This is a genomic window from Hymenobacter cellulosivorans, assembly GCF_022919135.1.
GTDB classification, from domain to species: Bacteria; Bacteroidota; Bacteroidia; order Cytophagales; family Hymenobacteraceae; genus Hymenobacter; species Hymenobacter cellulosivorans.
This window is the reverse complement of record NZ_CP095049.1, coordinates 1,204,771-1,435,456: the sequence shown is the minus strand read 5'-3', so window position 1 is coordinate 1,435,456 and position 230,686 is coordinate 1,204,771. Positions and strand designations below refer to the sequence as shown.

Below are 230,686 nucleotides of genomic sequence, written 5' to 3'. Positions count from 1 at the left end.
TTTGTGCATTGACCCGCGCATGGGCTCCGCCCGCCAGAACCTGGCTTTCGTGAAAAAATGGCTGGAACGGGGCTTCGTGGGACTCAAGCTCTACCCTTCGTTGGGCTTTTTTCCCTTCGATGAGCGCCTGGACCTAGTGTACGAGTTTGCCCAGCAGCACCAGGTGCCGGTGTTGGCGCACTGCTCCCGCGGGGGCATTTACTACCAGGGCGAGCTAACCCACCAATTGCGCTGGCCCGCCCTGCCGGCCGCCTTGCTGCCCCAGATTCAGGCCGCCAGCCCGCCCTTCAAACTCGGCGACCATGACTTTCCGTTGCCGGTACTGACCGGAAAGCTCAGCTTCCGCAACGACCAATTCAGCGACCTGCTGCTGGAACCCCGCCTCTACGACCTAGTGCTGGCGCGCTTTCCCGAGCTCAAGCTCTGCCTGGCCCACTACGGCGGCGGCGACGAAATAGCGGCGGAGCTCAAAAACCCGACGCCCCCAGGCCAAACCACGGCGCCGGTCAACTGGTACCGGGGCGTGCAGTGGCTGATGCGTAAGTACCCGAACGTGTACACCGACGTAGCCTTCACCCTGGCCGAGGGCCCGACCGTATTCCGAAGCCACCCCAAAGACGTACTGTTCGAAACCCTGGCCCAGGACCTGCAGGTCGGCTCGCCCTACCAGGACCGCCTGCTCTTTGGCACGGACTTCTTTCTGGTTTCGCGCCTACAGCCGGAAAACACGCTGGCTGGTGAGCTGACCCAGTACCTGCTCCAGTCGGGCCCGGCCGGAGCGGTGGCCTGGCAGCACCTGGCTACCGATAACCCGACCCGTTTCCTGCATTCCGAGTTTTACACCCCAGTGGAGCATGTAGGCCAGAAACCCGTGCGCCGGCCTTACCAACCAAATGCCGAGCCCGGCCTCACCGTACTGACGCCACCAGCGACTCCTGCTCCACCGACTTCTACACCAACGCCACCAGCTCCTGGGCCACCTCCGCCAACTTCTACGCCGACGGGAGCTAGTACCCCTTCGAGTGCCCAGCCCTTGCCCACTATACCCTAGCTGCTGGTCACTTCTCCCTTATTCCGGCGCCGGGGCTGCTTGCCTGGCGTTTCCATTCTACATCTCCGCTCTTACCTCGTCCTTAACGCCTTATGCCTGAGCCCGTATAGTTTACCTAACCATCCATCCTTCTAACCACCCCTCCGTTATGGAACAGAACGAGCATAACCGCACCCAGGCCCAGCTGGCCAATGACGGCACCGATACGGCCCGCCCCGAAAACGCCCACGGCATAGGTGCCCAGCAGCAGGGCAGCGCTACCCAAACGCCTGCCGGCCCCAATGATACCACCGGCCGCCACGGTGGCAACCATGGCAACGACGGCGGGGCCGAAGTGCGTGACGCCCGTGGCAGCAGCCACCGCGGCGACGAGCCCAATGCCGAATCCCAAAACACCGGGGGCGGCGACGATAACCAGGGCAAGCACCACACCCAGAATACTATCAAGGACCGCACCGACTACAATGACAGCGGCCAGGCCCCCAGTACCGCCAACGACGGTGGCAAAATAGATGACGCCAACAACAGCTAGCCCCGCTGCGCGCTGTTACAGCCTAATAACACGAAACCGACCGTCCCGAAATTGCTCGGGGTGGTCGGTTTCGTGTTATTAAGGAGCTTGGCTAGCGTTGTTAACTCTACCGCATGACGTTCTGTTGGAGGTTTCGTCTATGAGGTTACGGCTTGGGCGGCGCCGTGGAAAGCGGGGGCAAATACCTGCTCGGCAAACTGCTCCAGCGTGGTGGGGGTAGTATTGGCAGGGGTACGCACTTCGGACTGCATAATCCGGCCCTCGTTCAGGCTTTGGGTCATTTCCAGATAAAGGTCGGCCATCGACTCGGAGAGGCCGGCCCCGAGCATACCCTGCCGAGCCTGATCGTAGGGAAACTGCACGTAGGGCAATTCGGGCCGCCCAATGGCTCGCCCGAAAATGGCCGTGGCTTCCTGGTTGGTGTAGTCGCGCGGACCTAGCAGCAGCTGTTCCGACTTCCCGGTGGGCACCCCGGCTTCGAGCACCCGGGCGGCGTAGGCGGCAATATCCCGGGTGGCAATCATCGGCAAGCTCACATCGGGGCGGGTGGCCGAGCCGTTGATGCCCATGCCTTGAATCAGGCCAATACCGGCCAGCAGGTTTTCCATAAAGTAAGCCGGGCGCAGGTGCAGCACGTTCAGCCCGTCAATGGCATTAAGGCGCTGCTCCTGATAGTGCACGCCTAGAATGGGGCCGGTGCCAGCCGTCAGCTCAGCGCCAATGCTGCTCAAATTCACGGCCTCCCGCAGTCCGGAAGCCCGCCCGGCCGCAGCCACGCTTTCCCCTACTGCAGCCTGGTAAGCTAAGTTATCAGGGGCGCCGGTGTTGGGCGGCACCATCAGAAAGGCCGCGTCGGCGGTGCCCAGCACCGTGGTCAGAAAAGCGGTGTTTTCCAAGCTGCCGGCTTGGATATTGGCCCCGGCAGTTTCCAGGGCGGTGAGGCGCTGGCTGGCCCGGGCTACAGCCGTCACGCGGTGGCCACGCTCCAGCAGCAGGTGGGTCAGGTGGGTGCCGATGTGGCCGGTGGCGCCGAGTACTACAATGTGCTTGCTCATCAGAAAGTGGGGTGAAAAATCGTGGGTAAAAAGGACTACCCCGGCGCCGCCTGCAGTACCGCGTCTTGGATGGGTCAAAGGAAATCCTTTACCTTCGGTTTAGGCAAGTACCTACTCTTTGGTAGGGTGCCTACCTTTTTCCCAGTAATACTGATAATCAGCGACTAAATTTTCATGAGCAAGTTCACAAAACAGCAGCAGGCCGAAGCCTACTGGGCCACCTGCGACGAACAGCCCCCGGTGCCGTCTGCCCGGTGCGCACGACGCTCAACGTCTTGGGCGGTAAATGGAAGCTTCTGATTCTATCCTACCTGCTCACCGGGCCCCAGCGCTACGGGGAACTGCGGCGCCTGATGCCGGAGGTAACCGAGAAGATGCTGATCCAGGAGCTGCGGGAGCTCGAAGCCGACGCCATTGTGGAGCGCATCGTCTACCAGCAGGTACCGCCCAAAGTGGAATACCAGCTCACAGAGCACGGCCGGCGGGTACAGCCCATGTTTGCCGAGCTCATCACCTGGGGCCAGGGCTACCGCGACCGGGACCGGAAGCTGGAAGACGCGGCCTGAGAAGCTGTTCGGTAACAGGTTTTTGCTCGGGTTTAATTGTAGCACCAAGACCCTACTTATTTTTGGTCCGCCGAGTGGTTGGCCGGTCAGAAGGTTTTTTGCCTGGGGGCTTTTCCCCAGGCTCTGGGTCAGACTTAGGTAGCGGCTTTGCTCCGGTTTTGGGTAAGGTAGTCTCCGTCGTCTTTACCTTCGGTTGGGTAACGACAGGTGGCGGGACGGCAGGTTCGGCCGGACAATGCTGGGGCTTGAAGACTTCCCTCAGTTCTTCGTAAACGCTGAGCATTACTCGTTCCCGCTGCGTCTTACTCATACCCGACAGGGGCTGACTGGGGCTGTTCATAGCCTGCAGGCTGCTCAAGGGTGAATCGCGAAAAGCGCAGGGCCGCACAATGATGGACAGCAGAATGGCGCCTTCCTGCTCGGCTGCCACTAGTAAGGGGGGCAACTCTTCGGCGTGGATAAAGTCAGAGGCCAAAAAATCGGCACTCACCAGGAAGATAGCCACTTTAGCCTGGGCCAGCTGCCGCCGAATCCGGTCCTGCCATCGTTCCCCCTTGTGAATATCCCGGTCGCTCCAAATCTGCACTTGCTGGTCACGCACCAAGGGATGTAAATGAATAGTCAGCATTTCACGCCAATGACTGTCGACGTGACTGTAGCTGATAAAGACACTGGTTCGGGCGGTTTTCATAGCGAGAAAAAGTAGGGCAAAGTTTTTACCCAAGCTAATTAGCATAAACTAATTTAATTAGCAAATATTTCTCACGTGGGGCTTTCGTTGATAGAGTTTATGTAAGCCCAACAAACCATTCTACGGCTGCCCCTCCCGCCTCCAAGTAGCTGCCAGCTACCTAGCAACCGAGGCAATCCTTTCCTTCTTACTTCAACAGTTGGCTGACTTCCTGCTGCACGTCTTTGGCCAAAAAAAGATCGTGGCCCTGCGCGGGTAGCTCCCGCAGCTTCGCCGAAATGCCTTGCCGTTGCAGCCGACCATAATACTCCTTGGTCAGGGCTGGGGGTGCAATGGTGTCGGCGGTGCCGGTGAGCAGCGTGACCCGGGTAGCGGCCGGAATGCGGGCTACTACTTGCTCGGGTGATATGCTTTGCGTGGGCAGGTCCCACACGGGTCCGCCCACCTGGCGCTTCATGTGGGTGCGCCAGGCAGCTACGTTGCAGGGACAGGAAGCCAGCAAGGCCGCATCGGCCAGGCCGGGATGACGGCCCAGCAGGTCGGCGGTGATGGCCGCGCCCCCGGAGTGGCCGGCCACCACGACCCGCCCGGCCTGGTAACGGGCCTTGAGCGTGGTGAGGGCTGCCGCTACGGCGTCGATAACAGCGGGCGTGTAGTTGTCACCGGTGGCCTCGCCCCGCTCACCCGCCGACTGGTGGCCGGCCGGGTCGGTGTAGCCCGGGCGCAGCAGGCCCACGGCTACCACGTTGGCATTGGCCTGAGCGACCTGGCGGGCCAGCGCATACTGGTAAGCGGGCCGGTTGAAGGGCGCATCGCCGTGCAGCACCAGCAGCAAGGTCGGATGGTCGGTGAGCTGGGCGCTGCGGTAGGTCTGGGTCCAGAGCCGCTGCGGGCCGGTGCCCACCCACTCGCCGGCCGGGGCTGCTGGCGCGGCGGGCTTCTCCGTTTCTGAGGCTTGGTGGCAGCTGGTTAGCAGGAAAGCGGCCAGGAAAGCAAGGAGCAGCTGATTGAGCATGGCTGTAGTAGTAGGCGGGATAAACAGTACTGAAGATGGGTAAAAAAGACTGTCATGGCGAGTAAAGCGGGACACCTTGCGTGCTCATGCTCAGCAGCCTGCGGGGGTATCCGCTGGCAAGAAGTAGTCCTTCTCTTCACCCAATCGGCCCAGCGGCAGCTCTGGCTCCCGGCTCAGTGGCCGGCCGGCTTCGCTCGGGCCAGATAGTTAATCCCAAAAGCAGCCAGAGAAACAGCGGGGGCGCCAACTCGGCAATACCCGGGTCGTAGTTAGCGGCAATGAAGTCGTTCAGGGTGGGTTCGTAGCGCACGGCCAGGCGGGAATTCGGGGCCCTGAGTTGCTCGTAGTCGGCCTCCTCGATAGGGATGACCCGCTCCTGGCCTTTGAACCGGAAGCTAGCCTCGTAGGTGTACCAGTTGGTGCGCTTGCCGTGCGAAACCTGGCGGGCATCAAGCACGGCTACTTCCAGCGGCTGCCCGGTAGCCTTGAGCTGGGCCGCGTACCGGTAATACTGCGCGGTGTTGTAGGTGAAAAACAAGGCCCCGGCTCCCAGACAAATCACCAGCACACCCCGGGCCAGGGTCCGGATAAACGTCAGGCCGGTGAGCGAGGCCAGCAGCCCACTCCCAACAAAAAACAGGCCCACCATCACCAGCCCGAACAGGGCCAGGGCTTTGGTTTCCTTGGTAAAGTCAGGCACCGCCGACCAGCGGATCAGGCGGGACACCACCCGGTCGGGGCGGGAAACCTGTTGCGAAGGTACTTGCCCAAATACGTCGAGTTGGGGCTGGTAGAGCAGCGTCACCTGGTCGCCTTCCGAGAGCCAGAGCGTGTCGTTCACGAAACGGGTTTCGTAGGGCTGGTTGTGGTAGGTGAAGCCCAGGTAGACGAAATTGCCCAACCCGTCCCACACCGCCCGCGGCGCCCGGTCGGCCTGCTGCACCCGCACCGTCACGGGCTGGCCCCCAGCGCGCAGCTGACTTTCGAGATGCTCCTGCTGATAGAAGTGCCAGGTCAGCACGGCCGCTACACTCAACAGGGCCACGAAGATGAAGGTCCAGAGCAGGCTGTACAAGCGGCCCAGCCAGCGAAACAGGTTCTGCAACATAGGCTGGGACAGGATTCAACTTGTTTCGTGGCTTCGGATATACAGTTGCTCAGCAGATGGGCTTTACCCTACCGGGAGTCTAACTAAATATAGCGTTTAATAATTATTATATATACTTTATCCTGAGTCACAACCGTACTGCCGCATTTGCTTACCAGGCCCCAAACCCCTCCTTGCGCGGCCACCACTCCCGCCGCTCGGGCAGCCGCAGCTGCTGACCTTCGAACTGCAACAGGCCGTGCTCCTGCCCCCGCAGCTCGCGGAAGGAGGCGGCTACCCGCACCCGGTAGTTCTGGTCGATGCGGAAGAGGTGACGGTCGAAGGCGCGGTGCAGGGTGGGCGTCAAAGCCAGGCCGTTGCCGATGGTGTCGTCGTGGCTGATGGCCCAGGGCACGATGTGGCAGGCGTCGAGCAGCGGGGCTACGGCAGTGGTACCGGTGCTAATCAGCTGGAGGCCGGAAATAGCGCAGGTGAAGTTGTAGGCTTCCAGTACTACCCGTTTAAATGTCCCGCTTCGGATAAACGTGTCTTCCTCATCCCTCAAGTTGAGGTGAGTTTGGTAGACAGCGGCCGGCTCCTGCAGCATCTGCTGGCCAAGTTGCCCCAGGACCTCGGAGCCGGCACTGGGGCGGTACAGGTGGCGGGTCTGGGGAAAGTAACGGTCCAGGAGGGCCTCACGAAACAGGTGGCGGGTGCCTGGGTCCTGGAGCAGAAACCACAGGGGCTCGTCGAGGGCGGCGTAGGCTACCACCCGGCGCAGGTGGCCCAGGCTGCGGGGCGAGCCGGACGAGGTCAGCACCAAGGGCTGGCCGAAGTGGGTGCGCAGGTGCCAGAACCCGTCGCCGGTAAGGTGGTAAAACGGCAAAGCGAAGTTGTTGGCCCGAAACCGGTCGGAAGTACTTAAGTCGCGGCAGTTGCTTTGGAAGGCGGCCAGCAGCTCGGGCGTGATGACCATCTGGTTATCAATAATTGTCTCGTCTTCAAGGCCTTCGAGCACGGCCAGCAGCAGGGCTGGCTTGTAGGGTGCTTCCTCGCCGGCCAGCTTACTGGTCTTGAGCTTGCGGAAACGGGTGAGGTAGTGCGGCAGGTCGAGCATGGAGCCTACAAGGTAAGGAACACCGGCGGCTGGCTTTTTCGGACAGTATAGGAATCTCACCTCAGCGGCGAACCGAAAGTTCAGTGGTAGCACGGATACCCGAGCGGTTTTCGAACAGCATCTTACGTTGTCGGACGGCTTCGGCCTGCTTACGCCAACCGATATGCCGCGCAGTACCAGAGCGGCCAGATGATCCGGCACTTTCGTCTCACTCTTTCATTACCCTTCCTATGTGGCAGTTCGAACCCACCGCCAAGCTGACCGATTTCGACCTGGTTCCGGGTCTACGCGAGGCCTGGAGCCAAATGATCAACAATACCTACGAGCGAAATTTGTACGGGACAGGACCGAGCTCAGCTCTGAACGAAGTGCGCCGCTGGAACCGGTCCGACCGGGACCTGCGCGTGTACAACCCGGCCTCCATGCCCATGCCTGCCAATTCGCAGCTGGAAAACGTGTTCTGGTCGGCTTTGCCGACTAGCTTCGATGAGCAGTTTAGCAGCCAACGGGAAAAGCTCACGTTCCTGGATGGCCGCCAGCCCTTTCCTACCGACCCCAGCCTGATTACCCGTATTCAGGACGAATATTGCGAGTGGGTGGTAACGCGCAATGACCAGGGCGAAATTATTCGGGTGCTTTTTACCAGCGAACCACCGGAATACTATCAGTTTCTGCACCGCCGGGCCCCCGAATTGCTCGTGGATCTTTACCAGCGCATCTGCGATGATACTTCTATCACCCTCAACGACCTACAGGACGCCGACGGCAATTACAACTGGCACAACGAGTTCAACAATGCCTACGCCGTGCACATGCAGCAGCCAAACAACACGCTGGGCGCCCAGATCAACATCGTTTCTCGCGCCTGCATTCTGCGTATGAAGTCCGATGGCACTCCCATCACCGACGACCTGGGCCTTATTTTGTGCGCGGGGTACGGCGACGAGAATCGGCAGAGCGACCCGCGCATCGGCGGAGCCGTCAATAGCTTTGCCCGTCAAAACCGCTTCATCACCATTGAAAACCCGGTGGGGCTTTACATGAGCGGCATCGACTGGGACGGGTGGACGACGCCCGACGGTACCCCGGCCAGCACTTTCTGGACCGTGGAGCGCGGCACCGACCATGCCGACCCCAATCAGGCCTATATCGTGCGGGCCCGCTTTGCCGTGCCGGCCGACAAAGGCTATAGTGTTTCCGACATCAAGATTGGCGGCGTCAATATTGCCTTCGGGGGCCACATTGCCGCTCGTATCAACGTCCGGGTGGGCGTACTGGTGAGCTCCCCGGCCAGCCTGCCGCCGCCCCGCGCCATTGGGTGCGTAGACGATACCCCCGTGGCGCTTCCCGACGACGGCGGTGATTTGCTCGCCGCCGATAACGGCCGCCGTAGTTCACCGGCACCCAAGCCTTTCAACGGCTAACCCTGTTTTGCCATGATGGAAGAACCCGTTCTGGAGCTGGACGACATTCAGGGCAACATCTTTCCTGGATTCAAAAAGGACAATCAGCATTTTCTTTTCTTCCGCATCACGGAGCCCACCGCGGCCCGGGCCTGGTTGAAGGCCTTGGCCCCCCGGCTTTCCTCGGCTAGCGAAGTCAGCGTGGCTCACGCCCTGTGGAAGCACATGCGTCGGCGGCTGGCCCACGAACCCAACAACCTGGACTTTCTCTTTCTCAACTGCGCTTTCTCGGCCGCGGGCCTCCAAACCCTGGGTATCGAGGGCGTGGCTGAGTTTGAGGACGAAGCCTTTCAGCTGGGGCTGGAAGCCCGGGCCGGCATTATCGGCGACCCTAGTTCGGGTAGTGGGGCTCTTGGGGCTCCCGATACGTGGCTGGTAGGCGCTGGGGCGGCCAAACCGGCCGTACTACTGACCATAGCCAGCGACGACCAGGCCTGGATTCTGCAGCAGGAGGCGGAACTCATTCAGCAAGCCGTGCAGCATGGGTTCGAGCTGCTCCACATCGATCACGGCCGGGTGCGGCCTGGCGCCCTGTCAGGGCACGAGCATTTTGGCTTCCGCGACGGAATTTCATTTCCTGCCATTCGGGGCCGGGCCTCCGCCGCGACCACCGACTTTGTCGAGCCCCGCTCCTGGCCGGCCGGCCCGCAGTTTGACCAGCAACGCCAGCTCTATGCCAGTCCAGGCCGACAGTTGGTGTGGCCGGGCCACTTTCTGTTTGGGTATCCGGGGCAATGGAAAGATAAGCCGGCCGAGGCGCGGCCCGGCTCGGAGCCAGTTGGGCCAGCCTGGGCCCGCAACGGCTCCTTTTTGGTATACCGCCGTCTGAATCAGGATGTGGACCGCTTTCACAGGTTTCTGACGGCGGCTGCCACCGAGTTACGAGAACAGGGCTTCGACCCGGATATGACGCCGAAGCAACTGGGGGCCCTGCTGGTGGGACGCTGGCCCTCGGGCTGGCCAGTGATGCGCGGCCCCGACCAAGGCCCTAACCAGGAGGGCGAAAACTACTTCAGCTTTACGGCCGCCCAAGCGTCGCCTCTGCCCAACGACCCGCACCCGTTAAACCAAGCCGACTTTGGAGGCAATATCTGTCCGTTTGCCAGCCACATCCGCAAGGTGCAGCCCCGCGACGACGGTACCGACCTGGGCAACATGGAGCGAACCTTCCAGCGCCTGATGCTCCGGCGCGGTATTACCTTCGGTCCTGAGCTTGATGACCACGCTGCCGAACGGGGCCTGCTGTTTGTTTCCTTTCAGTCGTCCATCACCAATCAATTTGAATTCGTGATGAACAACTGGGTAAACGACGAAGACAAGCCCAAAGGCGGCAGCGGATTCGACGCTATTTTGGGTAGCAAAAGCAACTTCACGATCCAGCTCCGGAAGAACGACACCAAGGTTCCGCTCCTGATTCCCGGGGGCTGGGTGCATGCCACCGGCGGCGAGTATTTTTTTACGCCGGGCATCCGCTTCTTTACCGAGGTTTTGTAACCTACTGGAATGCTGACAGCAAGCATAGCCTGCTTTGCTAGCTGTCAGCAGGCCTTACGCCCTTGAACAACAGCTAGCCAGGGTACGCCCCGCCCCGCAAGGTCAGAACCAAAATCGTTCAGACCTTGCGGGGCGGCTTGGCTTGTGGTCTGGCCCCCAACGTAACCGTTGCACCTCACCAGGGCAGCTGGTTTTGAACTTGCGACAATAGGTGCGGCAGGCGGGCAAGTCGGGCATAGGCCGGGGCAAGATAGGCAGGCAGCGGCCCGGCTCGTGGCATTTTTGCCGACGAGCGGCTACCTTCCGGCTTCGGGCCGCGGAGTTTGCCCGCCGTTACCATTTCCTCGCCTTATGCACAACAACGCCCTACACGAAACAATTTTGCTGGTTCTGGGCCTGCTGTTTGCCATGCTGCTGCTCGTGATGCTGAGCCAGAAGCTGCGCATCTCCTACCCTATCTTCTTGGTGCTGGCTGGCCTAGCTTTGAGCTTCGTGCCTGGCCTGCCCCTCATCACCGTCGACCCCGACCTAATTTTCCTGATTTTTCTGCCGCCTCTGCTTTACCAGGCCGCCTGGGACACGTCGTGGAAAGACTTTTGGCGCTGGAAGAGGCCCATTGCCCTACTGGCCTTCGGGCTGGTGTTCTTCACTTCTACCATCGTGGCCTACGTGTCGAGCAGCATCATTCCGGGCTTCACGCTGGCCCTGGGGTTTCTGCTGGGCGGCATCATCTCCCCACCCGATGCAGTGGCGGCCACTTCGGTGCTCAAGGGCATTAAAGTACCGCGGCAGGTAACGGCCATCCTGGAGGGCGAGAGTCTGATCAACGATGCCAGCAGCCTGATCGTGTTCCGCTTTGCCCTGGCCGCGGTGGTATCGGGCACGTTTTCCTGGCACGAAGCCACCACCAGCTTCGTGCTGGCCAGCGGCCTGGGCCTGGTCGTCGGGCTGGCCGTGGGCTACGGCTTCTACCTGATTCACCGCTACTTACCCACCACGCCCAGCATCAACACCGTGCTGACCTTCCTGGCGCCCTACGTGATGTACCTGCTGGCCGAGGAATTCCACTTCTCGGGCGTGCTGGCCGTGGTCAGCGGCGGGCTGATGCTGTCTTATCACTCGCACCGGGTCTTCGACGCCGACACCCGCCTGCAAACCAACAGCGTGTGGACCAGCGTTGGATTTGCTCTCAATGGCTTGGTCTTCATCCTCATCGGGCTGGAGCTGCCGGTAGCCGTGCAGGGTTTGGGCAACTACTCCCTGCAGCAAGCCATTACCTACAGCCTCATTATCAGCGCTATTGTCATTATCATTCGGCTGGTCTGGATGTTCCCGGCGGCCTTTGTACCGCGCTGGCTGTTCCGCAGCATCCGGACCCAGGAAACCAGCCCCGGCTGGCAGGGCCCGGTTATCATCGGCTGGGCCGGCATGCGGGGGGTGGTGTCGTTGGCCTCGGCTCTCTCGGTACCTCTGCTACTGAGCAATGGGCAGGCGTTTCCGCAGCGCAACCTAATTCTGTTCATCACCTTCGTCGTAATTCTGGTGACGCTCGTGTTTCAGGGCCTGACCCTGCCCGCCATCATCCGCCTGACCCGGGTGGCCGACACCGAGGAGCGTATGCCCACCGACGAGCAGGAAGCCGGTATCCGCCTGCGCCTGCGCCACGTCGCCCTGGCCCATCTGGCCCGGGAGTACGCCGACGATATCCGGGACAATGAGATGATTAGCGCCCTGCAGCACCGCATGCAGGCCGAAGCCCAGCGCACCGGCAACCTGCTCGAAGCCCTGGACTACGACGAAACCAAGCGCCGGGCCCTGCAGCGCTACCATCAGGTACTGCTCGACGTGCTGCAAGTGCAGCGGGAGGAGCTGTTCGTACTGCGGCAGGAAGACGTATTTGAGGAAGAAATGCTGCGCCACCAGGAAGCCCAGCTCGACCTAGACGAAGCCAAAATCAGCCACATGCCTCACTAAGGAGCGCGACCGAAACACCAGGTAAACAAGCAGATTCAACTGAATTGCTTCAGCCGTCTCTGCTTGTTTGCTGAGCGGCCACCGCGGTATTACTTGCCGGCTTAGCCGGATTTATCCCTTGAAAAATAAGCACTTTACTTCTCCTTATTCTCCCGTACTTGCAAATACTCACCATTAACCTAACCCTGTCTGCTATGAAACTACTCCTGATTAGTGGTTGCTTACTGACCGTAAGCAGTATGATTTACCTGATGTCGTTGGGTGACGGACTGTACGAGAAGATGGTCGACCGGGCACCCGGCGCCGCGCAGGGTACTTTGGCTCGGGTCCGGGGCACGGTGCTCCGGGTCGGCTACACGCCTGCTACCCCGGGCCAGAAGAACCCGTCTTCTATTTTGCCCCAGGGCCCGGATGCGGTGCTTATTACCGGGCTGGCCCGCCAGCTGTCGGCCAACGTAGAGTGGGTGCCCGGCAGCGAGCAGCAGCTTTACCGCGCGCTCCGCAACCGAAAAATTGACTTACTTATCGGCAACCTCACCGAGCAAACGCCGGGCAAAGACAATACTGCCCCAACCCGCCCCCACTTAGAAAACGCGAACTACGCTTACCTGCGCTACAAAAGTCGCGGGCGGATCGCAGAGCCCCAGCAACCAGCCAGGACGCCCCCTGCACCCCAGGATTCTACTGCGGCCCAGCCGGAGCCCGTAGCCTTGACCGATGGCCGTGAGCTTGCCAAAACCAATCCGGTTATAGCTGTGCCGGCCGGCGAAAAGGCTTGGCTGGCGGCTCTGGAAACTTACCTCAACCAGCATCAGCTGGCTAGCACCGGCCGACAGCGGCAGCGGTAGCCCCCGCCTGTACCTGGCCTAGCACTCCGCCCAACGACGGCCCAACCGGAACTCCCCGGTTGGGCCGTCGTGCTGTAGTGGCCTTCCACCGGCCCTACAACAGTTGGCCGCTTGCGCAGCAAACCGCCGCGTGAGGCTTGGCAAATTAATTCACCTTACCGCACAACGGGCTTGTAGTCAGGCCGCCCAGACATGAGATAGTAAATATTAACTTGTCGCAATACACCCGCAATAAGTCGGAATCGGCCCTACTCTGGCGGGGGCAGTGTTACTAAATTTGTTGGCAATCAACTCCTAAACCCGGGCTCGTCACTACTAGTGTTAGTATTCGACCTGGTTTTGCCAACCGATTTTCTTCACTGTCCAACCCTATACCTGACTTTTGCCATGAAAACGACCAACATTCTCTACTGGGTTTCGACCGGCTTCTTCTGCGCCATGATGCTTATGTCGGGCATTATCAACGTGCTTAGCACGCCTGAGGCCGTGGAAGGGCTCCAGCACCTAGGCTATCCGGCTTACCTGCTGCCGTTTCTGGGTGTGGCCAAAATTCTGGGAGTGCTGGCTTTGCTGGTGCCCGGCTTTCCGCACCTGCGCGAATGGGCCTACGCCGGCTTTGTCTTCGATTTGGCCGGGGCTATGTACTCGGGCCTGTCGGTGGGCGACCCAGTGGCCCAGTGGCTGCCGATTGGGGTGGGTTTTCTCATCATTGCCGTGTCGTACCGCACCAACCAACGCCGGACCCAGGCCCTAGCTGAGCCCAAATCCCAGCTCAGCGTGGCCTAAGCTTGCCCGTGCCTTATCTACTATCTCCTACACGCTGCGTTATGGTAGAAGTCTTTAAAACCAACGTTCAGACCCGGCACCACGCCCGGCTACTGCTCCAGCAGATTCACCGGACCTTTGCCCAGTACCGGGCCAATTTCGACCTGGACGACTGCGACAATATTCTGCGCATCGAGTCTGCTACCGACTTCATTTCGGCCGCCGAGCTTATTATGCTACTCCGCACAGCTGGCTTCCAGGCCGAGGTGCTGCCCGATGAGCTAGTACCGGCTGCTGGCGGCAGCGCATAAACCGACGGGTTTTGCTTCTTGAGTTTCATACCTAAAACAGCCGCTGGAAGCATTTCTGGCGGCTGTTTTAGGTATGAGCCCCTTCCCCTAAGCACCTGAAAACTAAGGCCCAAATTTCAGTGGTAGCACGGAAGTAAAAGCCTTAGGAGTAGGCGAATTTTGGAAGCCAACTCATCCTTATTCCGTACAACAATGTCTGCTCTTATTTCCCCCGAAGACGCTATCAAACGCTACGGCAAGGCCCAAGGAAACATCCTGAAAGGCCATGGCCGTGAAAACGTCACCCTGTTGTTTGTCGAGTTCGTCGATACTGCCAAAGCCCGGCAGTGGATTGTTCAGCTCCTGAATGGAGGCAATGGCACCCCCCGCATTATTTCCACAGAGCAGCAGTTGCTTGACCGGCAGAAACTGCGCCAGGCCAAGGAACAAGGCTCAACCTTCGATGCAGGGCTTTTTGCCAGCCTGCTGTTTACCGCGGCCGGTCTGAAGCACCTGCAAGTGCCCGCTATGCCCCAGGAAGCCACGAATCAAGCTCCGGGACGTGGACGGGATGGAGCCTTTGCCGCCGGTATGCGTGACCTAGCCGGTAGCCAGCTGTCTGATCCTGCCCTTAGCAACTGGGATGCCGGCTGGCGCAGCGGCCCCACTACGGCCAGCCCCATTCACGCTCTGCTGCTACTAGCCGACGACCAAGTCCTTGAACTGGAGCAGGCTGTCGCCGGTATTGAAACCCGAGCTACCGACCTGGGTATCCGGATTCGGGTGCAGGAACAGGGTAAGCGCCTGAAAGAAGGTCCGGCCGAGGAGCCGCACGACATTGAGCATTTCGGCTATGCCGATGGCCTGAGCCAGCCCCTGTACCTGAAGGATGACACCAACGGCCCCAAGCCTCACAGCCTGGACACGCAGTTGGGTGCCGAGGAGCTAGTCCTAGTACCCGATGCGCTAAGCCAGCAGCCCAATTCCTGGGGCAGCTTCTTGGTATTTCGTAAGCTGGAGCAGAATGTACCTGGGTTCAAAGATGCCGAGAAAGCCTTGGGCGGACCCAAAACCGAAGACCACCCCGACGCCCTGGACTTGGATAACCCCGAGCGGGCCGGTGCCATGCTGGTAGGGCGCTTCGAGAATGGCACCCCCGTGACCATGTCCCGCACCGACCAGATCGACAATAAGCCTGCTTTTACCAACGACTTCGATTACACAGCCGATACAGCGGGCTCTAAATGCCCGTTTCACGCTCACATCCGCAAGATGAATCCGCGGGGCGAAACCAAGGATGCCCTGGAGCTCAAGCACCGTATCACCCGCCGCGGCATTCCCTACGGCAGCCGCGACGATGCCCAGAATCGGCGGGAAGCCGGCCTGCTGTTTATGTGCTATCAGCGCAACATTGGTCAGCAGTTCGAATTTCTGCAGCGGTCCTGGTCCAACAACGAAAACTTTCTCTTTGGCCACGGCACCGTTGGCCTCGACCCCATCATCGGGCAGGGAAATCGCCCCAAGCTCACCTTTCCCACTTCCTGGGACAACGCCACTACAGCGCAGGCCGGCTTCGAGCAGTTCGTAACCCTGCGCGGCGGCGAGTACTTCTACGCACCTTCTATAGGCGGTTTGGAAGCGTTGGCTCAAACAGCGCAAGCGGCAGCCGTTTGAGCGCCGGCTCAACCTTTCACTGCCCCACTCCAAACAGCTGTTCCGCTTCCGTAGCCGTCTCACTAGCTAGCAGTAAAAGCGTAGCAACTGGGTTTGGCCAACTCCCTTTGGCCCACTTGCACTGGTATACTTTCTTGCTTTCTACCTCTCACTTTCTTTGAGCATGAGTACTCGGGTTCTTTCCGTCGACAAAGCAGAATTTGCCCTGTCGCCCCTCCTGATTTTGCCGCCACGCCTGGAGCTTCGGGCTAGCGGCCAGGCCGCCACACCCGGCTGGACGAACGCCCATCTGGAGCCCCTCTTTGATGAGGATGCAGCCGATACACTCACGAGCCTAGAATTCGAGTTTGTGGCCACCCCACCCGATCCTGGTGAGCTTGTCCCGGACGTACTGACGTCCCTATCCGCCACCCACACGTTCAAAAATCTACCGCTGGCCGCCACGAACGTTGTAATCTTGGCCAAGACGAACCAGGTAGAAATCGGTGGCATCCCCGAGCCTATCCGCACCCAGGTAACCGCCTTCCCTTTCCCCAACCTACCAGACCCGTCTCTTTTCGCGGCTTTTGCCTCCCCGGCAAGAACCGATGAGGCTACCGGTTTGCCCCCAAAGCGCCAGGGCACGGGCAAGTCCGTTCGTCTTTCCTTCGAGGAAGCCCTACAAAACGCCCTCCATGATCTGAAGGCCCAACCCGGGGAAGTCCAGGGCAGCGATATTCTGCACACTACGAGGGTAGTATCTATCACCACTTCCGCCGGCGGCTTTGCAGGGCTTCCCCTCACACTGGAAGTAACAGTAGAGGACACGACGCATCAGCTGAGCTAACGAGGCAGCACACTGCAACCATTAGCTATTTAGCTTACTCGCAGTAGCTCCCGGTTGCTATCCATCACATTCATCTTCAAATGAAACACACTTATGGCAGCACTTACCATTGAATTGGAAGGGGAAGGCACCATTGACAACGCCTCCATTTACCTGGAAGATCCGAGCGAAACTATTGAACATAAACTTGACCCAACTACTGACACTAAATGGTCTAAAAAGGTCACTCTGCCGGTTGACGACACGCTTGATTATTCACTGTATGTCGTCGCATTCAGTGGAACAAGATTTAAATGCACGATAACGCGAAATGACGATGGAAGAAGCATTGAAATAAGTGGCATAACAGGAGCCAAAATAAAAAGCAGAGCAAATATTAAAGGAAGTAAGAATTTTAAATAAAACAGCCGAAGTATGAAAAAGCTTGCTTGTTTATGTTTCGCTCTTTGTTTTGCTGCTCACAGTAGTTATGCTCAGACATCTATCTTTGAAGACAGCAAAGGAGAATCGTCAATTAAGGCTTTTAAAAATAGCATTACTGTCAATACTGCCGACCCTAATATAGCGCTGGACTTTAACACATTTCAGCGTCGATCAACTACACCTAAGTCAAAGGCTGGCTATGACAAGTTTGAACGATTAGGTATTTTAGCCAAGCTAAAAGCTAACGAAGGTGTATCAGCCCTTAAGAATGAGGATGGCTTCTTAGTAGATGGCCAGCTGGGCTTGTATTATGGCTTAAAAAACAGCTTGCCAGCACCCATCAAAACAGACGAAGAGGGGGAAGCATACGAAACCTATTTTTCTGCGAATATTTCTTTAGACAGATCAGAGGTATATGATTTGACCCGTACTAAAGATGTAGTATACGCCAAGAGCTCTACCGGCTGGAAAGCAGAGATCGGTAGGTTTGGCTACGTAGGCAACCTACTTTATGGAGTAGGAGCGAATTTTGGGTACAGTAACAACATTGAAGAATTATCAACTAAAAGCATCTTTCTGAACTCCACTTCTCTTAATGGTAATACAGCCGTCAAATCCAAAACGGCTTTCGATATTACTGAGTATAAAAAGAATCTATTCAACAGCAACTTGAATGGAGACATAGCACTACTCCTGAATCGGCAAGCAGCAGCCGACAGCAGCAGCGAAACACCTCCCATTTTTGCGGCCTTGCACTTCAGGGCCAATTATCTTGATAGCTATAAAGTCCGGCTTAATCCGGCTGCGGGTATTTATTTGGCAAAGAAAGGAGCTCCACGTAACGTTGTAGCAGGTCTAAATTTCCAGATTCTGGACCTGCTGAATTCGCAGAACGAAGAAAGCAGTGCATGGGATAGACTAAGCATAAGCCTAAATGCTGGATTTCAAATAAAGTAGCATGTGCAAACCTTAGCATACTCAATGAGCCTCAACAAGCCCTCAGACTTATATCAGCAGTCCGCCGAAGTGCTACCGGATGAGCTTGAAGTAGGACTTCATCACAGAACCTAAGCGGTTCGGTCCAACCCCAAAAAAGCCCATCCCAATTCCTAGAGTACTCTAAGAATTGGGATGGGCTTTTCGCGCCGTAACCGCAGTACTGGCGGTAGTACTACTCCAAAGGATGAGCAGCAGGTTACGTGAACTATCCACCCTCGTTAGTGCATAGGAAGCAGTATAACGCGTTTTGTTAGACGGCAGCGGTATACTACACAATACAATCGAAAAGACACCGTATAACACACCCACTGCAAGTAGAAATTTGTAGGTCGCCTGCAACTCCCATCCAGGTAGGTTGCTTCTAATCCCTATTCTGCTTGTCAGCTTCTGTCATTGCCTTAATTCCCGATTCCAAAAAGCAGTATAAATCCTATAAACTGAGACGGACAAGACAGCTTGAAGCTTCCTTTTCTAAGACCAATTTCTCGAAAAGCTGCAGCCAGATAATAAAACGCAAAACAGCCATCTGGCTAGAGAAGCGCGCTTCTCTAGCCAGATGGCTGTTCATCTAATAAGCAAAAGCAGATTTGATTATCAGATCAATGCTACTTACCCCAGGCTCTTATACCGAACCCGCTTGGGCTCGACATCCCCCAGGCGCTTCTTTTTGGCTTCCTCATAATCCGAGAAGTTGCCCTCGAACCACACTACCTGCGAGTCGCCCTCGAAGGCCAGGATGTGGGTGGCCAGGCGGTCCAGGAACCACCGGTCGTGACTGATGATAACGGCACAGCCGGCGAAGTTCTCCAGCGCATCTTCCAGGGCCCGGATGGCATTCACGTCCAGGTCGTTGGTGGGTTCGTCGAGCAGCAGCAGGTTGGCGCCCTGCTTCAGGGTGGTGGCCAGGTGCACCCGGTTCCGCTCCCCGCCCGAAAGGCTGCCTACTTTCTTTTCCTGGTCGCCGCCGCGGAAGTTGAAGTTGCTTACGTAGGCCCGGGCATTCACTGGCCGGCCGGCCAGCAGCATAGTTTCGGTGCCGCCCGAAATGGTTTCGAATACTGACTTGTTGGGCTCCAGCGTGTCGTGCTGCTGGTCTACGTAAGCCGTCTGCACCGTGGGGCCCACTTCGAAGGTGCCGGCGTCGGGCTGCATCTGGCCCGTGATGAGGCGGAACAAGGTGGTCTTACCCGCGCCGTTGGGCCCGATGATGCCCACGATACCGCCCTGGGGCAACTGGAAGCTCAGGTTTTCGAACAATAACTTATTGCCAAACGCCTTGGTCAGCCCCTCGGCCTCGATTACCTGGGAACCCAGGCGCGGACCGTCCGGGATGAAGAGTTCGAGCTTCTGCTCTTTCTCCTTGGCGTCCTCGTTCACCATTTTGTCGTAGCTGGCGAGGCGGGCTTTGCTCTTGGCCTGCCGGGCTTTGGGGGCCATACGTACCCACTCCAGCTCCCGCTGCAGAGTTTTGTGGCGCTTGCTCTCGGTCTTCTCCTCCTGAGCCAGGCGGTTCGACTTCTGCTCCAGCCACGAAGAGTAGTTGCCTTTCCACGGAATACCTTCGCCGCGGTCCAGCTCCAGAATCCAGCCGGCCACGTTGTCGAGGAAGTACCGGTCGTGGGTTACGGCAATGACGGTGCCTTTATACTGCTGCAAGTGCTGCTCCAGCCACAGCACGCTCTCGGCGTCGAGGTGGTTGGTGGGTTCGTCGAGCAAAAGCACGTCGGGTTCCTGCAACAAGAGGCGGCACAACGCTACCCGGCGCTTTTCCCCGCCTGAGAGGTTACCGATGATGGCGTCGGCGTCGGGGGTGCGCAGGGCGTCCATGGCCCGCTCCAGCTTGGAGTCCAGGTTCCAGGCATCGAGCTGATCGAGGCGCTCCTGCACAGTACCCTGGCGCTCCAGCAGCTTGTCGAAGTCGGCATCCTCGGCTCCAAAGGCCTCGTTGATTTCGTCGAATTCCTTGAGCAAGGCCACGGTTTCGGCGGTACCTTCCTGCACTACTTCCAGCACCGTCTTGGTGGGGTCGAGCTGGGGTTCCTGTTCCAGGTAGCCCACCGTGTAGCCCGGCGACCAAACCACTTCGCCCTGAAACTGCTTGTCGACGCCGGCAATGACTTTGAGCAGGCTGGACTTACCTGAGCCGTTGAGGCCGAGCACCCCGATTTTGGCCCCGTAGAAAAACGAGAGGTAAATATTTTTGAGAACTGTTTTTTGCGGCGGGTAGACTTTGGTCACGCCGGCCATCGAAAAGATAATCGTCTGGTCGCTCATGGAAGGAAGTTGGAAGTAGTAGGGCCTCAGGGCCCTTAGGTAAACGTACGAAGAGAGGGGCACTTGCCCAAGCAGCCGGCCGCTACCCGCAGGCCGGGTCCGGCGGCCGAATTTAGGGCGTAAAAAATGTCAAACGATGGCGCCGGAAATGTTAAACAGTTGGGTATTTGGTAATACTCGATATTTTGCGGGCTCATTGAGGTACCCTAACCTGTTCTGTTTGCCGTGGCTGCATTCCTTAGTAGCCGGCGGCGCATTACCATGAATGTCATAACCGTGCAGGCTGCCAGTGCGTAGCCTACCATTCAAGAGCAGCTCTGCGGTTCGGCTTCTCTGGCCGCCGAAGCGTTCAGGTTTGCTCGCCAAAGGTAGGCAGCCCGGCGTAAGATTCCGCCGATTAGCCGGCCGCCGGTAAAAAACCGATGGAACTGTTAGGCATGCCGTAAATCTTGTACATATTTCCGCTCTGAACCCCCACTTCACCCTATTCGCCCTGCGTTATTAGTTTATGGAACCACAAGACCACTTACTGGCCGAAGCTCGCCGTTATGGCTACATCGAGGGCGACCAGGTGTGGCTACGACCCGTTATGGATTTGCCGGCCCGGCAAATCGGCCTGGTAAAAGACACGGAGGAAGCTGCGCTGCTGTATTTCACCCAACGTTTCGAGAACTTCCGCGCCAAAGTCGACGAGCTCCTGCACAAGATGGAGGAGTCCGAGAATAAGGGCTCTTTCCTGATGAAGGCCCTGCACCTGAAAGAGCAAACCGCCACCTACGACGGCCTTGGCGACTTCGAAAGCCTGCACCGCCGCCTCACTGAGGCCGAGGAGAATATTAAGGTGACCATTGCCCGCAACCGGGAAAAAAACCTGGCCACCAAAATCAGCCTGATTCAGGAAACCGAAGCCCTGCGCGACACCATCGACTGGCAGGCCGCCGGCGACAAGCTCAAGGACCTGCGCCAAGCCTGGATCAAGACCGGCCCGGTAGATAAGCAGATTACCGAGGAGTTGGAAAACCGCTTCCGCGACGCGGTAGAAGAATTCTTCGTCAAGAAAAAGGACTTCATGGCCCAGAAAAAGGCCATGACCAACCGCGTCTTCGACAAGTACAAGGAGCTCATCCATAAGTCGGAAGCCCTGCAAAACTCCGACGACTTCGAAGGCACCACTGCCAAGCTGAAGCAGCTGCAGCAGGAGTGGAAAGAAGTTGGGGGCTCGTTGCCGCGCAAACAGGCCAATGAGCTCTGGACTCGCTTCCGGGCGGCCCACAACCACTTCTTCGAGCGCCTAAAAGAGCACATCAGCACCAAGCGCGTCGACACCGTGACGGCCGGCGGCAGTGGCCCCGACGACAACCTGAGCCGCAAGCGCGCCCTAGTTGCCGAAGCTGATGCCCTGCTCAACCGCCCTATGAACGAGGCCGTAGCCCGCGCCAAAGAGCTGCAGGCCGCCTGGAAAAAGGTGGGTCCCGTGCGCGGCGAGGAATCGGACCGGGTGTGGGAAGCCTTCATCCTGGCCTGCGACAAGGTGTTTGAAATGAGCGCCTTGGAGCACTTTATCCGTAAGCGCCAGGCGGGCAGCCCCGAGGTTCTATCCAAGGAAGACCAGGTCAATACCCGGATCCAGGCCCTGCGCGACTTTATCAAGTCGGACCAGCAGGAGCGCGTGACGCTGGAGGAAAATCTGGGCAAGCTCAGCGACTCGCCCGGCAACGACACGTTCCGAACCATGCTGCAGGGCAAAGTGCGCGCCTTTGACCGCAAAATCCGGACGAAAACTGAGCTCATCGAAATCTTACGGCGCCGCTTGGTTGCGTAGCCCAACATTCGGCGGTATTTTACGTTGTCCTGCTGAAGCAACCATCCACCCCGGGCCGTGTCATGCAAGTAGGCGGCTCACCGATTCCTTTTTAACACTACTTTTGCCAACCTTTTTTTGTAGCACACACGACTATGTATTGGACCCTCGAACTGGCTTCGTATCTGGAAGATGCCCCCTGGCCTGCCACCAAGGATGAACTCATTGACTACTCTATCCGCTCGGGCGCCCCGATGGAAGTAGTAGAGAACCTGCAGGCCTTGGAAGATGATGGCCAACCTTACGAGAACATCGAAGAAGTGTGGCCGGATTACCCGACCAAAGAAGACTTCATGTTCAACGAGGACGAATACTAAGAAAGAAGAACTCAGAACTTAGCTTCTAGAACCCAGACTACTTCTCCGTTCTGATGTCTCAGTTCTCAGCTCTAACGATTGAAAATCTGGTTGCGGGGTACGAACAGCGCGTTCTGCTCCGCAACCTTTTTTTGTGCCTGCCCAAGCCGGCCTTCGTGGCCATCATCGGGCACAACGGCTGCGGCAAAACCACGCTGTTCCGGGCCCTCACCGGTCAGATTTCCTACCAAGGCACCGTGCAGGTAGCCGGCCAGGACTTGCGCCAGGTGCGCCGCCCCGCCGCTACGGGCTTGCTGGCTCACCTACCCCAGCGCAGCTCAGTAGGCTTCCCGATTGAAGTGCGCGAACTGGTCGTGATGGGCCGTTTTCGGCACCACAGCTTTCTGAGTTCTTATAGCAAACAGGATTATGAGTTGGCCGAAGCTGCTCTGCAGCGCGTGGGGGCTGCTCACCTTTCCCACCGCGACTTTACCCAACTCTCGGGTGGGGAGCAGCAGCTGGTGTGGCTGGCCCAGCTGGCTTTGCAGGATGCGGGCCTTTACCTGCTCGACGAGCCCACCCAGCAGCTCGACGTGTACTATCGCCGCCGCATCTTCGACTTGCTGCACGAGTGGGTTACGCAGGCCGGCAAGACCATTCTCTGTATCACCCACGACCTCGACAACCTGGCCGTGCTGCCCGGCTATCTGCTGAACCTTTCCCGCCCCGAGCCGCAGCTTCAGGCTCTGTCGCCAGCCGTAGTGCAGGCCGAGCGGGAGTTTCTGGAAAGTGAGGAAAGCTTGGTTGGGTATGCCATCCGATAACGCCGCATGAGTGTTACAAGCGACAGTCGGGTAAAAGCTGGGTGGGTGAAGAGGTGGCTTGGTCGAACTTGGATAGTAGCAGTTGCCAGCCCGCGTCGGCATCCGTCTGCTCCGGATAGTGCTCCGCTGCCTGCCGCATCAGCTCATCAAATTTCTCGGTATCCATGGCGGCAGCTTGCACCCGGCCGGCTGTCCCTTAGGCAGTGGCAGCCGGGTGGTCTTTCAGATCAAATAGCTCCGTAAGAGAGTCCATTAACGGGCCGGTTTCGCCCCGGCAGCAGGCGGCCTGCAACTGCAGCAAGGGCTGCCTGAGCACCCTTTGCAGCAAGGACTTGGTCATTTCTTCCAGCAGGCCGGTTTCTTCGGGCTTGAGCTTTTTGCCGTAGCGCCGCATTTCTTCCTGCCGCAACTGTTCCAGTGCGTTTTCCAGCTTCTGAGCCGTTGCCGAGAACTCCATTTCGCTATTTCTCTCACGCAAATCTTCCATGCTTTCGGTACTGATGGCGCACAACCCGCGGTATAGCCTTTCGGCGGCGCTGTAAGGTTGTGGAAGCCTTGCGTTGAATAGAATTCGAGAACTGTAGTAGCTCAATACTGCTTGCCAGGGGCACGCTACGCATACCTACGTGGGCAGGTACTTTTACCCATACTTGGCCCGACACATGCCGGGGCCAAGGTGGGCAAAGTCGGTTTAGTGGCCTACCACGTCACCTTCCATCTTGTCGACAATGGCGTACACCGCTGCTTTATCGGACTCCGACACGCCGTTCGAAGCCAAGGAGGCTTCGAGCTGCTTGTGCCACACGCTGAACTCCAGGGCCGTCACGTTCATGCCGGTGTGGGCCACGAGCATGCTTTTGCCTTTGTAGGTCAATGGGCCGCCGGTGGCTTCTCCCAACTGGTCAATAAAGTTGTTGCGCAGGCGCTGCAGGCGGGTCGGGTCGGTGGGAGACTGGCCGTTTATGCCATTCACCGCGTCGAGCATGGGCTTGTGCGAGCGGAGCATAACCGAATTCGCCGTCGTCGTTTCGGCACCTACGTTGGCAATCAGGCCATCGACGATTTTGGCAATGCCTTCGGTTTTACCCAACCGGTCGTACAGCGTGGGAGCCGCCGCCTCGGTTTCATCTTTGCCGCAGGAGCCGAGCACAAACGTGCCGGCCAACAGGCTAGCCAGGAGTAAGGTGTTTTTCATCAGGTGTTATAAATGGGTATAAAGGGTTGGAAAAGGCAGAATTGGCCCAGGCCGGCAGCCTACAACGACACGAACAGCCGGCGCAGATTCAGGGCAAACCGGACCCGCTCCAGGGCTAGCACATACCCCGGCGGCACCGGGCACTGCCGTTCCGCGGGGTCGGGGGCCACTGTAGGCAAGGGCCTCAGCCCGAGCTGCTGGCTCAGTTCATCGGCCGTAAGCTCATCGGGATGATACGCCACGGTTAACAGCTGCTTATCGGGGCGCAGAGCGCAGGCCGTTACGCCGGGCAGGGCCTGGGTGCGGGCCTGAAGCCGCTCAGCGGCCGGTCCGGGGCGCAGATCTGGGGCGCTTAGGGTAATGAATTCGGTTGTCGGTGCGTACTCGTGCAGACTGGGCTCGGTCCAGCTACCCCAAACCAATAGCGCAAGCAAAGCCAACACACCTACTTTCCACGCCCGGGGGCGCAAAAGGTGCTGCAGTTTCATAACCAGAAAAGAAGGATAGATTAAATCTGGGGCCGAACCGTGAAGTTGCGGGCCACCGTGAAGCCGAAATACAGGTCGCCGGAGAAAAACTTGCCGGTGGTTTCGGGCACAAAGAACTTCTCGGTCATGCCCAGCGAGTTGGTCACGTGCAGCTGAAAGACGTGTCCACCGGTTTCCAGGTCGACGCCTAACCCCAGAGCATTGCGGAAATTGGAAGCCGTATTTCCCGGAAACAGATAGTAGTAGTCGGCCGTCAGGGCCGTGCGCTTGGTAATCTTCTGGCGCAGAGCCCCGCCCAGGGCATACACATCGTTTTCCTCGGGGGCCGTGGCCACGTAGTTGCGGTGAATAAGGGTCGGCATGAGTTGTATCGACAACTCGGGGCTGAACTTGCGCGCAATCAGAGCCTGGTACGCGTATGTCATCCGCGAAGCAGTCGTCCGTTGCTGGTCAGGCGAGGCGTTAAACTTCAGCGTGTTAATGGCCGTGGAGGCAAAAAGCGTCACCGAAACCGGCATAGCCCGCGCCCCGGTCGACTGCTGAATGGCCCGGTACTTCACGAACCCGTCGTACGTTTTTTCCTGGGAGCTGCGGCCCACACCGACTGCTAAGCGGCTGGTCAGTCCGTACTCGAAGCTCAAACGCAGCACGGCTTGGTCGAGGCCAAAGAAGTTGTAGGCTCCGCTGTTCAGCGTACCGAAGCGGTGCTGAATCAAAAAGGCCATTGTGCCCTTCCCAGGGTTTTCTACCGACTGCGAATTGATGATGTGCGTGCCTTTGAAAGTAGCCGCCACTACCTCGCGCTTCTGCGGATCAACTGTCTCTTTCTCAAGCTGCCCCAGCAGGTCGGTCTGAGCGTGTGCTACCGGCGCCAATAGCAGGAGAACTGCCAAACCAAAGAAAAAAGAACCCGTGCGTTGAAGTGTTGTCATATGGGTAACCCCGTGTTAGAAAATTAGTTAGGAGAAGCTGAGCGCGAAACGGGAGCGGCCGAGCCGCTCACCGGGTCCCCAATCAGAATCACCCGGATGCTTACTATTTTGGCAATGTTCTCGCGCACCAGCAGCGGAATTTCAATCCCGTAATCGGCCGGCGCCACGCTAAACAAGGCGAAGGCCTGGAGCTGACCGTTTTTCATTTCCAGTGTGCCGGGCACCGTGACATGATGCGTCACGCCGTGCAGGGTTAAGTCGCCTTCCGCTTTCACTTGGTGAGCTCCCGCCGTACCCAGAACAGTCCCATCGAGACCGACAAAATGGCCCGTAAAGGTGGCCCGCGGGTATTTGCCCGATTCCATGTAGTTCTCGTTGAAGTGCTCCTGCATCAGGGTGCGCTTGAACGTGAAATCTTTAATCGGCACCGAAAAAGCTAACTGACTGGTATTAAGGTCAATGACTGCCGCCGTTGCGTTGTTAATAGCCTCAATATCCTCAATGATGCTGGTTGAGAAAAAGGTAACCCGGCCCGTCTTGGTCATGAATTTGCCTTGCCCAAAGCTGGCCGGAGCGGCCGCTAAAAGCAACGGAATAAGCACTAAGGACACGAGCCTCTTCATGGAAAGGGGGCATAAGCAGCGAGAAGGAATTGAGTCGGGCGGGGCAGTAGGCGGTACTCCGCAGGTAGCCACGCGCTAGTTGTTGGGCTGGCCAGCTTCAATCCAAGCCTTGATCTTGGCTATGTCGCAAGGGGAAATCTTAGCAAGCCCCTTGGGCATAGGATTATACCCGGGCTGGTGCTGAATGCAGCCCAGAATAAGCGAAGCCGACTGATTCTTGATTCCCTGGTAGGTGCTGTAGTCGTTACCGCCACCCAACTGCTGGTATACTCCACTGCCATGACAAGCCCGGCAGTTGGCATCGAAAATGGGAGAAATAACGGCCTGGTAGGTTACGGGCGTCGTGTCAGTACACGGGCTGGGCTCCTCCCCTTTGGTATAGGTACAGGCAGTGGCAAAGGCAAGAAAAAGTAGGACGGCCCCGGCAAAAGCCCGGGTCGGCAACGAGGGTATACGTGTATCCATTAGGCGAAAGGGAGGTCAGAGCAGACCTAGCTGCTCAATAATTAGGACAAAACCAACAAATGATTTTGAACTCCGAAATGTAGAATGAATAATCTGCTTCATTTATTACTATTCGGCGAAAGTGAGGAATCACTCGTTAAAGGGAACTTATCCCTCTTTAGAAGAAAACCGGTTTTTTGAGGCGGAATGCAAGGAATTTGCTACTGTCGAGCTGCATTTCGGCCTTGGCTGATGATATATCATCAAAATAGAGCCAGGGCTATATTAATTGCATTAATCGAACCTTGTAGTAAACTCGCTCATTTATTGGCGTTAAGCTTACCTCGGATTATTACCAAATCCAGCATATAGAAGCTACTGCCGGTAGGCATCGCCATAGCGTACTATCTGGCCCGCCTTTTTACCGCTTCGCTTGATTCGCACGGTTGGGTCGCGCTCCAACACGATGTCAGGCAGCTTGCAGGTAGTCAGCGTGATGAGGGAAGGCAAGTATCCGGCGGCTTCTACGGCCACTATCTGCTTTTGAGAAACAGGTGCCGTAATCTCGAAATTGCCCTTTTCATCGGTGATGTAGGCATTAGAGGTCCCTTTCAGGAACAACGTGGCACCAATGACCGGCAAACCATTGACATCCGTTACCTGCCCGGCCAGGGGCTGGCAATTCAGCCGGGTGGAGGCTTCAGCACCGAAATCCTTATCAGCATCGGTGCTGACCAAGGTCTGGGCCAGAGCACTTGGTCCAGCAAACAACAAGGCAAAGCCTACCAGCGCGGAAACGTGCAGCATACAAAAGGTAATTAGGGTTTATAAACTCCGACGCGGTGAAATCACGCGTCTTCTTTATCGGAAGGGACTGCTAGGACGAAAATCTGCATTTCGTTCACCAGGCAGGTAAAACGCTACTTATTCTTCAGCAACCTGCTTTTCAGGCAAATACCCCTCAAGCAAGTAATCATACGTAAGCGGCAGGGCTTATGGATTTGCAATTAGTGACTACTCCGTAAGGTCATCACAAAAGCTATATCCTGGCTGCATGCTTACGCTACGCGGGTTGTTTTGTTTAAGTTTAGTAGACAAAACTTTAAACAGAATGTTTTGCAAAGAGTATTTACCAACAGTTAAAGCTCAACAATTACTTGTAATAAACCACTTATAAACAGCACTATACCAGCCACCACATTTTGTATCCAAGGCTGATTTATTTTTGCCTGAATAGCAAAAAAGATAAGTACCTGTGCTGATTTTACCATCGACAGGCGCTGCTCACACTGCCCTGGGGGCTACCCTACCGTTGGCCCGGCCGACCGCGCAATACGTGCCAGATAGATTGCAAAAATGGCCAGGGCGTCACAGAATTCATGATGCGGAAGTTGTCGTGCCACCCCGTCTGCTCATCCAAGAAACTCAGGATTCGCTCGACGGGGTTGCGTTGGAACAACTCCGTGAAAATGTCGCGGGTCAGTTCACCGCGGCGTTTCATAATGTCCAGCAGCAGCGTATCGAAGAGGTGGAATTGGGGCTGGTCGCCAGTAAGGTTTTGGGGCGGCTGGCCGGTGGCAGCCAGGGCTTGTACCAATCGGGCACTATGCTCCTGAATCCGCATGAAGGCATAGCCCGTGCTGGGTTTGGCCCGCCCGGCGCGGGTGCCCAGGTTGATAATGTGCGGGCCGGCCTGAGCAGACAAGCGGTGGTCAGTCATGGGAATAGCCCCAACTTCTTCACTGAGCCGGCGGTAAGAGGCCAGCCCTAGTGTGGTGCGCAGGTAGTCATCAAGGGCTGCTTCGTATTCAGCCTTGGGCAACAGCTCTTCGGAAAATAGCGTGTACTCAACCAGCGCCTTACGCGGACCGAATGGCAGCACGTAAATAAACCGGGCTTCCTGCTGCTGCGGCCCCCGAAAGTCCATGAACTCAGCCGTGGTGGGGTCGAATACGTCGTGCTCGGTCTCGACCTCCCACCCCACGAAGTGTTGCAACAGATACCGGTGTTTCTCGGGCTGTTTGGCCAGCTGCGGCGGCCGACTATCGAAGGCGTAGCGGGCCGTATAGGTACCGGCCGTAGTAGTGGCCGTAACGCCCTCTGGAGTGTTTGTTAGGGTTTCAACCGATGCTTGGACAAAGGTAAACTGCGGATTCTGGGCCAGCTCAGCCCGTACAAACCGGTAGAAGTCCAGCCCCCGAATCATCTTGTAGCGGTAGCGCTGTAGCTTAAATATCTGCTCGAAGGTGGGACTCCGAAATGCCAGCTGCGGCCACTCGTGCGCCACAATTGAGTCGAAGAGGGTGGGCGCAGCGGTCCAGAACGACCAGGTTCGGTCATTTTGGTCTTTAGCGGCCGGCTCTATTAACACTACACGCTGATTGCGCAGCCGGGGCTCTCGGCTGATGTGGTAAGCCAGGCTCAGGCCCGCGGCGCCGCCTCCGGCGAGTAAGTAGTCAAAGTCTGGCTTCACGCAGTAAAGAAAGCAGCCCGGTTCGAAATTGTTGCCGCCGGTCGGTACTTCCCTCCTTTCTGGGTCGCAACCACGGGAGCTAGCCCGAACAGTCAAGCATAAAAAAAGCCGGACCTGAGTCCGGCTTTCTTCGCGGTATTATTGCAGGCCTAGAAGTTAGGCGACAACAGGTACTTGGAGTAGAAGTCGTCGATGATTTTTACGGCCGAAGCCGCATCGTCTACGAGCTGCACCAGGTCCATATCTTCAGGCGAGATGTTGTGCTCGTCTTCCAGCATAGCTGTCCGAATCCAGTCGAACATGCCCTGCCAGTACTTGGTACCCACCAGCACGATGGGGAAGCGGCCGATTTTCTTGGTCTGAATCAGGGTAATAGCTTCGAAGAGCTCGTCGAGGGTGCCGAAGCCGCCGGGCATGCCGATGAAGCCCTGGGCATACTTGACGAACATCACCTTGCGCACGAAGAAGTAGTCGAAGTTGATGATCTTATCCGAGTCGATGTAGATGTTGTGGAACTGCTCGAAGGGCAGCTCAATATTCAACCCTACCGACTTACCACCTTCGGCCCGGGCGCCTTTGTTACCGGCTTCCATGATGCCGGGGCCGCCGCCAGTGATAACGCCGTAGCCGTGTCGCACCAGCTTGGAGGCAATTTCCTCGGCCATCTGGTAGTACGGGTTGTCGGGCTTGGTACGGGCCGAGCCGAAGATCGAAACGCAGGGACCAATCTTGGACATCTTCTCGAAGCCTTCCACGAACTCGGCCATCACCTTAAAGATCTGCCAGGAGTCAGCAATCTTGATTTCATTCCAGTCCTTGTCGACAAATGCCTTACGGATGCGCTGCTCGTCGTCGAGCTGCACCGTGCGCTCCCGTGCGTCTGCTCCCGGATGTCACTGATGCTAGTGACCTTGTTGTCGTTTACGTTGGGCTGAACAATGGTTTGGCCGCTGCCCGCGTTGAGGGCCTCGTCGGAAGCTTTGGTCCGACTGGTTTTTTTGAGTTTCGTCATGGCTACACATGGGAATTGCAGGGTCAGCCGGAGGCAACGACGTTGCCCGTAGCGGTACAGCTGACCCGCTAGTGAAAAAAATTAAAGAGAGTGGAGGGCAAAAGAAAGCCGCCCCGCGGAAACAGGGCGACTAAAAATTGGGGCGTGCAAGTTAACAATTTGTTAACAATAGCCTAACCCGCTGCTTCAGAATACCCTGCCTAGTGACTTATTTGGAACGGATGGCGTCCACGGGGTCCAGGTTAGACGCCATTACGGCCGGCACAATTCCGGCCAACATTCCAATTACCACCGACACCGTAAGCCCCAGCGCAATATTGCCCGCCGATAAGAACAACGGTAGCGAATCCTGCGGTATCATCGTGATGAGGAATACCAGAAAGATGCCAGCCGCGCCGCCAATTAAGCACAGAAAAACGGCTTCGAAAAGAAACTGAAACAGAATAAAGAAGTTCTTGGCCCCCAACGACTTCTGAATCCCGATAATATTGGTGCGCTCCTTCACCGACACGAACATGATGTTGGCGATGCCGAAACCACCCACCAGCATGGCAAACGAGCCGATGACGGCACCGGCAATGCCAATGATGGAAAAGAGCTGAGTAATAGCGTTGGCCAGCATTTCGGGACGGTTCAGGGCGAAGTTGTCTTCCTGCCGCGGCTTGAGGCCCCGGATGTTGCGCATCACGCCCTGCAGCTCATACTCCAGGTCGAGCAGGCCGGGGTCATCGTCGGAGCCCTTGATGGCAATGGTGGGCGTCACGCCGGTCATGCCGCCGGTATTCAGGGCAAACATTTTGGTAAACATCCCAAAGGGAATCAGGCAGTTGGTGTCGTTGCTGGGCGTATCGAGCAGCTTCTTACCTTCCTTCTGCATTACCCCGATAACCACGAACTTACGGCCCTTGGCGCTGAACTCCCGGCCCAGAGCATTCCCGTTTGGGAAAAGGTTTTCGGCGATGGTAGCCCCGATAATGGCCACGTTGCGCGACGCATCTACTTCCTGCGAGGTGAAGTAGCGACCTTCGGCAATGGGCACGTCGGATACTTTGCGGTAGTCGAAGCTGACACCCTGCAGGGCGCAGTCGGCCACGCTGTTGCTGCCAGACTTGAGCACACTGCCGCCCACGGCTCCGAAAATAGCGACGCCTTTGTTGTTAGGGCCCAGGTTCTTCTGTAACTCCCGGAACTCGCGCACCGTGGGCACGGGCCGGTTGAAGTATTTCCACCACGGATATTCGCCCCCAAAGGACCAGGGCCATTTGCCCACATAAATCACCTTGTCGCCCACGAAGCTCATGCTTTTGCGCACGTTGGCTTCGAGCGAGTCGACGACGGCAAACACGGCAATAATGGCGAAGATACCCACCGTAACGCCGAGCAGGGACAGAACCGTGCGTAGCAGATTGGATTTGAGGGCTTGCCACGCGAAGCGGAAGCTTTCCAGAGTCAGGCGCAGCGTTTTCATAAAGGGAATCTGGATATAGTAAAATAGCGGGTGTGGCGTTCTGATAGCGCGGAGCTAGAGCGAAGGGAGCAAGCACTTCACGCTCGGCTGGTTCACCCTCTCACCTTTTCGGGCGAAAAGTAACGATTTATCCGGCCATTGTACGTACTTTTGCCAACCCAAAATTTTGTTAGATTCCCCTCCTATTGCCTTTGTTAGCCCATGAAACTGTCCGAGTTCAAATTTGACTTGCCTGAAAACCTGTTGGCGCAACATCCGGCCAAAACTCGTGATGAATCTCGCCTGATGGTTCTGCACCGGGACAGCGGCAAGATTGAGCACCGCGTGTTCAAGGAAATCATTGAGTATTTCTCTGATGGTGACGTGTTCGTGCTGAACGACACCCAGGTGTTTCCGGCGCGTCTCTACGGCAACAAGGAAAAGACCGGCGCTAAAATCGAGGTGTTCCTGCTGCGTGAGCTCAATAAGGAAATCCACCTGTGGGACGTGCTCGTCGACCCCGCCCGTAAGATTCGGGTTGGCAACAAGCTCTACTTCGGCGAAAGCGACATGGTGGCCGAGGTAATCGACAACACCACTTCGCGCGGCCGCACGATTAAGTTTCTGTTCGACGGCTCCGACGAGGAGTTTTACAAGGCCCTGAATGACCTGGGTGAAACGCCCCTGCCCCGAGAGGTAATCACCCGCGACGCCGAGCCCGCCGACAAGGAGCGCTACCAGACTATCTACGCCAAGCACAAAGGAGCCGTAGCCGCTCCTTCGGCTGGTCTGCACTTCACCCGCGAGGTAATGAAGCGCCTGGAAATCAAAGGCGTTGATGTAGTACCGGTAACCCTGCACGTGGGTCTGGGCACTTTCCGCCCCGTGGACGTGGAAGATCTGACCAAGCACAAAATGGACTCGGAAAACTTCATCGTGCCGGCTGAGTCGGCGGTGGTAGTAAACCGCGCCCTGGACGCCAAGAAGCGTGTATGCGCCGTGGGTACTACCACGATGCGCGCCCTGGAGTCGTCGGTATCGGCGCACAGCCGCCTGAAGGAAAATCAGGGCTGGACCGACAAGTTCATCTTCCCGCCCCACGAGTTCAAGATTGCCAACGCGCTGCTGACCAACTTCCACATGCCCGAAAGCACCCTGATGATGATGGCCTCCGCTTTTGCCGGCCACGAATTCCTCATCGAGGCGTACCAGACGGCCATTAAGGAGAAGTACAAGTTCTTCACCTACGGTGATGCCATGCTGATTCTGTAGGCGGCAAAGGTTGCCACTAACCGGTTGCGCCGGAGTCATTCTCGTAATGGCTCCGGCGTTTCTTTTGGGCAAAGAAGTACCTTCGGGCCACGCTTGGGCCTTTTTCCTCTCATGACCTTGACTTCCGCTTCTCCCGTTTCTTCTTCCTCTGCGGCCGTGCCGCGCTACGCCATTTTGGTGGCGGGCGGCAGCGGCTCGCGCATGGGTGCCGACCGGCCCAAGCAGTTTCTCAACCTGCTCGGGCCCCGGTGCTGCTACACACCCTGCGCCGCTTCATGGACCCCGCCGTGCAGATTGCCGAGTGCATCGTGGTGCTGCCCGCCGAGCAGTTTGCCACTTGGGAACAGCTTTGCGCCGAACATCAGGTGACTATCCCGCACCGGGTGGTGGCCGGCGGCGAAACCCGCTGGGCATCGGTGCGCAACGGGCTGGCCGAGCTCAAGCAGTTTCCGGCCGGCATTGTAGCGGTGCACGACGGAGTACGGCCCCTGGTATCGGCGGCAGTGCTGGAGCAGACGTTTGGGGCGGCGGCTCAGCACGGCGCGGCCGTAGCGGCGGTAGCACCCAAAGACTCGGTGCGTGGCCTGGCCCAGCAGGGCTCCTACGCCCTGGACCGCAGCCGCCTGCGCCTGGTACAGACCCCGCAGTGCTTCGAGCTGAACCTGCTGCGCCGGGCCTACCAGCTGCCCGAGCTACCGACCTTTACCGACGACGCCAGCGTGGTGGAAGACCTGCAGCCCATCTACCTAGTGCCCGGCGACTACCGCAATTTGAAAATCACGACGCCCGAAGATTTGATTGTGGCCGAGGCCTTGTTGCGGGCCGAGCAGAGCAGCCAGTAGCTCTATGGCCGCAGATTTGCCGGCTTCGACGTACTTTTCGGCTTCCCAGTCTTTTCCACCCGAACTCCTTACTATGTATACCTGCCTGCTTTACGACGTCCAGAACGGCATTGCTACCATTACCCTGAACCGCCCCGAGGTGTTCAACGCCTTCAATAACCCACAGAGCTATGAGCTACAGGATGCCTTGCAGCGCGTAACCGAAGACGCTTCGGTGCGGGTGGTGGTGCTGACCGGGGCCGGCCGGGCGTTCTGCTCGGGGCAGGACCTGAAGGCTACCCAGGACGAGGCCAATTTTTCCTTTGCCGAAACCCTGCACAAGCGCTACAACCCCATTATCCGGGCCATGTGCAACCTGCCCAAGCCCATCATCGGGCGGCTCAACGGCGTAGCGGCCGGAGCTGGCTGCTCGTTGGCCCTAGCCTGCGACGTGCTGGTGGCGTCGTCGGAAGCTTCCCTGATTGAGGTATTTATCAACATTGGACTGGTGCCAGATTCGGGTTCATCCTACTTTCTGCCCCGGCTGGTAGGCACGCTCAAGGCCTTTGAGCTCTGCACCCTGGGCTCGAAGGTCACGGCGGAGGAAGCTCTGCGACTGGGTTTGGTAAACCAGGTAGTGGCGCCGGCCGAGCTGGATGCCGCGGTGGCAACCCTGGCTGCCCGCTATGCCTCGGCGCCTACCAAATCCATTGGCCTGATCAAGCTCATGCTCAACAAGGCTGGCACCGCTACGCTGGATGAAATGCTCGACTACGAGGCCGATTGCCAACAAGCAGCCGGCGAATCGGCGGACTACCGGGAAGGCGTGGCGGCTTTCACCGAAAAGCGCAAACCCACGTTCCGGGGCGAATAAACTGTAGAACCCCTACAGCCGGGCTGCTGGTTCAGCCTAAGCATAACCCGATAAAAGAAAAGCGGCCCGGATACCGGGCCGCTTTTGCTGGTACATGCCGATGGCGGCAAGTAAGACTGAACCATAACTCTGGTTACCGGAGGCGAATTGTGCGCGTCACGCCATTTACCGTCACGCTGGCAATATTGTCGCATGCCTCGGAGCCGGTCGGGTCGTAATTCAGCACCAGGCTTTTGCCTTTGGAGTTGCTGATATTCACGGTGCCCGCCGTGAAGTGCCGGGCGCAGCCCAGGGCAAAGCTTTTCACCAGTGGCTGCTGAATCTGGGCGGTGTAGCCCACGCCTTTCCGGTTGGTGCCGCTGGCCTGCCCGCTAACCTGGTACTTATCGTCCTGGATGGTGGTCGTGCCGAAGCCGGCCGTGCGGGTATAGGTACGCTGCGAGGTCCAGCTGTGGGTACCATCGGGGGTAATGATGCTGGCGTTCTGCACGTCGAGGGTGAACGAGCCGCTGCCCAGGCTGGTAAACACGCGGGTGCCGGTGTGCTGCTTGTCGTTGACGAAGTAATTGACCAACGATACCGTGGCCGACGCCCCGGCCTGCACCACTCCATTGAGGCGGTACGGCCCACCAAATACGACGATAATCTTGCCCCGGCGGGTTTTGCCGTTCGGACACAGGCAGTTCGTGGAGCCAAAGTCAATGGTCAGGGTGCGGGTTTCGGCATTATAGGTACGCGTGGCACAGGTGCCCCATACCCGGGCTGCGTCGGCCGGCTCCCGTACCGGCCCATTGGAAAGCTTTTCATTATCAGGCCCCCCTACTTCGATGATGTCGCCAATGGCGGCGTTTTCGTCCTCCGCATTGCCACTGTCTTCCGCCGACTCCAGGTTTTCCGGGGCGGCGTCGTTGTCTTTGTTGCAAGCCGTGAAGCAAAGCAGGCCGCTGGTAAGCACAGCGAAGCCTAATAAACGAAGCGGAACAGTAGCCATGAGTGGGAGGGTTGAAGAAGTGAGGGTTAAGAACTGGTTTTGTAGCCGTTAGAAGCCGAAACGTACGGGTAGTTTAACCGGGCGGCAACTTTTTTTTCAGGACACGGAACTATTTCAAACTGAACCACTCAGCAGGTAGGCCGTATAGAATAGCCGCGCTGTTTCTTTCACTTATCCAGCTTTGTTCCTGATGCCGTATTCCCGTCGAATTATGCCCCTGCTGCTGCCCGTGCTACTGGCGGCCTGCTCTCCTGATTCGAGTAAGAAAGACCCGGTAGCAGAGGCGCAGTTTCAGAACGAGAAGCGCATCGGCGACGAGAACGTGACCGAAAAGCAAGAGCGTGACGCCGAATTTGTGGTAAATGCCGCCAGCGACGGAATGCTGGAAGTGGAGCTAGGTAAGCTGGCCCAGCAGAAAGCAACCAATCCCGCCGTCAAGACCTTTGGCCAGCACATGGTGGAGCAACACAGCGAAGCCAATAATGCCCTAAAGGCCCTGGCCGGCCGCAAAAGCCTGGTATTGCCCGCCAGTCTGGGCCAGGAGCAGCAGGAAACCTACAGCAAGCTAGCTGCCCTAACCGGCACTGAGTTCGACAAGCAGTACATGGCCAGCATGGTCAAGGACCACAAGCGCGACGCAGACGAGTTCGAGGACATGAGCGAGGATGCCTACGACGGCGACATTCGCGGCTTCGCGGCCAAGTATGCGCCCGTGCTGAAAGAACACCTGGACATGGCTGAGAAGCTCAACGACCAGATAGAAGAATTGCCTTAATACCCCCTATTGCACCTTTTTATCAACCACTTCAACCTACACCAATGAAAATCCGCTTTTTCTCCTTGCTGGCCCTTGGGGCTGTGCTTTCTTTCTCTAGCTGCAACAACGCCGAAAAGCGCACCGACGGTACGGCCGGCGAAGCCGTGAGCGACATGGACAAAGCTGCCGACGAAGGCGGCGTGCAAGCTGATGCCACAGTAATCGACAACGACGCCGGCGCTACGGTAAACGCTGACGGCGACTCGGCCGCCGCCGCTACCCCTCCGGCCGAGTAACGGCCCGTCTCTGTACCCAAACTGCCCTGGATACCTCTTACCCCTTTTTCCTACCAACCAAAATTACCCGCTATGAAACGGATTCCTCTCAGCTTGCTCTGTGCAAGTTTGCTCACCCTGGGCGCCTGCAGCAGCAACGACAGCGCTACGACTACCACCGAAACGAACACCAACTCGGAAGAGGCGGGTGGTAACGCCGGTGACAACTACATGAACGCCGCCACCAATGGCGACACCTCCTCGACCAGCATGCCCGGTGACTCTACCCAAGCGGGTAGTGCCGATGCCAACCGTACGGCTCCGGCTGATATGAACGGTAGCGCTGGCCCCGGCGACACGGCGCCCCACTCCACCGACCCTGAGTTTATGATGTCGGCGGCCCACAGCGACCAGAACGAGATTCAGCTCAGCAAGCTGGCCCTCGAAAAAGGTGTAACCGGCGCGGCGAAAGACCACGCCAACATGATGATTAAGGACCACACCAAGTCGACGGCCGACCTGAAGGCCATTGCCACCAAGAAAAAGGTGACGCTGCCGACCGACATGGATGCCGAGCACAAGGCTATTGCGGCCACCATGCAGAAGCTGTCGGGCAAGGACTTCGAAACCAAGTTCATGGACCAGATGGTAATCGACCACCAGAAAACGCTGAACACGCTCAAGGCCCACCAGCAGATGACCAAGGATGCCGACCTGCAAGGCTTCATTGGCAAGGTGACGCCAGTAGTGCAAAGCCACCTGGATATGTCGAAGCAGCACAGCACGATGAAAATGTAAGTGCGTTGAGCTTGCCTGTAAAAAGCCGCTGCGGAAACACCCGCAGCGGCTTTTGCATTCTACCGGATTCTGAACTGATTGAGTTGGTGCCTGATAGAGCAAACTCTATATTTGACCAGCCGACTCACTATTTCCGGCCCAACACCTTATGGATGGCAACGAAAAAGCCCAGCACAACCGCGACGCTTTCCAAATTGAGCGAGTAATTCTCTTCACCGATGCCGTTTTTGCCATTGCCATTACGCTGCTGGTCATCGAGATTAAAGTACCCGAGCTGGAGCACCCGACTGAGCAGGGCGTGCAGTCCATCCTAGCTCACCTGATTCCGAAGTTTGTCGGCTTTTTTCTGAGCTTCTTCATCATCGCCATCTATTGGACGGCCCACCACCGGATTTTCCGCTTCGTGCGCCGTCTCGACAACCGGCTGCTATGGCTAAACTTGCTGTTTCTGCTCAGCATTATCCTGATGCCCTTTACGACGGCCTACCAGAGTGAATACAGTCTGCTGCGCACCCCCTGGATTCTGTACAGCATCAATATTGCGTTTACCGGCATCATGCAGATCGTCCTGCAACGCCACTTGAGCAATGCCCGCCACGAACTGGTAGCAGCCCCCGAGCACGAGCACCCCGACCTTGATATTGCCCGCCCGCTGATGTCGCCGGTGGTATTTATCAGCAGCATTGCCCTGGCTTTTGTGCTGCCGCCGATTGCTCTGCGCATGATACCTGCCGTAGCCTTCCCGCTGCTAGCCTTCCTAAACCGCCGCCGCTACCGCCGCCTGGAAGCCACATATCGGCAGAAGCACGGCACCCGGGCGCTGGCTTAGGTACCTGAGCAGAAAGGAAAGAGGCCGTACCAGCATTTGGTACGGCCTCTTTCCTTTCTGCTCAGATGCTTACTACGCCTTTTCTTCGGCGTACTTACTGACTTTGAGCTCCTCAGCCAGGAAGCGGGCCGTGTGGCCTTTCTTGACTTTGGCCACCTGCTCAGGCGTACCCTGGGCCACGATGGTACCGCCGCCCCCACCGCCCTCGGGCCCGAGGTCGATGATGTGGTCGGCCACCTTAATCAGGTCCAGGTTGTGCTCGATGATGAGCACCGTGTTGCCCTTGTCGACCAGTTTCTGGAGCACGTCAGAGAGGTGGTTGATATCTTCGAAGTGCAAACCGGTGGTCGGCTCATCGAGGATGTAGAAGGTCTTACCCGTGTCCTTTTTGCCGAGCTCGGTAGCCAGCTTTACCCGCTGGGCCTCGCCGCCCGACAGCGTAGTGGCCTGCTGGCCCAATGTCAAGTAACCCAGACCTACTTCGTTCAGCACCTGAATCTTGCGCAGTATCCGAGGCTGGTTTTCGAAGTACTCCACAGCTTTTTCCACCGTCATGTCGAGCACATCGGTGATGCTCTTGCCCTTGAAGCGCACTTCCAGCGTTTCGCGGTTGTAGCGCCGGCCTTTGCAGGATTCACAGGGCACGTGCACGTCGGGCAGGAAGTTCATTTCGATGGTGCGCATGCCAGCGCCTTCGCAGGTTTCGCAGCGCCCACCTTTCACGTTGAACGAGAAGCGGCCTGGCCCGTAGCCCCGGATTTTAGCTTCCGGCAACGACGCAAACAGGCTGCGGATTTCGGTGAACACGCCGGTATAGGTAGCCGGGTTAGAGCGCGGGGTGCGCCCAATCGGCGACTGGTCGACTTCGATTACCTTGTCAATCAGCTCCAGCCCTTCGATGCTCTGGTAAGGCAGCGGGTCGCGCTTGGCGTTGAAGAAGTGCTGGTTGAGAATTGGGTAGAGCGTGTCGTGAATCAACGACGACTTGCCCGAGCCCGACACGCCCGTTACAGCGACCAGCTTGCCCAGCGGGAACTTGGCCGTCACGTTTTTCAGGTTGTGGCCGGTGGCGCCTTTCAGCACCAGCTGGCCTCCGTCGCCCTTGCGCTTCTGGCGGCGGAGCTCGATGTGCTTTTGCCCGCTCAAATACTGCGAGGTCAGGCTGCCCGACTGGAAAATCTCTGTTGGGGAGCCGTGGGCCACGATGCTGCCACCGTGAATACCGGCCCCGGGGCCAATATCGAGCACGTAGTCGGCATTCATAATCATGTCCTTGTCGTGCTCCACCACAATGACCGAGTTGCCGATGTCGCGCAGGTGCTGCAGAGCCTTGATGAGGCGCTCGTTGTCACGCTGGTGCAGGCCAATGCTGGGCTCGTCCATGATGTAGAGCACACCCACGAGCTGGGTACCAATCTGGGTAGCCAGGCGAATCCGCTGCGACTCCCCACCCGACAAGGTCCGGACCGAGCGGTGCAGGTTCAGGTACTCCAGACCCACTTCCAGTAAGAAGCCGATCCGCTTACGGATTTCCTTGAGCAATTCGCGGGCAATCAGGTTCTGGCGGTCAGAAATCCGGTCTTCCAGACCCTCAAACCACTGGGCCAGCTGGGCAATGTCCATCACCGAGAGCTCCCCGATGTTCTTGTCGGCAATCTTGAAGTGCAACGACTCTTTCTTGAGGCGGTAGCCGCGGCACTCAGGGCACTCTTTGGCCTGGGTATATTCCTGAATCCAGGTCCGGATGTTCTCCGAGTCGGAATCCATCTGGCGGCGCAGGAAGGGAATGATGCCTTCGAAGGGCTCCACGTAACCGGCCTTTTTGGGGTCACTTCCCTCCTCTTCCTCCACACCGTAGAGCAGCTTGTCGAGCAGGTCGGCGGGCAGCTTGTCGAGGGCGGTGGAGAGACTGGCCTTGTGGCGCTTGAGAATAGTGCTGAGCTGCTGGAAAATCCAGATGTCGCGGTACTCCCCCAGGGGCGCAATGCCACCGCGGCTGATGCTCAGCTTCTTATCGGGCATCACGCTGTCCTCGGTAATCTCCTGCACCTCGCCCAGGCCGTTGCAGGTAGGGCAGGCACCATAGGGCGAGTTGAACGAGAAGGTGTTGGGGGCCGGGTCGTCGTAGGCAATGCCGGTGGTGGGGTCCATCAGGAAGCGCGAGAAAAACTGCGTCTTGCCCGAGTCCGAATCCAGCACCAGCATCGTGCCCTTGCCGTGGGTCAACGAGTTCTGCACCGAGCCCGAGAGGCGGAACCGGTCTTCCTTGGTGGCCTTGAGCCGGTCGATGACGATTTCGATGTCGTGGATCTTGTAGCGGTCCACCTGCATTTTGGGCGTGATGTCGAGCAGTTCGCCATCGACGCGCACTTTGGTGAAGCCCAGCTTGGCAATCTGCTGGAACAGCTCCCGGTAGTGGCCTTTACGACCTTTCACTACGGGAGCCAGCACCACCAGCTTTTTGTCGGCAAAGTGCTTGAGGATGTAGTTGATGATCTGCTCGTCGCTCTGCCGGATCATCTTCTGGCCCGTGGCGTAGCTGAAGGCCTCGGCCGTGCGGGCGTAGAGTAGGCGCAGAAAATCGTAAATCTCGGTGATGGTGCCCACCGTGGAGCGGGGGTTGCGCGAGGTCGTCTTCTGCTCGATGCTGATAACCGGCGACAAGCCTTCGATCTTGTCGACGTCGGGACGCTCCAAGCCGCCCATAAAAGAGCGGGCGTAGGCCGAAAACGTCTCCATGTAGCGGCGCTGGCCTTCGGCGTAAATCGTGTCGAAGGCCAAGCTGGACTTGCCCGAGCCCGAAATGCCGGTGAATACCACCAGCTGGCCCCGAGGAATCTGGACCGACACGTTTTTCAGGTTGTGCTCCCGGGCACCGTACACCTCAATGAAGGGTGCTTCCACGTCGGCGGCGCGCTGGGGCTGGGGAGCCGGCGGCGCTACTACGGGAGCAGGTGATTTAGCAGTAGTACGGGAGGCAGTCGTTTTCTTAGCCATGCAAAGCGAGTCGAATAAGTCCGCAAAGGTACGCAAAACGCGGCCCTTTGGCTACCCCGAATAGCTTATTTGCCAGTGGTTTTAGCGCCTAGCACTGCGGGGAGCCACCAGTGCAGAGGCACCGAGCAGAGGAGTTACAACAGCGCAGCACCCCGGATTGTCCCACCGGAAATAAATTAATCGTCTTGTCTGGAGCCCTGAGGCCGGAAGCAGAACTGTAGCGGGTTGGCGTCGTATTTGCCAGGGTTCCGCTTTGCATTCCATTCATCTCAACCCACCGACCCATGAAACTGCTCAAAATCGCCGCCGCGGGCCTGTTTGCCCTTGCTCTGCACACTACTTCGGCCCAAGCTCAGGTCAATATCAACATTACGCCACCATCCTGGGGCCCGGCTGTGGGGCCCAATACCCAGTATTACTACATTCCCGAGGTTGATGGCTACTACGATGTGCGCGACCGGCAGTACGTAGTGCAGCGCCAGGGCCGGTGGAGCCGGGTCACCAATGCCGGCTACGACCCGCGCACGTTTCACCCCGTGGTAGTCGACTATGTAGGTGCCCAGCCCTGGGTGCGCATTGAGGAATACCGCACCAAGTACAAAGGCCACCCGCACGGCATGCCCCCCGGCCAAGCCAAGAAATTGCGCGGCAACCAGACCGTTATTGTCAACGGGGGCGGCTATCAGGGCAATGGGAATGGTAATGGCCGTGGTAATGGTAATGGCAACGGAAAAGGGAATGGTAACGGCCACGGCAAAGGCAAGCACTAAGCTTACATACTCATCATCAAAGAAGGCTCTTCCCCCAAGGAAGAGCCTTTTTCGATGAATCTGCCCGGAGTCCCGTAACATTGCCGGCCGGCCCTTCTCTGCTTCTCACCTCACCCTATGCCCCGCGCACTTTCCCGTCAGTCGCTTCTGCTTGTGTATTTGCTGGCGCTGGCTTTGCTGTGGGGCAATGCGTATTTTCTGCTGGTCAATCATCCGGCGGCCTATACCGTTGATGAGCAACACTACCAGCGCATGGCCCAAGGCGACTTCAAGGTGCCTGTGCCCCACCGCTACCGAGTCGTGGTGCCGTTGCTGGCTGGTGGCCTGGCCCACGGGGCTCGGGGCGTGGCCAATCTTATTTCGCCGGCCGACAAGCCCCCGTTCGGCTTCAGCTTTTTTCTGGTCAACACGCTGCTGCTGGCCGGAGCCGGGCTAGTAGCTTTCCGGACTGCCCGCGCCGCCGGGGCCGCTGCTGGTCCGGCCCTGCTGGGCATGGCGGCTTTGCTTACCTGCGGAGCCGCCACCTCCGTGACGGGCCTGCTACTGGCAGACAGTGCGGTGGTGCTGGCGGTAGCACTCCTGTATTATGCCATTCACGCCCGCTCGGCACCGGCCTTGCTTACGGTCCTGGTGCTGGGCCCGGTGCTCGATGAATTCTTCCTGCTCTTTCTGCCCTTGGCAGTACTCTACGGCGGCTTTGTGCGGTGGCGGCCCCGACTGCTGGCCCTGGCCGGCGGGCTGCTACTCCTCGTAGCTGTACACTGGGCCGTGGAGGCGAATGAGGCCCCAACCACATTGGGCAACTCTATCAGCCCGACCCTGGATTATAGCCGTAGCCTCGTCAGCAACTTGAACTGGCGGCTCTTGCTCCGCGGGCTGGGGGCCTGGGCCGGAGTGTACGGTTTATTCAACCTGATTCTGCTGACCGGCTTTTGGGGTGGCACGGCCAGCATCGGGCAGTGGCTGCGGCCGCTGCGGCCCGGCCCTACCTTGCTGCTGCTCTTGGCCGTGCTGGCTCTGCTGCTCCTTTCGGGCGAAACAAACCGACTAGTGTTGGCTGGCCCGGCCGTTGTGGTGGCCGTAGCCCTTGTTCTGGACCGGCACCCGCTGTTCGGGCCGCTGCGCCAGTCAGTGAGTTCGGCTGCAAAACCTGAAACAGAATAGTCTGGTGCGGGTTGAAATCCGTAGATATCAACCCACCCACTCTAGCTATTCCTGCCTTATGGCCGCCCAAGCAAACTATCAACCCATCAGCTGCTCATTTTACGACGAGCTGGAAGCCCGCGCCACCAACCGCCAAGTCTGCACCCTGCTCTACCGCACTGAGCCCGACACGCCACCGAGCACCTACACCGGCATCATCACCGACCTGTTCATCCGAGACAAAGTGGAGTACCTGCGCCTGGAAGACGGCTTCGAGTTGCGCCTGGATGCTTTGGTAGCCGTTGATGACAAAGAGCTGCGAAATTACTGCTAGATACCCCCCTGGTTTGGGCTAGTGGCAGCCTCAGACCGGCATAGGTTCTTGCCCGGCTTTTAGCCAAGGTTCGCCATTTTGTGAGTAGCTTGGTGCCGTATTTTTTCTAGCGGCCCATGGTATTTAGCAGTACGCTCTTTCTATTTTATTTCCTCCCTGCCTTTTTACTGGTTTACTACCTAGTCCCGCGCTTCCTCAAGAATGCCGTAGCGCTTACTGCCAGCCTGCTTTTTTATGCCTGGGGAGGCATCAACTTCCTGGCCCTGTTTCTGGGCTCGGTCGTGCTCAACTTCTACATCATCCGCCTCATGGATGCGGCTGTCGGCTGGCAGAAGCGCATCTATTTAATTCTTAGCATCCTGCTCAATGTGGGTATGCTCTTCTATTTCAAGTACGCCAACTTCTTTCTGGAGAACGTGAGTGTGCTCAATACCGCCCTTGGCGGCGAAGGACTAACCTGGGAAAAGGTGGTGCTGCCCATCGGCATTTCGTTTTTCACCTTCGAGAAGCTCACCTACTCTATCGACGTGTACCGCGGCGTCAACAAGCCTCTGCGCAGCTTCTGGGACTTCATGCTTTACATCATGCTGTTTCCCAAGATGATTGCCGGGCCCATCGTGCGCTTCCACGAAATTGCCGATCAGCTCACCGACCGCGCCGCCTTCGAGACCATCGACCACAAGCTGGCCGGTCTGTTTCGCTTTGTGCTAGGCTTGGCCAAAAAAGTCCTGATTGCCAATACCCTGGGCCAGGAAGCTGACCGTATTTTCGGCCTTGCGCCGGCCGAGCTGTCGGCCCCGCTGGCCTGGATGGGGGCCGTGTGCTATACCTTCCAGATCTACTTCGACTTCTCGGGCTACTCCGACATGGCCATTGGCCTGGGCCGCATGATTGGCTTTCAGTTTCCCGAAAACTTCAACAACCCCTACGTTTCGCGCTCCATCACCGAGTTCTGGCAGCGCTGGCACATCACGCTGGGCCGCTGGATGCGCGACTATCTCTACATTCCGCTGGGCGGCAACCGGGTAAGCACCGGCCGGCTGTATGCCAACCTGTGGACGGTTTTCATCCTGTCGGGCTTCTGGCACGGGGCCGCCTGGAACTTCATTGCCTGGGGCGCCTTTCACGGCCTGTTTCTGGTTCTGGACCGCCTGTTTCTGCTGCGCGTGTCCAAGCGCCTGGGGGCGCTCAGCATTATTCCCACCTTCCTGGTTACGGTAGTAGGCTGGGTGCTGTTCCGGGCCGAAAGTCTGGGCGCGGCGCAGGCCTACATCCACCAGATGTTCGGGGGAAGCTGGGTGGCTCTGCCCTATTTTACCCTGGAGTTCTGGTACACCTTGCTGCTGGCATTCCTCTTCTCGTTTGCCGCCGCCTTTCCCCTGGTTGAGCGGTGGGAGCTGGGTGTTTTGGCCGCGCATCGCTGGTCGAAGGCCAGCATGCTGGCTCTGAGCGTGACGACGGCCGTGCTCCTGATCCTGAGCACGAGCTACATTATCGGCAGCAACTTCAACCCCTTCATTTACTTCCGGTTTTAGTCATTTCGCTACGGTTTTATCCAATGAAGCATATTCTCTTTGTCCTCTTATTCCTGTTGTTGCTCGGGCCGGCGCTTCAGGCAAAGTTTCAATGGGTTGGGGAACCCACCTTGGCTGGGGCCTACCACGTATCCGAACATCCTACCTTCTCCGCCGAAAACCTTACCTCCGGGAAGTACCAGGCCGATTTGGAGAAGTATCTGGAAGACCGGATTGGCTTCCGGACCTGGCTTATTCAACTCCGCAATCAGCTGTCCTTTTCCCTTCTGGGCGTAGCGCGCTCCACCGACCTGATACTTGGCAACAACGTCTTGTTTCAGCAAGGCCCGGTAAATGCGTACCTGGGGAAAGACTTTATGGGCGAAGCCGAAATTCAGCGGCGGGTGCGCCGTATGCGTATCGTGCAGGATGACCTGGCCAAGCGCGGCATTCCTTTCCTGTTCATGATGGCCCCCAACAAAGGCCGCTACCAACCGGAAGACCTACCCTACTGGACGCTCAAGCAGAAACAGCCCCTGACCAACTATGAGGTGTTCGTTCGGGAAATGAAAGCCAACCAGGTTAATCTGCTGGATTTCTGCCAGCTGTTTGCGCGCTGGAAAGACACGACGGCGTATGCCCTGTTCCCGAGCGGCGGCACCCACTGGAGCGCGTATGGCTCTACCCTGGCCGCCGATACGCTGTTCAAGCGCATCGAAAAGCTGGGCTCTTTCGACTTGGTTGATTTTCGCCGCGTCGGCCCCCTGGCGGCAAGCCCGGATGATGTGCGCGGCACCGACGGCGACCTGAGCGGCCCGCTCAACCTGCTTTTTGGCTATAAGCACTACCCCATGGCCTACCCGAACATCGTCTTCGACTCGCTGAAGGCCTCCCAGCAGCGTCCCAACATGCTGGTTTCGGGCGACAGCTTCGGGGCGGCGCTCATGCAGTTCAACCCCTATTTCCAGACCTTGTTCGCGCCCGAGTCCCGCTACTGGGGCGTGGAAGGAACCGTCTTCCGGTTTGCTGCCGAGTCGTCTGAAACAGGTGAGAAGCTGGCCCAGCTGGATTTTCGCAAGGAGGTTGAGTCCCGGCAGTTTATTATGCTTCTGATTACAGAGCATAATCTGCCCTACGAGAAGTTCATCAACCAGCTCTACGACCTGTACCATCCCCTCTCCGAAGCCGATAAGGCCCGCATCAACCAGATCAAAGCCGAGCTGAGCAGCAAGGCGGCCTGGGGCGAAGAAAATGATCCGGCCTTCATCAGCCGCGTGGAGCAGGAAGCCATGGCCATTTTCGAAAAGGAACAGACGAAGTAGCCGCCGACGATGAGGAGCTCCGCAAGTACTGCGGAGCTCCTTCGTTATCTGGCTCCCTGTTCAGGCCCCACTAGAGGTTATGCGGATGCGCATGAAGAAATGGCTTTACCCGCTCTTAATAACCGGTCTGCTGCTGGCAGCTTACAATACGCTGTTAGTAACCGGCTTACTGCTGGGTAGCAAACCCAAACAGCACCAAGGCCGAGCTCATTTGTACGAGCTGAAGATTTCAGAGCAAGTCAGATGGCATGTAGACAACCTCGCTCCTATTCCTGACTCCTTTGTAGTAGTAGCCAATGTGTACGCTCAAAGGGGTAAGCCAACTCGATATGTTTGGGCACCGTACGGCAGAGAAAGATTCGGACAGTTAATCCAACAACCTACTGATACATTAGCCGCGCAAGTTTCTGACAGTCTGTACAATTTGGTCCAACACGCCTTCTACAACGTTCCTACTGATGCGGATCAACAACTATCTGGTTTACAACGTGTAGCTGACTTTACAGATACTAAGCTTGAGGTGAGTACAATCGTCACCACATTAAGCATCACGACTCAAGGCTATAAAGCTTATGAGCCAGTACTTTTTCTACTCAGACAGTCTCACAATTTTCATAAGTAAAGCGCCAAAACAGCAACGGCCGCCTCATACGAGGCGGCCGTTGCCTATATCAATCGTCCACAAAACTCGAAGAATCCGCCGGAATTCGTGGTTCTGATTAAAACTCGGCGCTCTTGGGGAAGCGCGGGAAGGGAATGACATCGCGGATGTTGCCCATGCCGGTTACGAACAGAATGAGGCGCTCGAAGCCCAGACCGAAGCCCGAGTGGGGCGCCGTGCCGTACTTGCGCAGCTCCAGGTACCACCATAGGTCATGCTCGGGCACGTTCATCTCGGCCATGCGCTTGGTGAGCTTCTCCAGGCTTTCCTCCCGCTCCGAGCCGCCGATGATTTCGCCGATGCCGGGGAAGAGCACGTCCATGGCCCGCACGGTTTTGTCGTCGTCGTTGAGCTTCATGTAGAAGGCCTTGATATCCTTGGGGTAGTTGGTCAGGATAACGGGCTTCTTGAAGTGCTTTTCCACCAAGTACCGCTCATGCTCGCTCTGCAGGTCGGTGCCCCAGTCCACGGGGAATTCGAACTTCTGCTTGGCCGTTTTCAGGATTTCCACCGCCTCGGTGTAGTTCAGGCGCTGGAAGTCGTTGTCGACCACGAACTGCAGGCGGCCCAGCAGCTCCTTGTCGTACTGCTCGTTGAGGAACTTGAGGTCGTCTTGGCAGTTGTCGAGGGCATAGCGCACCAGGTAGCGGAGGAAATCCTCGGCCAGGTCCATGTTGTCCTGCAGGTCGTTGAAGGCCACCTCGGGCTCAATCATCCAGAACTCGGCCAGGTGGCGGGTCGTGTTGGAGTTTTCGGCCCGGAACGTGGGACCGAAGGTGTAGACCTTGCCCAGCGCCATGGCGGCAATTTCGCCTTCCAGCTGCCCCGATACGGTCAGGTTAGTTTGCTTGCCGAAGAAGTCCTGCTCATAGTCTACTGCCGACTTATCTTCGGTCAGCGGCGGGTTCTGCTCGGGCAGCGTGGTTACCCGGAACATCTGGCCGGCGCCTTCGGCATCGGAGCCCGTGATGATGGGCGTATGCACGTAGTAGAAGCCCCGGTCGTTGAAGAACTGGTGCACGGCAAAGGCCATGGCGTGCCGGATGCGCAGGATGGCTCCAAACGTGTTGGTGCGGGGGCGCAGGTGGGCAATTTTGCGCAGCTCATCCAAGGAAATACCTTTCTGGTCTTTGCCACGCTTCTGCAACGGATACTCGTCGAGGTCAACCTTGCCGTAGACGGTGATTTCCGAAGCCTGAATTTCCACGCTCTGTCCCTTGCCCTGGCTGGCGACGAGCTTACCGCGTACCATCACGGCCGCGCCCATGCCTACGCCGTCGGCCTGGAGCTTTTCTTCGGGAAAGTTTTCGGCGTCGGCGACAACCTGAATGGAATTGAAGCCAGAACCATCATTGATGGCAATGAACTGCACGTATTTATTGCCGCGGCGCGTACGCACCCAGCCTTTCACCACTACTTCGCGCTCCAGCTCCTGGCTGTTGAGCAGCTCCTGCACACTCGACCTTCTGACAGACATCGGACTCAGCTTTCGGAAATTATTAATTGTTAAGTCGGCAAAGGTAGGAGTTTTACGGGCCGTAGAAATCAGTTTGGCTGATTCGCGTCGTTTGTTTTGTGAATCGGGCCCGACAGCGTTGTTTTGCCAAAATGATGTGGGGCTCCGGGCTCAACTTTTTTGACCTAACTCAAGTACAGAAAGGTCTATCTTTGACAAGAGCTCCACCTTGTTTTTTTGTGGAGCAACACGCTTTCCAGAGTATGCAAAGACTTGACATGAAGCAGCTTCTCTCCCAGAAGCTGTCTCCCCAACAGATACAGTTCATTAAGCTGCTGCAAATCCCGACAGCAGAGCTGGAGGCGCGCATCAAGGAAGAGCTGGAAGTAAACCCGGCCCTGGAGGAAGGCGACGAAAACACCGACGACGAGCTGGAAGACCAGGAGCGCGACGACGATGATTCGGATGACGCCGACGACTACGATGACCCCGACTCCGAGTTTGACAACGACGACAACACCCTGGACGAGGACTTCGACGCGGGCAGTGAGGAACAGCCCGAAATAGAAGTCCCGACCAAGGAGGAGGACCCGGTTGAGGCACCCAAGGACAACGAAGAGCTAGACCTGGGCGACTACCTCAACGACGACGAAATAGCGGGCTACAAGATGCAGGGCGACGGGCCCGGCGAGCCCGAAGACGACCGGGAAATGCCCCTGGCCGATACCGGTGCCTCTCTCACCGACGCCCTACTCGACCAGCTAGGCTTTGCTGACCTCGACGAAAAGCAGGAATCCATCGGCCGCCAGCTGATTGGCTCCATCGACAACGACGGCTACATCCGCCGCGACTTGTCGGCCATTGCCAACGACTTGGCCTTTTCCCAGAACATTGAGGCCGACGAAGCCGAAATTGAGGGCGTACTGCACGTTATTCAGAGCTTCGACCCGGCCGGTATTGCCGCCCGCGACCTGCAGGAGTGCCTCTTGCTGCAGCTGGAGCGCCGCCACCAGGACGAAGTAACCGAGCACGCCGAGCGGATTCTGAGTGAAACGTTCGATGAGTTTACCAAGAAGCACTACCAGCGAATTCAGCAGAAGCTGGATTTGGAAGACGATGAGCTCAAGGAAGCCATTGCCCTGATTCTGAAGCTCAACCCCAAGCCCGGTGGCACAGGCCCAGTGGGCATGGGCAAGGTGCAGTACATCATTCCCGATTTTATCCTGACCAACGACAATGGTGTGTTCAACCTCACGCTGAACGCGCGCAACGCTCCGGACTTGCGGGTGGCCCCGGCCTACACCGAGATGTTCCAGACCTACGACAAGGCGGCCAAGAAGGACAAGAAGATGAAGGAGGCCGTGACGTTCGTCAAGCAGAAGCTCGACTCGGCCCGCTGGTTTATTGATGCCATCAAGCAGCGCCAGCAAACCTTGCTCCGCACCATGGATTCCATCGTACGCTATCAGCACGACTTCTTCCTCGAGGGCGACGAGAGCAAGCTACGACCCATGATTCTGAAGGATATTGCTACCGAAATCGGTATGGACATCAGTACTGTGAGCCGGGTAGCCAACTCCAAGTCGGTCCAGACGGAATTCGGTATTTACCCGCTCAAGTACTTTTTCTCCGAGGGCATTGCCACCGACTCGGGCGAGGACGCCAGCTCGCGGGAAGTGAAGCACATTCTGAAGGAAATCATTGAGGGTGAACAGAAAAACAAACCCTTGAGCGACGACAAGCTGGAAAAAATGCTCAACGCCCGCGGCTACAACATTGCTCGCCGCACCGTGGCTAAGTACCGGGAGCAGCTCAATATTCCGGTGGCCCGCCTGCGCAAGGAGCTGTAGGCTTGCGGAGTAAACTGTGAATAGAAGCGGGCCGCTGGAGCATTTCCAGCGGCCCGCTTCTATTTAACGCACTAGGTTTTTCTACCGCTGAATACGCCCTGCGGTTGATTTGCTGGCCCTGGGTACGCACTGTCGGCATGCATTAGCGGGGTTTGCTGGAGCAAGCCCCGCAGGCGCTAATAGCAAAGCCCGGTGCTAGCTGGGGCCAAAGTACGGGGCGTGTTCAGACAGACCTGAGTGAAACAACTACGCTCCTTGCATTCCCAATAAGCACTACTGTTGCTTAGGCTAAGCTTTTCCAGGAGCAGCGTATCAACAAAAAAGGGAGCCCGTGGAGGCTCCCTTTTTTATTACAGTTGGTGCATTTGCTTAGCGGCGCAGCATTACTTGGCGTGTGGCCGTCTGCTTGGCGTCGCGCACGGTTAGCGTGTATACGCCGGCGCTTACGCTGGCTGGTACGTTCAGGCGCAGCTGGCGCTCAGCCGTCTTCACATCGGCTTTGAATACCACCCGGCCCTGCAGGTCGGTGAGGGTAGCCGTGGTGCCGGCGGCGGCAGCCTGGCTCAGGTCCACGTTCAGCGTTTGTACGAACGGGTTGGGATACACGCTGCCAATAAACTTGTTGTTGACGGCTACGGCTCCTTTATTAGCCAGTACTAGGAATACGTCGGTGGTATACAAGCCCCGGCCGTGAGTAGCAGCCACAATCTGCTTGTCCGACTTGCGCATGCGCAGCATATCTACCCGCACGTTGGCCATGCCGGTGTTAGCGGGTTCCCAGGTCATGTCGGTAGCATTCAGGTTATCGGTAGCCCACACGCCCAGTTCGGTAGCCAGCAGGGCACGCTTGTTGTCGGCTGGGTCAAACATGGCCCAGCGAATCGGCATATCGGGCAGGTTGCCTTCTACGTTGCGCCAAGGAGCAGTGCCGGTAGTGGTTTCCCACACGCTAACGACGCCGTAGTTAGAATACGTTACTAGCAGGTGTGCCTCATTGGCGGGGTCTACGGCTACGCAGGAAACCGAGCCCGTACCAGTCCGGATTTCGGTGATAGTCGGCGTACCAACAGTCGGGTTAGCGGGGTCCACAGACAGGGCATTGTCGATGCGCAATACTTTGCCTGTGTTGGTACCTACGTACACCCGGTTATCTACAGTCTTCGAAACCGTAACGTGCGTCACAGTGCCCGAACCGGAAGGTAGCGTCAGGCTACGCGTAACGTTCTTCGTAGTAGCTTCTGGCCACACAAACAGCGTTCCGGCCGTGTAAGCGGCGTACATCGTGTTGCTCTTGCTGTCGTAGTCCGTAGGGTTGATAAACGAACCGTTGTTGTTGTTAATAACCCGCGTAAAATTCGAGCCGCCGTTAAAGGAACGGAAGTAGTTGCTGTAGACGTAGGAGGTGAACTGGAACGAGGGTTCGTCTTCGTCGATGAAGCAGAAAGCTCCGTCGCCGCCCGAAGCCTCCGTTGTGGAGCCTACGCCGGCCTGGGTAAACTTCTGGCTGCCATTGTCCTGCGCGCCGGCCAGGAAGTAGTTTGGCAGCGTGGGGTGAATAGCAGCGGCGTAGAACTGAGTTACGTTCAAGCCGTTGTTGCGCTCCTTGAAGACAGGGACTTTAGCCGCGTCAAACGCATTCATAGAAAGGGAAACACCACCGTCGCAGCCGAAATACGCCATGTTGCCATCGTTGGAGGCAAAGGCAACGACGTGCTGGTCAGCGTGTACGTAGCTGGGGTTGGTTTTAGGCCGGCTCCAAAACGAAGCCTGCTCCCACACCACGGGCGTAGCGCTGGCATCCTGGGTACGGAACAAATCTACCCCACCAATGTAAATCTTGTTGGCATCGTTAGGAGCTACGCCAATCGACAGATCGTACCAGGCCTGGCCGCGGGTAAAGTCGTCGGAGTTTTCCCAGCGCGGCTTGTTCAGGGTTACCCAGGTAGCGCCCCCGTCATCGGAGCGGTAGATGTTCAGCAGGGCATCCGAGGTGCTCTGGAACATGGCGTACACGCGGTTGGCGTTGCTGGGTGCGCAGGCCAGTTCGATGCGCTCATACCCCGTGGTAGGCAGGCCGGAGTTAGTCTGGGCATTCAGGTTGACCCAGCTACCGGCGTCACCCGAGGTAGAGCGGTAAATAGCGTCGGTGGCTTGGATACCCATGCCCACGTAGATTTTGTTGTCGGCACCGATTTCGATGTCAGCAACCCGGTCGGCAACGGCACCCGTGCCGGCTCCGAGAACTTTCGTCCAGCTCGTGCCGCCGTCGGTGCTGCGCATCAAGCCCGCACGGGTTGCGGCGTATACGTCGCCCGTAACCGGGTGCACGGCCAGTTTGAGGATGTACTGGAAGGTTGTGCCCCGCATGGTGCTGGGCAGCTGGGTCCAGGTCACGCCGTGGTCAGTTGATTTCCAGATACCCAGGCCGCGTACGGCATCGGCGTTGTAATAGCCTTCGCCCGTACCGAAGTACATGATGTTCGTGTTGCTGGGCTGGAAGGCAATGGCCGTCACGGCCAGGTTGGCGAAGAAGTTGTCTACGCTTTGCCAGGTAGGCGTAGCGGCAGCACCGTTCGTCGTCTTCCACAAACCTCCGCCAGCGGCACCAGCCCACACGGTGTTGCCCGTAGCGTCACTGGGGTCTACCACCAGGTCACGAATCCGGCCACCTACGTTGTTTGGGCCCCGCTCTACCCAAGTAGTCTGGGTAAGGCTACCTACCGGCGGGCGACGCGAGGCCCGCTGCGCTACCAACTTCTGGGCGTACTCTTGCGCCACCAGCAGCCGCTCCAGGGGTACTCTGCCCAGGGCCGGATCGAGGGTGCGCTCAACGTCCTGGGCCAAGGCCAGATCGGGGCGGTCTTCGTTTTCCTCTTCCTCCTCTTCTTCGCCTTCTAGGCGTTGTTCCAGAGATTGAGCTGCTGCTTTAGCGTTGCCGTGCTGCCACAGGTACAAGCTGCCGCCAGAGACGGTAGTGGCGCCCAACAAGAGCATGGCCCACCACTGCCGGGTACGTGAAGTAGATGATTTCACAGGTTCAGAGAGTAAAATAGAACAAAAGGAAGGTGCGTTTAAGAATGATTAGCCGGCCAGATTAAGCCTCAGCGAGGAATAAATATAATGCTTTTGGTAGTTTTGACGTTAGGGTTCCCAGTACATTAATTTTGCTTTAATACTTGAACAAGCTGATTGCCAATATATTATCCGGAATATTCCACCCATTATTACTGCCTTCGTATCTATTTTATATGATATGTTATCAGTTGCCGGGGGTATTATGGCTGCCTGTCCTGGCCGACCGGTGGGTTGTATTGGCTATTGTGTTTGGTTTTACGTTTCTGCTGCCTTCACTCGGAACCGGCGCGCTTTATTGGTTTGGGCACGTCGACTCGCTGCTGCTGCGCGAACGAGCCCAGCGCCCCCTGCCCCTGCTACTGGCCACCTTTAGCTTTGGCACCGCCGCGGCCGTGCTTTACCAGCCTTCTGTTTTCGACCCGCTGCTTTATCGCCTGATGACGGGTATGACCCTGGCCGTTTTCCTAACTTTTCTGATTTCGCTGCGCTGGAAAATCAGTGCCCATGCCGTAGGAGTAGGCGGGGCCCTGGGCCTATTACTGCTCTTTCACCTGATGGTCCCGTCAGCGGCTTCCCTGTGGGCTCTGCTGAGCATGGTACTATTGGCCGGCGGCGTACTTAGTGCCCGCCTGGCCCTGAACGCTCATACGCCCGCCCAGGCCTGGGCGGGGCTAAGCCTGGGACTGGGCATCGTGGCGGGCATGAGCCTGGGACTCTGGCTCCGCCTCTGAGGAAGCCACGCCGGTAGCACGACCTAGCCGCGCCGGGCCATTTCCTGTTGCACCAGGGCCTGCACTTCGGGCCGGTCGTAGTCACTTTCGGCCTGGATGTGGGGCATCAGGCGGGTCATGATCTGCTCCTGCTCCCGGCCGCTTTGCCAGGCCTCGGCGTAGGGTGTGTGCGAGAAGGTAACCTGCGAGTACAGCGGCGTCCACTGGTCGGGGTACTGGGCCGAGATTTTGCTTTCAATCTTCTTCTGCAACAAAAAGCGTGGGTCGCCGACCCGGTCGCGCATTTCCTCGAAGTTATACACGGCCAGCTCCGCCATGGCATCGGCGTTGGGCTTGCGCTGCTGCTGAAACTGGTCGAAAATGGCGTGCCAATCGTCGCCGAGCTGCTCCATGAGCTGGTTGAGCACGGTGCAGTCTTCGAAGCCCGCATTCATCCCCTGCCCGTAGAACGGCACAATGGCGTGGGAAGCGTCGCCGAGCAGCAGCACATCATCGTCGAAGGCCCAGGGAAAGCACCGGATAGTAACCAAAGAACCGGTGGGGTTGCGGAAAAACTCGTCGGTGAGCTCGGGCATGAGCGGCACCACGTCGGGAAAAACCTTCTCGAAGAAAGTCTGCACCTGCTCCGGCGTTTGTAAGGAGGCAAAGGAAGACTCGCCTTCGTAAGGGAAAAACAGGGTGCAGTTGAACGAGCCGTCCAGGTTGGGCAGCGCAATCATCATGTATTGGCCGCGGGGCCAGATATGCAGGGCATTCTTTTCCAGCAGCCACTGGCCGTCAGGGCCGGGCTCAATGTTGAGCTCCTTATAACCGTAGTCGAGGTAGCTCTGGGAGTAGCTGTACCGCTCGGTTTTCTGCAAAGCGCTACGCACGGCCGAAAAGGCCCCGTCGGTACCGAAGAGGCGGCGAAACGAATGCTCCTGCTCCTGCCCCGTAACGGTGTCGCGCAATTCGAGCTGGCGCTTGCGCACGTCGAGCCCGACCAGCTGCTGGTTGAAGTGCAGATGGATGCGGGGCTCGGCTTCGGCCAGCGTCAGCAGCGTCCGGTTGAGGCCGGCCCGCGACACGGAATAAATAGCCTGGTTGTCTTTGCCATAGGGCTGAAAGCTCAGGTTGCCGTGTACGTCGTGCATTACCCGGCGGTACATGGGAATGGCCACCTCCCGAATCTGGCTTCCGATACCGACTCCTTCCAACGCCCGCCAGCCCCGGTCCGACAGCGCCAGGTTGATGGAGCGGCCCTCTACTGCGCCGCTTTGGCGCATATCGGCCCGCCGCTCATACACGTCGACGTGATGGCCGCGCCGGGCCAGAAACAGGGAGAGCAACGAGCCGACCAAGCCGGCGCCCATCACGGTAAGCGCCTCGGCAGCAGTGGAATTAGGAGATAAAATAGGTTGGGTGGACATGGGGAGAAAGACAGGAACGGGAAGCTGAACAAATACTGGCGCAAGTAAGCCTTTTCCCGTGGGTTGATTGGGCCGGAAATTATCCGCCTTCGACGGGTAAGGAAGCAAGGTTGAACGGAAATACGAAAATTTCAGCTCAGCGGGCCAGTACCTTGCAGCGTTAAGTCGACGGTAAGGCAGGGAAAGGGACGTGTGCTGACTTGCTTCTCTCTCATTACGTGCTCATGGCTGCCTGATAAGCCAGAGCTTAGTCAACAAGCTCGTCGGTGCGGGGCCACTTATGGGTTTGAGTACAATCTGATCCGACAACGGCGACCTGCCAGAGCGTAATTAAACATTTCTTCTACTCGACCATTCAGCTTCGCAAATACAACCGAACTTACATATTGCTAATATTCAATTAGCAGTTACTGAAAGGCATATAGTCATCAGCATTTTACAATTTGTATTTTCGACTGGCCTACTTTAATTTTGCTGGATTTGTTGCGCTTTTTTTTCATACTCTCCCACCTTTTGCACGTTTTTCTATGAGACAACCTTACCATTTCCTCTTACTTCTATTTTCTTTAGTATTGGCGTCACCTAAGGCCTGGGCCCAGGATGACATTACCGTCAGCGGAGTAGTACAAACTGAAGCCGGGGAAGGCCTGCCAGGCGCCACTGTATTTGTCAAAGGCACCTTTATTGGCAGCAGCACCGACCGGGACGGCAAGTTCCAGCTGCGCGCCGACTTCAGTACCCCACCCGTCGTATTGTCGGTATCCTTCGTGGGCTACGAGAGCCGCGAGGTGCTGCTACAGCAGCCCGACCGGGCGCTGAAGGTGCAACTCAAGGTGAATTCCGTACTGACGAGCGAAGTTATTGCCTCGGCTTCCCGCGTGGAAGAAGGCATTCTGCAAGCTCCCGTAACGGTGGAGAAGCTCAACGCCCAGCAAGTAGAGCGTATCACCACCGCCGACCTGCAGGGTGGCCTGAGCCAGTACAAGGGCATCGACGTAAACAGCAGCAGCCTGCTGATGAACTCGATTAGTACCCGCGGCTTTAACTCGGCCAAATCGGAGCGCCTGATTCAGCTCACCGACTACTTCGATACCCAGAGCCCCAGCCTGAACCTCAACGCGGGCAACCTGACCGGTCTGCCCGAACTCGATGTGGAAAGCGTGGAAATTATTCACGGCCCGGCCTCGGCCCTGTACGGGGCCAACGCCTTCAACGGCGTGCTGCTGCTCAACTCCAAGGACCCCTTCGTAAGTGAAGGCCTGAGCGTGCGGGTGCGCGGCGGCGAGCGGAGCTACTTCGACGGGCAGCTGCGCTACGCCCAGAAGCTGGGCGAGAAGTTTGCTTTCAAAGTGGTCGGTTCCTACACGACGGCCAACGACTGGCTGGCCAGCAACTACTCGGCTACCAGCCCCCTGATTGAGCAGCGCAACAACGCCGAGGGTTCGACGCTGGGCTACAATGCCGTAAACCGCTACGGCGACATAAGCAACACCTACAACAGCGGCCAGCCTTTCCCCGGCGGCGTATCGACCGAGCTAGTGGGCAAGACGATCTTTATGCCCGGCTTCACAGAGGCAACGCTCATTGCCGATGACAACAAAGCCAAGGCCGTTAAGGTGCACCCCAGTATTTCGTACCTGGTAACCGACAACGTGAAAATGACTGTGGGCTACTCCTACTCCCGCGGTACAGCCAGCTACCAGAGCGCCAGCCGCTACCGCCTGCGCGACTTCGGTATCAACCAGCTGCACGGTGAAATCAAGGGCAACAAGTGGTTTTTGCGCGGGCAGTCGGTGCAGGACTTTGGTGGCAACTCCTACGATTTGACTTTTCTGGGTTCCTTCATTCAGGCCTCGCCGGTAGCTGAGGGCAGCCCAATAAACTATGGGCTCCAGTACTTCAGCAAATACAACTCAGCTTACAAGGATGCCCGGGCCCAGGGTCAGACAATGGAGCAGGCTCAGGCTACTGCTCAGGTCCAGGCCAACGCCACCCAGCTGGACCCCAGCAGTGCGCGCTTCAACGAGCTCCGCAGCCGTATCATCAACGACCCGCGGCCGGGCCTGGGCGCCAAGCTTAGCCCTAGCTCCTACCTCAACGAAGGCAACGCGCAGTATAACTTCACCCTGGCCGAAAACACCAGCCTGATTGTGGGCGCGGCTTACCGCAAATTCCGCCTGGGCTCGAATGGCAACTTCTTCTCCGACGACAACGAGCGGATCCAGAACCACGAGCTGGGCGGCTATGCCCAGCTGACCCACACCTTGCTCGACGACCGACTGAAGCTGGCCCTGGCCGGCCGCGTGGATGACTTTAAAAACTTCAGCCCGGCCTTCTCGCCTCGCGCCTCGGCCGTGTATTCGGCCGGCGACAACAAGCAGCACAACTTCCGCGCTTCGTTTGGCCGGGCCTTCCGCTCGCCTACCCAGCTCGACCAGTACATCCGGGTTGACATCGGGCAGGTATTGCTGCTGGGCAACGTGGGCAATGGCTTCCAGGGCTACACGCTGGCTGCCGCCAGCGCCCAGGTTATCGGCGCAGCTCAGTCGAACCCCGCCGTGCTGACCCAGTACGAGTACAGCGTGGCTCCCCTGAAACTGGAGCGCCTGAGCACTTTCGAAGTAGGCTACAAAGGCACGTTCAATGAAAAAATGGTGGTAGACGTGAACTACTTCCGTAGCTACTACAACGACTTCATTGGGGCGCAGCGCTTCGTGGGTAACCGGGACGGCAGCCGCCCCACGGCCCAACAGCTGGGTGCCAACGCAGCCACGCTGCAAACGGCCGGCGGCAACACCCGCATCCTGCAAGTATGGACCAACGCCCGCCAGGAGGTACAAACCCAGGGCGCTGCGTTAGGCGTGAGCTACAACGTGACCCGCCCCCTGACCATCACGGCTAACTATTCGCTCAACCTGATTGACAAGGACAAGCTGCCCGAAGGCTTCCAAACGTATTTCAACACGCCTAAGCACAAGTACAACGTAGGTGCCAACGGCCTGGTATCGAAGCACTTCAACTATTCTGTAAACTACCGTTGGGCCCAGGGCCACCTGTACGAAATGCCGTTTGCCGTGGGCACCCTGCAGGACTACAGCGCTGTAGACGCCTACGTGGGCTACGTAATTCCGAAGGCCTATACCACCATTCAGATGGGCGGCTCCAACCTGTTCAACGCCACCAACACCCAGGTGTACGGCGGCCCGAACATCGGTCGTCTGCTCTTCGCGGGCCTGCTGATTGACATCAAATAAGCAGCCATTACCTCGACAAAAAAGCTCTTCCCGTACGGGGAAGAGCTTTTTTTATGCCGTTACAATGCGGCGAAACGTCAGGTTGAGGCGGGGCCCGATGGGCCGGGCAGTTTTGGGTACGGCGTGTAGCCAGTGCTGCTGGGTGGAGCCACGCATCACAAGCAGGCTACCCGAGGGCAATTCGAGCGTAACAGGCTCATGCGGGGTGCGTTGCGGGTCGCGGGGCCGGAGCCGGAAATTGCGGGCAGCGCCCAGGCTCACGGAGGCAATAACCGGTTCCCGGCCCAGCTCGGGCTCATTATCGGCGTGCCAGCCCATGCTGTCCTGCCCGTGGCGGTAGAGGTTGAGCAGCACACTGTTGAAGCTGGTACCACAGGCGGCTTCTACTTGCTCCCGAAGCTCTTGCAGCTCCAGCGTCCAGGGCAGAGGCTGCCAAGTCAGGCCCGAGTAGGAATACTGGGCCCCGGCGTCGCCGTACCAGGCAGTAAGGCGCGGCTGCAATACTTCCTTGCCAAAAAGCTTGATGGGCTCCTGTCGCCAGGCAATGCTGGTGGTAAGCTCCGTGAGCAGCGTCTGGGCCAGCAGAGCGGGCAGAAAATGAGTATCCAGCAGAACTTCCGCCGCGGGCAAAGGCAGCAAGGTCAGGGCCACGGGCGGCTAGCGTCTCAGGAGTTGCTCCATTTCGGCCTGCACCTTCTTGGGCTGCTGCTTTATCAGGTAGGGCAGCGCCTGCTGCAGGCCCCACACAATGGCGAAGCTGATCAGAATCGGAATAATGATGCTCCGGCTCCGGTACTGTTCCGTCTGGACATAACGTGGCCAGAACCAGAGCAGATACACCAGAATGGCTGGCACGTTGAACAGCAGGTTGCCCAAAAACGGGTGTAGCCCCTGCTGAAACATGGCCCACTGTAACACTAGCCCGGCTACTCCCAGGTATAATACGATAAAGAGCAGCAACCCCAGTAAGGCCCGCTTGCGGCCCAGGCGGAACAAATTGATGCCCAGTAACACGCCGCCTCCGAGCATCGTCATAGACAGCATCGAGAAAATGGCAATGGAGCTGGGTGAGTACAGCTCGGGCATGGCGGCCGAAACCGTGGCGGGGTCGGCGGCCCGAGCTTCCAGCTCAGCTTGTTCCCGGGCGGCCGTTTCGCGGGCCACCTGGGCCTGCACGGCCGTTTCCAACGCGGGCCGCACCAGCTCCTCATCGGGGTGGGGCTGGCCCCGGCGCCGCAACTCATCGAAGGCGGCCAGCACGGCATCGTCGCGGTACTGGTCTCGGCCCGTCACGTATTGGCGCAGCTCGGCGTCGGTTTTGCGGGCCATTTTATCCGCGTATTCTTCGGCCATGATTTTAGAGAAACTAGAACGTCATCAGAAACTACTGCTGCTTCTACGTAAGATGGGCAACAAAAAACGAACAACTATTTGGCTTTCCCACTAGCCCACTCAGCCAATACCTGCCCGGCACGCTGTACATCCCCGAACGAATTGTAGAGCGGCACCGGGGCCAGCCGGATTACGTTGGGCTCCCGCCAGTCGGCAATGATACCGGCGGCGGCCAGATAGTCGAACAACTGCCGGCCGTTCTGGTGCACCAGCATCGAGAGCTGGCAGCCCCGGGCCGCGGGGTCACTGGGCGTAATGATTTCCAGCACCTCGGCGGGCAGCTCCAGACGATGCACCAGGTATTCGAGGTAAGCGGTGAGCTGTTCGCTCTTGCGGCGCAACGCAGGCATGCCGCCGGCCTCATCCACCAAGGCCAGGGCCGCGCGGTGAATGGCCATCGGGAAAATCTGGGCGTTGGACAGCTGCCAGCCGGCGGCACCTTTCATTGGCCGGAAGCCTTTTTTCATCTGAAACCGGTCGGCCGGGTCGTGGCCCCACCAGCCGGCCAGGCGCAGTAAATCGGGCTGCTCGGCAAACCGCTCGTGCACGAACACGCCCGAGGTACCGCCGGGGCCCGAGTTGAGGTACTTGTAGGAACACCAGCAGGCAAAATCCACGTCCCAGTCGTGCAGGTGCAGCAGCAAGTTGCCGGCGGCATGGGCCAAATCGAAGCCGACCTTGGCCCCCACCGCGTGGCCGGCCTGGGTTATGGCCGCCATGTCGAAGGCCTGGCCGGTGTAGTAATTGACTCCGCCCAGGATAACCGTCGCCAGCGTATCGCCGAGCTCCTGAATGGTGGCCACAATGTCTTCGGTGCGCAGGGTATGCTCGCCGGCACGGGGCCGCAGCTCCACGATGGCCTCATCGGGCGCGAGGCCGTGCAGCCGGGCTTGCGACTCCAGCGCATACTGGTCGGAAGGAAAAGCGCCGCCTTCCATCAGCACCTTATAGCGCGTGGCCGTGGGCTGGTAAAATGACACCAGCAGCAAGTGCAAATTGGTGGTCAGGTTGTTCATCACCACCACTTCCACCGGCTTGGCCCCCACCAGGCGGGCCGTGCTGTCGGTCAGGGTTTCGTGGTAATGCATCCAGGGCGAGGTGCCATGAAAGTGACCTTCCACGCCCAGCTTCTCCCAGCTCTCAAACTCCTGCTCCACGGCGGCCCGGGCCGCTTTGGGCTGTAGACCCAGCGAGTTGCCGCAGAGGTAGATGCTGGGCTGTCCGTTGGGGGCCAGGGGAATGTGAAACTGGTTACGAAAGGCACGCAGCGCATCCTGAGCATCAAGCTCGGCGGCAAATTCGGCAGTGGGCTGGAAGAAAGTCATCGGGGGTAAAGATAAGCGGCTGGAGCTGGGCACCCGATTCAGGGGAAGTTGCGTCGGCGGGAGGCAGGTATTAGAGGCTACTCAGCTCCTACCAAGGCTCGGGAGCCGGTTTCTGCCAGTTAAACAGGAGCCTTGGGCCACGCTCAAGCTGCAGCTGCGTTTGCATGGAAACGTAGAAGCAGCCGGCTACCAGTACCGCATACACCACTACGCCGATGAGGAGAGTAGGCAGGGAGCTATGCCGCCAAATGCGTACCGGATGCAGGCCAAACACCAGGCAGGCTGCCAGCAACAGGTGCAACGGCAGCAGAAACCGGCACTCCATGGCCACTGGCAGGGTAGCGGCGCATTGCCCAATTAGGGCGAGCAGCACCAATACATTTGTCACACGCCAGCGGGACGGCCGCCAACCCACCCGGTAAAGCAGTATGGCTAATCCGCCCAGTAGAATGGTATAGTTCAGCCAGGCCGTCTTCCAGGTCGAAACATAGACTTCCCAGATGTACGGATCAGAGTATTGAATATCCAGTCCGTTGAACAGGTGGCGCATCCATACCCCGAGCACCGTTCCAGGCTCGCGCCGGATAAGCTCCATGTATTGATCGTACGATTCAATTTTATCCCACCCAGTAGACTCCCACAGGCGAATGCCCTCCGGGTCTTTAAAAACGATCATCGGGCTGGGATAGTCGCGGCCGATATTGGTTTCGTACTTCTGATCGTAGAGGCCCAGTTTTAGTTGCTGCAAATACAGACTAGGCTCATCGGGCATACTGGTCAGGATCAGGGGGCTGTTCACATTGAAGTGGTGCTGGTTGATGAGCAGCTGCGGCCACATGATTAGGGCTACGCCCACAATAAAAGCCAACTGCCGTCCCCACTTCCGCCAGTTTTTCATTCCTGCCATTCCTGCCACCCTTGCTTCAGCTACCAGTGGCCAGAAGCAAATAAGGGCGACCAGGGGCAGTGAGGCCGTATACACGGGCCGAAAGTTGGCGGCCGTGGCCACCAGCAAGCCCGCCAGCAGACCACTAACAACAGAGCGGCTCCGCAGCACGATTATCAGGCTGCCAGCCAAAGCCAGCAGGGCCGGCAGGTCGGTGAGAGGATACTTGAAATACCCCCGCCAGAAGATAAAGCCAACAGCGCCGAACAGGAGCCGCCTGATTAGGGACACCCGCTTCTGGTCGGGGGCCTGCACCGCTTCCCACAGATTGGGCCCCACCATGCCAAACAGCATGGCCGCCAGCCCGGCTCCAATGGGATAGAACACATCCATAGTGGCAAGCTGGTGCTCGGCGACAAATTTGGTCAGGGGTGAGAGCAGCAGGGGAAACAGATACCCCCGATACAGGCTGTCGAAGCCATAAAAATTGAAGTAGCCACTAGCAACATATTGAATGGCATAGTCCCAGTAGCCCTGCGAATCATACAGGAAAAAGCGGGGAGCTTCTTCGGGTAGCGGAGAGTAATAAACGGCCCATAGCACCAGCATGGCTATTATTCCCGGACGGGCCGCCCAAAATTGCTTCAGGCGTTGATACCAACTACTGGACTTACCGGACGTGGCGGTTAACTGCATTTATCTTTTCTTGTACTTGTACTTGTAAATCAGGAGGGTTGACTTCCTTAGCGTAATAAAATAGTGGGCTTACAAAGCTACGCATGACGGCCCAAAGGCGTGAAGCCAGCCGGGTTTACCCCCAACCACTCCAGCGCGTTGGCCCCCAACATGCGCGCCTTCATTTCGTCGGGATACGGCATGGATTCAATCAGCTGCCCGGGCTCCAGTTCCCCCAGCGGAAACGGGTAGTCGGTGCCGAGCACGATTTTGTCGGCGCCCATCGTCTTTACCAGGTAGTCCAGCATCAGCGGGTCGTGCACCAAGGAATCAACCCAGAACTTGCCCAGGTACTCGCGCGGATTGACTGGGTTATCGACGGCACACAGGTCGGGGCGCACGTGAAAGCCGTGCTCGATGCGCCCAATGGTAGAGGCAAACGAGCCGCCGCCGTGGGCCACGGCAACGCGCAGCTTAGGCAGGCGCTCCAGCACACCGCCAAAAATCAGGGAACAGAGCGCCAGGGTACTTTCGGCGGGCATACCCACCAGCCAGGGCAGCCAGTACTTGGGCATTTTCTGCTGGGCCATCATATCCCAGGGGTGGACAAACACGCAGGCGCCCAGCTCCTCGGCGGCAGCAAATACTTCGAATAGCTCAGGCGCGTCCAGGTTCCAGTCGTTGACGTGGGAGCCAATCTGCACGCCGGCCATACCGAGCTCCTTTACGCAGCGCTCCAGCTCCTTCACGGCTAAGTCGGGGGCCTGCATCGGGATGGTGCCCAGGCCCACAAACCGGGTGGGGTAGCGGGCCACCACGCCGGCAATATGGTCATTGAGCAGGCGGCTCAAATCCAGGGCATCGAGCGGCTTGGCCCAGTAGCTGAACATAACGGGCACGGTGCTGAGCACCTGCACATCCACACCAAACTGGTCGTACTCGCACATCCGGACCTGCGGATCCCAGCAGTTGTCCTGAATTTCGCGGAAGAACTTATCATCCTGCATCATGCGAGCACAGCAGGGCTTGTGGTGCTCGAGCCGGATAAAGCCGCCGTAGCCGTACCGCTCGCGCAGGTCGGGCCAGGTTTCGGGCAGGATGTGGGTGTGAATGTCGATTTTGAGCACGCCAGCGGGGTGGGATGGGTGGACAGGAGGTGGGCAGTGCCTGGGGGTGGGTTACCAGCTAGTCTTGAGGAAAACCTGCTTGTACTGCTCCCACGTCATGTAGCAGCAGTCAATCATGCCAATGTAGTACTGGTAATTCTGAATAAGGCTCATAATCAGCAGGCAACCGACCAGAGTACCCAGCAGTGCCGGCGCGGGCCAGAGGCGGGCAGGCTGCCCCACCCAGCGTTGCCAAAAGGCCGCCAAGCCAAAGCTCAGAATAGGATACATACTGATTAGGGCTCGGCCGCCATAGCTACCGCCGTACTGCCAGTTCCACCAGCAAAAAGTCACGTAGATATAGATGGGTACCAGAATCAGGAGCAAGGGCAGCACCGGGGCCGCCCAGCGCCGTACCCAGGCAATACCGATGAAGGGCAGAATCAGCAGCGGGGAGTAAATCAACCAGCCTTTCTGAATGCTGAACAGGCCCAGCAACACGTGCGGGTCGGCAAAGTGGAAGGTTTCTCCTTTGTAGAACGGTATTACCCACTGGCCCCCGACCAGCTTCCAGAACAGAAACTGCATACCGCCGATGAGCAGCACCAAGCCCGCAATCAGCAGGCACTGGACCGCGTGCTGCCACCAAAACCGCAACCGCTCAGCAATGGCCGGCCGGGTCGTCAGGCCCCAGAGCACGGGCACGGCCATCATCATAACTTCCGACGGGCGAATCAGCACCATCAGGCCCCCGATGGCACCCAGGGCCATGGCTGCCCCCACGCTGCCCCGCTCGTACCAGCGCCGGGTAGCGATGAGCAGCAAGGTGTTCATCAGGAACAGGGTACCGTGCGACATTAGTGCGTCGTAGGTGGCGTAGGTAAACAGGTTGGTACCCAAAGCCAGAACCAGCAACGTGAGGGCCACCACGTGGTCGGCGAAGGAGCGGCGCAGCTCCCGGCCCAGCAGGGCCAGGCCCAGCAGCACGTAGGCCATACAGCCCAGCGACACCATGTACTGATAGGCTTTTTCGTAGCCGTTGGTACCAGTACGCCCCTGGATAGTATAGGCGGTCTTGGCCAGGAAGAAAAAGGGCGAGTACGCTACGGACATGCCCATCGGAAACTTGAAGACCACCTTGCCATTGGGCAGGGCGACAAAGTCCCACTGCGGATCAATATCGGGCCGGGAGGCAATGCGGGCCTGTTTTACCCAAGTGCCGTCCCCCAGGTCGTGCAGCAAAAAGGCCGAGGGCAGATACATATAGTATCCGCCCCGGTCACTGACGAACACGTCGTTTCGTTCCCAGCGTGGCGTTTTGCAAATAGCGGCCAGCATCAGCAGCGCAATACAAATCCAGACGTAGCCGGTGTGTGAGAGCGGTAGTAGCCCTTGCTTTGCTTTTTGAAAATCTACCATCTAATTATTTGGTTACAACACATAGTCGGGCCGACGGGCGGAAAGCCGACCGTCAGCAGCCGCGGTGGCCCCGTTCCGGTTCGGGCCCACTGCACCGTTGAGGCTACAAAGAAATCGATAAAGCCGCGACTAGTTGGTATCCCCTCCCCATAAAATGTCGGGAGGCTAGCTCACGGGCGCGGGGGCTGCCATATAGGTACCGCACTGTTTGCAGGTGCGCAGGTCGTCGTTTTGCCAGAAGGCGTTCATGATGGGTGGCAGCTGCTGCACGATGTCGGTTATTTCGGCAAACTCCTCGTGGAGCTTGTGCCCGCAGTTTTCGCAGTACCACTGGAAGCCGTCGAGCTCCCCGGCCGTGCGGTAGCGCTCCAGTACCAGGCCTACGGTGCCAGCGGGCCGGCGGGGCGAGTGGGGCACGCCGCCGGGCAGCAGAAACATTTCCCCGGCCTTGATTTCGATATCCACCGGCTTGCCGTCTTCAATGATCTTGACCACGATGTCGCCCTCCAGTTGCAAAAACAACTCTTCGCCTTCATCGTAATGGTAGTCTTTGCGGGCATTAGGCCCCCCCACGACCATTACAATAAAGTCTTTGTTGTCTTTGAAAACCTGCTGGTTACCGACTGGTGGCTTCAACAGATGACGGTGTTCATCAATCCAGCGCTGAAAGTTGAAAGGGCGAGTAACGGGCATGGCGGAGGTGGTTTGGTTGGCTGTACGGTGGTAAACTAGTGAAATAGGGAGTCAGTAAGTTTATCATTCGAGCCGCGCAAACAGCACCACCAGGACAAAACTCACTATAGCCCCATCTCTCTTTGGTGCTCAACTTACGCAAAACCGCTCAACCGAGTCGCAGAGGCTTATCAACACCGTATTTAACTACTTTTAACCCGTGCAACTCGACCTTACCTCCCATCGCGCCCTTGTGGGCGGCAGTACCCAGGGCATCGGCCGCGCCGTAGCCGAAGAACTGGCTCAGCTCGGCGCCACCGTCACGCTGCTGGCCCGCAACGAAGCCAGCCTGCAGCAAGCCGTGGCTGAGCTGCCCCGCCCCCAGGGCCAGCTCCATGACTACCTCGTAGCCGACTTCACTGACCCCGACCAGTTGGCCAGCCGCCTCCACGAATATTTGGCGGCGCACCCCGCAGGCTTTCACACATTAGTCAACAACACGGGTGGTCCGGCCGGCGGCCCGATTCTGGCAGCCCCGGTGCAGGCCTTCCGGACCGCGTTTGAGCAGCATCTGGTTTGTAACCATCTGCTGGTGCAGGCCGTGGTACCGGCTATGCAGGCCCGTGGCTACGGCCGTATCATCAACATCATCAGTACTTCGGTAAAGCAGCCGCTGGCGGGCCTGGGCGTATCAAATACTATTCGGGCGGCCGTGGCCAACTGGGCCAAGACCCTGGCCAATGAGCTGGGCGGCAGCGGCATCACCGTCAACAACGTGCTGCCGGGCGCCACTGTGACCCAGCGCCACACTTCCCTGATTGAGAAGCGCGTGGAGCAAACCGGGCAGACCGTAGAAGAAATTGAGGCCACTATGCTGCGCAGCATTCCAGCCGGCCGCTTTGGGCAGGCTGCCGAGGTAGCAGCGGCCGTAGCGTTTTTGGCAGCCCCGGCGGCGGCCTACATCAACGGAATAAATGTGCCTGTAGACGGCGGGCGTACCGGTAACCTATAGTTTTCTTAGCAAGCCTACCGAATTACCGGGGCGCGTCGGGATTCTATCTTATTTTTGCACCCTAATCCTAACACCTACTGCATTTTGGTAAAATTTGACACGCTCTCCATCGTCATCCCGGTTTACAACGAAGCTCGCACGATTCACCAGATTCTGGACTTGCTGCGGGAGCTGACGCTGGTCAACAATATCCGCAAGGAAATCATTTTGGTCAATGACTGCTCCTCGGACAACTCCTCGGAGGTCATCACCGCCTACGCCGCGCGCTACCCCGACCTGGGCCTGCGCCTGCTGCAGCACGCCGTCAACCAGGGCAAGGGCGCAGCCCTGCACACGGGCATCCGCGAGGCCACCGGCGACTACGTCATCATTCAGGACGCGGACCTGGAGTACGACCCGGAGGAGTACAACCTCTTGATCAAGCCCATCCTCAAGGGCTTTGCCGACGTGGTCTTCGGCTCACGCTTCATGGGCGGCAACCCGCACCGCATCCTGTTCTTCTGGCACAGCCTGGGCAACCAGATGCTCACCTTCCTGAGCAACATGTGCACTGACTTGAACCTGACCGACATGGAGACCTGCTACAAGCTCTTCCGCCGCGACATCATCCAGGGCCTGCAGCTGCAGGAAAACCGCTTCGGCTTCGAGCCCGAGGTCACGGCCAAGGTCTCACGCGTCAAGGACGTGCGCATCTACGAGGTGGGCATCAGCTACTACGGCCGCACCTACGCCGAGGGCAAGAAAATCGGTTGGCGCGACGGGTTCCGCGCTATTTACTGCATTCTCAAGTACGGACTACTCGGTGCTTAAACTCTCCTCCTGGGCCCCCTGATAAAGAGAAGGCCCCGACAATCAGCGTGATTGTCGGGGCCTTCTCTTTATCAGGACCAGTAATGGCACCGGCATGCTTGGAGCTAAGCCCCAATACGTTAGTCGGCGTTAGTGATACGCAGGTCGTCGAGATATACGGGCTTGGCAGCAGAGTTACCCCACAGGTACACGCCCAGAACCTGGTCGGAAGCAACGTTATCCGGCAGAGCCAGTTCCTTTTTTATCTCCGTCCACTGGCCGGGCTTGCTGCCTTCGCCCAGGCTAACGCCTTTCCAGAAAACTTTCTCGTCGGTACCGGGCCGGGTAACTTCTACCACTAGCTGAGCGGGCGAGTTGGGCTCCTCGGTTCTCACCCAGCCTTCGATGGCCAACTTGCGAGGCTTAGCCGCAATCAGCTGGCCGAGTGGCGACTTGAACGTCAGGCCATACTCGCGGCCACCGCCAATGGTAAGAGAATAGCGCCCGCTATGAGCAGCTTTGTTGCTGAGTGAACCACCGGAGTTGTCGATCCAGCCCTGAAACTCATCGAACGAGTTATTCACTAGGGTCTTGCCATCGTCTGTCTTTTTATCGCCGCCGCAGTTTGTCAACAGCAGGCCGGTTAGCAGCAGGGCGAATGAGGCGGTAAGAGTGCGCATCAGGGTAATGAGAAAAGAGGTTTGAAGTTAAATTGTAGTAAAGGTACTAGCTTTCAATGCGATGCCAGGCATCTTCAGGGCCCAGTAGGCCGATTCACATAAAGCACTTTGGAGCGGGACTAGTCCGGCGAAACCCGCCGCCGATAGTTACTTGAGTGGCCCAGGCCTCGATGGAATAGTGTTTTTTCGTCGTCAAGGGCCGGTAGCGGGTCACTACTCGGGCAGAGGGTTAGGCTGACTAGAGGTTCAGTAGGCTCAATGGCCGTGACAGGTGCCGACGGCTCCTAAGGTTCAACGCTCAGTTCGATATCATCCATATACGCGGGCCCACCAGCCTCGAAACGCCACAAGTAAATGCGTATCTGGCTAGCCGGGTCAAGCACGGCAGGCATCGTCAGTACTTGGCTGAGTTCGGTCCACTTCGATACTTCGCTAAGATCAAATTTTTGGTAGAACACGCTTGGGCCGTTGGGCTCCGGGCTATTGATCTGAACTACGACTGCGGCCTTACCGGGCTTGGCCTGGTAAGTCCAGGCTTTCAGACGAATCTTGTTGATGCGGGTAGGCGACAGGTGCCCGATCGGGTTAATGTAGGTGAGGCTATATTCAATGGCCGGGTCAACCTTCACCGAATACTGCCCACTATGTGGATTTTCCTTGGTTAGCGACGGGTTGTTAGGCACCCAACCTTCCAGGTCCTCAAACCCGTTGCGCACCAAAACCTGCGTTTCCTGACCACCAGTATCATCCGCTGATTTCTTTGAGCAGGCTGCCGTCAACAACAGCAAAAGCAAGAAGTAAGAATGACGCATAAAAGCACAAGTTGCAGCAGGCGAATTTTCCGCAAAGATAGACCAGCTTACCGATATACGAAGAGTTATTATGCGCCTAAACCTGTAGTTTTGACGGCGGTAACCCTATGCCGGGCTGCCACCATCCAGTTTGTCCAGCTTTTGGGTGCTTTCGGCTGGCGGCACATTCGATTTTTTTTACATGATTTTATCTCGTCGCAATTACCACTGGCTTGGCCTGGTGGGAGTAGGTCTGGTTACGGCCGCTGTTCTGGTTTTTCTATTCTCCTTCGCAATAGCCCAGCCCAATAACTACTTTTTTCAGGCGGGTGGTGATGGTATCCAAAGTTATTTTGCCACGGCGTATTATGCCCTGTACGACTCGGGCAGTCATTTTTCGGGGATGAACTACCCCTTTGGGGAAGACTTCAACTACCCCAACTTGCAGCCGTTGATTGCTTGGGTGATGAACCTGTTGCAAGGCCTCGGCCTGCCGGCCGGGCAGCACACTATTGCCATTACCAATCTGATTGCCCTGGCCAGTGTGCTGGTCACTCCTATGATTCTGTACGCCATTCTGCGGCGCACCCGCATGGCGGTGTGGTACGCGGCCGTGCTGGCGCTGATTATTGGCTTTCTTTCGCCCCAGATTCAACGTCTCGGCGACCATATGTCGCTCAGCTACACGTGCTTTGTGCCGCTGCTGTGGTATTTTATTATCCGCATGCAGGAGGCTCCCCGGCAGTGGCGCTGGTATATCCTGTTTGGGGTCAGCAGCCTGCTGATGGGAGGCGTGATGCTGTATTTTCTGACCTGCGGTTGCTTTTTCCTGCTAGGCCACGTGGTCATTCTGAGTCTGCGCCGTTCCCGCCCCTGGGATTTGATCTGGCGGATGGCCCTGACGGCCATTCTCCCGCTGCTGGTGTTTCGGGTCTGGATGCTGGCTATTGACCCCACCACTGACCGGCCCCCAAACCCCTATGGCTTTCTGGTGTATATGGCCACGCCCCGGGGCGTGTTTACGCCGAGCCTGGCCCCTCTGCGGGGTTTGTGGGAATCAGCATTTCACACCGAGGAAATTAGCTACGAGTCGATGTCGTACGTGGGCCTGGTGGCAACGGGCGTATTGGTAGCGACGGGCTTGCTGCTGCTGTGGCGGGCCTGGCAGCTGCGCAAGCATCCGAAGCGCCTGCTCACGCGTCAGCTCATGCCCGCGCACCTGTCGGCGGGGCTGGGCGCCGCCACCTTGCTGCTGCTGTTTTCCTTTGCTGTTCCCTTCATCTTTCCTGGCTTCGAGCACTTGGTTGACTACCTGGGGCCGCTGAAGCAGTTTCGGGCGCTGGGCCGCTTTGCCTGGCCCTTCTACTACGTAATGAGTACCTATGCCGCGTACCATCTGTACCGGCTGCTGCGCTACCAACAGCTGCGGCGCCTACCCATCTTGGCCGCGCCCTGGGTGCCGTTGCTGTTGCTGGTGTGGGCGGGTGAAGCCTGGATTAATATTTCATCGAAAGCCAAAGCAGCCGAGCAAGGCTTCGGGGCTGCCGCTTTTTTGAGCCCGAAAAACAACCTGGTACAGCAACTAAGCTGGTCGAGCCGCACGCCCAAAGACTTTCAGGCCATTCTGCCGCTACCGTACATGAACAAGGGCAGCGACAAAATCGACCTGAGCGGTTCGGGAGCCTCCATCTACGAAGCGCACCGGCTAGCCATTGCCACAGGACTGCCGGAGTTGTCGACGTATGTTTCGCGGCCTTCCGTGGAGCACATGCTGCGCCACGTGCAGCTGCTGAGCAGCCCGCTCGTGGAAAAGCCTCTGCTCAAGCAGTTTCCTTCGGATAAACCCATCCTGCTACTGGTCACGGCGGATGCTCTGACACCGGCCGAGCAGCGGCTGGTAAGCATTGCCAAACAGCTCGTGAAGGTAGACAACATCACGCTGTACGAGCTGCCCGTAGCGGCACTGGCGGCCACCACCCTGGAACAGGAACGCACCAAAGCCACGGCGCTACTGCCCACGCTGCCCCAGCGCGCGGGCGGCCTTTACGCGTCCACCGACCGGGGCGTCATCTACCAGTCGTTTGCGGATAAGCCCGACCGGCGCGGCCGCCTGGCGCCGGGTGCTATGTACGAGCCCAAGGAAATGAACACCGTGCTTTACGACGGGCCCTTGCCCACGCCCACCGATACGGCCCGCTATGAGGCCAGTGTTTGGGTTAACGGCAAGATGGACTACGGCTACGGGTTTCTGCAGGTCAAGCAATTCAATGGCGGCAGTGAGGTTGGCTCACAGGCCGCCGACGGCCGTCTGACCACTGAGGTTGATGGGGACTGGGTACGGCTGCAGGTAGTATTTCGACCCGTGCCGGGCGTTAACCGGCTGCAGGTTATCTGCGGAGGCCGGGATATCCTGGCCGACGACCTGCTGATCCGCCCCTTGACGACTGATGTGTACTGGCTCGACAGCCGCCAGCAACCGGTTCTGAATACCTACCCTCTGGCGCGCTAAGCTCTTCGCAGCACCGACCGTTTGGTTAGTACCTTTGTTGGCAACCCACTGGTTACGCGCTGCAGTGCCTGACTTTGTCACTTTCGTAACCCTGCCTCGTGCCCCAACCACCGGGCAGGCTTTTGGTCCGGCCTGCTGGTTGGGGCTCTAGCTGAATCCAGCCGCAGCCCACTTGCCGCTCGTTTTCTGCTCTCCTACCTTTCCCCTCCTGCCCGTGGATATCTCCGTCATCATTCCCATCTATAACGAAGAAGCTAATATTCCGGCGCTCTACACGCGCCTGGGCGGCGTGCTGGACCCCATGGGCCTGCAGTATGAGTTTATCTTTATTAATGACGGTTCGCGGGATAAGTCGCTGGCGCTGGTGCAGAACCTGGCCGCCCGCGACCCGCGGGTGCGCTACATCGACTTCAGCCGCAACTTCGGCCACCAGATTGCCGTCACGGCCGGCTTAGACCTGGCCGCGGGCCAAACGGTAGTCATCATTGATGCCGACCTACAGGACCCCCCCGAGCTGATTCCCCAGCTCTACGCCAAGCTGCAGGAAGGCTACGAGGTGGTGTATGCCAAGCGCCGTTCCCGTCAGGGAGAAAGCGCCGCCAAGAAACTAACCGCCAAACTATTCTACCGCCTACTGGCCAGCATTACCAGCATTTCCATTCCGGTCGATACCGGCGACTTCCGCATCATTTCGCGCAAGGTCGTGGATGCCTTAAAGCAGATGCCGGAGCAGAACAAGTTTATCCGCGGCCAGATTTCCTGGATTGGCTACCGCCAAACCTACATCGAATACGACCGGGCCGAGCGGGCCGGCGGTGAAACGGGCTACACCTACCGCAAGATGATCCGGCTGGCCCTCGACGGCATCACCGGCTTTTCCGACGCGCCCCTAAAGGCGGCCACCATCAGCGGCTTTATCGTGTCGGGCATTGCCTTTCTGGTGATGCTCTACACGCTCTACTCCCGCTTTATCTCCCACGATTACCAGCCGGGCTGGGCCTCGCTGATGATTAGCATCCTGTTTTTGGGTGGCGTGCAGCTCATTGCCGTCGGCATCATCGGCGAGTACATTGCCCGCCTGAGCGCCAACGTACGGCAGCGTCCCCTCTACATCATTTCCGACACCAATATTCCGGTAACGCACACGTCTACGCAGCCGGCAGAGCAGCCTGCGCGCTAAAAGGGCCTCTGCTTAAGGGGCGGGTACCTCAGCGGCGGGAGCAGCTAGCAGCACGTAACCATCCGGAAAGTTCTGCTCCTGAAAATCAGGGAACACCTGGCGCAGGTAGCGGTGGGCTGGGCCGTTGCGCCAGGCGGGGCTTACCAGCACGCCAGCCGGCTGGTAGCGCCGCCGGAACCGGGCCGCGGCGGCCGTTGAGGGAGCAGCTACCGCCGTATCCGATTCTACCGGCAGCCCTTGCAGCACTACAATAGTATGCATCACGGTATCGGCTTCGAACTGGGCAAACTGCTCGGCGGCGACGCGGGAAATGTAGGCGGAGGGGATTTTCTTGCGATAGTAGGGCTGGTAGAGGAAGTTGCGCAGCTCGGTTTTGCCCACCTGCCGGTAACCATCTACCAAGCCCACGGGCAGAGTAAACAAGGCTTCGCCAGGCAGCTTGGCCACGGCCTGAAACGCGGCCGGCATGCGGCGCGACGAATCCAGGGGGGGCGGCACGGGCCAGAACTCCACCAGCACCACGGCCAGTAGTGCCGCGCTCAGCAAGCCGCGGGCTACGGGCCGGGCGGCATGGTCCCAGGCTGCTTCGAGGGCGCTAAAACCGACGATGGGCAAAAGCAGCGTAACCAGCAGCACCCAGCGGGTGGGGCAGCGGATATTGTTGAAGAAGGGAATGAAGTGCAGCAGGCCGTTGGGCAGGTTGAAATTAACGTGACCCAGCACCCGTAGCGCGGGCAGCGTGAGCAGCACGAAAAACAGCAGCACCCAGGCCAGCGGCCGGCCCTGCAAATCCTCGTGACGCCGCGAAGCCGGCCGGCCGGGCCAGAACGAAGCGAACAGCACCACCAGCGGCACAGCGTAACCCAGGAACATGACGTTCTCGACCGAGCCGGGCATGTTAAACGCTTTTGGATCATTATATAGCTGCCGGGCCCAGGCAAAGTTGAGCCAGCGGCTGTTGTCGGCGGGCATAAAGTAGCCAGCCAGGTCGCCGCCCCACCAGAAGCCGGAGTTGTCGGGCACGCCGGCCAGCCGAATCAGGCGGATGGCAATGTGCGTCACGACGAGCACTACGGCCAGAATCAGCCAGGTGCGGGGCCGATGCCAGTTGATAGCGCCCAATTGCAACCAGAACCAGAGGGCGTAGGCTAGGGAAAAATACAGCAGGGCAAACAGGACGTAGTAGTCGCTAAACAACGTAATTACGCCCAGCCCGAAGCAGGCTGCCACGGCCTTCCAGCTGCGCACCTGAGGCCAGAACCGGCCGGGCTCAAACCAGAACGCCCGCAGAAACGCCAGGATGTAGAACGGCACGGTAGCCGTGAGCACCAAATCGAAATGGTAGGGCAGGCGCACCATCTTGTAGGGCGAAAAGGCAAAGTACAGCCCCGCCAGCCAGGCCAGCACCGGCTGCCGCACCCAGCGCCGGGCCAGCAGCCAGGCCCCCAGCCCCGACAGCGCGTACTCGGCAGCCAACGTCAGGTTGAGAGCCAGCATTTCGTTGCCGATAAACACGTTGACCATGCCCGCCACCGGAATGTAGGTATGCAGCCAGAGCGAGGCTCCATCCGGGTACAGCAGCCAGTTAGAGTAAAACGGGTTTTGCCCGCTGAGCACGGCCTCCCGAAAATGCCACACGTTCCAGAGCTGCATGTAGCCGTCTTGATCGGCAACGGCCGGAAAGGCCGAACTTAGCTGCGCAGCCAGCGGCCAGGTCCAAGCCACGAAAACGAGCAGGTAGCTCAGCAATACTCCTAGCCAGAGGAGCCCAGAACGTGCTTTCATCGGGCCGTAGTTGAATCGGAAGAGGCAGCCGTGGCCGGGCGCAACGCCAGCACCCGGAAGTCGCCGACTTGCTTGACGGTGCGGGCTACGTAGGGCCGCAGGCGCGGGTCTTGGGTCAGCAACGTGGTGTCGTTGGTATACAGATACTGAGCGCCGCGCTGGATGCAGTTAGCCAGGTAGGTCTGCCCACCCGCTACGGGCTCAAACAGCTGGCCGCTTTCGTTGTAGCCGAAGCCTTTCTTGTGCAGGAAATAAAAGTACTTGCAGCCCGATTCGTCGGGGCCGACTACGCACAGCGCCGAATCGGGCACGGCATTGTCCAGCTCGGCCCGGGTAGCGGCTTCAAACAGCTCGGTGGGCACTTCGCGGGCCCCGCCCATCCAGCGGGCCGGCGCGATGCGCACGAAGGCCAGCACCGGCTGAGCCAACAGCAGCAAGGCCAAGGCCCAGCGCCACTTGGGCTTTTGCGCCAGCCACCCTGCCCCTACCACCACCAGCAGCAACAGCACCGGCACATACGGCAGCATGTAGTACTGGTGCACACTCATCTGGCGCAGCTCAATAATATGGTAGGCCAGCAAGGCCAGGGCCCAGGCCAGCAGCGGCCCAAACCAATAGCGGCGCACGTAACCGCCCCGAACCACCGCCACCAGACCCAGTACCAGCAGGCCAAAGTTGCCGTAGTTGATCAGCAGCTCGGGAATATCCGAAATCAGGTTGTGGGTCAGCGTTTTAATAGCCACGGCCACGTCGGTGGCAGGGCGCAGCTCCAGGCCAAAGTCGGCCAGGCCGGAGGTTTCGATCAGGCGCACGGCATAGGCGTACCAAGCCAGGGTGCAGCCGACAGTAACAACGGCAAAAACCAGCAGCGGCAGCGCATCGCGGCGCCAGCCAAGGCGGCGCTGCCACAGGTCGCGCAGGATAAGCACGGCAATGGGAAACCCAATAACCAAGTACTGCAGCTTGGTCAGGCCGGCCAGGGTGGTCAGCAGCAGGCTCAGCCAGAAATCCAGGCCCCGGCGCTCCTGATACCAGCGTAGAAAGTAAAACAAGCCCGCTACGGACGCCGACAAGGCCAGCACGTCGGGCAGGGCATTGATGCTATGGTAGAACAGCTCCGGGCTCCAGCTTAGGCCCCAGGCGCCCACCGCGGCCAGCCAGCGGGAGCCCGAGAGACGCTGTACCAACGCGAAAAAGGCCAGCACGCCGCTGGCAAAAATCAGCCAGGTCACAACCCGCGGAATGGCCTCGTGGAAGCCCAGCACCTTATAGCCCACGGCCACAATCCACTCGTAGCTCGGAAACTGCATGCCCGTGACGCCGTCCGACTCGTTGCGCCGGTCTACGCGGGGGCGCAGCAGGTTCATGTCCTCCTCGTAGAGGTTGCGGGCCACGGCCATCGTGTTGCTTTGCCGCCACACGTGCACACTGTTGGGCGGCTGATTGAAAAACGGCAGGTGCAGCAGCAGGTTCAAACCCAGCACCAGCGGCCAAAACCAACGCGGTACCGTGTAGCCATCCAAAAAGGAAAGTTTCATAAGCGGGAAAGGCCAGCGGGGCCCGAACCACAAAAGTAGTGGTTTACTATGGCTAGATTTGCTGACGCCTCATCCTGCACTACCCGCCATGCTCCAGCTCCAGAATTTCATCAACGGCCAGTTTGTACCGCCCGCCAACGGCCGCTACCTCGACAACGTCGAACCCGCTACCGGCCAGGTCTACAGCCAGATTCCGGACTCTGACGCCGCCGACGTAGCGCAGGCCGTGGCCGCCGCTCAGGCCGCGTTTCCGGCCTGGCGGGCTTTGCCGGCCGAAAAGCGGGGCCGGCTGCTGGTGCGCATTTCGGAGCTTATCGAGCGGGACTTGGAGCGGCTGGCCCAGGCCGAAAGTCAGGACAATGGCAAGCCCGTGACCCTGGCTCGCGCCGTCGACATTCCGCGGGCGGCCAGCAACTTCGCCTTTTTCGGCACCGGTATCGGCCATTTTTCCTCCGAAAGCCACTTTCAGGAAGGCCAGTCGTTGAACTACACCGTGCGTCACCCGCTGGGCGTAGTGGGCTGCATTTCGCCCTGGAATTTGCCGCTGTACTTGTTTACCTGGAAAATCGCCCCAGCCCTGGCTGCCGGTAATTGCGTGGTGGCCAAGCCTTCGGAAATTACGCCGGCCACGGCTTACTGGCTGGGCGAGCTGTGCCAGGAAGCGGGCTTGCCGGCCGGGGTGCTCAACATTGTGCACGGCACCGGGCCGGGCGCGGGCCAAGCCATTGTGGAGCATCCGGCCATTAAGGCCATCAGCTTTACGGGCGGCACCAAGACCGGGGAGCATATTGCCCGCACCGCGGCGCCCATGTTCAAAAAACTGTCCTTGGAGCTGGGCGGCAAGAACCCCAACCTGATTTTCGCCGACTGCGACCTGGCCGCGGCCGTGAGCACCAGCATTCAGTCGAGCTTCGCCAACCAGGGCCAGATCTGCCTCTGCGGCTCCCGCATCTTCATCGAACGGCCCATTTACGAGCAGTTTAAAGAGCTGTTCCTGGCCCGCGTGGCCGGCCTCACCGTCGGCGACCCGCAAGTGGAAACCTCCCGACAGGGAGCTTTGGTCAGTGAGGCGCATCTGAATAAAGTCTTGTCCTACATCGAGCTGGCCCAGCAGGAAGGCGGCACGCTGTTGGCCGGCGGGCAGCGCGTGCAGGTGCCCGGCCGCTGCGCCGACGGCTACTTTCTGCAACCCACCGTGTTTGAAGGCCTCGCGCCCGACTGCCGCACCAACCGGGAGGAAATCTTCGGCCCGGTCGTCACGCTCACGCCCTTCGATACGGAGGAGGAAGCCCTGAGCTGGGCCAACGGCACCGACTACGGCCTGTCGGCCACCATCTGGACCACCGATTTGGACCGGGCCCACCGCGTGGCTCACCAGCTGCATGCCGGCGTGGTCTGGATTAACACCTGGCTGCTGCGTGACCTGCGGACGCCGTTTGGGGGCATGAAAAACTCGGGCGTGGGCCGGGAAGGCGGTCTGGAAGCGCTGCGTTTTTTCACCGAACCCCAGAACGTGTGCGTAAAGTTGTAGCCGGCTTACTCCTCTCCCACCGCTGGTTGTTCCAACCTTGAAGCTCCAAAAGGCGTCAGAAACGGCGCTTGGCGACTGACCAGCAGTACCAGAAACAGCGAGGTGAACAAACTCACGAAAGCCAGGTAAGTGTAGGGAATAATCAGGAAGGCGTAGAACGTAGCCAGGTAAGCCTTCAAACTCAGCAGGGCCGCCAGGCGCGGGTCGAAGCGGTGCCGGACCTGCCAGAACAGCAGCCCGGCCAGAGCCACCAGGCCGATGCAGAGCCCGAACTGGGTTATTTGCAGGCGGGTAATTCGCTCGGTAAGCGTGCCGGCCATGTCGTAAAACCAGGGCGCAAACCCAACGCCATTGAACAGGTGGATGGGCCCCGCCACCGGCGCCAGCGGTTCGATATGCTGCCATTCGCCTTCGGCAATACCCAGGTTTTCGAGCTGAGCCCGGAAGAAAATAGTGGGGTCGTGGAGCAGGAAGGGCCCCAGCACGAGCAGCACGCCAGCTAGGGCCAACCCAGCCGTGCGCCAGCCCTGCCGCGGATTTTCCCAAAGCAGCAACAGCCCGTAGAGCGGCACCCAGAGCACCAAGGAAAAGCGCGACAACAGACACAGCACCAGCCCCAGAGCCTTCAGCCACGGCTTGGCGCTTAAGGTGGTGGCCGCCAGCACACAGTAATAACCCACAATCAGACTTTCCACGGTCAGGCCAAACATGGAGTCATTTCGTAACACGGTGAAGTGCAGTACCAGCACGGGCAACACGCCTTTGAGCAGCCATTCGCCCCACGGCAGAGCCAGCCGCGCCAGCTGCCATTGATAGGCCACCAGCAAGGCCAGCAGCAGCGCCCCGAATGCCCAAGCCCGGTAGTCGAGCCCTAGCACCTGGGCCGGCACGAAGGGCAACCACTGCAGGGGCGGGTAATTAGGCAGAAACGTATATCCCCCTAAGGTAATGGGTTGGTACACTAGCCCAGGCCCCAAAAAGCGGGTAACGTATACTTGCAGCGCGGGCAGAATATCGGACTTAGCCAGAATGGAGCTTACGGCATGCTGGTCAATGAGCTTGCGCACAAGCGGCATCGTTATCAACCAGCTAACCAGCGTCAGGCCAACGGGTAGTATCAGGCGCGGCCAAGGGGAAACCGCCGCCGTCGCCCTGGGCCACTGAAACCGGTAGCCAAGCACAGTGCGGGCCACGAGCAGGCACAGTGCCAGGCTCAGCGCATACAGCAGCACCGGACTCCAATACGGTCCCAAGCTGTTGCGCCAGTACGTAAAAAACAGGACTTCCAGCACAAACACCAGCCCCACAGCAAGAAGTAGTGCGGAGCTGGTCGGGCGAAACAAACTAGAGGACTTCATTGGGGCAGGCAGCGTGCTGAATAAGCGGCAAGCTGAACCGTAAGATACTACTGAATTTTCTCTATTGCCCGCTCCAGATCCTCCAGCGTCGTTTCCTGAAACACCAGTGCCTCACTGCTGGCCTGCCCCGCTACGGTGCGGCGCATAGCCAGATACGGCGTGCCGTTGCGGTACTGCGTGCCGATAAGCAATACTTTGCGCCCCCCGGGAATACCCTGAAACGCGTAGCCATCGGCCTGGGGTTGGGCTTCGGCAATGGCGGCCGAGCCTTCCACCACCAGCCGGATACTGGTGCCGGGCTCCACATCTACGGGCACGGTAAAGTCGACCGACTGGCCCATGGCTACGGGTTTGTCGGCGTTGAGCCAGCCCAGCTTACGGCAGGTAAACACGCGCCGGTCGGAGGCCTCCTGCTCTTCCGGGGCGTCGTCGTCGGTAGACAGTGCCACGGGCGTAGGACCGGCAGTATCAGCCGAGGCCACGGCGGTTTCGTCGGAATTGGCCAAGCCTTCATGGAAAGAAAAGCGGATGGGCAGCATCATTTTTACTTTCACCAGCTGCCCGCCGCTACGGGCCGGGGTCCAGTGGCCCGAGGTTTGGCGCAACACCCGCAACACTTCTTCGTCGCAGCCGCCCCCAATACCGCGCACGATGCTCGGCGCCTCCACCCGGCCCTGCTCGTCGACCATAAACGAGGCGTACACAATGCCCTCAGTTTTGTTTTCGACAGCGGTTTGCGGGTAGCGCACCAGCTTATTGATGTCGGCCGGACCGTTGCCATAGGTTGGCATCTGGTCGGCGTTGCTAGCGACGGGAGCGGGCGGGGGCAAATCGGCGGCGGGGCCGGCGGCTATCCAGCGCACCGGCTGCTGCCCGCGGCCTCCTTGGCCGTAAAACAGTTTCAGCTCCTTGCGCCGCGAGGCCGGACCGGGCATTTCCAGCTGAAACGCCTGCCCGGGTGCCAGCCGCAGCTGCTGCCCGCGGGCTGAGGCCCGCACCAGCACGATACCACCCGATTCGAGCAACTCCCCGTCGGGTGTCACCGTCGTCAGGTTGGAGAGCAGCATATCGGCCACGCTGTAGCACTCCTTCATTTCCACCCACACGGGGTTAGCAGCGACGCGGTTACTGTTATCAACCAAAGCGCCGGCCGGAATCCGGACCACCGTGCCTTCGCGCCCGTGCACTTCGGCGGGCTGGGTAGGGTCAATCTTGAAATACTCACTGGCCTTGAGCGTGAGGTCGTGGAGGCGGGCTTCCGAGGGCGGCAGGGCCGTGGTGTCGGTGCTACCCGGAGCCCGCAAAGTGCCGCGCTGGTACACCACCAACGGGGCCGTGCGGGAAGTACGGCGCCCCAACTGGTGCCACGAACGGCTATTGACAGCACCGGTAGCCGGAGCTTCGGGCAAGGAGTCGGCTAGGGCTGGGGCAGTTTCGACGGGCTTGGAGGCTTCCGACTGAACCGGCTTTTCGCGCTGGCAGCCAACTGCCGTGAGGAGGAACAGACTATAAAAAAGTAGACGGCGTTTCATTCGGGGAGTACGCATAAAGGTCGTTCTACGCGAAAACTATCCGAAGGAAACGCCGCCTAGCAGCATTTTCTTGTACGAAGACTGAGTTAGCGGTGCGTAGCACCGGCTAGTTACAGGTTTTTCAGCACGAAATCAGTCATTTGACGATATAAATGGAGCCGGGTGTTGCCTCCATAAATACCGTGGTTACGGTTGGGATAGTATAACGACTGGAAATCCTTGTTGGCTTTTACCATGGCGTCGACCCAGGCCGTCGAGTTCTGGAAGTGCACGTTGTCGTCGCCGGTGCCATGCACGAGCAGGTACTTGCCCTTGAGCTGCTGAGCAAACTGCACGGGCGAGTTGTCGTCGTAGCCACCGGGGTTTTCCTGGGGCGTTTTCAGGAACCGCTCGGTGTAGACCGAGTCGTAGTAGCGCCAGTTGGTAACGGGAGCCACCGAAATAGCCATCTTAAACAAGTCTGCATTTTTAGTCATGGCCAGGGCCGTCATGTAGCCTCCAAAGCTCCAGCCCCAGATACCGATGCGCGACTTATCTACGTAAGGCAACGTGCCCAGGTACTTGGCACTTTCGCCCTGGTCGATGGTTTCGAGCTTGCCCAGGTTGGCGTAGGTGCTCTTCTTAAACTCAGCGCCCCGGGCACCCGTGCCGCGGTTGTCCACCGACACGATGATGTAGCCCTGCTCGGCCAGCAGCTGGTGCCAAAGGTAGTTGGTCAGGGCAATGCCGCCGCCCACATCGTCTTTCACGGTCTGGGAGCCGGGGCCGCCGTATACGTACATCAGCACCGGGTATTTCTTGGTAGCGTCGAAGTTACTGGGCTTCAGCATCGAGCCGTTGAGCGTCACGCCTTCCGAGGTTTTGAAGCTGATAAATTCGAGCTTGCCCAGGTTGTACTGGCTCAGGGTCTGGCGCAGCTTGGCGTTGTCTTCCAATACCTTCACCAGCTTACCGTCCTTGCCGTTGCGCAGGCTCACCGTGGTCGGTTCGCCGGCGGCTGAGAAGTAGTTGAGGTAATACTTGCAGTCGGGGCTGATGTTGACGGTATTGTTGCCGTGGGCTACCTCGCTCAGGCGGGTTTTGCCGCTGCCCTTCAGGTTGATGCGGTAGAGTTGCCGCTGCAAGGGCGAGGCCTCGGTGCTGGAGTAGTACACGATGCCCTTGTCCTCGTCGAAGCCGTCGATGCTGGTGATTTCCCAGTTGCCTTTAGTGAGTTGCCGCACCAGCTTGCCCTTCATATCATACAGGTAAAGGTGACGGTAGCCGTCCTTTTCGCTGCTAAATAGGAACTGCTTGCCATCGGCGAGGTAGCGCAAGTCGTCGTTGACTTCCACGTACGCCTTGTCCTCGTCAGTCAGGATTACCTGGGTTTTACCGCTGCCAGCGTCGGCGTGCAGGATTTCGAGCTTGTTCTGCAACCGGTTCAGGCGCCGGATGCTGAGCAGGTTGGGCGTTTCGGTCCAGATGATGCGCGGAATGTACTGGTTGGTTTCCGGGCCTACATCCATCTTGGTTGTGCGGCCGGCCGCCACGTCGTGCACCGAAATGCTCACCACCGAGTTTTTCTCGCCGGCCTTGGGATACTTGTAGCGGTAGTCCTGCGGGTATAGCTCGCCCCACACCTGCATGTTGTACTCGGGCACCTGGCTTTCGTCGAAGGTGTAGAAAGCCAGCTGCCGCGAGTCGGGCGACCAGAAAAAGGCCTGGGCAAACTCGAATTCCTCCTCGTACACCCAGTCCGTCGAGCCGTTGATGATCTTGTTTTGCACGCCGTCGGTGGTCACGGCTTTTTCCTGCATCGTGGCTAGGTCGGTCACAAACAGGTTGTTGTCGCGCACGAAAGCCACGCGCTTGCCGTCGGGCGAGAAGGTGGCGTAGCTCTGCTTGCCGCCGGCGCTCAGGGGCACTAGTTGCTTGCTGGCCCGGTCGTACACAAAGTAAGTGGCCCGGGAACTGCGGCGGTAAATGGGCTCCTCGGCCGTCCAGAACAGGATTTTCTTTTCGTCGGAGTTAAACGAGTAGCCTTCTACGGGCAAGGGCTGGGTGCTGCCGGCCAGCTTGAGGTCTTGGCCAGCCACGAGCGTTTGTACGGCTTTGCCGGTCGTCACGTCGTGCTGCACCAGGTCGCCGTTGTCGAGCGAGGAGTAGTAGCGGCCGTCCCGCATCCAGTTGAAACCCGGCACCGAGCGAGCCTGGAAAGTGCCTTTGGCCCAGATATCTTCGAGGGTGATATTCTGTTTTTGCTGAGCCACGGCCATCGGAGCCGAAGCGGGCAACACTACAGGGCTAACGGCCGAGAGAAAGAAGGCCAGCCCGAGAAAGCGAAAATTCATAGAAGCAAATAAAGTGAACGGCCGAATGGATGTCCGGCAAGTTACGCACGAAAAGACGGCTCTAAAGTCGACGTTGCCCGGCCGGGGTTGCGCCGCCTAGTCCAGAAAATACTCGGCACTAGCCCAGCCCAATTCTTTTTGGTGGCCGGGCATGAATCAGGAGCCCGGCGCGTTAGTAGGAAACTGGTTTCTTTGCCGGGCTTCTCCGGCCAACTTAGCCGTTCACTTCCGACCTTTGCGCTCTATGCGTCACCGCTTCTCCCTTTTTGCTTCGGTTGCAGCTGGTCTGCTGGCCAGCGCCTGCGCCCCGGACACGACCAGCAGCCCCAATCCCTACATCAACTTTGTAGGCAGTACCCGCTACATCAGCGCCAGTCGGGCGTCCACCACTCCCGGCGACACGCTTACCAGCAAGCTATACGCCGAAACCAAAGGCGATATCAAGCTAAAGCGCCTCCTCATTACAGTAGCGTACTCGCCCCGCAAAAACCCAATTGTTTACCCGGCCTCGGGCTATAATCCCAACAATTTCGCCGAGCCTGAGCTGGTTTACCTCGATTCAACTCTGACCGAGCAAAATGCTCTGGCCTACCAGTTCACGTTCAATACCCGCACCACATCGGGCAATGAGCAGTGGAAGTTCGAAGTTTTCGACACGAAGCAGCTTAGTTCCAGCCGCAGCTTTCGACTTACGTTGCGCAACAACGATTCTCTGTTGGACTATCACCGCTATACGGTACGGCTGCAGGAGCGGCGCAATACCACCAGCCGCAGTTTTTTGGCGTTGTCGTCGGGTCTGCCTTTGCCAGGCTTTACTGTGCGCACAAACCAGCAAGCCCAGCAACTCGTCGACTTGATATACGTGCCTACTGCTGATGGCAAGCCCAGCCTAGCGACGCTCAAGGACAAAGCAGTACAGCGTGATACCACGTTGTGGCCCACGCGGCGCGTCACGCTCCTGCGCCGGGTAGCTGAACCCGACCGGGGCAGCTTTGCTACATCCATCACGGCCCAAAGCTTCACCAGCATCTACAACCGGGGCGTGCCTATAACCAATACCGGCGCTCTGACCAAGGATAATCTATTTGCCTTTCTCACCGCCGACGGGAAATATGGTCTGCTGACTGTTACCGAAGTCCGCCCAACGCCCACTCCGACTTTGAACCTGCAGGTCCGCATTGCGAAGTAGAGGTTGAGTAACGGCATAAAAAAGGCGCCCTGATCTAGATCAGGGCGCCTTTTTTATGCGAAGAAATACCGTTAGAAAGTCCAGCCCGCCGTGACGGTCGTAGTGTAACGGTTGCCATCTACTGCTACCACGGGCGTGTTGGTTTGCAGGGCATAAGGGCTGTAAAAGCGCTTATTGGTGCTGTACACCCCGGCTACATCCAGGAAGAAGTTGTTTTGGCGCATACCGGCTCCCAAGGTGAATGAGTTCTGCGTCCGGTCAAATTCGTTGGCCTTATATGGGTCGCCGTAGCGGGCATATCCAGCCCGCAGGCGGAAGATATCCGCCCGCAGCTCCCCACCGACGCGCACGTTCACCGTCGATTGGTAGAGCTGGCGCACTTCATCGTTGGTAGGCCCGAAGTCAAAGTTGTTGTTGACGGTCGGGTCACTGTTGTCGTTGCTGAGCCGGGCGCTGCTGTAGTTTACATATTCCACATCCCCGCTAATAAAGCCGTGCTTACCGATAACAGCCGCTACCCCACCGGAGGCCTTAAAGGGCGTCGTCAGGGCGTAGTCAAAAGCACTTGGGTCGGTAGCCGAAGTGCTGGAGCTAATGGTTTTGCCTTTGACTTCGATAGGCTGATCATACGTCACATCCATAGTTGCGCCATAGGTTTCCGACAATGCCATATACGTCGGCGTCTGAATGGCAGCCCCAACGCGCAGTGCGTCACTAACCCGGTAAATGGCCCCAATCCGGGCGTTGATACCCGTCCCGCGGGTTTCCAACGATTCGCGATACGTCAGAGAACCGAACGAAGCACCCTCCGTGCCGGCCGGATCGGAAGCAGGGTCTGTGGCCTTCAGCGTACTGGTCGAGTTGAAACGGGTGCCTACTATTCCGATGGCGCCTCCAATATAAAGTCGGTCCTTATAGCTGGCGCCGTAGCCAAAATCAAACTGAGTCTGGGAGCCAGTCGTCAGCACCGTTTCTTCCTGGGTCAGGTTGCCGCGCGAGAGGCTGTAGTCACGCGGCACGTAAATACCGTCCGCGTCTTCTTCGGTGAGGTAGTTGTTATACGCCAAATCATCCAGATCCTGCTTCCGGTCGGTGCTCAGGCGCTGGAAGATGTCCTGCTCCCGAGACGGGTTGCCGCGGTAGCGGAAGCTCTGGTTAAAGTCGTTGATGCGGGTCAAGCCTACGGCAAACGTTCCGCTCCGCCAAGGATTCTCGTCGCTATCCGGGCGCCGGCTAACGAAAGCAGCTCCCAAGCTACCCAAATGAAGGCTGTTGCGAGAATCAGTGGTAGTGGTGCCGAAAGCGGTGGCCTCGGTGTTACCCAAGCCCAGGCCGGGCGAGAAGCTGAACTCGGAGCGCTGATACATGCCCAGGCCGGCCGGGTTAATAGACAAACTGTTCAGATCGGCTCCTACTGCTACGTTAGCGCCCCCCACACCGAGGGAACGGGCCGTGCCCCCGAGCTGGGTCTGAGAAAACCGCAGCGCATCCACTTGGTATTGGGCAAAGCCGTAGCTAGCCTGGCCGGCAAAGGCCACAGCAAGTAAGTATTTCAGGTTTTTCATGAGAGTAGAAAGGAAGGTGGCCGACCAGCGGCCGGCCACGATAAGATTTCCTATTAGCTAATTTATTCGCGGCCACGGCCACCGCCGCTGCTTCGGCCTCCTCCTCCGCCACTGCTACCACCACCCATTGAGGGGGAAGAACTGCGCGAAGGCTCAGAATACGAGCGTTGGGGAGCTTCATAAGACCGCTGCGGTGCCTCGTACGTGCGAGTAGGCTGCTGCGGGCTTTCATAGGAACGCTGCCGACGGGCGGGCTGCTCAGCGGCTTGGCCACCGGTGTTATCTTGGCGAGTGGGCTGCTCACTGCCATACGCTTCACGCGAACGGCTCCGACGCTGCTCCGAGTAGTTTGGGTAAGCAGGAGTTGTGGTGGCCTGCTGCCCGTTGGAACTACCCGTGTTTTCTACTACCCGCCAGCGACGGCCACCACTCTCGGTGGTACGGGTCTGGTCCACGCTTCCCCGGTCACGTGTTTCAACCTGAGTCCCGGTTTCGTCGGTGAAGACGGCCGTATTGCTTCTGCGCTGCACTTGTTCGCTGCCTGTGCGCGTACGGCCCGTATTTACCTCTTCAGCCCGAATGCCAGAAGAGGTAGAAATTCCACCCGTTGGGTTGTCTGTGCTCCGTTCGCGGGAACGACCGTTCCCGGCAGCATTACCGGTCGTGTTTACGCCGCCCTCGGTATTAGCAACCCCGCCTTCGCGAGTCCGGCCCCGGCCGGGATTGGTGCCCGTCGAAGCGCGGCCATCAGTGGTAGCCTCCAGGCTGCGGCCGGTGCGGGGTGCGTACCGGACGCTACGGCTGGAGCCAACTGTCCCGCCGTAGTAGCTGCCGTAGCCGCTGTACAGACCATTACGGTAGCCATCATAGTAGCCACGACCATATCCACCGTAGCCATACCCGTAACCGTAGCCATATCCCCAGGGGTTATAGTACGGGCGGCCAAAGCCGATATTGATGATTACAGCCGTGTTGCCGTAACCATAAGGACCGTAGAAGGGGTCGTAATACGAGCCGTAATAGCCAGGACCCCAGCCGTAGGGCGAGTAACCGCCACCGTAATACGAGAAGGCACTACCGCCGTACCAGAAGGGGTCAGCGTAGAAGGGGTCGTAGTAGCCGTAGTTAAAGCTACGGTACCCAGGCTGGTGAAAGCGCCGGATGCGGGCTGAGTAGCCGTAATCTTCGTCGTAATACTCCGAGCCGCCGCTTCTTGATGATGACGACGAGCTACCAGAGCTGGCATAGTCCGGATTGGTTTCTGCATCGGTAGTCGAGCTACCCTCGGAGGCATCATTTTGTACCGCAGCCGTCGAGCGCGCAGGCTCGTTATAAGTGGTGCGGTCCTTAGAGGAATAATAAACCCCGTCGCTCTCCGTAGAGGTAAGAGCTGAGGTGCTTGCGCAGCCACCCAGCGTGAGCAGGGCCATGGCGGGCAAAACAGTGTTAAGGATTGATTTCATGGCTGCTGACGCTGAAAAGTGGACCTTGCAAGGAACAGAGTAGAGAAACCTCAAATTGGTTGCCTGACTTATAAGAACTGGCGAGGTGAGCTCCAGTTTAATAACGTAATTTGGCGCCGAAACGGTGCCCTTTTCCTAGGACAAATCTTATACCAGATTTGGGAACTATTTCGCTTACCCAAAGATACCTCGAATATGAGTAAAAGTTTGCCAAAGCGTAGTGAAGATTATTCACTGTGGTACAATGAGTTGGTGAAGCGTGCCGGCCTGGCTGAGAACTCGGCCGTACGCGGCTGTATGGTCATCAAACCCTATGGCTACGCCATCTGGGAAAAGATGCAGCGCCAGCTCGACGATATGTTCAAGCGCACAGGCCACCAGAACGCCTATTTCCCGCTGTTCGTACCTAAAAGCCTGTTTGAGGCCGAGGAGAAAAACGCCGAAGGATTTGCCAAGGAATGCGCCGTGGTAACGCACTACCGTCTGCAGAACGACCCCGACAAGCCCGGCAAGCTCCGCGTAGACCCTAATGCCAAGCTGGAAGAAGAGCTCATCGTGCGTCCCACCTCGGAGGCCATCATCTGGAGTACTTACAAAAACTGGATTCAGAGCTACCGCGACCTGCCTCTACTCATTAACCAGTGGGCCAACGTAGTGCGCTGGGAAATGCGGACCCGCCTGTTTTTGCGCACGGCCGAGTTCCTGTGGCAAGAAGGCCACACGGCTCACGCCACCGCCGAGGAGGCCGTGGCCGAAACCCGGCAGATGCTGGAGGTATACGCTCAGTTTGCCGAAGAATGGATGGCCCTGCCCGTCGTGAAAGGCGTGAAAACGGAGAACGAACGGTTTGCCGGCGCCCTCGATACGTACTGCATCGAAGGCTTGATGCAGGACGGTAAGGCATTGCAAGCTGGTACCTCGCACTTCCTGGGGCAGAACTTCGCCAAGGCGTTTGATGTGCAGTTTACCAACAAGGAAGGTCAGCTGGAGCACGTGTGGGGCACCTCTTGGGGCGTAAGCACCCGTCTGATGGGCGCCCTCATCATGAGCCACTCCGACGACGAAGGCCTGGTGCTGCCGCCCAAGCTGGCCCCGATTCAGGTGGTTATTGTGCCGATTTACAAGACCGGCCAGTTGGAAGAGCTGACCGAGCGGATCCGGCCTATGCAGCTGGGCCTGGCCGAGCGGGGCATCAGCGTGAAGTTTGACGACCGGGACACGGAACGGCCAGGCTTCAAATTTGCCGAGTGGGAGCTGAAAGGCGTACCAGTACGGATTGCCGTGGGCATGCGCGACCTGGACAATGGCACCGTGGAAGTGGCCCGCCGCGACACCAAGGAGAAGATGAACCTGCCGCTGGCCGATATCGTGAACAGCGTAGACCAGCTGCTGACCGACATCCAGAAAAACATTTATCAGCGCGCTCTGACTTTCCGCGAAACCCATACTACCCGCGTAGACACCTACGAGGAGTTTAAGCAGGCCCTGGAGGGCGAAGGCGGCTTTGTGGTGGCTCACTGGGACGGCACTTCCGAAACCGAGGAGCGTATTAAGGAGGAAACCAAGGCAACTATCCGGTGCATTGCCCTGAACGAGCCCGACGAAGAAGGCACCTGCATCCTGACCGGCAAGCCCAGCCCGCGCCGCGTGTACTTCGCCCGCGCCTACTAGACCACGGATTCGACGGATTGCACGGATTTTGGGATGGTTTCCCTTCTGCAAGCAATAAAAAGGCCCGCTCCAGATTTGTAGCGGGCCTTTTTATTGGTTTCTGGCACTTATTGAGCAGCCTGAATGGCCTGGGCTAGTTCTTTATCCGATAGGTTGTCCAGCCAGTCTTTTTCGAGCTCTAGGCGCACGGTTTGAGCACCGCCGCTGGGCGTGCACACCACGGGCACGCCGCCGGTATCGGTTTCGCTGAGCGTGGCGGCTTTGTCGGCGGCATCACTATTCACGGCGCTGTAGGCCTGCACGCAGGTCCACTGGGTATTATCGGGGGTGGTTACTTCGCGTTGTTTCATCATGGCTTGGCATACGCAAAACCGGGTGCGGCGTATGGACTACGACGCGGGCTAGACCACCAGCACCGCGGGCCCTGCCAGGTGCTGTGCGGCCTGGGCCGCCCGCAGTGCCTGCTGCACGTGCCGCTGCTCGTGGGCTACTACAAACTGCAGCGCCTCCCCAAGCCGCAGCTTGAGCAGCCTGAAAAACTCGACGCGGACAGCTTTGCGGTTCAGCTCAACGGTACGAGCAGCAGCTAACAGCTCGAGCAGTTGGGTCTGATGCTGCAAAAACTCCTCGACAACCTCCCCCGTGAGCTGGCTGCCGACGGGGTTCATGTACTTGATGGTTTTTTGCGGCTTCACGTTTTCGGGCTTTACCGTGTCGTACGACTTGCGCCCGAGCCAGCTGAAGCCAACTTGGTGGGGCGCTGCTGCTGGCGCGCTTTGCAGGGCCCGGGCCAGCGCCGGATTGTAGAAGCAACTATAGCGGTTCAGGTGCTCCAGGCACTCCAGCACGCTCCAACTCGTAGGCGTAGGCTTAGCATTGAGCTGAAGACTGGATAAGGGGCGCAACTGCTGGGCTGCGGTAGCGGAAAGCTCCTGCACCTGGGCTTCGAGCTGGGCAATAAAGGCGGTAGAAAGCATGACGATAGACGTTTGAGTTTGCTGCTGACAAAGGTGGGCTTCGGCGCCCCGCCAAACCTTGATTGGAATCAAGAGTTAGCGCAGGCGGCTCAGCGTTTCGGGCGTCATGCGCAGGTAGGAGGCAATGTACTTCTTGGGCACCAGCTGAAAAATGTGCGGACTCCGTTTCAGCAGCCGCTCCAGGCGCCGCTCGGGCTCGGGCAGCAACAAATCTATTTCCCGCTCGATGCGCCCGACCAGCACCCGCTCCAGCTCCAGGCGCCAAAACCGGGCAAAGGCCGTGTGCTGCTCCACAAAGGCGCTGAAGTCGGTGCGGGAAATGGCCAGCAGCTCGCACTTTTTCAGGGCCTGCAAGCAGTACTCCGAAGGCTGATTGGCCACGAATGAAGGAAACGAGCACACCATGTTGTTGGCGTAGCCAAACCCCACGCAGATTTCCTCCGCCTGACTTGGGTAATAGATGCGCAGCACACCACTCACCACGAAGTACAGATTGTGCTCGACCTGCCCGGCCTGAATCAGGAAGTCGTGGCGCCGGAGCTGCACGGGCCGTTTCCAGAGCGCCACGAACTCCGCTACTTCAGCCGCTGGCAAGTACGGAACCTGGGCGAGCAGGGCCGTTAGCATCGTGGGACCGGAAGCAGGCACAGCAGCCATGAATAAGGTATAGAGGTATTGACCGCCCGAAAATAGCAACTCCGCCTGACCTACCCGTACCGCTGCCTACGGCTTTCTGCGTATATTTAAGATAACCTCTACTGCCCTACTCATGGACTGGATTACCATTTCCCTGCTCCTGCTATTTGGCCTGCTGTTTTTGCTGGCCGAAGTCCTCTTCATTCCCGGCACCACATTGGTCGGCCTGGTAGGGTTTGCCTTGTTGGCGGCTGGTATCTGGCTGGGCTACCGCGACCTGGGCAGCACCGGCGGCCACATCACGCTGGTTACGGCGGCAGTGCTGGCAGGCGTGGTGCTCTACCTGGGGCTGCGGCCCAAAAATCTGCACCGCTTCGCCCTTACCGACGTCAACAACACGAGTGTGCGCGACGCCCGCCGGCCCGATGTAGAGCCCGGTACCGTAGGCCGGACTCTGTCGGCGCTGCGCCCGGCCGGCACGGCTCTGTTCGATGACGACCGGCGCGAAGTAGTGACCCGGGGTGAGTTTCTGGCTTCTGGCACGCCCGTACGGGTCCTGGGCATCGAGCAAAACCGCATTGTGGTGGAGCAGGCCTAAAACAGGTACACCGTTGCAGTACCGGCTTGGCACGGGAAACCAGGGAAAAACTCGTAACTCGGAGCTGATACTAACTTACTCAGTATGAACGTGCCTTTCGCCCCGCTTATCATAGCCGCCGTTGCGCTGCTGGTTTTTCTTTACTTTTTCCCCATCAGCCTCTGGATTACGGCCATTTTCTCCGGCGTTCGGGTGAGCTTGTTCCAACTGGTGCTGATGCGGGTGCGCAAAGTCTCGCCTACGCTCATCGTCAACTCCCTAATCACAGCTACTAAGGCGGGCCTGCACATTACCAGCAATGAGCTGGAAACGCACTTTCTGGCCGGCGGCAACGTGCCCAACGTTATTAAAGCCCTGATTTCGGCCGATAAAGCCAATATTCCGCTCGACTTCAAGCAGGCCACCGCCATTGACCTGGCCGGCCGCAACGTGTTTGAGGCCGTCACGACATCGGTAAACCCGAAAGTCATCAACACGCCCAACGTGGCGGCCGTCTCGCAGGATGGTATTCAGCTCATCGTCATTGCCCGCGTCACGGTGCGGGCCAATATCACCCAGCTCGTGGGCGGGGCCGGTGAGGAAACCATCCTGGCCCGGGTCGGGGAAGGCATCGTGACCAGCATCGGCTCGTCGGTGTCGCACAAGGAGGTGCTCGAAAACCCCGACAAAATCTCCAAGCTCGTACTTAGCAAAGGCCTCGACGCCGGCACGGCCTTCGAAATTCTGTCCATCGACATTGCCGACATCGACATTGGCGAAAACATCGGGGCCAAGCTGCAAATTGACCAGGCTACCGCCGACCTGAAAGTAGCCGAAGCCAAAGCCGAAGAACGGCGCGCTATGGCCGTGGCCGTGGAGCAGGAAAACCGCGCCAAAACCCAGGAAGCCAAGGCCCGCGTGGTCGATGCCGAAGCCGAAATTCCCAAGGCCATTGCCGACGCCTTCCGCTCCGGCAACCTGGGCGTCATGGACTACTACAAAATGCGCAACGTGCAAGCCGACACCGACATGCGCGACTCTATTGCCAACCCCGGCGGGCAAAACAGCAGCACTAAGCCCGGCCGTGACGAGTCTAGACTGAGTTAATGTAGTTGCAGAAGACGCATCATGGCGCATAAAGCACGGCCCCGTCCTCTGCTCTGACCTATGCAGAGTACCCTGAAGCAAAAAGCCCCTTACTACCACGTGTAGTAAGGGGCTTTTTTAGTAAAATGAAGTGTCGTACTGCGCAGCTTCAGCCTTTGGCCTCACGAGGACAGGTGATTAGCACAATTCCCTACTAGCTTCTTATTTCTTCGTAATTCGGAATTCTACGCGGCGGTTAAGCTTGCGGCTTTCTTCTTGCTCGTTGCTGGCAATAGGCTTTTTGTCACCAAAACCCTCGGTAGTGATGCGGTGGCCGCTGATGCCTTTCGATACCAGGTACTTCTTTACCTCGTTCACCCGGTCCAGGCTGAGCTTCAGGTTCAGCGCGGGGTCACCCTGGTTGTCGGTGTGGCCTTCCAGCTTGATTTCCACCGTGGGGTAGTCCTTCAGAATACGCACCAGGCGCAGCAATTCGGGGTAAGAGTTGTCGCGCAGGTAGTACTTACTCTGGGCAAAGAAAATGTTGTTCAGCTTAATGGTCGAACCGACGGCGAAAGGCACCAGGAACAGGTCGTGGTTGACTTCCGAGTAGTTCTGCCGGTCCGTCACGTCCAGGTTGTCGCTTTCGGCCAGGTAGTTTTCAGCCTCGGCGCGGTAGCCGTAATGGGCGCCCGAGGGCAACACGATGGTGTAGGAGCCATCTACGGGGCTGGTTTCGGCTACCCCGATTTCTTCGCCGGTCAGCAGGTTTTCGTACTTAATGGTAGCAGCTACTGGCTTCTTGGTAGCGGCATCCAGTACCCGTCCGCGCACCAGTGTCACCACTTCAGGTTTGAACTGCGGTGTCAGGTTGATGCGGAAAATGTCGCGGGAGTTGCCGATACCATTGCGCGACGACACCAGGTACGCATCTTCGCCGGCCGCCGACAACGTGAAGTAGCCGTCGAAGTCGGGGGAGTTGATATTGGGGCCCAGGTTGCGCGGCTTCGACCAGTTGGTCCAGGAGTCGTCGAGGCGCTTGGAGGAGAAAATGTCGCTCTTGCCGTAGCCGCCCAGGCCTTCGGAGGCGAAGTACAGCGTTTTACCGTCGGCAGCCAGGAAAGGCGCAAACTCGGCCTTTTTGGTGTTGATGGTAGCACCCAGGTTTTTGGGCCGGGTCCAGGTACGACCGTCTTCCTTCTTGAAGCTCACGTAAATATCCTGGGCACCTTTGCCATCCTTGCGCTGCACGGCCATCAGCAGAAACTTGCCCGAGGTGCTCAGGAAGTAGTCGACGTTTTCGTCATCGTCGTTGTAAAAGTCCTCGATTTCAATTTTGACCGGCATACCCCAGCCGGTTTTGGTGCGGCGCGAAATGCTGGCCCCTTTCGGGTCCAGCGTGCCGTCAGGGTTATACACGTTGATGAGCAGGGCCGTATTGCCATCCGACGACACCGAGGCCAGACCGTTGGGGCCGGGCGTGTTGATAGGGCCGCCGATGTTCTTGGCCTGGTTCCAGGTTTTCTTGGCGGCGTTAGCCAGGGTGCTATACCACACGTCCTGCACGTCGTTGGCGCCGCCCACGTTCTGCGGACTTTCCTGACGGGCGAAGAACAGGGTTTTGCCATCCGGCGAAATAACCGGGTGGGTATCCACGTACTTGGAATTGACGTTGGCTCCCAGATTTACCATAGCCGAGTCGAACCGCACGCCTTCCGCCTGGGCTATAAACTCTTTCTTTACCATGGTTTCGGCAACGTCGGCAATGCCAATGGCATCAATCTGGTTGACGCCCTCCACGGCCTTGGTGTTCATCGACACGACAACCCCCACGGTGCGGTACGTGGCGGCCGGAAACGTGACGCTCAACGACCGAAACGCCTCGGCCAGCGGGCCCGGGCTCTTGTTTTCGTATACCTGGTGCCGGGTGCCGCGGGTATCTACTAACTCAATTTTGGTGATGGAGCCCGGATTGAAGTTTTCCACGACCGTCACCTGCTTGGCAATAATGGATTTGCCGTAGCGAACCTCGATAAACTCGTTGGCCCCTTCCTTCTTCGGAATCCAGGCGTCGTTGTTGATCTGGCCCAGCGGCTGGGCATTCGGCTCACCTAGTACTTTCTCCGGCGAAAAGGCCTCTTTCCCCTCCGCCTTCTGGGACGAGACCTCCACTACTTTTGAGGCCCAGATGGCCCGTTGGGCATGCGCCCAGCTTCCCATACCAACAATTAACCCGAGGGAAAGAACAAGTTTTCGAACGATCATAAGCTTAGATGGCAAAACGGAGGTCTGCGGGTGCATGCGGACCTGTCCGTGCGACAGTTCCAAACACTCAAGACGTCCTGAACAGCACGCGGGTTTCGTAGCACACGCCAGGGGAGCCAAAAATACACACTCCAATACTTATAAAGTTCGATTATTTGTCTAAAACCTAGATTTAGGCGACAGTTGTAGCCCGTTTACCGATTAGCTAACTTACGCCGTAGCGGTTGCCCTTGGCCGTTTCCCTCCCATGCGCCGCTGTCGAGCTTTTTTGTCTGCTGCTTGTCTGTTGCTGCTGCTGGAGGGAAGCCTGGCAGAGCCGGCTGCCGCCCAGACCGTTACTCCCGACACCCCCGCGGCCAGCGCCGATTCGCTGCTCCTGCTTTCCTTCCGGACCCGGCGCGTGGGTATCAGCACGTATTCCCAGCAAACTGACCTACGGGGCCGAGCCCACCTTACCCCCGGCAACTGCTGGACTACCGCCTGTTCAGCGACTGGATTTACGATGAGCGGGGCCAGCCTCCCTTTGTGCGCGAAGACTACGGCGCCCACCTGCTACACACCGTGGCTGTGGGCCGGCACTGGCAAGTAGGGCAGCTGCTGCACTATGAGCAGAGCCGGGCCAACGCTACCCGCACCGGCGCCTGGCTGGCCCGCCTGGGCTACGAGCACCGCCTGCGCCTGGCCCCGGCCCTCGATACGCTCTCGACGGCGCGCTACGTGCTGTTCGGCGGCGGTGCCTCCGATGCCCGCAACGGCCGGCGCGACCTAGGGCCATCTTACGGCCTGGAAGTCACGACGCTGATTTACCCCAGCAGCGCGACGCGGCAGCCCGTGGCTGTGCGCCTGTTCGGCACCCGCTCCCAACTAGGCCCGCGCATCTGGCAGCGCACCCTGGCCGAAGGCTACTACGAACGAACCCTCGACGAATATTCCAGCGGCTCGCTACGGCTGGGCTACCGCTCGAACCGGGCCGAAGACTACGTGCCCGGCAACGTGCAGCGCATTCAGAGCGACACCATTTCGACCCAGCTCAGCTGGACCTACCAGCTCGGCGACAAAGTCGCTTTTCGCTCCGACAACCTGCTGGCATTGCCCCGTCGGGCTTTTGCCTACCGGCAGCTTAGCGCTGAATCGGACACGGTACAGAACATCGGGTACCGGCAGCAGGAACTCGATACCCGCCAGGAAGTGCGCGTGCAAGGAAAGAAGCTGCAGTTTATGCTACTGTTCAACTACCGGGAGCGGAACCGCAATTACGCGCTGGACAACAACCGGAACCTGTCGGACAGCCGGTTTAGGGCCGCTACCGAGCGGGAGCAAATCAAAGACATTTCCGAAAAAACCACGCTGTGGCAATCTGAGCTGACTTGGCTGCCGACCTCTCGTCATTCGCTCACGCTGCTGGGCACTGCGCAGCTACTGCGGGTCGATACGCCCAGCAAGAACAACAACCAAGACCGCGACGAAGCCCAGCAGGGGTTGCGCCTGGTGTGGGTAGGCCGCTGGGCCGGGGCTTTTCGCACGTCCCTGGCCACCGGGGCCGAATACCGGCAGTTCGTTTTTATTCGGGCGGCCCTGAGCGCCGAAAACTATACCGACCGGCTTCTGCACTGGGAACCGTCGTTTACGTGGGCACCGGGCCGCTTGAGCCTCAAGTCGACCTACCACCTGTGGGTGAGCTACCAGGTGCGCGACCGGCTGAGCGAGCAGCTGAAAAACCGGGCCAGCCGAATTTTGGAGCAACAGCAGCACGTTAATTACCAGTTTACGCCCCGCCTGCTGGCCTCCCTCGATTATGCACGGCGCGAAAACCGCATTGGCTTGCTCAACTGGCCCGAATTTAAGGAAAGCCCCCTGGACACGACCATCACCCACGATTTGGCGGCTGGCCTGCGCCAGAGCTGGAGCGGGTCACGGGGCGCGAGCAGCCTGCGCCTGGGCTACCGTTTTTTGGAGCAGCGCACCCACGGCCGGGCGGCTCTCATCGGGTCCAGCACCACCACGCTTATCTACCTGCACAGCCTCACCCGGCAGCAGGGCCCCGATATTGCCTACGAACGACGCACCACCTCGGGCTTCACACTGGTGGCCAGCCTGTGGCTGCAGCAGCTGCGCACCTTCTACCGCTACACCGAGGGCCAGGGCACTTATGTGGGCACCAGCTACACGCCCGAAGACCTGCAGCGCGCAACTAGGAACCTTTACCCCTACTTCGAAGTGAGTCTGCACTGGCGCCTGCGCACCCTGCGTCGGGACTGATGCACCGGCGCTGTCGGACAGCAAAAAGCCCGTCGGCACGGGGCCGACGGGCTTTGTACTATCCCGGAGTAGCTCAGGCGTTACGGCTGCAGCGTAAAGTTGCGCGTTACCGAGTTGAACGGACCAGGAATCAGGTTGCCGCTAGCATCTACCAGCTCCAGCTTGATAGTGTTTTGGCCGGCGGGCAGGCCTTCCATCATGTAGGGGGCCCACTGTTCGAGCATAAACTCGGTGCCGTTGATAGTGGCCCGCACCCGGTTGCCTTCCGGCGACAACGTCGTGTTTACCAGGTAGAAGTCCAGCATTACCTTGGCCGCATCCTTGCCGGAGTACGTGTCTTTGGGGCGGCTGTAGAACAGGTGCGGAGCCTGAAGGTCGGCGTTCAGGGGCTTAGCAGTAGCAGCGTCACCTACCGTAATGACGCGCAGATCGTAGGCGCCGCGGTGCTTGAGGCTCTCGTGGTAGGAGCGCGACAGGAACGACAGCACCACGTGCTGGCCGTCGACAATAGGCTTGGTGAATTCAGTGGTATAGTGGGCCGTGTAGGGCTCATTATCCACGATATTATGAATGTGCTGGCCTTTTTCCGAGTTGGCCATTTCCTCCGAGTGCATACCACCCGTCATCTTGGTCAGCTGGAAATTGGTGATGTCGTAATCGAACGATACGCTCCCGCTAGGCACCGTGGAACCTGTTGCGGGCGACTTGAGTTGCAGTTGCGCTTCAGGGTTTTTGGGCGAATCCGTGAATGGTGTCAAACGGATACCGTTTTTCTCCATGGTAGCCGCGCTGGTCACGCGTTCGGCGGTGGCTTGCGAACCGGACTCCTGGGTTTGTTTGGCCGTGTCGCAGGCGGCCAGACCAAGCAGCATGACGCTGCTCATTAGTAAAGCAGATGCTTTCATGAGGGAAATGGTGGAAGGATTAAAAAGACCACCGGACCGCTCGTCCGGCCGCGCCCCACACCGGGACGACGAATGATTTTTTAAGTACCTTGCGCAATACGTAAGGTTTGCTCAAAAGTATATTGATTTTCCGCTATGGAAGAAAAATTGTTGGAAGAAATTCCCTCCCTCGACTTGGCCGATTTCCGTTCCGGTGACCCGGAGCGTAAGGCCCGCTTCGTGCAGCAGCTCGGCGAAGCGTATCAGAACATTGGCTTCGTGGCCCTGAAGAATCATGGCCTCACCGACGAGCAGACGGCCGCTCTCTACAATGACGTAAAAGCCTTCTTCGCGTTGCCCGACGATGCCAAGCAGCGCTACGAAAACCCCGAACTGGCTGGCCAGCGCGGCTATATCAGCAAAGGGAAGGAGCATGCCAAGGGCCGCAATACCGGCGACCTGAAGGAGTTTTTCCACGTGGGCCAGGAGGTCGACGATGCCACTGACCCCATTGGCAAGGAGTACCCGGCCAACATCTGGCCCGCCGAAGTTCCGACCTTCCAGCAGAGCACATTTACCACTTACCGCACCCTGGAAGCGGCTGGTAAAGACGTGTTGCGCGCCATTGCTTTGTACCTGAATCTACCCGAAAATTATTTCGACGACAAGGTTCGCAACGGCAACAGCATCCTGCGGCCCATCCACTACTTCCCCATTGAGAACCCCGATGAGGTTCCGTCCGACGCTGTGCGCGCCGCCGAACACGGCGACATAAACCTGATTACCTTGCTCATGGGCGCCTCGGCCGATGGCCTGCAGGTGAAGCGCCGCGACGGCAAGTGGATTCCGATTACGGCCCTGCCCGACCAGATTGTGGTAAACGTGGGCGACATGTTGCAGCGCCTGACCAACGGCGTGCTCAAGAGCACCATTCACCGCGTGGTAAACCCGCCCCGCGAGAAAATGAACTCCTCGCGCTTCTCGGTACCCTTCTTTATGCACCCCCGCTCCGAAATGAGTCTGGCCGCCCTGGAAAGCTGCGTGACGCCCGATAACCCCAAAAAAGAAGCCGACATTACCGCCGGCGAATTCCTCAATGAGCGCCTGATTGAGTTAGGCCTCAAAAAGAAATAAGTAGCGTAAAAAGCAGTAGCTGCCGGTTGTTGAAAGTGAGCTTGCGGGAATTTTCCCGGCCTTCCTTTCAGCAACCGGCAGCTTTCTTTCTGGCTGGCAATGGGTTGACCGCTATTTTACCAAGCCCTACCATTGTTTTTGCCCCGGCTTTCTGCGTCCTTGTCAGACCACTAAGTACCACGTTTTGGAAACGGAAGAAATTCAGCTCGCACCGCCACCCCGGGGTACTCGCGGAGCCCGCACCAAGCGGGTACGAGGAATTATTTTCCTGAAAGACGTAGCCGCGCTGGGTCTTACGGCCTTTGGTGGTCCCCAGGCCCATATGGCTATGATGCTGCGGCTGCTGGTAGCCAAGCGCCGCTACCTGACGGCCGCCGAGCTGCTGGAACTAACGGCCCTGTGCCAGATCCTGCCCGGACCTACCTCCACCCAAACCATTACCGCCATCGGTTACCGCCTGGGCGGGCCCAATTTGGCTTACCTAACGGTGCTGGTCTGGATGCTGCCGGCCGTCACGTTCATGACCCTGGCGGGCCTCACCATCTCCTACCTTGATAAGGACCAGGTTGCCCACGTAGTGCAATACATTCAGCCGATTGCGGTGGGATTTGTGGCGTACTCGGCTTACAAGATTGCCGAGAAAGTCATTCATACCAAAACCTCCGTGGCCCTGATGGTGGCGGCCTCCATGCTGGCCTACCGATTTCAGCTGCCCTCGGTGCTGCCGTTGCTGCTCATTGCGGGCGGCGTAATCACCACGTTCCGCTACCGCAAAATGCCGGTGCTGGAAAAGAAAGAGCCGCTGAACATTGAGTGGGCCAATTTCGCGCTGTGGCTGGCCGTGCTGGTAGGCGCGGCCGTGTTAGGCCATTATACCCGCCTGCTGCCCGTGCGTTTGTTTGAGAACTTCTACCGCAACGGTAGCCTCGTATTCGGGGGCGGACAGGTGCTGGCCCCGCTGCTGTTCGCCGAGTTTGTGGAGTTTAAGGGCTACCTCACCACCCAGGAATTCCTTTCCGGGCTGGGCCTGGTGCAGGCTATGCCGGGCCCCAATTTCTCGTTTGCCTCGTACATCGGGGCCTTGGCCATGCGGCAGGAAGGCAGCGGTATCAGCGGGCAGATTCTGGGCGCAGTGGTAGCAGCAGCAGGCATCTTTATGCCGGGCACCTTGCTCATATTCTTTCTGATTCGCTTCTGGGATCAGCTCAAGCAGTACCGCGTGGTAAAAGCCTCCCTGGAGGGAATCAATGCCGTATCGGCTGGGCTGGTGTGCGCCGCCACCTTCCTGCTGTACCACCCGCTGCCCGATACGCCGGTGAATCTGGCGTTGGTGGCCGCTACATTTCTGGTGCTACTCTGGGACAAGTTTCCGTCCTACGTCATTGTACTGGCGGGCTTGGCGGCGGGCATTGTGTTTTAGGCGTCAATTGTTGGTTGTTAGAAGTAGGCCTCCGCACGAACTGACAACTGACAATCGACAACTGACACCTACTGCTTGAAGTAGCCTGTAGGCAGCAAGGCTTCGGTGGCAATGCCCAGGCTTGCTAGTACCTGGTGGCAGCGGGCTTCCAGTTCCCGGGCCGGCAATTGATTGGTGTGGTCAAATACTTCGATTTCCAGAAATTCCTCCCCAGTAGCCATGGTGTCGAGGTGAATTTTGACGTTGGCGAGGCGATAAATCCGGCGACTTTTCTCGACTACGCCAACAACTTCGTGAGCCGCATACAGGCCAGTAATCTGCTGGGACGAGGGGTTGAGGTCGTACTGGTATACCACCGTTTTTTCGGTGGACTTATCCGGCAGCCGCTCGTAGTGCGTGACCAGGTTTTCAATCGTGCCTTGGCGTAGCTTGAGCTTGCCTTGGCTGACCCGGAAATACGTATCGCGCTGCGCATCCAGGCCGATATAGGTAAACCCCAACGCCAGTAGTTGCTGCTCTACAGCAACCCGCTCGTACAGGCGCGCTTTGAGCGTAAAATCCTGGTAGGTCATGGGCTGCATAAGAAAGCGGGCGAAGGTGAAACGGAGCAAATGTAAAAAGGCCTCCGCTACGAATAGCAGAGGCCTTTCGGGTACTGGTATGCCGAGGGCTACTTCTCCAGCAGCAACGACTCGGGCAGGCTCATCAGGTAGTCGCCGTAACCGCTCTTGCGCAGAGGGGCGGCAATTTCACGCAGCTGGTCGGCGGTAATAAAGCCCTGACGGTAGGCGATTTCCTCAATGGAACCCACTTTCAGGCCTTGGCGCTGCTCAATCACGCGCACAAACTCCGAGGCCTGCATCAACGACTCAAACGTGCCGGTATCAAGCCAGGCGGTGCCGCGGCCCAGGATGCCGACTTTCAGCTTACCGCGACGCAGGTACTCCTGGTTGACGTCGGTAATTTCGTATTCGCCCCGGGTCGAGGGCTTCAGGTCCTTGGCAATCTGAATAACCTCGTTGTCGTAGAAATACAGACCGGGCACCGCGTAATTGCTCTTGGGCTTGGCCGGCTTTTCCTCGATGCTGAGGGCCTTTTTGTTTTCATCGAACTCCACCACGCCGTAGCGCTCGGGGTCGTGCACGTGGTAGGCATAGACCACGCCGCCCTCGGGGTTATTGTTGCTCTGCAGCAGCTCCTCCAGGCCTTCGCCGTGGAAGATGTTGTCGCCAAGTACCAGGGCTACTTTGTCGTCGCCGATAAAGTCGGCCCCGATAACGAAGGCCTGAGCCAGACCATTGGGCACTTCTTGCACCGCGTACTGGAAGTTGCAGCCCAGTTTCTGCCCATCACCCAAGAGGCGCTTGAATTGCTCCTGGTCGTGGGGCGTGGTGATAATGAGGATTTCGCGGATGCCCGCCATCATCAGAATCGACAGCGGATAGTAAATCATCGGCTTGTCGTACACCGGCATAAGCTGCTTGCTGACAGCCAGCGTGAGCGGGTGCAAGCGGGTGCCGGAGCCGCCGGCCAGGATAATACCTTTCATCTGTGAGTTAGTGAGTTAGTGACTCAGTGAGTTTCGCTCGTCATGCCTCCCGTTGGTTGACATGACGAGCGTGCCAAAGTAATCAGATTACCATTGCCCGCGAGATGCCTCCTCTCTGCTTGAAGCGCAGAATAGTCGACATGACCGTCAATTTTTAGTTGCGCTCGGCAATAAACGCCTGATTTTCCTTAAACCAAGCCAGGGTTTTCTGCAGGCCCTCCCGGATACGGATCTGCGGGTCGTAGCCGAGCAGGTTTTTAGCCTTGCTGATATCGGCCAGGGAGTCGCGAATGTCGCCGGCGCGGTCGGGACCGTACTCGGGCGTAATGTCGGAGCCAGCTTCTTCCTTGAGGATGTTGAACAGGTCGTTGAGCGACGTACGGTCGGCCACGGCGATGTTATACACCTGGTTTACCGCCTCGGGGTTGGTCGTCAGGCCGGCCTTGATGTTGGCCTGCACGCAGTTTTCCACGAAGGTAAAGTCGCGGGTCTGCCCACCGTCGCCGTTCATGCGCGGAGGCTTGCCTTGCAGCACGGCATCAATAAAGAGCGGAATAACGGCCGCATACGCCCCGTTCGGGTCCTGACGGGGGCCGAAGATGTTGAAGTAACGCAGCCCGATGATTTCCATGCCGTAGGTTTTACCAAACACGTCGGCATACAGCTCGTTGGCGTACTTGGTCACGGCGTAGGGCGACAGGGGTTTGCCAATCCGGTCTTCTACCTTGGGCAGGGCCTTATGGTCGCCGTAGGTTGAGGAGGAAGCGGCATACACGAAACGCTTCACGCCGGCTTCCTTAGCGCCTACCAGCATGTTCACGAAACCGCCCACGTTTACGTCGTTGGAGGTAATCGGGTCATTGATGGAGCGGGGCACCGAGCCCAGAGCCGCCTGGTGCAGCACCACGTCGACGCCCACACAGGCGTCGATGCAGGTTTGCCGGTCCCGGATGTCGCCTTCCACTACTTCCAGCGCGGGGTTATCAGCAAACAGGGCTACGTTCTTGCGGAAGCCGTTGGAGAAGTTATCCAGCACGCGCACTTTTTTGGCGCCGTACTTCAGCAGGTATTCAACCAGGTTGGAGCCGATAAAGCCGGCCCCGCCCGTCACCAGAAAGGTCAGGTTATCAAGCGGCTGGTCGTGAAAAGGGGTATTATACATTCTTAATATGCTGATGTGCTAATGTGAGAAATGTGGAAATGCGTTGCAGCTAGGGCCGGTAATGGCTTAGCACATCAGCACATTTCCACATTAGCACATTACCGATTGTACTGTTGCTGGTAGTATTGCTGGTAGGCGCCGCTGGTCACGTGCTCGAGCCATTCGGTGTTTTCCAGGTACCAGTCTACGGTCTGGGCCAGGCCTTGCTCGAAGGTCACGGAAGGCTTCCAGCCCAGTTCGTTCATGATTTTCGAGGAGTCAATGGCGTAGCGCAGGTCGTGGCCGGCGCGGTCTGTCACGAAGGTGATGAGCTTGCGCGAAGTGCCTTTTTCCTTGCCCGTTTTCTCGTCGATTACGTCGCAGAGCAGGTTAATGAGCTCAATGTTCTGCCACTCGTTTACGCCGCCGATGTTGTAGGTTTCCCCAACTACGCCCTTGTGAAACACGGCATCAATGGCGGTAGCATGGTCTTTCACGAACAGCCAGTCGCGCACGTTTTCGCCTTTGCCGTACACCGGCACGGGCTGCCCGTGCTGAATGCGGTGAATAGCCAGCGGAATGAGCTTCTCGGGGAAGTGGTTGGGGCCGTAGTTGTTCGAGCAGTTGCTCAGCTTCACCGGCATGTGGTAAGTGTGGTACCAGGCCCGCACGAAGTGGTCGGAAGCGGCTTTGGAAGCCGAGTACGGCGAACGGGGGTCGTAGGGGGTATCCTCGGTGAACATCTCCGGGCCCATTTCCAGGGAACCGTACACCTCATCGGTGCTGACATGGTAGAAGGTTTTGCCTTCGTAGCCCAGGGGCTTCCACAGGTTTTTGGCGGCATTCAGCAAGTGCACCGTACCCAGTACGTTCGTTTTCACGAAAGCCAGTGGGTCGGTGATGCTGCGGTCTACGTGCGACTCAGCGGCCAGGTGAATCACGGCATCGGGCTCCTCGGTAGCGAAGAGCTGGTCCACGAAAGCCTGGTCGGTAATGTCGCCCTTCACCAGGCGGTAGTTGGGCTCATTCTCGATGTCGCGCAGGTTTTCCAGGTTGCCGGCGTAGGTCAGGGCATCCAGATTCAGGATCTGATACTCGGGATACTTCGTGACGAACAGGCGCACCACGTGCGAGCCAATGAAACCGGCCCCGCCGGTGATGATGATTTTCATAATCGGTGAAATTGTGAGATGTAAGGTGGTGAAATGGCGAGATAGTGAGGTGGTGAGTTCTATGTGCAGACTGCGCAGATGGCGCATTTTGACCGAAAACTTACCACCTCACCAGTTCACTATTTCGCCAAAGACTGCTGCCATTTCCAGGAGCTGGCCAGGGCCTCGTCCAGGGTAGCAGTGGTTTGGAAGCCCAGTTCTTGGGTGGCTTTGGTGACGTCAGCGTAGATGGCCGGCACGTCGCCGGTGCGGGGCGGGCCAATAACGTAGTTCAGCTTCTGACCGGTAGCCCGTTCGAAAGCCTGGACTACTTCCAGTACGCTGTTGCCGCGCCCGGTACCCACGTTGAAGGTCTCTACCGCGTCGCCGGTACCGTCGAGCAGGCGCTGCACGGCCACCACGTGGGCCTTGGCCAGGTCCACCACGTGCACGTAGTCACGGATATTGGTGCCGTCGGGCGTGTCGTAGGTGTCGCCGTAGATGGTCAGCTTCTCCCGGATGCCGGCCGCCGTCTGGGTGATGAAGGGCACCAGGTTGTTGGGCACGCCCAGGGGCAGTTCGCCGATGCGGGCCGAGGAGTGAGCCCCAATCGGGTTGAAGTAGCGCAGCAGAATGGTGCGGATAGCGCCGTCCGACACCGAGGCTACGTCGTTAAGAATATCCTCGCAGATTTTCTTGGTGTTGCCATAGGGCGAGGTAGCCGGTTTGGTCGGGGTTTGCTCGGTTACGGGCAGCTGATCCGGAATACCATACACAGTGCACGAGGAAGAGAAAACCAGGTTGCTCACGCCATAATCGGGCATCACCTTTAAGAGGGTAATGAGCGAGCCAACGTTGTTCTGGTAGTACTTCAGCGGCTGTTGTACCGACTCACCCACTGCCTTATAGGCTGCAAAGTGAATGATGCCGCGAATGTTTGCCTCTTGGTCAAACACGCCGCGCAGAGCCGCCTCGTCGCCACAGTCAATGTTGTAGCAGGGCACCGCCCCGCCCAGGATGTCTTTGATGCCGTCGAGCACCGACTCCTGAGAGTTGCTGAAGTTGTCAATAATAATCGGCTGGTAGCCGGCCTCAAACAGCTCAACCACCGCATGGGAGCCAATGTAGCCTGCCCCACCCGTCACTACGATTTTCGTTCTTTCCATCTTCAAGTTGTGAAATGGTGAGATGGTGAACTGGTGAGTTTGCTGTTCTGGTGATGCGTACTGCGCGACTTGCGCCAGTTGAACGACAACTCACCACTTCACCATCTCACCACTTCACCGCTACAGGCTCCAGTACTGGATGTCGTTCATTTTGCCACGGTACAGGCCTTTGATGTCGACCAGCACGGGGTTTTCGGAGGTAATAGACTGGAAGTAAGCTTCGTCCAGCGCTACGTAAGGCTTGTGGCTCACGGCCACGATTACCGCGTCGTAGTCCTTGCGGATTTCGGCTTCGGGCGTCAGGCGGAAGCCATACTCGTGGTGCAGCTCGTCGGAGTCGGCGTGCGGGTCCACGATGTCTACGTTTACCGAGAAGTTCTTCAGCTCCTGAATCACGTCGGCTACCTTGGAATTGCGGATGTCTTCCACGTTTTCCTTGAAGGTCGCACCCATCACCAGCACCCGGCTTTTGGCTACGTCCTTGCCTTGCTTAATCATCATCTGCACCGTTTTGCGGGCGATGTAAGCTCCCATGTTGTCGTTGGTCGTGCGGCCGCTTAAAATGACCTTGGCGTCGTAGCCCAGCTCCTTGGCCTTGTAGGTCAGGTAGTAGGGGTCCACACCGATGCAGTGGCCGCCTACCAGACCGGGCGAGAACTTGAGGAAGTTCCATTTGGTACCAGCCGCTTCCAGCACCTCGTAGGTGTTGATGCTCATGCGGTCGAAAATCATCGACAGCTCGTTCATTAGAGCAATATTGACGTCACGCTGGGTGTTTTCGATGATCTTGGCGGCTTCGGCTACCTTGATGCTGCTGGCGCGGTGCACGCCGGCCTTCACCACCAGCTCGTAGAGCTTGGCAATGATGTCGAGTGATTCCTCGTCGCAGCCCGAAACTACTTTTACGATGCTTGTCAGGGTGTGCTCTTTGTCGCCGGGGTTGATGCGCTCGGGCGAGTAGCCCACCTTGAAGTCGCCGTTGGCGAAGCTCAGACCCGACAGCTTTTCCATCACTGGAATGCAGTCTTCCTCGGTGCAGCCGGGATACACAGTGCTTTCAAACACTACGTAGTCGCCTTTCTTGAGCACCTTGCCCACGCTGCTCGAAGCGCCAAGCAGGGGCTTCAGGTCGGGCATGGCGTGCTCGTCGATGGGCGTGGGCACGGCCACAATGAAGAAGGTAGCTTCCCGCAGCACGTCCAACGAATCGGTGAACGTGATGTCGCAGCCTTCGAAGTCCTTGGCTTCCAGCTCGCCGCTGGGGTCAATGTTGTTGCGCATCAAATCCACGCGGGCGGCGTTGATGTCGAAGCCGATAACGCTGAGTTTGCGGGCAAATTCGAGGGCGATGGGCAGGCCCACGTAGCCGAGGCCGATAACGGCCAGTTTGTTCTGTTTCTGGAGGAGTTGCTCGTACACGTTGCGAAATTCAGAGTTAGCGGATGCTAATACGGGAAACCTGGTGATTGGTAAGCAAATATTGTTCGCCACTTTCCGGACACGTGGCATGGCCGGTCGGGTCGAACTGCAGCCGGTGCCCAAAGGCGCTCATCCAGCCGTGCTGCCGGGCCGGATTGCCGTATACTAAGGCGTAGGGCTTCACGTCCTTGGTCACAACCGAACCGGCACCCACGAAGGCGTATTCACCCAGTCGCACGCCGCACACGATGGTGCTATTGGCCCCGATGCTCACGCCCTTTTCCAGCACCGTAGTTTGGTACTGGTCGCGGCGCACAACGGCGCTGCGCGGGTTGCGCACATTGGTAAATACGACTGACGGGCCCAGGAACACATCGTCGGCGCACTCTACGCCAGTGTAGAGGCTCACGTTGTTTTGCACCTTTACGTTGCGGCCCAGCTTCACGCCATCGGCTACCATTACGTTCTGACCAATGCTGCACTTTTCGCCTAGCTCGCAGCCGGGCATCAGGTGAGCAAAGTGCCAGATGCGACACCCGTCGCCAATGCGGCAGCCTTCGTCGAGGACGGCGGTAGGATGCGCATAGTAAGCGGGAGCATCAGTCACAGGGGTGAGGCTTGGATGAAGGTCGGCAGTTTTTGAGCCCGCAAAGGTAGGGTTTTTCGAAGGTTTGTCGGTTAAGCCTCAAAGAAGTTTAGCCGCCCGCTACTTGCACGCGGTTTGGGAATGAGAACTTTACCCCTTCTTTACCCTATCCAGGTGGCACGCACCATCCGGTCTTTGCCGAAAATATCCTGACGCGGCTCAACCGTAGTATAGCCCTGGCTTTGCAGCAGCGCCACCAGCTCGGCGGCGTACTGTTCGTTGATTTCAAAATACAGGCCGCCGCCCGGCCGCAGCCAGCGCCGGCCCAGCTCCCCAATGCGGCGGTAAAACAGCAGGGGGTCGTGGTTGGGCACAAACAGAGCAGTAGCCGGCTCGAAGTTCAGCACGTTGGGCCGCATCAGGGGCCGCTCATTTTCCAGGACGTACGGCGGGTTGCTGACCAGTACGGCTACGGACCCAGCCGTAATTTCGACCGGTTCCTGGGTTAGAATATCAGTGTGGATGAATTCCACCGGGCTCTGGTAGCGGGCGGCATTGCGGCGGGCCACTTCCAAGGCGGCGGCGGAAATATCCAGGCCTACGGTACGCTTAGGCCGCAGCGTCTGCTGCAAGACAATGGGAATACAGCCGCTGCCGGTGCCAATGTCCACAATAGCCAACTCTGCCCGCCCTTGCTGCTCGGCAATAATTAAGGCAACCAGCTCCTCCGTTTCGGGCCGCGGAATCAGGGTGGCGGGCGTGACTTCCAGCTCCAGGCCGGCAAAGTGCGCTACGCCCAACACGTACTGCACTGGCTCGTGCAGCAGCAGCCGCTCCTGAACCCGGGTGGCTTGCGCCGCTACTTCTTCTGGCACCTCCTCTGCGGCCTGCATTCGGCGCTGTAGGGGCGAGAGTTGTAGTAGGTGCTCTACTACCAGGCCGGCAATGCTGTCGGCTTCCGGCGCCGGGTACACGGCGTGCAGGGCAGCGGCCAGCGCGGTAGTCAGTTGGCGGACGGTAGGCATAGGAAACGGTGTTTGGGAAAGCTCAACCAGTAGCGCGGCTCGGCGGCAACTGCGTACCTTCGGCCACTGCAAAGCTACGCGCTAACCCACCATGACCGACTTTGACGTTTTAATGATGCGCCGCGCCCTGGACCTGGCCCGCCTGGGTACCGGCTACGCCCGGCCCAACCCGCTGGTCGGCTGCGTGGTCACGCACGAAGGCCGCATCATCGGGGAAGGCTGGCACCGGCAGTACGGCGGGCCCCACGCCGAGGTCAACGCCCTGGCCGCCGTGGCCGACCAGCGCCTATTGGCCCACAGCCGGGTGTATGTCACGCTGGAGCCCTGCTCCCACTTTGGCAAAACCCCGCCCTGCGCCGATTTGCTTATTGCCAAAGGGGTGAAGGAAGTAGTAGTCTGCAACCTCGACCCCAACCCGCTGGTAGCCGGTCGGGGCCTGGAAAAGCTACGGGCTGCCGGCATCCACGTCGAAACTGGGCTGCTGGAAGCCGAAGGCCGCTGGCTGAACCGCCGGTTTTTTACCTTCCAGGAAAAAAACCGGCCCTATGTGGTGCTGAAGTGGGCTGAAACGGCGGATGGCTACCTGGCTGGCCCCTACTTTCAGCCGGTGCGCATCAGCGGGCCGCTGGCGCAGGCCGCCGTGCACCAGTGGCGCACCGAGGAGCAGGCCATTCTCATTGGCACCCGCACCGCCCTGCACGACAATCCCCGCCTCAACGCCCGGGAATGGCCGGGGCAGAACCCGATTCGGGTCGTTATCGACAAAAACCTGAGTCTACCCCCAACCCATCATTTGTTCGACGGTCAGCAGCCTACGCTAGTGTACACCTACCGGGAGCGGGCCACCAAGGACAATCTGGGCTACATCACTCTATCGGAGGCCGACGACCTGTTTCCTCAGCTTTTTGCCAACCTCTACCAACGCAATGTGCAGTCGGTGTTGGTGGAAGGCGGGCCCACGGTGCTCAGCTCCCTGCTGCGCGACGGACTCTGGGACGAAATGCGGATTCTGCGCAGCCGCCAAAAGCTGGGCGGCGGCATTGCGGCACCCAAACACGGCCTTTCGGGCTTGCACGAGCAGTTCACCCTCGGCGACGACGACGTTTTTGTGTACTACAATCGGTAAGCTAGTGAGCTGCTGAAACGGTGAGATTGATGGTTTTGGCCCCACCCTTAAAGCAAGGCCTGTATCGGGCATCCTTTTCCTGTTTTATCTGTTTTAACCGCGCCACCTTGCTCCGGCCGTACGACAACTCACTATTTCACCAGTTCACCATCTCACTCCTTCATGGCTGAAGAACTCATTCTCGATACCACGCTTACCAAGGCCGAAAAATACCGCCAGCTCCTGCCCCAGATTGAGGCCCTGACCACCGGTGAACCAGATTTGGTAGCTAATCTGGCCAATACTGCCGCCGCCCTGCGTCAGGCCTTCGGCTTTTTCTGGGTCGGCTTTTACCTCGTCAAAAACGACGAGCTGGTCCTTGGTCCTTTCCAGGGCCCGATTGCCTGCACCCGCATCCGCAAGGGCAAAGGCGTGTGTGGCAGCAGCTGGGCTCAGGCCCAAACCCTGCTCGTGCCCGACGTAGAGCAGTTTCCTGGCCACATTGCCTGCAGTTCCGAGTCCAAGTCGGAAATCGTGGTGCCCATCCTGAAGGACGGGCAGGTCGTGGCTGTGCTCGATGTAGACAGTGACCAGCTCAACGACTTCGACCAGGACGACCAGACCGCGCTGGAGCAGCTGATGCAGCTGGCCGCCACCTGGTTCTAGACCACGGATTCGAGGGATTTTGTGGACGGCGCGGCCGCCGACGCTATTGCCGCTCCTACCGCTCGAAAGAAAAGTATAGCCCAACAAAAAGGCCGCCCCTGCGGGTGGCCTTTTTGTATTTGGGATAGTCGGTCATAAAAGCCGATTACTCCTCAATATCCGTCGAATCCGTGGTTCAGGTTTTAAGCTGGGCAATGACGGTCTGTCCACCCTTTACCTTCTCCCCGATCTGCACTTTCACCTCCGTATCGAGGGGCACAAACAAATCGACGCGGGAGCCGAACTTGATGAAGCCGAACTCTTCGCCTTGGCTTACTTCGTCGCCCTCATTCACATACCACACGATGCGGCGGGCCATAGCGCCGGCAATCTGGCGGAACAACACCATGGGACCGGCTTCCGACTGCACCACGACCGTTGTCCGCTCGTTTTTGGTGCTGCTCTTGGGGTGCCAGGCCACGAGGTAGTTGCCGGGGTGGTACTTGAAGTAACGCACGATGCCCGAAATCGGGTTGCGGGTAATGTGCACGTTAATTGGCGACATGAAGATGCTGATCTGCTTGCGCATGTCGTCGAAGTACTCCGGCTCATGCACGTCCTCGATTACCACCACTTTACCATCGGCGGGGGCGATGAGCAAGTCTTCGTGAGTAAGCAGGTTGCGGAAGGGGCTGCGAAAAAACTGTAGCAGCAGCAGGAAGGCAATGACGGAGGCGCCGGCAAAAATCCGGTTGAAGGTGACGGCGCGGGCGTTGAACTGGAACAGCAGCAGGTTGAGGGCCAGCAGGGCCAGCAACGTGAAGAAAAGTATGCGTCGTCCTTCTTTGTGAATCTTCATAAATCGCAGATTAGCGCTGAGTCGGGAGAGAAATTTCGCTGGTTCAGACGCTATTATCAGAAACAGAAGCTGGCAACAGAATATTCCCAGCTAAACCATTACGTGTCAAACTACACAAAGATAGCCCGAGCCTCCCGGCCCGGGCTATCCAAAAGCAAATATAGCCGCGAAACAGTGAAATAGCGAATGAGTGAATGGGTGAGTTTTTTTGTTCAGCTGGCGCAAACGGCGCGAATTGAACGGCAACTCACTCATTCACTCACTTACTCATTCGCCGCTTAGAAACCGCCGCGGAACTTGTATGTCTGGGCTACTTTGTCGATAGCTACCACGTAGGCGGCGATACGCATCGGCACGTTATACTTCTGGCTTGTAGCGTACACTTTCTCGAAGGCATCGGTCATGATGCGCTCGGCGCGCTCAATCACCATGTCCTCGCTCCACTTGTAGCCGAGGCGGTTTTGTACCCACTCGAAGTAGGACACTGTTACGCCACCGGAGTTGGCCAGGATGTCGGGCACTACCATGATGCCCTTTTCGTTGATGATAGGGTCAGCGGAGGCAGAGGTGGGGCCGTTAGCACCTTCCACGATGAGCTTGGCCTTGATGTCGTGGGCGTTGTGCTCGGTAATGACGTCTTCCACGGCGGCGGGCACCAGCACGTCAACGTCGGCGAGCAGCAGCTCATCGGCGTTCATCAGCGTAGCGCCGGTGTAGCCTTCAAGGCGGCCGTTGTGAACGTTCTTATAAGCAATGGCTTCGTCGATGTTGATGCCGTTGTCGTTCCAGTAGGCCCCGCTGATGTCGGACACGCCCTTGATTTTCACGCCTTTCTCAGCCAGCAGCTTAGCAGCCCAGGAGCCTACGTTGCCGAAGCCCTGCACTACGGCCGACGACTCTTCAGGCTTCATGCCCAGCTTGCTCATAGCGGCCAGGGCCGATACCATTACCCCGCGGCCGGTAGCCTCGGTGCGGCCCAGGGAGCCACCCATCACGAGGGGCTTGCCAGTAACCACCGCTGGTGAGGTGGCACCTACCGTCTTGCTGAATTCGTCCATCAGCCAGGCCATTTCGCGGGGACCGGTGCCCATGTCGGGAGCCGGAATGTCGCGGTCGGGGCCAAACACGTCCTTCATGGCCAGGGTGTAGCCGCGGGTCAGACGCTCGATTTCGCCGGGGCTCATGGCCGTCGGGTCGCAGATGATACCACCCTTGGCACCGCCGTAGGGAATATCAACCACGGCGCACTTCCACGTCATCCAGGCCGCCAGGGCCTTTACTTCGTCGATGTGCACGTTCATGTCGTAGCGGATACCGCCTTTCGAAGGGCCCAGGATGGTGTTGTGCACCACGCGGTAGCCTTCGAATACGCGCACCTTGCCATTGTCCATCGTCACGGGAATGTTGACGATAACCTGCTTGTCGGGCGCTTTGAGGACGTTATACGTTGAATCGTCGAGTCCTAGAATCTCCGCCGCGATATTGAAGCGCGACATCATTGATTCTAAGGGATTTTCACGGTCCATGATTGGAGCCGGCTCTTTGTACACCGTGGTGGCAGCCATACGGGAAGAGTGAATTGTGATGGGTGGGTAAGAAAAAAAGCGGGGCTCAGCGGTGGGAAGCCGGAACCGAACGCCGGATTTGAGGGCTCAAAGGTAGTAGTTTATGCCATACGCAGGAAAATGCGCCAGGGTATAGCTTGGCCCACCCAAAGCGCTATGCAGACTAGTTCGGCAGGAAGTTCCCAACTGCCTCAGCGGCAAAAAATCACGCGTGGGTAATTACCTAAACCTGGTTTGTTGGAATTATGCCGTTTGAGTAGCTACTCAAACCAGAATTTACAAGCAAAAAGACCTCCGAGAATCCTCGGAGGTCTTTTCACTGGCGGAAAGCCGGTTGAGGAAGTACCGATACGTCGCCTTGCGCCTCTACCCACCGAAAAGCAGCTGCAACACGGCCAGTACGGGCAGGATGAAGAGGAAGGCGTCGAACCGGTCGAGCAGGCCGCCGTGGCCGGGCATGATGGTGCCCGAGTCCTTGATATCCACGCTGCGCTTGAGCATAGACTCGGCCAGGTCACCCAGAGGGCCGAAGACGGCCACGGTACCGGCCGCTACGAGGCGGTACGGCAGGGAAAGGTCGGTGAGCCAGAAGCCCAGGGCCCAGCCCATGACCAGGGTGAGCAGGAAGCCGCCGATGGCCCCTTCCCAGGTTTTGCCGGGCGAAATGCTGGGCGCCAGCTTATGCTTGCCAAAGGTTTTGCCGGCGGCGTAAGCCCCAATATCAGAGCACCAGACCAGGAAGAGCAGGGCGAAGATGCGGCGGTAGTCGTACTCGGCCGAATTACCGGAAAAGGCGACTACACTAAGCAAGCTCATGGGCAGGCTGACGTAGAAGAGCCCAAGCAGATTGACACCCACGTTGGCAAAGGGAACAACCGACTGATTCTCCCGCGGCCAGGCTGACATCTCGCGCAACAGTAGTAGCACAGAAAGCAGTAAAGCCAAGGCAATCAGCGTGAGCTCCGCGGCCCGAACAATGCGGTTTTCGGGGCCGCCGTCGTAGTGCGCAAACTGCTTTTCGATGAAAACGGTGAAGAAAATCAGCAGGCTAATGCAGATACCCAAAATAGCGGCCGGTTTGTAGCCCGCTTCGCGCATCATGCGGTAAAACTCGTGCAGCATCTTGGCCTGCACGGCGGCGAAGAACAGGGCAAACGTCCAGGAGCCATACCACACGGAGCCCAGCAGCAGCACGGCCCCAATGACGCCGAAGATGACGCGCTGGGCCAGGTTGGACATGGGCTTTTTTCCGTCGGCAGGAGCTTCGGTGGGAACAGCGGGCGAGGAGGAGGGCTCGGACAAGGGAAGTCGGGAATTCGGGAGGGACGGGAGAAAAACGGGCGGCGCTACGGGCTTACTTACGGTCGGCCTCGATGCCCTTACTGCCGAGCGTACGGGTTTCGGCGGGGGCAGTTTCGGGTGAAGCCACGGCTACGCCACCAGCGCTGAGCGTGTGCATTTCGGCGGGTCCCTGCTGGCTGCGCTGGTGCAGGAAATAGAGGATGGCCCCGACGAAGAGCACCGAAAGCAGCACCAGGTACCAGGGTATACTGTCGGTGGAGTCGGGGTCGAAAGCAGAGGCCGTCCATTGCTGCTGCTGCACATACACCAGCAGGAGTTGGAAGGCATTCTGGGTGAAGTGGGCCGTCATGGGCACCAGGATATTGCCACTCCATTCGTAGAGGTAGCCCAGAATCAGGCCCAGTACGAAACGAGGCACGAAGCCTAGAAACTGCATGTGGATGGCACTGAAAATGGCGGCGGCCACAAACACGCCCACGTGCCGCGACCTAAACCACTCTACCAAGTTGCGCTGCAGCACACCCCGGAAAAATAACTCCTCCCCTATAGCAGCACCAGCCGCAATGACGAGCACGGCCACGCCAAACCGCCCTGGCGAGCTGAATCGGGTCATGAAGGCCGTCGTCTTTTTCAGCTCTTCTTCCTTGGCCAGCGCCCACGTTCCAAACCGCGTCAGCCAGGACCCTTCCAGAAACTTGGGCACGTGGGCCTGGGAGTTCCACTCAATCAGATAAGCCATAAGGGGCAGGGCCAGAATCACGATGGCGGCGGCGGCCACAAACCAGACGGCCGAAACCGAGCGGCGGGGCATCAGGTACTCCCGCCACGAACGGCCCGTAAGCCACACCAGCGCCAAAGCGGCCCCGGCCAACCCAAACACCAGCGTAACGCCCTGACTGAGCATGATGGCCCCCCAGCTATTGGGGTAGTTCTGCGGGTTCTGGGCCGCATCGCCCATTTCCAGCAAGCCAATACCAAAGAAGAGCTTCGTGAGTACGCTAGCTACCAAAGCCCCCACGCTCAAAAAGACCAAGGCCAGACCGATTAAGATCAATAAGGTTGCAAACGGGTGCAAACGGCTGGACACGAAACCTTTCATGAGGGGCTGGTGGTTACGGAAACTTGGAAGAGTCGTAAATTTGCGCAAATTCCTGTAATAGCCTTCCTCTGTGGTACACATCCGCGACCTTGCCCTGCCTGATTTTCCCTTGCTTTTAGCGCCCATGGAGGACGTATCCGACCCGCCGTTCCGGGCCGTGTGCAAAGCCAACGGGGCCGATTTGATGTACACCGAGTTTATTTCCTCGGAAGGCCTGATTCGGGACGCGGCCAAAAGCCGTAAGAAGCTCGACGTGTTCGATTACGAGCGACCCATCGGCATTCAGCTCTTTGGCTCCGACGTGGATACCATGGGCGAGTGTGCCCGCATCAGCACCCTGGCTGGCCCCGATTTGATTGACATCAACTACGGCTGCCCGGTAAAGCAGGTAGCCTGCCGGGGCGCCGGGGCTGCCCTACTGCGCGACATTCCCAAGATGGTGCAGATGACTGAGGCCGTGGTAAAAGCCACCCACCTGCCCGTGACGGTAAAAACCCGCCTGGGCTGGGACGAAAACACCCTGAACGTGGAGGAAGTAGCCGAGCGGCTCCAGGATATCGGCATCGAGGCCCTGACCGTGCACGGCCGCACCCGGGTGCAGATGTACAAGGGCGACGCCGACTGGCGCCTGATTGCCAAAATCAAGGAAAATCCCCGCATCAAAATCCCAATTTTTGGCAACGGTGACATCGACTCGCCCGAAAAAGCCCTGGAGTACAAAAACCGCTACGGCGTCGACGGCATCATGATTGGGCGCGCCAGCATTGGCTACCCCTGGATTTTCCGCGAAATCAAGCACTTCGTGGCTACCGGCGAAAAGCTGGCCCCGCCCACGGTGGAGGAGCGCGTGGCCATGTGCCGCATGCACTTCGAGAAAAGCATCGAGTGGAAGGGAGAGCGGTCTGGTATCCTGGAAATGCGCCGGCACTACGCCCAGTACTTCCGCGGCCTGGAAGGTGCCAAGCAGTGGCGCATGCGCCTAGTTGATACCTACTCGGTAGACGAAATACACGCTATTCTGGCCGAAATTTCGGCGGCCGAGCCAATGCTGGTTGGATAGGCTGGTACCCTACTACTTATTCTGTCATCCTGAGCCCAGCGAAGGACCTTATGACGTTCGATTTTGCCGTTGCGCGGCAACTATTTGAGCGTGGTTAGGTCCTTCGCAAGCTCTGGATGACAGTTCTTTTTTATCGTCTTTCTTTCCGCCCTGCATGTCCTCCACCCCTACCGCCCCGGCCGTTACTGTTGCTCCCGAAGCCACGCCGGTAGCTTCGCCCCCGCCCCACCGCACGCCGGCCTCAGCCTGGGTGCTGCTTATCGTGCTGGCTACCATCTGGGGCACGTCGTTTATTCTGATGAAGAAGGGACTGGTGGTGTTTTCGGCCATGGAGCTGGGGGCTACGCGCGTCACGGTAGCAGCCCTGATTCTGCTGCCTTTTGCCCTGAAGCACCTGCCGCAGTTGGAGCGCAGCCGGGTAAAGTGGCTGTTGCTCAGTGGCGTAGTCGGCACCCTGATTCCGGCGTTTCTGTTTGCCTACGCCGAAACCAAGCTGGCCTCGGGCCTGGCCGGGGTGCTCAACGCCCTGACGGCGGTATTCACGCTGCTGGTGGGTGCTTTATTCTTCGGGCAGAAGCTCACGCCGCTGCGGGTAGCTGGTATTGTGCTTGGCCTGGTAGGTACGGTAGTGCTGATGCTGCTGGGCGGCAGCGGCGGAGAAGCCACGCCCACCGGGGAAGGCAATGCGTGGTACGGGCTCTACATCGTGCTGGCTACGGCGGGCTACGGAGTGAGCGTCAACGTGATTAAAAACCGCCTGCACGGCATTCCGCCCCTAGCCGTGACGGGCCTGCTGCTGCTCTACATTGGCGGACCGGCGGTGGTTTATCTGCTGCTGGGCACCGAGTTCCTTTACAAGCTGCAGCACGTACCCGGGGCCTGGACGGCCTTTGGCTACATTGCCCTGCTGGCTACCATGAGCACGGCCGTGGCCATGGTGCTGTTCAACAAGCTCATTCAGCAGTCGACGGCTCTGTTTGCGGCTTCTAATACCTACCTGGTGCCCATCATGGCCCTGACCTGGGGCGTGCTGGATGGCGAAGATTTTAATCACTGGCACCTGCTGGGCATGGTTATTATCCTGGTAAGCGTAGCCATTATTCACCGGGCCAAGTAAGGCGCGTGCAACCTTGCCCGCACTCTTTAGGCTCTCTTATCTACTAATTGGCAACGGTACTTCCCGGTCAGGTGTGCCTTTGTGCTCTATTTCTTACCCATCTTTTTTGTTGTATGACTAAATCCTCCGGCTTACTAGTAGCCTTTCTGTTGAGCACTGCCGCGGCTTCGGCCCAAACTACTTACCGGCTTGGTGTGCGCGTGGGTGGCAACCTGGCCAACACAACTGAGAAAGGCACAGCGCGCACTATTATCAATGCCTCAAGCTCCTCCAGCAAGTCGCCCATTGTGTCGGGGCAAGTAGGCGTAGTGCTGGCAGTAGAACGGGGTAAGTTTGCTTTTCAGCCCGCTTTGCTCTTCTCACAAAAAGGCACTAAAATTAAAGCAAGCAACACCATCGCAGACCCGACAACAGGCTATGAGTTTCGCCGGAAGGGGCACACTACTGTGCGCTACAGCTGGTTGGAAATGCCCTTAAATGTCGTGTATACCTTACCAGGGGAAACTGGTCTGCAGGTTTTTGCCGGACCTTATGTGGCCGTAGGTGTCGGGGGGAGAGCCCGAACGACTATTAACAACAGCACCACTGACCCCGGTTCATATACCGAGCCGATTACCAGTTACAGCTCCAAAATCACCTACGGCCGTGATGAAACCACTGGTAGCACGGCTTCTATCCGTAACTTCTATTCCCGGCGCTTCGATACCGGTTTCAACGTGGGCCTAGGTTACCGCCGGGGCCCGGTGCAGGTGCAGGCTGGCTATGGTGTCGGCTTGGTGAACCTGTACTATAGCAAAGCCGGCGGCGACAACGAACAAAGCGGCAACAACCGGGTAGCCCAGTTGACGGGCACTTATTTCTTTAAGTGAGCCCGGGGTTTAAAACGCTACGCCTAGCCCAAACTGCACCCAGGCGTGGTGGCGGCTGCCGCGGAATTCAGGCGTAATCCAGACGGCCGAAGTGCGGAAGCTAAGGCCAGCGTAGGCAGCTACCAGGCTTACTGTTCCCTGTCCTACTACCCGTTTAATATCCGAGGCGGGCAGGGTGTAGGGGCTGGCGCGGTTGAAAAGGCCACCTTGCATTGTAGCGTTGTAGCCCACGAGCCGGCCCTCGGCCAGCCCGGTAGCATACAGTTGGAACTTGGCCAAGCCGGCTCGGTTTGCCCGGGAAGCCAAACCCAGATTCTGGAAGTAAGGCGTCATTTTGCCCACCCGCACGAGCAGTCCTCCGCCGGCAAAGGTATTGAGCGTGCCGAGCGAGGCCTGCCCCTGCCCAATAACCTCTACTGCCCGGCCCACGGCCAGTATTTGCTGCTCAACACGGGCTTCGTAGCCCAGCACCACGTCGTTCCGAATCTGGTAATCCCAGCCGCGGGGCGTGGGTGCATCCAGCAGCTCGTGCACTTTGGTCTGAAAGCCCTTGGCACCAGCGGCCGGCCCAATGAAACCAAAACTCAGCCCTGAAGTCAGCCGGCGTTTTGCGGCAGGGCTGGTCGCAGTGCGGTAGAGCGTGGCGTAGATATAGGACGCGTAAGGTCGGTCGCCGCGCCGGATGGTGTCGTCCTGGATGCGCAGGGGGGTGAAGCCGTCGTAGTGCAGCTTCACGCCGTAGTGCCGGATGCTGGCTGGCGGGCCCGGCAGCAGGATTTTATTGACCGGCGACTTCCTAAGCCCGGGCAGCACCAGGTTCAGCGTCATACCCTGGGTGAAGTAGTAATCGGTGCGGAAGAAGGCGTCGTTGGCGAAAGTATAGAATACCAGCCGGTCAGTGCTGACGCTGTCGGCAGCTTTTTGCTGCGCAAGTGTGCCCAGCGGCAATAGAAGCAGGGGAATCAACCAACGACGAACGAGCATACGGCTATTTGCGGGGAAAGCAGGCAGGGTGGTCTATCTACGTAGCTACCATGATGCTCAGACTTACCTCCCGGCATTAAGCCTATAGCAGCGAAATATGCAGTAGTGGCTCCGCCGCAGAGTTCGCAGCCGGCGTGCTGGTATAGTAAAATTCGTTGCCGACCACCATTCCGGCAACTGGCCCTGCCGGCGGGGTGGGCAGGGGAAGCGGCAACGCATCGACCAGCACCAATCCAGAGGCCGCAGTATCCAGGCGGTAGCGTACCAGCTTCGGGGTCGTCGGATTGTCCAGCACGAGCAAGTATCCGTTCTGATAATACAGGCCCGTAATACTATCCACCGCCAGTTTACCAGGCGTTGCTACCGGCGTTATTTGCTTTGTGGCCAATGCAATACGCGCCAAGCCACCCGCGTGCACTACGTACAGGGCGTTGTCTTCAGCGTTGAGGCACAGGTGGGTAGGTCGGACGAAGGTATCGGCCGGCAGCCAGGCTTCTATTTCTTCCGTCAGGGGCATTTTAGTGCGCATCCGGTACAGTCCCCCCGACGCTGAATCAGTGGTGTACACCACTCCCTGCGCTGTCACGGCCAGATCATGAAAGCTGTGCTGCCGTACGGTATCGGTCACGAAGGCCAATTGCCGTAGCGTACCTGAGCGCGTATCAAATTCCCACAGCCCGGCCCGCTTGCCGACCGGTCCCCAACCACTGGCACAGGCCCAAAGGCTACGATGCGCGGCATCTACTCGCAAGCCCGTCACTTCGCCTAGCACGGGTAGGTGCTTTGCCCAAACTGTGTTGGCGGCAGGGATAGGTGCGGTGCCCCAGAAATCAGTAGCAGCCCCTTTGGCGGGTATCTTAACGATTTTGCGCAGCTGCGGCAGGCCAACGAAATATTGCTTCCCGCGCGAGTCATAGGCCAAACAGCCCGTCGGGGGAGTAGCGGCCACAGCGGTCAAAATAGGGCTGGCAGATGGTTGAGCCCGCAGAGGCAGGGCAGCTAGCAGCAACGGGAGCAGCATTTTCATAGGGCAAGATAGTAAGGCACTCCCCACTGGTAAATTCTCCGGCTTGGCTCACGACTGAGGTTGCAGCACTCCGTTAACTTCCCGCACCACTTCGGTTTCCACCAGCCGCTGCACGGCCGCGTCAATCTGCTGGCGCATCTCGTCACCTGGGCGGGCAAAGCCCAGCAATCGGGCCACGGGCAGCACTACAGCTGCTCGTTCCAGGGCAAAGCTATGCTGCACAATGACTTGAATGGCCCGGGCCAGCTCCTCGGGGGCCACGAAGCTCAGCTTGCGCGACGCAGTGGGCAGGCCGCTGCGGTCCCGGAGCGGCACGGTGGCGGCCGTCATAGCCGGGGTCCAAAGAAAGTCGCCTTCCAGCCGGATGTGACGCAGGTTGACGGCCAGCCGCACGGCCGAAGCCACGCTCTTGCGAATCCGGGCGCCGACCTGGGTAGCGCCGGTAGCCAGGGCAATGCGCCGCGTTACCTCATCGAGGTGCACCGGACTTTCGACAGCAACAATCTGGGCCACCCAGCCTCCTAAGCGGGTCATGGAATGCTGGTGCACTTCCAACTGCCGGGCCGCAGCGGGCAGCTGGGCCATTTGGTAAGGCTCGGCCAGGGGCACCGGGCCTTCGGGAGCTGCTTCCCGGGAAATACCTATTTGCGTATCGACAGCAGCAAATATTTCATCCTCAGTCTCATCCGAAGCGCTGCGGCGGGCTTCCTCAATGGCTTGCACGGCCCGCTCCGTTTCCCGTGCCGGGTCCCGAAACCAATCGGTGCTCCAGATGCGGTGCAGCTTCCAGCCCACGTTTTCGAGCACCTGCTGGCGCAGCCGGTCCCGGTCGCGGGCCGAGCGGGCACTGTGGTACATGGCCCCGTCGCACTCAATGCCCAGCACGTAGCGACCCGGCTGGTCAGGGTCGACGACGGCCAAGTCAATATAGAAGCCCTGGCAGCCAATCTGGGGGCGCACGGTGTAGCCACGGGCCGTCAGGGCGCGGTGCACGGCTTCCTCGAAGGGCGAATCCGGGGCCCGGCCGGTTGCCTGGTTTTGGCTGAGCACCCCGCACTGGGCAAAGTTGAGAAAGGTCTTGAGCGCCACCACACCTTTGGCCTTGGTGCGGGTCAGGTCGAGGTCGTCGGCCGAGAGGTTGGTGAAGACTTCGCAGCGCTGCTTGGCCCGGGTGATAAGCACGTTGAGGCGCCGCTCCCCTCCTTCGCCGTTCAGCGGGCCAAAGCTCATGCTCAGGTAGCCTTCCCGGGTGCGGCCGTAGCCGATGCTGATCAGAATGACGTCCCGCTCGTCGCCCTGCACGTTTTCCAGGTTCTTGACGAAGAACGGTTCGTGGGCGTGGCGGTTGAAGAAGTCCTCGGTTTCAGGGCGCTGGCGGCGCAGCTTTTCCAGGGCATCCTCAATGGCCTGGCGCTGGGCCTGACTGAAAGCCACGACGCCTAAGGTGAGCTTGGGCGTGGTGCGGGCATGGAGCAGCACGGCTTCGGCCACGGCCGCGGCTTCCAGCGGATTGGTGCGGGTAGTGCCCCGCTCGTAGTGAGTGCTAGGCAGATGATGATAAACCAGACCCAGCGGCCCCTGCCCGCCCGGACTGGGAAAAATGACCAGCTTGTCGTCGTAGAACAGGTGGTTGGAAGGCGCAATCAATGACTCGTGCTGGCTGCGGTAGTGCCAGCGCAGCATCCGTTCGGGCATTTGCCGGGCTTTGCACAGCTCCAGAATGCTTTGGATATCGGCCGTCACGTTTTCTTCGTCGGCCTCCTCGCCTGCTCCGGTCAGGGAGTCGAAAAAGGAGGTGGGAGGCAGCTGCTTCGAGTCGCCGACGACGACCAGCTGCCGGCCGCGGGCAATGGCACCCAGGGCATCGACGGGCTTCACCTGCGAGGCCTCATCAAACACGACCAGGTCAAACTCCACGGCTCCGGGCGGCAGGTAGCCAGCCACCGACAGCGGCGACATCATAAACACGGGCTTGATGGCCTGAATGGCGCGGCCCGCCTGCTGCATGAGCTTGCGCAGGGGCAAGTGCCGGGTTTTCTTGGCAAACTCGTTCCGGAGTAGCAGCATCTGCCCACTGGCCTGAGCGTTGGGCAACTGACTGAAATGCTGCATCATGGCCCGCACCCGGTTGTGGTAGAGCGAACCTTCGTCGACTTCGCGGAACCGGGCCGCGGTTTGCTCGTGGCTGGCCCGCTCAAATTGCCGCAACGCCGGATACTGACTGTAGGCCTGCTTCTGCAAAAACTCCAGCCAGGTCTGGCGCACGGCGGCCGCCAGGTGGGAGGCCGCCAGCTCCCAGGTTTCGGCCAGTATTAGAAGCTCCGGTAGATTTTCAGCTGCCACAGCCGCCGCTACATTGTTCCACTCGGTGGCCAGGCGCAGGGCGGGCACGTCGGGCAGCCAGGCGCTGAGCGTGGCGTGCTGGGCGGCAAAGGACTGAAACTCCAGGCGGCCCTCGGGGCCAAAGCGGCGGGCTTCGTTGAGCTGCAAGGCTTGAGCTACTGCCTGGATGGCTCCCCGGTGCCGCACCAAGGCTACTTCCAGCGCCGCTAAGGGAGCTGAAACAGTCGCAGGATCAGAAGATTGCGCCATATAATGCAGCAACTCGGCAGGCAATTGCCGCTGGGCAAGACGCTGGTGCGTTTGAGTCAGGTAGTCGGCCACTTTACGCAGGGCGGGCCAGTCGGAGCGCAAGCCCTGCCAGGCCGCACCAAATAAAGCGGCGGCCCAATCCTGCGTTTCCTGCACCGTCCGGGCGTGGCGGCGGGCTTCGTGAATAGCGTCAATAACAGCCACCACGGCGGCCGGGTCATCGGGCAACGAACCGCGCCATAGGCTTTGCAGCCGCTTTTTGGCTTGTCGGTAGTCGCCGCTGAGGAATTTCCACCACTTGTCGCCGTAGCTGAGCACCGCGGCCCGCTCGGCCAGCAGTTCCTGACTCCAGGCTTCGGGCAACAGCGCTGCGTCGTGCTGCTGGTGCAAGGCCGAGTAGCTGGCCCCGGCCAGCAGTACCTCCCCTACTGGGGCCGGGCGTTGATGCCAGGCGGAGTCGGCCACGGCCACACCGGCCAGCGGCGGGGCTAACTGAACGTGGCGGGCAGCGGGCAGCAAGGCCTCGGCCGCAGCGCGGTCGGGCGGCGCGGGTAAACCCAGGTGCTGAGCCAAAACCTGGGCCGCGGCTTGCAAATCGGCGAGGGCGACCTGCGCCTCCCGCAGCAGCTGCGTCAGAGCTTCCTGGTCGGCGGGCAATACTACGAGCAACTCACTACCCCAGAACAGCAGGTTTTTGGGCCGGCCAATCTTCTGCAAAACGGCTTGTACGCGCTGCGCCTGAGTTTCGGCATGGGCCGCGTCGGCGTCGGTCCAGTTGGCAAGGTTGGCAATGGCTAGGCGGGGCAATTCTACCGTGCCCCGCTCCTGGTTAAGCAGCAGCAGCTCGCCGACCACTTGCTGGGCCGTGCGGCGACTGCGGCCAATTGGGGCGTTGACGGCCAGGGCGTACTCATTCAGGGCGGTGCGGTAACGCGGCAGCTGAGCGAGCTGGTCGGCCAAGTCGGGAGCGGCGGCCGGTCGGCCCAGGCTGAGCGTGTGGCGGAGCTCGTCGAGCAGGGCCTTCTTGTTGGCTTTGTGACTGTGCAATTCCAGACAGGCGGCCCCTAAACCCAGATTTTCGAGCCGGCGCTGCACTACTTCCAGGGCCGCCATTTTCTCGGCCACGAACAGCACCTTTTTGCCCGCCCCAATAGCCTCGGCCAGCAGGTTGGCAATGGTCTGGGACTTGCCCGTACCGGGCGGACCCTGAATCACGAGGTTGCGGCCTTCCTGCACGGCCAGCAACGCCAGCAACTGCGAAGAGTCGGCGTCTAGGACCTGATGCAGCTCGTGGGCGGCACTTTCGGTATCCAGAAAAGCCGAGTCGTCGAGGGTGGGCGCGGCATCCCGGAAGCCGGCGTCGGGACCGAGCAGGGCGGCAATGGCGGGGTGGTCGAGCAAGCCCACTGGGGCAGGCCAGGTGGCGGGGTCCAGGTCGCGGTAGAGCAAGAACTTACCGAAGGAAAAGAAGCCCAGGATAATGGCATCGGGCTGCACCTGCCAGCGCGGCAAGCCGGCTACGGCCTGGGTTACGGACGCAAAGTAGTCGGCTGGGCGCAGCTCCTCTTCAGCGTCGGGCAAAGGCAGGTTGAGGCCAAACCCGGCCCGCAGCTTGGCTTGCAAACTCAGGTTGCCTTCCACTTCGGCCCCAGTGTGGCGGAGCTTAAACCGCTCGGCGGCCGTGCCCCGCTCCAGCAACACCGGCACCAGTAGCAGCGGGGCCTGTCGCGCCTCCGGGCTGCTGTCGGCCTCATACCAGGTGAGCTGACCCAGAGCCAGATACAGGATGTTGACGCCCTGCTCTTCCAGACTGGTGCGGGCCGTGTAATAGGTGTTGAGCAGCCGCTTTTCGAGCTTATCCAGCGGCTCGGCGGTTTGCAGCTTGTTATCGGTCAGCAGGCGTTGGCGCTCGGCCTCCGAAAGATCCGTAGGGGCAGCCGGCGCCCCGGTGGTTACCGCAGCAGCGGCCGTCACAACTTCCGGCTCCGTTACAGCACCTGCCGGCTTTGCTTGCGGCTTCGCCTCGGGGCCGGCCTGGAAATACATGGTTTTGCCCTGGCGCACCAGCACCTCGTACACCGCCACCGCCTGCTCCTGGGTCACGATTACGCCCCGGGCCGGGGAAGGCCGGTAGTTGAGCAGCGGGTTGCGCAATCCCAGATCCAGCAGTTCCTCGCGGGAGGCCAGCAGGCGGGAGAGCAAGGCCGTGGAGGCCGAAACCGGGGGTGTTTCCATAAGAAAAGTCAGTAGCACCAAACGCAGGGCGGGCTTTGCCCGGGGAGCCGGTCAACCAAAGTTCCTGGTTAAAGCCCCACCGGACAAAGCCCGCGCGTGTTTTTTATGGTGCGGTTTATCGAATCACCGGTGGCCGGTTGTTGGCCGTCAGGCCCGCGTTCAGCTTGCTGTGCTTGTAGCCGTAGTTGAAGTACAAGGCCAGGCCAATGATGAGCCAGCCGAAGAACAGCAACCAGTTGTTGATACCCAGCTGGGTCATCAAATACAGGTTGGTGAGCAAACCCAGCGTGGGCAGCAACGACAGGCGGCGGCGCACCGAGGCTACCGTCAGGTAGATGCAGAAGCCGAAGAACACCAGCATTGGGATGTAGTGCTGAAAGCCTTCCAGGCCCTCGGCCCCACCCACAATGCGGCCCATTTCACCGACGGCCTCGCCGTTGTAGACGAACAGCAGGACAATGCCGATGAGCATGAGCAGCGGCAGCAGAAACTGGCCGTTGATGTAGGGCACCTTGAAGCGGGCCTCGGAAGTACCGTGTGGGTCCAGAATCAGGATGCCGCCGCACACGAGGGCAAAGGCAAACAAGGTCCCGATGGAGGTCAGGTCGATAACCAGGTCCATGTTGAGCAGCAAGGCCGGCACGCCCACGAAGAAGCCCGTGACGATGGTGCTGAACGAAGGCGTGTGAAACTTGGGGTGTACCCGGCCGAAAATGGGGGGCAGCAGTCCGTCGCGGCTCATCGACATCCAAATGCGGGGCTGGCCGATCTGGAACACGAGCAGCACCGAGGCCATGGCAAAAATGGCGCTGACGGCTACCACGCCCGCCAGCTGGGGCAGACCTACTTTTTCGAACACAAACGCCAGCGGGTCGCCCACGCCCAGCTCCTTATACGACACCATACCGGTGAGTACCAGCGTGATGATGACGTAGAGAATGGTGCAGATAATCAGGGCATAAATCATGGCCCGGGGCAAGTCGCGCTGGGGGTTTTTGCACTCCTCGGCCGTGGTGCTAATAGCGTCGAAGCCGATGTAGGCGAAGAACACGGCCGACACGCCCTTGAGCACGCCGCTGATGCCGTTGGGGGCAAACGGCGTCCAGTTGGCGGGCTGCACGTAGAACACGCCCACGGCAATAACCACCGCCACCACAATCAGCTTGAGCAGTACCAGCAGGTTAGAGGCCGTTTTGGATTCCTTGATACCCACGTACACCACGGCCGTAATCAGGACGGTGATGAGGAAGGCGGGCAGGTCGCAGACGAGGCGGAAGTCGCCGAACAGCGCGGGGGCCGTATTCCAGGTTTTGTAGGCTTCCAGGGTAGCCGGGGCCACGTCGGTCAGGGGCTTGCCGTTCTGCATCAGCTCCAGCACTTCGTGGTAGCCCTTATAGGCGCTTTGGGTGCCCATGGTTAGGTAAGCCGGTATGTGTACCCCAATTCCCTCCATGAGCCCGGTAAAGTAGTCGGACCAGGAAATGGCCACCACGATGTTGCCCACGGCATATTCCATGATGAGGGCCCAGCCGATAATCCAGGCGGTAAGCTCCCCAAACGAGGCATAAGCATACGTGTAGGCCGAGCCGCTAATCGGGATGGTGGCGGCAAACTGGGCGTAGCACAAAGCCGAAAAAGCGCAGGCAATAGCCGTAAATACAAACAGCAACGACACGGCCGGCCCACCGTCGTGGCTGGCATTGCCGATGGTGCTGAAGATGCCGGCCCCAATGACGGCGGCAATGCCCAGGGCCGTCAGGTCGCGCACCGAGAGGTTGCGCTCCAGGCTGCCGTGGCCGTGGCCTTCCACATCGGCGGGCGGGTTTTGTAGAATAGCGCCGATATCCTTGCGGCGAAACAGATTCGAGAAAGAACTCATTTATGGGTTGTGAGGGAGCGGGGGAGTTTCAGGCCCAAAAGATAAAGAATAATGCGGCAGCGGCACATTATAGCGCCTTATAGCAGTAGCAGCCTGCTACTCCGGTCTACCCCTCCGCCGGGTACCCCAGCTGTGACTTCCGGGTTGAGCTTAAGTATGCGGCATTAAGCAGCAGCGAGCCCGACATCAAGAAACTCAACACCTATGCAGATGCCTAAGCACCAGCTGTGCCGGCGGCGCGGGCAGTATTGCCTGACAAAGCCAGCAAAAGCAACTCTGGCTTGAATTCGCTGGCCAGTACTACCTCAACTGGTAAAGTCCTTATTCCTATTCCCATACCGCTCCTTAAGCAGGATAATCACCTCCCAGGAGTTTGGACAGTACATCTTTTCCGCCGTTATTGCCCTGTTTTCTATCCTATCATCCCTTTCTATATGCAGCCTAATCGTTTACTTCAGGTATCAGCTTTACTAGTAGCGCTATTCGGTGCAAGCACTGCGGCCCAGGCTCAAGCTACTCCCGCTGATACGCTGCGCCAGTCGACGCGCCCGCAGCTCAACACACTGCCGCCCGCTAACCGGCCCGCCGCCGGCCCGGCCATCCCCTACCAGAACACCCTGCAGGTAAGCGAATCAGTACCGCCCCTCACCTTGGGTATTTCTCTGGGCTGGGGCGCACCCTATGGCTTCGGCCTTGAAGCAGCTTACCGCGTGCTGCCCGCCCTCGACGCCAACGTGGGCATCGGGTTGGGCTCCAGTGGAGGCAAAATAGGCGTGGGAACCCGGGCCTACCTGCCCAGCCGCGGCCGAAACCACTTGTTTGCCGGCACCAACTTGGTGTATTCGTCTTCTGAAGTAGCAGTCGATGTTGAGGACACGTACGGCGTAAAAGGCCGGTACGTAATTCACTCCAGCACCATGTTGCACCTCCGCGCCGGGCTGCACCACCAGTTTCGCCGCAATGCCCTGCAATTTGCCCTGGGCTACGGGGCCGTGCTGAGTCCTAACCCGGTCGTGGAGCTCCTTCCTGGGTACGGACCTGGCTCAGCAAATGCCCAAAACCTGGTCGAGCTAGTAGGGCCCGGCGGACTGGAAATATCGGTTTCTTTCCTGATTGGGCTGGGTCCCGGCAAAGTAACTGTGCGCTAACGTCCGGCTGCCTTATTCAAGCAGTTGGGGCACCTAGCACCCGCCGCAGCACCTGCTCCAGGGCGTCCAGCGTTACGACGTCGCCCTGCACCAGAATACGGCCGCGCTGCCAGAGCAGCATCTTGCGGGGCCGCTCGTCTTCGCCCGTGGTGCAAAACATAGGGCCGCCCAGGGCCGCACTGGTGTTGGGGCGGGTATAAAAGCCGGGGCGTTGCTGGGTGAAGCCGTAGCGAATGAGGGTATCGTGGAAATAGAGCATAGCGGTTACAAACTAAAGGTCTAGCTGGCAGGTACGTAGCGGCGCACAAAACAGCTACTCCGGGCGGGTAGCAGGCAGGGTGCGCAGAACTTTACGGGCGTCCAGTGCGCGTTGCCGACCAGCATCAAGCCCCAGGCACTGCTGCCGAAAGTCAGGGGCGTAAAAGGAGGCTATTCGAATGGTGCGCCGGTTAATCAAGTAGAAAACGTTGTCGTCGGCATCTTCCACCACGCACGTACCGGCGTTGTTCCCCGTCTCCCGGTCGTCCTTCACCTGCCATAGCAGTCCAGGGTCTAACTGCCGCCACGCCTGCTGTAGGGTAATGGGGCGCACCGGCTGCGGCAGTAGGTAGCGGTTGGTATCAGGCACCATGGTTCGGAAGGCCTGGTCTTCCTGGGCAAACTTTCTGGTCAGCTGGCCGGGGTAGTATTTTCCCTTGGTGCCCCGGTACGGGCTGGTGTAGGTGAAAAAGTCCACCTGGTTTTGGTGCTTGGCCAGAATCAGGTAGTTGGGAGAATTATTCCAACTCGAACCGCTATGGTAGATAATGGTGCTGTCGTAGTGCTGCTGAAAGAACCGGTGCAGCGGGGTGCTTTTTACCGTTGGCTGGGCCCATACAGAGCCAGCCAGCAGAAATTTTACCCCGATAACCAGCAGCAGCAAAACGACAGGACGAGGCATAGCAGGAAGGCCGAAAGCAGACTGAATCTGTCAAACGTATTTATTCTTTGGCAATTACCCGCGCACCAGGGTCGCCGCTCCGCCGCGTGTGGCAAGCTAGTGGCCGGCTTTCCGCGCCGTCTTGGCTTGCAGGGCCTGCAACTTCTGCCGGGTTTCGGGATACGAATAGATGGTCAGGGCTTTGCGGAATGCTTGTGCTGCGCTCTTTGGGTCACCGAGGGCACTGTAGTAGTCACCCATAGCATCGTACACGTTGAAGCTGTCGGGGTAGTTTTGCTCATTCAACTGAAAAAAGGCCCGGGCCGCCGCAAAGTCTTGCCGCCCCAGATAACTGTAGCCTATACGGTTGACCAGCGGTTCCGGGGGCCGCACCACGTAGTCCAATTGCCGGGAAACCAGCCGACAAACTGCCAGCAGCGAGTCCCGCATAGCCGGGGCGCTCAACTTGCTCACGGCGGGCTCCAGCAGCGCCACGTTGTCTATCGACAGCCGTTGGTGGGCGCTGAAAATGTAGCGCAGGCCATCGTACGTGCCGGGCAACGGTACCGAGTTGTGCCCTTCGGTCCGGTAGTACTTTGCCGACCACCGCAGCCCGCTTGCCGGGTGCTGCTTGAGTTCGGCAATAAAGTCGGGAACGGCCAGAAAGGCCCGGCGCTCAATGGTGTTGCGCACTGCGGCGGCGGCAGTGTCCCCGGCTTCCTTAAAGGCCGTGGCGACGGGCAGAAACAGGGTTTTGCCGGCAAACTTAGGCTGAGCCAGCAGACGGCCCGCTTCGCGCACCAGCTTCGTGTCGTCCCACCACAAACTCGGGTCGATAGCCACGTAGCTCTGAAACAAGTCGGGATGGTGCAGCAGGGTGTTGAGTACGAAGAGCCCGCCCAGAGAGGTGCCCACCAGCACGCGGTAGGGCGCCGGGGCGTAGGCAGAATCGATGCGGGGAATCAGCTCCTGCTGCAAAAAGCGGGTAAATGCCTCACCCCCGCCCGAGGTGGTAGCCCCGCGCCGGTCCATGTACAAGCCCGATTCAATGTGAGTGGGCGTCAGGTCCCGGATTCGGTCGGTGTTGTGAATAGCTACGATTATGGCCTCGGGCAATACGCGCTGCCCGCTGAGTTGCTTCAGAATCGTGGCCGTACTCTGAAATTGCGTTTCTCCGTCGAGCACATACAGTACCGGGTAGTGCTGCCGGCCAACCAGGGAGTCCTGGGCACTTTCTGGCACATATACCGTGTAGGTGCGCTGCTCCTTCAAAACGCGGGACTGGATGTGCCGGACGCTAGCGGTGGGTCCGCCAACCTGGGCCCGGGCCTGTCCGGAAAATACACTGCACAGTAGCAGGAAAAAGATTGTAAGCTTCATCGTTGACGTGGATAGATAATCGACACATAATAGCTGCCCCAGCAACTAGTGGACCTATAGGGCCGAAGGTAACTGAGCAAACCAACAAAGGTTACCGGCCAGACCTCTAGTAGCGCAGTTGGCCAGCCAGCTCCTGTTCCGGATTGAAGGTTACCTCTCCCACCCTTGGGGTGCTGCCCGTAGCAGCTTACCTGCCCTGTTCCAGGCGTTGCACCCGGCTCAGCAAATCCTGCAGGCTGGCTTCGAGGGTGCTGGCTGGGAACGGGACCGTGGGTAGCTGAAAGCTCAGGCGGCCCGTTACCCGCCACAGTTCTACTACCTCCGCCTGGGCAACCGTAACCGTCGTGGCAGCCTCTGCAGTAGGGCGTAGCTGCAGCTTACCGGGCTGCTCGGGTGTGGTAAATACATACTGCACCCGCAACTGCTGCCGGGTCACTACCACGTACAGCACCCCGTTCTGCGGAGTGGCACCGGGGGCTTCGGCCTGGGCAATAACCCAGTCGAGCGGAGCAAAAACGGGCGCCAGAGAAGCATCGGGCAGCTGAAATGCCCGGAACACGCCTTGCTGCACTTCCGGCAAGGGTAAATGCCAGGTAGGCAAATGCTGCGGGTAGGCCGGCTCAGAGCAGCGCTTAGGATAAGCTGCCAGCTGCTCCTGAGCCACCAGCCGCAGTTCGGCGCTCCTGGTAGCTGAGCCAGAACTCTTAGGACTCGCGCCGTAGCCTACCACCTGGTCTTCGGCGGCCAGAGTGGGCAGCGCCTCATCGGACACGTATTTTTTGGGGGCACTTGCGGCGGGACGGACCTCTTCGGCGGCAGGATCGGTGAATAACCAGTTAAGGTCAACACCGCGGCTATGCAGAAAGTGAATAAACTCCTTGGGCAGGCCTTCCTTGCGGCCATTCTCCAGCTGGCTGATGTCGCGCTGGGACAAACCACTGCCCTGGGCCATTTCCAGCTGGGTCATGTTGAACTCCTGACGAATTGTGCGCAGCTTGGCAGGAATCCACTCCATTAAAATTTATTCAAAAAACGAATCAAAAATTTGGATACTATTCAAAATAAGAATAAGATTGTATCCGTTACCCTAACAAATATGCTTACCCCATTCCCCCTGTGCAAGTATCCACTACTTACTGCTAGGTGATTTATTTGAAAAGGTCTGTTGCTCTAAGACCTTTTCTATTGCTTCTACCTTTTACCTGCGGTGCCTTTCGGCAGCAGGTGAATTTTCATATTCAATACTGCCTCGCCTGGCCAGCGGGGCCCGCGCCTATTCATAGGTCGCTCCCGCCCTTTCTACTCTACCTATTTGCATCCTACTCCTATGGCATGGGCCCTAGGCAGAATCCCTTTGTCCTTACTGAAGCATCTTATGAGCACACATTTACTCTTTTTGTATCTGCTACGGAAACAGGCAAGCAAGCTTTTATGGGTCCTAAGCATTTTCCTGCACCTTCCTGCTACAGCTCAGATCGTGAACCGTTTGAGCGCCGGGACGCCGCCGCCGCCGGAAGCGGCGGCCTTAGGCAAGTTTGCTGAAACACCCGTCAGCCTCTTTACTGGCGTACCCGATATTTCTATTCCAATCTATGAAGTGAAGTTGCGCGGGGTCACGCTCCCCATCAGCTTAAATTACCATGCCAGCGGGGTCCGAGTGACCGAAGTGGCCAGTAGCGTTGGCTTAAGCTGGGCTTTGCAAGCCGGGGGCAGCATTTCCTCTACTGTGATGGGCCTCGATGACTTTCGCGGCAGCGCTACCGGGGCCGGCTATACCAATACTTATCGTATCCCAACCGACCGCCGGTTAGTGCCCATCTATCCCGAAACGGATTATAGTTTCTGCATGTATGCTACGGCAACGCCAAACGCCTACCAGAACACTGTCTTAGCGGGCTTCGACACGCAACCTGACCTCTTTTATTACAACTTCTGCGGCCGCAGCGGAAAGTTCTTCTACACGCAGGATCGGCAGCCGCATACAATGCCTTATACCCCTATAGTTATTCAGCGCGGCACCGAGCGCTATACAATTACCGACGAGGCCGGTAACAAGTACCTCTACACTGCACTAGAAGAATCCTACACCTACATTACCCGCTCTGGTGGCCGCTCTAGCCCCCAAGATGATTACAAGCCGCGTTCAACGGCCTACTATTTAACGGCCGTTGAGACTCCATACCATGAGTCTATCACGCTCACCTATGACACGCTCACCTACCATTATCAGAACCTGGGCAGCTATACACGCTACAAAACGTTTGCTACCGAGGCGAACGGTCTAAATCAAGGGTGCTTTGATAAGGAGCCAACATCCACTACCAGCATTACCAAAGTGCGGAGCCTGCAGCTAGCGACGATTCGCTCTAGCCGAGGTGATTTTGTAGAATTTGACTACAGCACCTGCAAGCGTCTCGACCTGGCTAATGCCGAGGCGCTCAAACGCATCACCGTACATCAGGGCTCGACCACCCGAACATTCAACCTGGGATATGGCTACTTCAACCTGCCTCAGTCTACCTCCGACTGCGACCATTCTGGCTTTCAGGGCCTGCGTGATGATCATCGGTTAAAGTTGACGAGCGTTACGGAAGTAGGCAAGCCGAGCTATGTTATTACCTATCACGAGGAAGTGGCGATGCCTTCGCGCTTGAGCACAGCGCAGGATCATTGGGGCTATTTTAATAATTGGGATGGAGGCCTGCTTCCAGCCGAACCAAGCAAAGGCTTCATTGAAGGAGGGCGTCGGGAACCCGATGCAGCGGCAATGAAAGTGGGCATTATTAAAAGCTTACAGTACCCGACCGGCGGCCGCACGACCTATGAGTTTGAACCCAATGATTTCTATTCGCCACCCGGCACTATCGCCTACGACACCCTTGTACATGCCGTATCGTTTATATCGACTCCCGACGATGACCACATACCGCTGCCGAGTGAAGTCGTAATCCAAGAAGTTTCTTTCACGGTACCTGCCAACGTTCAGCTATACTCTATGCAAGCTCGCTACCGCACCGGCTGCGGGGTGGGCGAAAATCAAATTACCCCTCAGTTTCGGCTGAATCTGACTGGCCCCAATGGCTTCACCAAAACCTTTGCCTCTTTCGTCAATGCCGACCGCGAGGAAACCCTTAATCTGGCGCCGGGCACGTACCACATGACGGCCACCACCGTTGGCAACTGTCCCGCCAACTACTTTTACCTGCAGTGGATGGAGCACAAGAGCCGGTCTACTCCTGGCTCCAATGTCTTGGCCGGCGGCCTGCGTATTCGCGAGGTGAGGGACACCCCCCAGCCTGGGGCCGAGCCCCTACGCCGGCGGTACCGCTATGCGTTACCCACCGACTCACTGCGCAGCAGTGGCCGGACCCTACACGTGCCTCAGTATTCTTACGAGATAACGCAATACAACCGCGACCCTGCCGCGCCGGATCGAATCAGTACGGTATGTCGGTATCAAGCTCAGTCCTCTAACAGCGTCCAGTCACTGGGCGGGGTACAAGGCGCCAGTGCAGGCTACCCCTACGTGCAGGTATATCGTGACCGGCGGGGCGAGCAGGGCATGAGTGCCCATACCTTTTCGTGGGAAGACGATTTACAATATTTCGTTGGGTATCCCTTCACGCCGCCCACCAGCATGGACTGGCAACGGGGGCTGCCCCTTGAAATAATTGACTATTCGTACAACAACGCTACGGGGAAATACCAGCCGCTTCGCAAGACCAGAAATCGTTACCATCATAACTATACCCCACCTACCAATTACAGCTGTGAAGACTGCGCCAACTATACTGTTCCTACGCAGCCGAATGAATCTCATGCTATTGGCCTGAACATCATCCTGCAGCGGCCCGAAACGATTGTCAAGCCTATCGGCTGGGGACCTAGCACTGTCAGCCCGGCTCAGTTCTTAATTGAATCGTTCAAGTATACCTCCGTGTGGAGCTACCTGACAGAGAAGGATGAGTACTCGTACAGCCCCTCGGATAGTACTAGCTACCACTTGGTTAAAACCTTCTATAAATACGACAACCCTACCCATGCCCAACTCACCCGCACCCAGACGCTGACCAGTGCCGGCGATACGATGACCACCAGACAGCTGTACGCCTTGGATTATGACACGGCCAACGCGGCCAGCGCTGTAGCCCTCGGCCTTAAGTCGCTGGCCCGGCGGCATATTCTGACCGATATTGTTGAACAGCAGCAGTGGCTCAAGAAACAAGGCGCGAGTTATTTGCTGGGTGGCAAACTAGCGCAATACCGGGGCACTTTGCCCAGCCAGGATTTCGCGCTGCAAGCAGCAAGCCCGATTCCGGCCTCGCAGTTTACCTCATCTGCCATCCGCAATGGGAGCTTCCTCCAGGACCGCCGCTACCGCCCCACACTGGCTTATGAGCTATTTGACGGCTTGGGCAACATTCTGCAAGCCCGCCAATTTCAGGCTGGTCCGCAAAGTTTTCTGTGGGGCTATTCGGCCACGCAGCCCGTGGCTCGGGCCCAGAATGCGGAATACAACCAACTAGCGTATACCAGCTTCGAAGCTGGCTGCCCCAGTCGCTGGCGCCACCCGAGCCTCTACGTGACGGCCGGCGGGCATACCGGTCAGCAATGTTACCAACTCCTCAGCCCGGTTAGCTGCGATTCTCTGCCAGCGGGTAAGTATCAGCTCTCCTTTTGGGCTACCGCATCGCCTGACATCACTCAAAATGGGCAACTCCTACCAATTGTAGTTCAACCTATCGGTCCCACCGACCCCAATGGCTTCCGCCAGTACACCGGCACGCTACAGCTGAGTGCCACCCGCAACCAGGTGACCTTGTCGAGTAATCAAGCCCTGCGCCTCGACGAGCTCCGACTGCATCCGGCAGAGGCCCAGCTTACGACCTATACCCACGACCCGCTGACTGGCATAACCTCCCAAACGGATGTGAACGGCCGAACGGCCAGCTACGAGTACGATGCGTTGGGTCGCTTACAGCGGATTCGGGATGAGCAAGGCAATATCCTGACCCAACAGGAATACCACTACGCCCGGCCGTAGCCCTCTTCTGCCCTTCTATTCTGGTTTTATCGCCTCCATTTAATCTGTGGCTCGTATGCGTATACCTTCTACTTTCACCTTTCTGCTGACCCTGCTCTGCCTCTCGCTAGGCCTGGAGCACGCAGTAGCTCAGACTATTCCCCACCAAGGAGAAGTACCCGATAGCACCGAACTACGCGTGCTGCGGCAGTTTTACTACGCCACCGACGGCCCTGCCTGGACTCACCACGAACAGTGGCTCGCTGGCTCGACGTTAGCTGATGCAGCCACCTGGCAGGGTGTACAGGTTGGCAACGGTGACATTGTAAGTCTGCGCTTGCCAAGTAATAACCTCACTGGCTCCTTACCCACGAGCCTGGGATTGCTCAGCCAACTACATTATCTGACATTGAGTGGCAACAGCAGCTTAGGAGGCTCCATCCCAGCCACTCTGGGCCAAAGTGATTTATATAATCTGGATCTGAGCGCTTGTCAGTTCACAGGCCTACTGCCTCCTGAATTGAGTTCTTGCCATAACCTCTCGGTGCTTAATCTAAATGCTAACCGACTGACAGGCTCGATTCCGCCTGAACTAGCGACGTTGCCGCTTACCTATTTGATGCTAGCCAACAACCAACTTAGTGGCGCTATTCCAGCGGCTCTTGGGCAGATACCATCCATGTCGACGTTGGCTCTTAGCTACAACCACTTATCGGGCGCCATTCCAAGCTCGGTGCGCTATCTGGAGAATCTTACTTACTGCTTTCTAGATCATAACCAGCTTAGTGGTAGCATTCCCAAGGAATTTGCCCAATGTAGGTACCTAACTCAACTCAACCTGAGCAATAATAAATTGCAGGGAAGCATGCCGGACGAGCTGACCAGTCTCCCTCAGCTAACTTGGCTGGTTGCTAACCACAATGCCTTGACCTTCATACCGTCCTGGGCAGATAAGACTAACATTCCCAATTTCTTGAGGGTGCAAAACAACTTTCTGGATTTTGGCTCTATCGAACCCAACTTCCAGGGCATAGCTTACCCCTTGCCTTTGCAATTTGAATATAGCAATCAGCAAACGTTACCGGCAGATACCATTCGTGGCTTGCCGGGCACGACGAAGACGCTCCACCGAGGCATGCCCGGTACGCGCAATCACTACCAGTGGGAGCGGCAGATAGGTGGTGCCTGGGTTGACATTCCCGGCGCCACAGACACTACTCTGACTCTCGCACATCTAGCCTCCGCTCAGGGCGGTTTATACCGCAGCCGGGTCTGGAATGACCTAGTTATTACCTGGGGCCACTACCAATACCTATACACCCGCCCACAATATCTGGTAATTCTACCTTACCAGCCACTGGCCGAAAACGTGCCCGTAGATACTGAAAATGAGGCTCCACTGACCGATCTGCTGGCACCCGAAGCCTTTCGGGGCCATCCCGACTCGCTGTATTTGAACTACGTGCGGACCTACCAGGCCCGCGTTGCGATAAGCTCGCCGCAACGCCTAACTCGGGCGTCGGTTGATTCGGTTCAGGTCAAGACGGACTATCTGGATGGCTTGGCCCGACCAATACAAACGGTCCTGCGTCAGGAGTCGCCCCAACGCCGCGACATCATTCAGCCGGTAGCGTACGATGCTTTAGGCCGGCAGCCCAAAACGTATCTGCCGTACACAGCCCCCAATGCCGCAGGCTCTTTGGGTGATTACCACCCCGATGGGCTACGAGAGCAGTACAATTTTTACCATGCCACCCCGTCTGGCTCAAATACTGCTATCAGCGGGATAGCACGCACCGGCGTACCCTACAGCGAGTCAGCATTTGAGGCCTCTCCCCTAAACCGGATTGTTGCGCAGGCAGCTCCCGGAGAAGCTTGGCAATTATCTACCGACCATGTCGTAACGCTGCAAGAGCGGCCCAACACTGTGGCTGATGATGTGCAACGCTATTCCGCCGGGTATGGCAGTCTCACCGCTGAGCTGTTGCCGCACGGAGTGTATGCAGCTGGGGAGCTATGGGTAAAGGAAACCCGCAATGAGCAACATGCCCGCACGCTCGAATTTCAGGACAAGCAAAATCAGGTTATCCTGAAACGAGTCGAAACCGGGATTCCGAAACGAAACCAGCCCGCGCCTCAGTGGCTGGATACGTATTATGTGTACGATGATTTCAATCACCTGCGCGCAGTACTGCCACCCAAAGCCGTAGCCTTACTGCGCCAGCAACAGTGGCACTTCAGCGCCGCAGTCGAAAACCTGCTTTTTCGCTACCGCTACGATGACCGAGGCCGTGTTATTGCCAAGCAAGTACCCGGCACCCAGGGAGAAACCCAATTGGTGTACGACCAGCTAGACCGTGTTATTCTAAGCCAGGATGCGGCCCAACGGCAACGCCATGAGTGGTCATTCACGAAGTATGATGCCCTGAACCGTCCGGTTATTACGGGACTTTGCCGCCGGGCTGCTCGTCAAGACTCTCTGCAAAGCGAAGCCAACCGGACTTCGGCGCAATATGAGCAGCGCACTGCGGCTACCACGAGCCCACAACACTATACGCTTGACCACGCATATCCACAATTCTCTGCCCAGAGCCAGTTCACGCAGTACCAGGTTCTAACGGCTTCTTATTACGATGACTATAATTTCGACAATGACCTAGCTGGCCAACCCGATGCCACTTACGATACACAATACAACAGCCAGTTCAGTAGCCCCGCCCCTACTCCCGATACCCGCGTAACAGGCCTGGTAACCCGCACCTGCGTACGTGTGCTGGGCATCCCCGAGTCGGCGGCGGGTGCTTGGCTCACGACGACGAGCTTCTATGACGTGCAGGCCCGGCCGATTCAGGTGCGCAGCACCAACGCCCGGGGCGGCGAGGACATCAGTACTTCCCAGCTGGACTTTGCCGGCAAGGTCCTGAAAAGCTACACGGTTCATTCCGACCCTCGCTCGTTGCCTACCCCCGTAACCGTGGCCGAATCCTTTACTTACGACCACGCCGGCCGTCTGCTTACCAATGCCCAGCAACTACCTGGTGAAGTACAACCCACGGTTCTGGCTACGCTGCACTACAATGAAATAGGGCAGCTGCAGCAGAAACAGCTGACGTTAGGCGCTCAAAACGTCGATTATCAGTACAATATCCGCGGGTGGCTCACTCACCTCAACGACGCCGCGCAGCGCGACCCCAACGACTTGTGGGGTATGGAGCTATACTATAATCACGGATTCACCCGGGACTATCATCAGTATGGCGGTAACATCACTGGGCAGAAGTGGCGCAGCAAGTCTGACTCAGTTACGCGCGCCTACGGCTACATCTACGACCTTAGCAGCCGCCTGCTGCAAGGCGACTTTGTGGCCCGCGCCGCTACGGGCACCTGGACTGCCGAAAAGCAGAATTACGGCTTACATTACGTCAGCTATGACGAGAACGGCAACATTCTCTCCCTACAACGCCGGGGCTTAATTGCCAACGCTACCCAATCTACGCCCAAGCAGTACGGCCCCATCGATGCGCTTGCCTATACCTACAAAGGCAACCAACTGACCACCGTTGACGACGCAGTCACTGCAAACCGGCCCACCAATGGCACGGCATCCTTGGCCGGCGACTTCCAGGACCAAGCCGCTGCTACGGCTTCAACTGGCCAGGATGAGTATACCTACGACGCCAACGGTAACCTTACCGCCGACCGCAACAAGGGCATCACCACCATTCATTACAACCACCTGAACCTGCCCCGCCGCATTGCTTTCGGCAACGACTCTATCGTGTACCGCTACAGCGCTACTGGCCAGAAGGTGGCGAAGCTGGTATATCAGACTGGCAAGCCCACTCAACAAACCGATTATGCTGCCAGCTTCCAATATGAGCAGGACTCCTTGCTCTTTTTCCCGCACGCCGAAGGCCGGGTGCTACGCTTTGTACGGCGCGACGAAACCAACCAGACCCATACCCGCTACACTCGGGAGTTCAGCCTCAAAGACCATCTGGGCAATTTGCGGGTAGCCTATCGCACCGGTCAGCCAGCCATCTTTACGGCCACTATGGAAAAGGACCCTGCTAGCGTAGCCCGCCGCGAGGAACAACAATTCGATTCCGTAAGTATTGCCAGCACCCGTTTTCAAGCTGGACCCGTAGCCCGTACTGGGTCATACATAGCCCGTCTCAATGCTGCCATTGGTCAGCCTTTAGGGCCAATGAAAGTGTTGCACGTACAAAAAGGCGACACTGTACAGGTAGTTGCGCCTGGCATTTACCAGCAGGAAGTCCGGGACCTTAACTTCGGCTTCTCCTTGGCAACCTTTGCAGCTACTCTTCTCCAGCAACAGTCCCAAACGGCTACTACCTCCGAGTCCTCACGTAAGTTTCGGTCGTTACCGTTCCTAGGCCTAAGCCTGTCGGTGCTACCCGTTCTCCAGCAAGTTGCTCGGGTTCCCAAAGGATATGTTCGTCTGCTCGTCTTCAACCAGGACTCTGTGCTGGTATCAATCCAGACTAAGCAGCTCACCAGTGCCGCCCGGAACAATTATGAGGAGCTTCATCTCAACATTATCTCTCCCACCGATGGCTACATCCAGGCCTACGTCGGCAACGAAAGCGACGTGGACGTGGGCTTCGACGACGTAAAAGTGATGTACAAACCTACTTTAGTCATTCAAGAAAACCACTACGACCCTTGGGGCATGAATCTGGCCGGGATTGAGCGGAGCGGTAGTGGTTTTGAAAATAAATTTCAGTATAATGGGAAGGAAAAGCAGTTAGAGTTTGGCCTTAACTGGCAGGACTACGGTGCTCGTATGTACGACGCACAACTAGGACGTTGGCATGCTGTAGATCCGTTGGCTGAGAACAGCATCTTTGTTTCACCCTATCATTACGTATGTAATAACCCAACAAACAGTATAGATCCTGATGGCAAAGATTGGTATAAAAACAATGATTCGGGCGCTGTAATATGGCAAGATAGCAAAACCAAAGAACAAGAAATAGAAGGGCAAAAATACTCTAATGTTGGAGCGAACTATAAGCAGGACCTTGGACAGGGTGTCACGCTTAACTATACGCAAAATGAAGTCACTTCTATAACTTATACAGCAGTTGAAAACTCCAGTTGGGTATCACAAATTACAGAAAATGTAAATTGTTACGAAGCATCGAAAATGATTTTAAACAACGATGGAGTAGAAACAGCTGATAGAACCCATGAAATATTAATAGCTAATAAAACAAAAGAAGGTAGGGCTGGCGACGCTAGTAATCAGGCACCAAATGGGCTCAATGAAATAGACAAGGCAATAGACAGGGGCAACGGAATCATACTAGGTGTTGACTATCACGATGGATCACCTAATCATGATGGTATGACCGATCATTTTATTGTGGTATCAGGAAGAACTGACGTTTTAAAGAAAGGTGTAGTTACGTCTAGCACATACAATTATCTTGATCCAAGAACTGCTCACAAAAACAAAGGAGTATCCCCAAACAACATTTTAACAGTAGAAAGTGACGGGAAATTGACTGGCAGTTATGACAACTACCACTACACTGGAACTACAGTAAGAAAAAACCAATGAAATATTTACAAATAAACGCAGTATGCTTGGTACTATTGAGCAACATTACTCAATACAATAAAAACACTGGTAATTTCAGCCAATTTATTAAGAACGCTAGAAACATCAACGTATCAAAAAACTATTCAAGCGACTCCATTCATGCGTTAACGAAAAAACAAGCTATAAATATTAACAAGGACTACTGGTCACTTATCATTGATAATAAATCAAAATGGCCCTTTGAAAAAAATTATTATTATAAACTATATGGAAAATCGATTGTAAACAACAAAGTAGTTGCTCTTTTTTATACAAGATCTTTTTTTCCAAAAAACATCGAAAAAGAAGCAACAGAAACAGTAATCGCCACATTCTCTTATCAAGGAAAGCTTATAGATTCTCTGCCTATTCAAGGAAGTATTGGAGATGACTTAAATTTCGTCAGCATCATTCGCAGGGATTATAAAATAACAACAAATTACGAATCATACGTAAATAATCAGAGGACTACATACACCAAGGCATATATAATAGAGCCCTCTGGATTAATAACATCTTTATAAGTAGCGCCACTCGTAGTTGCATTAACAATACCTAAACCTTTTACCCCAGGAAATACTTTTCCTGGGGTATGAAGAATCTGCTGCTCCTTATCCTCTTACTCCTTACCAACGCCTGCGCCTTCAAGCCCACGAACAAGCACGACGTCTTCCAAGCTCAGGCTCAGCTACCCCAAGAAGAAGCGCCGCACTTGCGCAACTCCCTGGAGTGGTGGTACTTCACAGGACATCTGAAAGACAAGGCAACGGGGGAAATGTATGGGGTCGAATACGTCTTCTTCCACTTCAACCCCACCGGCAAGAAGGACTGGCAGATGGTGAACTTTGCCCTGACCGACCCGCAGCAGAAGCAGTTTCGCTACGACTATAAGCTGGAGAGCCTGCCGGAGTTGCTGCCCGCCACCCTGCCCCTGAACCTTTCGATGCAAAAGAAGTCCCAACAGTGGAGTCTGACCGGGCAGGAAGGTGCTTACCATTTGCAGGCCCGCATGGCCGACCATGCCGGGCACGCTATTAATCTAATTACGAAGCCTGCCAAACCGGTGCTGCTGCACGGCGGCACCGGTTACGAGCAATACGGGCCCGTAGCCAAGGCTGGCTACTACAGCTACTCCCGCCTCGCTACGGCTGGCACCATCGAAGTGGGTGGCAAGCAACGGCAGGTGGAAGGCGAGCTGTGGTACGACCGGCAGTGGAACTGCAATTCGGTAATGAGCAAGGACACCGGCTGGGATTGGCTCAGCATTCAGCTCGATGAGCCCCGCACCGAGATTATGACCTACCAGCTGCGCAACAACATCACCGGGGAAAGCATCAAAGGCGGCTCCCACTACTCAGCCCAGAACCAGAACGCACACCTGGACGGCGCCGATTTTCAGCTGGAACCCCTGGAATACTGGGTAAGCCCCCGATCCAAGCAGCGCTACCCCGTCAAGTGGCGCCTGCGCATTCCCAGCCAGGGCTACGATTTGATGATCGAGCCCGTCATGCCCAATCAGGAACTGAGCCTGCGCCTGTTTAAGGCCATCAACCTGCACTACTGGGAAGGCATGTGCAAAGTCACGGGCACGCATAATGGTAAGCCCGTGACGGGCAACAGCTACGTGGAAATCACCAACCCGGCCGGGGCTGCTGCGGCCCGCAAAGCGGCGGCCACGGCCGTATCAGAGCAGCGCTAGCCGTTCAGCACTACCCGGAACGTGGTGCCCTTGCCCACCTCCGACCAACGCACGTATAGCCGGCCTTGGTGATAATTTTCGATAATCCGCTTGGCCAGGGCCAGCCCTAGCCCCAGCCCCGCTTCTTGGTAGTGAAGCCCGGGAGAAAGACCGTTTCAATCTTGCTCTTGGGAATACCCTTGCCGGTATCGGTGATGTCGAGGGCTATAAGCTGCTTGCCCTTGGTGGCCCGCCGCAGGTGCAGGGTAATGCTGCCTTTGCCATCCATGGCGTCTACCGCGTTTTTGCAGATATTCTCGATTACCCAGTCGAATAGCGGCACGTTGATTTGGGCGGGCGTATCGGTTGGCAGGTCAGTTTTGATTTCAAAAATCACCTTCTTCGATACTCGGCTTTGCAGGTAGGCAATGGCGTTTTTGGTAGCCTGGAGGATGTTCTCATCCTTGAGGACTGGCACCGAGCCGATGTTGCTAAACCGCTCGGTAATGATTTCCAGGCGGCGCACATCCTTGCCCAACTCGTCTACGATGGGCTCATTCTGCCATTTTTCCGAATCCTTGAGGTAAGTATGCCAGGCCATCAGGCTGCTTAGCGGTGTGCCCAACTGGTGAGCCGTTTCTTTGGCTAGACCCACCCACACCCGGTTTTGCTCGGCCCGGCGGGAATAGCTGAACGAGAAGTAGGCCATAACGCCCAAGCAGGTAATAACAGCCAGCTGTACCAGCGGGTAGGTGCGCAGCTGGGTCAGCAGTTGGGAGTCTTTGTAGTAAATGTAGTTGCGCAGGCCAGCCCCCAGCTCCACCACGATGGGCGGATGCTGCAGTTTCATAACGGCAATTTCGCGCCGCAGAAAGTTCAGCGCGGCCTTCTCCGACACGTTCTTGGGAATATCCACGTTGCGGGTACCCAGAATGTTGGCATCCCCATCGGTGAAGATGATGGGGATGGTGGTGTTGGCATTGATGATTTCCTCGAATACAAAATTGGTGTTCGAGTCCACCTCCGAGTTGATGATGAAACGCTGGGCCTTGGCATAGAGGTCAATCTGCTGCTGCTCCCTTTCCGACAGCCGCTTCACCAGAATGTTGGTATATACCACCGTGGCCGCGGCAATCAGGATGGCGCCGGCTAGAATACCGAGCTTAATCCGGGATTTTTGATCGTAAATGGGTAGCACTTGCCGGGAAAACGAGAAAAAGGCCATGACTGCAGAAAGCGGAGGTACTCTCCTTGGCGAAGGTAAGCAGCGCCGGGCAGCCCGGCGCGTGTGCGGTCCTAACGCAGGAACCCAAGCGGAGTTATTTTTAACCCAATCTGGTTTTTCTTTACGTCACTTCTACTATATTAGCCTACTCAAGCCCGGCGCTATTCATTATCGGGTCTTGAGCGCTATAAATATTAGGATGATTTTTATCAGGTAGTCCACAGATAACATGCCATCTGGGGGCCGTAGAGCCACTTTCTAAACTGCTTGTGGGTTTACCCGAACCTCCGAACGGCATTAGCTGTTTCAGACTATCGAATTACGCCGTAATTTTGCCTCCTACAATACGCCGTAGCCCCAGCTATGCTCCATCCATTTAAGGCCGTTAGTCTATCTTTTAAGAAAGCGCCACTCGAAATTCGGGAGTTGATTTCTTTGGACGAGGCCGCCTGCCGCCGCTTCCTCCATACCCTGCACCACGACCTGGGCCTCACCGACCTGCTCGTGCTCAGTACCTGCAACCGTACGGAAATCTACTACTCCGCCCCGCGTGACCAGAGCCCCGAAATCATCGAGGCCCTCGGACAGCTCAAAGGCCTGACGGACGTGGCAGCCTACTTTCCTTACTTCGACATCCTCGACACCTACCACGACGCCGTTCAGCACCTGTTTGAGGTTGCAATGGGCCTCGACGCCCAGGTGGTCGGCGACTTGCAGATCAGCAACCAAGTAAAGCAGGCCTATCAATGGTCGGCGGATGAAGATGCGGCCGGACCGTTTTTGCACCGGCTGCTGCACACTATCTTCTTCACCAACAAGCGCGTGCAGCAGGAAACTAGCTTCCGCGACGGAGCCGCGTCCACGTCGTATGCCACGCTGGAGCTGGTCGAAGAGCTGACGGCCGACGTTGCCAACCCGCGGGTGCTGGTAGTAGGCCTGGGCGAAATCGGGGCCGACGTGTGCCGCCATTTTGCCGATAGCAAATCCTTTACCGACGTCACCCTTTGCAACCGTACCCGCGGTAAGGCTGAGGCCCTGGCCGCCGAGTGCAACCTGCCCATCCTCGACTTCGAAAACCTGGTGCAGGGCATGAAGGAAGCCGACGTGGTTATTTCCTCAATTTCGCGCGACACGCCCTTCTTCACCCGCGAAATGGTGGAGCGCCTGGACGTGCTGAGCTACAAGTTCTTTATCGACCTGTCGGTGCCCCGCAGCATTGAGACGGAGGTAGACAATGTGCCCGGCGTGCTGGTGTACAACATCGACGCTATTCAGAGCAAGGCTTCGGCTGCCCTGGAACAGCGCCTGGCGGCCGTGCCCCAGGTGCGGGCCATTATTGCCGAAAGTATTGCTGGCCTCTCCGACTGGACCAAGGAAATGATGGTGTCGCCCACCATTCAGAAGCTCAAGAATGCCCTGGAGCAGATCCGCCTGGAGGAGATGGACCGCTTCCAGAAGAAGATGAGCCCTGAGGAAGCCAAGCGGATGGACGAGGTAACCAAGTCCCTGATGCAGAAGATCCTGAAGCAGCCGGTGCTACAGCTCAAGGCCGCCTGCAAACGCGGTGAAGCGGACCAGCTCATCGGCGTACTCACCGACCTATTTGATCTGGAAAATCAGACCACGCACGCGTAATTGCCGTGCTGTCCTTGCGAGCAGAGTAAAGCCATCCGTACTCGGCTGGTGACAAACGACCTTTTACCAGAAAGCCCTTTCTCGTTCACACGGGAAAGGGCTTTTCAGCTTAGAAAGCTCGACACATTTCAGAGGACGGATGGTTTCGTTCCTCGCAGGGCACCGGGAGCATCAGCCCATCAGTTCACCAAAACCTATTTCACGAAAAAAGGACCGTCGTTGGGCGGTCCTTTTTCATTTTTTCGGCGGAAAAAACGGCATGAGCACTACAGCGTGTCGCAGCAGTCCTCGAGCGAATCAATTACGTCGAGCAGTTTCGGAATCGACAGGGAGTAATAGATCTTGGTACCTACTTTGAAGGAGGACAAGATACCGCGGTCTTTCAGCGTGATAAGGTGCTGCGACGCAATGGCTTGAGGCAAGTCGAGCGAACGGTAAATTTCCGTTACGGTCATCTTATCCTCTTTGCCGAGCAAGTCGACGATGGCAAGGCGCTTCGGGTGAGCCAGTACTTTGAGCATGGCTGCGGCCTTGTCTACTTTTTTAGATTCTACGCGCGAGAGCAATGGTTTCATGGGGAAGTTACAACGGTGGTCCTGCGGGTGGGTCGGGCAGGAATATGCGTAATACGATATTCCTAGCTTCAAGAGTTCCGCTTTGCGAGGATTTTACAGAGAAAATTTGATTAAAACAGTATTTGCGTTAGAAGAAACGCTTTTTTATTGACAGAGCCCAAAGACTCCGAACGCTTTCCGGGGGCTGCTTACCTTTGGGAGATTATTTCCCCACCCACCTCACCAAAAGTATTGCTACCCGATGAAAGACCTGCTGGCCAAATTCGAGAATAAACGCCCGGAAATTGTTTTTGAGTGGAAAGATTCTGAAACCGAAGCCGAGGGCTGGGTTGTGATTAACTCGTTACGAGGGGGAGCTGCCGGCGGCGGCACACGCATGCGCAAGGGCTTGGACAAGCGTGAGGTAGAAAGCTTAGCCAAAACGATGGAAGTGAAATTTACCGTGTCGGGCCCAGCTATCGGCGGGGCGAAGTCGGGCATCAACTTCGATCCGCAGGACCCACGCAAGCGCGGCGTGCTGGAGCGCTGGTACCGGGCCGTGATTCCGCTGCTCAAGAACTACTACGGCACCGGCGGCGACTTGAACGTAGACGAAATTCATGACGTGATTCCGATTACGGAGGATTACGGCCTGTGGCATCCGCAGGAAGGCATCGTAAACGGGCACTACCGGGCCACTGAGCCCCAGAAGATTCAGAAGCTGGGCCAGCTGCGCCAGGGCGTGATTAAGGTTATCGAAGATGCCGCCTTTACCCCGGAGCTGAGCCGTAAATACACCATTGCCGACCTGATTACGGGCTATGGCGTGGCCGAAGCCGTGCGGCATTACTACGAACTCTGGGGCGACCAAAGTGTAGCCGGCAAGCGCGCCATCATTCAGGGCTGGGGTAATGTGGGTGCCGCAGCTGCCTACTACCTAGCCTCGCAGGGTGCCCTGGTTACCGGCATCATCGACCGGGCTGGCGGCTTGCTCAAGCCTGAGGGCTTCTCGCTGGCCGAAGTTCGTCAACTGTTCCTTGACCGGCAAGGCAATGCGCTGACGGCCGACAACCTGTTGTCGTTTGAGCAGATCAACGAGCAGGTATGGACTTCGGGTGCTGAAATCTTTATTCCGGCCGCGGCTTCCCGCCTCGTGACGCGGGAGCAGGTCGAGAAAATGATGCAGCACGGCCTAGAAGTCATCAGCTGCGGGGCCAACGTACCATTTGCCGACCCCGAAATCTTCTTCGGCCCCACCGGCGAGTACGCCGACCAGCACGTGAGCGTCATTCCCGACTTTATTGCCAACTGCGGCATGGCCCGGGTATTTGCCTACCTGATGGAAACCAACGCCGAAATTACCGACCAAGCCATTTTCGGCGATACGTCCCGCATTATCCGCCGGGCCCTGGAGCGCACCCGCCAGCAAAGCAGCGACACGGTGGGCGTAGCGCAGAAGTCGTTCGAAATGGCGTTGCGGCAGCTGGTATAAGTAGTTTGCCGGGCATCGGGTGGCCACGCACCATTGGCTGCTCGATGTCCTCCCTGCCCTCCCTGAAGTTCAGCTATGACCATCCAAGAAATTCTGCACTACCGTTTTCTGGGCAACAATGTAGGTGCCTACCTGACCTGCGCAGGTATCCTGGTATTTGGCTACCTGTTCAAAACCCTGCTCTCAAAGCTGCTTTCCCGGCTGGTTTTCCGGTTTATCCGCCAGAAAACAGAAGGCGTCAGCGAAACCCAGTTTCAGGCCCTACTGATTCAGCCCGTATCCATCGTGGTATTTTTTGTCACGGTGTATCTGGCGTTTCAAGTGCTCGACTACCCTGTGAACAGTTCGGAGCTAAAGCACAATGAGCCCTGGCCGCAGGTGGCCTTGTTTCGCGTGTACCAGCTCGGCATCATCTTCGGTATGGCCTGGATAGCCCTGCGCGCCGTCGACTTTCTGGTGCTGGTGTTCCGGCGCCGGGCCGAAACGAATGTGTCCCGACTCAACGACCAGCTGATTCCCTTCGCCAAGGACTTGCTGAAGGTATTGGTGCTGACCATGGCCTTTCTGGTAATGCTCAGCCGCGTGTTTGGCGTCAACGTTACGGCCCTGATTGGCGGTCTGGGCATTGGGGGTCTGGCGGTAGCTTTTGCTGCCAAGGAAAGCCTGGAAAACCTGATTGCTTCCTTCACCATCTTCCTCGACCGGCCCTTTGCCGTGGGTGACTTGGTGGAAGTAGGCGGCGTGACGGGTACTGTAGAGAAGGTTGGCTTCCGTAGCACCCGCCTGCGCACGGCCGAGAAAAGCTACGTCACGGTACCCAATAAGTCGATGATTGACAAGCCCCTGGACAACCTGAGCCTGCGCACGGCCCGCCGCGTGACCTTCACCCTGGCCCTGAGCCATGCCACTACCAGTGAGCAGCTACGCCACATTGTGCAGGAAGCCCAGCAGACCATTCAGGAGTATCCGCTGACCAACAACGACGTGCAAATCAAGTTTGCGGCCCTTACGCCAGCGGCCAAGGAGGTAACGGTGCAGTACTTCGTGGAAACCACCAGCTACGACGAGTACCTCAACGTGAAAGAGGAACTCAACTACCGCCTGGTAGAGCTGGTGGAAAAGCACGGCGGCACCTTTGCCAGTACCGGCACCACCATTGTGCAGCTCGGAAACCCCGACCGGCTACGGGGCCTGCAATCGGCGGAGCAGCATATCGTGTAAAAAGGGTTACGCCACTGACAAGCCCCATAGACAAAAGGCCCCGGCAATGACTTGCCGGGGCCTTTTGTACGTTTTTCAGACTGAACCTTTAGCCTACCGGCCGCCAAACAGGCCGCCAAGCAAAGAGCCCATGCCACCGCCGCCACCGAGTAAGCCGCCTAAGCCGCCGCCGCCGGCGCTACGGGGTGCCGAGCCGGGCTGCCCGCCCAGACCGCCCAGGATAGACATCAGGGAGCCCAGGCCGCCGCTGCCTACGTGGCTGCCCTGCTGCGGGTAGTTGCCGTAGGCGCCAGTGTTGCCACCGCCACCCATAGCGCCCCCAAGTAAGCCTCCACCGAGCAGACCGCCGAGCAAGCCGCCCATCGAGCCGCCGCCCATGGCACTGCTGGCAGCGCCGCCGAGCAGACCGCCCATCGAGCCGCTGCCGCCTAGTACGCTACCCAGGCCGCCGCCCATACCGCCCATGCCTGCCGAACGGCCACCGCGGTTCATAACACCCGAAATAACCATGGGTGCCACTACGCCTAGCAAGCCTGCCATCAGGGCACCTTTTGGAATACCCACGCTTTCCAGCTTATTTGTTACACCGCTCAAAAAGCCCTGTTTGCCGGGGTCCTGAGGATCGTGGGGTACGGAGGCTGCCTGGTCGACCACACTTTCCAGGGCCTGGGTCTGCTGCTGGTTAATGCCCAGATAAGCGGCCATTTTGTTGACCATCTCTTCTTCCGTGTTGGAATAGGCTCCGTCGGCGCGGGCGAAGCTGATCAGGTCGGTGATGAGCGAGAAACGCAGGTCGCTGCCGCGGAGCGCGTCCAGGTTGTGCTTGATGCTTTCATTGGTAGCGTCCTGGGCGGCAGTCAGCACCTGCTGGGTAGCTCCGCTGCTCAGGCCCGCATTTTGGGCGAGCTGCTGCAAAAACTCTACTTCGGCCGCGGAGGCCTCCCGGTCGGCAGAAGCCAGACTGGCAATAACACTCAGGTAGGCGGCCTTTTCCGGTTCAGAATAGTTCTGCAGAAGTTGGGTATCGTTCATAGATGTCGAGAGAAAGGGGTGAGAGAACAAAGCGCAAATCTTAACGGTAATGCGGCAATTAGGTTGAACTTCAGCCATTAGGCCAACCGGCTACGCTGCCGCGCCAGCTTTACATCCCAAAAAATTTGTTGAATCCCGGCGGTTTGAAATTTCTGATTGTAAAAGAGTTGTGATGTTTCAGCCCGCCAGCGCAGAATTTTCTCTCCGGATTTTTGGTCAAATGGTTGCGTAATCAAAAACGAGCCGCCATATTTGCATTCCCAAACGGGACCCGGGAGATTAGCTCAGCTGGTTCAGAGCATCTGCCTTACAAGCAGAGGGTCACTGGTTCGAACCCAGTATCTCCCACTTTTTCTTGCATTACCCCTCGGGAGATTAGCTCAGCTGGTTCAGAGCATCTGCCTTACAAGCAGAGGGTCACTGGTTCGAACCCAGTATCTCCCACCAAAAAAGCCTCTTCGCAGTACTGCGAAGAGGCTTTTTGCTTTTCAGTCAGATGAGTAATTCGCCAGCGGACCGTGCCTTTATGCCTCGCCTGGGCTTGGTAGCTTTACCTTGCCAGGTAGGCTTCGCAGTCGTTGCCAGACCACCAGCGGATACACCAACAAGGCGGGCTCGGCGAAGTAGCGCCAGCGGAAGCCCACGAAAAACACCAGGCTCAGCAGCCACACCGCTAGCAGCGGCGTCAGCAGCAGCCCGTCGTGGGCGGTGAACCGCAGCCCCCGGTACCGGGCGGCAGTGAGAAACACCGAAGCCAGAAAAGCCAGGTGCACGGCAGCGGTTAGGGGGTGATAACTAGTGCGCGGGGCATCGGCAATAAAGTTTTCGGGAGCAAAGAACAGGACCGTTTTGCGCAGCCACAGCCGAATTTCGGCGACGGGGTTTTCCCGTACCCAGCGCCCGGCCAGCGCCGCCCGAGCCTTACTTTCCTGGTACTGATTCAGGGAATCGAGAGTGGGAATGTGGGTGCGCACGAACTGGTCGAACGGGCCGGTATGCTCGTCCCAGTCGAACATAAAGCGGCCCTGCGTCACGGGGTTGTGGCCTTGCAGCAGCTCGAAGCCGGCTTGGTTGCTCAGCGTCCAGGCCCCGAACAGGCGGTGGTTTTTCAGCAAAATAGGCGCGTGGCCCACAATCAGTAGCGTGAGCGTCAGAAGCGCCGCCCGCCAGGCCGTATTGCGCGCCAATGGTTGCCGCCAGGCCAGCCCGAGCCACACGATAAACAGCAGCCCGTAGACGGCCAGCAAATAGCCTCGCAGCAGGCAGGAAACCGTGACGCTGCCGGCCACCACCGCGGCATCGGGCCAGGCCAGGGGTCGGCCACCCAGGTGCCGCAGCAGCTTGTAAACCACCAGGATCAGCAGCGGCAGGGCTAGGTTTTCGTACCACATGTAGGCCCCCACATAGTACAGCACCGACGGATATACGGCCCACAGCAGCGCCCCGCCCCACGCCCAGGGCGGCTGTACGCCGAAAAACGCCAGAGTACGCTGCAGATACAAAATCCCTAAGGCGTAGGCTCCCAGGCTCAAAGCAAAAACCAGCAGCGTAAAGTAGTGCTTAGGCAGCCCGGCCTTCTGCCAGCCGATGTACACGAACACTGGGAAGCTGGCGTGAAATGAATCGGGACGTAGCTGCTGCCGCTCCGGGTCGAGGCTGACGTAGCCGCGGCCGGCCAGGTAGTTGTCGGCAATGCGGCCATTGCGCCGCTCGTCGTAGTTCCACTCCAGGCCGGGGTTCAAGCTCAGCTGCAAAGCCAGCTTGAGCAGCAGCAGTACTACTAGTATTGGCCAGACAAAACGAGGAACGGAACGCAGCACTACCGAAAAGTTAGACGCCGGGCCAGCTGCCGGCCCGCCAAAGGTTACGATTTTACGCGGGGTCTGGAAGTGCCGTGACCGAAGCCAGGGAGCCATCCGGGCCGGGGTGTTACCTTTCGGGCTGTTACACGTTGGTTGTACTTCATCTGTTTACTTGTTGCTGCGGCCCACTCCCCTTCTGCCCGATTCGCTGCGCCGGCCCCTGGTCCTGGGCTTTTTCGCGCTCCTGACGCTGCTGGGCATCCTGCTGCACCGCGACTATGGCCTGTCGTGGGATGAGCAGCTCGACCGGCTCAATGGCATCATCAGCGTGAAGTATGTAGCCCTGCGCCTAGCTCCCGAGCTGGCCCGGCAGCAGGAAAGCTTTGCCGCTATTCCCGACATGAGCCAGAATGAGGATGTGGACCACGGCGTCGTTTTTCAGATGCCGCTGACCGTGCTGGAAAAGGTGGTGGGCGCCGAAGACCCGCGCGACGTGTACTTTCTGCGGCACTTAGTTACGTTTCTAACGGTGGTGGCCGGCACCTATGCCTTGTACCGTCTGGGCACCCTGCGCTTCCGCAGCTGGGCGCTGGGCCTGCTCGGGGCCACCTTGCTGATAACCTCCCCCAGGATGTTTGCCGAGGCCTTTTACAACTACAAGGACCTGGTTTTCCTGGCTTTTTTCACCGCTGGTATTTATACTCTGACCCGGCTGCTACGGCGGCCGTCGGGGCGCGGGGCGCTGCTCCACGCCCTGGCTACCGGCGCGGCTGTGGACGTGCGCACGATGGGCGTATTGCTGCTGGGTTTCACGCTCTTTTTTGCCGGGCTGGAAATGTGGTACCGGCCCGCCATCCGGCGGCCGCTGCGGCTGGCCCTGCTACTCTACCTGCCCGTTACGGCGGCAGTTGTGGTAGCGGGCTGGCCTTATCTGTGGGAACAGCCTGTCGAGCATTTTCTGGCCGCATTTCAAAGCTTCAGCCGCTACCGTTCCGATATGCTGGTGCAGTACTGGGGTCAGCAGATTTCGGTGCGTAGCCTGCCTTGGCACTACGCTCCGGTCTGGCTGCTGCTCACGACACCAGTGGCTTACTCGTTGCTATTTGGTGCAGGTGTAGCGTCTTTGGTGGGTGCGGCGGGCCGGCAGCCCCGGGCGTGGCTGCGCACCCGCACCGGCCGCCAGGATTTGCTATTTGCCGTCTGGTTTTTTGCGCCGCTGGGGCTATTGTGCTGCTGCACTCTGTCATTTACGACGGCTGGCGCCATCTGTATTTCATTTACCCGGCCTTCCTGCTACTAGCGTTGCGGGGCGTGCAAGCGGCCCGCCAGCTGCGACTTTCGCGCCGGTCGGTAAGTCGTGGGCTGGCTACGGGGCTGCTGGGGTTGCTGGCCGCAGGTATGCTGCATTCCGGCTACCGCATCATCCGGGACCATCCTTACCAAAACGTATACTTCAGCCTGCTGCCAGGCCCGGTAGCCGAGCGGCTGTTTGAGCGCGACTACTGGGGCCTTTCGGGCCGGCAAGGATTGGAGTGGATTCTAACCCACGACCGGAGCGCCCAGGTCCTCGTTGCTACCGATGCCCGGGCCGCACTGCTGCTTCACAACAACCACTTACTTTTGCCCCCAGCCGAGCGGGCCCGGCTGGTGCTGACGTCCGCCAATCAGGCGCGTTATTTCCTGACCACCTACCGCTGGCATCCGGGACCTTATCCGGCCAGCTACGGTCCGGAAGTGTATTGCATCCGGGTGAACGGGGTGAAAATTCTGTCCGTTTTCCGGCGGCCCTAAACCGTCTTTCTCTTGTTCCTTCGTTGCCCACGGGCCCTGTTTCACCCGTTAAGTCAACCTTCGCTTTTCGCTGCTAAATGCCCTTACTCGAAGTCAACGATGCCCAGCGGGTCCGGCAATTCCTGGACCTGCCGCCCCGCCTCTACCAGGACCAGCCCAACTGGATTTCGCCCCTCGACCACGAAATAGAAGCTGTTTTTGACCCCAAAAAGAACAGCAACTTTCAGCACGGCGAAGCTATCCGCTGGATTCTGACCAACGCGGGCGGTGAGGTTATTGGCCGGATTGCGGCCTTCATCAACCAAAATACCGCCCACACCGACCCTAGCTTACCCACCGGTGGCCTGGGCTTCTTCGAGTGCATCCATGACCAGGCGGCGGCCAACACGCTCTTCGACGCGGGCAAGGCCTGGCTGGCCCAGCGCGGCATGCAGGCCATGGACGGCCCCATCAACTTTGGGGAGCGGGACCGGTTCTGGGGCCTGCTGGTAGCGGGCTTTACCGAGCCCAACTACGGCATGTTCTACCATCCGCCGTACTATCAGCAGTTGTTCGAAACCTACGGCTTCCAGGTGTATTTCAAGCAGTATACCTGCTACCGGGACGTTGCGATGCCCCTGCATGAGGCCTTTCATCGGGCGGTGGAGCACTATGCGGCGCAACCTGAGTTCAGCTTCCGCCATGCCGATAAGAGCGACGCCGAAAAGCTGGCCCGCGACTTTCAGCACGTGTATAACCTGGCCTGGGCCAACCACAGTGGCGTAACCGGCATGTCCCTAGAAAAAGCCCGTAGCCTGGTCAAGGAGATGAAGCCTGTGGCCGATGAGCGCCTGTTGTGGTTTGCCTACCATAACGAGGAGCCCATTGCCTTTTTCGTCAGCTTGCCCGAGCTCAACCAGATTTTCAAGCACATCGGGGCCCGTTTCAACCTCTGGGACAAGCTGCGCTTTCTCTGGCAAAAGCGCAAATATGACCAGCGCTCCAATAAAAAGATGTTCGGCGTCATCTTCGGGGTGGTACCCGCCTGGCAAGGTAAAAAGGTCGAATCAGCCTTGATGGAGCACGCCCGGGCCAAGTTCCTGGAGTCGGGCTACACTGATTGTGAGATGAACTGGATTGGCGACTTTAACCCCCGCATGCTGGCCGTTACTCGCTCCATCGGGGCCCGCATCCACAAAACCCACGTCACCTACCGCAAGCTCTTTGACGAAACCCGACCGTTTGAGCGCTGCCCAATTATTAAGTAGTGAAATGGTGAGTTGAAAAACTGCGTCCTTGCGCATCAATCGCCATCAATCCGTCCTCTGCGCAGCACAACCTGACCTTTTACCAGAAAGCCCCTTTCTACACGCTGTAGAAAGGGGCTTTCTGGTAAGAACATTTCGCACAGTTCAGAAGACGGATGGCTTCGGCTTCCGCCTCGCAATAACACAGGTTTTCTATGCTTGCCGAAACTGCCGGTCCAGCTCCAGCACTTGCGGGATGAGCAGGTGTTCGTCGTCGTTGTGGAGCACGTAATCGGCGCGGCTGAGCTTTTCTTCCTCGCTCATCTGCTTACCGATGATGGCCAGAATGTCGTCGGGGGTGCGGTGTGGGTCGCGGCGCAACACGCGGGCCTGGCGCACAGGCTGGGGCGCGAATACGGTGATAATCTTGTCGAGCTGCTGGTAGGAGCCCGACTCGTAGAGCAGGGCGGCTTCCTTCAGAATATAAACGGCTCCGGCGGCCTGCTGGGTCTGGGCCCACTGCTCGAAGTCGTGGCCCACGCGCGGGTGCACCAGGCCGTTGAGGCGGGCCAGCTGCTCGGGGTCCTTGAATACCACCTGGGCCAGATAGGTCCGGTTGGGTTGCCCGCTGGCCTCAAACGCTTCGTTGCCAAACGCGGCTATCAACGCCTCCCGCAGCACAGCATCATTTGCCATCACCCACTTGGCGCGGGAGTCGGCGTCGTACACGGGCACGCCCAGTACCGCAAACAGCCGGCACGCCACGCTCTTGCCTGATCCAATTCCGCCCGTTATTCCAATTCGAAGCATCTGTGAAGTAGTGAGATGGTGAGATGGTGAGATGGTGAGTTTTCCGTTCAATCCGCGCAAGTGGCGCCGACAAAACAACAACTCACTAGTTCACCATCTCACCGCTGTGAAACCCGCACCACAGGCGTCAGCACGCGCACACCGCGGGCCAGGGTTGGGGCGTGCGACAAGACGGGCTGGAGCGTGGAATCGGGGGAATGAAACTGGCCGTAGTGCAGCAGCACGTGGACCTGGGTTCGGTCGAGGCGGGCCGAGTCTTCGGGAAAGCACTGCACCTGTACCTGCACCGTGGCCGGGCGCAACGTAAACTGCTGGCCTTTAGGAAAGTCGCGCAGTTCGGGCACTACAGACAGTGGGAAAGAAATCAGGGGCCGGGGCTGCAGACGCACTTTTACTTCCTGCACCTGGGCCTGCACCAAATCGGGCCCGCCAATGGGTACGATGATGGCGCCCTCACTGCTGCCGGCCGGAGCCTGGGGCAAATGCACCGGATACGGGCTGGCCAGGCTATTGACGGTGCGGGCCGGCCCGTGAAACGCCACGCTTTCGGGCGTAAAAACGGCCGCGTACGGTAAAGCTGAGCCGTCGGCCTTGGGGCTCAAGGCCAAGGGCAGCCGCCGCGTCACGAGTCGGTCAAATTCCACCCAGAGCGTATCGGCCAGCACATAGTTGAACTGTAGCCCTTCCATGGCCGCCTGCAGCGCAGGCCGGAGCGACTGGCCCGTGACGAAGCGTGTGGCCGGCAACCGCATCAGTCGCACCTCGGCGGGGCGCACATCGAGCAGCAGGTTTTTGCGCAGCAGCTTCCAGCCCCGCCCCGTCACATTGACGGCTACTTCCGTGGGCAGGGGCTTCACCGGAATGTAGCGCTGCTCATCATACGCCCACTGCAGCGGGTAGGTGATGCGCGTGGTGTAGGTCTTGTTCAGCGCATTGAGCAGCCAGAACGTGGAAGCCGCCAGAAAGCAGGCCGTTACCGCGCGCCAATAGCTCCGCTCCTGCCCAAAAAATGGGCTGGTAAACCAGCGGGCCAGACGAAAAGCGCGGGTAAGCGGCATAGCGGCTAGGAGTTAGGCATTTTCAGAAGTCACCGGAGCGGCCGGGGCATTCTTGGGGGCTACTTCGCGGGAAATAGCTGTACGATCAAACTTAAGGCGCACCCCTTTGTCGACCTCGATGATTACCGACTCTTCATGCACTTCCAGCACCTTGCCGTGCAAACCACCGATGGTTACTACGTTGGCACCTTTCACCAGCGACTCCCGGAACTTCTTGGCCTCGGACGAGCGGCGCTGCTGGGGCCGGATCATGAAAAAGTAAACGACAATGGCAATCAGGACTGGAAACACCAGGGACGTCAGGCCTTCACTGGTTTGAGTCTGGAGAAGAAGCGTGGTCAGCATAGGAAAGTAAAAGCGGTAAAAACATCTGTCATCCTGAGCAAAGCGAAGGACCCTATATCGGTTGAACGACTTGCTTCAACGTGATAAGGTCCTTCGCAGGCTCAGGATGACAGTACGGGGTAATCCTTCCGGGTGGCGAAGCCGGTTATTGCTTTACTGGGCCTTCGGTGCTAGCGGGCAGAATGTTGGCGCGGATGGCAATCTGGGTGATGTTGGGCTGGGTGTTGGCCCGTACCGCTACCTCTTTATTTTGAAGACCCGCTTTGCCATGGCTGTCAAACTGCACGTCGATGGTGCCTTTTCCGCCGGGCGCAATGGGGTCCTTGGTCCAGTTGGGGGTAGTGCAGCCGCAGGAAGCCGTAGCATTCTCAATCAGCAGCGGCGACTTGCCGGTGTTGGTAAACTCGAACGTGTGCTTTACCACGTCGCCGGCTTTGATGTCACCGAAGTTGAACTCCGATTCGGTGAAGGTCATCACTGGGGCATTGGGGTTGGGAGCTTCGGTTTCGCTGGCCACATTGGGGTTGTCGACCGTGGGGTTAGCGGCATCGGAAGCGGCGGTGGCAGCGGCATTCATGCCTTCCGCGCCTACTTCGGCGGGCTTATCATTGTTGCAGGCACCAAACATCAGGGCGCCAGAAAGCAGCAGAGCAGAAAACAGAGTACGTTTCATAGAAAAAGGAAAGCGGCCATTTGGAGCCGTCGGAAAAGTAAAGTTAAGACGAACTGCGAGAAAATCAGAACTCATGCCGAGCAAGCAAGAACGTCATGCTGAGCGAAGTCGAAGCATCTCGCGGGCAATACTAATCAGTTACTACTGCAAGTAAACACGCGAGATGCCTCGGCTGCGCTCGGCATGACGTTCTGGTGTCTTATGTCCAGCTACTACGCCAGCTTGGCGATGATAGACTGAGCAAATTCGCTGGTGCTGGCCTTACCGCCCAGGTCGCCAGTGCACTGCTCTTTGTGCTTCAGGGTCTCGTCCAGGGCCTTTTCGATACGGTCGGCCAGCTCATGCTCACCCAGGTGGTGCAGCATCATCAGGCCCGAGCGCAGCAAAGCGGTAGGGTTGGCTTTGCCCTGGCCGGCAATGTCGGGAGCCGAGCCGTGCACGGCTTCGAAGATGGCCATGTTGTCGCCGATGTTGGCGCCCGAAACCACGCCCAGGCCGCCTACGAGGCCGGCGCAGAGGTCGGAGAGGATGTCGCCAAACAGGTTGGTGGTCACCACTACATCGAATTGCTCGGGCTTATTCACGAGCTGCATGCACATGTTGTCGATGATCTTGTCCTCGAACACGATTTGCGGAAACTCGGTAGCAGCTTCCTTGCAGGCGTCAAGCATGAGCTTGCCGGCCATTTTGAGGATGTTGGCCTTGTGGGCCAGGGTCACCTTTTTACGGCCGTGCTTGGCGGCGTAGGCGAAGGCGGCGCGGCAGATTTTGCGCGAGCCTTCCACCGTGATACGGTTAAACGAGTCGGAAATGCCCAGGCGCTCGTCGTACACTTCCAGGCCCGAGTATAGCCCTTCCGTGTTTTCGCGGAACAGCACCAGGTTTACGCCGGTGTAGCGCGATTCGATGCCCTCGGTGGTTTTGGCCGGGCGCACGTTCTGGTAGAGGTCGTACTTCTGACGCAGCGTGATGTTGATGCTGCGGAAACCCTTGCCCACGGGCGTCGTGATGGGGCCTTTCAGGGCCACGCGGTTTTTCTCCAGCGAGTCGAGCAAGGACTGCGGGATCAGCTCGCCCGACTGGTCGAAGGTCGTCTGACCGGCGTTTTGCTCTTCCCACTGAATGGGGGCGCCAGCGGCCGAGAAAATGTCCTGAACTGCCTTCGTGATTTCGGGCCCGATGCCGTCGCCGGGGATGAGGGTGATGGTGTGCATTCTGCTACTATCTATTTAGGAGAGGTACTGAGGTTACTTGTCTGAAAGTGAAGCGCCTGCCGACTTACAGGCTCGTTCACTAGGCTGCATGCAGCCCTTCCGGCCGCAAAGGTAACACGGCTGGGCAAGGGCAAAATAAAAATGTGCTGCTGCGCTGAAGATGAAACGTTCTTCAGCGCAGCAGCACATGCTAAAAACATCGGCAGGCTTCGTTAGATGGCTTTGCGCGAGTTGATTTGGTTGATCAGCTGGTCGACGTCGCCGAGGAGCTGTTCGGCCTTGCTCTTGGCGTCCTGAATCACGCGCTGGCCTTCGGTTTTGGCGCTGGACGCAGGCCCTACTTCGCCGCGGCTCGTGACAAGGCTTTCGGTGAGGTCGGCCAGTACTTCGCGGTACTTTTCGAGCTGGTAGCTGAGCCAGCTACGGGTTTCGCGCCCCTTTTCCGGAGCAAACAGAAGTCCAACAGCGGCCCCGGTGAGGGCACCGCCCGCGAAGCACAGAATACCGGTAGTGGTTTTGCTACCCATAGCAGAAAGGAGTGGCGAGGTGGGAGAATGGATGGAAAATGTGTACTCAACAACGCAGAGCGCACAGCTCAGGTTGCTTGGCAGCCCTACCGACCAGCTTACTGGTTGTCGAGCAAGCCGCGGCCCGACTTGCGGATGGCGCCGCTGGCGGTCAAGTCCTGGGCCAATTTATCGAGAATACCGTTCACAAACTGCTTGCTCTTGGGCGTGCTGTACATTTTGCTGATTTCGATATACTCGTTGATGGTGACTTTCACGGGGATACCGCGGAAAAGGTGCATTTCACAAAGCGCCATTTTCAGCAGAATCTTGTCCGTCAAAGCTACCCGCTCCACGTCCCAGTTCTGCACCGACTCGGCAATGAGCTTCTCGTACCGCTCGTCGTCGGCCAGGGTCTGCTTGTAGAGCGTCTCGGCAAACTCTTTGTCGTCGACCCAGTTGGCCGACAAGGACATCAGCTCCAGGTTTTCGTCGGCGGCCTCGTCGAGCATCTTCAGGGTTTTGACCACCAGGTTTTTCACCACCGAGCGGTTTTCCTCCCAGTTCTGGTCGTCCTCTTCCAGGTATGCCGGCAAAGACTCGCCCTTAAACACGAAGTTCTTATAGAGGTACTTCAGCAGCTCCTGGTCTTCGGCGTAGTTGCCGGCCGGGGCTGCCAGGTAGCTCTGAAACTCGGCGTCGGGCTTGATTTCGTTGCGCCAGGCTTTGCGCAGGGCCTCCATGTCGTCTTCGCCGGTCCACTGGGCATTGCGCCGAATGGTCAGGTCAAGAAGCTGCTTGTTGCCGACGAGCTTCTGGATCACCTGGTTTTCCTCGAAGCGGGTGGTATCAAGCGGAGTTTCCTTGGAGGGCGTGAAGCGGCGGGCTTCGCGTTGCTTTTCTTCCTCAATCACGCGCAACAGGGCATCCGGCAGGTTCAGCAGGTGCAGATACTGGGTGTGGATGCTTTCGGCGCCGTGCACCATCTGACCGGCGTAGAACGTGCCGTCCTTGGCCTTGGCCTTCTGGTAGAAGCTGATGGCGTCGGCTACGGCGTCGTTCACCTCCTTGTCGTCGATTTTCTCGACTTCGGCTGCCGAGCCGCCCTTGTGCCACTCCCGGAAAATAGCCTCAGCCATTTTCTGCTGCCCTTTCAGCAGCTTGCGGTCCTGGGCCTCGGGGGCGTTCAGGTCAGGGGCAAAGGCATCCGCAATGCGGTCCTGGGCCAGCATAAAATCGGACCCGACGGCCTGATGGTAAGCGTACAGGGCCTGCATAACCTTAATGCGGAGCGTGCGGCGATTGAGCATCTTCTTTGGAAATGGTGAGATGGTGAACTGGTGAAATAGTGAGTTGATGTTCTGTCTGCGCATCTCCGCCGACAAACTCACCCTCTCACCAGTTCACTATCTCACCGCTTAATAAGTGGATTTGACTTTACCGAGCGAAGCAATGCGCTCCTCGGCCTGCCGGATGGCAGCTTTCTGGGGGTGACTTCCCTCCTGCTCAGCTTTGTTGAGCACCTGGGTAGTGAAGTCGAAAATCTTTTCGGTCTGGGTAAGGGCTGCCTGCCGGCTGCTGCCTACCACTTCGGAATATACGTTGATCAGGCCACCGGCATTAATCAGGAAGTCGGGGGCGTACACGATGCCGCGCTCCACGAGCTCCGGGCCATGCACGTCTTCGTTCTTGAGCTGGTTGTTGGCGCAGCCGGCAATAACGCGGCACTTGAGCCGGTCGATGGTATCGTCGTTGATGGTGGCACCCAGGGCGCAGGGCGAGTAAATGTCCACGTCCTGGTCGTAGATTTCATCGAGGCCCACGGCTACGGCGCCGAAGCGGGCGGCAGCTTCCAGGGCGCGGTCTTCGTAGTAGTCGGTCAGGATGAGCTTGGCGCCTTCCTTCTGCAGGTACTCGAGCAGGTAGGTGCCCACGTGGCCCACGCCCTGCACGGCAATGCGCTTGCCGGTCAGGCTTTCCGAGCCAAACGCCTTTTTGGCGGCGGCCTTCATACCCATGTAGGTGCCGTAGGCCGTTACCGGCGACGGGTCACCGCTTCCGCCCATGCTTTCGGGCAGGCCGGCTACGTGCTTGGTTTCCATCCGGATGTACTCCATGTCCTTGGTGGTCATGTTCACATCTTCGGCCGTGATATACTTACCGTTCAGGTTTTTCACGAAGCGGCCGAACTTGCGCAGCAGGGCTTCGGTTTTCTGCGTTTTGGCGTCGCCGATGATGACGGCTTTGCCTCCACCTAGGTTCAGGCCCGAAATGGCCGCTTTGTAGGTCATGCCGCGCGAGAGGCGGAGTACGTCGTTCAGGGCTTCCATGTCGGAAGCGTAGTGCCACATGCGGGTACCGCCCAGGGCCGGACCCAGTACCGTGTTGTGAATGCCGATGATGGCCCGCAAACCGGTTTCGTGGTCGTGGCAGAACACAACCTGCTCGTGCTGATGCTCGGCAATCTGACCGAAGACCGACGTATCGGCCAGCGTTTGGATTTCAACCATTTGAGTAAACTGAAAAAAGGGTGGGAAGATGGGTGGGGTCGGGTGTTGTATCTTTGAACGAACGGGCGCGTAGTCTGTTCAATTCGGGTGCAAAAGTACCCATTTTTTCCTAGCCGGGCACCCTACCCTTCCGGATTTGCCGGAAAGGTCACGGCTTCTTAACCTGCTCCAACTCCAGCTTCCGTGCGCGCATTATCCGCTACCAATAAGTACCTGTACCGCTACAAATGGCATTTCCTGGGCGGCGTCCTGTTCGTGGCCCTGTCCACGCTACTCGCCATTTTCCCGGCCCAAATTGTGCGCTACGCCTTCGATTTGGTGGGCGAGGGTATCGATTTGTACCACCTCTTCGCCGGCACCCGGGCCCAGAGTGGGGTGTATGAGCTCTTCGGCCGCAACGTGCTGCTCTACGGCCTGCTCATCGTGCTGATGGCCTTGCTGCGCGGCATCTTCCTGTTTTTCATGCGCCAGACACTTATTGTGATGAGCCGCTTGGTGGAAAACGACCAGAAAAACGAAATTTTCCAGCACTACCAGTCTTTGCCGCTGAGCTTCTACCGCCGCCACAACACCGGGGATTTGATGTCGCGGATTTCGGAAGACGTGGGCCGGGTACGTATGTACATCGGGCCGGCGCTGATGTACTTCATGCAGCTGGTCATTTTGTTCGTGCTCATCATCCCGCTCATGCTGATGGTGAACGTGAAGCTGACCTTATACACGCTGATTCCGCTGCCCATTCTGTCGGTGAGCATCTACTACGTCAATAACCTGATTGAGCGTAAGTCCGACGAAATTCAACGCTCCCTGGCGGCCATGACGACCTTCGTGCAGGAGTCGTTTTCCGGCATTCGGGTGCTCAAGTCCTTTGTGCGCGAAGACGATTCCCACCAGCAGTTCACCGCGGCCAGTGACAACTACAAGGAAAAGTCGCTGAGTCTGAACTTCGTCAACTCCCTGTTTTTCCCCCTGATTCTGTTCCTGATTGGCATCAGCACCATCGTTACCGTTTGGGTGGGCGGGCAGGAAGTCATTCGGGGCACCATCACCACGGGTAGCATAGCTGAGTTCCTGATTTACGTAAACCTGCTGACCTGGCCCGTTACGGCCCTGGGCTGGACTTCTTCCCTGGTGCAGCGCGCCGAAGCCTCCCAGGCCCGCATCAATGAGTTTATGCACCAGCAGACCGACATAGTCTCGCGCCAGAACATCCAGCAGGAAATTCAGGGCGACATCGTCTTCGACCACGTTTCGTTTACCTACCCCGACACCGGCATTCAGGCCCTGCGTGACGTCTCATTCCGTATCCACCCCGGCCAGACCTTGGCCGTCATCGGCAACACCGGCTCGGGCAAAAGCACCATTGCGGCCCTGCTCTGCCGTCTGTACGACGTCACGGAAGGCCAAATCAGTGTGGACAGCGTGGACGTGCGGGACTTCTCGCTCAACTCCCTGCGGGAGCAAATTGGCTACGTGCCCCAGGATGTGTTCCTGTTTTCGGACAGCATCCGCAACAACATCAACTTCGGCCTCGACAACCCCAGCGAAGAGCGGATGCAGCAGGCGGCCAAGGATGCCAACGTCTACGACAATATCATCCGCTTCCCCGAGGGCTTCGACACCAAGCTCGGTGAGCGAGGCATTACGCTCTCGGGCGGGCAGAAGCAGCGCGTCAGCATTGCCCGGGCCCTGGTGAAGGAGCCCAAAATCCTGATTCTGGACGACTCGCTCTCGGCGGTGGATACCAACACCGAAAACGCCATCCTAAATAGCCTGCAGCGCATCATGCACAACCGCACCAGCCTGATCATTTCGCACCGGGTGTCGTCGGTGAAGCTGGCCGATGAAATCCTGGTACTCGACGACGGCGTGATTGTGCAACACGGCACCCACGAGGCCCTGATGGCTCAGGAGGAAGGCTTGTACCGGGCGCTGTATGAGCGGCAATTGCAGAACGAGGAAGCCTAAATCTGCCCTAACTGACGCGTGGCGCGCAAGCTGTTACCGCAGAATGCGTAGGGTTGGCAGGACCGCCTGCGGCCGCTGCAGGTGGCGGCCAAACTACAGCTCGGCCTCGGCATAGTGCTGGCGGTGGGCGGTGGTCATATGCTGCATCAGATTGGCATAAGGCCCCCAGAACCAGCCCAACGAAACCAGCACCCACCCGAGGGGCCGCAACGCCGGCAGCCGAAAATGCTCTACTGCGGCTGCGGCCGGCACCGGGCAGATGGGTGCGTCGTACCAGATGAGCTTAGTTTGGAGCACGCTGATTAGCAGTAGGTGCCAGCCAGACCAGCAGCCTCCAAGCACGGTCAGCAGGTATTCGAAACGGCTTTTAGACCCAATACCTGGCACTAGGCCCACGAAGATTCTTTTCTCCTACCATCGAAATGTTCGGGGCTAAATGGGGCGTCTGCGTCTACAGGCCGTCAAGCATCTCGGCCGCCAACTGCCCGGTGCGGGCTCCCAGGGCCACGCCCATGCCATTGCAGCGCAAGGCCCCGAAAACGCCCGGCGCCAGGGGCCGAATAATCGGAGCCAGTTCCGACCCAAAGGCCATGGTGCCGCTCCAGCGGTAGTCGATGCGCGGGGTGCGGCCCGGTAGGATAACTTCCCGCAGCAGCTTTTCCAGCTGGGTCTGGACCAAGCTGGTCAGGCCGGCCTCGGTGGTGGCTTCGGCGGCAAAGTCGAGGTTGCGGCCCCCACCGAGCAGAATTCGGCCGTCGACCTGCCGAAAGTAATAGTAGCCTTTGTCGTAATGGAACGTGCCGGGCAGGTTCAGGCCCTCAATGGGCTCCGTGACGAGCACCTGCCCACGGCCGGGCACCACATCGAGCTCGGGAAAAAACTGCCGACTGAAGGCATTGGTGGCCACTACTACCTGCCCGGCTTCCAGCAGCGCCAGTGGTGTATGCAGTCGCGCCGAGTTTGGCCCTGGTTCCAGCCGGGTTACGGGGCAGCTGTGCAGCACCACGATATTGTCTTGCCAAGCCCGCTTGAGCAGCGCGTGCATCAGCCGCCCCGTGTGTAGCGCCCCTTCTGCCCTGTTTTCCAGCATGACCGTTACGCCCGCCAAGCCCGTAGCCGGCAGGTGAGCAGTGGCGTCACGGTAAATATTTTCGGTACCAATAATGGGGGCCAGCAACTCGTTGAAGTACGGGATATGCTGTCGGCAGGTAGCGGCCAGCTCCTCGTCGGCGGAGCGAAATAGCTCGTAGCCCCCGACCGGCTGGTAGCGTAAGGCCTCCTCGCCGATCAGGCTGCGCAACAGGGCCAAGCCTTCCCAGCGGGCCTGCACTACTTCTAGCAGCGCTGCCGAGCCACCCTTCTTTTCCTGTTCCAGCAACTCGGAGATGCTGCCGAAGCAAGCGAATCCGGCATTTTTAGTACTGGCCCCGTTGGGCAGCACGTCGCGCTCCAGCACCGCAATCCGGGCGTGCGGGTGGCGCTGACGCGTGTAAATAGCCGTGGTGAGCCCGACCAGGCCCGCCCCTATTATCACCACGTCGAAGCCGGACAAAAAGCTCTGGTGCTCCCAGTAAGAAAGGTTGGCTGTGCTCATCAGTGGCCAAGCAGGATACAATAGCTGATCAGTAAACTAAAGGGCAAAAGAAAGCCCTTGCGAAACAGGTCCGCAAGGGCTCAGCATTATTCAAAGGTAGAAGGCTATTGGCCGACCATCACCCGGCGCATACCGCTACGAGTGCCGGAAGTACACTGCACAATATAGGAACCGGCTGGCAACTGACTAACATCCAGCGTAATAGCCTCGTCGCCGGCCATCAGGTCGCGGGTAAGAACCGGACGGCCGTTGGCGTCATTGACTTCCACGCGGGTGGGCCCGGTGGCATTGGTGCGCACAATCAGGCGCTTGGTCAGCGGATTGGTATCGACCCGCACTTTGATGGCGTCGGTGGAAGGTGGTGCTACTTCCATTTTGCTGGTAATGAGCTCCGGGGGAGCGGGTTTGGCTTCGGCTACCATAGTAGCTGTAGCGGGCTTGGCCGCAACTGCTGCTTTGGCGGCGGGAGCCGGTGCTTTGACGGGCGCTTTAGCCGCCGGTTTCGTTTGTGCCTGGGCCGTTCCGAGGCTCAGCAGCATTCCTATTCCCAAACTGAGGGTAACCACAACCGTTTTCATACCCAGCCCAAACGTAGTAGAAGACATTTCATTATGCGGCAGCAAAAGTAAAAAATAGTCCTTGCTTCTGGTAAAAACAGAGGGTAGCCGAGTAGCTATATTACTCATTATCAAGCGTAAATTCCAAATGAGGCGGCGCAAAATTGCGCCCTAGTCCAGCCATACAAACCGTATGCCCAACTCTAGCAGCCTCAGAAGCTTTGAAACGGCAGCAAAATCGACACCCTAACCGCCAAATATTTCCACCTGTCTTTCAGGCATCTATGTCCCCAAGCCCTGGTTTTACAAAAAAGATAGTATCAACTCTTGCATGACTTTCAATTTCTCTCTTACCTTTGTGACTCGATTCCTCGGGGTGTAGCGTAGCCTGGTATCGCGCCAGCATGGGGTGCTGGAGGTCGTAGGTTCGAATCCTGCCACTCCGACAGAACAGTTTACTGTTCGAAAAGCCTCCAGACTTCGGTCTGGAGGCTTTTTTCGGCCATAATAGTACTTACCGAGTTTACCCCACTCGGCATTCGGGGTGTAGCGCAGCCCGGTAGCGCGCGTCGTTCGGGACGACGAGGCCGTAGGTTCGAATCCTGCCACCCCGACTTATAAAAAGGCCTTTCCTTACCCGGAAAGGCCTTTTTTATTTGTTCTGATTTATCCCCGGAAGGATACTACATAGATTCCAGCCTATATCTTTGTCGCTTCACTATTTCTTTTCCCTATGAAAAAGTTATTCCTGCTGGGCTTGTTGGCCTTCAGCGCCGAAGCCATCCAGGCACAAAGCATTGCAGCTGGCACCCTCTCGCTCGGCGGCAACGTAGGCTATAACCGTACGGAGCGGACCAACAGCGCCTCAATCAATGGCCGGGCGACCAGCGTTGAAACGACATCGAGCGAGTTTGGTATCAGTCCTTCCATTGGCTACTTCTTGGCCGATAACCTCGCTATTGGCTTGTCGGTAGGTTATTCGGCTTATCGGGAGCCGTATTCCACCTATTCCCCTGCTCCGGGCGTGGTGCGGGCCGAACTCGACCCCACGACTACGCTCAGTGTAGGCCCGTTTGTGCAATACTACAAGATGATCAGCGAGCAGTTTGGCGTAGTAGGCACGCTGAATGGGGGCTTTCAAAGTCAGAAGAGCTACGACTACACTAATAACAGCCCCCAGCCACTGATCAGTGAATTCAAGGCCAAGGGGTTGTATGCCGGGCTGACGCCCAGCATCGTATTCTTCCCCATTCCCAAATTGGGCCTGAGCGCCTCTATCGGTGGGCTGCAGTACGACCGGTTGAGCTACGACTACCCCACCAACGCGGGCACCGCACCACCGGACTACGAGAACAAGACCAGCAACCTGGGCGCCTATTTCGGCCTCGACCAGTTGCAGTTCGGCGGCACGTTCTATTTCGGCCGCTAGAGCAGCCATATCCTATTGAAAAGCCCCGGATATGTGGTCCGGGGCTTTTTTTTATGCTATATACACGATACTCTATGCGCGGCCGTTTATCCGGTCACTGAGTGACGGCAAGCTTATTCTAGACAGGCGTTTGCCGCACTTACGTGCTTTATCCAACTCCACTATTTTCCCATTTTCATGAACAAATGTATTTGTGTTGCTGCCCTATTGTTGGGTGGCAGCGCCCTGAGTGCTCAGGCTCAAACCAAGGCAGGAACTGTGCTACTAGGTGGTGGGCTTGGTGCTTCCAAATCTAAAGCAGAGTATACCGCTTCTTACCAATCACAAACCGGCCATTCGGAAAGCACTAGCTTTTCACTGTCTCCCCGAGCAGGCTATTTTCTAGCTGATAACCTGGTACTGGGCTTAATCACCGCTTATAACCATTCTCGGTCTGAAAGTGAAGGTTTCGACAATGTCGGCATTAAGAACACCTACACTACCAAGGGCAACGGCTACCAGCTCGGTCCATTTGTGCGCTACTACAAAATGCTGGGTGAAAAGGCCGGCTTTTTCGGCCAGTTAGAAGCTGGATACTCCCGCTCCAGTGGCGAATCGGAAGACAATAACGCTTCCTTATCCACGCGTAAGAACCGAGGATATTATGGACTTCTTACGCCTGGCTTTGCTTACTTTCCAACCCCCAAGCTTGGCCTAGAAATAACTCTAGGCAACGTGGGCTACAGCAAGAACACGACCGTGGCCACCGATTCTTTCCAGCAGGAACCCATCCGTACAACTGAGACTACCGAATCAGGTTTGGGAGCTTCTTTCTCCTTGGGTTCCCTGGCGATAGGCGCGGCCTTCTACTTGGGGCGTTAACAGCAGCTAATAGCTACAAAAAAGGCCATTCCTTTTCAGGAATGGCCTTTTTTGTAGCTAAGTTCAATCAGCTACTCAACCACGGCCAGTACTTCGGACTCGCCCTGCTCGGGAAACCGTTCCAGGTACACGTGGCGCAGCTTGAGCTGCTGCTGCTTCACGGCGTCGGTAATGGCGGGATAGAGCTTGCCAGGGGCTACCAGATAGCTGGCCGTGGTACGGGCCTGCACCACCCGCTGCCCAGCCCCAAACGTGCGGTACTTGTAGCCCGCCGGTAACTGCTGCGACACGGTATCGGCCACAATCAGGCCGACGAAGGCGCGCACTGTGTCGCGGGCCTTGGCCGGGTCGTTGTAGTAAATGTTGGCCAGTTCCCCGCGCAGCTTGCCCTGGTCCTGTGCCTCCTTCACGCTGCGAAACAGGGGTCCGAACCGCTCATCATTGGCCGAGCCTACAAAGGCCTGACCGGCCAGAAAGATGGGCGCTTTGGTAGTCGTGACGGTGACGGTGGGCGTCTTGAAGCCGCCCACGTAGGCGTAGATCAGGGCCGCCCCGATGGTAAACAGAAAAATAAGCAGGAACAGCCAGCGGGTCATACGAAAAAGTTATTCGGCGGGAGTATTGAGGGCGTCTTTGTACTGCATCTGGTAGAGCTGCTGGTAGAAACCGCCGTGGCGCAAAAGCTCCTCGTGGGTGCCCGACTCTTTGATTTCGCCCCGGTCCAAGACGATAATCCGGTCGGCTTTCTGGATGGTGCTGAGGCGGTGGGCAATAACCAGGGAAGTACGGCCCTGCATCAGCTTTTCAATGGCCTCCTGAATCAGCTCCTCGGTTTCGGAGTCGACCGACGAGGTGGCCTCGTCCAGGATGATGATACGGGGCTGGTAGACCATGGCCCGCACGAAGCTGATGAGCTGGCGCTGCCCTACCGAGAGCGTGGCACCCCGCTCCATAACCGGGTACTGCAAGCCGCCGGGCAGCCGCTCGATAAAGCGCCGGGCCCCGACTAGGTCGGCGGCGGCCCAAATCTGCTCCTCGGTAATATCCTTATTACCGAGGGTGATGTTGTCCTGGATGGTACCGGCGAAGAGGAACACGTCCTGCAGTACCACTCCAATGTGGCGGCGCAGTTCTTTGAGGTCGTACTCGCGCAGGTCGTGGCCATCGACGGAAATCGTGCCCTTATTGATTTCGTAGAAGCGGCTGAGCAGGTTGATAATGCTGGTTTTGCCCGCGCCGGTGGCTCCCACGAAGGCAATGGTCTGCCCGGCTTTTACCTCGAAGCTCACGTCGCGCAGCACATACTCCTCGTCGTTGTAAGCAAACCACACCTTGTCAAATTTCACGTCGCCCTGGAGCTGGGCCGGGGCGTAGGTGCCATTGTCGGCAATGAGTTCTTTGCTGTCGAGCAGCTTGAGCAAACGCTCGGTGCTCACCAGGCCTAGTTGTAGAGTGTTGAACCGGTCGGCAATCTGGCGGATGGGCCGGAAGAACAGGGCGTTGTACATGATAAAGGCAATGAGGGCACCTTTCGAAATCGTGCCCTCAATCTGCCCCTGCGCGGCATACCACACCAGCAGCCCCACGCCTACGGCGGCCAGCACTTCGGCCACCGGGAAGTAGATGCTGTAATAGAGTACCGAGCGGATGTTGGCCCGGGTGTGCTCCTGGTTGATGGCTCTGAACTTGCGGTGCTCCCGTTCCTCGTTGTTGAAAATCTGGACCACGTTCATACCCGTCAGGTGCTCCTGCACGAAGGAGTTGAGGTTGGCTACGGCCGTGCGCACTTCCTGAAACGAGGTTTTCACCTTTTCCTTGAATACATACGTGCTGTAGAGCAGGGGCGGAATTACCGAAAGGCTGACCAGGGTCAGGCGCCAGTCAATCCAGAACATGAAGCCCATAATGAAGAGCAGCTGCAGAATGTCGCCAATCATGGCTGCCAGCCCCTCGCTGAATACGTCGGACAGGGTTTCGACGTCGGAAATGTTGCGGGTGACCAGCACCCCGATGGGCGTCCGGTCGAAGAACTTCAGCCGCAGATCCAGGATGTGCTTGTAGAGGTCGACGCGGATGTCGCGCACGATGTACTGGCCCAGCCAGCCGCCGAAGTAGGTTTGCAGGTAGCTGACCAACGCGTGGGCCACCAGCAAAATCATGAGCAGCCCGAACATCTTGTTCAGCCCCAGCATATCGCCCTGCTCGATGCTGACGTCGACCATGCGCTGAATCAGAAAAGGGCGCAGCGTACCGAGAGCGGCAGTAGCCACGGTCAGGAAGATCAGGAAGTAGAATATTCGCCGGTAGGGACGCACGTAGGTCATCAAACGACGCAGCACTTGCCAGTCGAAGATGTTGCCGGTTTTGGTAGCGGTAGTAGCTTGTTCCATAGGTAGAAATGCAGTACTCGGAGCGTAGGTAATAGAGCGTAGACGATGGGCACGGCGGGCGGGGAATAGCTCAAACAGCCGAAACGCGCAAATGCTTACGTCGGCCGCTTCGTTCTACGCACTCAACTCTACCTGCTTACTTCACAAAATACGGCAGTTCCAGCGTCGCGGCTGCCGCGGGCACCAACTCCGTCGGGTATTCCACCTTGCTCAGAAACAAGCCCTGGGCCGGAGCCGCGCCACCGGCATCTACCCGGTTCTGGGCCAGTAGAATAGCTTTGAACTCGGCGGGCGTGATTTTGCCGCGGCCTACCATCAGCAACGTGCCCACTACCAGCCGCACCATACCCCGCACAAACCGGTTGGCCCGGATGCGGAACACCAGCCCGCCCGGGGTGGGGTGCCAGCCCGCTTCGTAGCACACGCAGACGTAATGATTTTCGCCGCCTTTCACCTTGGAAAAGCTCGTAAAATCAAACGAGCCCAGCATGGAAGCCGCCGCCTCATTCATGGCCGCCACGTCGGGGGCCCGGTCGAGGTAAAGACTGTGGTTGACGCTGAATGGATCGGGCACGAGGCGCACGTGGTACTCGTAGGTGCGGGCTTCGGCATCGAAGCGGGCGTGGGCCCGCTCGGGCACGGGGTGCAACAGGCGGGCGGCAATATCCTTGGGCAAGGCCCGGTTGAGACGGTACACCACCGTGGCTTCATCCAGCGTCTCAGGAATATCGGCCTCGAAGTGGGCTACTTGGTGGCTGGCGTGCACACCGGTATCGGTACGGCCACTCCCCAGGATGTGGATAGGCTGGCGCAATACCTGGGTCAGGCAACGCTCCAGCTCCAGCTGCACCGTCAGGGTATTGGGCTGCACTTGCCAGCCGTGGTACTGGGTGCCTTCGTAAGCCAGATGAAGAAAGTAGCGCAAGGTTCTTAGTTGTTAGTTATTGGTTGTCAGTTGTTAGGCCTATTGCTGTCCAAAAAGGGAATCCGACGGACTAACAACTGACAACTAATAACTAACAACTAGGATTTAAGCGAGGCGAATAGCAGCGCGTCCTGCACGATGCCTTCTTTCACGATGCTTTTCTGCAGCCGGGCTTCCAGCTGGTAGCCGGCTTTGGCCAGGACCCGGGCCGAGGCGGCGTTGCGGGCAAAGATTTCCGCGTACAGCCGGCTAACCTCGAAGTGGGCAAAGGTGTAGTCGGTCAGGACTCGCACGGCCACGGGCACGATGCCCCGGCCCCAGTACTCCCGCCCTAGCCAGTACCCGATTTCAGCACTGCACCGGTTGATGTCGTCCTTGAACAGCACGCTGATGGCCCCCACAGCTTCCCCGGCCACTTCAATAGCCAGGTGAATATCCGTGGAGGCCGGGTCCGTGGTCAGCCCAATGTACCAGTACGCGTCTTCAAGCCGGTACGGGTGCGGAAATATGTCACGCAGGTTCTGCCAGATTTCCCGGTCGTTGGCCTGCTCGGCCAGCACTGGGGCGTCGTGCAGATGCCAGGGGCGTAGCCGCACGCCTTCCAGTGGCACGGCAAGCGTCGGACGGAGCAGAGAGTCAGTCATCAGCTTGCCGGGTCAATGGTTAGAGTTTCTCAAAGATGGTCGCTGCCCCCTGACCTACGCCCACACACATCGTGACCAAGCCGTAGCGTGAGCCTTCCCGACGTTGCATTTCGTGCAGGAGCGTAGCCGTAATCCGGGCCCCACTGGCGCCCAGCGGGTGGCCAATGGCAATGGAACCACCATTCACGTTCACTTTGTCGGGGTCCAGCTCCAGGTCGCGTAGGCATGCTATACTCTGGGCGGCAAAGGCTTCATTGAGCTCAATCAGGTCGAGGTCGTTGATGGTCAGGCCGGCACGCTGCAGTACTTTCTTGGTGGCTGGTACCGGCCCAATGCCCATCACCGACGGGTCGACGCCGGCCACGGCCGAGCATACCACCCGGGCCATGGGCTTCAGGTTGTAGCGCTTCAGGGCTTCTTCGCTCACCACCAGCACCGCCGCGGCCCCGTCGTTGATACCAGCCGAGTTGCCGGCCGTTACGGTGCCATCCACGGGCTGGAAAGCGGGCCGGATGCTGCCCAGCTTTTCCATCGACGACAGGCGGGGCGGTTCGTCGGTGTCGAACAGGGCCGTGTCGCCTTTCGGATTAGGAACGAAAACGGGTACGATTTCACGGCGGAAACGACCTTTCTCCAACGCCCGCTGGTACTTACGCTGGGAGTTGAAGGCAAACTCATCCTGCTCCAGCCGCGAAATACCATACTTGCGCGCCACGATTTCGGCCGTTTCACCCATGGCATACGGGTGGTGCAGCTTGGAGAGCTTCTGGTTGATAAAGCGCCAGCCCAGCGTCGTGTCGTGGGCTGTCAGCTCACGCCCAAACGCTGTTTCCGACTTGGCCATCACAAATGGGGCTCTGGTCATGCTTTCCGAGCCGCCGGCCAAGTAGATGTCGCCCTCGCCGCTCATGATGGCCCGGGAGGCATCCATGATGCTCTGTAACCCCGAGGCGCAGAGGCGGTTTACCGTCACGCCGGGCACCGTGGTGGGCAGGCCAGCCAGCAGGGCAGCCATGCGGGCTACGTTACGGTTATCTTCGCCGGCTTGGTTGGCGGCCCCGATGATAACATCTTCTACCGCCGTCTTATCCACGGAAGGATTACGGCGTAAGAGCTCACGCAACACATGCGCGGCCAGGTCGTCGGGACGTACGCTGCTGAGGGCACCGGCAAATTTGGCAATGGGGGTGCGGACGGCGTCCACGATATAAGCAGTTGGCATTTTCTTGAATGCGGTTATTCCGGTCGTTGTTGGCTACTTTTGCCGGCCCGGCGTACAAGTGCGCACGGGCCAGAGTTTCATAACAACAAAGATGATACAAAGAATTCAAAGCGTATTTCTCTTGCTACTTGCTTTAGCTATGCTAAGCGTCGTGTTTGTTCCTATCTGGAGCAAGCTTGATCCGGCCAGCGGGCAGGAACTGGTGCTTACCGCCACCAAACTGACCTACGCCCACGCCGATGCGGGCATGTCGGTGCCGACCAATACCTACGCTATTGCAGCCCTGGCCCTGGCTTCGGCAGCCGTAGCGCTGTTCGAAATTTTCCAGTACCGCAACCGCTTCACCCAGCTCAAGCTCGGCGTACTCAACTTCCTGCTGATTGTGGCCACCTTGGGTGCCTGCTTCTACTATTCCGGCATTGGCGAGCGGATGCTCAATATCAAGATGCCCGGTAGCTACGAAGCTGGCTTCTACCTGCCCACGGTAGCGCTGCTGCTGAATTTGCTGGCCAACCGCTTCATTCGCCGCGACGAGCAGCTGGTTCGCTCCATGGACCGCCTGCGCTAGCACCACAGAAATCACAAAAAAAGGCTTCTGCACCATGCGGAAGCCTTTTTTTGTTGTAATAGATTCTACTTCTTAACGCCGGGCTGCATCCTGCACTTCCTTGATGCTGGATTCAAATTGGAAGGAGTCGTAGACCCGGTAAAAGTTCTGCTGGTCGCTTACATGGGGATAGGCAAACTTGGCCAGTTCCACTTTTGAGTTTTCAGAATCCAGCGTGCCCAACAGGCGCTTCAGGTCATCGGCCTGAATAGCCGACTGCTCCAAGGCCAGCTTAGCCACATCCAGGCGGCTGCTGTCGAAGGATTTGCTACGCACGCTGTTCACCAATGCGTCCACATCCTGGCCCTGCATCGGCCGATAAACACTCACCGAACCGCCCGAGTACTGTCCGCCACCGGTGGGTGGATAGTTGTCGTAGCCGCCGTTACCGCTGTTCGGGCCATTGTAGCCCCCGCTGTTATAGCCCCCATTGGAGCCCGGGCCGTTGTTATTATTACCGTACGAATCGTCGTAGTAGCCGTCGTTGCGACCATCCCGGTCATCGTAGCGGGGGTCGTAGTTGCCACGAGGGCCGTAGCCGCCCCGGGGTCTGCCCCGTAGCGGGAAGGCGCTTACTTTGCGCAACACGGGCGGGTAGCCTTGGCGCGTTACCAGCACGTAGGTTGTTTCCAGACCGGGGTCCAGGAATACGCGGGTGCGGTAGCTAATTGAACGTCCGTAGCCGGTTGGGATAAAGAACTCCGCCCAGTGATAGCCAGGAACCAGCCGGTCGATGTGGACTTCGCGGGCTACATTACGTGTCAGCGCCCGGCCGTCGAAGACGAGTTGAAAGGGAATACCGCGCTCGGAGGCAAAGTTTACGTTGGCCGGAGCGGCCTTAAGGTCAGCAGCCAGCAACACGAGCAGGCCGAAGCAGAGGAGTAGCGCCTTTTTCATGGCAACAAGGGCTTTCGGAAAAGCGGACCATCCGCTTCCGTAATACCTTAAAGCCAAGGATTGTGCCAGTTCCAAAACTCCACTCCCGACGAGCTTGTTGCCGCGCGAATTTGCCTAACGACCCAGCGTTTTTCGTAAGCTATGGCTAACAAAAAAACGCCCCGTGCATACCGGCACGGGGCGTTTTTACTAAAAAGTCAGCTGCGCTTACTCAGAAATTTTCGTCACCTTAAACTCGGTGCGACGGTTACGCTGGTAATCTTCTTCGGTCTTAGCGGCCTTAATCACAGGCTGGGTTTCACCGTAGCCCTTGGCCGTAATCCGCGACTTGTCAACCCCTTTGGAAATAATGTAGTCTACGGCCGACTGCGCGCGTTTCTGCGACAGAGTCTGGTTGTAGGCATCCTTACCGCGAGAGTCGGTGTGCGAGCTGAGCTCAATGGTAATTTTGGGGTTATCATTGAGTGTCTGCACCAGCTTATCCAGCTCGGCTGCGGCATCCGGGCGAATGTCCGACTTGTTGTAATCGTAGAAAATATTGTCGACCACAATAGCCTTGTTCTTCACGATTTTGGTCAGGGTGAGCGTCACTGGCACCTTGATGTCGTTCAGCTCATTAGGCAGCTCTTCCTGGGTAGGCTTGCGCCCCACGGTACTCACGCTGTTGCGGGCGGTGAAGTAACCAGCCCGGTCCGAAATAAGCGAATAGTTGGCCGCCGCTGAGTCGAGCTTGATAGAGAACTTACCATCGGCGCCGGAAGTCACTTCCTGCAGCTTCTGGCCTTTGCTATCGAACAAGGCCACGGTTTCGTTGGCAACGGGCAGCGTTTCGCCGGTTTTGTCGTTGCGCTCCACCAGCGTACCGTCGGCGTAGAACGTGACGAGCTTGAGCGGCTTTTTGCGGAACATATACAGGTCGTCGCTGCCTTTGCCGCCGGAGCGGTTTGAGGAGAAAACGCCCATGTCCTTGCCCGTGAAGAAGGGGGCAAAATCGTCGCTGTTGCTGTTGATAGGGGCCGCCAGGTTTTTCACCTTGCCTTTGTCCACCATGAAGATATCGAGCTTACCCAAGCCGGGGTGCCCGTCAGAAGAGAAGTACAGGGTGCCATCAGGGGCCACTGCCGGGAAGTTTTCGTTGCCGGCCGTGTTGATTTCCGGGCCCAGGTTTTCGGCCGGCGTGAAGCGGCCATTAGCGCCCAGCGTTGCCTTGTATAGGTCGTTGCCACCCTGGCCGCCTTTACGACCCGACGCAAAGTACAGCGTCTGTCCATCCGGCGAGAATACCGGGGAGAAGTCGTCGGCCGTCCGGTCATTAATGTTGATGAGCTTCGGCTCTTCCCATACGCCGTTCTTGAAGAACGAAGCCCACAGGTCAACGCTCAGGTAGCCTTTCTTCGAGCCGTTGTTGGAGCGGGCAAATACCACCATCTTGCCATCGGGCGAGTAAGTAGCGCTGGCCTCGTGCATATCGTCGGTGTTGAAGGCCGGCTCGAGCTTGCGCACCGTGCCACCCGTCATCTTGGCCTCGTCGTCAAACTTAATGGCGAACAGGTCATTGAAGCCTTCTCCGTTACCGGCGTACTTTTTGCCTTCACGCCCCGAAGCAAAAACCAGCTCCTTGGTCGTAGGCATCATGGTGGCGCTAAACTCGGCCGAGGGCGTGTTGAGCTGGTCCAGGGGCGTCACCTCGTTGTTGGTGCGCATAGCCACAATCTGGGTGCCGAGCCGGGAGTTTTTAGCTTCCGTTTCGGCCCGTGCAGCCAGGGCTCGATTGGCTCCATTCTGGGTGTAAGCTTCAAACTGCGAAGCTGCCTCATCAAATTTGCCGTTGGCTTTCAAAGCCAGCCCGTAATAGAAAGCCGCATCCGGGTTTTTAACGCCCCCGTCTATAGCAGCCTTGTAGTAGCCTTCCGACTGTTCAATGCGGTTTGAGAGCCGGTAGGACTCCGCCACGCGGAAGTTGGCCATAGCTACATTCTTGCCTTTAGCAACATCCGCTTTGTATAGTTCAATTGCAGTTTCGTATTCACCGCGGGCAAAGCGCTTATCCGCCTTGCTCACGCTGCCCGTTGTAGCACAACTGCTAAGCATTGCTGCCGAGCCTGCCGCAGCGCACACAAACAGTAGTTTCCTCATGGATGTCTGAAAGTGAAATGATAAAAGGCCCGGCTTTCTGCCCTCTTGAGCCTAGCAATAATACTAAGTTTACCCATTATTTTACTCCTGGCCAAAAACATTTCCAGGAATTAGAAATATCTGGCCAGCCAGGTCGTTGCCGCCGGCGCCGGCCACAGCGGCCCCAGTTTGCTGTTTTCTGCGACGGTGTTGTCAAAATACGGAGTATCAGCCGTTAGGCGGCCTTCTGCAATAGCCTGACGTAGCTGCCGCCGGTCCACTAACTCCACTTTCCCATCAATGAGAAAGGCCAGTTGCGACTTCTCCAGGAGCTGCAGCCCAATTTGCTCTTCCACCAATCGTACAAACCGCACGGAGGCATCAATGGAGCAGCCGCTGGCATCGGCTACGGCTTCATTCAGCCCGATAACCAGAAACTGGTGGTGTAGAATAGCCGCCGAGGCCTCCAGATTGCGGCCGTGGCTGGTCCACTCGGCCGCGAAACGCTGCAGCGCGGGCTCTACCTGCGCTATTTCGGCAGTGGTAAAGGGCCGACTGGCCTGGTAAATCCAAATCCGGGCCGAAGCCGGAAGCTCAGAGAAAGGTACAAACATAGGGTACGAAACAAAGGCAAAACCCGTAGCCACGCGGCTACAACAGTGCAACAACCAAAGTGCAGCAATAGTACGGCAACCTGCTACTATAAACGTAAACTGCCCCGGTCGGAAGTTCCGCCGGGGCAGTTTTATTCGGGCTTCTACTAGTCAATAGCTTTCTTGACGCCAGCTACTTAGCCCGCTTAGGCATTCAGACCTTCAGCGGTGGCAATAAGCTCGGCCAAATCGAACACCTGCACATTGTTTTCGCGCTCCTTGTTCTTAACCCCGTCGCTCATCATGGTCATGCAGAACGGGCACGACACGGCAATGATGCTGCCCTGCTGGGCGTTGCGCGGGGCTGGTGTGGCCCCAGCATTGCCGCTTTCCACGCCGAGCAGATTGTGCAGAGCCGCGGCGTTGCCATCTAAAGCGGCCAGGGCTTCCTCGGTGCGCTCCACGTTGATGTCTTTCTTGCCGGGCTCGGGCTCTTTCCACATCTGGGCCCCGCCGGCCCCGCAGCACAGACCGTTGGCTTTGCTGCGCTTCATTTCCACCAGGTCAGCATCTAATACGGCCAGCACGTCGCGCGGGGCTTCGTAAATGTTGTTGGCCCGGCCCAGATAGCAGGAGTCGTGGAAGGTAATGCGCTGGCCCTTGAACTCACCGCCGCCAGCCACGCCCACCCGGCCCTCATTGATGAGCTGCTGCAGGAAGGTGCTGTGGTGAATGACTTCGTAGTTGCCGCCCAGGGCGGGGTACTCGTTCTTAATCGTGTTGAAGCAGTGCGGGCAGGCCGTCACGATTTTCTTGATGCCGTAGCCTTCGAACGTGGTAATGTTCTGCATGGCCTGCATCTGAAACAGGAACTCGTTGCCGGCACGCTTGGCCGGGTCGCCGGTGCAGGTTTCTTCCATGCCCAGCACGGCGTACTTCACGCCCACGTGCTCCAGGATCCGGACGAAAGCCCGGGTAACGCGCTTGTACCGGTCGTCGAAAGCTCCGGCACAGCCCACCCAGAACAGGATTTCGGGCTCTTCCCCGGCCGCAGCCAGGTTGGACATGAGCGGAACATTGATTTGACGGGTGGCAGTTTGCTCAGCCATTGTATTGTAGTTGACAGTTGTCAGTTGTTAGTTGTCAGGTAGTGCCGTCAGTCCTGCTCGCCGTTGTTCATTCTTTGACAACTGACAACCAGCAACTGACAACGCCATTTATGCTTTTTCGGCCACGTACAGCTCGTCGGCCCAGTTAAAGCGGTCCGAAGGCGAGAAGGCCCAGGGCGCCCCGTTGTTCTCGATGTTGGAGAACATCACGTTCAGTGAGTTCGGCGCGGCCGACTCTTCCAGCACCAGGAAGCGGCGCATTTCCACGATGCTTTCCAGCGGGTTAATGTTTACGGGGCAGGCTTCCACGCAGGCATTGCAGGTGGTGCAGGCCCAAAGCTCCTCGGGCGTCACGTAGCCGCGCAGCAGCGTGTGGTTTTCCTTGTCGAGCACTTCCTGCTCGGCATGCTTGGCTTCGGTTCCGTAGAGGTTGGGTTGGAAAATCAGGGGAGAATTATATTTCTCCTCCATCCGGTCACGGGTATCCATGATGATCTTGCGCGGCGAGAGCAGCTTGCCAGTAATGTTGGCCGGGCATACCGAGGTGCAGCGGCCGCACTCAGTGCAGGAGTACGCATTCAGCAGGTTGGTCCAGGCCAGGTCGTTTACATCCTTGGCCCCAAAAGGCGTGGGCGCCATAGCCGAGCCGTCGGGGTTGGTGGCCGGAGCCGGTACTTGGTAGCTCGGGTCCATCATGGCCTTCACCTCGTGGGTGATGCTGTCCACGTTCGAGAACTGACCCTGCGGTACCAAGCGCGAATAATACACGTTCGGGAATGCCAGGATGATATGGAAGTGCTTGCTGCTAGGCAGGTAGTTGAGAAAGGCCAGAATGCCCACGATATGCGCCCACCAGCTCACGCGCTCCAGAATTTCCAGGGCACCCACGTTGTTGGGCAGCAAGCCCGTCAGCAAGGAGCTAATCGGGAAAGCGCCCGGTAGGTCCTGGCCCTCCATCTGGTGCAGCTTCAAGTCGGAGGCATTCATCAGGAACAGAGCCACCATCAGAATCACCTCGATGTATAGAATGATGTTGGCGTCCATTTTGGGCCACATGCGTAGCTCGGGGCCGGTAAAGCGGCGCACTCCTTTCACGTTGCGGCGCCACCAGAAGGCCGCTACCGCCACGATAACCAACGCTCCCAGTATCTCATTTGTCCCGACTAGCGCGCTATACAACGGCCCGAGAAAACTCAGGGCGCGGTGGGTGCCGAAGAGGCCATCAATCATAATCTCGATGACCTCGATATTGATGACGATGAAACCCACGTACACAATCAGGTGTAACAAGGCGGGAGTGATGCGCTTGAACATCTTTTGCTGACCAAAGGCCACCAGCAAGGTTTTGTTCAGCCGCTCGCTGACGTTGCCCGACATATCCCGGTCGCGCCCGACGAGGATGTTTGCCCGGATCTTGCGAACCTGCCACGCAAACAGACCGAAGCCTGCCGCCGCGACGAGCAAGAAGAGGATGTTTTGGATAGAGAAATGCACGGGAAAGGGTAGGTTTGGGGTTAGGTCCGAAATATACTCGTTATGCATAACAAATTACGGATTTCTCGGCAGAAAGATTTTTTTCATGAAGACTTGCAGGTTCATTTTCCTTTACTACTTTTGTGCTCCCCAACGGCAATAACGGCCCACGGGGGCCAAGAGCTGGTAATGTAGCTCAGTTGGTAGAGCACAGCACTGAAAATGCTGGTGTCGTTGGTTCGATTCCAACCATTACCACTAAAAAGCCCTTCTGCTTCCCGCGGAAGGGCTTTTTTGTTTTTCGGACTGGTGCAGCAAGTGGGCATAATTAGCTTGACGCTGACTATTTATAAGCAATATATCTTATCCATCAGCTACTTAGACCCAATCTACCCGCAATTCTGCTGAACCTCAACCTAACTCCCCAGCGGCTTCAGAAGTACTCATAGGCCGTACGGGTGGCAGAAGGGCAAGTATTCTTACCGCGTCAGCCCCCGGACCACACGTCGCAAATCAGCGAGTTTTCATTTCCATTCGGGCTGCCACCATGGAAAATACTTCTGCTACTACTGCTCCGACTCCCACGTACTGGCTGACCCGGTTTGTTATCCTGCGGCTGCTGGGCGCACTCTACGCCGTAGCCTTTCTGGTGGCCATCAACCAGATTATTCCCCTGATTGGCTCCAACGGCCTGCTACCAGTGGGCCTTTTCCTTGAGCAGGTGAGCCATACGCTGGGCTCGGACGGTGCGGGCTTTTTACGGTTGCCGTCTCTGTTCTGGCTTGGGCATTCGGATGCGGCCCTGCTAGTAGCAGCCTGGGCTGGGTTGGCGCTTTCCCTACTTGTGGTGGCGGGCTTCGCCAACATGCCGCTACTGGCTCTCTTGTGGGTGCTGTACATGTCCTTCGTCAACGTTGGGCAGGAATGGTACGACTACGGGTGGGAAATTCAACTGACGGAAACGGGGTTCCTGGCCATTTTCCTGTGCCCTGTGCTGGAGCTGCGGCCTTTTCCCCGCACGGCACCTCCCCTTCCTATCATCGTTCTATTCCGCTGGCTTATCTTTCGCATTATGCTGGGCGCGGGCCTGATTAAGGTGCGGGGCGACGAGGTATGGCGCAATAGTACTGCCCTCTACTACCACTTCGAAACCCAGCCTATTCCGGGTCCCCTAAGCCGGTGGTTTCATTTCTTGCCGCGTGCGGCGCTACAGATTGGGGTATGGTTCAACTGGCTGGCTGAGCTCGTGGTGCCCCTTTTTGCCTTCAGTCCGCGAATAGCTCGTCACACGGCGGGGATAATCATGGTGCTGTTGCAGTTCAGTATCATTCTCAGTGGCAACCTGTCGTTTCTGAACTGGCTGACTATTGTGCCGGCGCTGGCCTGCTTTGATGATGGATTCTGGGCCCGGCTGCTGCCACGGCAATTGGTTGGACGTGCCGCGGCGGCCGCGGCCCGAGCCAAGGAATCGGTGCCGCACCGCACCACGGTGCGGGTGGTAACGGCAGTATTGATCCTGCTTAGCATTCAGCCGGCCCTGAACTTGGTGTCACCCGGACAAATCATGAATACATCCTTTGACCCGCTGAACCTGGTCAACACTTACGGCGCATTCGGCTCGGTAGGCCAGGAACGGCTGAATGTGGTGTTTGAAGGCACGCTGGACGAGGTGGCCGGCGAAAATGCCGTGTGGAAGCCGTATCCTTACAAAGGCCTGCCCGTGGCCCTCAACCAGCGTCCGCCCCAGGTTGCCCCCTACCAATTGCGCCTGGACTGGCAGATGTGGTTTGCGGCCATGGCCTCACCGGCGGAATATCCCTGGACACTCCACCTGGTCTGGAAGCTGCTCCATAACGACCCGGGCGCGGTTAGCCTATTCGCCGGTAATCCTTTTCCTAATCAGCCACCGCGCTACATCCGGGCCGTGCGTTACCGCTACATGTTTGCTCAGCCCGGTAACCCGCAAGGACAATGGTGGCAGCGGGAGCGGGTAGATATCTGGTTGCCCCCACTCTCTGCCGACGACCCGCGTTTGGTGCAGGTTCTGCAAAATGCGGGCTGGGCACAGTAAGGCGCGCGGTTACGGATGTTGGTGGCCCGGCTGTGGGATAGGCTCAGCGGGCGGCGGCTCCCCTACGGGCAGTTTTGCTGTAAAGCCTCGCCGGCATACAAGTATCCTAATTGAATAGCCCGCCGAAAAAACTCGCAGGCGGCTGGCGCGTTGCCCTCCTGTTGGGCCAGCCGACCCAGCAGAAAATGAACCTGTCCATTTTTGGGATTTTGCAGCAGCACTTCCCGGTAATCGGCGCGGGCAGCCCCAAAGTCGCGCAGCTTGTAATGTGCCAGGCCCCGGTACGTGAGGTACTTCAGGGAGGGAGCTTTTCCGGCCGCACTCCGCAGCCGCAGACCGGCCGATAAATCGGTGATGGCCCCGTCGAACTGCAGCAGCTCAAACAGCCGCAGCTCCCCGCGAGCCAACCAGGCTCCACTCAGGGTCGAGTCCAGGGCCAGGGCCTGGGTCAGGCTGCGCTGGGCCGAGTCTTTCTGGGCTAGCGCAGCCTGGCACTGCCCAAGCCGGTAGAGCAGCACGGCCGCGTCGCGGGGAGCATTGTCTTCTGCCAACGCCACTTGGTAGTCACTACGGGCAGCCTTGTAATTGCCATAAATAAGCTGCTCGATTTCAGCCCGGCGCTGCAAGGCTTCCTTGTAATGCGGCTTGAACTGCAGGGCTTCCGAAAAGAACCCGTGCGCCGTACTCCACTTTTTGCCGGCGTAGGCCTGCAGCCCATTTTCGTAATTGCTCACGGCCGTCACGTGGTCCATGGTCACCTTCACCGACACGATGAACAGCAACAGCAGCGCAGCCAGGCCCGCCGTTAGCAGGTAGTCACGGCGCGTAAACTTGGTGCGGCGCTTCGAAATGGTCTGGTAGTGGCGCTCGGTAGAGCCAGCCGGACGCCGGGTGCGCAACGGCTCGGCCGGCGGCATGGGCACGCCATACACATGCTGGCCCTGTGCCCGGTATTGCTGTTGCCGACGGGCCTCATCGGCGCGCAGTGCGGCGGCTCGTAATTGGTGGTCGTAGGAAGCGCGGCGGGCCGGGTCGCCCAGCACGTGGTAAGCCGCACTAACGGCTTTGAACTGCTCCTCAAACTGAGTGCTACCGCCGTGCTTATCGGGGTGAAACTGAATAGCCAACCGCTTGTAAGCCAGCTTTATTTCCTGCACCGAAGCCGTAGCAGAAACACCTAGTACCTGATAATGATTTTGGCTCAAAACGGGGTGTTATATAGTAAAAGTAACGCAAAATTCAGACACGAAGTGTGGTTTTGCGTATGAACCAGCAAACCGAAAAGCAGGCTCCTCGCCCACTTTTCCGGTCTCCGACCTGTCTAACATCTTTTCTCGCTATTCTTCTCCCCGCCGTATGGCTTACGACGACGACGCTTCCAAAACGCCCCGCAACGACAGCTTGGTGGGCAATCTTAAAGGCTACCTCGATACGCGTATCGACTTAGTCCGCCTTGAAGTTCAGGAGAAAGTCAAGCTGGCTTTTGTCGGCACGGTGCATGGCGCAGCCATGGGCCTGATTGGCCTGATGTTCCTGATTTTCCTGAGCATTTTTGCCGGCCTGGCCCTGAATGAGGCCTTCGACAGCTCTTTCTGGGGATTCGGGGCGGTAGCCGGGTTTTACCTGGTGCTGCTCATCATCTTCTTGGTGGGCGTCGACAAAAAGTTGTTTCAGGGCTTGGCCGACAAGCTGCTGAACAACACCATTTACAAATCTGACAAACGCCAAGCATAACCAACCTCATGGCTGAGCTGAATAATCCCCTGTTCGACGACGAAAGAGAGTTTCTGGAGCGCCAAAAGCTTGAGTACGAGCGGGCTTTGCAGGGCGACGTTGATGAAATTAAAGAAAAAACCCAAACGGCAGGCAAATATGCCCTCATTGGCGCCGGCCTGTTCGGGAGCCTCTGGCTGATCAAAAAGGCTTTCAGCAGCAAAAAGCACTCGACCTTCGACGAAGGTCTGGAAGAGTTTGACATGCATGACCGGATTGCTTCATCTAAGAAAAGACTGAAGCACCGCGACAGTCATTACTCCGACGTCGATACGGCCGTGGCAGATGATCTGGGCTTTGGCTCGGCGCATGCCCACCAGAACGACCGGGGCTACCAAGAGCCGCGGCAGCACGAGCGGGCCCATATTGCCCCCGACGTGTACCATACCGACTCCGATATGGACCCGTTTCCGCCGGTATCCCGCTCATCAGCCCGCCCTTATCCAGCAGCTTATCGGCCCAAAGCCGAGCAGTCGTCGGAAGCGGCCAGTCTGATGGCCGGCGCCTTCCAGAGCTTTATGCAGTCGGACACCGGCAAGATGCTGCTGGCGCAGGTGACAGCCGTTCTGATGGCGTATGTGGCGAAAAAAGTTGGTGAATATTTGCCTGTGGTCAAAAATCCCGACCTTGCAACTTCTCCCGGCTCGTTTACCGTCGAGCCCGAGACGAAGGATATCGACTTTACGTATCACCACGACGAAGCGGATGCGCCTCACCAATCTGCATGAAACCCTCAGTAAGCGCCGCGCCCGGGGCCAGAAATCTCTGGCTGTCCTGCTCGACCCAGACCATCTGGACGAGGCTGGGTGCCGGCAACTGCTGGAGTTGAGTGAAGTACACCCTGTTGATTACTTTTTTGTGGGCGGCAGCCTGGTGATGAATTCTCACCAGGCGTCGCTCATTCGTTTAGTAAAAAGCCGCAGCACCGTGCCCGTGCTGCTGTTTCCCAGCCACAGCCTTCACCTCGATACCCAAGCCGACGGTATCCTGCTGCTGTCCCTGATTTCGGGCCGCAACCCCGACTTTCTCATTGGGCAGCACGTGGTAGCAGCTCCGCTGCTGCGGGCTAGTAACCTGCAGATTCTGCCCACCGGCTACATGCTCGTGGATACGGGCCGCCAGACTACGGCCAGCTACATGAGCGGTACTACGCCCCTACCCTACGACAAGCCCACCATTGCGGCCTGTACAGCTATGGCTGGCGAACAACTAGGACTGCGCCTGATGTACCTCGATGGTGGCAGCGGCGCTATGTATCCGGTTTCCTCGGCTATGATTCGGGCTGTACGCCAGGCCACCGACACGCCCCTGATTGTGGGCGGCGGCATTAATACCGCTGAAAAGGCTCATACTGCTCTGGCCGCCGGTGCCGACGTTATTGTCATCGGCAACCAAATCGAGAAATCTCCGGAGTTCCTGGCTGAAATGTCGAAGGTCGTCCGCACGTTTAACGCCGTGCTGGATATTGTCTGAACCACGGATTCGACGGATTAGTCGGATTTTGTAGACGGCGCGGCCGCCGACGCTATTGCCGCTCCTACCGCTCGAAAGAAAAGTACAGTCCAACAAAAAGGCCACCCCTGCGGGTGGCCTTTTTGTATTTGGGACAATCGTCCACAAAATCCGACTAATCCGTCGAATCCGTGGTTAAATGTTCATGGCCGATTCGCGGCGGCGCATCTTGCCGGCCGGAATACCGAACATCATCTTGAAGCGGCGGCAGAAGTAGGCCGTGTCCTTGTAGCCCACTTCCTTACCAATGTCGCGGATGCTTTTCTTGGTGGTGCGGAGCAGGAATACGGCACGTTCCATGCGCTGGTACTCGATGTAGTCCTGGGGATTGATGCCGGTCAGCATCTTGAAGTACTGCCCCACGTAGTCTTCCGACACGTTGGCCACGCTCGACAGAACCTTGTTCGACAGGTCGCCACCGATGTTCTCCTTAATGTAGTTGAACAGGTCGATGAGGCGTGGGTCCTTGAAATAGGTGCTATTGGTAGCCAGCTGCTCCACGAACATCTTGTTCTTGAGGATGTAGCGCACAATCTCCACCACGATATTCTCGGTGTAGATGGTGATAAGACGCTCCCGGCCGGGCAGCTCCTGCAGGCTTTCTTCCACCACCTTAATCACCAGATTGGCCAGCTTCGAGTTGCCGGTAATCAGGAAGGCGGGCACGTCGAGCGAGGCGAAGAAGTTGACCGAGTCAAACACCTTAGCCTCAAAGCTCACGTGGCTGTGGCTTTCCTCGGCATCGCCAATCAGGTCCAGGTCGGCGTTGGAGTGGAAGAACTTGTCTTTGTTGCTAATCAGGTCGTCGTTGGTAATTGACTTCCCAGCTGCTTCGCCGTAGCTAACCTTGGTAGCGCGGCCACCGGGGATGAAGAGCATTTCGCCTTCCTCCACCACTTGTTCCTCGTCGCCGAAGGCAATCTTGCCCTTGTGAAGCAGGATCAGATTGTTGCCGACATCATAGTAATTCCGAACCGTAAACGGCTGCTGCAGGACCAGATTTTTCGCTTTAATGTATCGTACACCAAGCGACTCTATCACTTTATTGTAATCTTCCATATTCTAGGGGGTGGTTGGGGTACCGGCATAAAACCGGCCAGTGGAAAGGCTGGATTTAGACAATGCAAAATAACATATAAAAATTCACAAAAACGAAAAACCCAGCCAATTTTTGGCTGGGTTTAATGCAATGAATCTGACTTTTAGGCAATTCCAAATCTACTTCAACAATTCACGAGAGATTACAATTTTCTGAATCTCAGAAGTTCCCTCATAAATTTGCGTGATTTTGGCATCGCGCATTAGGCGCTCTACGTGGAATTCTTTCACAAAACCGTAGCCACCATGCACCTGCACGGCTTCAACGGCTGTTTCCATAGCAACTTTCGAAGCGAAGAGTTTGGCCATGGCGCCCGACTTGGCGTAGTCCTGATGGGAGTCCTTATCGTTGGCGGCCTGCAAGCATAAGAGGCGGGCAGCATCGATGTTGGTAGCCATGTCGGCCAGCTTAAACTGAATAGCTTGGTGCTTGGCGATTTCGACGCCGAAGGCCTTACGCTCCTTCGAGTACTTCAGGGCCAGCTCGAAAGCGCCGGAAGCAATACCTAACGCCTGGGCCGCAATGCCGATACGGCCGCCGGCCAGGGTCTGCATGGCGAACTTGAAGCCGAAACCATCTTCGCCGATGCGGTTTTCCTTAGGCACCTTTACGTCCGTAAACATCAACGAGTGTGTATCGGAGCCGCGGATGCCGAGCTTGTTTTCCTTGGGCCCTACCACGAAGCCGGGCATGTCCTTCTCCACAATGAAGGCGTTGATACCGCGGTGCTTGAGCTCGGGGTTGGTCTGGGCAATAACCAGATACACGGAAGCCGAGCTGCCGTTGGTAATCCAGTTTTTGGTGCCGTTGAGCAGGTAATAATCACCTTTGTCCTCGGCAGTGGTGCGCTGCATGGTAGCGTCGGAACCGGCTTCGGGCTCCGACAAGCAGAAGGCACCGATAATTTCACCGCTGGTCAGCTTGGGTAGCCACTTACGCTTCTGCTCCTCGTTGCCGTACTTTTCCAGGCCCCAGCACACCAGCGAGTTGTTTACCGACATAATAACGGAGCAAGAGGCATCAACCTTGGAAATTTCTTCCATGGCCAGCACATACGAAACCGTATCCATGCCGCCGCCGCCGTACTCGGGGCTTACCATCATCCCCAAAAAGCCCAGCTCGCCCATCTTCTTGATTTGCTCGGTGGGAAATTTCTGGTGTTCGTCGCGCTCAATAACGCCGGCCCACAATTCGGTTTGGGCAAAGTCGCGGGCCGCCGACTGGACGGCGAGTTGTTCTTCGGTGAGCTGAAAATCCATTAGAATGGTACGCTTGGGTGGGAGGAAGGCACCGCCGAGGCGGCTGAATTTGGGGGCGAAATTAGCCTTTCAAAGTTGGACAATAAGCAGTAGGCCGCAATTTTATTAGGTTAGCCGCCTATATAACTAAAATCGTGGCGCCGGGTTTGGCCTAGCAACCTCTGGGCTCTGTCCTACAGTTCCGCCATGGAAATAAAAAGGGTCGCCCCAGGTACGGAGCGACTCTTTAAATAAGAATCAGTACTAGTCAGCCGACCGATTAGCGCCGGTCGCGGCTACCCATGAAAATGCTCACGTAATAGAGCAGCGTAGCCAGAGAACTAAGGGCGGCTACTACGTAGGTCATGGCAGCCCACCAGAGAGCATCCTTGGCCATGGCGTGCTCTTTGGCCGTTACGATGCCACGCTCGTCAATCCAGGCCAGGGCCCGGCGGCTAGCGTCGAACTCGACGGGCAACGTCACGAAGGAAAAGAGCGTGGTGAGCGAAAACAGAGCAATGCCCACGCCCAGCGGAATCAGCGAGGTGCGAATCATCAGCACCCCAGCCAGCAGAATAAAGGGCATAAACCGGGACACGCTACTCAAAGCCGGGACCATGGCCGAGCGGAACTGTAGCATGCTGTAGGCAGTGGCGTGCTGCACGGCGTGGCCACATTCGTGGGCCGCAATGGCGGCGGCGGCGGCGCTACGTTCCCCGTAAACAGCCTCGCTGAGGTTAACGGTCTTGTCGGTTGGGTTGTAGTGGTCAGTCAGCCGGCCTTCGGTGGAAATCACCCGAACGTCGGTGATGTTATGGTCGGCGAGCATCAGTTCGGCAATCTGCCGGCCCGACAGGCCCGACTGCAAACCAATCTGGCCATAGGTATTCATCTTGCTGCGCAGCCGCCACTGAATGATCCAGCTTACGATCATCGCCGCGATGATGAGAAAGTAAATTGGGCTTGCGTTGTAGTACATGAGGGAAGTTGCTTAGGAGTGAAGTTGGGCGCGAATCCGCTCGACAATACGAGTGGTGCTGTAGCCCTGCACGAGTGGTACGGTGAGTACCTGCCCGCCATTTGCTAACACCAATTCGTGGCCCACAATTCCACTGACAGCGTAGTCGTCGCCCTTCACCAGGATGTCGGGTTTGACCAGAGTAATTAGCTCCAGCGGCGTGGGCTCGTCGAACAGAACCACGGCATCCACAAACAAAAGGGACGCCAGAATCCGCGCGCGTGACACTTCGTCCTGCAACGGCCGCCCGGGCTTGAGCCGGCTCACGGAAGCATCCGTATTAAGGCCCAACACCATGACGTCGCCCAGGTTCCGGGCTTTTTCCAGGTAATCGACGTGCCCCAGGTGAAGCAGATCGAAGCAGCCGTTGGTGAAGACAACCTGCTTGCCCTCGGTCCGCCACTGGGCCAACCGCAGCTCCAGGTCCGCTGGGCTGACAATTTTATCCTTACTCCACATCCGTCGTCACAGATAGAGTAGGTTCAGCCGTTAGCTCCCGCAACGAACGGCCCGACTTCATCATGCTGGCCACGAAGCTGATACCCCCCATGAGCACTACCAGAATCGTCTGGGAGCCGTGGACCACCAGCGCGTAAGCAATACCGGCTTCCTTGCTGATACCATAGGCCAGCAGAATGCCCTGTACCATCACGTGAAACGGCCCGATGCCACCCGCCACCGGGGCGGCCATGCCGAACGCGCCGAAGGTCAGCACGGCCAAGCCGGCTTTCATATCGAGCGAATACGTGGCCGGAAAGCACTTAAAGGCCAGGTAATCCATCAGGTAATACACAGCCCAAGTGAAGAAGGTATGCAGCAGAAACAAGCCTTTATTTTCCAGCTTCAGGACGCTGAACACGCCGGCCAGCAGTCCTTTCAGAAACACCATTACCTTGTTGAACAGCGCGTTCTGCCGCAGCCGCTCCAGGTTGCGGAACAAGGCATAGGCCAGGCCCAACAATAGCACCAATGCAATAACCCCGGCTACCAGCAACGGGGTGCGGTTGCGGGCAATATCGTCGTAGCGGCCAGCCAACAGCTTATCAGTCACAAACGACCAGAAGGTGTTGAAATCGAGCAGCAGCGTACCGCCCAGCAGGCAGAGCAGCACCAGTACATCAATAACCCGCTCGGTCACGACGGTTCCCAGGGCAACCTGTACGGGCACTTTACTGGTACGCTGCAGCACCGAACAACGAATCACTTCGCCCATGCGCGGCAGTACCATATTAGCCAAGTAGCCCACCATCATGGCGTGGTATACGTCCCAGAAGGGGGCCCGGTGCTCGGTAGCGTCCAGCTGCATCTTCCAGCGGTAAGCCCGGCTAAAATAGCCGAGGGCCGAGAGAATCATCGTGATGATGAGCCAAGTATAGTCGGCCTCCTGCAAGTGCCGCCCAATGCTGTTTAGGTCCTGGCCTTGTACGGCATACCACATCAGCAGGCCCGAAACGGACAGCAGCAGGGCATACTTGAGAATAGTAAGCAGCTTCTTCATGAAAATTCTACACGCAACAAATACGCACGGGAGCCGGCGGCTCCCGTGTTTTCCTCTTCTTCTTTACACCAGCCGATTGTGCTGATCCGGAAATACCAGCGTGGGCTTATGCGCACGGGCCTCGGCAAAATCAATCAGGGCGTAGGAGAAAATGATGACAATATCACCGACGGCGACCCGGCGGGCAGCCGGGCCGTTCAAGCAGATCATGCCCGAACCCCGCTCACCGCGGATGGTGTACGTTTCGAACCGCTCCCCGTTGTTGACGTTGACGATAGTAACCTTCTCATTTTCCACCATGTTGGCCGCGTCCAGCAGGTCTTCGTCGATGGTGACGCTGCCTACGTAATGGAGCTCTGCCTGGGTTACCTTGGCCCGGTGGATTTTGGACTTGAGAACTTCGATATGCATGAGTAAAGAACCGGTGATTTTCAGGGCGCAAAGGTAGCTAAATAGCACCGAACGCCTGAGCCTTACCCGTACAACTCCACTCCGCCTAAGGCAGCGTCACCAGCACGTTGTCAATGAGACGCACACCACCCACGTGGGCCGCCAGGCACAGCGCTACCAAGCTGCCCGAGCTCCACTGCCCCGTGATGGGCTGCAGTGTACGGCCGTCGGCCAGGGTAAAATACTCCAACGCTATGCCCGGCTCGGCCGCTAAGAACTGCTCCACAGCCTGCTGCACGGCTTCGGGGTGTGTTGCTGCTCTTCTACTAAGGAAGCGCCCAGCGCCAGGGCCTCGTATAGTCGGGGCGCAGCGGCCCGGGCCTCGGGGCTCAAACGGCGGTTGCGCGAGGACATAGCCAGCCCGTCAGCTTCCCGGATGGTGGGGTAGGCTACCAATTCCAGATCAAATGACAAATCGGCAATGAGCTGCCGAATAACGGCCACCTGCTGCAAGTCTTTCTGACCAAAATACGCTCGGTGGGGCCGACTCAGGTGAAAGAGTTTGCTGACTACCGTGGCTACCCCGTGAAAATGGCCGGGGCGGTGCTCGCCTTCCATCACCTGCTCCAGGGGCCCGAAATCAAAGCGTAACACCGTGGGCTGCGGATACATCTGCTCGACAGAAGGCATGAACAGGGCTGTGCAGCCCGCCGGGCCCAGCAGCGCGGCGTCGGCGTCGGGCACGCGCGGGTAGAGCCGGAAGTCTTCAGCGTTGTTGAACTGCGTGGGGTTGACAAACACGCTCACAACGACCACGTCATTGTCTTGGGCCGCGGCCCGCACCAGTTGCAGGTGGCCTTCGTGCAGGGCACCCATCGTGGGTACCAACCCAATTCGCAGTTTATTCTGCCGCCAGATTTCCGTCTGGGCTTGCAACGCGGCAGCCGATTGGAGTATCTCCATAGGGTGAAAAGGCCCGTTCACAGAGTGCTTGGGCTGGTTTAATTGATAATTCGCTCAAAAATGCTTAATTTTGTGCATCCCAAAGTGTTGCCCTATCCCAATCACACCAACTGACTCTATATGTCCAAGTTGAGAATACTCTACGCTGCCACGGAAATTAACCCGTTTTTGCAGACGACCAAGGTAGCGGAGTTTCTGCGCATGCTACCGCAGGGAATGCAGGAGATGGGGATGGAAATCCGCATTTTCGTGCCCCGTTTCGGTATTATCAACGAGCGTAAGAACCGTTTGCATGAAGTAGTGCGCCTCTCGGGTATCAACATCGCCGTTGGTGAAGAAGAGAAGCCGCTTATCATCAAAGTAGCTTCCATTCCGAATGCGAAGCTGCAAGTATACTTCATCGACAATGAAGATTACTTCCACCGCAAGTCGGTGCTGGTCGACAAAAACGATAAGTTCCACGCCGACAACGATGAGCGCGCCATCTTTTTCTGCAAGGGTGTACTCGAAACGGTGAAAAAACTGGGCTGGGCTCCCGATATCGTGCACTGCAACGACTGGATGACGGGCCTGATTCCGATGTACCTGAAGACGACTTATAAGAAGGACCCTATCTTCAAGGATGCCAAGTCGGTATTCACCATCTACAACAACGAATTCAGCCACAAATTTGAAGGCGACATCATCGAGAAGGCCAAAATGCTCGACATCGATGATGAAATGCTGGCGGCCCTGAAGTCGGCCGACTTTGGCGGCTTCATCAAGGTGGGCATGGAATATGCGGACTCAGTGGTGAAATCCGACGAGGACTTCAGCGACAATCTGAACGCTATGTTTACGGAGTACTCGCAGAAGCGTCAGATTGGCCAGGTTAGCGCCGACGAAAACCTGCTTTCCTCTTACTACACGCTTTATAATGAATTGGCCAATTAGCAGCGCCTTCCGAGTAGCCTCGGTTTCTATTCTGTCCTCAGCTCTACTGTTCGCCGCTACCAGCTGCGAAGATCCTAATGACCTGAGCGTGGAGCTGCCGGGCTCTTCCCCCGTTACTACTGAGTACCGCGACTACCGCGTTAATGCCTCAACTATCCTGCAGGATTCGGTGGAAACGCTGAACGCGGAGCGGGTATTGGCAGGCCGGCTCACGGATGCTACCATCGGTACTACCACTGCCAAAGGCTACTTTAACCTGCGGGCCAGCTCCGACACGCTGCCTAGCGCGGTTAAAACGCCGGTGCTCGACTCCGTAGTGCTGGTGTCGTCGTTCGACCAGGTGTATGGTAGCGCTACCCAGCCCGTTAGCTTCGACCTGTTTAAGCTGAAAGACGGCTTGGAGGAAAAAAAGACTTACAACGCTGGTGTTACCGACGTGGAACTAGGTGACCAGATTGGTGACAAGCTTATCAGCTCCCTAAACCGCACCATCACGACGCAGGTAGCCGTGAACCCTGGGGTGCTGAAAAGAAAGAAAAACCCAGCTGCTGACAGCACCTTACCCTCCAAGAACCCCGACCAGACTATCCGACTGGTTATTCAGAAAGACAAAGTCCGCAACTCCGATTTTGCTAACACGCTGTTTACGGCGCTCAAGGATGCTTCCTTCAATCAAAGCAAGCTGAATGCTCTTTGGAAAGGACTGGCTATTGTGCCGTCGAGCAATCAAACTGGGGCCATTCTAGCGCTGAACCGCTCGGCGGTCAACTGCGTGTACGTGTACTACCACGGTACGGAGCTTAACGGTACTGCTACTCTAAAACTGCGCTACCGGGTACGCCTGGGCTCATCCTACGTGAGCGGCGACGCCAACACGCCCCGCTACTACACCCAGATTACCACCGACTTCAAAGCTCCGTTCAGCCAACTGCTGGATGGTACGCAGTCGTTGCGCGTCGCTGACAGCGTGACTTACATGCAGCAAGGGCTGGGCCTAGCTACCAAGCTGAGCATTCCGGGCCTGAAAGAACTGGCAAACCAGCCTGGGCTGGCTATTAACCGCGCAGAGCTGATTATTCCCATCAAATCGTCGGGTACACTGCTGTTCCAAACGAATCCCACCTCAGCTTTTCTCTACGAGATAAACGCCAGAAACCGGGTACTGCAACGGACGGTAAACATTTCGCCGGTCGAGCGAATTGTACAAGCCAACTTGCAGAACCAACTAGGCCAGGGCCGCGAAGCCGTGGTGGCACTGTACGACGTGGACAGCAATAAGAAATACTACAGCGTGGTCATCACCACGTACTTGCAGGCCTACCTCTCCAACCAGCTCGGAGAGCAGGCTGCGGCGTTGATGCTAAGCCCAGTGCTGCGCCGCTCATTTGATCTGTCACTTAACCGTAGCGTACTTGATGCCCAGAACATCAAGCTGCGCGTATACTCTTCCAAGCTGCGCTAAGGCTCAGCTGCTTTCACACGAATCACTCCGGCACGGCCTTTGTTGAGGGGCCGGGCCGGAGTGATTTTTCTCTCAACAACTCTTTCTCTGACACACTATGTGCGGAATTGTCGCTTACATCGGGCACCGTGAAGCCTGTCCCATTATTCTAAAAGGTCTGCGCCGGCTGGAATACCGGGGTTACGACTCAGCGGGCGTGGCTCTGCTGAACGGAGCACTGAATGTATACAAGAAAAAAGGCAAGGTAAATGACCTGGAAGCCTTTATTGCTGAAAAGGATACTCACGCGCATATTGGCATGGGCCACACGCGCTGGGCTACCCACGGCGAGCCGAACGACTCGAATGCTCATCCGCACTACTCGACTTCCGAGCGGATTGCCATTATTCACAATGGCATCATCGAAAACTACGCGGCCCTGAAGACCCACTTGCAGAAGCAAGGCCACGTGTTCCACTCCGACACCGATACGGAGGTTTTTGTCAATCTGATTGAGGAAATCCAGAAGCAGAACAGCTGCTCGCTGGAAGAAGCTGTGCGCTTGGCCCTGCACGAAGTAGTAGGTGCTTACGCAATTGTAGTGCTCAGCAAGGATGACCCTAACCAGCTGATTGCTGCCCGTAAAGGCTCCCCGCTGGTAATTGGTGTGGGCAAGGACGAATTCTTCCTGGCCTCCGACGCCACGCCTATCATTGAGTACACCAACGAGGTAGTATACGTCAACGACTACGAAATTGCGGTTATCCGCGACGGGAAGCTTGACATCCGGACCAAGGAAGACGTGCAGCAGACGCCCTACATCCAGAAGCTGGAGATGGAGCTCGACAGCATCGAGAAGGGCGGCTACGAGCACTTCATGCTAAAGGAGATTTTTGAGCAGCCCCGCTCGATTCTCGACTCTATGCGGGGTCGTTTGGAGCTAGAGGCTGGTCACCTGAACATGGGTGGCATCCGGGCGTATGAGCGCAAGTTTGTCAACGCCGACCGTATCATCATCGTAGCCTGCGGCACCTCGTGGCACGCCGGCCTGGTGGCTGAGTACCTAATTGAGGACCTGGCCCGCATTCCGGTGGAAGTAGAGTATGCGTCGGAGTTCCGCTACCGCAACCCTATCATCACCGAACGCGACATCGTTATTGCCATTTCCCAGTCGGGCGAAACGGCCGATACGCTGGCTGCCATTGAGCTGGCCAAGAGCAAGGGCGCAACCATCTTCGGTATCTGCAACGTGGTAGGCTCGAGCATTGCCCGTGCTACCGACGCTGGTGCCTACACCCATGCTGGCCCCGAAATTGGGGTAGCTTCGACCAAGGCTTTCACGGCTCAGGTAACGGTTCTGACGCTGCTGGCCATGATTGTGGGCCACAAGCGCGGCACCCTCACCGACTCCAAGATGCGTGAGCTGATGGTGGAGCTAAGCAACATCCCCGCGAAAGTGGAAACGGCGCTGAAGCTCAACGACGAGATTGAGGCCATTGCCGAAATTTTCCGCGACGTTCCAAACTTCCTCTACCTGGGCCGGGGCTACAACTTCCCCGTAGCTCTGGAAGGCGCTTTGAAACTCAAGGAAATCAGCTACATCCACGCCGAGGGTTACCCTGCGGCCGAAATGAAGCACGGTCCGATTGCGCTGATCGACGAGAACATGCCGGTCGTGGTTATTGCTACCAAAGACAGCTCCTACGAGAAGGTAGTGTCGAACATCCAGGAAGTGAAAGCCCGCAAAGGCCGCATCATTGCTGTGGTAACCGAAGGCGACACGGTGATTCCGGCTATGGCCGAGTTTACCATCGAGGTGCCCGCGACGAGCGAAGTACTGATGCCGCTGGTATCGGTAATTCCGCTGCAGCTGCTCTCCTACCACATTGCCGTCCTGCGCGGCTGCAACGTGGACCAGCCCCGCAACCTGGCTAAGTCCGTAACGGTCGAGTAAGCAAGCTTTAATTAGCACGCTCTATCACGCCCCACCGAAGCAATTCGGTGGGGCTTTTTGCTGTTGGGCTTCGGCAGTTGCTGTATCTCAAGAGTGGGCAGGCCAAGCGTTGGAGCATTTTTTCCGCTTACTTTTGAGTTCAAGACTGATTTTCCACTCGTATTGCTTTTCCTCATGGCTAACACCATCATCTACTCGCCCGACGCTCCTGCTCCTATCGGTCCTTACAGTCAGGCTATTCAGGCCGGCAATACCGTCTACGTTTCGGGGCAGATTGCTCTCGATACCGCCTCGGGCCAGCTCATTGGTGGCGGCGATGTAGCCGCCGAAACCCACCAGGTAATGCGCAACCTGCAGGCCGTACTGGCCGCCGCCGGCATGACCCTACTCGACGTGGTGAAGTGCAGCATTTTCGTCAAGGACCTCGGCAACTTCGGTCTGATCAACGAAATCTATGGCAGCTACTTCACGGCCGACTACGCCCCGGCCCGCGAAACGGTAGAAGTGAGTCGCCTGCCCAAAGACGTGCAGGTAGAAATTTCCTGCATAGCCGTTAAATAGAGAGTTGGCAGTATAGGGAAATGGTGTGTTTTTCGTTGTGCTTGCGCAAGCAGGCTTGTCTGCTGAAGGCACCGTTTCTTTATCTTCTTATCTCACCTCGTACTGTATGAAAGAACTTGGACTTGGCTTATTGCTGCTCGGCCTGTTGTCGCTGATTCTGCCTTTCCTGGGTATGAAATCCATGCTCCTGACCTGGATTGACCAGTGGGGCACTACCGTTGCCTGGGCTATTCGTGGGGTATTACCGCCTTGGGCCTGGTGCTCTACCTCACGTATCGGAATCGGGACTAGCGCTGAGATGGGGAAATGGTGAGTTGGGGTTCTGCCTATGCCGTTAGCACAAATTGAACGGCAAACTCACCATTTTCCTATCTCACTATTTCACCGGTTGATCTTTGTACCTTCGCGGCGCGTTTCTGTCAGAAACGACGCGAATTTTTGTTTATATGGAGAGAGAAGTACGGGTGCGTTTTGCGCCCAGCCCTACGGGACCGTTACATATCGGCGGCGTGCGCACGGCGCTGTACAACTATTTGTTTGCGCGTAAGATGGGCGGCAAGATGCTGCTGCGCATTGAAGATACCGACCAGAACCGCTTTGTGCCTGGTGCCGAGCAGTACATTGCCGAGTCCTTGAAGTGGTGCGGCATTGAGCTCGACGAAAGCCCCTGGAGTGAGCCGGCCGGTCCGCACGCTCCCTACCGGCAGAGCGAGCGGAAGCCGATGTACATGGAGTATGCCATGCAGCTCATCAACAGCGGCCACGCCTACTACGCCTTCGATACGCCCGAGGAGCTGGATGCTATGCGCGCCCGCCTGACGGCCGCCAAGGTGCCCAACCCGCAGTACAACAGCATCACGCGCACCCAGATGCGCAACTCCCTGACCCTGCCCGAAGACGAAGTAAAGCAGCTGCTGGATAGCGGCTCGCCCTACGTGATTCGCCTGAAAGTGCCGCGCAAGGAGGAAGTCCGCTTCAACGACCTGATTCGCGGCTGGGTGGTAGTACACTCCAGCAGCATCGACGACAAGGTGCTGATGAAGTCGGACGGCATGCCGACCTACCATCTGGCTAACATCGTGGACGACCACCTGATGGAAATCACCCACGTAATCCGGGGTGAGGAATGGTTGCCCTCCGCCCCGCTGCACGTGCTGCTTTACCGCTATTTTGGCTGGGAAGACACCATGCCGCAGTTTGCTCACCTTCCCCTGCTGCTCAAACCCGACGGCACCGGCAAGCTCAGCAAGCGCGACGGTGACCGGCTCGGCTTCCCCGTATTCCCGCTGGAATGGCACGGCACCGACGCCGAAACCGGTCAGCCTACCGTAAGCAGCGGCTACCGCGAAAGTGGCTACCTGCCCGATGCCTTTATCAACTTCCTGGCCTTTTTGGGTTGGAACCCTGGCTCCCAGCAGGAGATTTTCTCGATGCCCGAGCTAATTGAGGCCTTCAGCATTGAGCGCGTAAGCAAGTCGCCGGCCCGCTTCGACCAGAACAAAGTGCGCTGGTACAACGAGCACTACCTGCGGGCTAAGCCCGATACCGAGCTGGCTCAATTCCTACTGACGGCTTTGCAAGAGCACAACATTGAGTGCTCCGAGGAAAAGGCCGTGCAAATTGTGGGCGCCATGAAGGAGCGCGTGACCTTTCCCCAGGATTTCTGGCGCGAAGCCCAGTACTTCTTCCTGGCTCCTGAAACGTACGACGAACAGGTAATCAGCAAGAAGTGGAATGCCCCAACGGCCACCGCACTCCAGGCCTTTGCCCAGGAGCTACCTGCCGCCCAGGACGCCACACCCGAGGGCATTAAGGCCCTGCTGACCCAGGTTTTGGAACGCCAGGGCGTCAAAATCGGCCAGGTGTTACAGGCCCTGCGCGTGATAGTGACCGGCGTAGCTGCCGGCCCCGACCTGATGGCCATTATGAGCATTCTGGGTACCCAGGAAACGGCGCAGCGCATTGAGGCCGCCGTGACCCGCCTAGCCGACAAAATCAGCGCCTAGCGCGACGTTTTAAAATTCGTGCATCCGGCAGCAAGGCCGCTTCGTACTACCCTGGTACGGAGCGGCCTTCGTATTTGGGCAAGGCCACTAGCGTAGCAACCCACCTACGGACGATATCATGGCTAAGAAACCCGTCAATAAGAGCAAGAAAAACGACCCCGAGAAGAAAGCGCGGGTCCATAAGGACCTTGAAGGCTTTGAAATTAAGGTCAACCCGCTGGGCGAAATCACCTCCAACTACTCCATTGAGGAAATCAACCACTTCCTCAACCAGCACGTGCGCGACAAAAAGCTCGTGAACCGCGACGGACAGTTTGGCGAGAAGGTGGAGGATGAAGACGAAGACTTTCCAGTGGAAAACGGTGTAGCCGAACCCGAGGAAACGGAGGAGGAATTCATGCGCCGTACTAGCACTGAAGCCAAGAAAAAGGGCAAGAAAGGCGAGCCGGAAGCTGATACCGAAGCCGACGTGCGCGGGGAGTTGAGCAAAGACGAATAGGGCACCGACGCCCAACCCGAAATACATTTCTAAAGGCCATTCTCCGCAGAGAATGGCCTTTTCTTTCGGGCCTACGCCCGCAATAATCGTTAGTTCACTATACTTGGAGCCGTTATCCCCCTAACCCTTTCTTCTATGCAGTCCCACGACGTAGATTACCGCATTCTGGGTTCCGATATTCAGGTTCTGGAAATAGAGCTGGACCCCAACGAAACTGTCATTGCCGAAGCCGGCGCCATGGTGTACATGGAAGAAGCCATTGCCTTCGAGACCAAGATGGGCGACGGCTCAGAGCCCGACCAAGGCCTTCTGGGTAAGCTGTTCTCGGCTGGTACCCGCCTGATTACGGGCGAGTCGCTGTTTATGACCCACTTCACTCACCGCGGGGGCTATGGCAAAAGCCGCGTGGCCTTTTCAGCCCCCTACCCCGGCACCATCATTCCGGTGGATTTGGGTACAATGCCCAATGGCCTGATTGTGCAGAAGGACGGCTTCCTGGCCGCGGCCCGGGGCACCAAAATCGGTATCCACTTCAATCAGCGCCTGGGAGCGGGCTTTTTTGGCGGTGAAGGCTTCATTCTGGAGAAGCTTACCGGCGACGGCAAGGCCTTCATCCACGCCGGCGGCACTATCATTGAGAAACAGCTCAACAACGAACTGCTGCGCGTGGATACGGGCTGCGTGGTTGCCTTTGAGCCCAGCATCAATTTCAGCATCGCCCGCGCCGGCGGCCTAAAATCAATGATTTTTGGCGGCGAGGGATTATTGCTGGCTACGCTGCAAGGCACGGGCCGGGTGTGGCTGCAGTCGATGCCGGTTAAAAAGCTGATCCAGGCACTAGCACCAACTGGCGGCAATGCATCGAAAGAGAGTGGTAGCGTCTTCGGCCGATTAGTCGGCGGTGTGCTGGACGAATAATCGGCGCAAAGCTGGTGTTGTAGCTACTGGTTCATGGGTGAACCGGTAGCTACAAGGCTGGCCGTTGGTGAGGTCGCGCTGGGCTCGTCGCTGGTCAGAGATGCTGCAATGACAGCCAGACTAGCTAGTAGCGCAAAAACCAGCAGACTGAGCATACCTAGCGTGGCTTTGGTACTTAGCTCAGATGGTTCCGAGGGGCGGCTACGCTTGCGACGAGAAACGTAGGGGCGGGAGGAGGAGGTTGATATAGCGGGCACGGGTGTAGACGTGAACGTTAACAATCCGCCAATATAGTTCTAAATCTATTAGACCTAAAACAATTGTATTAAAATTATTTCCAGAAACTAAGAAAATATCAAAATCAGCCTAATTAGCTTATATACAGCCAAAAGATAACTGTTTTCACTGCTTACTATCCTCAATTGCAGGTTACTCCTTTTGTGCTTTAACAAGCTAATTGAACAATACCATATCCCGACGTAATATAACTTTAGTAAGAAGACCTAATAAAGCCAGTCCGGCGCTAAAGCTCCTGCAATACGGCTTCCAGAATTTCCCGCGAATTACTCAGGCGTGGTACTTTATGCTGACCGCCCAGCTTGCCTTTGCGGGCCAGCCAACGAGTAAAGGCCCCAGCTGTGGCAATAGTCAGAACCGGAGCAGTGAGAGCTAGGTCGCGGTGGCGCTTGGCGTCGTAATCGGAGTTCAACTCCCGCAGCGTATCGTCGAGCACGGCCACGAACTGCGCCGGGTCGTGGGGTGGCTGGCTAAACTCAATCAGCCACTGGTGCCCCCGCGCGAGGTATTGGAAGCATCAAAGTAGATAGGCGCGGCGGTGTAGTCGCGCACGGTGGTGCCGGTGGCACGGCAAGCGGCGGCAATGGCGGCATCGGCATTCTCGATGACGACTTCTTCACCGAAAGCATTGAGGAAATGCTTGGTCCGGCCCGTAATGCGGATGCGGTAGGGCGCCAGGCTCGTGAAGCGCACTGTATCCCCGATTTTGTAGCGCCACAGCCCCGCATTGGTCGAAAGCACCAGCGCGTAGGATTTGCCTAGCTCTACCTGCTCCAGCGTAAGGGTTTGCGGGTGTTCGGCATCCAGCTCTTCTAGCGGAATGAACTCGTAGTAGATGCCGTGGTTGAGCAGCAGCAGCAGATCTTCGGAATTAGGCTGGTCCTGCAGGGCAATGTAGCCCTCAGAGGCGTTGTAAATTTCCAGATAGCGCATCTGCGGACCCGGAATCAGCTGACGAAACAACTCCCGATAGGGCCCGAATGCCACTGCGCCGTGCAGAAACAGGCTCAGATTGGGCCACACCTCGGTGATATTATCGGCGCCGGCCAGCTCCGTGACACGGCGCAACATCACTATCATCCAGGTGGGTACGCCGGCAAGCGCCGCCACATTGACGCTGAGTACGTGGCGGGCAATCCGGTCTATTTTCTCTTCCCACTCGTCGAGCAAAGCCAGTTCCAGGGGTGGGGTGCGCAAAAACTCAGCCCAGGCCGGCAGGTTCTGCATTATCACGGCCGACACGTCGCCGACGCGGGAGCTTTCCTGCTCGGGACGGAACGGGTTCGGGGCGTGGGTTCCGCCCAACGACAGGGTTTTGCCGGCCAGCACACGGTTTTCCGGGTACAGGGCCGTTGCCAGGGCTGTCATGTCGCGGCCAGCGCGGTAGTGGCCTTCCTGCAATGATTCGCGCGTAACGGGAATGTACTTGCTGCGGGCGTTGGTCGTGCCGCTGGACTTGGCAAACCACTGCACGGTACCGGGCCAGAGCACGTCGGGCTCCCCGCGCAGCACCCGCTCGATGGCTGGGTAGAGCTCCTCGTAGCTGCTCACGGGCAGGCGTTGGGCAAACTCCCGGGCCGAGGGTGCATCAGCAAATCCGTAGCGCTGCCCCCATTCCGTGGGGCGGGCCTTCAGCAGTAATTCCTGCAGCAACTGGGCCTGGACCTCGTGCGGGTTCTGACTGAAATGCTCGATACTAGTCAGGCGCCGCTGGATGGTCCACTTCAGAATAGAATCAATCATTCAGGGTTCGTTGCCGGGTGGGAAAGCAGGTTAGCGGGCGAAATAAAGGCCTTTTTGCCCAAGCACGGGGCCTAGGTGGGACCTGTACGCAAATTCTCCCGGTAAAGCTGCCCTCTACCTGCTGTTCTACAGCTACCCACGTCCTTTAGATGTTGCGCTTGAGCTCAAAGTTTTTGCCCAGGTACACGCGCCGAACGGTTTCATCGGCCGCCAGCTCTTCGGCCGTGCCCGCCTTCAGCAGCTTGCCTTCGAAGAGAAGATAGGCCCGGTCCACGATGCTCAGGGTTGAGTTTACGTCGTGGTCGGTGATAAGAATCCCGATGTTCTTGTTCTTGAGCTTGGCCACGATGCCCTGAATTTCTTCGGTGGCAATGGGGTCGACGCCGGCGAAGGGCTCATCGAGCAGCACGAACTTGGGGTCGACGGCTAGGGCCCGGGCAATTTCGGTGCGCCGCCGCTCGCCGCCGCTGAGCACCCGGCCCATGTTTTTGCGCACGTGGTTGAGGCTAAACTCGTTCAGGAGCTCTTCTACCTTGTCGCGCTGGGCCTGCTTGGGCATGTTAGTCATTTCCAGCACTGAGAGGATGTTTTCTTCCACCGTCAGGTCGCGAAAAACGGAGGCCTCCTGGGCCAGGTAGCCCACGCCGCGGCGGGCCCGCTGGTAAATGGGCAGCTTGGTAATTTCCTCGTCGTCAAGGAAAATCTTGCCGCTATTGGGCTTCACCATGCCCACCGTCATGTAAAAGCAGGTGGTTTTGCCGGCTCCGTTGGGCCCGAGCAGCCCCACGATTTCCCCCTGCTCCACCGACAACGACATGTTGTTGACGACGGTGCGGGACTTATAGGTTTTGACGAGGTTTTCGGCGCGCAGAATCATTAGGGCAAAGGTAGGCGTTAGAACTCAGAAGCGCCGGCGGCAGCCTTAGCCCAAGGGCTTAAGCACCTGGTTGCGCAGCTGCAGCTGGGCGGGCGTGGGTGCAGCGACTTCCTCCAGGACATTTTTGACCTGGGCCTCAAACTCGCGGGGCGCAGCCTGGCGCTCCTGAGGCGCCCCCGCGGCCCCGCTGCGGAACCGCACCTTGACCACGTCGCTGGTAGTGGGCTCTACCAAAGGGCGCAGTAGTTTTTCGGCGTTGCCCATGTCCAGCTCCGTGCCGTTCACGGCCAAGATTACGTCGCCTTCCTTCAGGCCGAAGGCATTCTGGTCGGGCTTGGTGCTGGCCACGATAAACTGCTTTTTCTCGGTGTCGTAGCTGAAGCCCAGCCGCCCAAAGGCCTTGACCGTGGTAGTAGCGTTGGCCTGGTAGCGCCACCCGATTTTGTCGAAATACTCGGCGTAGGGCAAAGGCTGATTGCCGATGACGTACTGGTCGAAGAACTGCTGCAGGGCCGGGTTGGTCAGCGCCACAAACTCAGGGATAAGCTCGGCGTCCTCGAAGGAGCGGGTCGGGCCGTATTTCTGGCGCAAGGCCAGCAGCACGTCGCGCAGGCTCTGACGGCCTTGACTAAGCTCCTGAATGCGGATATCGAGCAACAGGCCCATCAGGGCGCCCTTGTCATACACGTTGTCGTACATGTCCTTGTAGGGTGCCTCCAGAATCTTGCGGCTCATCTCGGTAAACGACACGTTGGGGTGCTTCTCCGCCTTGCCGATTTTCTCCTTCATGCGCTGCCGAAACTCGGCGGGCGTAGCCAGGCCACCCCGCACCTGCACCAGCTGGGCAATGTACTCTGTGACGCCCTCGTAGAGCCACAAATGCTGCGACATCTTGGGGCTGCGGAAGTCAAACTCCCCGATTTCGCGGCTATGGATGTTGAGCGGGGCCAGCATGTGCAAAAACTCGTGGGAAGCTACTTCCTGCACCATGCTACGCAGCCGGTCTTCACCGGGTACCTCGGGCAGAAAATACACCGACGAATATGAGTGCTCCATGGCGCCGTAGCCGCCGTTTTTGCTGGCCAGCGGCGAGGAGAAGCTCGGGAAGTACATCAGAAAGTGGTAGGTCGGCACGGGCATCTGGCCGAAAAACTTGGTCAGGGCTTCGGCCATGGGCCGCATAATCTCGCGCACCTGCTCAGCTTTCACCGTCCCGGTTTCCGACACCACCGACACCGCAATCCGGGCACCACCGGTACTGAAGCTGGCCGTATCAGGGCGGCTGTAGAGAATGGGCGAGTCGGCCAGTTCCACGTAGCTGGCGGCCGTGAATACATCCTGGGTAGGCGAAGCGCGGCGGGCAGGCAACGACGTAGCGCCGTAGAGCGCGGCGGGCTTGGCCACCGTGACCTGGTAGGGCTGCATCTTGTAGCCTTCCAGGTAGCCGTAGAGGCCGTAGTGGTTGAGCACGAAATTCTGGTCGGCTTCGAAGTTGGTGCCGCCCGGCTGAAAGATAAAACTGTCGTCTTGCTTCGCGTCCCAGGTGTCGTCTACCAAATACTCAATCCGAGCCAGACTCGGCGCTTTATCGATAATAAACAGGTTGTTGCCCTCCTTCCGAACCTTGAGCGGCTTGCCTTTGCGGTCGAAAGCAGTGAATTTCTGCACGAAGCGGCCGTAGTCTTTGCGCGAGTATGAGCCGGGCACCACCGAAGGCATGACGTACGTGGCCTGGGCCTCTTTTACCGGTGGCGTCTGAATCACGACCCGAACCTGGTCGTTGGTGGCATGTTCGAGGTCCAAGGCAATCTGGTAGCCGGCGGGCTGCTGCGCTACAGCCGGCGCGGCCGCAGCCAAAGCCAGCCCAAGGGCGAGGGAAAATAATTTCATGCGGGAAAATCAGGAAGAAAGTCAGCCTATAACGGCACCCCAAGGTAAACAGTGCGCCGTCGCAGCCCAAATTGCTTCTAGCCAACGTATGTTGCCGACCCCGGCCTGGCCGCTGGTAACCCACCCGAACCGCCCTTCTCTTCCTGTAGCGTAGTCTCTATGCCTCGTTCCCGCACCATTAGCCTTTGCATTCTTGCCGTCTTGTTCAGCGGAGCCGGAGTCCTGCATTTCGTCAAGCCGGAGGTGTACATGCGCATCATGCCGCCGTATCTGCCCTGGCACCGGGGACTGGTCTTGCTTAGCGGAGCGGCAGAAATACTGCTAGGGATTCTGCTGCTGCCCCGTGCCACTCGCCGCTGGGCAGCCTGGGGCCTGATTGCGCTACTCATTGCCGTATTTCCGGCCAACGTGTACATGGCCCAAACCAGCGGCGCCGGATTGGGCGTAGCGCCCTGGCTGGTCTGGGTCCGGCTGCCCCTGCAGGCCTTGCTAATCTGGTGGGTGTGGACTCATACGCAAGGCAAAAAATAATACTGGCAGGTATAGCAAAGCGCTACATTAGCGGTACTTATTTGTCTTCATTACGTCTTATATGACCTTTAAATGCACGCTTAGCGCTGGCTTCGCGCTACTTACGGCCCTGACTGCCCAAGCTCAAACCACCGACCCCGCCCGCTTTGCTACCGAGCGGGACTCCTTGTTCCAACACGCGGCGGCCATCCGGAGCCAGGCGGACGAGCAGATTCGCTTTTTCAAGACCTCTTTTCTGGCCGTCCGGGGTACGCGGCGCTGCACCAAAAGCTACTCTACCTTATCGGGACCGACAACCGTTTCGGCCGACAAGCTGCCGAAATACTTGCGCAAGAAACACGTTGTCAAATTTAAGCGAGTGGGTACAGTAGTCGAAAAAGTGTATTACTACACCGCCCAGGGCAACTTAGCCCTGTCGGAGTACTACCAGGATGGCAAACTCGTGCGGCTTACGGCCTCCGACTACTTCGAAATTGACCCGCGGGACCAAGTGAAGGTAGTCAAAACGGAATCGGGTAAATACACGACTATTACGAGCAAAGGAGCTGGCCGCAACCCGATAAAGCAGGTAAAATTCCTGCGCGGCGACTATCTGGAGAAAACGACGCGCAAAGGGTTACCGCAGCGCAACCGCTCTACTACCGAGTATTTTGTAGCGCCCCGCCCCCAGAGCTAACGTCACGCCAAGGATATCCGCCGGCAACTACTCGACCCAGCGGATATCCTTCACGCGCAGCTGCAACGTACGCTGCCCGCGGTACTCATTGATTTCCACCGTGTAGCACACGTTGAAGGGGCTACCCTGCGTAATTCGCTCGTGGTATTCGCCCAGGCCGAAGCCAATGGCATCCACGGTGTGGCGGCCGTCCTGGGTCAGGGTCAGCTTCAGGTGGGAGTTGCCCACAATACGGGCCGATTCGGGAGTGGCGTACACGTACTCCGACTCAAACACTGGATTGGGGTTGCCCGGTCCAAAGGGTTCCATCTGGTGCAGGAGCTTGTAGAAGCCGTCCGTTATTTCGTCGAGGCGCAGCACACCGTCTATTTCTACCGGCGGAATCATTTGCTCGGGCAGAATTCGGCCCGCTACGATTTGCTCAAACCGCTCCCGGAACTTAGGCACGTTTTCGACCGGCAGCGTGAGGCCGGCGGCGTACATGTGGCCACCGTATTGGTCCAGGAGGTCGGCGCACTCACTGATGGCCTGGTGCACATCGAAGCCCACCACCGAGCGGGCCGAGCCGGTGGCTTTGCCGTTGCTCTGAGTCAGGATGATAGTGGGGCGGTAGTACTTGTCGAGGCAGCGCGAGGCCACGATGCCGATGACGCCCTTGTGCCAGTCTTCTTTGTAGAGCACCGTGGAATGAGCATTACGCAAGGACAAATCGTCCTCAATCATGCTCAGCGCTTCCTTTGTAATGCTGGTATCGAAGCCGCGGCGCTCAATATTGGTTTTGTCGACCACGCCGGTTTTCTCTACGGCTTCCTCCTTGGTTTCAGCCAGCAGCATAGCTACCGAGCGTTTGGCGTCGCCCATGCGGCCGGCCGCGTTGATGCGGGGCGCAAAGCCGAACACGAGGCTGCTGATGGTCAGCTCCCCGTCGCGCAGGCCAGCCAGCTCCCGCAGGGCCGCTACGCCAGGGCGCTGCCCGCGGTACCGGTCGTTGAGCAGGCGCAGGCCATGGTAGGCCAGAATGCGGTTTTCACCCGTAATGGGCACGATGTCGGCGGCGATGCTGATAGCCAGCATGTCGAGCAGCTCGTAAAGCGGCGTCTGGTCCTGGCCCAAGTGCTGAGTCAGGGCCTGCATCAGCTTAAAGCCCACCCCGCAGCCAGAGAGTTCCTTAAATGGGTATTCGCAATCGGCACGCTTGGGATCGAGCACGGCCACTGCCTTGGGCAGTTCGGTGCCGGGCAAGTGGTGGTCGCAAATGATGAAGTCGATGCCCCGTTCGTTGGCGTAATCAATGCGGTCCACGGCCTTAACGCCGCAGTCGAGGGCGATAATGAGGCTGAAGTTGTGGTCGACGGCGTAATCAATGCCAGCGTCGGAGATGCCGTAGCCTTCCTTGTAGCGGTCCGGAATGTAGTAGTCGACCCGCTCAGGACCGAACAAGGTGCGCAGGTGAGAAAAAACCAGGGCCACGGAGGTGGTACCATCCACGTCGTAGTCGCCGAAGACCAGCACTTTCTGGCCTTCGTGCAGGGCCGTCAGCAGCCGGTCGACGGCCCGGTCCATGTCGCGCATCCGCAGCGGGTCGGGCAGGTGGTCGAGGCTGGGGCGGAAATATTCGTAGGCTTCGTCGTACGAGCACACCCCGCGCTGGCAGAGTAGCGCGATGATGGCCTCATTCACGCGCAGGGCGTCGGCCAGGTGCCTAACCTTGGTGGGTTCAGGCGCAGGCTTGCGGATCCATCGTTTTTCCATGATTCAGCGGCGGGCCCTCACGGGCGTTATCTTCAAAAGTAAGAAGAAAACCGCGGTCCTCCCCTTTGTACCCCAATGGGCCGGCCCCGAATTCGTATTTTTGCGTTTCCGCCGCCTGAGCTAGTGCCCGATGAAGAAGCTGATTGCCTTTTACAAGCAGTACAAACAATACATTCTGACCGACGGGCTCATGTACCTGATATTTCTGCTGGCCCTGGCCATCATGTTTATCTTCTTCCGCTAGAGCAGGTGTTATCCCAGAACGTCATTCCGAGCAGAGTGAGAAAACTCGCGTGACGTCATCGGGTTAGTAAGCAAATGCCAGCCAGCAAGATGTCTCCCGCTGGTCGACATGACGGGCTTTTATTCCATTCTATAAACTTCTAATTCACGGCGTCGCCGCGCAGCTTGCGGAAGCGTTTGCGGGCCTCAGCGGTGTAGATGCTGCCGGGATATTTGACCAGCAGCTGGTTGTAGAGCGTTTTGGCTTTTTCGCGGTCCTGAAGGTTTTCCTCAGCAATGCTGGCCGTCAAGAACAGCGCATCGTCGCTGAGCACGTCGTACTTGGGGTTGGCCGTAATCTTTTCCAGCGTAGTAAGGGCCGCCGGATAGTCACCCATGCGGCGCTGGAGCTGGGCTTTCAGATACCAGGCGTCGTCGGTGAGGGCATGGCCAGGGTACTTCTGGAGCAGGTTATCCAAGCCCTTGAGGGCCGCATCGAGCTTGTTCTGGAACACAAGCAACTCCACGGCCGAGTAGTCGCGCAGGGCCACGCCAGCGGTGTCCATGGCCGTGTTGTCGGTGATGAGCAGGCTGAGCTGCATGGCATCGTTGGCAATTTCGCGGCTGGTAGCTTCTTTGAGAATGTCCAGGTGGCTTTTGGCCAGTTTGAAGTCGCCGGCGTAGTAGCTCAAGCGGGCATTGCGCAGCTTGGCCTCGTAGCCCACCGGCGAGTCTTTGTGCGACTTCTCGACCTGCGAATACAGCAACGTAGCTTCCCAGGGCTCACTGCGCAGCAGGTAAATATCAGCCAAGTTGACCTTGGCTTCATCCACCACGTCGAGGCTGGCCCGGGGCATGTCGATTACCTCCTGCAACATAGCCATGGCCTTGTCTTTCTCATCGAGCTGAAAGGCGTAAAGAGCCGCCATGTTGCGCAGCACCGGGGCCGTTTCGGGCGTCTTGCCCAAATCCGTCAGCACATTCTGATACTCGCTAATCAGGCTGCGAATCTTGGCAGGGTCCACCGGGTACGTGGAGCGGACCTGCTCCTCGCGGGCCTGCACCAGGCGCTGCCGGGCCAGGCGGTAATACATGCCGCTGCGGTACTCGCGGGTCACATAGTCGTAGCCGGCAATGGCGCTTTCGTAGTCCTTGTTGCGCTGGGCAATGCTGGCCAGTTCCATCACCCGGGCCCCTTCGGTACGGCCGCGCCGGTCGAGGGCCTTGGCCTGCACCAGGGCACCGGTAAAGTCGCGGCGCTGCATTTGTAGCCACAGCAGTAGCTCACTATACACGGCCCGCTCGGGAAACTTCTGCACGTTGGCAAACAGCACTTTCTCCAGCGCGTCGAAGTCCTTGTCTTCGCGCAGGCTGTTCTGAAGCATGTTGCGCACGAAGGGCAACTGCTGCTCATCGTCCTGCACCAAGCGCAGGGTTTCGGTCATCACCTTGTCGGTCTGGCCCGACTGGGTGTAGAGCTGAATCAGCTGGGGGGCGTATTCGGTGTCGTCTTTGGCTAGCGTCCGGCCTTTCAGGTAGGTTTTTTCGGCCCATTCGGGCAGGTTAAGCCGCACAAACTCAGTAGCCACGGGTACTACCTGAGCAGCAGTCAGCTGACTCACGAGCCGGTCGTACTGTTTGGTGGCGGCGGCCGGGTCGCCGGCGGCGGTGTAGAGAGCCCCCAGGGCCACGCCGTAGGACGGCTCCTCGGGCCGCTGACGGATAGCCTTTTTTACCAGCTTTTCGGCGTCCTTGTAGCGCTTCAGGTTTTGAAGCACCGCCAGGTACTCGGGCAGTACGTTGGGCGCGGCCTGCTCTTCGCTGCGCAGGCGGCCAAACAGGAAGGCGGCCTTCTCATTCTCTCCTTTGCGGGCATATTCCCGGGCCAAGGCAATGCCGCCTTCGTCCTGGGCCTGGGCCACCTGCAAGGTGAGGCCCAGCCCTAGCACTACGGCCGAGCTAACGTGAATCAAACGACGCAAAGAAAAAAGACGCATAGCGCAGAGTTCTAATCAAGTAATCCGAGAAGGTAAACCGGACGAGGCTTACTTTCATTCATTTGGGTCCGAAAACCAGAAGGTAAACGTAAAACCTTCGTCTCAAAGATTCTTTCGTAGCGGAAAAGAGTGAGCCGTTGCCACGCAGGCTGCACCCGGCGCCAAACAAAAAGGGCCGTACCCGAAGGTACAGCCCTTTTGATGCTTCTACTAGGTACGCGGCTTAGAAGAACTTGGTGCGCTCATCCTTGATGTTGGCATTGGTCTTCACAGCTTCGTAGATGGCGCCATCGGCACGGGCCGTACGCTGAGCCGTCAGCTGCTGACGAATCGTTGCTACGTCGGTTGGTACGGTAGGCTTGTCGACTTTCACGGTCTCCACAATCAGCACGCCCTGCTCCCCCTGGAAGGGGGCCGACTGCTGACCGGGCTTCAGGCCGAAGGCTTTGCCCACGGCCAGGGGCTCACCGCCCAGACCCTGAACGACGCCGGTACCGAGCACTACGTTATCAGCCGTTTTCACCTGGGCTGTGGGGCCATAGGCAGCGGCAATCTGCTCCAGGGTGCCTTTCTTGCCGTTGAGCTTGTCCATGATTTGCTTGGCTTTCAGCTCGTTGCGCACGGCAGCCGACAACTCTTGCTTCAGGCTGGCTACATCAGCGGTGCCTTTAGCGCGCTCCTCGGTCAGGACGCCGATAACGTACTGGTCACCAATTTCATACACTTCCGATACGTCACCGATTTCGGTTTTCTTGCCGCCGTTGCCGGCGCCGTAGGCCCAGCGGACCAGTTCACGGGCGTTCTGCAGGTTGTTTACGCTGCGGGCGTCGCTGCCCAGACCTTTGGCCTCCTGCTTCTGCAAGCTCTTGTCGGCAGCTACGGCGGCACGGAACGAAGCCAGGTCATTGGCTTTGCCTTTCAGCTCCTGAGCGCGGGCGTAAGCAGCCTCGCGGGTAGCGTCGGAAGGCGTAATGGTCTTCTGAACCGCCGCAATCTGGTAGGTTTGCGAGGTCTTGGGAGCTGTAATCTTGATGATGTGGTAGCCGAACGAGGTTTCTACCGGGTTGGGCAGCAGGCCGGCCGAGGTAGCACCAAATACGGCTTTCTCGAACTCAGGCACCATGCGGCCCTGCGTGAACCAGCCCAGGTCGCCGCCGGTGGCGGTGGTGCCGTCGGTGCCATACTGACGAGCCATAGCGGCGAAGTCGGCGCCTCCCTTGATTTTGGCCAGAACGTCCTTGGCTTTAGCCAGGGCTGCTGCTTTCGCCTCGGGCGTGGTGCCTTCGGGCTTGATGAGAATGTGGCTGGCGCGGGCGGCAGCCTGAGCACCGGCTTTCTGAGCCGTTACTTTGAAGAGCGAGTACACGCCGTTTTCAGCGTAGGGACCATACACCTGACCTACCGTGAGGGGCAGCTGCTGACGCAGCTTCTCGGGCATATCGGCGGGCGTAACGAAGGCACCGTTGTAGGGCTGGTCAGAGTTGAGCTTCACGAAGAGCGAATCAACTGGGGCGGTGCGGAACTGGGCAGCCAGCTCGTCGACCGTCTTTTTCACGGCGGCGCTGTCTTCTACCGAGGCTACCACGGGGATGGACACGTACTCGATGCTACGGCCGGCTTCTACTTTGTAGCGACCTTTGTTCTTGTCGAGGTAGGCCTGCAGCTGGTCGTCGCTCACCTTTACGGCCGAATCAGAGATGGAGAAGTACGGCACGAACAGGTAGCGGATGCTGGCGCGGGTGTTCTGGTTTTCGTTGTAGAGCTTGGCCTCGGCGCTCGTCACGTAGGTCGAGAGCTTGATGAGGTTGTTGTACTTGTTGCCCATGCGCTCCGGAGCCAGGTTGGCTTCGAAGTTGTACCAGGCCTGCTGCGACTGGGGGGGCAGCTTGTCGAGGTTCTTGAGGTACTCAATCACCTTGGCGCGGTCAAACTGGCCGGTCTGCTGATCGGTGAAGGCCTGGCGGATGCTGGGGTGAATGTTTTTGCCCTGCACCATGTCAGTCAGTTCGTCGTCCGATACGGCGATACCCAGCTTTTCGAACTCCTTGGCGAAGGCAATGCGGTAGATGGTCTGGTTCCAGGCCTGGTCGCGCAGGTAACCCATGGCCTGCTCGTCGGGCTGACGGCCTTGCTGCTGGATATAGTTCTGCTTGGCCTGTTCCAGCGCCGCGTTAAACGCTTCGTAGTCTACTTTCTCGCCGGCTATTTCGCCTACCGTGTTTTCATTGCGGTTAAACAGGCGGTTTTTACCGCCTATCAGGTCTCCCCCGACGATAAAGAGCAGCAAACCGATGGCAACGATGCCAACAGCCCAGCTCGATTTTTCTCGGATCGTGTTAATTAATGCCATTTACTTGAAAAAAAGCGCGGTAAAAAAGTAGAAAGAGTCGCAAAATAACCAGAATCCCCCGGACATTCAAAGCTAACCGAACGCAAGCCCGCCCGAAGGTGACTCCGGGCGGGCAAGTTTCAGGTATAAAGCTAGTTTCGGGACTTCTTGCGCGGCTGGGCTTTGCCGGATTTTGCCGGCGACTTGGCCGGAACTTTAGGCGCATTTTTGGGGTCGGCCAGAAAGCGGGCTTCCTTGTCGCGCTGCTTCAGGTAGCGGTAGTACATGATGCAGCCCAGCGAAATCATGAACAGCCAGTAATTGCGCTGCAAGCTCTCAGCGGGCACCTTGGGGTTGTTTTCTACCAAGGTCTGGTACACGCCGATAACGAACGTGACCACGCCCAGTGAAAACAGGATGGTGCGCCACATAGACGGGTCGATACGCATACGAAGAAGTTATTTGGCGTTGACCGGTGGGGCTTCGCTCAGGGTGAAGACGCCGGTAGGATTCAGAATACTGTAGAGCGAGAAATCCTGATTAGCCGTTAGGCCATTGCCCGTCAATACTTCGGTCAGGGTTTCGACCCGTACGGCGGTTTCGGGCTTGGTATAGATAATGGCCTTCACCCGGTCGTAGAACAGCTCCTCGGTGTTCATCTTCTGCTGCTTTTCCTGGTTGGCCACCCGCACATCGCCGCGCACCAGGTAAAGGTTCTTGGCCTTGTCGTACTTGGCGTACTTGCCTTCCAGGGTGTTGATGACCCGGCTGCCACCATCGCCGTAGAAGCTCACTTTGACGCCTTTGGGGTAAATCTGGTCTCCGGATTCAAAGGTTTCCTCCACCGGGGCCGTCAGCCGGATCTGCAGCTTGGCCGAGTCGCTGAGCAGGGTCAGTACGTTGGTTGTTTCGCTGATCGGGCCTTTGTAAACGACCTTCTTGGTTACCTGGGCTTCTTTTTTCTCGCAGCTCCAGGTGCCCCCGGCTAGCAGGGCCACGCCCAGCAACCAGCTTACGCGTTGTGCAGCCATAGCTCCGGGGTACTTACTCAATCCGACGTTTGATAAACCAGCGGTTGTTCAGCGTCACACCCAGCTGCATCCGGATGTAGTCTTCCTTTACGTTGCTGACCTGACGGCTGCTGCCGTTTTCCACCAGTGTGCTGTAGTTGGTATTGCCCCGCTGCCCGTAGGTGAAGGCCAAACTCAGGACCGTCGCGTCGAGAGGGGTAGCGGAAGGCATCGGGAAGGCAAAGCCCCAGCTGACAGCCCGGTCGTAGAGCGTTGCACCGCCGGGACGGTAAGGCATCTGACTGACGCTCAGCCCACCCCGGTAGCTGATGCGTTTGAAGTAGTTGTCAACCGAAGTGGGGTCCGGGGTGAATTCTCCGCCTACTCCCACGCGCAACGTGTTGTTCAGGGGGGTAGCTGCCGACGTGCCGCCGATACCTCTGAAATTCGACCATTGCTGGTGGGCCACATCCAGGCTGGCGCTCCAGGTCTTGTTGTTATCGAGGCTGATGCCGATTTGGGTCAGGGCCGGCAAAGTAGCGGTACCTTTCTTTTCGGTTTCCAACGCCTGCTCCTCAATGACCACGCCCTCGGCATCCTCGCGGCGCAAGGAAATGCTGCGCGTACCGTTCAGGTTGGTTTGGAAGGTGTATACGCCGCCCACATTGTAGTTCAGCTTGTCGTTGAACTTGCTGCGGTAGTGTAAAGCACCGCGGAAAGCAAAGTCAGAGTAGTGCAGCTGGTCACTCACCGCCGACCGGGTGATGTCCGTAACAGCTGCGGCATCAGGCGTTACGACGGTCGTACTCACCACCTCGTCGATAGAGCCAAAAATGTAGGAGGCCGATGCGCCTACGGTTAGCCCTTTAGCTACGCGGAAGGCTTGGGCCAGATAGGCCTCGGTAATTTCGCCCTCGCCTCTCTGCTGCTTGAGCACCTGGGCTCCGCTGTTGTCGTTGGTTACTGCTCCCACGGTGTTCGACTCATAATCGACCGAACTGTAGGGACGCAGGCCCAGCGAGGCTGCCCAGCTTTTGGAGATGGGGAAGCTCAGGGCTAGATAACCCAGCGTGCCGCTGCCGGTTTTATTGGTGCCCGTAGCATTGCGCAGGGTTTTGTACTGCCCGTTGAAGCCAGCTTCGTACGTCGTGCGGCCTGTGTAGTACAGCATGGCCGGGTTGATGTCGTTGACGTTGGTGCTGTTGGGAGCGGCCAAGCCTACGCCGCCCATACCCTGCTGCCGTACACCGCCCAGGTTGGGATTGTAGTCGCCCAACCCTAAGCGCGAATAGGGAGAGTTACCCAGGCCTTGACCATAGACGTTGGGGGCGGCCATCAGGCCTAGTACTACCAGCCCTATAAAGCCAGCCGATTTAGATTTCAACATTATGCACCAGTATTCGGTGAAGCCCAATGAGCACGAGCTCCGGAATGACAAAGATACGGCCTTTCAGCCGTGGTTGAAAAAAGCCAGCGTCGCCCCCGGCTAACACAATCTGCAGATCGGGATTCTGGGCCCGATAGGCAGCAATAAATCCATTTACTTCGGCTACGGCTCCGTTCAATACCCCACTTCGAATGGCTGACTCGGTATCGTCGCCGGTGAGGGCTACGGAAGCCGTAGTATCGGCTGGTGGGGTTACCAACGGCAAACGGCTCGTAAACGTGTGCAGGGCCTGAAACCGCAGCCGCAGCCCCGGGGCAATACTCCCGCCCCGGAACGTATGGCCACCTTCCACCCAGTCGCACTTGATGGCTGTGCCCGCGTCGATGATAAGCGTACTGCGGGTCGGCCAGAGCCAAGCGGCCCCCACGGCCGCCGCGAGTCGGTCGGCTCCCAGGGTCTGGGGCGTAGCGTATCCGTTGTGAATCGGTAACAGTGTCGTGGCGGGCAGAAATTCCAGCACCCGGCCCGAAATCTGCTGCTGCCACTGCGGTACCCAATGGGCCGTATCCTCGGCCACTGAGCTGCTGATGACGTGGCGCGGCTGCAGCCGCGCCAGCATCCCGCTCACGGCCGCCACCGACTCCACCACGCCCGTTTCGAGCAGGTCGTTGCCGGCAAAGCAGCCGTACTTTACGGCGGTGTTGCCAATATCGAGGGCCAGGGTACGCATTCGGGGATAACAGAGGAAATTCAGCTTACTGGAAGTACAACCAGCTGGCTTCAGCTACCGCAGGGCGCGGCCTTAAACCAAACAGGCTGGCTGTATGAGTCAACAGCCAGCCTGCAGGTTGCTTGGTTACAGGAAATACTTCAAGCGAATGACTTCCTTTTCGCTCAAGAAGCGCCATTTGCCACGGGGCAGGTCCTTTTTGGTCAGACCCGCGTACTGCACCCGGTCCAGGGTTACGACTTCGTAGCCTAAGTGCTCGAAGATGCGGCGCACAATCCGGTTGCGACCCAGGTGCAGCTCGATGCCCACGAAGTGCGGGTTACCGGCTACCACGGCCACGTCATCCACTTCTGCTTTGCCATCCTCCAGCTCCAGGCCGGCGGCAATCTGCTTGAGGTGCTCCTCCGTCAGGGGGTTGTTCAGCTCAACTTGGTAGATCTTCTTGTTCTTGTGCGAAGGGTGCGAGAGTTTCTGGGCTACTTCCCCATCGTTGGTGAAGAGCAGCAGGCCCGTCGTGTTCCGGTCGAGGCGGCCTACGGGGAAGATACGCTCCTTCGAGGCCGAAGCGACCAACTCCATCACCGTACGACGGCCTTCCGGGTCGTCGGTGGTCGTCAAGTAATCCTTGGGCTTATTGAGCAGCACGTACACGTGCTTCTCGCGCTTCAGGTTAGTCTTGCCGTATTGCACCGTGTCGGTAGGCTGCACTTGGTAGCCCATTTCCGTCACCACTTCCCCATTCACCCGGATTTCGCCGGCGGCAATAAGGGAGTCGGCTTCGCGGCGGGAGCAGATACCTGCGTTTGCGATGTAGCGGTTCAGGCGGGTCGTGTCAGCGTGGGAGTCGTCTTCGTCGCGGCGGCGCTTGTTGCCGCGCGTCTTGTCTTCCTCGTAGTGACGCAGATTTTTGTACTCGGGTGCTTCGCCGGCTACCTCTCCCCGCTTGGGCTTATCAGCCCGGTTCTCATAAGTTGGGCGAACCGGACGCTCGGTCCGCTCGCCAAAAGGCCGCGCTTCGCGCTTATCGCCGTAGGCTGGCTTATCGCCAAAAGCCCGGGGCTTATCACCGCGTGCTCCACCTTTGTCGCCGTAAGGCTTGCTGCCAAAGCTGGGCCGTTCGCCAAAGCTGCGGTTGCCGAAGCCACTTTCGCGGCGGTCAGGTGCCCCACGGCGCTCCTCACGACCAAAGCCACTCTCGCCGCGGCGCTCCGATCCGACGTTATCATCCCGACGGTCGGGGCGCGGTTTCTCCTCACGGTTGAAACCTTCAGGCACGCCCCGGAAATCGAATGGACGCGCCGGCCGGATAGCCCGGTTGGGCCCCGTGTCACCGTCGCGCTCTTCGCGGCGGAAATCCACCGGCGGCTCGGGCATGCTCGGCTTGGGCTGGGCGTGAGGGTTTACTTTGTTGAATTTGCGGTTACGTTCCCCGGAATTGCCGCGGGGTACAGCGGGTTTGCCTTCCTGCTGATAAGGCTGGCCGGGCCAGTTCGCCTTGGGATTATAAGGCTGCGCTGGGCGCTCGTCGCGGCGGTCTTCCCGGCCTTCGAAGCGGCGGGACGAACTCCGGTCATTGTCGCGGCCGAACGAGCGGCGGTCGTCGCCTCCATCGCGGCGCGGGCCGCCGAAGCCGCCGCGGTTGCCGGAACCTTCACTACGGCCGAAGCTGCCGGGGCCACCTGAGTTGCCAAACTTACGCGGCCCGCCTTCGCTGCCGCCGAAGCGCTTGCCCCCGCCAGAGCTGGGGCGGCCTTCCGAACGGCCAAAAGATGGGCGCGAGGAAAAGTCGCGGCCGGCACCGTCATTGCCGGAACGGTTGCCGCCGAAACCACCTTCGCCGGGACGGGAAGAGAATTTGCGCGGCCCACCGCTGTTGCCAAAGTTGCCGGAAGGCCGGTCGCCGCTGGGGCGCCCCCGCCGGGCGGAGTTGTCATCGTTGTGTTTCTTGCCCATGGTTGCAAGGAATGAGTGCCGTATCGCTACGGTACAAGGTAAAAATGAATCAGAGGAAAATCCGGCGGGCTAACGCGGTAGCCCTGAAAACAGTGCCCGGACCAACGGCGCGGGCGCTGAAGGCCGCCTGCCGCTAGTCCGGGCAAAGATGGAAGCTGGGCAGCGCGACTAGTCGCGACGCGCCATTTTGGCTTCGATGGAGTGCTGGGTGTGGGGTACAGCGCGCAGACGCTCCTTGGGAATCAGCTTGCCGGTGCCGATGCACACGCCATAGGTACCGTTCTTGATACGTACCAGGGCGTTTTCAAGCTGCTGGATGAACTTCATCTGGCGCGAGGCCAACTGGTTCATGCTTTCCTTTTCGGCCGTGTCAGCGCCGTCTTCCAGCACCTTAGCCGAGGAAGCGGTGTTGTCGGTGCCCGAGTCGTTTTTGCGGCTCAGAGTTTCTTTGATGAATGCTACTTCCTTGCGGGCTGCGTTGAGTTTGTCTTGGATGATTTCCGCAAACTCAGCCAGTTCTTCCCTGGAATAGCGTAGGTTTTCTTCACTCATGGGGGTTCAGGGAGAGGTTAATTAATTGAATATTAAATTTTTACCAAGCAAGGTCTTAGCAAAATCCCGGCATATTTAGCTTTTAAACAGCAAGCCTACCAAATAAGTTGCTGCGAAGCTTTCCCGTAAACAGTGGGTTTCCGGTTTTGGCGTATTCCCGCGCTATTTGGCCGCAAAGCTACGGTTTTGTCCGATAATCAGCCAGCTACGATTTTTCTTTGCCCGCAGCTGCGCATTACCCTTTGGCTTAGAAGCCCAGCATGTGAATAGCGGCAGCGGCAGCCTCCACGCCCTTGTTGCCGTGCTTGCCCCCGGCCCGGTCTAAGGCCTGTTCCAGGTTGTTGGTCGTTACCAAGCCGAAGATGACGGGCTTATTAAACTTCAGTCCCACGTTAGTCAGACCGTGAGCTACGGCGTGGTTGATGTAGTCGTCATGCTTGGTGTCGCCTTTGATAACGACGCCCAGACAGATGACAGCATCAATTTCCTCGTGCTGGGCCAGGAACTGAGCACCCAGCGTCAGCTCAAAGCTGCCGGGTACGCTGTTGCGGTAGATGTTCTCTTCCTTGGCTCCGTGCTTGATTAGGGTATCGTAAGCGCCTTGGGCCAGCACATCGGTAATTTCGCGGTTCCATTCGGCTACTACCAGCCCAAAGCGTTTGTCGGAGATATCGACGAAGCTGTTGGCGGTGTAGTCACTCAAGTTTTTCAGGGAAGTAGCCATAGCCGTCTTCGGTTCAGTGGTCAGTTTACTTATAAAACAAAGCTGCGCCTTCCTTGCGGAAAAGCGCAGCTTGTGTGATTGAGGTTAATCGGCAGACTTATTTGCCAGCCAAGCCTTCGAGGCGGGCCTTGAATTGCTTGGCTTCGCCTACTTCCTGGGCGTTCTGGTAGTCGGTCAGAATTTTGTCGTATGCCTTGATGGCACCTTCGTTGTCCTTGGCCAACTCCCGAGCCGTAGCTTCCTTCATCAGGTAGCCGGGCGAGAAGTATTCGTTGGCGTTGTAGTTGGCAGCCTTGTTATATAAGTCGGCCGCCTCCTTGTACTTGTTGAGCTCCAGGTTGGCGTCGCCGAGCAGGGCATAAGCGCGGGCCTGTACCAACAGGTCGTCCGAGCTGAAATCTTCCAGGTAGTCGATGGCCGCCTGGAACTTGCCTTGCTTCAGCGCGGCAGCACCGGCGTAGAAGTTAGCCAGATTGCCAGCTTTGGTACCGCTGTACTCCGAGGCAATGGCTTCCAGGCCGTCGTATTGACCATCACCCTTCATTGCCTTGTTCAGTGAGTCAGCTTCCCAGTAGTTCACTGCCTGAAACATGGCCGCTTGAGCCTTGGTATCCTGCGATGAGCGCCAAGTGTAATACCCGAAAGCTCCTACCACGGCCAGCACCACTACAGCCAGCAGGCCGAGCAGTACATTCTTGTTGCGACGCAGGAAGTCCTCCGAGTTAGCCAGCCGCTCAGCCAAGGCATCCGGGTCTTCGAGCAAGGGATGCTCGGGTACCAAGTCACCTTCGATGGGCTGATTAGGGTCCGCCGGGACCTGGGTCTGCTGCGGACGGTTCTGCGGGCTATTGCGCGTGTAGGGAATCTTAGACATTACTAGGCTTTCAAAAAGGGCGGCCGGGCAGCCGGGTAAAACTCCGCGGGGAAGTTAGTCGCGGATGTAAGGATAGTCCTGCTGCACGTAGACGTCTTTGTACAGCTCGTCGGCAGTAGGGAAAGGCGAGTTCTCAGCAAACTCTACCGACTCCTGCACCTGCGCTTTGATCTTCTCGTCGATGGCCGTCAGCTGCTCTTCCGTTGCCATATTGTGGGTCAGGATGGTGTGGCGTACCGACTCGATAGCATCACGCGAACGGTAGTCTTCTAGTTCCTCCTTGGTCCGGTATTTTGCCGGGTCGCTCATCGAGTGACCTTTGTAGCGGTAGGTTTTGAACTCCAGGAATGTGGGGCCTTCACCGGCCCGGGCGCGCTCAGCGGCGCGAGCTACGGCCTCGTGAATGTCTTCCACGTTCATGCCGTTCACTGGCTCGGAGGGCATGTCGTAACCACGACCGATGTGGTAGAGTTCAGTCACGTTCGAGGTGCGCTGTACCGACGTACCCATGGCATAACCGTTATTCTCTACAACGAAGATGACGGGCAGCTTCCACAGCATAGCCATGTTGAAAGCCTCGTGCAGGGCACCCTGGCGCACGGCACCATCACCCATGTAGCAAATGCAGAGGTTGCCAGTCTTGTTGTACTTCTCGGCGAAGGCCAGGCCAGCACCCATCGGCACCTGACCGCCTACGATGCCGTGGCCGCCAACGAAGTTTACCTCTTTGTCGAACATGTGCATCGAGCCGCCTTTGCCTTTCGAGCAACCAGTAGCTTTGGCATACAGCTCCGCCATGATGGCGTTGGGCGAAGTGCCCAGGGCTAGAGGGTGGGCATGGTCGCGGTAAGCAGTAATCCACTTGTCGCCTTTTTGCAGGGCCGACACGGCACCAGCCACGCAGGCTTCCTGGCCAATATAGAGGTGGCAGAAACCCTTAATCTTCTGTTGACCGTAGAGCTGACCAGCCTTCTCCTCAAACTTGCGCATGAGCTGCATCTGCTCGTACCAAGTCAGGTAGGTCTCCTTAGAGAATTGGGGCTCGGCCGGCGACGTAGCACGCGGAGCATTCTGCTCGGGCTGCTGCTCGTCGGTCGGGGGCAATACCGGATCCGGTTGCTTCACCGTTTCGGTGGCACCGTCTGCTTTAGGGGTAGCCTTCTTATTCGACGATTTTTTCGCCGAATTGGATGCGCTTGGGGTAGCCTTTACTTTCGTCTCCGCCATCGTACTCTCGGTTGTTCGCGTTTGGGATGCGAAAGTACGTAAAAGGATTGCAATTCCGAACCTGAATGATTCTTGAAACTCTACATCTGCTGTTCTTCAAAAACTACGATGAGGCGACGCTTCAGCTCTCGCCCCATATCAACTGTTTTATAGGAGATAACGGCAGTGGGAAGACCAACCTGCTCGATGCCATCCACTATTTGGCGTTGACTAAAAGCGCCTTCACCAGTTCGGATGCCCAGAGCATAAAACAAGGCGAGGAGTTCTTCGTGGTGAAAGGCCGGTTCTGCACCCCGCCCGACGACGTGCGCGAAACCATTCAGTGTAGTCTGCGAGCCGGGCAGAAGAAAGCCGTGACCCACAACAAGCAGGCCTACGAGCGCATCTCCGACCACATCGGCCGCTTCCCAGTGGTGCTTATCTCGCCCTACGATACTGACCTGATTCGGCAGGGCAGTGAGGAGCGCCGCCGTTATTTCGACAGCCTGATTTCCCAGCTCAACCACGAGTACCTGGAGTTGCTCATTCAGTATAATCACCTCCTGCGCCAACGCAATGCCGTGCTTAAGCAAGCCGCCGACCGCCAGGGCTACGACCGCGACTACCTACTAGTATTAGATGAACAGCTAGCGCCTGTAGGCACCCAATTGGTGCAGCTGCGCCAGCAGTTCCTAGCCGACTTCACTCCTATCTTTCAGCGCCACTACCAGCAGCTCGCCGACAGCCGGGAGGAAGTCACACTGGAGTACAAGAGCCAGTTACCCGATGCCGACTTCCTACACTTACTGCGCACCTTCGAGCGTAAAGATTTAGCGTTGCAACGCACCACGGTAGGCCCACACAAAGACGACTTCGTGTTTTTGATGGATGGGGTATCAGTAAAGAACTATGGCTCCCAGGGCCAGCAGAAATCGTATGCTATTGCCCTCAAGCTGGCACAGTTTGAAATAGCTGCCACCCGTAAGCAGCACAAGCCCATTCTACTCCTTGACGACATCTTCGACCGCCTGGACGAGAAGCGCATTACTCGCTTGCTGCAACTCGTCGCCGATCAGACCTTCGGTCAGGTTTTTTTGACCGATACTCATCTGGAGCGTACTGACCGCGCCTTGGCGAACCTTTCGGAACAGATCAGCCGATTTCGGGTTGAAAGTGGCCACGTAACGGCCCTTTAGTCGGCCATCTACTTTATCTTTGCAGAAGCTGTCAGCAAGGTCAGTATGACTATCACAGCTCATCAGTTCGCGCGTAGTATATCCAGTGATTTTGAAAAAATATAACTCGCCCGAAAATTCCCGTAAGGCCGATGTCCTCACCCTAAAGGAGGGCATAACGGCGCTGCTTAAGGCCTACCGTCTGCAAGGCAAACTCAACGAGACACTGGTCGTTTCGAGTTGGGAGCGGATCATGGGCAAGGCTGTAGCTCTCAAAACCCAGGAGGTATACATCAGCCAGGGCAAGCTGTTTGTGCGTCTTAGCTCTGCTCCGCTCAAACATGAGCTGGTGATGGCCAAGACCCGGGTGCTCGACCTAATCAACGCAGAGGTTGGTGAGCAGGTCATCAAGGAAGTGGTTTTCCTTTAGAATGACTTTTTAAGTCCCAACCGGCCTTAACCCAACCTGAACAGCCGGCGGCTCAGCTCTCCGGGTTATTATGAGCTAGCGCAGCACTCTTTAGTCGGCCACCGTATTCAGCCAAAGCTCCACAGTCAATTGTGGAGCTTTTATTTTGTCACCCATTTAAGGAATTGGCTCGACTACTTAAGAGCACCCTTTTTACTTCTCTTCTTTTTACTGCACCTCCCCTACCCCATGTCTGAAATCACCTTACCTAACTTCCGGCCCGTGTCTTACTCGCGGGTTACGCTCACCGAATTGATGATTCCTTCCTATGCCAATTTTGGTGGCAAGATTCACGGGGGAATTCTGTTGTCGTTGATGGACAAAGTGGCCTATGCCGCTGCTTCCAAACATGCCGGAAACTACTGCGTCACGGTCAGCGTGGATGGCGTCAATTTCCTGCAGCCAGTTGAGGTTGGAGAGTTAGTATCCTTGCTGGCTTCGGTCAATTATGTTGGGCGCACTTCTCTACTAGTCGGCATCAAGGTCATTGCCGAAGATGTGCGCAGTGGCTCGGTCAAGCACACTAACACTTCCTATTTTACGATGGTAGCGAAGGACGAGGCGGGACGACCGACTACGGTACCAGGCCTCAGCTTGGAAAGTCCTGAAGACAGCCGGCGTTTTCTCGAAGCCATTAAAAGAAGAGAGTTCCGAGACCGAAACAAAGCCGAGTTTGATAACGCTCTGTCCGCACTGGCTGTACCCCAGGAGATGTATCTACTGCAGCAGGAACGCTGCAAAATTGTGTATTAGCTTTCTCGATAGGTAGGCTTACTCTACTCCACTATTGTTACCAAACACTCGGCTACTGATACAGGCCTTCTCTACGCCCTAAATGACAAATATGTTTCACGTGGAACATATTTGTCATTTAGGACCGTACACCTTCATAAGCAGCTCATTATAGGCTTCAAGGAGCGCTATGTACTTCGTTTGTAAAGCCATAAGTTGCTTTACAGGATCGGAATCAGAAGATTGTAACGAACTTGTACGTTGCGTTACATTTACACTAGGTTGTATTGTTACAGAAGGAGCAACAAATGGCAATACAGTCTGTTGTAACGAGGTAAAATCATTTGAGAAATCGTGTCCGATTATTTCGCCTACTCGCTTTACAAATGCGTAATCCAAACTATCTTCTTTGAATTTACGGTAGATAGTTGGACGAGTGATACCAAGTTCCTCCACGATGCGGGTAATGGAAATACCGCTGTTTTTAATAGCTTCTTGAAGGATTTCACCTTGGTGTGGCATGGAGGGCGGGTTGTAATAAGGACAGGGTGTAAAGATGTCAAAAGTGTTCTAATGCAACAAACAGAACGTGTAAAAACATACATCGATTGTACGTGTAACATCGTTACAACAAACATCATGTAACAATACAACAGTTACACGTTACATTCTATTGTTACACTAAAATTGTTTTACATTTTGACATATTGTGTATCTGACTGCTTGTAACGCAGCTGAACACATTACAAATAAGCTCTAATATGGGTTGCTTTGGCCATGGCTGACAGCTCCGCTTCCTGATTGAGGAGAACGGAGCTTACCACCGTGTTCCACCCGTAGTACAATTGCTTGGAACACGTCGGACACAGTATGGAAGAATCATCCTTGGCGCTGACCAGCCAGTATTGTAAGGAGCTGATCAGGGTAATCGGTGGTGATGCCGTGAACGTCGAGTTGAATGAGGCGACGCATGCTAGCTTCATCGTTTACTGTCCAGGGCACGAGACGCATGCCGAGAGCCTGCACTTCGCGTAGTAGCTCGGGGGTAAGCAAGGTGTAATTGGGGCCAAAGACTGGGGGCACGAAGCCCAGCACGGCCAGATGCTCGGCCAGTGGCCGCCCGTCTTCGACCAGTAAACACAGCGGCAAGTTGGGGGCCAGCCGGCGGGTCCATTGCAGAATACGCTCGTCGAAGGAGAGCAGCGTAGTGCGCTCCAGAACTCCCTGCTCCTCCCCTAGCACGGCCAGTACCAACGCTACAAATTCGGCAGGCCCAGGATGAAAAATATCGTCGCCACCCGGCTCCGTTTTTACCTCGATACTGTAGCGCACCGCTGATCTGCCTAGCTGAGCAACCTGGGCTTCTGTCTGCCGGATTACCTCGCGCAGCAGAGGCTTGTATACGGGCAAGGGTTGCTGCTTAGGGAAGCGTGGGTGCTGAGTTAGGCCACAGTCGTACTGCCGAATTTGGGCGTAGGAAAGCTGGTATAGGTTGTGCTGCAACTCGTGAGCTGGCTCGATTGGCTCCCCAGTGGGCAAACGGCAGATAGGGGCCGAAAACCAGGGCTCATGCGACACAACTACCTGCTGGTCGGCAGAAATTACCACGTCCAGCTCCAATACGTCCACGCCCAGCGCTACAGCGCGGGCAAAAGCGGGTAGCGTATTCTCCGGCAATAGCCCACGACAGCCCCGGTGCCCGTGAACTTCGGGTCGGGACCACCCAGGATAAGGTGCAGAAAGGTTCATACGGCCTCTTACGCGGCTGCATAGCTTAAGGCCGGTCTACCAAGAACTCGATTGATTTTTCACGGTTGCTTCAGCAAGCCAAGAGCAACTCTTATAGCTGTTGTTACCGGTATCGGCAATACTAGCAACTCCAAGTAGCAGGTACTGCGCCCACGGCAATAGATTAGGTAGCAAAACCAATATTTTTGCGGTCTAACCTTGTATCTCTTCTTTGCGCTTTATGAAAAAGATTGTTCTGTTGCTCGTACTAGCAGCGTTGGGGGTCGGCGGCTATCTCTACTATCGTAGCCTGACGACGGGCCCTGAGTACTCGCTAATGCAGGCTGCCAAAGCCACCCAAGACCACGACATGGCCGCCTTTGAGCGCTACGTTGATGTGAATAGCGTTACGGGCAGCCTGGTAGATCAGGTAACCAACCAAAGCTCAGCGCTGGGTTTGCTGAATCCTGGCTCTTTTGCCTTTAAAGGAGCGCTGCGCCTGCTGAAGCCCCAGCTTTCGAAAGCGGCTCATAAGGAGATACAGAACTACGTGGAGTCGGGTTCGCTGGAAGCCGCGGCCGCTGCACAGCCCGACCGCGCTGTGAAGGTTTCGCTGGCCGGGCTGGCCAGCAAAGTGGTCAGCACCGACAGCAAGTTCAAGACCATTAAATACGTGAATGAGCAGGGCGAGCAGGCTTTGGTCGGCATCGAGATTACTCAGCCAAAATATGACACCACGATGGTCATCGAGGTAAAGATGCAGGACAAGGGCGACTACTGGCAGGTAAAGGAAATCACCAACACCGGGGAGTTGCTCAAGCACGTAGCGCGCCTGGAAAAAGACCGACTGCTGAAGCGCGACTAAGAACGCCCGGCCCTATTTAGACCGCTACACTGGCCTAAAAAAGAAAGCCCCGCCACAGTATTGTGGCGGGGCTTTTTATTGGATACAGTTGGTGACTAGGTCAGGTTCGATTTGCCGCGGCCAGCCATCAGGTAGTACAGGATCAGGCCCAGAACGGGCAGGAACCAGATGATAGCTACCCAGAGAATCTTCTTACCCAAAGACCAAGGCTGACGGAACACATCAATCAGGGCCAGTACGTCGAGAACCAGAATCGCGATACCCCAGAGCGACAGGCCGCCGTTGCTGTTGAAGCGGCTGCAGGCAGTGGTGGTCAGCGTAAGGGTAAGTAGCAGGGCCGTAACCGGCACACGGTTAGCGAGGGCAGCAATCTTATTCATGAGAAGTCAGGTGTTGGTGGAGGAAGAACGAGAATATGCCGCTCTTTACGCATGACTTTTGGAATGGATATAACCGGCTAGGCCCTATACAAACAAATCACTGTTAATCAGGTACTTAAAATACAAACCGCTGAATTTCGCTCCAGAAATGAATGGCTACTTCGGGTATGTATATGAGCGTCAGGATGATACCATAAAGAGCGCCGTAAAAGTGGGCGTCGTGGTTGATGTTGTCGCCGCGGCGGCGGCCCATATAGTAGGAATAGCCCAGATAGAGGAAGCCAAATATGAAAGGCTTGATGGGAATAGGAATCGGAAAGATGGTGATACCCTCGCCTTCAGCGCCAACGGGGTTGAACAGGATACTGGCAAAGATGACGGCAGCTACTCCCCCGGAAGCCCCGAGGCTGCGGTAGTCAGGGTCGGTGCGGTGGCGGAAGTAGGTGGGCAAGTCGGAGATGATGATGCCGCCGAGGTAGAGCCCCAGGAACTGCAACAGGCCCACCGTGGAGCCGCTGTTGGCAATCAGAATATCCTGCACCATCTGACCAAAGGAGTAAAAGGCCAGCATGTTGAAGATAAGGTGCATCCAGTCGGCGTGCAGGAAGCCGGAGGTGAGTAGGCGGTACCATTCGCCACGCCGGTTCATCTGCACCGGGTTTAGAATCCAGCTGTCCATGAAATCCTGATTAGACCAAGCGTAGATGGAGATACCAGCCGTGAGCAGAAGCAGCACAATGGGGGCTTCGAGAGTGAACATGAGCAGAAAGTCGGAAGTGGAAAAGAGTAAAACAGATTTTAAGGCTATCTGGCCGCTTGCCAGACCTTAGAACGAACGAAGACTCAGCTTATGGGGCCAAGTCTTCGTGAAGGGCATAAAAACAGGCTATTTCGAGGAGCTTAGCTTTCCCGCTCCAGAAGCTGCAGCGCAAGGCCACGCAAGGGCGCTTTGCGTTCGGCTGGTACCTGCACCCGGTCGAGGTGTTGCAAGGCATCCTGGAAGTACTGGTTAATCAGGGCTTCGGTTTGGGGCCGGATATTGAGCTCGTCGTACACAGACCGCACGGCCTGCACTTTGGCTTCGGCATCGGTTACGGGTTGGCCGATGTGCTGGGCCAGCAGGGCGCTTTGCTCGGGGTTGGCCTGGGCCTGAGCGGTAAGCAGCAGGAAAGTTTTCTTGTCCGAGACAATGTCGCCACCGACGCGCTTGCCAAAGGTGGCGGCGTCGCCGTAGACGTCGAGCAGGTCGTCGCGGAGCTGGAAGGCCAGGCCGATGTCGGTGCCGAACTGGCGCAGGTGGTCGGCAGCTTCGGCCGAAGCGCCGGCCAGCAGGGCGCCCAGCTCCAGGCAGAAGCCCAGTAGCACGGCCGTCTTGAGCCGGATCATATCCAGGTACTGCGCAATGGTCACCTGCCCTTCCGTCTCGAAGTTCATGTCCCACTGCTGGCCTTCGCAGACCTCGGCAGCCGTCTGGCTAAAGCGGCGCAGCACGGGGGCCAGCAGCTCGGGCTGCACGTCCAGGAATAGCTCGTAGGCCCGCACCAGCATCACGTCGCCGCTAAGGATGGCTACCGTCGAATTCCACTTCTCGTGCACCGTGGGCTGGCCGCGGCGCAGCGGGGCCTGGTCCATGATGTCGTCGTGGAGCAGGGTGAAGTTGTGAAAGACCTCGGTGCCCAGGGCCGGCTTGATAATGGGGTCGAGGTCGTCGGTGAAGAGGTGGGCGCCCAGCAGCGTGAGCAAGGGCCGGATGCGTTTGCCGCCCAGGGCCATGATGTAGCGGATGGGCTCGTAGAGGGTTTCGGGGGCTTCGCCGTAACGCTGCTGCGCCAGGGCGGCGGTGATTTTATTGGAGAAATAAGAAAGGTCCACAGGCAGTCAAAAGGGTGCGGCGGAAAGGTACGGGGAACGGATGAGTTGGGGAAGCAGGAGACTGGCTGTTATGAATAGGTCGATACCAACGCGGGGTTTGTAGGGACGAAGCCAAAGCTTCTAAAAACGAAAAGCCCTTTCCCGTCGCAACGAGAAAGGGCTTTGTGGGTAAAGGGCGGAACTACCTTCACAGAGGACGGATTGCTTCAGCCGTTGGCTTTGCAATGACACGGGCCCTACTGCGGGAAGAGCCTAGCGCCGGCGCTTGTCGCCCCCGCCGCTGCGGCTGCTGCCACCGGGCCGGCCACCTCCTTTGCCACCGCGGCCTCCACCGGGTTTTTCGCCCCGCGGGCCCCGGTCGGAACGGTCACCGCCGCGGCTGCTACGGCTGTTGCGGCGCTCTTCCTGCTCCCGGTCTTTGACGTAGTCGGGGCGGTTGTCTACCACTTCGAAGTCGATGGTGCGGTCGAGCAAGTTGGCGGCTTTCACCACTACCTGAATCTCGTCGCCGAACTGGATGATCTTCTTGTTGCGCTGCCCGATGAGACGGTAGTTGTCCTTGTCGAGCTCGTAGAAGTCGCCGGGCAGGTCGCTCAGGCGGATCATGCCTTCGCACTTGTTCTCTTCGATTTCGACATAGAGCCCCCACTCGGTCAGGCCCGAGACGACGCCCTTGAACTGCTCGCCAATCACGTCAGCCATGAACTCGACCTGCTTGTACTTGATGCTGGCGCGCTCGGCATTGGCGGCCAGCTTCTCCCGCTCCGAGGAGTGCTTGCACTCTTCTTCCACGGGCTCCACCTTCACGTTTTTACCACCCTGCAGGTAGTGCTCCAGCAAGCGGTGGGCCATCATGTCGGGGTAGCGACGGATGGGTGAAGTGAAGTGCGAATAGTGCTCGAAGGCCAGACCAAAGTGGCCCATGGGCTCGGTGGTATACTTAGCCTTAGACATGGTGCGCACGGCCAGGGTCTGGATGACGTTCTGCTCGGGCCGACCAATGACTTCGGTCGACAAATCGTTGAGCTCGGTGCTGAGCTTTTTCGGGTTGGTCAAATCCAGGGTGTGGCCAAACTTCTGGGCGAAGAGAGCGAAGTTCTGGAGGCGGTCGGCGTCGGGCGCGTCGTGGGTGCGGTACACCATCGTGAAGCGCGGCTTGGTCTTCTTGAGCTTATATACGAACTCAGCCACCTTGCGGTTGGCCATGAGCATGAACTCCTCAATCAGCTTGTGGGCATCCTTGCGCTCCTTCACATACACGCCCAGCGGCTTGCCGTTCCCGTCGAGGCGGAACTTCACTTCCTGGGTTTCGAAGCTGATGGCGCCCTTGCGGAACCGCTCGGCGCAGATCTTCTTGGCCATGTCGTTGAGCAGATTTATCTCCTCAGCGTAGTCGCCTTCCTTCGTCTCGATTCGCTCTTGGGCCTCCTCATACGAGAAGCGGCGGTCAGAGTGAATGATGGTTTTGCCAAACCAGGAGTCGTAGAGCTTGCCTTTTTCGTCGAACTCAAACACGGCCGAGAACGTCAGCTTGTCTTCGTGGGGCCGCAGGGAGCAGACGCCGTTCGACAGCCGCTCGGGCAGCATCGGAATCACCCGGTCGACGAGGTAGACCGAGGTGGCGCGGTGCTTGGCTTCCTTTTCCAGCATGGTGCCGGGCGTCACGTAGTGGGTCACGTCGGCAATGTGGACGCCTACTTCCCAGTGCCCGTTCTCCAGCTTCTGTAGGCTCAGCGCGTCGTCAAAGTCCTTGGCATCGGCGGGGTCAATGGTGAAAGTAAGGATGGGGCGGAAGTCGCGGCGCTTAGCAATTTCCTCCTGCGGTATCACGTCGGGAATAGCTTCAGACTCTTCCTCCACGTCGGCGGGAAATTCGAAGGGCAGGCCAAACTCGGCCATGATGGCGTTTATCTCCGCCTCGTTCTGGCCGGCCGGACCGAAGCTACGCACGATTTCGCCCACGGGCTGACGGGTGCTGTCCTCGGGCCATTCGGTGATGCGAACCAGCACCTTCTCGCCGTCGTTGGCACCGTGCAAAGCCTCGAAGGGCACGAACACGTCGAAGTAGAGCTTGCGGTGGTCGGGCGAGACGAAGCCGAAGCCGCCCTGCACTTTGAGCTGGCCCACGATTTCGGTTTTCACCCGGTTCACCACTTCTACCACGTCGCCCACAGGACGGCCATCGCGCTGCCCGCGCAGGCGGATGCGAACGGTGTCGCCCTGCATGGCAAACTTGAGCTTGTCGGTGAACACGCGCACGTCGGTTTCACTCTCCTCACTGATGATGAAAGCGTACTGGCTCGTGGCCAGCGCCACGGTACCCGTAATGGTGTCAGTGCCTTCGTAGCCCCGGTCACGGTACTGGGGTTTGGCGGTCGTTTGACCGTCGCCGGGCTCGTCGAAGCCCTGGGTGCGGCGGCGGCGCACGATGGGGTCGTTGCCGAATTCAGTTTCCACGGGGCGGCCGCCCTTCACGAAGTTTTTCCCATGGTCCGGCCGGTCAGCAGCCAGGGGCTGGACCTTCTGGGCTTCGGGATCGGAGAGGCGGTAGTCGTCGTTTTGGAGGTGGGTCAGCTGGCCGGAGTTGCGCAGGGTTTTGAGGTGAATAAACACGTCTTCGCGCTGCTCCTTAGTGGTCACGCCAAGGCGGCGGGAGAGTTGGCGGTAGGAAAATACTTTGCCGGGGTTATCAGCAAAAATGCGGTACACCAGGCTTTTCGT

General features: G+C 57.9%; 200 protein-coding genes, 5 tRNA genes and 1 pseudogene (2 of these 206 running past the window's edge). 87 read left to right on the top strand and 119 right to left on the bottom strand.

The window, feature by feature from the left end; all coding sequences use genetic code 11:
- Together MUN80_RS06175 and MUN80_RS06170 are read left to right on the top strand one after the other, a co-directional pair.
- Positions 1–1,051: the 3' portion of an amidohydrolase family protein gene (locus MUN80_RS06175; protein WP_244721037.1), read on the top strand. 407 nt of this gene lie to the left of the window's left edge; 1,051 of the gene's 1,458 nt are visible here — the last part of the coding sequence; its start codon lies off the left edge, out of view; the stop codon is at positions 1,049–1,051.
- A gap of 148 nt (positions 1,052–1,199) precedes the next feature.
- Positions 1,200–1,583, top strand: coding sequence for a hypothetical protein (locus MUN80_RS06170; RefSeq protein ID WP_244721034.1), 384 nt, complete (start codon positions 1,200–1,202; stop codon positions 1,581–1,583).
- A 137-nt stretch (positions 1,584–1,720) separates the two neighbouring features.
- Here the strand turns inward: MUN80_RS06170 and MUN80_RS06165 are convergent, their stop codons facing one another.
- Positions 1,721–2,638 carry an NmrA family NAD(P)-binding protein gene (locus MUN80_RS06165; RefSeq protein WP_244721031.1) on the bottom strand — a complete coding sequence of 306 codons (918 nt, stop codon included), beginning with the start codon at positions 2,636–2,638 and terminating at the stop codon, positions 1,721–1,723.
- Positions 2,639–2,892: 254 nt separating this feature from the next.
- Here MUN80_RS06165 and MUN80_RS06160 point away from each other — a divergent pair, with 254 nt between their 5' ends.
- Complete coding sequence (locus tag MUN80_RS06160) at positions 2,893–3,204, top strand: winged helix-turn-helix transcriptional regulator (RefSeq protein WP_311136277.1); 312 nt, start codon at positions 2,893–2,895, stop codon at positions 3,202–3,204.
- Positions 3,205–3,256: 52 nt separating this feature from the next.
- On the opposite strand, the gene MUN80_RS06155 is transcribed toward MUN80_RS06160, so the two are convergent.
- The 4 genes from MUN80_RS06155 to MUN80_RS06140 form a co-directional block, all read right to left on the bottom strand.
- Complete coding sequence (locus MUN80_RS06155; protein ID WP_244721028.1) at positions 3,257–3,895, bottom strand: toll/interleukin-1 receptor domain-containing protein; 639 nt, start codon at positions 3,893–3,895, stop codon at positions 3,257–3,259.
- Positions 3,896–4,082: 187 nt separating this feature from the next.
- On the bottom strand, positions 4,083–4,910 hold the full coding sequence (locus MUN80_RS06150) for an alpha/beta hydrolase family protein (RefSeq protein ID WP_244721025.1): 828 nt from the start codon (positions 4,908–4,910) through the stop codon (positions 4,083–4,085).
- Positions 4,911–5,046: 136 nt separating this feature from the next.
- Positions 5,047–6,018, bottom strand: coding sequence for a hypothetical protein (locus tag MUN80_RS06145; RefSeq protein WP_244721023.1), 972 nt, complete (start codon positions 6,016–6,018; stop codon positions 5,047–5,049).
- Positions 6,019–6,169: 151 nt separating this feature from the next.
- On the bottom strand, positions 6,170–7,114 hold the full coding sequence (locus MUN80_RS06140; RefSeq protein WP_244721021.1) for an HNH endonuclease: 945 nt from the start codon (positions 7,112–7,114) through the stop codon (positions 6,170–6,172).
- Between the two features lie 230 nt (positions 7,115–7,344).
- Between MUN80_RS06140 and MUN80_RS06135 the strand changes: the two genes are divergently transcribed.
- The 10 genes from MUN80_RS06135 to MUN80_RS06090 all read left to right on the top strand — a co-directional run bounded on the left by MUN80_RS06135 (position 7,345) and on the right by MUN80_RS06090 (position 17,828).
- Positions 7,345–8,538 carry a DUF8225 domain-containing protein gene (locus MUN80_RS06135; protein WP_244721020.1) on the top strand — a complete coding sequence of 398 codons (1,194 nt, stop codon included), beginning with the start codon at positions 7,345–7,347 and terminating at the stop codon, positions 8,536–8,538.
- Positions 8,539–8,550: 12 nt separating this feature from the next.
- On the top strand, positions 8,551–10,071 hold the full coding sequence (locus MUN80_RS06130; RefSeq protein WP_244721018.1) for a Dyp-type peroxidase: 1,521 nt from the start codon (positions 8,551–8,553) through the stop codon (positions 10,069–10,071).
- Between the two features lie 351 nt (positions 10,072–10,422).
- Complete coding sequence (locus tag MUN80_RS06125) at positions 10,423–12,045, top strand: Na+/H+ antiporter (RefSeq protein ID WP_244721016.1); 1,623 nt, start codon at positions 10,423–10,425, stop codon at positions 12,043–12,045.
- A 194-nt stretch (positions 12,046–12,239) separates the two neighbouring features.
- A complete protein-coding gene (locus MUN80_RS06120; RefSeq protein WP_244721014.1) occupies positions 12,240–12,893 on the top strand; it encodes a transporter substrate-binding domain-containing protein in 654 nt (217 codons plus the stop codon).
- Positions 12,894–13,280: 387 nt separating this feature from the next.
- Entirely contained in the window at positions 13,281–13,679 is a 399-nt protein-coding gene (locus MUN80_RS06115) for a DoxX family protein (protein WP_244721012.1), read from the top strand.
- A gap of 41 nt (positions 13,680–13,720) precedes the next feature.
- Complete coding sequence (locus MUN80_RS06110) at positions 13,721–13,969, top strand: hypothetical protein (RefSeq protein ID WP_244721010.1); 249 nt, start codon at positions 13,721–13,723, stop codon at positions 13,967–13,969.
- A 192-nt stretch (positions 13,970–14,161) separates the two neighbouring features.
- Positions 14,162–15,622 carry a Dyp-type peroxidase gene (locus MUN80_RS06105; RefSeq protein ID WP_244721007.1) on the top strand — a complete coding sequence of 487 codons (1,461 nt, stop codon included), beginning with the start codon at positions 14,162–14,164 and terminating at the stop codon, positions 15,620–15,622.
- Positions 15,623–15,785: 163 nt separating this feature from the next.
- A complete protein-coding gene (locus MUN80_RS06100; RefSeq protein WP_244721001.1) occupies positions 15,786–16,448 on the top strand; it encodes a hypothetical protein in 663 nt (220 codons plus the stop codon).
- 93 nt (positions 16,449–16,541) lie between these two features.
- Positions 16,542–16,850 carry a hypothetical protein gene (locus tag MUN80_RS06095; protein WP_244720992.1) on the top strand — a complete coding sequence of 103 codons (309 nt, stop codon included), beginning with the start codon at positions 16,542–16,544 and terminating at the stop codon, positions 16,848–16,850.
- 12 nt (positions 16,851–16,862) lie between these two features.
- Positions 16,863–17,828 carry a hypothetical protein gene (locus MUN80_RS06090; RefSeq protein WP_244720990.1) on the top strand — a complete coding sequence of 322 codons (966 nt, stop codon included), beginning with the start codon at positions 16,863–16,865 and terminating at the stop codon, positions 17,826–17,828.
- A gap of 651 nt (positions 17,829–18,479) precedes the next feature.
- On the opposite strand, the gene ettA is transcribed toward MUN80_RS06090, so the two are convergent.
- Positions 18,480–20,144, bottom strand: coding sequence for an energy-dependent translational throttle protein EttA (gene ettA, locus MUN80_RS06085; protein WP_244720987.1), 1,665 nt, complete (start codon positions 20,142–20,144; stop codon positions 18,480–18,482).
- 508 nt (positions 20,145–20,652) lie between these two features.
- Here ettA and MUN80_RS06080 point away from each other — a divergent pair.
- From MUN80_RS06080 to MUN80_RS06070, 3 genes are all read left to right on the top strand, one after another.
- The gene (locus MUN80_RS06080; RefSeq protein WP_244720968.1) at positions 20,653–21,966 is read left to right on the top strand and encodes a DUF349 domain-containing protein; all 1,314 of its coding nucleotides are present in this window, start codon (positions 20,653–20,655) and stop codon (positions 21,964–21,966) included.
- Positions 21,967–22,100: 134 nt separating this feature from the next.
- A complete protein-coding gene (locus MUN80_RS06075; RefSeq protein WP_019948259.1) occupies positions 22,101–22,322 on the top strand; it encodes a DUF2795 domain-containing protein in 222 nt (73 codons plus the stop codon).
- A 53-nt stretch (positions 22,323–22,375) separates the two neighbouring features.
- Entirely contained in the window at positions 22,376–23,125 is a 750-nt protein-coding gene (locus MUN80_RS06070) for an ABC transporter ATP-binding protein (protein WP_244720965.1), read from the top strand.
- Between the two features lie 13 nt (positions 23,126–23,138).
- Here MUN80_RS06070 and MUN80_RS06065 read toward each other — a convergent pair whose 3' ends face one another.
- The 11 genes from MUN80_RS06065 to MUN80_RS06015 all read right to left on the bottom strand — a co-directional run bounded on the left by MUN80_RS06065 (position 23,139) and on the right by MUN80_RS06015 (position 31,760).
- Positions 23,139–23,291, bottom strand: a complete 153-nt coding sequence (locus MUN80_RS06065; RefSeq protein ID WP_244720962.1) for a hypothetical protein — start codon at positions 23,289–23,291, stop codon at positions 23,139–23,141.
- Between the two features lie 30 nt (positions 23,292–23,321).
- Complete coding sequence (locus MUN80_RS06060) at positions 23,322–23,612, bottom strand: glutamyl-tRNA reductase (RefSeq protein ID WP_244720960.1); 291 nt, start codon at positions 23,610–23,612, stop codon at positions 23,322–23,324.
- Between the two features lie 204 nt (positions 23,613–23,816).
- Positions 23,817–24,320 (bottom strand): group I truncated hemoglobin, encoded by a 504-nt coding sequence (locus MUN80_RS06055; RefSeq protein ID WP_244720958.1) that lies wholly within the window; start codon positions 24,318–24,320, stop codon positions 23,817–23,819.
- 59 nt (positions 24,321–24,379) lie between these two features.
- A complete protein-coding gene (locus MUN80_RS06050) occupies positions 24,380–24,808 on the bottom strand; it encodes a hypothetical protein (protein ID WP_244720956.1) in 429 nt (142 codons plus the stop codon).
- Positions 24,809–24,828: 20 nt separating this feature from the next.
- A complete protein-coding gene (locus MUN80_RS06045) occupies positions 24,829–25,701 on the bottom strand; it encodes a DUF5777 family beta-barrel protein (RefSeq protein WP_244720954.1) in 873 nt (290 codons plus the stop codon).
- A 62-nt stretch (positions 25,702–25,763) separates the two neighbouring features.
- Positions 25,764–26,351 carry a YceI family protein gene (locus MUN80_RS06040; RefSeq protein ID WP_244720953.1) on the bottom strand — a complete coding sequence of 196 codons (588 nt, stop codon included), beginning with the start codon at positions 26,349–26,351 and terminating at the stop codon, positions 25,764–25,766.
- Positions 26,352–26,438: 87 nt separating this feature from the next.
- Complete coding sequence (locus MUN80_RS06035) at positions 26,439–26,828, bottom strand: cytochrome c family protein (RefSeq protein ID WP_244720952.1); 390 nt, start codon at positions 26,826–26,828, stop codon at positions 26,439–26,441.
- Between the two features lie 354 nt (positions 26,829–27,182).
- Positions 27,183–27,614 (bottom strand): carboxypeptidase-like regulatory domain-containing protein, encoded by a 432-nt coding sequence (locus MUN80_RS06030; RefSeq protein ID WP_244720951.1) that lies wholly within the window; start codon positions 27,612–27,614, stop codon positions 27,183–27,185.
- Between the two features lie 499 nt (positions 27,615–28,113).
- Entirely contained in the window at positions 28,114–29,280 is a 1,167-nt protein-coding gene (locus MUN80_RS06025; protein WP_244720950.1) for a lycopene cyclase family protein, read from the bottom strand.
- Between the two features lie 149 nt (positions 29,281–29,429).
- The gene (locus MUN80_RS06020; protein WP_244720949.1) at positions 29,430–30,143 is read right to left on the bottom strand and encodes an LOG family protein; all 714 of its coding nucleotides are present in this window, start codon (positions 30,141–30,143) and stop codon (positions 29,430–29,432) included.
- A gap of 357 nt (positions 30,144–30,500) precedes the next feature.
- Entirely contained in the window at positions 30,501–31,760 is a 1,260-nt protein-coding gene (locus MUN80_RS06015) for an ABC transporter permease (protein ID WP_244720947.1), read from the bottom strand.
- A gap of 201 nt (positions 31,761–31,961) precedes the next feature.
- On the opposite strand from MUN80_RS06015, the gene queA reads away from it, so the two are divergent.
- From queA to MUN80_RS06000, 3 genes are all read left to right on the top strand, one after another.
- A complete protein-coding gene (queA, locus tag MUN80_RS06010; protein ID WP_244720945.1) occupies positions 31,962–33,011 on the top strand; it encodes a tRNA preQ1(34) S-adenosylmethionine ribosyltransferase-isomerase QueA in 1,050 nt (349 codons plus the stop codon).
- A gap of 248 nt (positions 33,012–33,259) precedes the next feature.
- Positions 33,260–33,853 carry an IspD/TarI family cytidylyltransferase gene (locus MUN80_RS06005; RefSeq protein ID WP_311136276.1) on the top strand — a complete coding sequence of 198 codons (594 nt, stop codon included), beginning with the start codon at positions 33,260–33,262 and terminating at the stop codon, positions 33,851–33,853.
- Between the two features lie 73 nt (positions 33,854–33,926).
- A complete protein-coding gene (locus MUN80_RS06000) occupies positions 33,927–34,706 on the top strand; it encodes an enoyl-CoA hydratase-related protein (RefSeq protein WP_244720933.1) in 780 nt (259 codons plus the stop codon).
- A gap of 133 nt (positions 34,707–34,839) precedes the next feature.
- Here the strand turns inward: MUN80_RS06000 and MUN80_RS05995 are convergent, their stop codons facing one another.
- Complete coding sequence (locus MUN80_RS05995; protein WP_244720931.1) at positions 34,840–35,697, bottom strand: hypothetical protein; 858 nt, start codon at positions 35,695–35,697, stop codon at positions 34,840–34,842.
- Between the two features lie 211 nt (positions 35,698–35,908).
- On the opposite strand from MUN80_RS05995, the gene MUN80_RS05990 reads away from it, so the two are divergent.
- The 4 genes from MUN80_RS05990 (at position 35,909) to MUN80_RS05975 (ending at position 38,356) form a co-directional block, all read left to right on the top strand.
- A complete protein-coding gene (locus MUN80_RS05990) occupies positions 35,909–36,472 on the top strand; it encodes a DUF4142 domain-containing protein (protein WP_244720929.1) in 564 nt (187 codons plus the stop codon).
- A 44-nt stretch (positions 36,473–36,516) separates the two neighbouring features.
- Positions 36,517–36,750, top strand: coding sequence for a hypothetical protein (locus MUN80_RS05985; protein WP_244720926.1), 234 nt, complete (start codon positions 36,517–36,519; stop codon positions 36,748–36,750).
- A 72-nt stretch (positions 36,751–36,822) separates the two neighbouring features.
- On the top strand, positions 36,823–37,527 hold the full coding sequence (locus MUN80_RS05980) for a DUF4142 domain-containing protein (protein WP_244720923.1): 705 nt from the start codon (positions 36,823–36,825) through the stop codon (positions 37,525–37,527).
- Positions 37,528–37,675: 148 nt separating this feature from the next.
- Positions 37,676–38,356 (top strand): TMEM175 family protein, encoded by a 681-nt coding sequence (locus MUN80_RS05975; protein WP_244720921.1) that lies wholly within the window; start codon positions 37,676–37,678, stop codon positions 38,354–38,356.
- Between the two features lie 72 nt (positions 38,357–38,428).
- Here MUN80_RS05975 and uvrA read toward each other — a convergent pair whose 3' ends face one another.
- On the bottom strand, positions 38,429–41,353 hold the full coding sequence (gene uvrA, locus MUN80_RS05970) for an excinuclease ABC subunit UvrA (protein ID WP_244720919.1): 2,925 nt from the start codon (positions 41,351–41,353) through the stop codon (positions 38,429–38,431).
- A gap of 284 nt (positions 41,354–41,637) precedes the next feature.
- On the opposite strand from uvrA, the gene MUN80_RS05965 reads away from it, so the two are divergent.
- From MUN80_RS05965 to MUN80_RS05940, 6 genes are all read left to right on the top strand, one after another.
- Positions 41,638–42,123: a hypothetical protein gene (locus tag MUN80_RS05965; RefSeq protein WP_244720917.1), complete on the top strand. Its 486-nt coding sequence runs from the start codon at positions 41,638–41,640 to the stop codon at positions 42,121–42,123.
- Between the two features lie 117 nt (positions 42,124–42,240).
- Entirely contained in the window at positions 42,241–43,287 is a 1,047-nt protein-coding gene (locus tag MUN80_RS05960) for a hypothetical protein (RefSeq protein ID WP_244720914.1), read from the top strand.
- A 58-nt stretch (positions 43,288–43,345) separates the two neighbouring features.
- Positions 43,346–43,600, top strand: a complete 255-nt coding sequence (locus MUN80_RS05955; protein WP_244720911.1) for a hypothetical protein — start codon at positions 43,346–43,348, stop codon at positions 43,598–43,600.
- Between the two features lie 116 nt (positions 43,601–43,716).
- Positions 43,717–45,135, top strand: a complete 1,419-nt coding sequence (locus MUN80_RS05950; protein ID WP_244720909.1) for an MBOAT family O-acyltransferase — start codon at positions 43,717–43,719, stop codon at positions 45,133–45,135.
- 23 nt (positions 45,136–45,158) lie between these two features.
- The gene (locus MUN80_RS05945; protein ID WP_244720906.1) at positions 45,159–46,436 is read left to right on the top strand and encodes an alginate O-acetyltransferase AlgX-related protein; all 1,278 of its coding nucleotides are present in this window, start codon (positions 45,159–45,161) and stop codon (positions 46,434–46,436) included.
- 91 nt (positions 46,437–46,527) lie between these two features.
- Positions 46,528–47,058 (top strand): hypothetical protein, encoded by a 531-nt coding sequence (locus MUN80_RS05940; protein WP_244720902.1) that lies wholly within the window; start codon positions 46,528–46,530, stop codon positions 47,056–47,058.
- Positions 47,059–47,155: 97 nt separating this feature from the next.
- Here MUN80_RS05940 and asnS read toward each other — a convergent pair whose 3' ends face one another.
- On the bottom strand, positions 47,156–48,574 hold the full coding sequence (gene asnS / locus MUN80_RS05935; protein WP_244720900.1) for an asparagine--tRNA ligase: 1,419 nt from the start codon (positions 48,572–48,574) through the stop codon (positions 47,156–47,158).
- 242 nt (positions 48,575–48,816) lie between these two features.
- On the opposite strand from asnS, the gene rpoN reads away from it, so the two are divergent.
- Positions 48,817–50,403, top strand: coding sequence for an RNA polymerase factor sigma-54 (gene rpoN, locus MUN80_RS05930; protein ID WP_244720897.1), 1,587 nt, complete (start codon positions 48,817–48,819; stop codon positions 50,401–50,403).
- Positions 50,404–50,772: 369 nt separating this feature from the next.
- On the opposite strand, the gene MUN80_RS05925 is transcribed toward rpoN, so the two are convergent.
- Positions 50,773–53,436, bottom strand: coding sequence for a T9SS type A sorting domain-containing protein (locus MUN80_RS05925; protein ID WP_244720895.1), 2,664 nt, complete (start codon positions 53,434–53,436; stop codon positions 50,773–50,775).
- Between the two features lie 215 nt (positions 53,437–53,651).
- On the opposite strand from MUN80_RS05925, the gene MUN80_RS05920 reads away from it, so the two are divergent.
- On the top strand, positions 53,652–54,209 hold the full coding sequence (locus MUN80_RS05920) for a hypothetical protein (RefSeq protein ID WP_244720866.1): 558 nt from the start codon (positions 53,652–53,654) through the stop codon (positions 54,207–54,209).
- Positions 54,210–54,232: 23 nt separating this feature from the next.
- Here MUN80_RS05920 and MUN80_RS05915 read toward each other — a convergent pair whose 3' ends face one another.
- Complete coding sequence (locus MUN80_RS05915; RefSeq protein ID WP_244720863.1) at positions 54,233–55,618, bottom strand: FAD-dependent oxidoreductase; 1,386 nt, start codon at positions 55,616–55,618, stop codon at positions 54,233–54,235.
- A gap of 572 nt (positions 55,619–56,190) precedes the next feature.
- On the opposite strand from MUN80_RS05915, the gene MUN80_RS05910 reads away from it, so the two are divergent.
- Entirely contained in the window at positions 56,191–58,872 is a 2,682-nt protein-coding gene (locus MUN80_RS05910) for a TonB-dependent receptor (protein ID WP_244720853.1), read from the top strand.
- A gap of 51 nt (positions 58,873–58,923) precedes the next feature.
- Here the strand turns inward: MUN80_RS05910 and MUN80_RS05905 are convergent, their stop codons facing one another.
- The 7 genes from MUN80_RS05905 to MUN80_RS05875 all read right to left on the bottom strand — a co-directional run bounded on the left by MUN80_RS05905 (position 58,924) and on the right by MUN80_RS05875 (position 66,368).
- Positions 58,924–59,523 carry an alpha-ketoglutarate-dependent dioxygenase AlkB family protein gene (locus MUN80_RS05905; protein ID WP_244720851.1) on the bottom strand — a complete coding sequence of 200 codons (600 nt, stop codon included), beginning with the start codon at positions 59,521–59,523 and terminating at the stop codon, positions 58,924–58,926.
- Between the two features lie 6 nt (positions 59,524–59,529).
- Entirely contained in the window at positions 59,530–60,225 is a 696-nt protein-coding gene (locus tag MUN80_RS05900; protein WP_244720848.1) for a hypothetical protein, read from the bottom strand.
- Between the two features lie 74 nt (positions 60,226–60,299).
- Positions 60,300–61,589 carry a kynureninase gene (kynU, locus tag MUN80_RS05895; protein ID WP_244720845.1) on the bottom strand — a complete coding sequence of 430 codons (1,290 nt, stop codon included), beginning with the start codon at positions 61,587–61,589 and terminating at the stop codon, positions 60,300–60,302.
- Positions 61,590–61,677: 88 nt separating this feature from the next.
- On the bottom strand, positions 61,678–63,084 hold the full coding sequence (locus tag MUN80_RS05890) for a hypothetical protein (protein WP_244720842.1): 1,407 nt from the start codon (positions 63,082–63,084) through the stop codon (positions 61,678–61,680).
- A 164-nt stretch (positions 63,085–63,248) separates the two neighbouring features.
- Positions 63,249–64,277 carry an amidohydrolase family protein gene (locus MUN80_RS05885; RefSeq protein WP_244720839.1) on the bottom strand — a complete coding sequence of 343 codons (1,029 nt, stop codon included), beginning with the start codon at positions 64,275–64,277 and terminating at the stop codon, positions 63,249–63,251.
- Between the two features lie 51 nt (positions 64,278–64,328).
- On the bottom strand, positions 64,329–65,594 hold the full coding sequence (locus MUN80_RS05880) for a hypothetical protein (protein ID WP_244720836.1): 1,266 nt from the start codon (positions 65,592–65,594) through the stop codon (positions 64,329–64,331).
- Positions 65,595–65,840: 246 nt separating this feature from the next.
- Positions 65,841–66,368, bottom strand: coding sequence for a 3-hydroxyanthranilate 3,4-dioxygenase (locus tag MUN80_RS05875; protein WP_244720833.1), 528 nt, complete (start codon positions 66,366–66,368; stop codon positions 65,841–65,843).
- A 199-nt stretch (positions 66,369–66,567) separates the two neighbouring features.
- On the opposite strand from MUN80_RS05875, the gene MUN80_RS05870 reads away from it, so the two are divergent.
- Together MUN80_RS05870 and MUN80_RS05865 are read left to right on the top strand one after the other, a co-directional pair.
- Complete coding sequence (locus tag MUN80_RS05870) at positions 66,568–67,359, top strand: SDR family oxidoreductase (RefSeq protein WP_244720831.1); 792 nt, start codon at positions 66,568–66,570, stop codon at positions 67,357–67,359.
- A gap of 84 nt (positions 67,360–67,443) precedes the next feature.
- Complete coding sequence (locus MUN80_RS05865; protein ID WP_244720830.1) at positions 67,444–68,169, top strand: glycosyltransferase family 2 protein; 726 nt, start codon at positions 67,444–67,446, stop codon at positions 68,167–68,169.
- 119 nt (positions 68,170–68,288) lie between these two features.
- Here the strand turns inward: MUN80_RS05865 and MUN80_RS05860 are convergent, their stop codons facing one another.
- A complete protein-coding gene (locus MUN80_RS05860) occupies positions 68,289–68,828 on the bottom strand; it encodes a hypothetical protein (protein WP_244720829.1) in 540 nt (179 codons plus the stop codon).
- A gap of 284 nt (positions 68,829–69,112) precedes the next feature.
- Positions 69,113–69,640, bottom strand: coding sequence for a carbohydrate binding domain-containing protein (locus MUN80_RS05855; protein WP_244720828.1), 528 nt, complete (start codon positions 69,638–69,640; stop codon positions 69,113–69,115).
- 181 nt (positions 69,641–69,821) lie between these two features.
- On the opposite strand from MUN80_RS05855, the gene MUN80_RS05850 reads away from it, so the two are divergent.
- A complete protein-coding gene (locus tag MUN80_RS05850) occupies positions 69,822–72,128 on the top strand; it encodes a DUF6311 domain-containing protein (protein WP_244720826.1) in 2,307 nt (768 codons plus the stop codon).
- A gap of 214 nt (positions 72,129–72,342) precedes the next feature.
- On the top strand, positions 72,343–73,308 hold the full coding sequence (locus MUN80_RS05845) for a glycosyltransferase family 2 protein (protein ID WP_244720823.1): 966 nt from the start codon (positions 72,343–72,345) through the stop codon (positions 73,306–73,308).
- A 12-nt stretch (positions 73,309–73,320) separates the two neighbouring features.
- On the opposite strand, the gene MUN80_RS05840 is transcribed toward MUN80_RS05845, so the two are convergent.
- Both MUN80_RS05840 and MUN80_RS05835 read right to left on the bottom strand, forming a co-directional pair.
- Positions 73,321–75,093: a DUF6311 domain-containing protein gene (locus MUN80_RS05840; protein ID WP_244720820.1), complete on the bottom strand. Its 1,773-nt coding sequence runs from the start codon at positions 75,091–75,093 to the stop codon at positions 73,321–73,323.
- Entirely contained in the window at positions 75,090–76,631 is a 1,542-nt protein-coding gene (locus MUN80_RS05835) for an ArnT family glycosyltransferase (protein WP_244720817.1), read from the bottom strand. The genes MUN80_RS05840 and MUN80_RS05835 overlap by 4 nt, the downstream gene beginning before the upstream one ends.
- Positions 76,632–76,719: 88 nt before the next feature.
- Here MUN80_RS05835 and MUN80_RS05830 point away from each other — a divergent pair, with 88 nt between their 5' ends.
- Positions 76,720–78,162 (top strand): aldehyde dehydrogenase, encoded by a 1,443-nt coding sequence (locus MUN80_RS05830; protein ID WP_244720815.1) that lies wholly within the window; start codon positions 76,720–76,722, stop codon positions 78,160–78,162.
- 5 nt (positions 78,163–78,167) lie between these two features.
- On the opposite strand, the gene MUN80_RS05825 is transcribed toward MUN80_RS05830, so the two are convergent.
- From MUN80_RS05825 to MUN80_RS05815, 3 genes are all read right to left on the bottom strand, one after another.
- On the bottom strand, positions 78,168–79,520 hold the full coding sequence (locus tag MUN80_RS05825) for a hypothetical protein (protein WP_244720812.1): 1,353 nt from the start codon (positions 79,518–79,520) through the stop codon (positions 78,168–78,170).
- 47 nt (positions 79,521–79,567) lie between these two features.
- Positions 79,568–81,052: an energy transducer TonB gene (locus MUN80_RS05820; RefSeq protein ID WP_244720809.1), complete on the bottom strand. Its 1,485-nt coding sequence runs from the start codon at positions 81,050–81,052 to the stop codon at positions 79,568–79,570.
- 110 nt (positions 81,053–81,162) lie between these two features.
- Positions 81,163–83,385 carry a S9 family peptidase gene (locus MUN80_RS05815; RefSeq protein ID WP_244720806.1) on the bottom strand — a complete coding sequence of 741 codons (2,223 nt, stop codon included), beginning with the start codon at positions 83,383–83,385 and terminating at the stop codon, positions 81,163–81,165.
- Positions 83,386–83,629: 244 nt separating this feature from the next.
- Between MUN80_RS05815 and MUN80_RS05810 the strand changes: the two genes are divergently transcribed.
- Entirely contained in the window at positions 83,630–84,574 is a 945-nt protein-coding gene (locus tag MUN80_RS05810) for a hypothetical protein (RefSeq protein WP_244720804.1), read from the top strand.
- A gap of 71 nt (positions 84,575–84,645) precedes the next feature.
- On the opposite strand, the gene MUN80_RS05805 is transcribed toward MUN80_RS05810, so the two are convergent.
- Both MUN80_RS05805 and MUN80_RS05800 read right to left on the bottom strand, forming a co-directional pair.
- A complete protein-coding gene (locus tag MUN80_RS05805; protein WP_244720802.1) occupies positions 84,646–86,139 on the bottom strand; it encodes an OmpP1/FadL family transporter in 1,494 nt (497 codons plus the stop codon).
- 62 nt (positions 86,140–86,201) lie between these two features.
- Positions 86,202–87,602: a hypothetical protein gene (locus MUN80_RS05800; protein ID WP_244720800.1), complete on the bottom strand. Its 1,401-nt coding sequence runs from the start codon at positions 87,600–87,602 to the stop codon at positions 86,202–86,204.
- A 195-nt stretch (positions 87,603–87,797) separates the two neighbouring features.
- On the opposite strand from MUN80_RS05800, the gene proS reads away from it, so the two are divergent.
- A complete protein-coding gene (gene proS, locus MUN80_RS05795) occupies positions 87,798–89,273 on the top strand; it encodes a proline--tRNA ligase (RefSeq protein ID WP_244720798.1) in 1,476 nt (491 codons plus the stop codon).
- A 107-nt stretch (positions 89,274–89,380) separates the two neighbouring features.
- Here the strand turns inward: proS and MUN80_RS05790 are convergent, their stop codons facing one another.
- From MUN80_RS05790 to MUN80_RS05780, 3 genes are all read right to left on the bottom strand, one after another.
- A complete protein-coding gene (locus MUN80_RS05790; protein WP_244720796.1) occupies positions 89,381–89,626 on the bottom strand; it encodes a hypothetical protein in 246 nt (81 codons plus the stop codon).
- Positions 89,627–89,674: 48 nt separating this feature from the next.
- Complete coding sequence (locus tag MUN80_RS05785) at positions 89,675–90,250, bottom strand: DinB family protein (RefSeq protein ID WP_244720794.1); 576 nt, start codon at positions 90,248–90,250, stop codon at positions 89,675–89,677.
- 75 nt (positions 90,251–90,325) lie between these two features.
- Positions 90,326–90,907, bottom strand: coding sequence for a Crp/Fnr family transcriptional regulator (locus MUN80_RS05780; protein ID WP_244720793.1), 582 nt, complete (start codon positions 90,905–90,907; stop codon positions 90,326–90,328).
- A 112-nt stretch (positions 90,908–91,019) separates the two neighbouring features.
- Between MUN80_RS05780 and MUN80_RS05775 the strand changes: the two genes are divergently transcribed.
- Both MUN80_RS05775 and floA read left to right on the top strand, forming a co-directional pair.
- Positions 91,020–91,484, top strand: coding sequence for an NfeD family protein (locus tag MUN80_RS05775; RefSeq protein WP_244720790.1), 465 nt, complete (start codon positions 91,020–91,022; stop codon positions 91,482–91,484).
- Positions 91,485–91,568: 84 nt separating this feature from the next.
- Positions 91,569–92,570: a flotillin-like protein FloA gene (gene floA, locus MUN80_RS05770; protein ID WP_244720788.1), complete on the top strand. Its 1,002-nt coding sequence runs from the start codon at positions 91,569–91,571 to the stop codon at positions 92,568–92,570.
- Positions 92,571–92,771: 201 nt separating this feature from the next.
- On the opposite strand, the gene MUN80_RS05765 is transcribed toward floA, so the two are convergent.
- Positions 92,772–94,769 carry an OmpA family protein gene (locus tag MUN80_RS05765; RefSeq protein WP_244720786.1) on the bottom strand — a complete coding sequence of 666 codons (1,998 nt, stop codon included), beginning with the start codon at positions 94,767–94,769 and terminating at the stop codon, positions 92,772–92,774.
- A gap of 313 nt (positions 94,770–95,082) precedes the next feature.
- Between MUN80_RS05765 and MUN80_RS05760 the strand changes: the two genes are divergently transcribed.
- Positions 95,083–95,403, top strand: coding sequence for a hypothetical protein (locus MUN80_RS05760; protein WP_244720784.1), 321 nt, complete (start codon positions 95,083–95,085; stop codon positions 95,401–95,403).
- A complete protein-coding gene (locus MUN80_RS05755) occupies positions 95,340–97,073 on the top strand; it encodes a hypothetical protein (protein ID WP_244720782.1) in 1,734 nt (577 codons plus the stop codon). The genes MUN80_RS05760 and MUN80_RS05755 overlap by 64 nt, the downstream gene beginning before the upstream one ends.
- A gap of 80 nt (positions 97,074–97,153) precedes the next feature.
- On the opposite strand, the gene MUN80_RS05750 is transcribed toward MUN80_RS05755, so the two are convergent.
- Positions 97,154–97,978 carry a hypothetical protein gene (locus MUN80_RS05750; protein WP_244720780.1) on the bottom strand — a complete coding sequence of 275 codons (825 nt, stop codon included), beginning with the start codon at positions 97,976–97,978 and terminating at the stop codon, positions 97,154–97,156.
- Positions 97,979–98,113: 135 nt separating this feature from the next.
- On the opposite strand from MUN80_RS05750, the gene MUN80_RS05745 reads away from it, so the two are divergent.
- Positions 98,114–99,091 carry an isopenicillin N synthase family dioxygenase gene (locus tag MUN80_RS05745; protein WP_244720778.1) on the top strand — a complete coding sequence of 326 codons (978 nt, stop codon included), beginning with the start codon at positions 98,114–98,116 and terminating at the stop codon, positions 99,089–99,091.
- Between the two features lie 184 nt (positions 99,092–99,275).
- A complete protein-coding gene (gene chrA / locus MUN80_RS05740; RefSeq protein WP_244720776.1) occupies positions 99,276–100,511 on the top strand; it encodes a chromate efflux transporter in 1,236 nt (411 codons plus the stop codon).
- A gap of 68 nt (positions 100,512–100,579) precedes the next feature.
- Here chrA and MUN80_RS05735 read toward each other — a convergent pair whose 3' ends face one another.
- From MUN80_RS05735 to prmC, 8 genes are all read right to left on the bottom strand, one after another.
- A complete protein-coding gene (locus tag MUN80_RS05735) occupies positions 100,580–101,083 on the bottom strand; it encodes a CYTH domain-containing protein (RefSeq protein ID WP_244720774.1) in 504 nt (167 codons plus the stop codon).
- 98 nt (positions 101,084–101,181) lie between these two features.
- Entirely contained in the window at positions 101,182–102,060 is an 879-nt protein-coding gene (rfbA, locus tag MUN80_RS05730; RefSeq protein ID WP_244720771.1) for a glucose-1-phosphate thymidylyltransferase RfbA, read from the bottom strand.
- Between the two features lie 154 nt (positions 102,061–102,214).
- Positions 102,215–103,222, bottom strand: a complete 1,008-nt coding sequence (locus MUN80_RS05725; protein WP_244720768.1) for an SDR family oxidoreductase — start codon at positions 103,220–103,222, stop codon at positions 102,215–102,217.
- A gap of 98 nt (positions 103,223–103,320) precedes the next feature.
- Positions 103,321–104,373: a dTDP-glucose 4,6-dehydratase gene (gene rfbB / locus MUN80_RS05720; protein WP_244720765.1), complete on the bottom strand. Its 1,053-nt coding sequence runs from the start codon at positions 104,371–104,373 to the stop codon at positions 103,321–103,323.
- 119 nt (positions 104,374–104,492) lie between these two features.
- Complete coding sequence (gene galE, locus MUN80_RS05715) at positions 104,493–105,518, bottom strand: UDP-glucose 4-epimerase GalE (protein WP_244720762.1); 1,026 nt, start codon at positions 105,516–105,518, stop codon at positions 104,493–104,495.
- A 120-nt stretch (positions 105,519–105,638) separates the two neighbouring features.
- The gene (locus MUN80_RS05710; protein WP_244720759.1) at positions 105,639–106,937 is read right to left on the bottom strand and encodes a nucleotide sugar dehydrogenase; all 1,299 of its coding nucleotides are present in this window, start codon (positions 106,935–106,937) and stop codon (positions 105,639–105,641) included.
- A gap of 16 nt (positions 106,938–106,953) precedes the next feature.
- Positions 106,954–107,544: an acyltransferase gene (locus MUN80_RS05705; protein ID WP_244720756.1), complete on the bottom strand. Its 591-nt coding sequence runs from the start codon at positions 107,542–107,544 to the stop codon at positions 106,954–106,956.
- 140 nt (positions 107,545–107,684) lie between these two features.
- Entirely contained in the window at positions 107,685–108,548 is an 864-nt protein-coding gene (gene prmC / locus MUN80_RS05700) for a peptide chain release factor N(5)-glutamine methyltransferase (protein WP_244720752.1), read from the bottom strand.
- A gap of 91 nt (positions 108,549–108,639) precedes the next feature.
- Here prmC and ribD point away from each other — a divergent pair, with 91 nt between their 5' ends.
- On the top strand, positions 108,640–109,674 hold the full coding sequence (gene ribD, locus MUN80_RS05695) for a bifunctional diaminohydroxyphosphoribosylaminopyrimidine deaminase/5-amino-6-(5-phosphoribosylamino)uracil reductase RibD (protein ID WP_244720749.1): 1,035 nt from the start codon (positions 108,640–108,642) through the stop codon (positions 109,672–109,674).
- A 162-nt stretch (positions 109,675–109,836) separates the two neighbouring features.
- Positions 109,837–110,319, top strand: a complete 483-nt coding sequence (msrC, locus tag MUN80_RS05690; protein ID WP_244720746.1) for a free L-methionine (R)-S-oxide reductase MsrC — start codon at positions 109,837–109,839, stop codon at positions 110,317–110,319.
- A gap of 175 nt (positions 110,320–110,494) precedes the next feature.
- Here the strand turns inward: msrC and MUN80_RS05685 are convergent, their stop codons facing one another.
- The 4 genes from MUN80_RS05685 to MUN80_RS05670 all read right to left on the bottom strand — a co-directional run bounded on the left by MUN80_RS05685 (position 110,495) and on the right by MUN80_RS05670 (position 115,078).
- Entirely contained in the window at positions 110,495–111,157 is a 663-nt protein-coding gene (locus tag MUN80_RS05685; RefSeq protein WP_244720743.1) for a phosphatidylserine decarboxylase family protein, read from the bottom strand.
- A 278-nt stretch (positions 111,158–111,435) separates the two neighbouring features.
- Complete coding sequence (locus tag MUN80_RS05680) at positions 111,436–112,722, bottom strand: Glu/Leu/Phe/Val family dehydrogenase (protein ID WP_244720741.1); 1,287 nt, start codon at positions 112,720–112,722, stop codon at positions 111,436–111,438.
- A 366-nt stretch (positions 112,723–113,088) separates the two neighbouring features.
- Positions 113,089–114,024: a phosphatidate cytidylyltransferase gene (locus MUN80_RS05675; protein ID WP_244720739.1), complete on the bottom strand. Its 936-nt coding sequence runs from the start codon at positions 114,022–114,024 to the stop codon at positions 113,089–113,091.
- A gap of 52 nt (positions 114,025–114,076) precedes the next feature.
- Positions 114,077–115,078 (bottom strand): CPBP family intramembrane glutamic endopeptidase, encoded by a 1,002-nt coding sequence (locus MUN80_RS05670; RefSeq protein ID WP_244720737.1) that lies wholly within the window; start codon positions 115,076–115,078, stop codon positions 114,077–114,079.
- Positions 115,079–115,193: 115 nt separating this feature from the next.
- Here MUN80_RS05670 and dusB point away from each other — a divergent pair, with 115 nt between their 5' ends.
- The 3 genes from dusB (at position 115,194) to MUN80_RS05655 (ending at position 118,169) form a co-directional block, all read left to right on the top strand.
- Positions 115,194–116,183, top strand: coding sequence for a tRNA dihydrouridine synthase DusB (dusB, locus tag MUN80_RS05665; RefSeq protein WP_244720735.1), 990 nt, complete (start codon positions 115,194–115,196; stop codon positions 116,181–116,183).
- 154 nt (positions 116,184–116,337) lie between these two features.
- Positions 116,338–117,300: a DMT family transporter gene (locus MUN80_RS05660; protein WP_244720733.1), complete on the top strand. Its 963-nt coding sequence runs from the start codon at positions 116,338–116,340 to the stop codon at positions 117,298–117,300.
- 113 nt (positions 117,301–117,413) lie between these two features.
- A complete protein-coding gene (locus MUN80_RS05655; protein WP_244720731.1) occupies positions 117,414–118,169 on the top strand; it encodes an outer membrane beta-barrel protein in 756 nt (251 codons plus the stop codon).
- Positions 118,170–118,178: 9 nt separating this feature from the next.
- Here MUN80_RS05655 and MUN80_RS05650 read toward each other — a convergent pair whose 3' ends face one another.
- The 4 genes from MUN80_RS05650 to MUN80_RS05635 form a co-directional block, all read right to left on the bottom strand.
- Positions 118,179–119,153 (bottom strand): lipid A deacylase LpxR family protein, encoded by a 975-nt coding sequence (locus MUN80_RS05650; protein ID WP_244720729.1) that lies wholly within the window; start codon positions 119,151–119,153, stop codon positions 118,179–118,181.
- Positions 119,154–119,235: 82 nt separating this feature from the next.
- A complete protein-coding gene (locus MUN80_RS05645) occupies positions 119,236–120,075 on the bottom strand; it encodes an SMP-30/gluconolactonase/LRE family protein (RefSeq protein ID WP_244720727.1) in 840 nt (279 codons plus the stop codon).
- Positions 120,076–120,228: 153 nt separating this feature from the next.
- On the bottom strand, positions 120,229–125,007 hold the full coding sequence (gene proA / locus MUN80_RS05640; RefSeq protein ID WP_244720725.1) for an anti-phage protein ProA: 4,779 nt from the start codon (positions 125,005–125,007) through the stop codon (positions 120,229–120,231).
- A gap of 115 nt (positions 125,008–125,122) precedes the next feature.
- A complete protein-coding gene (locus MUN80_RS05635) occupies positions 125,123–126,886 on the bottom strand; it encodes an amino acid permease (protein WP_244720723.1) in 1,764 nt (587 codons plus the stop codon).
- 434 nt (positions 126,887–127,320) lie between these two features.
- On the opposite strand from MUN80_RS05635, the gene MUN80_RS05630 reads away from it, so the two are divergent.
- The gene (locus tag MUN80_RS05630) at positions 127,321–128,034 is read left to right on the top strand and encodes a hypothetical protein (protein ID WP_244720721.1); all 714 of its coding nucleotides are present in this window, start codon (positions 127,321–127,323) and stop codon (positions 128,032–128,034) included.
- Positions 128,035–128,050: 16 nt separating this feature from the next.
- Here MUN80_RS05630 and MUN80_RS05625 read toward each other — a convergent pair whose 3' ends face one another.
- The 4 genes from MUN80_RS05625 to MUN80_RS05610 form a co-directional block, all read right to left on the bottom strand.
- Complete coding sequence (locus MUN80_RS05625) at positions 128,051–128,293, bottom strand: hypothetical protein (RefSeq protein ID WP_244720719.1); 243 nt, start codon at positions 128,291–128,293, stop codon at positions 128,051–128,053.
- A 54-nt stretch (positions 128,294–128,347) separates the two neighbouring features.
- Entirely contained in the window at positions 128,348–128,974 is a 627-nt protein-coding gene (locus MUN80_RS05620) for a hypothetical protein (RefSeq protein WP_244720717.1), read from the bottom strand.
- A 96-nt stretch (positions 128,975–129,070) separates the two neighbouring features.
- Entirely contained in the window at positions 129,071–130,333 is a 1,263-nt protein-coding gene (locus MUN80_RS05615) for an alpha/beta hydrolase-fold protein (protein ID WP_244720715.1), read from the bottom strand.
- Between the two features lie 187 nt (positions 130,334–130,520).
- The gene (locus MUN80_RS05610) at positions 130,521–131,348 is read right to left on the bottom strand and encodes a helix-turn-helix domain-containing protein (RefSeq protein ID WP_244720711.1); all 828 of its coding nucleotides are present in this window, start codon (positions 131,346–131,348) and stop codon (positions 130,521–130,523) included.
- Positions 131,349–131,708: 360 nt separating this feature from the next.
- Between MUN80_RS05610 and MUN80_RS05605 the strand changes: the two genes are divergently transcribed.
- The 4 genes from MUN80_RS05605 to MUN80_RS05590 all read left to right on the top strand — a co-directional run bounded on the left by MUN80_RS05605 (position 131,709) and on the right by MUN80_RS05590 (position 142,663).
- On the top strand, positions 131,709–135,377 hold the full coding sequence (locus tag MUN80_RS05605; RefSeq protein ID WP_244720708.1) for an RHS repeat protein: 3,669 nt from the start codon (positions 131,709–131,711) through the stop codon (positions 135,375–135,377).
- A 55-nt stretch (positions 135,378–135,432) separates the two neighbouring features.
- Positions 135,433–140,943, top strand: coding sequence for a DUF6443 domain-containing protein (locus MUN80_RS05600; protein WP_244720705.1), 5,511 nt, complete (start codon positions 135,433–135,435; stop codon positions 140,941–140,943).
- A 35-nt stretch (positions 140,944–140,978) separates the two neighbouring features.
- Positions 140,979–141,488 carry a hypothetical protein gene (locus tag MUN80_RS05595; RefSeq protein WP_244720703.1) on the top strand — a complete coding sequence of 170 codons (510 nt, stop codon included), beginning with the start codon at positions 140,979–140,981 and terminating at the stop codon, positions 141,486–141,488.
- 68 nt (positions 141,489–141,556) lie between these two features.
- Positions 141,557–142,663: a lipocalin-like domain-containing protein gene (locus MUN80_RS05590; protein ID WP_244720700.1), complete on the top strand. Its 1,107-nt coding sequence runs from the start codon at positions 141,557–141,559 to the stop codon at positions 142,661–142,663.
- Here the strand turns inward: MUN80_RS05590 and MUN80_RS26175 are convergent.
- Together MUN80_RS26175 and MUN80_RS05585 are read right to left on the bottom strand one after the other, a co-directional pair.
- A complete protein-coding gene (locus MUN80_RS26175; RefSeq protein ID WP_375373984.1) occupies positions 142,660–142,746 on the bottom strand; it encodes a hypothetical protein in 87 nt (28 codons plus the stop codon). The two genes, MUN80_RS05590 and MUN80_RS26175, sit on opposite strands and share 4 nt — an antisense overlap.
- Before the next feature lie 23 nt (positions 142,747–142,769).
- Complete coding sequence (locus MUN80_RS05585) at positions 142,770–143,867, bottom strand: ATP-binding protein (protein WP_311136274.1); 1,098 nt, start codon at positions 143,865–143,867, stop codon at positions 142,770–142,772.
- A gap of 363 nt (positions 143,868–144,230) precedes the next feature.
- Between MUN80_RS05585 and hemA the strand changes: the two genes are divergently transcribed.
- On the top strand, positions 144,231–145,502 hold the full coding sequence (gene hemA / locus MUN80_RS05580; RefSeq protein WP_244720697.1) for a glutamyl-tRNA reductase: 1,272 nt from the start codon (positions 144,231–144,233) through the stop codon (positions 145,500–145,502).
- 266 nt (positions 145,503–145,768) lie between these two features.
- Here hemA and MUN80_RS05575 read toward each other — a convergent pair whose 3' ends face one another.
- A complete protein-coding gene (locus MUN80_RS05575; protein WP_086594744.1) occupies positions 145,769–146,077 on the bottom strand; it encodes an ArsR/SmtB family transcription factor in 309 nt (102 codons plus the stop codon).
- Between the two features lie 241 nt (positions 146,078–146,318).
- Here MUN80_RS05575 and MUN80_RS05570 point away from each other — a divergent pair, with 241 nt between their 5' ends.
- Positions 146,319–147,548, top strand: a complete 1,230-nt coding sequence (locus MUN80_RS05570) for a Glu/Leu/Phe/Val dehydrogenase dimerization domain-containing protein (protein ID WP_244720694.1) — start codon at positions 146,319–146,321, stop codon at positions 147,546–147,548.
- A gap of 75 nt (positions 147,549–147,623) precedes the next feature.
- On the top strand, positions 147,624–148,769 hold the full coding sequence (locus MUN80_RS05565; RefSeq protein WP_244720691.1) for a mechanosensitive ion channel family protein: 1,146 nt from the start codon (positions 147,624–147,626) through the stop codon (positions 148,767–148,769).
- A 93-nt stretch (positions 148,770–148,862) separates the two neighbouring features.
- Here the strand turns inward: MUN80_RS05565 and MUN80_RS25940 are convergent, their stop codons facing one another.
- Positions 148,863–149,801, bottom strand: coding sequence for a TerB family tellurite resistance protein (locus tag MUN80_RS25940; protein ID WP_262922041.1), 939 nt, complete (start codon positions 149,799–149,801; stop codon positions 148,863–148,865).
- A gap of 273 nt (positions 149,802–150,074) precedes the next feature.
- Between MUN80_RS25940 and MUN80_RS05550 the strand changes: the two genes are divergently transcribed.
- Together MUN80_RS05550 and MUN80_RS05545 are read left to right on the top strand one after the other, a co-directional pair.
- A tRNA-Val gene (locus tag MUN80_RS05550) sits at positions 150,075–150,149 on the top strand.
- Positions 150,150–150,170: 21 nt separating this feature from the next.
- Positions 150,171–150,248 (top strand) — tRNA-Val (locus MUN80_RS05545).
- Positions 150,249–150,325: 77 nt separating this feature from the next.
- Here MUN80_RS05545 and MUN80_RS05540 read toward each other — a convergent pair.
- The gene (locus tag MUN80_RS05540; protein ID WP_244720688.1) at positions 150,326–151,621 is read right to left on the bottom strand and encodes a hypothetical protein; all 1,296 of its coding nucleotides are present in this window, start codon (positions 151,619–151,621) and stop codon (positions 150,326–150,328) included.
- A 157-nt stretch (positions 151,622–151,778) separates the two neighbouring features.
- On the opposite strand from MUN80_RS05540, the gene MUN80_RS05535 reads away from it, so the two are divergent.
- The 3 genes from MUN80_RS05535 to MUN80_RS05525 all read left to right on the top strand — a co-directional run bounded on the left by MUN80_RS05535 (position 151,779) and on the right by MUN80_RS05525 (position 154,641).
- Positions 151,779–152,903, top strand: coding sequence for a hypothetical protein (locus MUN80_RS05535; RefSeq protein ID WP_244720686.1), 1,125 nt, complete (start codon positions 151,779–151,781; stop codon positions 152,901–152,903).
- Positions 152,831–153,394: a hypothetical protein gene (locus tag MUN80_RS05530; RefSeq protein WP_244720684.1), complete on the top strand. Its 564-nt coding sequence runs from the start codon at positions 152,831–152,833 to the stop codon at positions 153,392–153,394. The genes MUN80_RS05535 and MUN80_RS05530 overlap by 73 nt, the downstream gene beginning before the upstream one ends.
- 77 nt (positions 153,395–153,471) lie before the next feature.
- On the top strand, positions 153,472–154,641 hold the full coding sequence (locus MUN80_RS05525) for a GNAT family N-acetyltransferase (RefSeq protein WP_244720682.1): 1,170 nt from the start codon (positions 153,472–153,474) through the stop codon (positions 154,639–154,641).
- 192 nt (positions 154,642–154,833) lie between these two features.
- Here MUN80_RS05525 and coaE read toward each other — a convergent pair whose 3' ends face one another.
- The 8 genes from coaE to MUN80_RS05485 form a co-directional block, all read right to left on the bottom strand.
- A complete protein-coding gene (gene coaE / locus MUN80_RS05520) occupies positions 154,834–155,430 on the bottom strand; it encodes a dephospho-CoA kinase (RefSeq protein ID WP_244720680.1) in 597 nt (198 codons plus the stop codon).
- Between the two features lie 98 nt (positions 155,431–155,528).
- A complete protein-coding gene (locus MUN80_RS05515; RefSeq protein ID WP_244720678.1) occupies positions 155,529–156,488 on the bottom strand; it encodes a YbbR-like domain-containing protein in 960 nt (319 codons plus the stop codon).
- 12 nt (positions 156,489–156,500) lie between these two features.
- Complete coding sequence (gene yajC, locus MUN80_RS05510) at positions 156,501–156,833, bottom strand: preprotein translocase subunit YajC (RefSeq protein WP_311136273.1); 333 nt, start codon at positions 156,831–156,833, stop codon at positions 156,501–156,503.
- Positions 156,834–156,978: 145 nt separating this feature from the next.
- Positions 156,979–157,506: a DUF1573 domain-containing protein gene (locus tag MUN80_RS05505; RefSeq protein WP_244720675.1), complete on the bottom strand. Its 528-nt coding sequence runs from the start codon at positions 157,504–157,506 to the stop codon at positions 156,979–156,981.
- Positions 157,507–157,718: 212 nt separating this feature from the next.
- Entirely contained in the window at positions 157,719–158,720 is a 1,002-nt protein-coding gene (locus tag MUN80_RS05500; protein WP_244720672.1) for an isocitrate/isopropylmalate dehydrogenase family protein, read from the bottom strand.
- A 212-nt stretch (positions 158,721–158,932) separates the two neighbouring features.
- The gene (locus MUN80_RS05495; RefSeq protein ID WP_244720669.1) at positions 158,933–159,247 is read right to left on the bottom strand and encodes a YtxH domain-containing protein; all 315 of its coding nucleotides are present in this window, start codon (positions 159,245–159,247) and stop codon (positions 158,933–158,935) included.
- A gap of 98 nt (positions 159,248–159,345) precedes the next feature.
- A complete protein-coding gene (gene nusB / locus MUN80_RS05490) occupies positions 159,346–160,536 on the bottom strand; it encodes a transcription antitermination factor NusB (RefSeq protein ID WP_244720666.1) in 1,191 nt (396 codons plus the stop codon).
- A 108-nt stretch (positions 160,537–160,644) separates the two neighbouring features.
- Positions 160,645–161,736: a Glu/Leu/Phe/Val dehydrogenase dimerization domain-containing protein gene (locus MUN80_RS05485; protein ID WP_244720664.1), complete on the bottom strand. Its 1,092-nt coding sequence runs from the start codon at positions 161,734–161,736 to the stop codon at positions 160,645–160,647.
- Positions 161,737–161,919: 183 nt separating this feature from the next.
- On the opposite strand from MUN80_RS05485, the gene MUN80_RS05480 reads away from it, so the two are divergent.
- Positions 161,920–163,704, top strand: a complete 1,785-nt coding sequence (locus tag MUN80_RS05480; protein ID WP_244720662.1) for an ABC transporter ATP-binding protein — start codon at positions 161,920–161,922, stop codon at positions 163,702–163,704.
- Positions 163,705–163,797: 93 nt separating this feature from the next.
- On the opposite strand, the gene MUN80_RS05475 is transcribed toward MUN80_RS05480, so the two are convergent.
- The 3 genes from MUN80_RS05475 to MUN80_RS05465 all read right to left on the bottom strand — a co-directional run bounded on the left by MUN80_RS05475 (position 163,798) and on the right by MUN80_RS05465 (position 165,876).
- Entirely contained in the window at positions 163,798–164,001 is a 204-nt protein-coding gene (locus MUN80_RS05475; RefSeq protein WP_244720659.1) for a hypothetical protein, read from the bottom strand.
- Between the two features lie 154 nt (positions 164,002–164,155).
- Positions 164,156–165,298: an NAD(P)/FAD-dependent oxidoreductase gene (locus MUN80_RS05470; RefSeq protein WP_244720656.1), complete on the bottom strand. Its 1,143-nt coding sequence runs from the start codon at positions 165,296–165,298 to the stop codon at positions 164,156–164,158.
- Between the two features lie 104 nt (positions 165,299–165,402).
- Positions 165,403–165,876, bottom strand: a complete 474-nt coding sequence (locus MUN80_RS05465; protein ID WP_244720654.1) for a T9SS type A sorting domain-containing protein — start codon at positions 165,874–165,876, stop codon at positions 165,403–165,405.
- Between the two features lie 351 nt (positions 165,877–166,227).
- On the opposite strand from MUN80_RS05465, the gene MUN80_RS05460 reads away from it, so the two are divergent.
- From MUN80_RS05460 to MUN80_RS05445, 4 genes are all read left to right on the top strand, one after another.
- Positions 166,228–166,301 (top strand) — tRNA-Pro (locus MUN80_RS05460).
- 94 nt (positions 166,302–166,395) lie between these two features.
- A tRNA-Pro gene (locus tag MUN80_RS05455) sits at positions 166,396–166,469 on the top strand.
- Positions 166,470–166,588: 119 nt separating this feature from the next.
- Positions 166,589–167,284: a hypothetical protein gene (locus MUN80_RS05450; RefSeq protein ID WP_244720651.1), complete on the top strand. Its 696-nt coding sequence runs from the start codon at positions 166,589–166,591 to the stop codon at positions 167,282–167,284.
- Between the two features lie 177 nt (positions 167,285–167,461).
- Complete coding sequence (locus tag MUN80_RS05445) at positions 167,462–168,145, top strand: autotransporter outer membrane beta-barrel domain-containing protein (RefSeq protein ID WP_244720649.1); 684 nt, start codon at positions 167,462–167,464, stop codon at positions 168,143–168,145.
- 71 nt (positions 168,146–168,216) lie between these two features.
- On the opposite strand, the gene MUN80_RS05440 is transcribed toward MUN80_RS05445, so the two are convergent.
- From MUN80_RS05440 to MUN80_RS05420, 5 genes are all read right to left on the bottom strand, one after another.
- Positions 168,217–168,741 carry a hypothetical protein gene (locus MUN80_RS05440; protein WP_244720647.1) on the bottom strand — a complete coding sequence of 175 codons (525 nt, stop codon included), beginning with the start codon at positions 168,739–168,741 and terminating at the stop codon, positions 168,217–168,219.
- Between the two features lie 9 nt (positions 168,742–168,750).
- Positions 168,751–170,535, bottom strand: a complete 1,785-nt coding sequence (locus tag MUN80_RS05435) for an ABC transporter ATP-binding protein (protein ID WP_244720642.1) — start codon at positions 170,533–170,535, stop codon at positions 168,751–168,753.
- Between the two features lie 136 nt (positions 170,536–170,671).
- A complete protein-coding gene (gene truA, locus MUN80_RS05430; protein ID WP_244720639.1) occupies positions 170,672–171,460 on the bottom strand; it encodes a tRNA pseudouridine(38-40) synthase TruA in 789 nt (262 codons plus the stop codon).
- Positions 171,461–171,558: 98 nt separating this feature from the next.
- Positions 171,559–172,104, bottom strand: a complete 546-nt coding sequence (locus MUN80_RS05425) for a GNAT family N-acetyltransferase (protein ID WP_244720633.1) — start codon at positions 172,102–172,104, stop codon at positions 171,559–171,561.
- 19 nt (positions 172,105–172,123) lie between these two features.
- A complete protein-coding gene (locus tag MUN80_RS05420; protein WP_244720629.1) occupies positions 172,124–173,326 on the bottom strand; it encodes a thiolase family protein in 1,203 nt (400 codons plus the stop codon).
- A 91-nt stretch (positions 173,327–173,417) separates the two neighbouring features.
- Here MUN80_RS05420 and MUN80_RS05415 point away from each other — a divergent pair, with 91 nt between their 5' ends.
- Positions 173,418–173,894 (top strand): DUF4293 domain-containing protein, encoded by a 477-nt coding sequence (locus MUN80_RS05415; protein WP_262922040.1) that lies wholly within the window; start codon positions 173,418–173,420, stop codon positions 173,892–173,894.
- A 72-nt stretch (positions 173,895–173,966) separates the two neighbouring features.
- Here MUN80_RS05415 and MUN80_RS05410 read toward each other — a convergent pair whose 3' ends face one another.
- From MUN80_RS05410 to MUN80_RS05390, 5 genes are all read right to left on the bottom strand, one after another.
- Positions 173,967–174,830 (bottom strand): proline and serine-rich protein 1 family protein, encoded by an 864-nt coding sequence (locus tag MUN80_RS05410; RefSeq protein WP_244720623.1) that lies wholly within the window; start codon positions 174,828–174,830, stop codon positions 173,967–173,969.
- Between the two features lie 207 nt (positions 174,831–175,037).
- Complete coding sequence (locus MUN80_RS05405; RefSeq protein ID WP_511181484.1) at positions 175,038–176,921, bottom strand: CHU_0125 family OmpA-like outer membrane integrity protein; 1,884 nt, start codon at positions 176,919–176,921, stop codon at positions 175,038–175,040.
- Positions 176,922–177,076: 155 nt separating this feature from the next.
- Positions 177,077–177,559: a hypothetical protein gene (locus tag MUN80_RS05400; protein ID WP_244720617.1), complete on the bottom strand. Its 483-nt coding sequence runs from the start codon at positions 177,557–177,559 to the stop codon at positions 177,077–177,079.
- A 185-nt stretch (positions 177,560–177,744) separates the two neighbouring features.
- A complete protein-coding gene (locus tag MUN80_RS05395) occupies positions 177,745–178,605 on the bottom strand; it encodes a (Fe-S)-binding protein (RefSeq protein ID WP_244724837.1) in 861 nt (286 codons plus the stop codon).
- Positions 178,606–178,755: 150 nt separating this feature from the next.
- Complete coding sequence (locus MUN80_RS05390; RefSeq protein ID WP_244720610.1) at positions 178,756–180,141, bottom strand: 4Fe-4S dicluster domain-containing protein; 1,386 nt, start codon at positions 180,139–180,141, stop codon at positions 178,756–178,758.
- Between the two features lie 164 nt (positions 180,142–180,305).
- Here MUN80_RS05390 and MUN80_RS05385 point away from each other — a divergent pair.
- Both MUN80_RS05385 and MUN80_RS05380 read left to right on the top strand, forming a co-directional pair.
- A tRNA-Phe gene (locus MUN80_RS05385) sits at positions 180,306–180,378 on the top strand.
- A gap of 289 nt (positions 180,379–180,667) precedes the next feature.
- Positions 180,668–182,191 (top strand): lipase maturation factor family protein, encoded by a 1,524-nt coding sequence (locus MUN80_RS05380; protein ID WP_244720607.1) that lies wholly within the window; start codon positions 180,668–180,670, stop codon positions 182,189–182,191.
- Positions 182,192–182,253: 62 nt separating this feature from the next.
- On the opposite strand, the gene MUN80_RS05375 is transcribed toward MUN80_RS05380, so the two are convergent.
- A complete protein-coding gene (locus tag MUN80_RS05375; RefSeq protein WP_244720604.1) occupies positions 182,254–183,396 on the bottom strand; it encodes a J domain-containing protein in 1,143 nt (380 codons plus the stop codon).
- Positions 183,397–183,547: 151 nt separating this feature from the next.
- On the opposite strand from MUN80_RS05375, the gene MUN80_RS05370 reads away from it, so the two are divergent.
- From MUN80_RS05370 to MUN80_RS05360, 3 genes are read left to right on the top strand one after another with little or no spacing between them, the layout of a single operon-like run.
- Positions 183,548–183,925, top strand: a complete 378-nt coding sequence (locus MUN80_RS05370) for a phage holin family protein (RefSeq protein WP_244720602.1) — start codon at positions 183,548–183,550, stop codon at positions 183,923–183,925.
- Between the two features lie 8 nt (positions 183,926–183,933).
- Positions 183,934–184,692 carry a hypothetical protein gene (locus tag MUN80_RS05365; RefSeq protein WP_244720600.1) on the top strand — a complete coding sequence of 253 codons (759 nt, stop codon included), beginning with the start codon at positions 183,934–183,936 and terminating at the stop codon, positions 184,690–184,692.
- Positions 184,670–185,437 (top strand): geranylgeranylglyceryl/heptaprenylglyceryl phosphate synthase, encoded by a 768-nt coding sequence (locus MUN80_RS05360; RefSeq protein WP_244720598.1) that lies wholly within the window; start codon positions 184,670–184,672, stop codon positions 185,435–185,437. Before MUN80_RS05365 ends, MUN80_RS05360 begins: the two co-directional genes overlap by 23 nt.
- Before the next feature lie 174 nt (positions 185,438–185,611).
- Here the strand turns inward: MUN80_RS05360 and MUN80_RS05355 are convergent, their stop codons facing one another.
- The 8 genes from MUN80_RS05355 to panC form a co-directional block, all read right to left on the bottom strand.
- Positions 185,612–186,535, bottom strand: coding sequence for a helix-turn-helix domain-containing protein (locus tag MUN80_RS05355; RefSeq protein ID WP_244720596.1), 924 nt, complete (start codon positions 186,533–186,535; stop codon positions 185,612–185,614).
- A 159-nt stretch (positions 186,536–186,694) separates the two neighbouring features.
- A complete protein-coding gene (locus tag MUN80_RS05350) occupies positions 186,695–187,834 on the bottom strand; it encodes an acyl-CoA dehydrogenase (protein WP_244720594.1) in 1,140 nt (379 codons plus the stop codon).
- A 259-nt stretch (positions 187,835–188,093) separates the two neighbouring features.
- Positions 188,094–188,792, bottom strand: coding sequence for a zinc metallopeptidase (locus MUN80_RS05345; protein ID WP_244720592.1), 699 nt, complete (start codon positions 188,790–188,792; stop codon positions 188,094–188,096).
- A 12-nt stretch (positions 188,793–188,804) separates the two neighbouring features.
- Entirely contained in the window at positions 188,805–189,290 is a 486-nt protein-coding gene (gene rfaE2, locus MUN80_RS05340) for a D-glycero-beta-D-manno-heptose 1-phosphate adenylyltransferase (RefSeq protein WP_244720585.1), read from the bottom strand.
- Entirely contained in the window at positions 189,280–190,329 is a 1,050-nt protein-coding gene (locus MUN80_RS05335; protein WP_244720582.1) for a lysylphosphatidylglycerol synthase transmembrane domain-containing protein, read from the bottom strand. Before MUN80_RS05335 ends, rfaE2 begins: the two co-directional genes overlap by 11 nt.
- Positions 190,330–190,392: 63 nt before the next feature.
- On the bottom strand, positions 190,393–190,740 hold the full coding sequence (gene panD / locus MUN80_RS05330) for an aspartate 1-decarboxylase (RefSeq protein WP_022825546.1): 348 nt from the start codon (positions 190,738–190,740) through the stop codon (positions 190,393–190,395).
- A gap of 85 nt (positions 190,741–190,825) precedes the next feature.
- Entirely contained in the window at positions 190,826–191,005 is a 180-nt protein-coding gene (locus MUN80_RS25935) for a pantoate--beta-alanine ligase (RefSeq protein WP_262922039.1), read from the bottom strand.
- On the bottom strand, positions 190,990–191,682 hold the full coding sequence (gene panC / locus MUN80_RS05325; protein WP_262922038.1) for a pantoate--beta-alanine ligase: 693 nt from the start codon (positions 191,680–191,682) through the stop codon (positions 190,990–190,992). The genes MUN80_RS25935 and panC overlap by 16 nt, the downstream gene beginning before the upstream one ends.
- A 120-nt stretch (positions 191,683–191,802) precedes the next feature.
- On the opposite strand from panC, the gene MUN80_RS05320 reads away from it, so the two are divergent.
- From MUN80_RS05320 to MUN80_RS05290, 7 genes are all read left to right on the top strand, one after another.
- Positions 191,803–192,615 carry a glycogen/starch synthase gene (locus MUN80_RS05320; protein WP_244720579.1) on the top strand — a complete coding sequence of 271 codons (813 nt, stop codon included), beginning with the start codon at positions 191,803–191,805 and terminating at the stop codon, positions 192,613–192,615.
- On the top strand, positions 192,599–194,077 hold the full coding sequence (locus MUN80_RS05315; RefSeq protein ID WP_244720576.1) for a DUF4270 family protein: 1,479 nt from the start codon (positions 192,599–192,601) through the stop codon (positions 194,075–194,077). The genes MUN80_RS05320 and MUN80_RS05315 overlap by 17 nt, the downstream gene beginning before the upstream one ends.
- Before the next feature lie 97 nt (positions 194,078–194,174).
- Positions 194,175–196,010 (top strand): glutamine--fructose-6-phosphate transaminase (isomerizing), encoded by a 1,836-nt coding sequence (gene glmS / locus MUN80_RS05310; RefSeq protein ID WP_244720573.1) that lies wholly within the window; start codon positions 194,175–194,177, stop codon positions 196,008–196,010.
- A 174-nt stretch (positions 196,011–196,184) separates the two neighbouring features.
- Positions 196,185–196,571 carry a RidA family protein gene (locus MUN80_RS05305; protein WP_244720570.1) on the top strand — a complete coding sequence of 129 codons (387 nt, stop codon included), beginning with the start codon at positions 196,185–196,187 and terminating at the stop codon, positions 196,569–196,571.
- A gap of 446 nt (positions 196,572–197,017) precedes the next feature.
- Complete coding sequence (gltX, locus tag MUN80_RS05300) at positions 197,018–198,577, top strand: glutamate--tRNA ligase (RefSeq protein ID WP_244720567.1); 1,560 nt, start codon at positions 197,018–197,020, stop codon at positions 198,575–198,577.
- A gap of 118 nt (positions 198,578–198,695) precedes the next feature.
- The gene (locus MUN80_RS05295; protein ID WP_244720564.1) at positions 198,696–199,076 is read left to right on the top strand and encodes a hypothetical protein; all 381 of its coding nucleotides are present in this window, start codon (positions 198,696–198,698) and stop codon (positions 199,074–199,076) included.
- A gap of 135 nt (positions 199,077–199,211) precedes the next feature.
- A complete protein-coding gene (locus tag MUN80_RS05290; protein ID WP_244720561.1) occupies positions 199,212–199,994 on the top strand; it encodes a TIGR00266 family protein in 783 nt (260 codons plus the stop codon).
- A 523-nt stretch (positions 199,995–200,517) separates the two neighbouring features.
- Here the strand turns inward: MUN80_RS05290 and MUN80_RS05285 are convergent.
- The 3 genes and pseudogenes from MUN80_RS05285 to MUN80_RS05275 form a co-directional block, all read right to left on the bottom strand.
- A pseudogene (locus tag MUN80_RS05285) lies at positions 200,518–202,034 on the bottom strand (GH3 auxin-responsive promoter family protein).
- Between the two features lie 145 nt (positions 202,035–202,179).
- On the bottom strand, positions 202,180–202,911 hold the full coding sequence (gene lptB / locus MUN80_RS05280) for an LPS export ABC transporter ATP-binding protein (protein WP_244720556.1): 732 nt from the start codon (positions 202,909–202,911) through the stop codon (positions 202,180–202,182).
- A gap of 45 nt (positions 202,912–202,956) precedes the next feature.
- Positions 202,957–204,801 carry a M61 family metallopeptidase gene (locus tag MUN80_RS05275; protein WP_244720554.1) on the bottom strand — a complete coding sequence of 615 codons (1,845 nt, stop codon included), beginning with the start codon at positions 204,799–204,801 and terminating at the stop codon, positions 202,957–202,959.
- Positions 204,802–204,960: 159 nt separating this feature from the next.
- Here MUN80_RS05275 and MUN80_RS05270 point away from each other — a divergent pair, with 159 nt between their 5' ends.
- Together MUN80_RS05270 and MUN80_RS05265 are read left to right on the top strand one after the other, a co-directional pair.
- The gene (locus MUN80_RS05270; protein ID WP_244720552.1) at positions 204,961–205,332 is read left to right on the top strand and encodes a DoxX family protein; all 372 of its coding nucleotides are present in this window, start codon (positions 204,961–204,963) and stop codon (positions 205,330–205,332) included.
- A 61-nt stretch (positions 205,333–205,393) separates the two neighbouring features.
- The gene (locus tag MUN80_RS05265) at positions 205,394–206,008 is read left to right on the top strand and encodes a hypothetical protein (RefSeq protein ID WP_244720550.1); all 615 of its coding nucleotides are present in this window, start codon (positions 205,394–205,396) and stop codon (positions 206,006–206,008) included.
- Positions 206,009–206,035: 27 nt separating this feature from the next.
- Here MUN80_RS05265 and recJ read toward each other — a convergent pair whose 3' ends face one another.
- The 12 genes from recJ to pdhA all read right to left on the bottom strand — a co-directional run bounded on the left by recJ (position 206,036) and on the right by pdhA (position 220,642).
- Complete coding sequence (gene recJ / locus MUN80_RS05260) at positions 206,036–207,760, bottom strand: single-stranded-DNA-specific exonuclease RecJ (RefSeq protein WP_244720548.1); 1,725 nt, start codon at positions 207,758–207,760, stop codon at positions 206,036–206,038.
- Positions 207,761–208,143: 383 nt separating this feature from the next.
- Positions 208,144–209,979: a tetratricopeptide repeat protein gene (locus MUN80_RS05255; RefSeq protein ID WP_244720546.1), complete on the bottom strand. Its 1,836-nt coding sequence runs from the start codon at positions 209,977–209,979 to the stop codon at positions 208,144–208,146.
- A gap of 223 nt (positions 209,980–210,202) precedes the next feature.
- Positions 210,203–212,329 carry a peptidylprolyl isomerase gene (locus tag MUN80_RS05250; RefSeq protein ID WP_244720544.1) on the bottom strand — a complete coding sequence of 709 codons (2,127 nt, stop codon included), beginning with the start codon at positions 212,327–212,329 and terminating at the stop codon, positions 210,203–210,205.
- Positions 212,330–212,460: 131 nt separating this feature from the next.
- Complete coding sequence (locus tag MUN80_RS05245; protein ID WP_244720541.1) at positions 212,461–212,757, bottom strand: hypothetical protein; 297 nt, start codon at positions 212,755–212,757, stop codon at positions 212,461–212,463.
- A 9-nt stretch (positions 212,758–212,766) separates the two neighbouring features.
- Positions 212,767–213,339, bottom strand: coding sequence for an LPS export ABC transporter periplasmic protein LptC (gene lptC / locus MUN80_RS05240; RefSeq protein WP_244720538.1), 573 nt, complete (start codon positions 213,337–213,339; stop codon positions 212,767–212,769).
- Positions 213,340–213,352: 13 nt separating this feature from the next.
- Positions 213,353–214,705 (bottom strand): BamG family beta-barrel-assembly machinery protein, encoded by a 1,353-nt coding sequence (gene bamG / locus MUN80_RS05235; RefSeq protein WP_244720532.1) that lies wholly within the window; start codon positions 214,703–214,705, stop codon positions 213,353–213,355.
- Positions 214,692–215,435 (bottom strand): type III pantothenate kinase, encoded by a 744-nt coding sequence (locus MUN80_RS05230; protein ID WP_244720530.1) that lies wholly within the window; start codon positions 215,433–215,435, stop codon positions 214,692–214,694. Before MUN80_RS05230 ends, bamG begins: the two co-directional genes overlap by 14 nt.
- 126 nt (positions 215,436–215,561) lie before the next feature.
- A complete protein-coding gene (locus MUN80_RS05225) occupies positions 215,562–217,388 on the bottom strand; it encodes a pseudouridine synthase (RefSeq protein WP_244720528.1) in 1,827 nt (608 codons plus the stop codon).
- 168 nt (positions 217,389–217,556) lie between these two features.
- On the bottom strand, positions 217,557–217,940 hold the full coding sequence (locus MUN80_RS05220) for a TraR/DksA family transcriptional regulator (RefSeq protein WP_135465508.1): 384 nt from the start codon (positions 217,938–217,940) through the stop codon (positions 217,557–217,559).
- 247 nt (positions 217,941–218,187) lie between these two features.
- Entirely contained in the window at positions 218,188–218,664 is a 477-nt protein-coding gene (gene ribH / locus MUN80_RS05215) for a 6,7-dimethyl-8-ribityllumazine synthase (RefSeq protein WP_244720526.1), read from the bottom strand.
- A 97-nt stretch (positions 218,665–218,761) separates the two neighbouring features.
- Positions 218,762–219,538, bottom strand: coding sequence for a tetratricopeptide repeat protein (locus MUN80_RS05210; protein ID WP_244720524.1), 777 nt, complete (start codon positions 219,536–219,538; stop codon positions 218,762–218,764).
- Positions 219,539–219,592: 54 nt separating this feature from the next.
- On the bottom strand, positions 219,593–220,642 hold the full coding sequence (gene pdhA, locus MUN80_RS05205; RefSeq protein ID WP_244720522.1) for a pyruvate dehydrogenase (acetyl-transferring) E1 component subunit alpha: 1,050 nt from the start codon (positions 220,640–220,642) through the stop codon (positions 219,593–219,595).
- Between the two features lie 188 nt (positions 220,643–220,830).
- On the opposite strand from pdhA, the gene recF reads away from it, so the two are divergent.
- The 3 genes from recF (at position 220,831) to MUN80_RS05190 (ending at position 223,141) form a co-directional block, all read left to right on the top strand.
- Positions 220,831–221,940, top strand: a complete 1,110-nt coding sequence (gene recF / locus MUN80_RS05200; protein WP_244720520.1) for a DNA replication/repair protein RecF — start codon at positions 220,831–220,833, stop codon at positions 221,938–221,940.
- Positions 221,941–222,031: 91 nt separating this feature from the next.
- Entirely contained in the window at positions 222,032–222,349 is a 318-nt protein-coding gene (locus tag MUN80_RS05195) for a DciA family protein (protein WP_240737337.1), read from the top strand.
- Positions 222,350–222,577: 228 nt separating this feature from the next.
- Complete coding sequence (locus MUN80_RS05190; protein ID WP_244720518.1) at positions 222,578–223,141, top strand: acyl-CoA thioesterase; 564 nt, start codon at positions 222,578–222,580, stop codon at positions 223,139–223,141.
- 114 nt (positions 223,142–223,255) lie between these two features.
- On the opposite strand, the gene MUN80_RS05185 is transcribed toward MUN80_RS05190, so the two are convergent.
- Together MUN80_RS05185 and MUN80_RS05180 are read right to left on the bottom strand one after the other, a co-directional pair.
- Positions 223,256–223,642, bottom strand: a complete 387-nt coding sequence (locus MUN80_RS05185) for a helix-turn-helix domain-containing protein (protein ID WP_244720516.1) — start codon at positions 223,640–223,642, stop codon at positions 223,256–223,258.
- Positions 223,643–223,999: 357 nt separating this feature from the next.
- Positions 224,000–224,869, bottom strand: a complete 870-nt coding sequence (locus MUN80_RS05180; RefSeq protein WP_262922037.1) for a glycerophosphodiester phosphodiesterase family protein — start codon at positions 224,867–224,869, stop codon at positions 224,000–224,002.
- A 220-nt stretch (positions 224,870–225,089) separates the two neighbouring features.
- Between MUN80_RS05180 and MUN80_RS05175 the strand changes: the two genes are divergently transcribed.
- On the top strand, positions 225,090–225,713 hold the full coding sequence (locus MUN80_RS05175; protein WP_244720508.1) for a DUF2939 domain-containing protein: 624 nt from the start codon (positions 225,090–225,092) through the stop codon (positions 225,711–225,713).
- Between the two features lie 95 nt (positions 225,714–225,808).
- Here the strand turns inward: MUN80_RS05175 and MUN80_RS05170 are convergent, their stop codons facing one another.
- The 4 genes from MUN80_RS05170 to rnr form a co-directional block, all read right to left on the bottom strand.
- Positions 225,809–226,093, bottom strand: a complete 285-nt coding sequence (locus MUN80_RS05170) for a PLD nuclease N-terminal domain-containing protein (RefSeq protein ID WP_244720504.1) — start codon at positions 226,091–226,093, stop codon at positions 225,809–225,811.
- Positions 226,094–226,208: 115 nt separating this feature from the next.
- Positions 226,209–226,853 carry a rhomboid family intramembrane serine protease gene (locus MUN80_RS05165; RefSeq protein WP_244720501.1) on the bottom strand — a complete coding sequence of 215 codons (645 nt, stop codon included), beginning with the start codon at positions 226,851–226,853 and terminating at the stop codon, positions 226,209–226,211.
- Between the two features lie 140 nt (positions 226,854–226,993).
- The gene (locus MUN80_RS05160) at positions 226,994–227,965 is read right to left on the bottom strand and encodes a polyprenyl synthetase family protein (protein ID WP_244720499.1); all 972 of its coding nucleotides are present in this window, start codon (positions 227,963–227,965) and stop codon (positions 226,994–226,996) included.
- Positions 227,966–228,217: 252 nt separating this feature from the next.
- On the bottom strand, positions 228,218–230,686 hold the 3' portion of the coding sequence (gene rnr, locus MUN80_RS05155; protein WP_244720496.1) for a ribonuclease R. 81 nt of this gene lie beyond the right edge of the window; the window shows 2,469 of its 2,550 coding nt (coding positions 82–2,550); the start codon falls outside the window, past its right edge — the gene reads right to left on this strand; its stop codon occupies positions 228,218–228,220.

Coding starts and splice junctions, on each gene's coding strand:
- MUN80_RS06070 (WP_244720965.1), top strand. CDS start 22,376: ATGTCTCAGTTCTCAGCTCTAACGATTGAAAATCTGGTTGCGGGGTAC.
- glmS (WP_244720573.1), top strand. CDS start 194,175: ATGTGCGGAATTGTCGCTTACATCGGGCACCGTGAAGCCTGTCCCATT.
- MUN80_RS05350 (WP_244720594.1), bottom strand. CDS start 187,834: ATGGATTTTCAGCTCACCGAAGAACAACTCGCCGTCCAGTCGGCGGCC.
- MUN80_RS05170 (WP_244720504.1), bottom strand. CDS start 226,093: ATGAATAAGATTGCTGCCCTCGCTAACCGTGTGCCGGTTACGGCCCTG.
- MUN80_RS05880 (WP_244720836.1), bottom strand. CDS start 65,594: ATGCTGGCCGCTATTTGCAAAACGCCACGCTGGGAACGAAACGACGTG.
- MUN80_RS06110 (WP_244721010.1), top strand. CDS start 13,721: ATGGTAGAAGTCTTTAAAACCAACGTTCAGACCCGGCACCACGCCCGG.
- MUN80_RS05255 (WP_244720546.1), bottom strand. CDS start 209,979: ATGCGTCTTTTTTCTTTGCGTCGTTTGATTCACGTTAGCTCGGCCGTA.
- MUN80_RS06165 (WP_244721031.1), bottom strand. CDS start 2,638: ATGAGCAAGCACATTGTAGTACTCGGCGCCACCGGCCACATCGGCACC.
- MUN80_RS05815 (WP_244720806.1), bottom strand. CDS start 83,385: ATGAATTTTCGCTTTCTCGGGCTGGCCTTCTTTCTCTCGGCCGTTAGC.
- MUN80_RS05220 (WP_135465508.1), bottom strand. CDS start 217,940: ATGAGTGAAGAAAACCTACGCTATTCCAGGGAAGAACTGGCTGAGTTT.
- MUN80_RS25940 (WP_262922041.1), bottom strand. CDS start 149,801: ATGAACGATACCCAACTTCTGCAGAACTATTCTGAACCGGAAAAGGCC.
- MUN80_RS06000 (WP_244720933.1), top strand. CDS start 33,927: ATGTATACCTGCCTGCTTTACGACGTCCAGAACGGCATTGCTACCATT.
- MUN80_RS05355 (WP_244720596.1), bottom strand. CDS start 186,535: ATGGAAGATTACAATAAAGTGATAGAGTCGCTTGGTGTACGATACATT.
- MUN80_RS05175 (WP_244720508.1), top strand. CDS start 225,090: ATGAAAAAGATTGTTCTGTTGCTCGTACTAGCAGCGTTGGGGGTCGGC.
- MUN80_RS05955 (WP_244720911.1), top strand. CDS start 43,346: ATGGCCGCCCAAGCAAACTATCAACCCATCAGCTGCTCATTTTACGAC.
- gltX (WP_244720567.1), top strand. CDS start 197,018: ATGGAGAGAGAAGTACGGGTGCGTTTTGCGCCCAGCCCTACGGGACCG.
- MUN80_RS05190 (WP_244720518.1), top strand. CDS start 222,578: ATGTCTGAAATCACCTTACCTAACTTCCGGCCCGTGTCTTACTCGCGG.
- MUN80_RS06055 (WP_244720958.1), bottom strand. CDS start 24,320: ATGAAAAACACCTTACTCCTGGCTAGCCTGTTGGCCGGCACGTTTGTG.
- MUN80_RS05400 (WP_244720617.1), bottom strand. CDS start 177,559: ATGTTTGTACCTTTCTCTGAGCTTCCGGCTTCGGCCCGGATTTGGATT.
- MUN80_RS05420 (WP_244720629.1), bottom strand. CDS start 173,326: ATGCCAACTGCTTATATCGTGGACGCCGTCCGCACCCCCATTGCCAAA.
- MUN80_RS06155 (WP_244721028.1), bottom strand. CDS start 3,895: ATGAAAACCGCCCGAACCAGTGTCTTTATCAGCTACAGTCACGTCGAC.
- MUN80_RS05620 (WP_244720717.1), bottom strand. CDS start 128,974: ATGCCTCGTCCTGTCGTTTTGCTGCTGCTGGTTATCGGGGTAAAATTT.
- MUN80_RS05985 (WP_244720926.1), top strand. CDS start 36,517: ATGAAAATCCGCTTTTTCTCCTTGCTGGCCCTTGGGGCTGTGCTTTCT.
- MUN80_RS05380 (WP_244720607.1), top strand. CDS start 180,668: ATGGAAAATACTTCTGCTACTACTGCTCCGACTCCCACGTACTGGCTG.
- MUN80_RS05465 (WP_244720654.1), bottom strand. CDS start 165,876: ATGAAAACGGTTGTGGTTACCCTCAGTTTGGGAATAGGAATGCTGCTG.
- bamG (WP_244720532.1), bottom strand. CDS start 214,705: ATGTTGAAATCTAAATCGGCTGGCTTTATAGGGCTGGTAGTACTAGGC.
- MUN80_RS05405 (WP_511181484.1), bottom strand. CDS start 176,921: ATGCTTAGCAGTTGTGCTACAACGGGCAGCGTGAGCAAGGCGGATAAG.
- MUN80_RS05940 (WP_244720902.1), top strand. CDS start 46,528: ATGAAGAAATGGCTTTACCCGCTCTTAATAACCGGTCTGCTGCTGGCA.
- MUN80_RS05945 (WP_244720906.1), top strand. CDS start 45,159: ATGAAGCATATTCTCTTTGTCCTCTTATTCCTGTTGTTGCTCGGGCCG.
- asnS (WP_244720900.1), bottom strand. CDS start 48,574: ATGTCTGTCAGAAGGTCGAGTGTGCAGGAGCTGCTCAACAGCCAGGAG.
- MUN80_RS05485 (WP_244720664.1), bottom strand. CDS start 161,736: ATGGTTGAAATCCAAACGCTGGCCGATACGTCGGTCTTCGGTCAGATT.
- recJ (WP_244720548.1), bottom strand. CDS start 207,760: ATGGAAAAACGATGGATCCGCAAGCCTGCGCCTGAACCCACCAAGGTT.
- MUN80_RS05230 (WP_244720530.1), bottom strand. CDS start 215,435: ATGCGTACCCTGGCCCTCGATATTGGCAACACCGCCGTAAAGTACGGC.
- panD (WP_022825546.1), bottom strand. CDS start 190,740: ATGCATATCGAAGTTCTCAAGTCCAAAATCCACCGGGCCAAGGTAACC.
- MUN80_RS05395 (WP_244724837.1), bottom strand. CDS start 178,605: ATGTCCAACCTGGCTGCGGCCGGGGAAGAGCCCGAAATCCTGTTCTGG.
- MUN80_RS05900 (WP_244720848.1), bottom strand. CDS start 60,225: ATGGCCGAAGAATACGCGGATAAAATGGCCCGCAAAACCGACGCCGAG.
- MUN80_RS05745 (WP_244720778.1), top strand. CDS start 98,114: ATGGAAGAAAAATTGTTGGAAGAAATTCCCTCCCTCGACTTGGCCGAT.
- MUN80_RS05500 (WP_244720672.1), bottom strand. CDS start 158,720: ATGCACACCATCACCCTCATCCCCGGCGACGGCATCGGGCCCGAAATC.
- MUN80_RS05320 (WP_244720579.1), top strand. CDS start 191,803: ATGTCCAAGTTGAGAATACTCTACGCTGCCACGGAAATTAACCCGTTT.
- MUN80_RS05425 (WP_244720633.1), bottom strand. CDS start 172,104: ATGACTGACTCTCTGCTCCGTCCGACGCTTGCCGTGCCACTGGAAGGC.
- ribH (WP_244720526.1), bottom strand. CDS start 218,664: ATGGCTACTTCCCTGAAAAACTTGAGTGACTACACCGCCAACAGCTTC.
- MUN80_RS05890 (WP_244720842.1), bottom strand. CDS start 63,084: ATGCTGGTGCTATGGGCCGTTTATTACTCTCCGCTACCCGAAGAAGCT.
- galE (WP_244720762.1), bottom strand. CDS start 105,518: ATGGAAAGAACGAAAATCGTAGTGACGGGTGGGGCAGGCTACATTGGC.
- MUN80_RS05345 (WP_244720592.1), bottom strand. CDS start 188,792: ATGTACTACAACGCAAGCCCAATTTACTTTCTCATCATCGCGGCGATG.
- MUN80_RS05805 (WP_244720802.1), bottom strand. CDS start 86,139: ATGAAAAACCTGAAATACTTACTTGCTGTGGCCTTTGCCGGCCAGGCT.
- MUN80_RS05440 (WP_244720647.1), bottom strand. CDS start 168,741: ATGACCCGCTGGCTGTTCCTGCTTATTTTTCTGTTTACCATCGGGGCG.
- MUN80_RS06075 (WP_019948259.1), top strand. CDS start 22,101: ATGTATTGGACCCTCGAACTGGCTTCGTATCTGGAAGATGCCCCCTGG.
- MUN80_RS05450 (WP_244720651.1), top strand. CDS start 166,589: ATGAAAAAGTTATTCCTGCTGGGCTTGTTGGCCTTCAGCGCCGAAGCC.
- MUN80_RS06120 (WP_244721014.1), top strand. CDS start 12,240: ATGAAACTACTCCTGATTAGTGGTTGCTTACTGACCGTAAGCAGTATG.
- MUN80_RS06065 (WP_244720962.1), bottom strand. CDS start 23,291: ATGGATACCGAGAAATTTGATGAGCTGATGCGGCAGGCAGCGGAGCAC.
- MUN80_RS05290 (WP_244720561.1), top strand. CDS start 199,212: ATGCAGTCCCACGACGTAGATTACCGCATTCTGGGTTCCGATATTCAG.
- yajC (WP_311136273.1), bottom strand. CDS start 156,833: ATGCTGACCACGCTTCTTCTCCAGACTCAAACCAGTGAAGGCCTGACG.
- MUN80_RS05410 (WP_244720623.1), bottom strand. CDS start 174,830: ATGAAAAAGGCGCTACTCCTCTGCTTCGGCCTGCTCGTGTTGCTGGCT.
- MUN80_RS05570 (WP_244720694.1), top strand. CDS start 146,319: ATGAAAGACCTGCTGGCCAAATTCGAGAATAAACGCCCGGAAATTGTT.
- recF (WP_244720520.1), top strand. CDS start 220,831: ATGATTCTTGAAACTCTACATCTGCTGTTCTTCAAAAACTACGATGAG.
- ribD (WP_244720749.1), top strand. CDS start 108,640: ATGACCGACTTTGACGTTTTAATGATGCGCCGCGCCCTGGACCTGGCC.
- MUN80_RS05165 (WP_244720501.1), bottom strand. CDS start 226,853: ATGTTCACTCTCGAAGCCCCCATTGTGCTGCTTCTGCTCACGGCTGGT.
- kynU (WP_244720845.1), bottom strand. CDS start 61,589: ATGACTTTCTTCCAGCCCACTGCCGAATTTGCCGCCGAGCTTGATGCT.
- MUN80_RS05820 (WP_244720809.1), bottom strand. CDS start 81,052: ATGAAACGCCGTCTACTTTTTTATAGTCTGTTCCTCCTCACGGCAGTT.
- MUN80_RS05810 (WP_244720804.1), top strand. CDS start 83,630: ATGCGTCACCGCTTCTCCCTTTTTGCTTCGGTTGCAGCTGGTCTGCTG.
- MUN80_RS05565 (WP_244720691.1), top strand. CDS start 147,624: ATGACCATCCAAGAAATTCTGCACTACCGTTTTCTGGGCAACAATGTA.
- lptB (WP_244720556.1), bottom strand. CDS start 202,911: ATGATTCTGCGCGCCGAAAACCTCGTCAAAACCTATAAGTCCCGCACC.
- MUN80_RS05990 (WP_244720929.1), top strand. CDS start 35,909: ATGCCCCTGCTGCTGCCCGTGCTACTGGCGGCCTGCTCTCCTGATTCG.
- MUN80_RS05950 (WP_244720909.1), top strand. CDS start 43,717: ATGGTATTTAGCAGTACGCTCTTTCTATTTTATTTCCTCCCTGCCTTT.
- MUN80_RS05615 (WP_244720715.1), bottom strand. CDS start 130,333: ATGAAGCTTACAATCTTTTTCCTGCTACTGTGCAGTGTATTTTCCGGA.
- MUN80_RS05835 (WP_244720817.1), bottom strand. CDS start 76,631: ATGAAACTTTCCTTTTTGGATGGCTACACGGTACCGCGTTGGTTTTGG.
- MUN80_RS05650 (WP_244720729.1), bottom strand. CDS start 119,153: ATGCTCGTTCGTCGTTGGTTGATTCCCCTGCTTCTATTGCCGCTGGGC.
- MUN80_RS05365 (WP_244720600.1), top strand. CDS start 183,934: ATGGCTGAGCTGAATAATCCCCTGTTCGACGACGAAAGAGAGTTTCTG.
- MUN80_RS05780 (WP_244720793.1), bottom strand. CDS start 90,907: ATGGCTGCTGTGCCTGCTTCCGGTCCCACGATGCTAACGGCCCTGCTC.
- MUN80_RS05605 (WP_244720708.1), top strand. CDS start 131,709: ATGAGCACACATTTACTCTTTTTGTATCTGCTACGGAAACAGGCAAGC.
- MUN80_RS06145 (WP_244721023.1), bottom strand. CDS start 6,018: ATGTTGCAGAACCTGTTTCGCTGGCTGGGCCGCTTGTACAGCCTGCTC.
- MUN80_RS05250 (WP_244720544.1), bottom strand. CDS start 212,329: ATGGCATTAATTAACACGATCCGAGAAAAATCGAGCTGGGCTGTTGGC.
- MUN80_RS05920 (WP_244720866.1), top strand. CDS start 53,652: ATGATATGTTATCAGTTGCCGGGGGTATTATGGCTGCCTGTCCTGGCC.
- MUN80_RS06115 (WP_244721012.1), top strand. CDS start 13,281: ATGAAAACGACCAACATTCTCTACTGGGTTTCGACCGGCTTCTTCTGC.
- MUN80_RS06170 (WP_244721034.1), top strand. CDS start 1,200: ATGGAACAGAACGAGCATAACCGCACCCAGGCCCAGCTGGCCAATGAC.
- MUN80_RS06150 (WP_244721025.1), bottom strand. CDS start 4,910: ATGCTCAATCAGCTGCTCCTTGCTTTCCTGGCCGCTTTCCTGCTAACC.
- rfbB (WP_244720765.1), bottom strand. CDS start 104,373: ATGAAAATCATCATCACCGGCGGGGCCGGTTTCATTGGCTCGCACGTG.
- msrC (WP_244720746.1), top strand. CDS start 109,837: ATGGCTGAAGAACTCATTCTCGATACCACGCTTACCAAGGCCGAAAAA.
- MUN80_RS05725 (WP_244720768.1), bottom strand. CDS start 103,222: ATGTATAATACCCCTTTTCACGACCAGCCGCTTGATAACCTGACCTTT.
- MUN80_RS05590 (WP_244720700.1), top strand. CDS start 141,557: ATGAAGAATCTGCTGCTCCTTATCCTCTTACTCCTTACCAACGCCTGC.
- floA (WP_244720788.1), top strand. CDS start 91,569: ATGAACGTGCCTTTCGCCCCGCTTATCATAGCCGCCGTTGCGCTGCTG.
- MUN80_RS05315 (WP_244720576.1), top strand. CDS start 192,599: ATGAATTGGCCAATTAGCAGCGCCTTCCGAGTAGCCTCGGTTTCTATT.
- MUN80_RS05180 (WP_262922037.1), bottom strand. CDS start 224,869: ATGAACCTTTCTGCACCTTATCCTGGGTGGTCCCGACCCGAAGTTCAC.
- MUN80_RS05245 (WP_244720541.1), bottom strand. CDS start 212,757: ATGCGTATCGACCCGTCTATGTGGCGCACCATCCTGTTTTCACTGGGC.
- MUN80_RS05585 (WP_311136274.1), bottom strand. CDS start 143,867: ATGGCCTTTTTCTCGTTTTCCCGGCAAGTGCTACCCATTTACGATCAA.
- MUN80_RS05680 (WP_244720741.1), bottom strand. CDS start 112,722: ATGGCTGCCACCACGGTGTACAAAGAGCCGGCTCCAATCATGGACCGT.
- prmC (WP_244720752.1), bottom strand. CDS start 108,548: ATGCCTACCGTCCGCCAACTGACTACCGCGCTGGCCGCTGCCCTGCAC.
- MUN80_RS05965 (WP_244720917.1), top strand. CDS start 41,638: ATGAAACTGCTCAAAATCGCCGCCGCGGGCCTGTTTGCCCTTGCTCTG.
- MUN80_RS05750 (WP_244720780.1), bottom strand. CDS start 97,978: ATGAAAGCATCTGCTTTACTAATGAGCAGCGTCATGCTGCTTGGTCTG.
- MUN80_RS05915 (WP_244720863.1), bottom strand. CDS start 55,618: ATGTCCACCCAACCTATTTTATCTCCTAATTCCACTGCTGCCGAGGCG.
- MUN80_RS05785 (WP_244720794.1), bottom strand. CDS start 90,250: ATGCTTTCTACCGCCTTTATTGCCCAGCTCGAAGCCCAGGTGCAGGAG.
- uvrA (WP_244720919.1), bottom strand. CDS start 41,353: ATGGCTAAGAAAACGACTGCCTCCCGTACTACTGCTAAATCACCTGCT.
- rfbA (WP_244720771.1), bottom strand. CDS start 102,060: ATGAAAGGTATTATCCTGGCCGGCGGCTCCGGCACCCGCTTGCACCCG.
- MUN80_RS06080 (WP_244720968.1), top strand. CDS start 20,653: ATGGAACCACAAGACCACTTACTGGCCGAAGCTCGCCGTTATGGCTAC.
- MUN80_RS05445 (WP_244720649.1), top strand. CDS start 167,462: ATGAACAAATGTATTTGTGTTGCTGCCCTATTGTTGGGTGGCAGCGCC.
- ettA (WP_244720987.1), bottom strand. CDS start 20,144: ATGAGCGACCAGACGATTATCTTTTCGATGGCCGGCGTGACCAAAGTC.
- MUN80_RS05825 (WP_244720812.1), bottom strand. CDS start 79,520: ATGAAGTCCTCTAGTTTGTTTCGCCCGACCAGCTCCGCACTACTTCTT.
- MUN80_RS05630 (WP_244720721.1), top strand. CDS start 127,321: ATGCAGCCTAATCGTTTACTTCAGGTATCAGCTTTACTAGTAGCGCTA.
- MUN80_RS05960 (WP_244720914.1), top strand. CDS start 42,241: ATGCCCCGCGCACTTTCCCGTCAGTCGCTTCTGCTTGTGTATTTGCTG.
- nusB (WP_244720666.1), bottom strand. CDS start 160,536: ATGCTCAATCGCCGCACGCTCCGCATTAAGGTTATGCAGGCCCTGTAC.
- MUN80_RS06030 (WP_244720951.1), bottom strand. CDS start 27,614: ATGCTGCACGTTTCCGCGCTGGTAGGCTTTGCCTTGTTGTTTGCTGGA.
- MUN80_RS05995 (WP_244720931.1), bottom strand. CDS start 35,697: ATGGCTACTGTTCCGCTTCGTTTATTAGGCTTCGCTGTGCTTACCAGC.
- MUN80_RS06015 (WP_244720947.1), bottom strand. CDS start 31,760: ATGAAAACGCTGCGCCTGACTCTGGAAAGCTTCCGCTTCGCGTGGCAA.
- MUN80_RS05575 (WP_086594744.1), bottom strand. CDS start 146,077: ATGAAACCATTGCTCTCGCGCGTAGAATCTAAAAAAGTAGACAAGGCC.
- MUN80_RS05775 (WP_244720790.1), top strand. CDS start 91,020: ATGGACTGGATTACCATTTCCCTGCTCCTGCTATTTGGCCTGCTGTTT.
- MUN80_RS05415 (WP_262922040.1), top strand. CDS start 173,418: ATGATACAAAGAATTCAAAGCGTATTTCTCTTGCTACTTGCTTTAGCT.
- MUN80_RS05435 (WP_244720642.1), bottom strand. CDS start 170,535: ATGGAACAAGCTACTACCGCTACCAAAACCGGCAACATCTTCGACTGG.
- MUN80_RS05625 (WP_244720719.1), bottom strand. CDS start 128,293: ATGCTCTATTTCCACGATACCCTCATTCGCTACGGCTTCACCCAGCAA.
- MUN80_RS05495 (WP_244720669.1), bottom strand. CDS start 159,247: ATGGGTAGCAAAACCACTACCGGTATTCTGTGCTTCGCGGGCGGTGCC.
- proA (WP_244720725.1), bottom strand. CDS start 125,007: ATGGAAACACCCCCGGTTTCGGCCTCCACGGCCTTGCTCTCCCGCCTG.
- MUN80_RS05505 (WP_244720675.1), bottom strand. CDS start 157,506: ATGAAACGTACTCTGTTTTCTGCTCTGCTGCTTTCTGGCGCCCTGATG.
- MUN80_RS05655 (WP_244720731.1), top strand. CDS start 117,414: ATGACTAAATCCTCCGGCTTACTAGTAGCCTTTCTGTTGAGCACTGCC.
- MUN80_RS06060 (WP_244720960.1), bottom strand. CDS start 23,612: ATGGAAGATTTGCGTGAGAGAAATAGCGAAATGGAGTTCTCGGCAACG.
- MUN80_RS05875 (WP_244720833.1), bottom strand. CDS start 66,368: ATGCCCGTTACTCGCCCTTTCAACTTTCAGCGCTGGATTGATGAACAC.
- MUN80_RS05980 (WP_244720923.1), top strand. CDS start 36,823: ATGAAACGGATTCCTCTCAGCTTGCTCTGTGCAAGTTTGCTCACCCTG.
- MUN80_RS05800 (WP_244720800.1), bottom strand. CDS start 87,602: ATGAAATCAATCCTTAACACTGTTTTGCCCGCCATGGCCCTGCTCACG.
- MUN80_RS05685 (WP_244720743.1), bottom strand. CDS start 111,157: ATGAAGATTCACAAAGAAGGACGACGCATACTTTTCTTCACGTTGCTG.
- MUN80_RS05610 (WP_244720711.1), bottom strand. CDS start 131,348: ATGGAGTGGATTCCTGCCAAGCTGCGCACAATTCGTCAGGAGTTCAAC.
- lptC (WP_244720538.1), bottom strand. CDS start 213,339: ATGGCTGCACAACGCGTAAGCTGGTTGCTGGGCGTGGCCCTGCTAGCC.
- MUN80_RS05185 (WP_244720516.1), bottom strand. CDS start 223,642: ATGCCACACCAAGGTGAAATCCTTCAAGAAGCTATTAAAAACAGCGGT.
- MUN80_RS05305 (WP_244720570.1), top strand. CDS start 196,185: ATGGCTAACACCATCATCTACTCGCCCGACGCTCCTGCTCCTATCGGT.
- hemA (WP_244720697.1), top strand. CDS start 144,231: ATGCTCCATCCATTTAAGGCCGTTAGTCTATCTTTTAAGAAAGCGCCA.
- MUN80_RS05225 (WP_244720528.1), bottom strand. CDS start 217,388: ATGGGCAAGAAACACAACGATGACAACTCCGCCCGGCGGGGGCGCCCC.
- panC (WP_262922038.1), bottom strand. CDS start 191,682: ATGGAGATACTCCAATCGGCTGCCGCGTTGCAAGCCCAGACGGAAATC.
- MUN80_RS06130 (WP_244721018.1), top strand. CDS start 8,551: ATGATGGAAGAACCCGTTCTGGAGCTGGACGACATTCAGGGCAACATC.
- MUN80_RS05790 (WP_244720796.1), bottom strand. CDS start 89,626: ATGATGAAACAACGCGAAGTAACCACCCCCGATAATACCCAGTGGACC.
- MUN80_RS06095 (WP_244720992.1), top strand. CDS start 16,542: ATGGCAGCACTTACCATTGAATTGGAAGGGGAAGGCACCATTGACAAC.
- MUN80_RS06140 (WP_244721021.1), bottom strand. CDS start 7,114: ATGCTCGACCTGCCGCACTACCTCACCCGTTTCCGCAAGCTCAAGACC.
- MUN80_RS05295 (WP_244720564.1), top strand. CDS start 198,696: ATGGCTAAGAAACCCGTCAATAAGAGCAAGAAAAACGACCCCGAGAAG.
- MUN80_RS05735 (WP_244720774.1), bottom strand. CDS start 101,083: ATGACCTACCAGGATTTTACGCTCAAAGCGCGCCTGTACGAGCGGGTT.
- MUN80_RS05270 (WP_244720552.1), top strand. CDS start 204,961: ATGCCTCGTTCCCGCACCATTAGCCTTTGCATTCTTGCCGTCTTGTTC.
- rfaE2 (WP_244720585.1), bottom strand. CDS start 189,290: ATGTGGAGTAAGGATAAAATTGTCAGCCCAGCGGACCTGGAGCTGCGG.
- MUN80_RS05370 (WP_244720602.1), top strand. CDS start 183,548: ATGGCTTACGACGACGACGCTTCCAAAACGCCCCGCAACGACAGCTTG.
- MUN80_RS05470 (WP_244720656.1), bottom strand. CDS start 165,298: ATGAGCACAGCCAACCTTTCTTACTGGGAGCACCAGAGCTTTTTGTCC.
- MUN80_RS05360 (WP_244720598.1), top strand. CDS start 184,670: ATGCGCCTCACCAATCTGCATGAAACCCTCAGTAAGCGCCGCGCCCGG.
- queA (WP_244720945.1), top strand. CDS start 31,962: ATGAAACTGTCCGAGTTCAAATTTGACTTGCCTGAAAACCTGTTGGCG.
- MUN80_RS06135 (WP_244721020.1), top strand. CDS start 7,345: ATGTGGCAGTTCGAACCCACCGCCAAGCTGACCGATTTCGACCTGGTT.
- MUN80_RS05265 (WP_244720550.1), top strand. CDS start 205,394: ATGACCTTTAAATGCACGCTTAGCGCTGGCTTCGCGCTACTTACGGCC.
- MUN80_RS05635 (WP_244720723.1), bottom strand. CDS start 126,886: ATGAGTTCTTTCTCGAATCTGTTTCGCCGCAAGGATATCGGCGCTATT.
- MUN80_RS06105 (WP_244721007.1), top strand. CDS start 14,162: ATGTCTGCTCTTATTTCCCCCGAAGACGCTATCAAACGCTACGGCAAG.
- MUN80_RS05860 (WP_244720829.1), bottom strand. CDS start 68,828: ATGCGCACTCTTACCGCCTCATTCGCCCTGCTGCTAACCGGCCTGCTG.
- rpoN (WP_244720897.1), top strand. CDS start 48,817: ATGCAAAGACTTGACATGAAGCAGCTTCTCTCCCAGAAGCTGTCTCCC.
- MUN80_RS05525 (WP_244720682.1), top strand. CDS start 153,472: ATGCCCTTACTCGAAGTCAACGATGCCCAGCGGGTCCGGCAATTCCTG.
- MUN80_RS05855 (WP_244720828.1), bottom strand. CDS start 69,640: ATGCGTCATTCTTACTTCTTGCTTTTGCTGTTGTTGACGGCAGCCTGC.
- MUN80_RS05275 (WP_244720554.1), bottom strand. CDS start 204,801: ATGAAATTATTTTCCCTCGCCCTTGGGCTGGCTTTGGCTGCGGCCGCG.
- MUN80_RS05660 (WP_244720733.1), top strand. CDS start 116,338: ATGTCCTCCACCCCTACCGCCCCGGCCGTTACTGTTGCTCCCGAAGCC.
- MUN80_RS06100 (WP_244721001.1), top strand. CDS start 15,786: ATGAGTACTCGGGTTCTTTCCGTCGACAAAGCAGAATTTGCCCTGTCG.
- MUN80_RS05975 (WP_244720921.1), top strand. CDS start 37,676: ATGGATGGCAACGAAAAAGCCCAGCACAACCGCGACGCTTTCCAAATT.
- MUN80_RS05210 (WP_244720524.1), bottom strand. CDS start 219,538: ATGTCTAAGATTCCCTACACGCGCAATAGCCCGCAGAACCGTCCGCAG.
- coaE (WP_244720680.1), bottom strand. CDS start 155,430: ATGCTTCGAATTGGAATAACGGGCGGAATTGGATCAGGCAAGAGCGTG.
- MUN80_RS06125 (WP_244721016.1), top strand. CDS start 10,423: ATGCACAACAACGCCCTACACGAAACAATTTTGCTGGTTCTGGGCCTG.
- MUN80_RS06050 (WP_244720956.1), bottom strand. CDS start 24,808: ATGAAACTGCAGCACCTTTTGCGCCCCCGGGCGTGGAAAGTAGGTGTG.
- proS (WP_244720798.1), top strand. CDS start 87,798: ATGAGTAAAAGTTTGCCAAAGCGTAGTGAAGATTATTCACTGTGGTAC.
- MUN80_RS05600 (WP_244720705.1), top strand. CDS start 135,433: ATGCGTATACCTTCTACTTTCACCTTTCTGCTGACCCTGCTCTGCCTC.
- MUN80_RS05830 (WP_244720815.1), top strand. CDS start 76,720: ATGCTCCAGCTCCAGAATTTCATCAACGGCCAGTTTGTACCGCCCGCC.
- MUN80_RS06035 (WP_244720952.1), bottom strand. CDS start 26,828: ATGGATACACGTATACCCTCGTTGCCGACCCGGGCTTTTGCCGGGGCC.
- MUN80_RS05335 (WP_244720582.1), bottom strand. CDS start 190,329: ATGAAGAAGCTGCTTACTATTCTCAAGTATGCCCTGCTGCTGTCCGTT.
- MUN80_RS05850 (WP_244720826.1), top strand. CDS start 69,822: ATGATTTTATCTCGTCGCAATTACCACTGGCTTGGCCTGGTGGGAGTA.
- MUN80_RS06090 (WP_244720990.1), top strand. CDS start 16,863: ATGAAAAAGCTTGCTTGTTTATGTTTCGCTCTTTGTTTTGCTGCTCAC.
- MUN80_RS05515 (WP_244720678.1), bottom strand. CDS start 156,488: ATGCCGCTTACCCGCGCTTTTCGTCTGGCCCGCTGGTTTACCAGCCCA.
- MUN80_RS05765 (WP_244720786.1), bottom strand. CDS start 94,769: ATGGGAAGCTGGGCGCATGCCCAACGGGCCATCTGGGCCTCAAAAGTA.
- MUN80_RS05840 (WP_244720820.1), bottom strand. CDS start 75,093: ATGAAAGCACGTTCTGGGCTCCTCTGGCTAGGAGTATTGCTGAGCTAC.